190 protein-coding genes and 34 pseudogenes are annotated in these 227,270 nt (G+C 69.0%); 118 read left to right on the top strand and 106 right to left on the bottom strand.

The features are described 5' to 3' along the window. Positions 1–224: 224 nt before the first annotated feature. The 3 genes and pseudogenes from ACZ39I_RS37575 to ACZ39I_RS37565 all read right to left on the bottom strand — a co-directional run. A pseudogene (locus ACZ39I_RS37575) lies at positions 225–486 on the bottom strand (helix-turn-helix domain-containing protein); the annotation flags it as partial. Positions 487–631: 145 nt separating this feature from the next. Beyond that, a complete protein-coding gene (locus ACZ39I_RS37570) occupies positions 632–1,846 on the bottom strand; it encodes a glycosyltransferase (RefSeq protein ID WP_467249612.1) in 1,215 nt (404 codons plus the stop codon). Continuing rightward, a complete protein-coding gene (locus ACZ39I_RS37565; protein WP_467249610.1) occupies positions 1,843–2,643 on the bottom strand; it encodes a MerR family transcriptional regulator in 801 nt (266 codons plus the stop codon). Before ACZ39I_RS37565 ends, ACZ39I_RS37570 begins: the two co-directional genes overlap by 4 nt. Before the next feature lie 140 nt (positions 2,644–2,783). Between ACZ39I_RS37565 and ACZ39I_RS37560 the strand changes: the two are divergent. The 7 genes and pseudogenes from ACZ39I_RS37560 to ACZ39I_RS37530 form a co-directional block, all read left to right on the top strand. Continuing rightward, positions 2,784–2,963 (top strand): annotated as a pseudogene (locus ACZ39I_RS37560) (IS5/IS1182 family transposase); the annotation flags it as partial. Positions 2,964–3,286: 323 nt separating this feature from the next. Then, a complete protein-coding gene (locus tag ACZ39I_RS37555) occupies positions 3,287–3,856 on the top strand; it encodes a hypothetical protein (RefSeq protein WP_467249608.1) in 570 nt (189 codons plus the stop codon). Positions 3,857–4,190: 334 nt separating this feature from the next. Continuing rightward, positions 4,191–4,412, top strand: a complete 222-nt coding sequence (locus ACZ39I_RS37550) for a hypothetical protein (protein WP_467249606.1) — start codon at positions 4,191–4,193, stop codon at positions 4,410–4,412. A gap of 57 nt (positions 4,413–4,469) precedes the next feature. Then, positions 4,470–5,063 carry an isochorismatase family protein gene (locus tag ACZ39I_RS37545; protein ID WP_467249604.1) on the top strand — a complete coding sequence of 198 codons (594 nt, stop codon included), beginning with the start codon at positions 4,470–4,472 and terminating at the stop codon, positions 5,061–5,063. 450 nt (positions 5,064–5,513) lie between these two features. Further along, complete coding sequence (locus ACZ39I_RS37540; RefSeq protein WP_467249602.1) at positions 5,514–5,930, top strand: SRPBCC family protein; 417 nt, start codon at positions 5,514–5,516, stop codon at positions 5,928–5,930. Further along, positions 5,930–6,358: a MarR family winged helix-turn-helix transcriptional regulator gene (locus tag ACZ39I_RS37535; RefSeq protein WP_467249600.1), complete on the top strand. Its 429-nt coding sequence runs from the start codon at positions 5,930–5,932 to the stop codon at positions 6,356–6,358. The genes ACZ39I_RS37540 and ACZ39I_RS37535 overlap by 1 nt, the downstream gene beginning before the upstream one ends. Positions 6,359–7,145: 787 nt before the next feature. Beyond that, a pseudogene (locus tag ACZ39I_RS37530) lies at positions 7,146–8,385 on the top strand (IS110 family RNA-guided transposase). A 1-nt stretch (position 8,386) separates the two neighbouring features. On the opposite strand, the gene ACZ39I_RS37525 reads toward ACZ39I_RS37530, so the two are convergent. Continuing rightward, on the bottom strand, positions 8,387–9,373 hold the full coding sequence (locus ACZ39I_RS37525; RefSeq protein WP_467249598.1) for a CehA/McbA family metallohydrolase: 987 nt from the start codon (positions 9,371–9,373) through the stop codon (positions 8,387–8,389). A 153-nt stretch (positions 9,374–9,526) separates the two neighbouring features. Here ACZ39I_RS37525 and ACZ39I_RS37520 point away from each other — a divergent pair, with 153 nt between their 5' ends. Continuing rightward, a complete protein-coding gene (locus tag ACZ39I_RS37520; RefSeq protein WP_467249597.1) occupies positions 9,527–9,862 on the top strand; it encodes a hypothetical protein in 336 nt (111 codons plus the stop codon). Here the strand turns inward: ACZ39I_RS37520 and ACZ39I_RS37515 are convergent. From ACZ39I_RS37515 to ACZ39I_RS37500, 4 genes and pseudogenes are all read right to left on the bottom strand, one after another. Continuing rightward, positions 9,859–10,670, bottom strand: a pseudogene (locus tag ACZ39I_RS37515) (IS5 family transposase). The gene ACZ39I_RS37520 and the pseudogene ACZ39I_RS37515 overlap by 4 nt on opposite strands. Positions 10,671–10,733: 63 nt before the next feature. Beyond that, positions 10,734–10,925, bottom strand: a pseudogene (locus ACZ39I_RS37510) (hypothetical protein); the annotation flags it as partial. 637 nt (positions 10,926–11,562) lie between these two features. Then, positions 11,563–11,733, bottom strand: a complete 171-nt coding sequence (locus tag ACZ39I_RS37505) for a DUF5670 family protein (protein WP_030933194.1) — start codon at positions 11,731–11,733, stop codon at positions 11,563–11,565. A gap of 228 nt (positions 11,734–11,961) precedes the next feature. Beyond that, positions 11,962–12,618: a TetR/AcrR family transcriptional regulator gene (locus ACZ39I_RS37500; protein WP_467249595.1), complete on the bottom strand. Its 657-nt coding sequence runs from the start codon at positions 12,616–12,618 to the stop codon at positions 11,962–11,964. 116 nt (positions 12,619–12,734) lie between these two features. On the opposite strand from ACZ39I_RS37500, the gene ACZ39I_RS37495 reads away from it, so the two are divergent. From ACZ39I_RS37495 to ACZ39I_RS37485, 3 genes and pseudogenes are all read left to right on the top strand, one after another. Beyond that, positions 12,735–13,745 (top strand): hypothetical protein, encoded by a 1,011-nt coding sequence (locus ACZ39I_RS37495; protein WP_467249593.1) that lies wholly within the window; start codon positions 12,735–12,737, stop codon positions 13,743–13,745. A 59-nt stretch (positions 13,746–13,804) separates the two neighbouring features. After that, a complete protein-coding gene (locus ACZ39I_RS37490; protein ID WP_467249591.1) occupies positions 13,805–14,956 on the top strand; it encodes an IS701 family transposase in 1,152 nt (383 codons plus the stop codon). 264 nt (positions 14,957–15,220) lie between these two features. Continuing rightward, positions 15,221–15,533 (top strand): annotated as a pseudogene (locus tag ACZ39I_RS37485) (IS630 family transposase); the annotation flags it as partial. A gap of 163 nt (positions 15,534–15,696) precedes the next feature. Here the strand turns inward: ACZ39I_RS37485 and ACZ39I_RS37480 are convergent. Beyond that, complete coding sequence (locus tag ACZ39I_RS37480) at positions 15,697–16,251, bottom strand: peptidoglycan-binding domain-containing protein (protein WP_467249589.1); 555 nt, start codon at positions 16,249–16,251, stop codon at positions 15,697–15,699. 200 nt (positions 16,252–16,451) lie between these two features. On the opposite strand from ACZ39I_RS37480, the gene ACZ39I_RS37475 reads away from it, so the two are divergent. From ACZ39I_RS37475 to ykgO, 4 genes are all read left to right on the top strand, one after another. Continuing rightward, complete coding sequence (locus tag ACZ39I_RS37475) at positions 16,452–20,201, top strand: BTAD domain-containing putative transcriptional regulator (protein ID WP_467249587.1); 3,750 nt, start codon at positions 16,452–16,454, stop codon at positions 20,199–20,201. Between the two features lie 579 nt (positions 20,202–20,780). Continuing rightward, a complete protein-coding gene (rpmG, locus tag ACZ39I_RS37470; RefSeq protein ID WP_403662463.1) occupies positions 20,781–20,945 on the top strand; it encodes a 50S ribosomal protein L33 in 165 nt (54 codons plus the stop codon). A gap of 46 nt (positions 20,946–20,991) precedes the next feature. Beyond that, entirely contained in the window at positions 20,992–21,252 is a 261-nt protein-coding gene (locus ACZ39I_RS37465; RefSeq protein WP_403662466.1) for a type B 50S ribosomal protein L31, read from the top strand. Between the two features lie 46 nt (positions 21,253–21,298). Beyond that, positions 21,299–21,421, top strand: a complete 123-nt coding sequence (ykgO, locus tag ACZ39I_RS37460; RefSeq protein ID WP_352385688.1) for a type B 50S ribosomal protein L36 — start codon at positions 21,299–21,301, stop codon at positions 21,419–21,421. Between the two features lie 302 nt (positions 21,422–21,723). Here ykgO and ACZ39I_RS37455 read toward each other — a convergent pair. Then, positions 21,724–21,792: pseudogene (locus ACZ39I_RS37455) on the bottom strand (carbon monoxide dehydrogenase); the annotation flags it as partial. Positions 21,793–21,927: 135 nt separating this feature from the next. Between ACZ39I_RS37455 and ACZ39I_RS37450 the strand changes: the two are divergent. The 4 genes from ACZ39I_RS37450 (at position 21,928) to ACZ39I_RS37435 (ending at position 28,781) form a co-directional block, all read left to right on the top strand. Continuing rightward, positions 21,928–24,786 carry a SpoIIE family protein phosphatase gene (locus tag ACZ39I_RS37450; protein ID WP_467249584.1) on the top strand — a complete coding sequence of 953 codons (2,859 nt, stop codon included), beginning with the start codon at positions 21,928–21,930 and terminating at the stop codon, positions 24,784–24,786. Between the two features lie 64 nt (positions 24,787–24,850). Further along, positions 24,851–26,416, top strand: a complete 1,566-nt coding sequence (locus tag ACZ39I_RS37445; protein ID WP_467249582.1) for a sugar ABC transporter ATP-binding protein — start codon at positions 24,851–24,853, stop codon at positions 26,414–26,416. After that, positions 26,413–27,540 (top strand): ABC transporter permease, encoded by a 1,128-nt coding sequence (locus ACZ39I_RS37440; protein WP_467249580.1) that lies wholly within the window; start codon positions 26,413–26,415, stop codon positions 27,538–27,540. The genes ACZ39I_RS37445 and ACZ39I_RS37440 overlap by 4 nt, the downstream gene beginning before the upstream one ends. A 68-nt stretch (positions 27,541–27,608) precedes the next feature. Further along, positions 27,609–28,781, top strand: a complete 1,173-nt coding sequence (locus ACZ39I_RS37435; protein ID WP_467249578.1) for a substrate-binding domain-containing protein — start codon at positions 27,609–27,611, stop codon at positions 28,779–28,781. A gap of 40 nt (positions 28,782–28,821) precedes the next feature. Here ACZ39I_RS37435 and ACZ39I_RS37430 read toward each other — a convergent pair whose 3' ends face one another. After that, positions 28,822–31,398, bottom strand: a complete 2,577-nt coding sequence (locus ACZ39I_RS37430) for a SpoIIE family protein phosphatase (RefSeq protein WP_467249576.1) — start codon at positions 31,396–31,398, stop codon at positions 28,822–28,824. Between the two features lie 146 nt (positions 31,399–31,544). After that, positions 31,545–32,483 (bottom strand): L,D-transpeptidase, encoded by a 939-nt coding sequence (locus ACZ39I_RS37425; RefSeq protein WP_467249639.1) that lies wholly within the window; start codon positions 32,481–32,483, stop codon positions 31,545–31,547. Between the two features lie 1,166 nt (positions 32,484–33,649). On the opposite strand from ACZ39I_RS37425, the gene ACZ39I_RS37420 reads away from it, so the two are divergent. Both ACZ39I_RS37420 and ACZ39I_RS37415 read left to right on the top strand, forming a co-directional pair. Beyond that, positions 33,650–35,035 carry an arabinofuranosidase catalytic domain-containing protein gene (locus ACZ39I_RS37420; RefSeq protein WP_467249637.1) on the top strand — a complete coding sequence of 462 codons (1,386 nt, stop codon included), beginning with the start codon at positions 33,650–33,652 and terminating at the stop codon, positions 35,033–35,035. A 175-nt stretch (positions 35,036–35,210) separates the two neighbouring features. Next, positions 35,211–37,664, top strand: a complete 2,454-nt coding sequence (locus ACZ39I_RS37415; protein WP_467249574.1) for an RICIN domain-containing protein — start codon at positions 35,211–35,213, stop codon at positions 37,662–37,664. A gap of 100 nt (positions 37,665–37,764) precedes the next feature. On the opposite strand, the gene ACZ39I_RS37410 is transcribed toward ACZ39I_RS37415, so the two are convergent. Beyond that, positions 37,765–38,973 carry an RNA-guided endonuclease InsQ/TnpB family protein gene (locus ACZ39I_RS37410; RefSeq protein WP_467249572.1) on the bottom strand — a complete coding sequence of 403 codons (1,209 nt, stop codon included), beginning with the start codon at positions 38,971–38,973 and terminating at the stop codon, positions 37,765–37,767. A 161-nt stretch (positions 38,974–39,134) separates the two neighbouring features. Between ACZ39I_RS37410 and ACZ39I_RS37405 the strand changes: the two genes are divergently transcribed. The 10 genes and pseudogenes from ACZ39I_RS37405 to ACZ39I_RS37360 all read left to right on the top strand — a co-directional run bounded on the left by ACZ39I_RS37405 (position 39,135) and on the right by ACZ39I_RS37360 (position 54,463). Beyond that, the gene (locus ACZ39I_RS37405; protein ID WP_467249570.1) at positions 39,135–40,271 is read left to right on the top strand and encodes a ricin-type beta-trefoil lectin domain protein; all 1,137 of its coding nucleotides are present in this window, start codon (positions 39,135–39,137) and stop codon (positions 40,269–40,271) included. Between the two features lie 78 nt (positions 40,272–40,349). Next, positions 40,350–41,822 (top strand): annotated as a pseudogene (locus ACZ39I_RS37400) (glycoside hydrolase family 10 protein); the annotation flags it as partial. 458 nt (positions 41,823–42,280) lie between these two features. Continuing rightward, entirely contained in the window at positions 42,281–43,723 is a 1,443-nt protein-coding gene (locus ACZ39I_RS37395) for an arabinofuranosidase catalytic domain-containing protein (protein WP_467249568.1), read from the top strand. A 114-nt stretch (positions 43,724–43,837) separates the two neighbouring features. After that, positions 43,838–44,374 carry a glycoside hydrolase family 27 protein gene (locus tag ACZ39I_RS37390; RefSeq protein WP_467249566.1) on the top strand — a complete coding sequence of 179 codons (537 nt, stop codon included), beginning with the start codon at positions 43,838–43,840 and terminating at the stop codon, positions 44,372–44,374. 9 nt (positions 44,375–44,383) lie between these two features. Continuing rightward, on the top strand, positions 44,384–45,136 hold the full coding sequence (locus ACZ39I_RS37385) for a ricin-type beta-trefoil lectin domain protein (protein WP_467249564.1): 753 nt from the start codon (positions 44,384–44,386) through the stop codon (positions 45,134–45,136). A gap of 30 nt (positions 45,137–45,166) precedes the next feature. Further along, positions 45,167–46,693 (top strand): arabinofuranosidase catalytic domain-containing protein, encoded by a 1,527-nt coding sequence (locus tag ACZ39I_RS37380; protein WP_467249562.1) that lies wholly within the window; start codon positions 45,167–45,169, stop codon positions 46,691–46,693. A 23-nt stretch (positions 46,694–46,716) separates the two neighbouring features. Further along, the gene (locus tag ACZ39I_RS37375; RefSeq protein WP_467249560.1) at positions 46,717–48,549 is read left to right on the top strand and encodes an RICIN domain-containing protein; all 1,833 of its coding nucleotides are present in this window, start codon (positions 46,717–46,719) and stop codon (positions 48,547–48,549) included. Between the two features lie 61 nt (positions 48,550–48,610). Continuing rightward, on the top strand, positions 48,611–51,019 hold the full coding sequence (locus ACZ39I_RS37370; protein WP_467249558.1) for a ricin-type beta-trefoil lectin domain protein: 2,409 nt from the start codon (positions 48,611–48,613) through the stop codon (positions 51,017–51,019). A 70-nt stretch (positions 51,020–51,089) separates the two neighbouring features. After that, complete coding sequence (locus ACZ39I_RS37365) at positions 51,090–53,072, top strand: alpha-L-fucosidase (protein WP_467249556.1); 1,983 nt, start codon at positions 51,090–51,092, stop codon at positions 53,070–53,072. Positions 53,073–53,143: 71 nt separating this feature from the next. Continuing rightward, positions 53,144–54,463 carry an RICIN domain-containing protein gene (locus tag ACZ39I_RS37360; RefSeq protein ID WP_467249554.1) on the top strand — a complete coding sequence of 440 codons (1,320 nt, stop codon included), beginning with the start codon at positions 53,144–53,146 and terminating at the stop codon, positions 54,461–54,463. A 1,114-nt stretch (positions 54,464–55,577) separates the two neighbouring features. Here the strand turns inward: ACZ39I_RS37360 and ACZ39I_RS37355 are convergent. Then, a complete protein-coding gene (locus ACZ39I_RS37355) occupies positions 55,578–56,114 on the bottom strand; it encodes a cysteine hydrolase family protein (protein WP_467249552.1) in 537 nt (178 codons plus the stop codon). An 837-nt stretch (positions 56,115–56,951) separates the two neighbouring features. On the opposite strand from ACZ39I_RS37355, the gene ACZ39I_RS37350 reads away from it, so the two are divergent. Further along, complete coding sequence (locus tag ACZ39I_RS37350) at positions 56,952–58,376, top strand: non-reducing end alpha-L-arabinofuranosidase family hydrolase (RefSeq protein ID WP_467249550.1); 1,425 nt, start codon at positions 56,952–56,954, stop codon at positions 58,374–58,376. A gap of 592 nt (positions 58,377–58,968) precedes the next feature. Here ACZ39I_RS37350 and ACZ39I_RS37345 read toward each other — a convergent pair. Continuing rightward, a complete protein-coding gene (locus ACZ39I_RS37345) occupies positions 58,969–59,277 on the bottom strand; it encodes a hypothetical protein (protein ID WP_467249548.1) in 309 nt (102 codons plus the stop codon). A 200-nt stretch (positions 59,278–59,477) separates the two neighbouring features. Between ACZ39I_RS37345 and ACZ39I_RS37340 the strand changes: the two genes are divergently transcribed. Both ACZ39I_RS37340 and ACZ39I_RS37335 read left to right on the top strand, forming a co-directional pair. Continuing rightward, positions 59,478–59,624, top strand: coding sequence for a hypothetical protein (locus ACZ39I_RS37340; RefSeq protein ID WP_467249546.1), 147 nt, complete (start codon positions 59,478–59,480; stop codon positions 59,622–59,624). Between the two features lie 10 nt (positions 59,625–59,634). Continuing rightward, the gene (locus ACZ39I_RS37335) at positions 59,635–59,787 is read left to right on the top strand and encodes a hypothetical protein (protein WP_467249544.1); all 153 of its coding nucleotides are present in this window, start codon (positions 59,635–59,637) and stop codon (positions 59,785–59,787) included. A 62-nt stretch (positions 59,788–59,849) separates the two neighbouring features. Here the strand turns inward: ACZ39I_RS37335 and ACZ39I_RS37330 are convergent. After that, positions 59,850–59,990, bottom strand: a pseudogene (locus ACZ39I_RS37330) (molybdopterin-dependent oxidoreductase); the annotation flags it as partial. Positions 59,991–60,197: 207 nt separating this feature from the next. Here ACZ39I_RS37330 and ACZ39I_RS37325 point away from each other — a divergent pair. From ACZ39I_RS37325 to ACZ39I_RS37310, 4 genes are all read left to right on the top strand, one after another. Then, entirely contained in the window at positions 60,198–61,457 is a 1,260-nt protein-coding gene (locus ACZ39I_RS37325) for a lactonase family protein (protein WP_467249542.1), read from the top strand. Positions 61,458–61,651: 194 nt separating this feature from the next. Further along, positions 61,652–61,867: a hypothetical protein gene (locus ACZ39I_RS37320; RefSeq protein WP_467249540.1), complete on the top strand. Its 216-nt coding sequence runs from the start codon at positions 61,652–61,654 to the stop codon at positions 61,865–61,867. Continuing rightward, positions 61,864–62,031 carry a hypothetical protein gene (locus ACZ39I_RS37315; RefSeq protein WP_467249538.1) on the top strand — a complete coding sequence of 56 codons (168 nt, stop codon included), beginning with the start codon at positions 61,864–61,866 and terminating at the stop codon, positions 62,029–62,031. Before ACZ39I_RS37320 ends, ACZ39I_RS37315 begins: the two co-directional genes overlap by 4 nt. A 612-nt stretch (positions 62,032–62,643) precedes the next feature. Beyond that, a complete protein-coding gene (locus ACZ39I_RS37310; RefSeq protein ID WP_467249536.1) occupies positions 62,644–63,360 on the top strand; it encodes a beta-glucanase in 717 nt (238 codons plus the stop codon). 26 nt (positions 63,361–63,386) lie between these two features. On the opposite strand, the pseudogene ACZ39I_RS37305 reads toward ACZ39I_RS37310, so the two are convergent. After that, positions 63,387–63,545, bottom strand: a pseudogene (locus ACZ39I_RS37305) (IS481 family transposase); the annotation flags it as partial. A gap of 30 nt (positions 63,546–63,575) precedes the next feature. On the opposite strand from ACZ39I_RS37305, the pseudogene ACZ39I_RS37300 reads away from it, so the two are divergent. The 3 genes and pseudogenes from ACZ39I_RS37300 to ACZ39I_RS37290 form a co-directional block, all read left to right on the top strand. After that, positions 63,576–63,878: pseudogene (locus tag ACZ39I_RS37300) on the top strand (oxygenase MpaB family protein); the annotation flags it as partial. 656 nt (positions 63,879–64,534) lie between these two features. Then, positions 64,535–64,816 (top strand): hypothetical protein, encoded by a 282-nt coding sequence (locus ACZ39I_RS37295; protein ID WP_467249534.1) that lies wholly within the window; start codon positions 64,535–64,537, stop codon positions 64,814–64,816. Between the two features lie 741 nt (positions 64,817–65,557). Continuing rightward, positions 65,558–66,742 (top strand): beta-ketoacyl-[acyl-carrier-protein] synthase family protein, encoded by a 1,185-nt coding sequence (locus ACZ39I_RS37290; RefSeq protein ID WP_467249532.1) that lies wholly within the window; start codon positions 65,558–65,560, stop codon positions 66,740–66,742. A 140-nt stretch (positions 66,743–66,882) separates the two neighbouring features. Here the strand turns inward: ACZ39I_RS37290 and ACZ39I_RS37285 are convergent, their stop codons facing one another. Next, a complete protein-coding gene (locus ACZ39I_RS37285; protein ID WP_467249530.1) occupies positions 66,883–69,045 on the bottom strand; it encodes an ATP-binding SpoIIE family protein phosphatase in 2,163 nt (720 codons plus the stop codon). 637 nt (positions 69,046–69,682) lie between these two features. Between ACZ39I_RS37285 and ACZ39I_RS37280 the strand changes: the two genes are divergently transcribed. Continuing rightward, a complete protein-coding gene (locus tag ACZ39I_RS37280) occupies positions 69,683–70,288 on the top strand; it encodes an HD domain-containing protein (protein WP_467249528.1) in 606 nt (201 codons plus the stop codon). A gap of 380 nt (positions 70,289–70,668) precedes the next feature. Beyond that, positions 70,669–70,761: pseudogene (locus ACZ39I_RS37275) on the top strand (IS21-like element helper ATPase IstB); the annotation flags it as partial. An 18-nt stretch (positions 70,762–70,779) separates the two neighbouring features. Here the strand turns inward: ACZ39I_RS37275 and ACZ39I_RS37270 are convergent. Beyond that, positions 70,780–71,124, bottom strand: a complete 345-nt coding sequence (locus tag ACZ39I_RS37270) for a 2'-5' RNA ligase family protein (RefSeq protein WP_467249635.1) — start codon at positions 71,122–71,124, stop codon at positions 70,780–70,782. Between the two features lie 242 nt (positions 71,125–71,366). Between ACZ39I_RS37270 and ACZ39I_RS37265 the strand changes: the two are divergent. Continuing rightward, a pseudogene (locus tag ACZ39I_RS37265) lies at positions 71,367–71,498 on the top strand (IS630 family transposase); the annotation flags it as partial. Between the two features lie 86 nt (positions 71,499–71,584). Here ACZ39I_RS37265 and ACZ39I_RS37260 read toward each other — a convergent pair. The 6 genes and pseudogenes from ACZ39I_RS37260 to ACZ39I_RS37235 all read right to left on the bottom strand — a co-directional run bounded on the left by ACZ39I_RS37260 (position 71,585) and on the right by ACZ39I_RS37235 (position 75,679). Continuing rightward, positions 71,585–72,232 (bottom strand): LysE family translocator, encoded by a 648-nt coding sequence (locus ACZ39I_RS37260; protein ID WP_467249526.1) that lies wholly within the window; start codon positions 72,230–72,232, stop codon positions 71,585–71,587. 332 nt (positions 72,233–72,564) lie between these two features. Beyond that, entirely contained in the window at positions 72,565–72,714 is a 150-nt protein-coding gene (locus ACZ39I_RS37255) for a LuxR C-terminal-related transcriptional regulator (protein ID WP_467249633.1), read from the bottom strand. 448 nt (positions 72,715–73,162) lie between these two features. Beyond that, complete coding sequence (locus ACZ39I_RS37250; protein WP_467249524.1) at positions 73,163–73,924, bottom strand: maleylpyruvate isomerase family mycothiol-dependent enzyme; 762 nt, start codon at positions 73,922–73,924, stop codon at positions 73,163–73,165. Between the two features lie 72 nt (positions 73,925–73,996). Continuing rightward, a pseudogene (locus ACZ39I_RS37245) lies at positions 73,997–74,131 on the bottom strand (IS6 family transposase); the annotation flags it as partial. 147 nt (positions 74,132–74,278) lie between these two features. Next, positions 74,279–75,190: pseudogene (locus tag ACZ39I_RS37240) on the bottom strand (MFS transporter); the annotation flags it as partial. A gap of 102 nt (positions 75,191–75,292) precedes the next feature. Beyond that, positions 75,293–75,679 carry a VOC family protein gene (locus ACZ39I_RS37235; RefSeq protein ID WP_467249522.1) on the bottom strand — a complete coding sequence of 129 codons (387 nt, stop codon included), beginning with the start codon at positions 75,677–75,679 and terminating at the stop codon, positions 75,293–75,295. 63 nt (positions 75,680–75,742) lie between these two features. Between ACZ39I_RS37235 and ACZ39I_RS37230 the strand changes: the two genes are divergently transcribed. Further along, positions 75,743–76,708, top strand: coding sequence for a helix-turn-helix transcriptional regulator (locus ACZ39I_RS37230; protein WP_467249520.1), 966 nt, complete (start codon positions 75,743–75,745; stop codon positions 76,706–76,708). 213 nt (positions 76,709–76,921) lie between these two features. Here the strand turns inward: ACZ39I_RS37230 and ACZ39I_RS37225 are convergent, their stop codons facing one another. Both ACZ39I_RS37225 and ACZ39I_RS37220 read right to left on the bottom strand, forming a co-directional pair. Then, positions 76,922–77,944 carry an LLM class flavin-dependent oxidoreductase gene (locus tag ACZ39I_RS37225; RefSeq protein ID WP_467249518.1) on the bottom strand — a complete coding sequence of 341 codons (1,023 nt, stop codon included), beginning with the start codon at positions 77,942–77,944 and terminating at the stop codon, positions 76,922–76,924. 514 nt (positions 77,945–78,458) lie between these two features. Next, positions 78,459–78,905 carry a peptidase inhibitor family I36 protein gene (locus ACZ39I_RS37220; protein ID WP_467249516.1) on the bottom strand — a complete coding sequence of 149 codons (447 nt, stop codon included), beginning with the start codon at positions 78,903–78,905 and terminating at the stop codon, positions 78,459–78,461. Between the two features lie 141 nt (positions 78,906–79,046). On the opposite strand from ACZ39I_RS37220, the gene ACZ39I_RS37215 reads away from it, so the two are divergent. Continuing rightward, positions 79,047–80,030 carry an ArsR/SmtB family transcription factor gene (locus ACZ39I_RS37215; protein WP_467249514.1) on the top strand — a complete coding sequence of 328 codons (984 nt, stop codon included), beginning with the start codon at positions 79,047–79,049 and terminating at the stop codon, positions 80,028–80,030. A gap of 1,091 nt (positions 80,031–81,121) precedes the next feature. Here ACZ39I_RS37215 and ACZ39I_RS37210 read toward each other — a convergent pair. The 3 genes from ACZ39I_RS37210 to ACZ39I_RS37200 all read right to left on the bottom strand — a co-directional run bounded on the left by ACZ39I_RS37210 (position 81,122) and on the right by ACZ39I_RS37200 (position 84,983). After that, positions 81,122–82,882 carry a S8 family peptidase gene (locus ACZ39I_RS37210; protein ID WP_467249631.1) on the bottom strand — a complete coding sequence of 587 codons (1,761 nt, stop codon included), beginning with the start codon at positions 82,880–82,882 and terminating at the stop codon, positions 81,122–81,124. A 35-nt stretch (positions 82,883–82,917) separates the two neighbouring features. Further along, complete coding sequence (locus tag ACZ39I_RS37205) at positions 82,918–84,159, bottom strand: ATP-dependent DNA ligase (protein ID WP_467249629.1); 1,242 nt, start codon at positions 84,157–84,159, stop codon at positions 82,918–82,920. Positions 84,160–84,509: 350 nt separating this feature from the next. After that, positions 84,510–84,983, bottom strand: a complete 474-nt coding sequence (locus tag ACZ39I_RS37200) for an RICIN domain-containing protein (protein ID WP_467249512.1) — start codon at positions 84,981–84,983, stop codon at positions 84,510–84,512. Positions 84,984–85,429: 446 nt separating this feature from the next. Between ACZ39I_RS37200 and ACZ39I_RS37195 the strand changes: the two genes are divergently transcribed. Next, the gene (locus ACZ39I_RS37195; RefSeq protein WP_467249510.1) at positions 85,430–86,527 is read left to right on the top strand and encodes a MerR family transcriptional regulator; all 1,098 of its coding nucleotides are present in this window, start codon (positions 85,430–85,432) and stop codon (positions 86,525–86,527) included. Between the two features lie 89 nt (positions 86,528–86,616). On the opposite strand, the pseudogene ACZ39I_RS37190 reads toward ACZ39I_RS37195, so the two are convergent. The 3 genes and pseudogenes from ACZ39I_RS37190 to ACZ39I_RS37180 form a co-directional block, all read right to left on the bottom strand. Further along, positions 86,617–86,763 (bottom strand): annotated as a pseudogene (locus ACZ39I_RS37190) (ATP-binding protein); the annotation flags it as partial. A 110-nt stretch (positions 86,764–86,873) separates the two neighbouring features. Continuing rightward, the gene (locus ACZ39I_RS37185) at positions 86,874–88,088 is read right to left on the bottom strand and encodes a globin domain-containing protein (RefSeq protein ID WP_467249508.1); all 1,215 of its coding nucleotides are present in this window, start codon (positions 88,086–88,088) and stop codon (positions 86,874–86,876) included. A gap of 304 nt (positions 88,089–88,392) precedes the next feature. Next, positions 88,393–88,572: a hypothetical protein gene (locus tag ACZ39I_RS37180; RefSeq protein ID WP_467249645.1), complete on the bottom strand. Its 180-nt coding sequence runs from the start codon at positions 88,570–88,572 to the stop codon at positions 88,393–88,395. A gap of 98 nt (positions 88,573–88,670) precedes the next feature. On the opposite strand from ACZ39I_RS37180, the gene ACZ39I_RS37175 reads away from it, so the two are divergent. Genes ACZ39I_RS37175 through ACZ39I_RS37165 form a run of 3 tightly spaced genes read left to right on the top strand, consistent with a single transcriptional unit; the run spans position 88,671 to position 91,529 of the window. Further along, positions 88,671–89,576 (top strand): universal stress protein, encoded by a 906-nt coding sequence (locus tag ACZ39I_RS37175; RefSeq protein ID WP_467249506.1) that lies wholly within the window; start codon positions 88,671–88,673, stop codon positions 89,574–89,576. A gap of 46 nt (positions 89,577–89,622) precedes the next feature. Further along, positions 89,623–90,645 carry a zinc-dependent alcohol dehydrogenase gene (locus tag ACZ39I_RS37170; RefSeq protein ID WP_467249504.1) on the top strand — a complete coding sequence of 341 codons (1,023 nt, stop codon included), beginning with the start codon at positions 89,623–89,625 and terminating at the stop codon, positions 90,643–90,645. A gap of 5 nt (positions 90,646–90,650) precedes the next feature. Next, positions 90,651–91,529, top strand: a complete 879-nt coding sequence (locus ACZ39I_RS37165) for a universal stress protein (RefSeq protein ID WP_467249502.1) — start codon at positions 90,651–90,653, stop codon at positions 91,527–91,529. 24 nt (positions 91,530–91,553) lie between these two features. Here the strand turns inward: ACZ39I_RS37165 and ppk2 are convergent, their stop codons facing one another. The 3 genes from ppk2 to ACZ39I_RS37150 form a co-directional block, all read right to left on the bottom strand. After that, positions 91,554–92,357 carry a polyphosphate kinase 2 gene (gene ppk2 / locus ACZ39I_RS37160; RefSeq protein WP_467249500.1) on the bottom strand — a complete coding sequence of 268 codons (804 nt, stop codon included), beginning with the start codon at positions 92,355–92,357 and terminating at the stop codon, positions 91,554–91,556. A 271-nt stretch (positions 92,358–92,628) separates the two neighbouring features. Beyond that, entirely contained in the window at positions 92,629–93,309 is a 681-nt protein-coding gene (locus ACZ39I_RS37155) for a CBS domain-containing protein (protein ID WP_467249498.1), read from the bottom strand. A 41-nt stretch (positions 93,310–93,350) separates the two neighbouring features. Continuing rightward, positions 93,351–93,815, bottom strand: a complete 465-nt coding sequence (locus tag ACZ39I_RS37150) for a Crp/Fnr family transcriptional regulator (RefSeq protein WP_467249496.1) — start codon at positions 93,813–93,815, stop codon at positions 93,351–93,353. Between the two features lie 559 nt (positions 93,816–94,374). Between ACZ39I_RS37150 and ACZ39I_RS37145 the strand changes: the two genes are divergently transcribed. Next, positions 94,375–95,298 (top strand): carbamate kinase, encoded by a 924-nt coding sequence (locus tag ACZ39I_RS37145; protein WP_467249494.1) that lies wholly within the window; start codon positions 94,375–94,377, stop codon positions 95,296–95,298. A gap of 233 nt (positions 95,299–95,531) precedes the next feature. Here the strand turns inward: ACZ39I_RS37145 and ACZ39I_RS37140 are convergent, their stop codons facing one another. After that, on the bottom strand, positions 95,532–96,197 hold the full coding sequence (locus ACZ39I_RS37140) for a DUF4389 domain-containing protein (RefSeq protein ID WP_467249627.1): 666 nt from the start codon (positions 96,195–96,197) through the stop codon (positions 95,532–95,534). Positions 96,198–96,424: 227 nt separating this feature from the next. Further along, a complete protein-coding gene (locus ACZ39I_RS37135) occupies positions 96,425–96,808 on the bottom strand; it encodes an STAS domain-containing protein (protein ID WP_467249492.1) in 384 nt (127 codons plus the stop codon). Between the two features lie 269 nt (positions 96,809–97,077). Between ACZ39I_RS37135 and ACZ39I_RS37130 the strand changes: the two genes are divergently transcribed. From ACZ39I_RS37130 to ACZ39I_RS37120, 3 genes are all read left to right on the top strand, one after another. Beyond that, complete coding sequence (locus ACZ39I_RS37130; protein ID WP_467249490.1) at positions 97,078–97,803, top strand: helix-turn-helix domain-containing protein; 726 nt, start codon at positions 97,078–97,080, stop codon at positions 97,801–97,803. A gap of 114 nt (positions 97,804–97,917) precedes the next feature. Further along, on the top strand, positions 97,918–98,358 hold the full coding sequence (locus tag ACZ39I_RS37125) for a pyridoxamine 5'-phosphate oxidase family protein (protein WP_467249488.1): 441 nt from the start codon (positions 97,918–97,920) through the stop codon (positions 98,356–98,358). A gap of 121 nt (positions 98,359–98,479) precedes the next feature. Then, complete coding sequence (locus ACZ39I_RS37120; RefSeq protein ID WP_467249486.1) at positions 98,480–100,864, top strand: phosphoketolase family protein; 2,385 nt, start codon at positions 98,480–98,482, stop codon at positions 100,862–100,864. A 156-nt stretch (positions 100,865–101,020) separates the two neighbouring features. On the opposite strand, the pseudogene ACZ39I_RS37115 reads toward ACZ39I_RS37120, so the two are convergent. Then, positions 101,021–102,303 (bottom strand): annotated as a pseudogene (locus tag ACZ39I_RS37115) (PEP/pyruvate-binding domain-containing protein); the annotation flags it as partial. A gap of 347 nt (positions 102,304–102,650) precedes the next feature. Here ACZ39I_RS37115 and ACZ39I_RS37110 point away from each other — a divergent pair. The 6 genes from ACZ39I_RS37110 to ACZ39I_RS37085 all read left to right on the top strand — a co-directional run bounded on the left by ACZ39I_RS37110 (position 102,651) and on the right by ACZ39I_RS37085 (position 107,830). Continuing rightward, positions 102,651–103,343 carry a response regulator gene (locus tag ACZ39I_RS37110; protein ID WP_467249484.1) on the top strand — a complete coding sequence of 231 codons (693 nt, stop codon included), beginning with the start codon at positions 102,651–102,653 and terminating at the stop codon, positions 103,341–103,343. 237 nt (positions 103,344–103,580) lie between these two features. Continuing rightward, entirely contained in the window at positions 103,581–105,299 is a 1,719-nt protein-coding gene (locus ACZ39I_RS37105; protein WP_467249482.1) for a sensor histidine kinase, read from the top strand. A 144-nt stretch (positions 105,300–105,443) separates the two neighbouring features. Beyond that, on the top strand, positions 105,444–105,605 hold the full coding sequence (locus ACZ39I_RS37100; protein ID WP_467249480.1) for a hypothetical protein: 162 nt from the start codon (positions 105,444–105,446) through the stop codon (positions 105,603–105,605). A 49-nt stretch (positions 105,606–105,654) separates the two neighbouring features. Beyond that, positions 105,655–105,930 (top strand): hypothetical protein, encoded by a 276-nt coding sequence (locus ACZ39I_RS37095; protein ID WP_467249479.1) that lies wholly within the window; start codon positions 105,655–105,657, stop codon positions 105,928–105,930. Beyond that, positions 105,887–106,549: a pyridoxal-phosphate dependent enzyme gene (locus ACZ39I_RS37090; protein WP_467249477.1), complete on the top strand. Its 663-nt coding sequence runs from the start codon at positions 105,887–105,889 to the stop codon at positions 106,547–106,549. Before ACZ39I_RS37095 ends, ACZ39I_RS37090 begins: the two co-directional genes overlap by 44 nt. 294 nt (positions 106,550–106,843) lie before the next feature. Further along, the gene (locus ACZ39I_RS37085; protein ID WP_467249475.1) at positions 106,844–107,830 is read left to right on the top strand and encodes an aldo/keto reductase; all 987 of its coding nucleotides are present in this window, start codon (positions 106,844–106,846) and stop codon (positions 107,828–107,830) included. 1,204 nt (positions 107,831–109,034) lie between these two features. Here ACZ39I_RS37085 and ACZ39I_RS37080 read toward each other — a convergent pair. The 6 genes from ACZ39I_RS37080 to ACZ39I_RS37055 form a co-directional block, all read right to left on the bottom strand. Beyond that, positions 109,035–110,837 carry an ABC transporter ATP-binding protein gene (locus ACZ39I_RS37080; protein WP_467249625.1) on the bottom strand — a complete coding sequence of 601 codons (1,803 nt, stop codon included), beginning with the start codon at positions 110,835–110,837 and terminating at the stop codon, positions 109,035–109,037. 77 nt (positions 110,838–110,914) lie between these two features. Then, positions 110,915–111,352, bottom strand: a complete 438-nt coding sequence (locus ACZ39I_RS37075) for a lasso peptide biosynthesis B2 protein (protein WP_467249473.1) — start codon at positions 111,350–111,352, stop codon at positions 110,915–110,917. Then, a complete protein-coding gene (locus tag ACZ39I_RS37070; RefSeq protein WP_467249471.1) occupies positions 111,349–111,603 on the bottom strand; it encodes a lasso peptide biosynthesis PqqD family chaperone in 255 nt (84 codons plus the stop codon). Before ACZ39I_RS37070 ends, ACZ39I_RS37075 begins: the two co-directional genes overlap by 4 nt. 80 nt (positions 111,604–111,683) lie before the next feature. Continuing rightward, positions 111,684–113,534: a lasso peptide isopeptide bond-forming cyclase gene (locus tag ACZ39I_RS37065; protein ID WP_467249469.1), complete on the bottom strand. Its 1,851-nt coding sequence runs from the start codon at positions 113,532–113,534 to the stop codon at positions 111,684–111,686. Between the two features lie 25 nt (positions 113,535–113,559). Beyond that, complete coding sequence (locus ACZ39I_RS37060) at positions 113,560–113,670, bottom strand: keywimysin-related RiPP (protein WP_107102704.1); 111 nt, start codon at positions 113,668–113,670, stop codon at positions 113,560–113,562. 470 nt (positions 113,671–114,140) lie between these two features. Continuing rightward, positions 114,141–114,497: a hypothetical protein gene (locus tag ACZ39I_RS37055; RefSeq protein WP_467249467.1), complete on the bottom strand. Its 357-nt coding sequence runs from the start codon at positions 114,495–114,497 to the stop codon at positions 114,141–114,143. An 802-nt stretch (positions 114,498–115,299) separates the two neighbouring features. Between ACZ39I_RS37055 and ACZ39I_RS37050 the strand changes: the two genes are divergently transcribed. Further along, the gene (locus tag ACZ39I_RS37050) at positions 115,300–115,734 is read left to right on the top strand and encodes a VOC family protein (protein ID WP_467249465.1); all 435 of its coding nucleotides are present in this window, start codon (positions 115,300–115,302) and stop codon (positions 115,732–115,734) included. A gap of 211 nt (positions 115,735–115,945) precedes the next feature. Here the strand turns inward: ACZ39I_RS37050 and ACZ39I_RS37045 are convergent, their stop codons facing one another. Beyond that, positions 115,946–116,320, bottom strand: a complete 375-nt coding sequence (locus ACZ39I_RS37045) for an STAS domain-containing protein (RefSeq protein WP_467249463.1) — start codon at positions 116,318–116,320, stop codon at positions 115,946–115,948. Between the two features lie 441 nt (positions 116,321–116,761). On the opposite strand from ACZ39I_RS37045, the gene ACZ39I_RS37040 reads away from it, so the two are divergent. The 7 genes and pseudogenes from ACZ39I_RS37040 (at position 116,762) to ACZ39I_RS37010 (ending at position 122,703) form a co-directional block, all read left to right on the top strand. Further along, on the top strand, positions 116,762–117,367 hold the full coding sequence (locus ACZ39I_RS37040) for an ATP-binding protein (protein ID WP_467249461.1): 606 nt from the start codon (positions 116,762–116,764) through the stop codon (positions 117,365–117,367). 365 nt (positions 117,368–117,732) lie between these two features. Further along, the gene (locus ACZ39I_RS37035) at positions 117,733–118,074 is read left to right on the top strand and encodes an STAS domain-containing protein (protein ID WP_467249459.1); all 342 of its coding nucleotides are present in this window, start codon (positions 117,733–117,735) and stop codon (positions 118,072–118,074) included. A 12-nt stretch (positions 118,075–118,086) separates the two neighbouring features. Then, positions 118,087–118,449: pseudogene (locus ACZ39I_RS37030) on the top strand (maleylpyruvate isomerase family mycothiol-dependent enzyme); the annotation flags it as partial. Positions 118,450–118,676: 227 nt separating this feature from the next. Continuing rightward, the gene (locus tag ACZ39I_RS37025) at positions 118,677–119,495 is read left to right on the top strand and encodes a hypothetical protein (RefSeq protein WP_467249457.1); all 819 of its coding nucleotides are present in this window, start codon (positions 118,677–118,679) and stop codon (positions 119,493–119,495) included. 936 nt (positions 119,496–120,431) lie between these two features. Further along, positions 120,432–121,316 (top strand): thermonuclease family protein, encoded by an 885-nt coding sequence (locus ACZ39I_RS37020; RefSeq protein ID WP_467249455.1) that lies wholly within the window; start codon positions 120,432–120,434, stop codon positions 121,314–121,316. A gap of 39 nt (positions 121,317–121,355) precedes the next feature. After that, complete coding sequence (locus tag ACZ39I_RS37015; protein WP_467249453.1) at positions 121,356–121,742, top strand: hypothetical protein; 387 nt, start codon at positions 121,356–121,358, stop codon at positions 121,740–121,742. 154 nt (positions 121,743–121,896) lie between these two features. Next, positions 121,897–122,703 (top strand): alpha/beta fold hydrolase, encoded by an 807-nt coding sequence (locus tag ACZ39I_RS37010; protein ID WP_467249623.1) that lies wholly within the window; start codon positions 121,897–121,899, stop codon positions 122,701–122,703. A gap of 69 nt (positions 122,704–122,772) precedes the next feature. Here ACZ39I_RS37010 and ACZ39I_RS37005 read toward each other — a convergent pair whose 3' ends face one another. Continuing rightward, on the bottom strand, positions 122,773–123,708 hold the full coding sequence (locus ACZ39I_RS37005; RefSeq protein WP_467249451.1) for an MFS transporter: 936 nt from the start codon (positions 123,706–123,708) through the stop codon (positions 122,773–122,775). A gap of 329 nt (positions 123,709–124,037) precedes the next feature. Between ACZ39I_RS37005 and mscL the strand changes: the two genes are divergently transcribed. Together mscL and ACZ39I_RS36995 are read left to right on the top strand one after the other, a co-directional pair. Then, positions 124,038–124,481 carry a large conductance mechanosensitive channel protein MscL gene (mscL, locus tag ACZ39I_RS37000; protein ID WP_467249449.1) on the top strand — a complete coding sequence of 148 codons (444 nt, stop codon included), beginning with the start codon at positions 124,038–124,040 and terminating at the stop codon, positions 124,479–124,481. A gap of 108 nt (positions 124,482–124,589) precedes the next feature. After that, entirely contained in the window at positions 124,590–124,997 is a 408-nt protein-coding gene (locus ACZ39I_RS36995; RefSeq protein ID WP_467249447.1) for an STAS domain-containing protein, read from the top strand. A gap of 448 nt (positions 124,998–125,445) precedes the next feature. Here ACZ39I_RS36995 and ACZ39I_RS36990 read toward each other — a convergent pair whose 3' ends face one another. Then, the gene (locus tag ACZ39I_RS36990) at positions 125,446–125,985 is read right to left on the bottom strand and encodes a hypothetical protein (RefSeq protein WP_467249445.1); all 540 of its coding nucleotides are present in this window, start codon (positions 125,983–125,985) and stop codon (positions 125,446–125,448) included. Between the two features lie 407 nt (positions 125,986–126,392). Here ACZ39I_RS36990 and ACZ39I_RS36985 point away from each other — a divergent pair, with 407 nt between their 5' ends. Both ACZ39I_RS36985 and ACZ39I_RS36980 read left to right on the top strand, forming a co-directional pair. After that, positions 126,393–126,677, top strand: coding sequence for a hypothetical protein (locus tag ACZ39I_RS36985; protein WP_467249443.1), 285 nt, complete (start codon positions 126,393–126,395; stop codon positions 126,675–126,677). 92 nt (positions 126,678–126,769) lie between these two features. Continuing rightward, a pseudogene (locus tag ACZ39I_RS36980) lies at positions 126,770–127,104 on the top strand (carboxymuconolactone decarboxylase family protein); the annotation flags it as partial. Positions 127,105–127,203: 99 nt separating this feature from the next. Here ACZ39I_RS36980 and ACZ39I_RS36975 read toward each other — a convergent pair. From ACZ39I_RS36975 to ACZ39I_RS36960, 4 genes are all read right to left on the bottom strand, one after another. Then, positions 127,204–128,022, bottom strand: coding sequence for an ABC transporter permease (locus tag ACZ39I_RS36975; protein ID WP_467249441.1), 819 nt, complete (start codon positions 128,020–128,022; stop codon positions 127,204–127,206). Continuing rightward, a complete protein-coding gene (locus ACZ39I_RS36970; RefSeq protein WP_467249439.1) occupies positions 128,019–129,020 on the bottom strand; it encodes an ATP-binding cassette domain-containing protein in 1,002 nt (333 codons plus the stop codon). Before ACZ39I_RS36970 ends, ACZ39I_RS36975 begins: the two co-directional genes overlap by 4 nt. A 60-nt stretch (positions 129,021–129,080) precedes the next feature. Continuing rightward, complete coding sequence (locus ACZ39I_RS36965; protein ID WP_467249437.1) at positions 129,081–129,929, bottom strand: DUF4097 family beta strand repeat-containing protein; 849 nt, start codon at positions 129,927–129,929, stop codon at positions 129,081–129,083. Between the two features lie 84 nt (positions 129,930–130,013). After that, positions 130,014–130,529: a toxin-antitoxin system HicB family antitoxin gene (locus tag ACZ39I_RS36960; protein WP_467249436.1), complete on the bottom strand. Its 516-nt coding sequence runs from the start codon at positions 130,527–130,529 to the stop codon at positions 130,014–130,016. Positions 130,530–130,975: 446 nt separating this feature from the next. Here ACZ39I_RS36960 and ACZ39I_RS36955 point away from each other — a divergent pair, with 446 nt between their 5' ends. After that, positions 130,976–131,500 carry a GtrA domain-containing protein gene (locus tag ACZ39I_RS36955; RefSeq protein ID WP_467249434.1) on the top strand — a complete coding sequence of 175 codons (525 nt, stop codon included), beginning with the start codon at positions 130,976–130,978 and terminating at the stop codon, positions 131,498–131,500. Positions 131,501–131,800: 300 nt separating this feature from the next. Further along, positions 131,801–133,783 (top strand): annotated as a pseudogene (locus tag ACZ39I_RS36950) (APC family permease). On the opposite strand, the pseudogene ACZ39I_RS36945 reads toward ACZ39I_RS36950, so the two are convergent. Next, a pseudogene (locus ACZ39I_RS36945) lies at positions 133,725–134,285 on the bottom strand (sensor histidine kinase); the annotation flags it as partial. The pseudogenes ACZ39I_RS36950 and ACZ39I_RS36945 overlap by 59 nt on opposite strands. Between ACZ39I_RS36945 and ACZ39I_RS36940 the strand changes: the two are divergent. The 5 genes from ACZ39I_RS36940 to ACZ39I_RS36920 all read left to right on the top strand — a co-directional run bounded on the left by ACZ39I_RS36940 (position 134,263) and on the right by ACZ39I_RS36920 (position 136,587). After that, positions 134,263–134,403 (top strand): hypothetical protein, encoded by a 141-nt coding sequence (locus ACZ39I_RS36940; protein ID WP_467249643.1) that lies wholly within the window; start codon positions 134,263–134,265, stop codon positions 134,401–134,403. The pseudogene ACZ39I_RS36945 and the gene ACZ39I_RS36940 sit on opposite strands and share 23 nt — an antisense overlap. 165 nt (positions 134,404–134,568) lie before the next feature. Then, the gene (locus tag ACZ39I_RS36935) at positions 134,569–135,804 is read left to right on the top strand and encodes a PP2C family protein-serine/threonine phosphatase (RefSeq protein WP_467249432.1); all 1,236 of its coding nucleotides are present in this window, start codon (positions 134,569–134,571) and stop codon (positions 135,802–135,804) included. A gap of 67 nt (positions 135,805–135,871) precedes the next feature. After that, the gene (locus ACZ39I_RS36930) at positions 135,872–136,183 is read left to right on the top strand and encodes a pentapeptide repeat-containing protein (protein ID WP_467249430.1); all 312 of its coding nucleotides are present in this window, start codon (positions 135,872–135,874) and stop codon (positions 136,181–136,183) included. Between the two features lie 51 nt (positions 136,184–136,234). Continuing rightward, a complete protein-coding gene (locus tag ACZ39I_RS36925) occupies positions 136,235–136,432 on the top strand; it encodes a pentapeptide repeat-containing protein (RefSeq protein WP_467249621.1) in 198 nt (65 codons plus the stop codon). Next, positions 136,339–136,587: a pentapeptide repeat-containing protein gene (locus ACZ39I_RS36920; RefSeq protein WP_467249620.1), complete on the top strand. Its 249-nt coding sequence runs from the start codon at positions 136,339–136,341 to the stop codon at positions 136,585–136,587. The genes ACZ39I_RS36925 and ACZ39I_RS36920 overlap by 94 nt, the downstream gene beginning before the upstream one ends. Positions 136,588–137,544: 957 nt before the next feature. Here the strand turns inward: ACZ39I_RS36920 and ACZ39I_RS36915 are convergent. Next, on the bottom strand, positions 137,545–138,384 hold the full coding sequence (locus tag ACZ39I_RS36915; RefSeq protein ID WP_467249428.1) for an alpha/beta fold hydrolase: 840 nt from the start codon (positions 138,382–138,384) through the stop codon (positions 137,545–137,547). 68 nt (positions 138,385–138,452) lie between these two features. Between ACZ39I_RS36915 and ACZ39I_RS36910 the strand changes: the two genes are divergently transcribed. After that, a complete protein-coding gene (locus ACZ39I_RS36910; RefSeq protein ID WP_467249426.1) occupies positions 138,453–139,124 on the top strand; it encodes a TetR/AcrR family transcriptional regulator in 672 nt (223 codons plus the stop codon). 474 nt (positions 139,125–139,598) lie between these two features. On the opposite strand, the gene ACZ39I_RS36905 is transcribed toward ACZ39I_RS36910, so the two are convergent. Both ACZ39I_RS36905 and ACZ39I_RS36900 read right to left on the bottom strand, forming a co-directional pair. Continuing rightward, positions 139,599–140,045: a hypothetical protein gene (locus tag ACZ39I_RS36905; protein ID WP_467249424.1), complete on the bottom strand. Its 447-nt coding sequence runs from the start codon at positions 140,043–140,045 to the stop codon at positions 139,599–139,601. Between the two features lie 227 nt (positions 140,046–140,272). Then, positions 140,273–140,860 carry a TetR/AcrR family transcriptional regulator gene (locus tag ACZ39I_RS36900; RefSeq protein WP_467249422.1) on the bottom strand — a complete coding sequence of 196 codons (588 nt, stop codon included), beginning with the start codon at positions 140,858–140,860 and terminating at the stop codon, positions 140,273–140,275. A 164-nt stretch (positions 140,861–141,024) separates the two neighbouring features. Here ACZ39I_RS36900 and ACZ39I_RS36895 point away from each other — a divergent pair, with 164 nt between their 5' ends. Beyond that, positions 141,025–141,702, top strand: a complete 678-nt coding sequence (locus ACZ39I_RS36895) for an SDR family oxidoreductase (protein WP_467249420.1) — start codon at positions 141,025–141,027, stop codon at positions 141,700–141,702. A 249-nt stretch (positions 141,703–141,951) separates the two neighbouring features. On the opposite strand, the gene ACZ39I_RS36890 is transcribed toward ACZ39I_RS36895, so the two are convergent. From ACZ39I_RS36890 to ACZ39I_RS36875, 4 genes are all read right to left on the bottom strand, one after another. Then, entirely contained in the window at positions 141,952–142,785 is an 834-nt protein-coding gene (locus ACZ39I_RS36890) for an enoyl-CoA hydratase/isomerase family protein (RefSeq protein ID WP_467249418.1), read from the bottom strand. Between the two features lie 119 nt (positions 142,786–142,904). Further along, a complete protein-coding gene (locus tag ACZ39I_RS36885) occupies positions 142,905–143,711 on the bottom strand; it encodes a strictosidine synthase (protein ID WP_467249416.1) in 807 nt (268 codons plus the stop codon). A gap of 31 nt (positions 143,712–143,742) precedes the next feature. Continuing rightward, positions 143,743–144,609: an alpha/beta fold hydrolase gene (locus ACZ39I_RS36880; RefSeq protein ID WP_467249414.1), complete on the bottom strand. Its 867-nt coding sequence runs from the start codon at positions 144,607–144,609 to the stop codon at positions 143,743–143,745. Positions 144,610–144,675: 66 nt separating this feature from the next. Continuing rightward, the gene (locus tag ACZ39I_RS36875) at positions 144,676–145,671 is read right to left on the bottom strand and encodes an NADP-dependent oxidoreductase (protein ID WP_467249412.1); all 996 of its coding nucleotides are present in this window, start codon (positions 145,669–145,671) and stop codon (positions 144,676–144,678) included. Between the two features lie 148 nt (positions 145,672–145,819). Between ACZ39I_RS36875 and ACZ39I_RS36870 the strand changes: the two genes are divergently transcribed. Both ACZ39I_RS36870 and ACZ39I_RS36865 read left to right on the top strand, forming a co-directional pair. Next, positions 145,820–146,449 (top strand): TetR/AcrR family transcriptional regulator, encoded by a 630-nt coding sequence (locus ACZ39I_RS36870; protein ID WP_467249410.1) that lies wholly within the window; start codon positions 145,820–145,822, stop codon positions 146,447–146,449. Positions 146,450–146,809: 360 nt separating this feature from the next. Beyond that, positions 146,810–146,989 (top strand): hypothetical protein, encoded by a 180-nt coding sequence (locus ACZ39I_RS36865; protein ID WP_467249408.1) that lies wholly within the window; start codon positions 146,810–146,812, stop codon positions 146,987–146,989. A 30-nt stretch (positions 146,990–147,019) separates the two neighbouring features. Here the strand turns inward: ACZ39I_RS36865 and ACZ39I_RS36860 are convergent, their stop codons facing one another. Continuing rightward, positions 147,020–147,595 carry a DUF6817 domain-containing protein gene (locus tag ACZ39I_RS36860; protein WP_467249618.1) on the bottom strand — a complete coding sequence of 192 codons (576 nt, stop codon included), beginning with the start codon at positions 147,593–147,595 and terminating at the stop codon, positions 147,020–147,022. 24 nt (positions 147,596–147,619) lie between these two features. Here ACZ39I_RS36860 and ACZ39I_RS36855 point away from each other — a divergent pair. Then, a pseudogene (locus ACZ39I_RS36855) lies at positions 147,620–148,135 on the top strand (LysR family transcriptional regulator substrate-binding protein); the annotation flags it as partial. Positions 148,136–148,239: 104 nt separating this feature from the next. Here the strand turns inward: ACZ39I_RS36855 and ACZ39I_RS36850 are convergent. Further along, a complete protein-coding gene (locus ACZ39I_RS36850) occupies positions 148,240–148,464 on the bottom strand; it encodes a hypothetical protein (protein ID WP_467249406.1) in 225 nt (74 codons plus the stop codon). An 85-nt stretch (positions 148,465–148,549) separates the two neighbouring features. On the opposite strand from ACZ39I_RS36850, the gene ACZ39I_RS36845 reads away from it, so the two are divergent. After that, on the top strand, positions 148,550–149,020 hold the full coding sequence (locus tag ACZ39I_RS36845) for a hypothetical protein (RefSeq protein ID WP_467249616.1): 471 nt from the start codon (positions 148,550–148,552) through the stop codon (positions 149,018–149,020). Positions 149,021–149,305: 285 nt separating this feature from the next. Further along, the gene (locus ACZ39I_RS36840; RefSeq protein WP_467249404.1) at positions 149,306–150,112 is read left to right on the top strand and encodes a hypothetical protein; all 807 of its coding nucleotides are present in this window, start codon (positions 149,306–149,308) and stop codon (positions 150,110–150,112) included. A 453-nt stretch (positions 150,113–150,565) separates the two neighbouring features. On the opposite strand, the gene uppS (ACZ39I_RS36835) is transcribed toward ACZ39I_RS36840, so the two are convergent. The 3 genes from uppS (ACZ39I_RS36835) to ACZ39I_RS36825 form a co-directional block, all read right to left on the bottom strand. After that, positions 150,566–153,163 (bottom strand): polyprenyl diphosphate synthase, encoded by a 2,598-nt coding sequence (uppS, locus tag ACZ39I_RS36835; RefSeq protein WP_467249403.1) that lies wholly within the window; start codon positions 153,161–153,163, stop codon positions 150,566–150,568. Between the two features lie 213 nt (positions 153,164–153,376). Beyond that, positions 153,377–153,742, bottom strand: a complete 366-nt coding sequence (locus ACZ39I_RS36830) for a hypothetical protein (protein ID WP_467249401.1) — start codon at positions 153,740–153,742, stop codon at positions 153,377–153,379. Continuing rightward, positions 153,739–154,392, bottom strand: a complete 654-nt coding sequence (locus ACZ39I_RS36825; protein WP_467249399.1) for an ABC transporter ATP-binding protein — start codon at positions 154,390–154,392, stop codon at positions 153,739–153,741. The genes ACZ39I_RS36830 and ACZ39I_RS36825 overlap by 4 nt, the downstream gene beginning before the upstream one ends. Positions 154,393–154,582: 190 nt before the next feature. On the opposite strand from ACZ39I_RS36825, the pseudogene ACZ39I_RS36820 reads away from it, so the two are divergent. The 6 genes and pseudogenes from ACZ39I_RS36820 to ACZ39I_RS36795 all read left to right on the top strand — a co-directional run. Continuing rightward, a pseudogene (locus ACZ39I_RS36820) lies at positions 154,583–155,017 on the top strand (GGDEF domain-containing protein); the annotation flags it as partial. An 11-nt stretch (positions 155,018–155,028) separates the two neighbouring features. Continuing rightward, a complete protein-coding gene (locus ACZ39I_RS36815) occupies positions 155,029–155,469 on the top strand; it encodes an ASCH domain-containing protein (protein ID WP_467249397.1) in 441 nt (146 codons plus the stop codon). Then, entirely contained in the window at positions 155,466–155,756 is a 291-nt protein-coding gene (locus ACZ39I_RS36810) for a hypothetical protein (RefSeq protein ID WP_467249395.1), read from the top strand. Before ACZ39I_RS36815 ends, ACZ39I_RS36810 begins: the two co-directional genes overlap by 4 nt. Positions 155,757–155,965: 209 nt before the next feature. Then, complete coding sequence (locus ACZ39I_RS36805) at positions 155,966–156,529, top strand: hypothetical protein (protein WP_467249641.1); 564 nt, start codon at positions 155,966–155,968, stop codon at positions 156,527–156,529. Next, entirely contained in the window at positions 156,441–156,737 is a 297-nt protein-coding gene (locus tag ACZ39I_RS36800; RefSeq protein WP_467249393.1) for a pentapeptide repeat-containing protein, read from the top strand. The genes ACZ39I_RS36805 and ACZ39I_RS36800 overlap by 89 nt, the downstream gene beginning before the upstream one ends. A 76-nt stretch (positions 156,738–156,813) precedes the next feature. Beyond that, positions 156,814–157,665, top strand: a complete 852-nt coding sequence (locus tag ACZ39I_RS36795) for an IS5 family transposase (RefSeq protein ID WP_467249391.1) — start codon at positions 156,814–156,816, stop codon at positions 157,663–157,665. A gap of 219 nt (positions 157,666–157,884) precedes the next feature. On the opposite strand, the gene ACZ39I_RS36790 is transcribed toward ACZ39I_RS36795, so the two are convergent. Continuing rightward, positions 157,885–159,057: a ParB/RepB/Spo0J family partition protein gene (locus tag ACZ39I_RS36790; protein WP_467249389.1), complete on the bottom strand. Its 1,173-nt coding sequence runs from the start codon at positions 159,055–159,057 to the stop codon at positions 157,885–157,887. Between the two features lie 61 nt (positions 159,058–159,118). Further along, the gene (locus tag ACZ39I_RS36785; RefSeq protein WP_467249387.1) at positions 159,119–159,256 is read right to left on the bottom strand and encodes a hypothetical protein; all 138 of its coding nucleotides are present in this window, start codon (positions 159,254–159,256) and stop codon (positions 159,119–159,121) included. A 29-nt stretch (positions 159,257–159,285) separates the two neighbouring features. Here ACZ39I_RS36785 and ACZ39I_RS36780 point away from each other — a divergent pair. Further along, positions 159,286–159,510, top strand: a pseudogene (locus tag ACZ39I_RS36780) (ParA family protein); the annotation flags it as partial. 94 nt (positions 159,511–159,604) lie between these two features. Here ACZ39I_RS36780 and ACZ39I_RS36775 read toward each other — a convergent pair. Further along, the gene (locus tag ACZ39I_RS36775; RefSeq protein WP_467249385.1) at positions 159,605–160,843 is read right to left on the bottom strand and encodes a low temperature requirement protein A; all 1,239 of its coding nucleotides are present in this window, start codon (positions 160,841–160,843) and stop codon (positions 159,605–159,607) included. Positions 160,844–161,570: 727 nt separating this feature from the next. Between ACZ39I_RS36775 and ACZ39I_RS36770 the strand changes: the two genes are divergently transcribed. Both ACZ39I_RS36770 and ACZ39I_RS36765 read left to right on the top strand, forming a co-directional pair. Next, positions 161,571–162,584 carry a NucA/NucB deoxyribonuclease domain-containing protein gene (locus ACZ39I_RS36770; RefSeq protein ID WP_467249383.1) on the top strand — a complete coding sequence of 338 codons (1,014 nt, stop codon included), beginning with the start codon at positions 161,571–161,573 and terminating at the stop codon, positions 162,582–162,584. Between the two features lie 66 nt (positions 162,585–162,650). Beyond that, positions 162,651–163,193, top strand: coding sequence for a hypothetical protein (locus ACZ39I_RS36765; protein WP_352391873.1), 543 nt, complete (start codon positions 162,651–162,653; stop codon positions 163,191–163,193). Positions 163,194–163,397: 204 nt separating this feature from the next. Here the strand turns inward: ACZ39I_RS36765 and ACZ39I_RS36760 are convergent, their stop codons facing one another. Together ACZ39I_RS36760 and ACZ39I_RS36755 are read right to left on the bottom strand one after the other, a co-directional pair. Next, positions 163,398–164,078 (bottom strand): response regulator, encoded by a 681-nt coding sequence (locus tag ACZ39I_RS36760; RefSeq protein ID WP_467249381.1) that lies wholly within the window; start codon positions 164,076–164,078, stop codon positions 163,398–163,400. Further along, the gene (locus ACZ39I_RS36755) at positions 164,075–165,187 is read right to left on the bottom strand and encodes a sensor histidine kinase (protein ID WP_467249379.1); all 1,113 of its coding nucleotides are present in this window, start codon (positions 165,185–165,187) and stop codon (positions 164,075–164,077) included. Before ACZ39I_RS36755 ends, ACZ39I_RS36760 begins: the two co-directional genes overlap by 4 nt. Before the next feature lie 180 nt (positions 165,188–165,367). Here ACZ39I_RS36755 and ACZ39I_RS36750 point away from each other — a divergent pair, with 180 nt between their 5' ends. From ACZ39I_RS36750 to ACZ39I_RS36740, 3 genes are read left to right on the top strand one after another with little or no spacing between them, the layout of a single operon-like run. Next, positions 165,368–166,009, top strand: coding sequence for a hypothetical protein (locus ACZ39I_RS36750; RefSeq protein ID WP_467249378.1), 642 nt, complete (start codon positions 165,368–165,370; stop codon positions 166,007–166,009). Then, the gene (locus tag ACZ39I_RS36745; protein WP_467249376.1) at positions 166,002–166,544 is read left to right on the top strand and encodes a hypothetical protein; all 543 of its coding nucleotides are present in this window, start codon (positions 166,002–166,004) and stop codon (positions 166,542–166,544) included. The genes ACZ39I_RS36750 and ACZ39I_RS36745 overlap by 8 nt, the downstream gene beginning before the upstream one ends. 38 nt (positions 166,545–166,582) lie before the next feature. Further along, positions 166,583–166,936, top strand: a complete 354-nt coding sequence (locus ACZ39I_RS36740) for a terpene synthase family protein (protein WP_467249374.1) — start codon at positions 166,583–166,585, stop codon at positions 166,934–166,936. Here ACZ39I_RS36740 and ACZ39I_RS36735 read toward each other — a convergent pair. The 4 genes and pseudogenes from ACZ39I_RS36735 to ACZ39I_RS36720 all read right to left on the bottom strand — a co-directional run bounded on the left by ACZ39I_RS36735 (position 166,819) and on the right by ACZ39I_RS36720 (position 170,060). Then, positions 166,819–167,355 carry a hypothetical protein gene (locus ACZ39I_RS36735; RefSeq protein WP_467249372.1) on the bottom strand — a complete coding sequence of 179 codons (537 nt, stop codon included), beginning with the start codon at positions 167,353–167,355 and terminating at the stop codon, positions 166,819–166,821. The genes ACZ39I_RS36740 and ACZ39I_RS36735 overlap by 118 nt on opposite strands. A gap of 514 nt (positions 167,356–167,869) precedes the next feature. After that, a pseudogene (locus ACZ39I_RS36730) lies at positions 167,870–167,986 on the bottom strand (IS21-like element helper ATPase IstB); the annotation flags it as partial. Positions 167,987–168,036: 50 nt separating this feature from the next. Continuing rightward, positions 168,037–169,140, bottom strand: a complete 1,104-nt coding sequence (locus tag ACZ39I_RS36725) for a YdcF family protein (RefSeq protein WP_467249370.1) — start codon at positions 169,138–169,140, stop codon at positions 168,037–168,039. Between the two features lie 265 nt (positions 169,141–169,405). Beyond that, positions 169,406–170,060: pseudogene (locus tag ACZ39I_RS36720) on the bottom strand (IS6 family transposase). Between the two features lie 156 nt (positions 170,061–170,216). Here ACZ39I_RS36720 and ACZ39I_RS36715 point away from each other — a divergent pair. After that, a complete protein-coding gene (locus tag ACZ39I_RS36715) occupies positions 170,217–170,885 on the top strand; it encodes a ribonuclease FAU-1 family protein (protein ID WP_467249369.1) in 669 nt (222 codons plus the stop codon). Positions 170,886–171,556: 671 nt separating this feature from the next. Here the strand turns inward: ACZ39I_RS36715 and ACZ39I_RS36710 are convergent. Then, entirely contained in the window at positions 171,557–171,703 is a 147-nt protein-coding gene (locus ACZ39I_RS36710) for an IS3 family transposase (protein ID WP_467249367.1), read from the bottom strand. A gap of 297 nt (positions 171,704–172,000) precedes the next feature. Between ACZ39I_RS36710 and ACZ39I_RS36705 the strand changes: the two are divergent. Beyond that, positions 172,001–172,321, top strand: a pseudogene (locus ACZ39I_RS36705) (IS30 family transposase); the annotation flags it as partial. Here the strand turns inward: ACZ39I_RS36705 and ACZ39I_RS36700 are convergent. The 7 genes and pseudogenes from ACZ39I_RS36700 to ACZ39I_RS36670 form a co-directional block, all read right to left on the bottom strand. Next, positions 172,292–172,819: a DDE-type integrase/transposase/recombinase gene (locus ACZ39I_RS36700; protein ID WP_467249365.1), complete on the bottom strand. Its 528-nt coding sequence runs from the start codon at positions 172,817–172,819 to the stop codon at positions 172,292–172,294. The pseudogene ACZ39I_RS36705 and the gene ACZ39I_RS36700 sit on opposite strands and share 30 nt — an antisense overlap. After that, positions 172,816–173,960: pseudogene (locus tag ACZ39I_RS36695) on the bottom strand (IS3 family transposase). Before ACZ39I_RS36695 ends, ACZ39I_RS36700 begins: the two are co-directional and overlap by 4 nt. A gap of 88 nt (positions 173,961–174,048) precedes the next feature. Further along, entirely contained in the window at positions 174,049–174,492 is a 444-nt protein-coding gene (locus tag ACZ39I_RS36690) for a hypothetical protein (RefSeq protein ID WP_467249363.1), read from the bottom strand. A 48-nt stretch (positions 174,493–174,540) separates the two neighbouring features. Then, positions 174,541–175,563, bottom strand: coding sequence for a hypothetical protein (locus ACZ39I_RS36685; protein ID WP_467249361.1), 1,023 nt, complete (start codon positions 175,561–175,563; stop codon positions 174,541–174,543). Beyond that, positions 175,560–177,548: a hypothetical protein gene (locus tag ACZ39I_RS36680; RefSeq protein WP_467249359.1), complete on the bottom strand. Its 1,989-nt coding sequence runs from the start codon at positions 177,546–177,548 to the stop codon at positions 175,560–175,562. Before ACZ39I_RS36680 ends, ACZ39I_RS36685 begins: the two co-directional genes overlap by 4 nt. Further along, positions 177,545–178,300 (bottom strand): toll/interleukin-1 receptor domain-containing protein, encoded by a 756-nt coding sequence (locus tag ACZ39I_RS36675; RefSeq protein ID WP_467249358.1) that lies wholly within the window; start codon positions 178,298–178,300, stop codon positions 177,545–177,547. Before ACZ39I_RS36675 ends, ACZ39I_RS36680 begins: the two co-directional genes overlap by 4 nt. A gap of 12 nt (positions 178,301–178,312) precedes the next feature. Next, complete coding sequence (locus ACZ39I_RS36670; RefSeq protein ID WP_467249356.1) at positions 178,313–179,605, bottom strand: helix-turn-helix domain-containing protein; 1,293 nt, start codon at positions 179,603–179,605, stop codon at positions 178,313–178,315. A gap of 424 nt (positions 179,606–180,029) precedes the next feature. Between ACZ39I_RS36670 and ACZ39I_RS36665 the strand changes: the two genes are divergently transcribed. Next, positions 180,030–181,079, top strand: coding sequence for a UDP-N-acetylglucosamine--N-acetylmuramyl-(pentapeptide) pyrophosphoryl-undecaprenol N-acetylglucosamine transferase (locus tag ACZ39I_RS36665; RefSeq protein WP_467249354.1), 1,050 nt, complete (start codon positions 180,030–180,032; stop codon positions 181,077–181,079). On the opposite strand, the pseudogene uppS (ACZ39I_RS36660) reads toward ACZ39I_RS36665, so the two are convergent. The 5 genes and pseudogenes from uppS (ACZ39I_RS36660) to ACZ39I_RS36640 form a co-directional block, all read right to left on the bottom strand. Beyond that, positions 181,025–181,702: pseudogene (uppS, locus tag ACZ39I_RS36660) on the bottom strand (polyprenyl diphosphate synthase); the annotation flags it as partial. The gene ACZ39I_RS36665 and the pseudogene uppS (ACZ39I_RS36660) overlap by 55 nt on opposite strands. Before the next feature lie 727 nt (positions 181,703–182,429). After that, a pseudogene (locus ACZ39I_RS36655) lies at positions 182,430–182,873 on the bottom strand (IS6 family transposase); the annotation flags it as partial. 245 nt (positions 182,874–183,118) lie between these two features. Beyond that, positions 183,119–184,018, bottom strand: coding sequence for an SDR family NAD(P)-dependent oxidoreductase (locus ACZ39I_RS36650; protein WP_467249352.1), 900 nt, complete (start codon positions 184,016–184,018; stop codon positions 183,119–183,121). A 30-nt stretch (positions 184,019–184,048) separates the two neighbouring features. After that, complete coding sequence (locus tag ACZ39I_RS36645; protein WP_467249350.1) at positions 184,049–186,412, bottom strand: MMPL family transporter; 2,364 nt, start codon at positions 186,410–186,412, stop codon at positions 184,049–184,051. A 41-nt stretch (positions 186,413–186,453) separates the two neighbouring features. After that, complete coding sequence (locus ACZ39I_RS36640; RefSeq protein WP_467249348.1) at positions 186,454–193,992, bottom strand: SDR family NAD(P)-dependent oxidoreductase; 7,539 nt, start codon at positions 193,990–193,992, stop codon at positions 186,454–186,456. 494 nt (positions 193,993–194,486) lie between these two features. On the opposite strand from ACZ39I_RS36640, the gene ACZ39I_RS36635 reads away from it, so the two are divergent. Both ACZ39I_RS36635 and ACZ39I_RS36630 read left to right on the top strand, forming a co-directional pair. Continuing rightward, positions 194,487–195,887, top strand: a complete 1,401-nt coding sequence (locus ACZ39I_RS36635) for a hypothetical protein (protein ID WP_467249346.1) — start codon at positions 194,487–194,489, stop codon at positions 195,885–195,887. Positions 195,888–196,105: 218 nt separating this feature from the next. Continuing rightward, positions 196,106–197,962 (top strand): ABC transporter ATP-binding protein, encoded by a 1,857-nt coding sequence (locus tag ACZ39I_RS36630; RefSeq protein WP_467249345.1) that lies wholly within the window; start codon positions 196,106–196,108, stop codon positions 197,960–197,962. Between the two features lie 217 nt (positions 197,963–198,179). On the opposite strand, the gene ACZ39I_RS36625 is transcribed toward ACZ39I_RS36630, so the two are convergent. Then, the gene (locus ACZ39I_RS36625; RefSeq protein WP_467249343.1) at positions 198,180–198,389 is read right to left on the bottom strand and encodes a hypothetical protein; all 210 of its coding nucleotides are present in this window, start codon (positions 198,387–198,389) and stop codon (positions 198,180–198,182) included. Positions 198,390–198,852: 463 nt separating this feature from the next. Beyond that, positions 198,853–199,122: pseudogene (locus ACZ39I_RS36620) on the bottom strand (transposase); the annotation flags it as partial. 82 nt (positions 199,123–199,204) lie between these two features. On the opposite strand from ACZ39I_RS36620, the gene ACZ39I_RS36615 reads away from it, so the two are divergent. Further along, a protein-coding gene (locus tag ACZ39I_RS36615; protein ID WP_467249341.1) for an IS630 family transposase occupies positions 199,205–200,265 on the top strand; the annotation gives its coding sequence in 2 pieces (ribosomal slippage) (positions 199,205–199,648 and positions 199,651–200,265; 1,059 coding nt in all). A 29-nt stretch (positions 200,266–200,294) separates the two neighbouring features. On the opposite strand, the gene ACZ39I_RS36610 is transcribed toward ACZ39I_RS36615, so the two are convergent. From ACZ39I_RS36610 to ACZ39I_RS36600, 3 genes are read right to left on the bottom strand one after another with little or no spacing between them, the layout of a single operon-like run. Continuing rightward, on the bottom strand, positions 200,295–201,497 hold the full coding sequence (locus ACZ39I_RS36610) for an alpha/beta hydrolase family protein (RefSeq protein ID WP_467249339.1): 1,203 nt from the start codon (positions 201,495–201,497) through the stop codon (positions 200,295–200,297). Beyond that, positions 201,494–202,333, bottom strand: coding sequence for an NmrA family NAD(P)-binding protein (locus tag ACZ39I_RS36605; protein ID WP_467249337.1), 840 nt, complete (start codon positions 202,331–202,333; stop codon positions 201,494–201,496). Before ACZ39I_RS36605 ends, ACZ39I_RS36610 begins: the two co-directional genes overlap by 4 nt. Beyond that, positions 202,330–202,755, bottom strand: coding sequence for a nuclear transport factor 2 family protein (locus tag ACZ39I_RS36600; protein ID WP_467249335.1), 426 nt, complete (start codon positions 202,753–202,755; stop codon positions 202,330–202,332). The genes ACZ39I_RS36605 and ACZ39I_RS36600 overlap by 4 nt, the downstream gene beginning before the upstream one ends. 86 nt (positions 202,756–202,841) lie before the next feature. Between ACZ39I_RS36600 and ACZ39I_RS36595 the strand changes: the two genes are divergently transcribed. Beyond that, entirely contained in the window at positions 202,842–203,453 is a 612-nt protein-coding gene (locus ACZ39I_RS36595) for a TetR/AcrR family transcriptional regulator (RefSeq protein WP_306972138.1), read from the top strand. A gap of 76 nt (positions 203,454–203,529) precedes the next feature. Here ACZ39I_RS36595 and ACZ39I_RS36590 read toward each other — a convergent pair whose 3' ends face one another. Continuing rightward, positions 203,530–203,832: a hypothetical protein gene (locus ACZ39I_RS36590; RefSeq protein ID WP_467249333.1), complete on the bottom strand. Its 303-nt coding sequence runs from the start codon at positions 203,830–203,832 to the stop codon at positions 203,530–203,532. Positions 203,833–204,027: 195 nt separating this feature from the next. Then, positions 204,028–204,966 (bottom strand): NADP-dependent oxidoreductase, encoded by a 939-nt coding sequence (locus ACZ39I_RS36585; protein WP_467249331.1) that lies wholly within the window; start codon positions 204,964–204,966, stop codon positions 204,028–204,030. Positions 204,967–205,069: 103 nt separating this feature from the next. On the opposite strand from ACZ39I_RS36585, the gene ACZ39I_RS36580 reads away from it, so the two are divergent. Next, positions 205,070–205,636, top strand: coding sequence for a TetR/AcrR family transcriptional regulator (locus ACZ39I_RS36580; RefSeq protein ID WP_467249329.1), 567 nt, complete (start codon positions 205,070–205,072; stop codon positions 205,634–205,636). A gap of 203 nt (positions 205,637–205,839) precedes the next feature. On the opposite strand, the gene ACZ39I_RS36575 is transcribed toward ACZ39I_RS36580, so the two are convergent. Continuing rightward, positions 205,840–206,298 carry a nuclear transport factor 2 family protein gene (locus tag ACZ39I_RS36575; RefSeq protein ID WP_467249327.1) on the bottom strand — a complete coding sequence of 153 codons (459 nt, stop codon included), beginning with the start codon at positions 206,296–206,298 and terminating at the stop codon, positions 205,840–205,842. A 58-nt stretch (positions 206,299–206,356) separates the two neighbouring features. Next, positions 206,357–207,088 carry an SDR family NAD(P)-dependent oxidoreductase gene (locus ACZ39I_RS36570; protein WP_306972165.1) on the bottom strand — a complete coding sequence of 244 codons (732 nt, stop codon included), beginning with the start codon at positions 207,086–207,088 and terminating at the stop codon, positions 206,357–206,359. Positions 207,089–207,175: 87 nt separating this feature from the next. Here ACZ39I_RS36570 and ACZ39I_RS36565 point away from each other — a divergent pair, with 87 nt between their 5' ends. Further along, positions 207,176–207,772, top strand: coding sequence for a TetR/AcrR family transcriptional regulator (locus ACZ39I_RS36565; RefSeq protein ID WP_467249325.1), 597 nt, complete (start codon positions 207,176–207,178; stop codon positions 207,770–207,772). A gap of 98 nt (positions 207,773–207,870) precedes the next feature. Here ACZ39I_RS36565 and ACZ39I_RS36560 read toward each other — a convergent pair whose 3' ends face one another. Further along, the gene (locus ACZ39I_RS36560) at positions 207,871–208,290 is read right to left on the bottom strand and encodes a DUF1761 domain-containing protein (protein WP_306972143.1); all 420 of its coding nucleotides are present in this window, start codon (positions 208,288–208,290) and stop codon (positions 207,871–207,873) included. Positions 208,291–208,392: 102 nt separating this feature from the next. Continuing rightward, the gene (locus ACZ39I_RS36555) at positions 208,393–208,860 is read right to left on the bottom strand and encodes a VOC family protein (RefSeq protein ID WP_467249323.1); all 468 of its coding nucleotides are present in this window, start codon (positions 208,858–208,860) and stop codon (positions 208,393–208,395) included. A 105-nt stretch (positions 208,861–208,965) separates the two neighbouring features. Between ACZ39I_RS36555 and ACZ39I_RS36550 the strand changes: the two genes are divergently transcribed. From ACZ39I_RS36550 to ACZ39I_RS36540, 3 genes and pseudogenes are all read left to right on the top strand, one after another. Beyond that, positions 208,966–209,925 (top strand): helix-turn-helix transcriptional regulator, encoded by a 960-nt coding sequence (locus ACZ39I_RS36550; protein ID WP_467249321.1) that lies wholly within the window; start codon positions 208,966–208,968, stop codon positions 209,923–209,925. 134 nt (positions 209,926–210,059) lie between these two features. Beyond that, a complete protein-coding gene (locus ACZ39I_RS36545; RefSeq protein WP_467249319.1) occupies positions 210,060–210,638 on the top strand; it encodes a YdeI/OmpD-associated family protein in 579 nt (192 codons plus the stop codon). Between the two features lie 128 nt (positions 210,639–210,766). Beyond that, positions 210,767–211,015 (top strand): annotated as a pseudogene (locus ACZ39I_RS36540) (transposase); the annotation flags it as partial. A 167-nt stretch (positions 211,016–211,182) separates the two neighbouring features. On the opposite strand, the gene ACZ39I_RS36535 reads toward ACZ39I_RS36540, so the two are convergent. Further along, on the bottom strand, positions 211,183–213,078 hold the full coding sequence (locus ACZ39I_RS36535) for a sensor histidine kinase (RefSeq protein WP_467249318.1): 1,896 nt from the start codon (positions 213,076–213,078) through the stop codon (positions 211,183–211,185). Then, entirely contained in the window at positions 213,065–213,790 is a 726-nt protein-coding gene (locus ACZ39I_RS36530; RefSeq protein ID WP_306972148.1) for a response regulator transcription factor, read from the bottom strand. The genes ACZ39I_RS36535 and ACZ39I_RS36530 overlap by 14 nt, the downstream gene beginning before the upstream one ends. A gap of 92 nt (positions 213,791–213,882) precedes the next feature. Here ACZ39I_RS36530 and ACZ39I_RS36525 point away from each other — a divergent pair, with 92 nt between their 5' ends. From ACZ39I_RS36525 to ACZ39I_RS36510, 4 genes are read left to right on the top strand one after another with little or no spacing between them, the layout of a single operon-like run. Next, a complete protein-coding gene (locus ACZ39I_RS36525; protein WP_352392028.1) occupies positions 213,883–214,500 on the top strand; it encodes a hypothetical protein in 618 nt (205 codons plus the stop codon). Further along, positions 214,487–215,776 (top strand): efflux RND transporter periplasmic adaptor subunit, encoded by a 1,290-nt coding sequence (locus tag ACZ39I_RS36520; protein ID WP_467249316.1) that lies wholly within the window; start codon positions 214,487–214,489, stop codon positions 215,774–215,776. Before ACZ39I_RS36525 ends, ACZ39I_RS36520 begins: the two co-directional genes overlap by 14 nt. 44 nt (positions 215,777–215,820) lie before the next feature. Then, positions 215,821–216,474, top strand: a complete 654-nt coding sequence (locus tag ACZ39I_RS36515; protein ID WP_306972166.1) for an ABC transporter ATP-binding protein — start codon at positions 215,821–215,823, stop codon at positions 216,472–216,474. Next, positions 216,471–217,799 carry an ABC transporter permease gene (locus ACZ39I_RS36510; protein WP_306972151.1) on the top strand — a complete coding sequence of 443 codons (1,329 nt, stop codon included), beginning with the start codon at positions 216,471–216,473 and terminating at the stop codon, positions 217,797–217,799. The genes ACZ39I_RS36515 and ACZ39I_RS36510 overlap by 4 nt, the downstream gene beginning before the upstream one ends. Before the next feature lie 239 nt (positions 217,800–218,038). Here ACZ39I_RS36510 and ACZ39I_RS36505 read toward each other — a convergent pair whose 3' ends face one another. Both ACZ39I_RS36505 and ACZ39I_RS36500 read right to left on the bottom strand, forming a co-directional pair. Beyond that, positions 218,039–218,437 carry a YybH family protein gene (locus ACZ39I_RS36505; RefSeq protein ID WP_467249314.1) on the bottom strand — a complete coding sequence of 133 codons (399 nt, stop codon included), beginning with the start codon at positions 218,435–218,437 and terminating at the stop codon, positions 218,039–218,041. Between the two features lie 226 nt (positions 218,438–218,663). Continuing rightward, positions 218,664–219,089 (bottom strand): annotated as a pseudogene (locus ACZ39I_RS36500) (family 4 glycosyl hydrolase); the annotation flags it as partial. A 376-nt stretch (positions 219,090–219,465) separates the two neighbouring features. Here ACZ39I_RS36500 and ACZ39I_RS36495 point away from each other — a divergent pair. Next, positions 219,466–219,744, top strand: coding sequence for a hypothetical protein (locus ACZ39I_RS36495; protein ID WP_467249312.1), 279 nt, complete (start codon positions 219,466–219,468; stop codon positions 219,742–219,744). A gap of 313 nt (positions 219,745–220,057) precedes the next feature. On the opposite strand, the gene ACZ39I_RS36490 is transcribed toward ACZ39I_RS36495, so the two are convergent. Next, positions 220,058–220,819, bottom strand: a complete 762-nt coding sequence (locus ACZ39I_RS36490; RefSeq protein WP_467249614.1) for a TetR-like C-terminal domain-containing protein — start codon at positions 220,817–220,819, stop codon at positions 220,058–220,060. Between the two features lie 282 nt (positions 220,820–221,101). Between ACZ39I_RS36490 and ACZ39I_RS36485 the strand changes: the two genes are divergently transcribed. Beyond that, positions 221,102–221,913, top strand: a protein-coding gene (locus tag ACZ39I_RS36485) for an IS5 family transposase (protein WP_373430905.1) whose coding sequence is annotated in 2 segments (ribosomal slippage) — positions 221,102–221,401 and positions 221,404–221,913 — 810 coding nt in all. Because the reading frame shifts where the segments join, the coding sequence is not laid out codon by codon here. On the opposite strand, the gene ACZ39I_RS36480 is transcribed toward ACZ39I_RS36485, so the two are convergent. The 3 genes from ACZ39I_RS36480 to ACZ39I_RS36470 all read right to left on the bottom strand — a co-directional run bounded on the left by ACZ39I_RS36480 (position 221,908) and on the right by ACZ39I_RS36470 (position 225,098). Continuing rightward, on the bottom strand, positions 221,908–222,414 hold the full coding sequence (locus ACZ39I_RS36480; RefSeq protein WP_467249310.1) for an adenylyltransferase/cytidyltransferase family protein: 507 nt from the start codon (positions 222,412–222,414) through the stop codon (positions 221,908–221,910). The genes ACZ39I_RS36485 and ACZ39I_RS36480 overlap by 6 nt on opposite strands. 60 nt (positions 222,415–222,474) lie before the next feature. Further along, positions 222,475–223,509, bottom strand: coding sequence for an aldo/keto reductase (locus tag ACZ39I_RS36475; RefSeq protein ID WP_467249308.1), 1,035 nt, complete (start codon positions 223,507–223,509; stop codon positions 222,475–222,477). Positions 223,510–224,132: 623 nt separating this feature from the next. After that, positions 224,133–225,098 (bottom strand): NAD(P)-dependent alcohol dehydrogenase, encoded by a 966-nt coding sequence (locus ACZ39I_RS36470; protein WP_467249306.1) that lies wholly within the window; start codon positions 225,096–225,098, stop codon positions 224,133–224,135. Between the two features lie 109 nt (positions 225,099–225,207). Here ACZ39I_RS36470 and ACZ39I_RS36465 point away from each other — a divergent pair, with 109 nt between their 5' ends. Continuing rightward, complete coding sequence (locus ACZ39I_RS36465) at positions 225,208–225,867, top strand: TetR/AcrR family transcriptional regulator (protein WP_467249304.1); 660 nt, start codon at positions 225,208–225,210, stop codon at positions 225,865–225,867. Beyond that, positions 225,855–226,434, top strand: a pseudogene (locus ACZ39I_RS36460) (helix-turn-helix transcriptional regulator); the annotation flags it as partial. The gene ACZ39I_RS36465 and the pseudogene ACZ39I_RS36460, both read left to right, overlap by 13 nt. Between the last annotated feature and the right edge of the window lie 836 nt (positions 226,435–227,270).

Here is a 227,270-nt window from a genome sequence, read left to right as displayed (position 1 = left end):
ACGGATCAACGTGCTGTTCGCGATGCTCCGCGACGGCACCTTCTACGAACCCAGAACCCCACGCCTCGCTTGACGAAAGACATAGAGGCACCCCCCCGGCTGTGGGCCGCCGAGCGGGCGCTGCGGGCTGGTTCGGCACCTGACGAACCACACCTCCATCCGATAGCCAGATCACGGAACGCAGGGGGCGGCCCGGTTTTGCGGGCCGCCCCCTCCGTCTGTCGACGGGGTGTCTTGAGCAGGCTCGGAGCGCGCTCGGCGATCAGGTCGGTGAGCGCGGTGGTGTAGACGTGGGGACTCGCTGATCTCGAAACCTGCCGCGATCTGCGCCAATGTGATGTGCTCACGTAAGTACACGAGCGCCACCATCGCGCGTTGAGACGAGCGCAGCGTGCAGCGCCTGTCTCCCGCGCGGGTGACGATGAGCACGGTGACCCAGTCGACGAGCGCATGCGGCACGTCGGCTGCGGCAGCACAGAGGACCAACGAGCCTTCCAGGGCTGCTTGGTTGAGACGTCAGACATCTCCATCAACAGCCCCGGGGGCCTCACCTGTTACGCGTCCTCAGCTGTCACCCGATCGGTGCCCAGACTGAAGAAGCGCAGTGACGAGGTCGAGGAACGGATTGGTGTCATCCATCAGTCAGCTGCTGGATGGTCTTGAGCGCCTGACCCGTTCCGTTCTCGGTCACCAGATGTTGCGCCGCCTTTGCTGCGGCTCGACTGTGTGCCTGCTGCTTCACTACTCGGTGAAGTGAGTCGGCAAGCCGTTCGGCGGTGAGGGATCGGAACGGGATCGGGTCGGTGGCGGCGCCGATGGCGGCAAGTCGCCCCGCCCAGAACGGCTGGTCCGCGGTCACCGGGACGGTGACCGCGGGCACTCCAGCGCGCAACGCGGCCGCCGAGGTGCCGGCCCCGCCATGGTGGACCACCGCAGCCAGCCGTGGAAACAGCAAGGCGTGCGGTACGTCCCCGATGGTGAGCACGTCGTCCCCGTCGGCGGCGAGCGCGGCACTGCCGGCTTGCAGGATGCCGCGCAGCCCGGTGCGGCGCAGGGCTCGCACAGCGATCTCGCTCAGCCGTTCCCCGTCGCCGGACGCCATGCTCCCGAAGCCGATGAGGACGGGCCGGGGTCCGGCACGCAGGAAGTCCTCCAGATCAGCGGGCAGCCGTTCGGCCGCGTCATGATGGGGCCACCAGTTGCCCACGACCTCCAGGCCGGAGCGCCAGTCGGAGGGACGGGGCACCAGGGCTGTGCTGAAGCCGTGCAAGACGGGCCAGTTCGCCTGTTCCTGTCGTCGACGCATCTCGGAAGGTGAGACCGGGGGCAACTGGAGGCGATGGCGCAGCTTTGCGACGGCCTGTTCGTAGACGCGGTCGGCCATCCGCAGTGCGAAGCGTCCGGCTGCTCGGTTGGTGAGACGGCCCAGTGAGCGCGAGCCTGTGACGACGGGCGGGAAGTCGCCGGTCGGTGCGGTGGGTTGGAGGTACACGCCGAGGCTCGGTGTGCCCGTGGCCTCGGCGAGGTGCCAGCCGAGCGGAGCCGTGGTGGTCGACAGCAGCAGCAAGTCAGTGCCGTCGTCCATCACGTCGGCGAAGCCCTGCCCCAGTTCGGTGATGAACGCGGCAGCAGCGCGCATGAGTTCACGTTTGCCTGTGACGCCGCCACGCGCCCGTGTGTCGGCGGGGAGACTGCGAAATTCCAGCCCTGCGTCGCGTACGAGGGGTGCGAAGGTGTCCGCGGTGGCGAGGGCAACGTCGTATCCGGCCCGGTACAGTTCGGCGCCCAGCCCCGTGTAGGGCGCGACGTCGCCGCGCGATCCGGCCGCGGCGATCAGGATCTTCATTGGTCCTCCTCGGAATCGGTACGGCCACCTGCGTGGCGGGCCGCGTTGGCGTGAACCGCCTTGCGCGTATAGGCGGCCAGGCCAGGGCGTTGCTGCGACGGTGGTATGACCAGAGCGAACGCGCGCGGGTCGGCGACGAAGTCGTCCGCGATGCGCCTGTGCATGTCGGGAGGGCAGGAGGTGAACCATCGTGAGATGTGCAAGCGGTGCTCCTCGGCGAGGTCCATGGCCCGCTCGCCGTTGCTCAGCTCCCCCTCGTCGAAGGCCGCGAGCAGCTCCGCGCGCCAGGCGGCAGCCTCGCCCATGAGCCGGCGCCAATCCTCTTTGGTGTGAGCAGCCGCGCGCGCCATCGCCTCGCGCTGTCCCTCCGAGTGCGCCCACTTCAGTTCTGCCTCCATGGCGTAGCTCAGGTCGAAGGTGATCTCACCGAAGACTTCGAAGCGTTCTTGAGGAGTCAGGGACACCCCGGTCTTCTGGACCTCTATCGCCCGTTCCGCCACCTCGACCAGCCGCTGCAGCCTGGCGATCTCCTCACTCAACTGCTGCTGCCGGGCCAGGAGCCGCTCCAAAGGGTCCACTTGCGGATCCTTGAAGATCGTGGCGATCTCGTCGAGAGGGAACCCGAGCTCACGGTAGAAGAGGATCTGCTGGAGACGGACCAGGTCAGCCTCACTGTAGAGCCGGTATCCGGCGTGGCTGCGGTCACTGGGGGAGAGCAGCCCCGCCTTGTCGTAGTGATGCAGTGTCCGCACTGTCACCCCGGCGAAGGCCGAGACCTGCCCCACGGAGTAGCTCATTCACCTGCCCTTTCGTCGGTACACAGCCTCAAGCCTGACGTAAGGGGAGGGTCAACTCGCGCTCGCTGAGCCTCGGAGTGAAGAGGGAGAATACTCACCGGTCCGCGAGCTACGGCCCATTGAGCTGCAAGGATCGCCACCGCACTGCGGCCTCACCCACCCAGCAGGCCGTGAACCGGGCGTTGGCCCGAGCCCGCGCCCCGATCGAGGGCGGCGTTGCCCGCCTCAAGTCCTGGCAGATCTTCCGTCACACTCATTGCAGCCCAAACCGCATGACGTCAATTGCCAAAGCCGTGCTCACCCTGGAGCGGCACCACTGAAGGACCTCAGGGAATCTGCTGGTACAGCGCCGTGATCGGGTTGGCGCTCAGGGTGTACTTCCAGGGGCCTGGACGTCACTCACCCGCACGGCCCAGACGCCACGCCTGTGACACGGACAGCAGGCTCGCCTGAGAGGCCGCGCCGTGCGCCCCGGTGCTTGTGAACCGCAGTCACCGTTCCAGTGCCCCCCTTCCGGGCGGTTTGGCATGCGCAGCAGCTCAGCACCTGCCGCAGGCAAGTGACACTCGAATGGAAGCGGAGGATGACCTGGCCCACCGGGGCGGGTGCCGTCCGCATGCCTTCCGTCGACCAGGGGAGAAGCATGGCGAACGAACTGAAGTACGGCGATCAGGTCCACCTGCAGAACGGCTACAACGGCTGGGCGGGCGGTTACCTGGACACCAACGGCCACAGCAGCGACGGAGGGGCGAAGTACGCGGTGTCGACAGCGGATTCGCCCACGCGGGCAGCGGGCACCGGAACCTGGCAGATCCTCTCCGCCACCGGCAAAGCCGTCGGTGTCAACGTGGTCAGCGGTGACCTGGTCTACCTGCGCAACCTCTACGGCGGTGACGGCGGCTACCTCGACACCAACGGGCACGCGACCGCCGACCAGAAGAACAGCGGCGCCAAGGACAACGTCCTGACATCCAAGGACCAGGACCGTGCTCCCGGTACCGGCCGCTGGCGCCTGTTCGTCCAGGCGTCCAGCCCCGGTGACCAGCATGTCCGGCCCGGCGACGTGATCCACCTGTGGAACACCTACGGCGACAACGGCGGCTTCCTGGAGACGAACGGAGGCGGACCCGGCGGCGGCCTGTACGACGTGTGCACGAGCGCCTACTACAACCGGGCCCAGAACGTCGGCTACTGGAAACTCCACCGCGCGTAAGCCGGCGCCGCCGTCGTTCCTCCAGCACCCGTCAAGGTCCATGCCGCACCCGCCCTGGACCTCACGGAGCAGGGCGGGTTTGCGGCTTCGGCCGAGGAGGCACGGGCGTGCGGTGAGAAAACGGCGGCCCACAAGCGGGCGGAGCGCGAGGTGTTCACTCGGCCCGCGCCGAAATGCGTCAAGCCCCAGGTGGGTTCCGCTGCATGACCCATCTGGCCGGGGTCTGGTGGGGTGAGCCGGCTGGGCGGGCGTGTGCGGCGCAGTGTGTCGTCAGGGGAGCGGGGTGGGTCGGGGGGGAGGGGGCGTCGCGCGAGAGTTGTCGCTCCCTGTCGCTTTGCCGCTTGCCCGCGCCCCGCGTGATGCCTACGCCAACGATCAGGGCGCCGTGGCGTCGCTGGTCGTGGTGACGGCCCGTACGAACAGTCAAGAGTCCGACCAGGACCAGGCCGAGTGGATGCCGCCGGCACCAGATGCGCAGTGCCGGTACGTGGGGGAGTGGGTGGCCTCCGAGCTGCGCCGGCGACTGACCGCGACGCTGCCGAACTCGAGGCGCTGAAGCTGTTCGCCGATGGTCGTTTGTCCTGTTCATTCGTTTCGTTGAAAGGTGTGTGTCATGGGCCGAGGGTTGATCGTCGTGGATGTGCAGAACGACTTCTGCGAGGGAGGCAGTGTCCCGGTCAGGGGCGGGGCGCGGATCGCGACCGCTGTCGCCGATCTGGTGGCACGCAGCGCCGGGTCCGACTATCAGTACGTCGTGGCCACCCGGGACCACCACATCGATCCGGGGAGCCACTTCTCCGAAAACCCCGACTTCAAGGACAGCTTTCCCGTCCACTGCGTGGTCGGAGGCGAGGGCGGCGAGTTCCACCCGAACTTCGCCCCCACGGTGTCGGGCGGCAAGGTGGACGCCGTCTTCTTCAAGGGAGCCCACAGTGCTTCCAAGAGCGGTTTCGAGGGCGCCGACGAACATGGCACACCCCTGGCGGACTGGCTGCGCTCGCGGGAGGTGGAAGAGGTCGACGTGGTGGGCATCGCCACCGACCACTGCGTGCGCGCGACCGCGTTGGATGCCGTCAAGGCCGGATTCCGCGCCCGCGTGCTCCTGGACTACTCCGTCGGCGTCGCCCCGGAGACCACAGCGACGACTCTGGAGGACTTCCGCCGGGCCGGCGTGGCCGTCGCCGGTGAGGCGCCCATCTCGCAGTAGCGGCCGGAGGGTCCTGTCCCCAAAGCGCACAGGCAGGATGCGCCCCGGGATTCGTTGAAGGGTCGCGGGAGCCCGCCTGGTGAGCTGCTGTATCGGACTCATCCGGCTGCTCTCCGATGTACGGGTGCAGTCGGATCAGTGACACCGGCGGCGCCGGCGTCGTACTCCTTCTGGTAGTGCAGAAGGGACCGCTGTTGCAGACCGCGACCCCGTCGAAGCCGTTCCGCAGCCGCGATGACAGGAAGATGTCCTCGTCGCAATGCCGGAGCGGTCGGGCGCGGGGCATCTCCTGGGTCGGTGGCCACCAACCTACCCACGCCGCCGAGCACCACCTTGTACCCGGCCCGCCTCCACCCGATCGCGGCATGCGGGATGGGCTCCGTGCACCATTTACAAATAGTCTTCGCACGGATAATCTATGGACAGATCATCTGGTGAAGGAGACCACTCATGTGGGAGTACGAGCACAGCATCGAGACCAGCGCCACCCCCGAGGCGATCTGGCGGCTCTGGGCCGACGTTGAGGACTGGGGCACCTGGAACGCCGAGATCGAGAAGATCGAGATGAATGGCCCGTTCGCGGCGGGCACCCAGATCACGATGACGCCGCCCGGGGACGACCCGGTACTGCTGCGCATCTCCGATGCGGTCGAGGACGAACTCTTCGTCGACGAGGCCCGCTTCAACGGCCTCCTGCTGCGCACCACCCACCGGATCGACCGGATCGACCAGAACCGGATCCGCGTGGTGTACCGGATGGAGATCACCGGCACCGGCGCAGACGAGGCCGGCCCCCAGATCGGCCCGGGCATCACCGCCGACTGGCCCGAGACCATGGCCTCGCTGGCCGCACTGGCTCTGGGCTGATGCCCCTCAGCCCCGGCGAAAGCCCCGGATTCCTGCTGTGGCACGCCACATTGCGCTGGCAGCGCGACATCGCCACAGCCCTGGCCCCGCTCGATCTCACCCATGTGCAGTTCGTACTGCTCGCCTGCACCTGGTGGCTCAACACCCAGGGCGAGCATCCCAACCAACTGGCCCTCGCCCGCCAAGCCGGCACCGACGTCAAGATGACCTCCCAGGTCCTAGGCGTCCTGGAGCGCAAAGGACTCATCGAGCGTGAAGTCGACCCGGACGACACCCGCGCCAAACGACTGCGCGTCACCGACACCGGCGCCGAGCTGGCCCCACGCGCGGTTGCCGCGGTTGAGCGCGCCGACGCACGGTTCTTCCAACCGGTGTCCCTCGACGACGCGGTAGCCCTGCTCGGCCGCCTGGCCCATCCCGAATCCTGAACCCCCCCGGCAACCGCAGGCCACCGAACCCGAGCCCACCGCCGTGTGATGTGCCGCTTCCACTACTCCGGCGACACGCTCTGACCGTCGTCCCGACCACGACCTCGACCTGGGGTCCGAACACCCGGACCACAGGCCGACCACGGCTGGCTTGAGCGCGGACAGCGCAAGATCCTTGTAGGCGAACAAGGACCCCGGCCCTCCCTAATCCAGGGTGTAGGCGGCTCGGTCCGGCCCCCGCAAGGGGCCGGCGGGGGGGCCTACGACGGACGGCGGAACGCCTTCGGCCCTCACGGTCCTTGAGACCCGCTCTGAGACTGGCGCCGCTGTCCACCCTGGTGGGTTCCATGGCGGTGACGTGGGCGTCGGGCAACGCCTGGTAGTCAGCCTGGCCCGAGAGGCCTCCCGTTAGAGCGGCGAGGCCCGGCGCCTTTGTCACCGTCACGGAACCCGCCACCGTCCGTGCTTCGCGGTGATGACGCGGGCACCGGGCTGATGCCTCCGTTTCCCCGGGCCCTTCGAGGCCTCTGTCAAGAGCGGCACTGCCCGGTGTCTCCGTGATCACCGTGAAACTCGCGGCGGCCAGCCGGACGTTGATCGTCACGGCGCGAGCCCGCCCCAGGGTCGACCTCTTGCTTCCATTCGCGAGCCCGCGAGCTCTGCAGAAAGACCGAGCCCCTGGGGTGCGCTGGTGTCGCGAGCGGCTACTGAGATGGCGGACCTGTGAGTCCTGGGGTTAGGACGCCGCGTGACCCGCATGTTCTCGTGACCTGCATAAATAACCGTGATCTGGGAGGACAGCTTGACCGTGTTCTGCGGCATTGACTGGGCGGAGCGCCACCACGACGTCCCGTCGTCGACACCGGCACTCAGCTCGCCAAAGCCCGCATCAGCGACGCCGCCGCCGGCTACAACAAGCTCTTGGACCTCCTGGCCGAACACGGCGACAGCCCGGAGACCCGATACCTGTGGCCATCGAGACCAGCCACGGCCTGCTCGTGGCCGCCCTGCGCACCGGCAGCCGCCAAATCTTCGCAATCAACCCGCTCGCCGCGGCCCGCTACCGCGACCGCCACGGCGTCAGCCGCAAGAAGTCCGACCCCGGCGACGCCCTGGTCCTGGCGAACATCCTGCGCACGGACATGCACGCCCACCGGCCGCTGCCCGCCGACAGTGAACCGGCCCAGGCCATCGCGGTGCTGGCCCGCGCCCAGCAGGATGCCGTCTGGAGCCGCCAGCAGGTCGCCAACCAGGTCCGTTCCCTGCTCCGCGAGTACTACCCGCCGCCCTGCACGCCTTCCAGGGCAAGGAAGGCGGCCTGACCAGGGCAGATGCCCGGGTGATCCTCATCCTGGGCCCGACTCCGGCGAAGGCGGCCCGGCTCACCCTCGCCCAGATCCGGGCCGCCCTCAAACGCAGCGGGCGCACCCGGTCCTTCGACACCGAGGCCGAGCGCCTGCGGAGCGTCTTCCGCGCCGAGTACGCCCACCACCTCCCGGCCCTCGAGGACGCCTTCGGCCAGCAACTGCTGGCCCTGCTCAAGCAGCTGGACGTAACCTGCCAGGCCGCGGACGACCTCGCCGCGGCCGCCGAAGCCGCCTTCCACCAGCGCGCAGACAGCGAGATCCTGCTCAGCTTCCCCGGCCTCGGTCCCCGGGTCGCAGCCCGCGTCGTCGCCGAGATCGGCGACGACCGGACCCGTTTCGCCGACGCCAGAGCGCTCAAGTCCTACGCCGGCTCCGCCCCCCATCACCCGCGCATCCGGCAAAGAGCGCTTCGTCGGCCGCCGCTTCGTCAAGAACAACCGGCTCATGCACGCCGGCTTCCTCTGGGCCTTCTCAGCCCTCCAGGCCTCGCCAGGAGCCAACGCCCACTACCGGCGCCGACGCGAGCACGGAGACTGGCACAACGCCGCCCAGCGCCACCTGCTCAACCGCTTCCTCGGACAACTCCACCACTGCCTACAGACCCGGCAGCCGTTCGACGAACAGCGCGCCTTCGCACCACTCCCTTCAGCATCAGCATGATTCAGCCCAAGATGATCGGGTTGCTGAGTGCGGCCATGCGGCCTTCCAGGTCGCGGACTTCAGTGCGAATGAAAACCGACTCCTGGGCGCTGATGCGCCACGTCACAGTGCCCGATCCTGCGCCGGGCAATGACTGGCCGTACACCTTTCCCTGCTCGGTGTGGAAGCTGACGGTGCCGCCGGGCACGCCGAGTACGTCAACCCGCACCTCGGCAGGCTCATCGCCGATCTTCAACCGCTCACCGATCTCAGCACTGTGATCACCGGCAGAGATCGTGAAGGACAGCTCGATGGTGTCCGATGCGGCGATCCAGCTCTGGCCAGCGCGGATACCGGCGAGGACTGCGTCGACACTCAGCTCGTCAGCCAGCACGACGGTGTGCGGGCGGCCGATCTGGCCGGCCAGGTGGGTGTCACTGTTCCCTACCGCGGGCCGCCACCGGCCCTGGTGGATGTCCGCAGCCAGACTGCGTCCCCATTCGGCCAGGGCGGCCTCGTTGTCCGCCTGCCATGGCACATCCGAACTCCACTGCCCGTTCCACACTTCGACCACGTCGAAGCCCTGATACGGGTACATGAACGTGCCCGAGGCGTACGGAGCATGTGGATGAGCCGCCACACAAAGCCCGCCGACCCGGTGGACCTCGTCCAGGTACTGGTCGACCGCGTCATCCCTCACGCCATAGCGCCAGTCGAGCACCTGACATGGGCGAATTCCCAGCGCGAGCCAGTGCCCGGTCCGCGTGGCGACCTCCTGGCCCAGGATCCCCAGCAGATCGTCGCCGACATGCCGACTCCAGGCACCGTGCGTCTCGGCAGTGTTGTGCTCGGTGGTCGCGAGGAAATCTAGCCCCGCCGCACGAGCACCTGCCACCAGCTGCGCCGGCGTCAGCTCACCGCCGTTCGAGCACACCGAATGCACATGGCAGTCGCCCCGGTACCAGCCACGCCCTCGACCAGCCACCTGCGTGGGCGGGAACCGGGACACATGGAGATTCCTTCCCACAGCGTCACCCATAGCCATTCCAGCAGCCTAGTTCTCCCGGCGGGCACCCTGGCGACGACTGCCGAGAGGGCAGCTTGACTTCTTAGAGGTCCTAACGTAATGACCTGCCTAGCGTCTGGTTGCTAGTGTCCGACGGTGACCTTGACGGACCTCAGCTTTGGTTTTCGCGACGATGATCAGCGGCGACGTGTCCAGGCGGTCATCCATGATCGCCTTGCAGACGACCGTGAGCCGCAGGAGTGCCGCTACCTCATGCGGTTCTGGTGGCAGCTGTGCATGTCGTACCAAGAGGTGTCGGTGGAGCAGCTCAGCCTGAACGTCCGTGAGCCGAAGCTGTCAGTACTCGAAAGGCTGATCAGCGCCATCAGGACATCTCATGACGAGATCGACGCATGGGTTGCCGTCACGCAGGAAGCCTTCCCGGTGATTCAAGACCGTGGCTTCCGGTCGGCCTCGGAAAGTAACAGCTAACGCAGCAGGCCGAGTTGTCGGTGAGTGATGAGGCAGCAGGCGAGTTTGAGAAACGCTTCGTGGATGTCGGCCCTGCGTTCCCAGCGGATGCGCAGGCGGCGGAAGCCGTGCAGCCACGCGAAACTCCGCTCCACAACCCAGCGGTAGGTGCCCAGTCCGGTGCCGTGCAGGGTGCCGCGGCGGGCGATGGCGGGCACGATGCCGCGGGCGCGGACCTAGTCGCGGTAGATGTCGTGGTCGTAGCCGCGATCGGCGAAGAGCGAGTCCGGCTTGCGGCGGGGACGACCGACCCGGCCACGGATGGGCGGGATCGCGTCGAGCAGGGGAAGCAGCTGCGTGACGTCGTTGCGGTTGCCTCCGGTGAGGATGACCGCGAGCGGGGTGCCGTGGCCGTCGGTGGTCAGATGGTGCTTCGAGCCGGCCCGGCCCCGGTCGACCGGCGAGGGGCCCGTGTGGATCCCCCTTTTAGCGACCTGACGTGGGAGGAGTCGACCACGCACCTCGACCAGTCCAGGCGGGAGGCCGCGTTCAACTCGGCCAGCAGCACCTCGTGCAGCCGCTGCCACACGCCGGCCTCGTTCCAGTCCCGCAGCCGTCGCCAGCACGTCATGCCCGAGCCGAAGCCCAACTCCTGCGGCAGATACTACCACTGGATCCCGGTGTGCAGCACGTACAAGATCCCGCACAGCATCTCACGGTCCGGCAGCGGCCTGCGGCCCGGATACCGAAACCTGCGCTCACGCTGCGGAAGCAGCGGCTCCAAGCGGTCCCACAGCTGATCCGACACGATCCACGGCGACGTCCCCACACCGGACCGAACGCTCAACTCCCGCCCCGGACATGGCCATCAGCGCCGATCCACCTCTTTGTGTTAGCCGTTGTTAGCCCCCTGGGATGTCTCAGACAGGCTCCGGAAGCGAGCCGAGGTGCTTGATGACGCGCTCCCGCAAAAGGATGTACTTCTCCCAGTGGCGCGGCAGCACCTCACCCACTTTGAGGTCGCCGCCGGAGAGTCGTTGACAACCAAGGCCGTGATATCACAGTGCCCCCAGGCCGGGTTGCGGGGCTGGCAGTCGGCCTGATCATCGGGCGAACAGGTGTCGGCGGCTTAACTGGCACGCAGGGCGCTGTCGAGATCGAGCAGGTTTCAAGGGATCATGCCGCCCGCATCGCAGCCACCACTGACGTCGCCAATGGCACAGGCACCGCGAGCCCGACAGGAACGAACTCGCACGGGCCACCGGACGGACGGCAAGTTGTCATACCGGACAGGGAGATCAAACGTCCGCGAGGGCGGCGGGCAGCTGTTGCTCGGGTGTCTCGTGCCGTTGGTGCTTGGGCGGCGCGGACGCTGGCGGGGAATGAGTGTGTGCTTACCGGTGTTGCGCGCCGGGCGGGCCGCCGCACCAGGGCCGCCGACGGGCGGCCCCTGCGGCCCGCCCTGGACGACGCCCTGGACCTGGTCGTGCCCGAGACGGCCGACGGCCGGCACGAGGAAGTGGCCGGCGACCAGGCCGATTCGGGGCCGGGGTCCGGTGGTTTGGAGGCGCAGGTTCCACTGCTTCACCGGGCCCCGGCTATGAGGCCCGGTTCCCGGGAAGGTGGTCGTTACACCGTTTGCGCGGTGGGATGTCCTGATCCGGGACATGCCTGTGGCTCCGGGATGCATCCGGAGCCACAGGCATGTTGCTGCTTGTTGGTTACCAGCGATACCAGCGTCCCTTGCGGCCGCCTGTGTCCGCGGAGCGCATGACGAAGCCGAGCAGCCAGACAACCAGGACGATGACGGCGATCCACCACAGTGCCTTCAGCGCGAAGCCCGCGCCGAAGAGGATCAGTGCCAGCAGAAGAACGAGAAGCAGGGGAACCATAGTTATCAACCTCCGTCGCTCCTCGTGCCCGGCCAATGCGAGAACACACGGTCGATTTCCGTGGTTTCTCCACTGCTCGTGCGGGCACTTGACGCAGTTTCTCCACGGGGTTCACCTCACCGCCGAGGACCGAGTCGAACGCAGGCGGCGCGGACGCAGCCAGGGGCCGGGGTACGGCCGGCGGTGCGAAGACGGCCGCGAACGCCCAGCAGCGTGTGACAGTCGACTTCACGGCTGGGTGCGTCGCTCGGCGGCGTCGAACGCGGGCGCGAGCGGGGCCAGTGCCGCGCGGAGCTGGTCGGGCAGTGAGCCGGAGGGCACGACCAGTCCTCCGGCGCCGAAACTGCCGGCGGCCCCTGCGTTCCCGGTCGGCCGGAGCCAGCCTTCCAACGCGATGCGAACCGCTGCGGCCACGCTTGCCGCGAGAACGCGGGCTGTATGTGCTCCGGCGTCACCCAGGCGGTCGGCGATCACTGGCGTGAGAGGGGGCTCGATGTCGGCGGTGGTATCAAGGAACGCGTCACGCAGCGCGGTCCGGGTGGTGATCAGCAGCAGCGCCTTGTGTTCGCGCTCGCCGGTGTTCGTGTACTGCTCGACCACTGCTTCGGTGACGGCGTCGGCCAGGCGCACTCCTGCGGGCCGGGCCGCGACCGCCGCCGCGATCCGCGCCTCCCGGTCCGCGGTAACAGCGGAGACGATCGCCTGCTCGCGGCTGGCGAAGTAGTTGTTGTAGGTACGCGGCGAGACCCCGGCCGCTTCGGCGATGTCCTCGACCCGCACCTGGTCCGGTCCGCGCTCCACGGCCAGGCGCAGGGCCGCCTCGCGTAGCGCCTCGCGCGTGGCCTGCTTCTTCCGCTCCCGCAGCCTTGATGGGGGTGTCGTCACGGTGTCAGCGTTCCACACAGGACTGCGTGCGCGCAAACTTGCGTGCACGCACTTTTACTGTCAGCCTCGACCCGACCGGGACCGACAGAGAGGCCGTCACCATGCGAGCAAGAGGAATGACCTACGACACCGGATTCGTCGTGCACGGCCAGATATCCCGCGAGCACTTCGACCCCGCGGTGGTTCGGCGCGAGCTCGCCATCATCCGCGACGACCTGCACTGCAACGCGATCCAGATCATCGGCGGCGATCCGGACCGACTGGAGCTGGCCGCCGGTGCCGCCGCCGAGCTCGGCCTGGAGGTCTGGTTCTCGCCCTATCCGCTGGAGCTGGATCTGGAGCAGATCCTCACGCTCTTCCGCGACTGCGCCGAGCGAGCGGAACGGCTGCGACAGCAGGGGGCCACAGTCGTGTTCGTCGCAGGGGTCGAGCTGAGCGTGATGAACCGCGGGTTCCTGCCCGGAAAGAGCCCCGAGGAGCGGGTCGAGCAGCTGATGAGCCCACCCGAGCGGCGCGCCGAAGCGATGCGCGGGCTCGGCGTGCGCTTCAACGCATTTCTCCGCGACGCCGCGGCCACGGTCCGCGAGCGGTTCCAGGGCAAACTCACCTACGCATCCATCCAGTTCGAGCAGGTCGACTGGGCTCCCTTCGACATTGTGACGTTCGAGCTGATCCGCTCCGCCGAGGTCGCCTACCGGTTCCGGGACGCGGTGCGCACCCTGGCCCAAGGCCCTAAGCCGCTCGCTATCACCGGGTTCGGCACCGCGGCCTACCGCGGCGCGGGGGACCGCGGTGGGCGGGTGCTGGAAGTGGTCGAGCACGACCCAGAGACCAAGGCTCCTGTACGGCTGAACGGCATGTACGAGCGTGACGAGGCCGGCCAGGCCGCATATCTGAGCGAACTGCTGGAGATCTTCGAGACCGAGGGCGTGGACAGCGCGTTCGTGTTCTTGTTCGCCTTGCCTGGCTACCCGCACCGCCCGGATGGCGACCCCAGGGACGATCTGGACCGGGCCGGGCTGGGCATCGTCAAACTCCTCGAAGGGCGCATGGGGCAGACCTACCCCGACATGGAGTGGGAACCTAAGGCCGCCTTCGCGGCAGTGGCGCAGCGGTATCGCAGGTGACAGTGCGTGGTGACCACGGCGCTGGCCCCGCGCTGCGCCGCAGTGCAGATCCCGAGCAGGTGGAAGCGGTTTTCGCCGAGCTCGCCGCAGACCTCGCGCCGGTCTACCGCCGCCGCGACCTGCGGGCCAACGGCGTGTTGTACCTGCGCGGGTTACTGATGCCGGGCGTTGCGGGCAACTGCTGGTCGATCGCGGAGGCAGTCGGCCTGGATCGGCCGTATCGCCTGCACCACCTGCTTGAACGCGCCTGCTGGGAGGAGGACGCCGCGAGAGACGTGGTGCGCGCGTTCCTGACCCGGCACCTCGGCGCCGACGGCGGGGTCCTGATCTTCGACGAGACGGGGCAGGCGAAGAAGGGGGCGAAGACCGCGGCCGTGGGGCGGCAGTATTCCGGCACGATGGGCCGGGTCGAGAACGTGATCGTCGCGGTGTACACGACGTACGCGACCAAGCGGGGCCACGCCCTCATCGACCGGGACCTGTACGTGCAGGCCGACTGGTTCGACGATCCGGCGCGGATGGCTACGGCGGGTTTCCCTGAGGATCACGCATTCGCCACCAAGCCGGCGCTCGCCCTCGCGCAGGCGAAACGGGCGCTGGCCGCCGGGATCAGACCGCAGTGGGCGACCGGAGACGAGGTGTACGGACGCAGCCGGGAGTTGCGCGAGTTCTTGGAAGGCGTCGGCATCGGCTACGTGTTCGCGGTGCCCGTCGACCACCAGCTCACTACCTCCGGCGGCAGGCGCATGCGCGCGGACCAGGCACTCCATTTGGTCGAGCCGGACAGGTGGAACCGCCGCTCGTGTGGAGCGGGCGCGAAGGGCCAGCGCTACTACGACTGGGCCTGGATCGCCACCGACCACCCGCGCCGATGGCTGCTCATACGCCGCTCCATCACCGACCCGAGCGAGATCGCGTACTTCTACGCCCACGCACCCGAAGGCCATCCCTGCCCCCTGACCGACCTGGTCAAGACCGCCGGGATGAGATGGAAGGTGGAGGACGACTTCCAGGACTCGAAATCCACCGTCTCGCTCGACCACACCCAGGTCAGGCGCTACCGGGCATGGAAACGCCACGTCACCATGGCCATGGCGGCCCTCGCCCTGCTCGCCGTACTCGCGGCCATCGACAAGACCAACCACCCCGCCCCATCCTGCCCGACGATCCCGACCAGGACCCACCCGCCGATTGCGGCGCGATCGCGCTGACCGTCCCCGAGGCCCAGCGACTGTTTCACCTGTTCACCACGCGCATCCGCGACCTATCGCCGCCAGCCATGCGCGCCCGGATCGCCCGGCATCTGAACTGGTCCGACTGGCGACGACGCCACCAGGCCCGAGCCCGCTGGCACCACTACCGAACCCGACTCGCCGTCGATGAATGACATCGCGTCAGGTCGCGATCTACGACTGGAGTACTAGGGGGCGGTGATCTCGTGGGTGGGTGTAACCCTGGGGCATGCGGTATCCCGACACGACGGCCGCAAAGGTGAGGAGAAGGGTTTTCGGGAGAGGGACTTGGCCTAGCTGCTGGACGCCGCCCACCAGCAGCTTGGCGGCAACATCGTGCTGGTGTGGGACAACCACAGCCATCACGTCGACGCCACCATGCGGGAGCTGATCGGGAAACGGTTGTGGCTGACCGTACAGCCTGGGCAATCTGGCCCCTTGCACTATCGATGACCTGGCCGGACTGGTCTGCACCCGCCTCAAACGCATGCAGTACCGGCACGACCTGCTCGACGGCTTCATTGCCGAAACTCGGCTGATCACGACACCGCCGTGACGTCACCCCGAACCGAAAACGTCAGTAGTGTCGCTCCGAAGCTCCTTACGGACGAATGGCCGGGCCCTTGCATTCCGCGGCGGCCATGTCGGTCGGCGCCTACCGCACGTGCCCGTCCTCCCCCGTGGGACGGGCACGTGGGCTCAGCCCCCGGAGTGCGGGGTCAGCTGCAGGTGCGGTAGTCGTAGCCGGCGAGTCGCGCGCTGCCGTCGCCGTCGTAGAAGTTGTACCGGCCATTGCTGTCGCGGGTGATGTTGATCGTGTACCTGGAGCCGTCGAAGTGGTCGACGGCCCCGTCGCCGTCCTGGTCCTCCAGCCCCTTGCCCGCCGCCCTGAAGGTGTCGTCGCCGGCCACCCCGGTCCCGTCAGCGCTGCCGCCGAAGGCACTCTGCCAATCCGCGGTCGCGGCCTTGGTGTTCGATCCGAAGACGCCGTCGATGTCCGCGGAATCGAACGTGGTGCCGTCCGACTCGATGGCACCGTCCGCCCACAGGATCTTCTGCCACAGGCAGGTGGCGTTGGAAGACGTGTTGATGCTGGTCGACAGAATGCCCTCGTTGCCCCAGTCGTCGGTGTAGGTGCCGCTGCCGGCGATGTAGGCGAGACCACTGTAGGAACCGCTCGCGGAGGCCGGCGAGGCGCTCAGGGCGAGAGTGCCGGCGGTCAGCAGGCCGATCGCGCATGCGGCCAGCTTGGTCCGATTCGTACGTGAGCTCATGGGTGTTCCCTGTCTGTGGGTGTGGATGACGTGGGGGTGCCGGTCGCAGCGGGATTCCGCGGGGCAGCACGCCTTCGTTTCCGGCGCATTGGGTATGGCAGGCAGTCGGATGGGCCATGGTGCGGCGAAAGGCACGGGACGTGAAGGGGTGGTGTGGTCCTTGCAACTGCCCTGCGTCCTCGGGGCATTGCTTGCGGTAGGTGGTGCCACTTCCCCCCGGGGTTGATGACCGCCGCTCATCGGGGCCGTCGTGTGTCGCGCTGCTTCCTGTCCTGGACCACGGTGCGCCGCCGAACGTCGGTGAACCTTGGACAAACGTTGAATGGGCTGGTCGAAGGTGCTATGCCAGGGTGGGAACTGAGACTCGGGGGCTTGCTGTGACGGTTGAGTTCGCTTTGCTCGGCAGCGTCGAGGCGCGTGTGGACGGCAGGATCGTAGATCTGGGTCACGCCCGGCAGCGGTGTGTGCTCGCGGTGCTGCTGGTGGACGCCAACCACGTGGTTTCGGTGGATGGGCTCGTCGACCGCGTCTGGGCCGACCGTCCTCCGCAGCGGGTCCGAAACACCCTCTACGGTTACCTCTCCCGTCTGCGGCAGGCTTTGGCCGTCGCGGAGGGGGCGGATATCGTCCGGCGATCCGGTGGTTATGTCCTCGAGGTCGAGGCGACCGCAGTGGATCTGCACCGTTTCCACGACATCACCGCACAGGCCCGCGCCGCCGCCCGGAACGAGCAGGACGAGCAGGCCGCAACCCTGTTCGGGCAGGCACTCGGTCTCTGGCGGGGAAATGCTTTCGCGGGTCTGGACACCCCTTGGATCAACGCCCTGCGCGACACGGTCGACCAAGAACGGATCGCGGCCGAACTGGACCACACCGACGTTCGGCTCCGCCGCGGTCACCACACCGGACTGTTGGCCGAAGTGTCCGCCCGGGTCGAGACACACCCCTTGGACGAACGGATGGCAGGTCAGTTCATCCTCGCCCTGTACCGCTGTGGTCGCCCGGCCGATGCCCTCAACCATTACCAGCGGACCCGGCTGCTGCTGGCCGAAGAACTCGGCTGTGATCCCGGCCTCCCGCTGCGCCAACTGCACCAGCGGATTCTCACCAACGATCCCGCACTGAACGTCCCGGCCGCCGGGCGCACTCCGAGATCCGCACCTGCTCTCGTGTCGCGCCCGTCACCCAAGCCCCCGCTGGTGCGCACCCTACGGGGCGGCGCCGACCGTCCCGGCCCCCCGACACCGCAGCGTCCTCGGACGGGTAGCCATCTGGTTGGCCGGGCAGCGGAGTTGACGGTCCTCGACGGCGCGATCGAGGACGCCCTGGCCGGTGCGCCAGGGGTGGTCGAGGTGGTCGGGGAACCGGGTATCGGAAAGACGCGGCTGCTCGGCGCATTGGGCGAGCGGGCGAGACAGCGCGGTTTCGTGTCCCTGGCAGGCCGCAGCGTGGAGTTCGACCGGGCTCCGTACGGAGCGTTCGTGGACGCTCTGGACGACCACCTCGGCCATGAGGACTTCCACCGGCTCCGGCACGACGGGTTACCGCCCGGCGCGTTCGCCCTGCTGAGCACGGTCTTCCCCGCGCTCTGTGACAGGCTCCCGACCGGCCCGGGGCTGGTGAAGGTCGAACGGTACTGGTTCCACCGGGCGGTGCGAACGCTGCTGGAAACGCTGAGTGCCGACGGCGGGCTCGTCCTCAGCCTGGACGACCTGCAGTGGACGGATGACGGCACAGCCGAGCTGATCGACCATCTGGTACGGCATCCGCCGAGGACACCGCTGCTGCTCGCCCTCGCCTACCGTCCCCGGCAGGCACCGCCGCGGCTGGCCGCGGCGCTGGCCCGGGCGGGAACGGAGGGAAGAGCGGCCAGGATCGAGCTGGGTCCGCTGTCTCCGGCCGAGGGAGCGGAGCTGTGCGGGGCCAGGACGGATCAGTGGCGTTTCCAACGGCTGTACGAGGCCAGCGGAGGCAACCCTTTCTATTTGGAGGCGCTGGCCCGAAGCGCCGGCAACGAAGGCCCCTCGGCGGTGCCGGACGTCTCGGCACCTGTCGCCGGTGATCTGCCGCAGTCGGTGCGGGCGGCGCTGATGGAGGAAGTGGGAGGTTTTTCGGCCACTGCGAGGGTCTGTACACAGGCGGCCGCGGTTCTCGGCGACCCCTTCGAAGCCGGCATGGTGGCAGTCGTGGCCCAGACCGGTGAGGCACAGGCCCTCGCCGCCCTGGACGAGGCCGCGGAGCGGGACCTCGTACGCCAGGTGGGCTCCACGCGGCAATTCCGGTTCCGCCATCCGCTGGTGCGGGCAGCGGTGTATCAGGGGGCGGGCGCCGGATGGCGGATAGAGGCGCACACCCGGGCCGCGGACGGCCTGGCCCTGCAAGGGGCACCGCTGACGGCCCAGGCGTCGCACGTTCAGCGTTCGGCGCGCGCAGGAGACGAACACGCCGTCGACGTACTTGTAGGGGCCGCCCGTCATGTCATGGCGATCGCACCGGCCACCGCCGCGTACTGGACACAGGAAGCCCTGCGGTTGCTCGGCGAGCAGAGTCGACTGCGGCCCGAACTGTGGCTCCAGCAGGCTGATGCGCTGGGCATGGCAGGACGACTGCTGGAAAGCCGCGACATCCTGCGCACGGCCGCCACCCTCCTGCCTGCTCGGGCCCGGGGCCGACGGGCCCAGGTGACTGCCCTACGAGCCACCATGGAATGGGCGCTCGGCCGGTACGAAGAGGCCACGGCTCTGCTGCTGCGGGAGTTGGCGGACCACAAGGGCCAACCGCGGCCTGAGACCGCCACCTTGCAGTTGGGCGTCGCGGTGGTGGCGCTTCGTAAGAACGACTTCTCCACGGCGGTCGACTGGGGTGAACGCGCGTTGCGGTCGGCGGAACGTATCGGCGACCCGCCGCAGACCATGGCGGTCCGCGCTCTCCTGGCCCTGGCGCATACCTTCGCGGGCGACGCCCGGGCGGCCGACTACCTCGGCCCCGTGGTGGACGTGCTCGACGACACCGACGACCAGGAACTGGCTGGGCAGCTGGACACGCTCGTCATGACGGGCTGGACGGAGATGCTCCACGGACGCTTCGACCCCGCGCTGCGCCATCTCCGCCGAGGCCTGGAGGTGTCCCGCCACACAGGCCAGAGCCTCGTGCTCGCCGATCTCTTTGCCGCCTCCGCCTACGCCTACCTGTGGCTCGGACGCCTGGACGAGGCGGCGGCCTACGCCGACGACGCCCTGGAGGCGGCGTCACTCGTCGGCAGCGGCGAGCCGCGCTCGTTGGCCGAGGTGGTGAGTGCGGCGGTCCTGATGTGGCGGGGAGACTTCGTCGGAGCATTGAAGATCTGTGAGGAGTCACTTTCATCGGCCGGCCCCGCACCTGGCGCGCACCGGTCGGCGATGGTCGGGATGCTCGGCCAGACGCTTCTGCTCAACGGCGATCCGGAGGGCTGTGTCAGCAAGGTGCTCGAAGCGGGCGGCGGCCCGGACCTGCTCGGATTCGAAGCCCCGGTTCGCCCGATGTGGTTCCGGCTGCTGGCTGTCGCGGGACTGGCCCTGGGTGACGTGACAGCTGCCGAGATGTGGGCCGACCGAGCAGCCGCCGCCGCGGAGCTCGACCTGTCACCCGGCTGGCGCGGGTTCGCGTCGCTGGCCCGCGCCGAGGTACAACTCGCCCGGCAGAACCCGGCGGCAGGTCCCGCCGCGTGTCAGGCCGCTGCCGAGTTTCGCGCGGCCCGGATGCCCCTCAACGAGGCCATGGCCCGGCTGACCGCCGGTACCGCACTGTCCGCCTCCGGCCGCCAAGCCGAAGCACTCGCCGAGTGGGAAGAGGTGAAGGCCCTGGCGGAAACCTGTGGGACCCCCGCCCTGTCCGAATTGGCTGATCACGAACACCATCGGATCGCCGTCCGGACCCCGCCTCCGACAGCTGGTACGACACCCGGCACCTGAGATTCCCGAACAGCGGCTCGAGGGGAGCGCTTCACGAAGCAGTGGCGTTTCGGCCTGGGTCCCTCATGAGCGGAACCGGTAATCAAACTGTTGACTCACGTCGACTCGACGGCGAGGAGATCTTGAGCAGGACGGTATCCGCCTCGTATACGACGGCACCACTCTGCGCATGTCACCGAACCCTTGGACGTGACCGCGTACCCCGCCGGCATTACCAGCACGAGGTGCGGCTGCGCATCCTCAACAGCGAGCACGGCGACCATCTCATCGACGTCGACCCCTTCTGGGGCCCGGCGCCCCGCTCGATCACGTTCACCGCGGGCGGGCACACAGCGACAGTCGACGGTGATCTTGGGGCCGTTGCACTTGATCGGCTTGGGAGACCGTCGCCGGCTCCTGGCCCGCGGTCCTCGACAATCCCCGCGGGCCTGATGCGGGGCTTACGCCTGATGCGAGCTGCGCGACCAAGCTGTCTCGCTGCGGCAGCCTGATTCGGGAATGACGTGCTGGACGGCCTTGTTACCACCATTGCATGACATGACCGAGTCAAAGTACTCGGTGGTGGTGGAAGGAGTCCTCATGGCACGCAGCACCACGCGGCCCGTCGTCACGCTCAGGTCGACGGCCGGCACCGGAGTCACCTACGTGACGCGCAAGAACCGTCTGGCCAACCCCGACCGGCTGGTCGTGCGCAAGTACGACCCGGTGGCCGACAAGCACGTCCTGTTCCGCGAGCAACGATGACACCCGCCTCGGTCGGCGACCGAGGTTTCGCAAGGAGGCACCACCCATGAGGTCCGGTATTCACCCCGTCTCCCGCCCCGTTGTCTTCCGCGACCGCGCGACGGGCTTCCAACTGCTCACCCGCTCCACCCTCGACACACAGCGCACGGTGGAGTGGGAGGACGGCACAACCTACCCGGTCGTCGACGTGGACATCTCGTCCGCGAGTCACCCGTTCTACACCGGCACCTCGCGGGTCGTGGACACCGCGGGTCGAGTGGAGCGCTTCGAGCGACGCTACGGCCGTACCGCGCCCGTCCGCCTCTGACGGCCGAGCAGTCCGACCCCCTGCAAGGCCCGGCAAGGAGGCCGCTATGAAAGTACGCAAGTCCCTGCGCTCGCTGAAGGCCAAACCCGGCGCTCAGGTGGTGCGCCGACGTGGTGTGACCTTTGTGATCAACAAGAAGGAGCCTCGCTTCAAGGCTCGCCAAGGCTGACGGCACCGCGCAGCACCTCAACGGCCCGGCACCGCACTCGCGGTGCCGGGCCGCTGCCAAAATGCACGGCAGGGACTGAGGCACGGCTTCGGCCATGCGTACCAGCGCCGACGGCGGTCTCGCGCATCAGGTTGACCAGGGTGGTGCCGCCGGCGATGTGACGGTCGGCCTTGCGGCCCGCGTCGAGGGTTTGCCCGGTGCCGGCGGCCCAGGTGCACGAGGAGGGATGCATGGGGACCAGGCCTCATTTCCCGTGCGGTCTGCTCGACCGCCCGCACGAGGTTCACGTGGCAGCCGCAGCGTCAGATGTTGCCGTTCATGAATTCCCGGATCTCCTCGGGCGAGCCGGTGTATCCCTCGTCGGTGCAGCCGAAGCGTCCTCCACGAACAACCGCCGAGGCGTGAGGGGCCTTACGAACCATGACGGGCGTTCATAATCCCCGTATCCTCGTCAATGCCGGATAATTTCGATATATGGATTATCTAGGGTGTGAGTGAGGCGGAGCGTGGGTCGGTCCGGTGGTGAACCGATACCGACGGGGCGTGCGACAGACGGCACGAGGCCCGCCAGTTTCCGTGTGCGGTTTCTGCAGGGGGAGCAGGTCGAGGGGGGTGTCCGGACGTCGATCCTGAGCTCCTGGCAGCGTTGCCGGTCCCTGGGGCTGTCGCCGGACCAGAACGACCTTCCCTTCCGGGAGGATTTCGATCCGGACGGCCGACTCGTCCACGCGTCCGTGCCGGTGCTCGACCGGCTGCAGGTCAAATTCGCCGGCAGCGCGATGAACATCTCCGTCGCCGATGCGAGCGGGACGGTTCTCCTGCGCCGTTTCGGAGAGATGTCGCTGGCCCGAAGCCTCCCTGCGATACAGAGCGTGCCGGGATTCGTGTTCGCCGAGCACGTCGCCGGTACCAACGGCATCGGTCTCGCCCTGGCGGAGCGGCAACTCATCCGGGTCTACGGTGCCGAGCACTTCGCCGAGCGCTCCCAGGGCAGCGCCTGTCGCGCGCTTCCCGTCCGGGACCCGCTCAGCGGCCGCATCGAGGGTGTCCTGTGCTTCGGTTATCCGCGCAGCGTCGAGGACCCGGCGCTGGACCTGGTGATACGCCGGGCGGCCGGGGCCATCGAGCGGCGGCTGCTGGGGCAGAGTTCCGCGCGTGAGCGCGCTCTGCTGCGGGCGTACCAGGACACCGCGGCCGAAGTCGCCGGCCGTTACCGCAGCGTCGGCTTGGATGAACTGGCATTCGAGCTGCACCCCCGGGACCAGGCGATCATCATGGAGAAGGCCGCCGAGCTGATCTCCCGCGCGCAGCGGGCCGCGGTGGACGTGCCCCTGTCCGACGGCCGTCACGTCACGCTCGTGAGCCGTCCGATGACCACTGCCTCCGGCGTGGAGGGCATCGTCATCGAGGCCGTCCTTCCAGCCCCCTTGGCGAGCGAGCCCTTCACCGTGCCGCACCATGTCGACAAGCCGGTGGGCCTTCCCGCCGAGCCTGCCGCCACCTCCGCTGCCCTGGCGTCAGGAGCCGTTCCCGGCCTCGTGGTGCCCGGGCATCTCTCCGTGACGGTACCCGGCCAGGTCGCCACGGTCGGCGAAGGCGTCACGACCGCCGATGCCGACGGCACGACGTCTGGCCACCCCGATTCCCCGCTTCCCGCGTGGGGGCTCGTGATGGTGGGGGAGCCGCACGTGGGGGCGTACGCCCTGGCCGCGCGACGACGCCTGGAACTGCTGTCCGAGGCCAGTGCCCGCATAGGCACCAGCCTGGACGTGCGCCGCACCGCCGAAGAACTCGCCGAGACGGCGGTGCCGCGACTGGCCGACTTCGTCACCATCGATCTGCCCGAGCCCGTACTGCGCGGTGAGGAGTCCGTGTCTGCCCGCCGTGACCTGCGCCGTACCGTCGTCCACGGCATCCGCGCCGACTGTCCCTTCCATCCCGTCGGCCGGCAGATCGACTACGGCCCGACCACGCCTCAGTCGCGGTGTCTGACCAGCCGCGAGGCAGTGCTGGAACCGGACCTCAGGGCCGCCGCGGGCTGGCTCCCGCAGGACCCGGAGCGCACCGCCCAGCTGCTGGGTCACGTGCACTCCCTCATCGCGGCACCCCTGGTCGCCCGCGGCGTCGTCCTGGGCGTCGTCACTTTCTACCGTGCGCAGGACTCCGCTGCCTTCGGGGACGACGACCGCTCGCTGGCCCAGGAACTCGCCACCCGGGCCGCCCTGTCCATCGACAACGCCCGGCGCTACACGCGTGAACGCAGCATGGTCCTGGCCCTGCAGCGCAGCCTGCTCCCGCACGGCCTGCCCGACCAGGACGCCGTGGAGGTCGCGCATCGCTATCTGCCCGCCGAATCCGACGTCGGCGGAGACTGGTACGACGTCATCCCGCTGTCCGGCACCCGCATCGGCCTCTTCGTCGGCGACGTCGTCGGCCACGGCATGCTCTCCGCCGCCACGATGGGCCAGCTTCGTACCGCCGCACGCAGCTTCGCCGAACTCGATTTCCCCCCGGACGAAGTCCTCACCCACCTCGACAACCTCGTGGGACGCCTGGACAGGGAGGACCCCGCTTCCGACGGGACCGGCACCATCGGCGCTACGTGTCTGTACGCCGTCTACGACCCGACCTCGCAGCAGTGCACCATGGCCCGCGCCGGCCACCCGCCGCCCGCACTGGTCCACCCCGACGGCCACGCGTGGTTCCCCGACCTGCCGGCCGGGCCGCCCCTGGGCCTCGGGGGCCTGCCCTTCGAAGGCGCCGAGATCCACCTCCCGGAAGGCAGCCAACTGGTCCTCTACACCGACGGACTCATCGAGGACCGGCACCGCGATGCCGATGTAGTCCTCGACCAGTTGCGCGGGGTCCTGGCCCACCAGCCGGAGCGCTCACCCGAGGACACCTGTCAGGCGATCCTGGACACCGTGGCGCCGGCCCATCCGTACGACGACGTCGCTCTGCTCGTCGCCCGCACCCACGCCCTGGACCCCGGTCGGATCGCCACCTGGGAGCTGGCCGCCGATCCGGCCCTCGTCGGCGAGGTCCGCGGTTCCGCCACCCGACAGCTGGCCGACTGGGGGCTCGACGAGGCCGTTTTCGCCGTTGAACTGATGCTGAGCGAGCTGGTCACCAACGCCATTCGGCACGGTGCCGGACCCATCAGGGTACGGCTGCTCCACGGCCGTACCCTGATCTGCGAGGTCTCCGACACCAGCAACACCGCCCCGCACCTGCGCCGGGCGGCCAGCACCGACGAGGGCGGCCGCGGACTGTTTCTCGTCGCCCAGTTGGCACAGAGCTGGGGTACCCGCTACACCCCGGAAGGCAAGGTCATCTGGGCCGAATGCGGGCTCGACGGCCCGTGAGGTCCGAGCCGGGGGGCAGAACCGTCCGGGATTGCGACGGCTCGCAAATGTCCGCTATCTAGGCATGTGTCCGGCTAGCATCGCCCATGACAGCCGAAAACAATCGCCAAGCCCATCACCGGAGACGTCCGTGGAACCTCTGGTCCGCGTCCGCGGCCTCGCCAAGCGGTTCGGCGGTACCCTCGCGCTGGCCGGGGTCGATCTGGACGTCCACGCCGGCAGCGTCCTCGCCCTGCTCGGTCCCAACGGAGCCGGAAAGTCGACGCTCATCAAGGTCCTCGCCGGCGTCCACCACGCCGACGCAGGGCGGATCACAGTGGACGGGCACCCGCTCGGCAGCCAGGCCGCCTCTCGCAGCATGTCCTTCATCCACCAGGACCTCGGTCTGGTGGACTGGATGACGGTCGCGGAGAACCTCTCCCTGACCGCCGGATATCCGCGGCGCGCCGGACTGATCTCCTGGCGGCGGAACCGAGAGCGCTGCATCGAAGCCCTGAGCATCGTCGCCGGGCACCTCGACCCCGACGAACCGATCGCCGGGCTCGCCCCAGCCGAGCGTTCACTGGTCGCCGTCGCACGAGCCCTGGCGGCACAGGCGAAGCTCGTCGTCCTCGACGAACCGACCGCCCGCCTCCCCGCCGCGGACTGCGCCCGGCTGTTCGGTGTCCTGCACACCCTGCGCGACCGGGGCCACGGCATCCTCTACGTGAGCCACCGCCTTGACGAGGTGTACGAGGTCGCCGACACCTTCGCCGTCCTGCGCGACGGCCGTCTCGTCAGCCACGGTGCACTCGCGGGCCGGAGCCCTGCCCGCCTGGTGCACGACATCGTCGGTGAGGAGCCGACCGACCGCCACGCCCTCAGGGCCCCGGTCCGCGGCCCGGCCGTCCTGAGCCTCGACGGAGTACGGACTGCCGGCGCGGGACCGGTCAGTCTGGAGCTCAGGGCCGGGGAATCCCTGGGCCTGGTCGGCCTCTCGGGCGCCGGACACACGGACCTTGGCCGAGCCCTCGCGGGTTCCCGGGCCCTCCACGGGGGACGTGCCCTTCTCGACGGCCGCCCCTACCGCCCCCGTACGGTCGCCGACGCCGTCGCCCTCGGTGTCGCGTTCGTGTCCGACGACAGACAGCAGGAGGGCTGCCTCGCTGACCTGACCGTGCGGGAGAACCTCCTCGCCAACCCCCGTGCGCAAGGCGTGCCCGCGCTGCGCTGGATCAGCCCCCGCCGCGAACGCGCCGAGGCCACCCGCCTGATCGAACGGTTCTCGGTGCGCCCCCGCGACAGCGAGGCTCCCGTCGCCATCCTGTCCGGCGGAAACCAGCAGAAGGTCATGATCGGCCGGTCGCTCCGGGCGGGCCTGCGTCTGCTCGTCCTCGAGGAGCCGACCGCGAGCGTGGACGTCGGCGCCAAGGCAGCGATTCACCGCCTGCTCGACGAGGCACTGGCCGACGGCCTCGCGGTTCTGCTCATCTCCACCGACTTCGAGGAGGTGGTGGATGTGTGCCGACGTGCCCTGGTCTTCGTCCGCGGGGCCGTGACGGCCGAGCTGAGCGGTCCGGACCTCACCGTCGCCGGGCTCACCAGGGCGGCTTCGTCCATGCCACCGCACGGAAACGTGCCGAACCCGTGACCGCCTCGCCCCCGCCCGTCCCCTCCTCGCCCCGGCCGAAGGGACCCGGCCGACGAGGCAGGCCGAGTCGCCCGGCCCGCCTGCGCGGCCCGGGCGGGCACCTCGTCGGCGCCTACGGCCTCCTGGCCCTCACCGCCCTGCTCTTCCTGATCTTCTCCCTCACCCTGCCGCGCACCTTTCCCACCCGGGACACCGTCGACTCGATCCTGTCCAGCCAGTCGATTCCGGCCCTTCTCGCGCTCGCCGCCATGGTCCCCATCGTGACCGGCGCGTTCGACCTCTCCATCGGCTACGGCCTCGGCCTGGCGCACGTCATGGTGATGCAGCTCGTCGTCAACGCCGGGTGGCCCTGGCCGCTCGCCTGCCTCGCGGTGATCGCCGGAGGGGCGGTCGTGGGCGTCCTCAACGGCGTCATCGTCGAGTTCGGCCGGATCGACTCCTTCATCGCCACTCTCGGGACCGGCAGCATGATGTACGCCGTGACCGGCTGGATCACCGGCGGCGGCCGGATCGTTTCCGGCCCGCAGGGCCTCCCGGCCGCCTTCACCGACATCTACGACTCCGAGTTCCTCAACCTTCCGGTCCCCGCCTTCTATGTGCTCGCCCTCGCCGTCGGCCTCTGGCTGGTGCTGGAGCGGCTGCCGCTCGGCCGGTATCTGTACGTCGTCGGCTCGAACCCGCGCGCGGCCGACCTCGTCGGCATCCCGACCCGCAGGTACCGCATCTACGCGTTCGCCGCATCGGGGCTGATCGTCGGCTTCGCCGGTGTGCTCCTCGCCGCCCAGCAGCAGATCGGCAACCCGAGCGTCGGACTCGACTACCTGCTGCCCGCCTTCGTCGGCGCCCTGCTCGGCTCCACCGCGATCAAACCCGGCCGCCCCAACGCGATGGGCACCCTCGTCGCCGTCGCCGTCCTCGCCGTGGGTCTGACCGGCATCGCCCAGATGGGCGCCGACTTCTGGACGGTCCCACTGTTCTACGGCGGCACCCTGCTCATCGCCGTCGGCCTGGCCGGCTACTCCGCGCGCCGCCTGCGCAGCGGCACCGTCCGGGCCCGCGACGCGCCCGCCGTACCACCGTCCTCCCCGACGCGGGAAGGCGGTGCGACACACACCTCTCCATGAATGACGTCATGGGCACCACCAGAGTGCTTCCGACCACATCCTCCCGCTCATCCCCGCGAGGAGCCCCCGTGCACCGCAACCGCACCGCCGCCCCCGGCCCGCTCAAGACACGGCCCCTCGCGACCGCCCTGCTGGCTCTGGCTGCGGCAACCGTCCTGGCCGGCTGCGAACGCGGCTCGTCGAGCGGCGACCCCGAAGCTTCCGACACGGGTCCGAGCGGCTGCCCCGCGGTCCACGCAAGAGCCGAGGCCGCCGTCGGACAGGCGCAGAAGACGGCCGTGCCCTGGAACGGACCGACCAGCGGCCCGTCCGCGACGTCCGGCAAGACCATCGTCTACGTTGCTCAGACCATGACCAATCCGGGAGTCGCGGGCGTCGCGGAAAGCGTAAGGGCAGCCGCACGGGTCATCGGCTGGAACGTCCGGGTGATCGACGGTGGCGGTACCCCGGCCGGCATCGAGGCGGCGATGAGCGAGGCCGTGACTCTCAAGCCCTCGGGCATCCTCATCGGAGGCTTCGACCCGGGCTCCACCTCGCAGCAGGCCGCGCGGGCCGACGCGGCAGGCATCCCGCTCGTCGGCTGGCACGCGGTCGCTGCCCCCGGACCCAGTCGGCGGCCCCGGCTCTTCACCAACGTCACCACCGAGGTCGAGGACGTGGCCCGGGTCAGCGGGCAATGGGTCATCGCGAACTCCAACGGCCACGCCGGGGTCGTGGTCTTCACCGACGCCTCGATCCCCTTCGCCAAGAACAAGTCCGAGTTGATCAGGAAGGAGCTCGCCACCTGTCCGGGCGTGCGACTGCTGGCGTACGAGAACATCCCCCTCCCGGACGCGAGCAGCCGCACCCCGCAGGAGATCTCCTCGCTCCTCGCCCGCTTCCGGAGCAGGTGGACCCACTCCGTGGCCATCAACGACCTCTATTTCGCGGATGCCGCCCCGGCGTTCCGCGCGGCCGGCACGAAGGGATCCGGGCCGCCCTTCAACATCGGCGCGGGGGATGGCGACCCCTCGGCCTTCCAGCGCATCAATGGCGAGCAGTACCAGGCGGCCACGGTGCCCGAGCCGCTGTCCTTGCAGGGCTGGCAGATCGTCGACGAGTTCAACCGCGCCTTCTCCGGCCGTCCCGCCAGCGGATACGTAGCCCCTGTCCACATCACCACGGCCGACAACAGCCGCGGTGCCACGACATGGGACCCGTCGGGCTACCGGGAGGCGTATCGGAAGATCTGGGGAACGTGACAGCGGCGCCATTGCCGAGTCTTCGCCCAGCTCGCACCGTTCATGGCTGCGGACCGAACCCAGCACCTGTGGACGGTGGTTCCGCGGCCGTCTCTGCCTGCGGGGCGTACTCGGTGAGCAGGAGCGCGATGTCGTCCATCCTGTCGGGAGACCGGCAGGCATCCTGCAGCAGCCCGTCGGCCAGGTCCTCCAGGCGGCCCCCACCCCTGCGGGCCAGCGAGTTCCGGAGCCTGCCGATGTCGGCCCCGATGTCGGAGCCGCGCCTCTCGACGAGCCCGTCGGTGTACAGGACGAGGATGGATCCGGGCACGAGGTGCAGCCGCGCCTCCGGATAGTCGGGCATCGCCTCCACGCCGAGCAGCGGGCCGCCCGGTACGTTCAGGATTTCGGCGTGTCCGTCGGGCAGACGCAGCAGGGGCGGGCAGTGGCCCGCGCGGACGATGCGCACGACACCCGAACGGGGATCGAAGAGGGCGTAGCAGCAGCTGGCGAGCAGTGCGGGATCGAGGTCCAGATGGAGCCGGTTGGTACTGGCGACGACGTCACTCGGCCGATGGCCGGCGGTGACGAAAGCCCGCATCGCGCTGCGCAGCTGACCCATGGCCGCCGCGGCGGCCACGTTGTGTCCCTCGACGTCCCCGACGATCAAAGCGACCTCGTTGCCGACGGGGATGACGTCGTACCAGTCGCCTCCGATGTCCATCTCCCTGGTGCCAGGGACATAGCGCCCGGTGACGCGGAGGCCCGGCAGCGTGGGCAGCCGGTGGGGCAGCAGCCCGTTCTGCAGGCCGCGGGCGAGGGCGAATTCGGCGTCGTAGAGCCTGGCGCGTTCGAGGGCCTGGGCGATCAGGCCGCCCAGCGCGGTGAGCACGCCACGCTCCTCGTCGGGGAACCGGTGGACGTCGTCGAAGGCGAGCATGCAGGCGCCGACCGGGCGGTTGGAGGCGATCAACGGCAGGAACGCCCAGGAGTTCGAGCGGCCGAGCAGGGTCCCGGGATACGTCTCGAGGAGCTCCTCCCGGGTCTCGACGAACAGCGGGGACCCGGCGGTCAGCGCGTCCGTCACGGGCAGTCGGGCATGCAGTGGGGTCCCTTCGAACGCGGCGAGAAAGCGCTTCGAGTAGCCGCGCTGCGCGAGCAGATGCAGGCGCCGCTCCTCCACGACGGCCATCGCCAGCTTCTGGCCGCCGAAAGCGGGCAGAAGCTGATCGGCGACGGCGTCGAACACCTCGTGCGCGGTGACCGCTCCCGTGAGGGCGCTGCCCAGCTGGAGCACACGGTAGAGGGCTCCCAGACGGGGAGCCGTGGGCGCAGGCGACAAGGAGACGGGCGGGCCCTCCTCCGCCACGAACGTCCCGGGTCCGGCCCCGTCGGGCAGCGGCTGCCGCACGGGTGCCGCCCACCCCGTCATGCCCTGCCCGCCGGGGTGCAGGGAGAAGACGAGCCACTCGTCGGGTGGACGGCGGACCAGGAAGGAGACCGGTTGCTGGGAGACCACGGCTGCCCGGTAGCGGTCCTCGTACACGGGATCGGCCAGCCAGGGCAGCACGTCCCAGGGGCGTTGGCCGAGCAGTTCTTCCTGACGGACCCGGAGCAGACTCTCGAGACTGTGGTTGGCGTAGGTGACACGTCCGTCCGGGGAGAGAGCGAAGAAGCCGTCCGCGAGCCGCTCCAGCGCGGCCATGGCAGCCATGCCGCTTCCGGAGTCGAGCACGGCGCCGACCAGGTGTGACGCCGTCTGCGGTTCGTGCGGGTTCTCGGGCACCCGGCCCCACAGCTCGATGGTGTGAAGCCTCCCGCCGCCGTCCCGGATGCTCACGCAGTGCGCGAGCACATGGCCCTCCTCGACCGCGGCACGCGCGGCGGACCGGAAGCCGGGCAGGTCCGCCGGGTCGATTCTGGCCGCGAGGGTGGCCATGCGCCCGTCGAACTCGGGGGGCGCGATACCGAAGATCGCGCACAGCTCGTCGTCGGCCGTGACGGCTCCGGTGTCGAGGTTCCAGTCGAACAGGCACACCCGTATCAGCGGAGCGGACGGCATCGGGACCACCACCGGAGCCGTCCGTTCGTCCCATTCGCCGAGCAGTCGGCGGGCGCTCAGACCGGCGAGTACGGTGCCCAGACGGTCGGCCGCGGAGCGCAGCTGCCGGCGCTGCGCCCTCGACAGCCCCGTCCGGTCGGCCCCCGGCGTCCACAGCACGGCCATGGCCCCGAAGGTCCGCCTGCCCGCTCGCACGGGCACCGAGGCAGAGCCGAACGGGTAGGGCACCGCGACCGAGAGCTGAGGGAAGCGCCGCATCGTCTCCTCCGCGTCGGCCAGGTGGACCATGCGCCCCGAGCGGTATGCCTCCGCCACCGGAATGCGGCTGTCGACCGGGATCCGACGCCACCCGCCCAGGAGGGAGGGTGGCGTCCCGCATGCCGCGGCCAGCACGAGGGAGCGATGGTCGCCGGAGAGCAGGAACACACTCGCGGCATGCGCGCCGGTCACCTCCGCGGCGCTGACGGCGGCGCCGAGCAGCGCGTCGTCACGCTCGGGCGCTTCGCCGGCACGTGTGGTGCCGAACGGGTACGAGCTCGATGCCTCACCGTCGGCCGACACGTTGCCCTCGATCACCCTGGGGGAGTTTGTTCCATTTTAGGCTGTCTTGCGCTCGCTGTGGCCGGATCACAGCCGGTCTGCTGCCACCGGGCCGAACGACGGTCCGTTGGCGAGCCACGGGGTGGGAGTGGCTGTCGGGGCGTGCGCCGTACCGCGGCGCATCACAGGGCGGCGGTCGTGCCCTCCCCGGAGGCGCTGCCCGCGAGCCACTGGTCCCATCCCAGGTTGAAGTCGGCGTAGCCGTTGTCGGCCGGGGCCTTGCCGCGGGGTGAGCCGGTGATGGTGATGGGGTCGCCCTGCTTGACCTGACCGTAGAACCACTTGGCGTCCGCCAGGGACAGGTGGACGCAGCCGTGCGAGCCGCGGGCGCTGCCGCTGCCCGGGTTCGGGTCACCGGTCGAGTAGTGGACGTAGGTGCCGGACTGGGTGAGGTGGATGTCCCAGGGCAGTGTCAGGTCGTAGTAGTTGGGGCTGCCCTTGTCGCAGCTGATACCGACGCTGCAGGAGGTCATATGGACCTTCTCCTGCTTGTCGATGACGGCCATCGTGCCGTCCCACGTCGGGTACTCGGCGCTGCCCGCGTTGATCGACAGGGTGCGCACCGGCGCGCCGTTGCGGGTCACCTTCATGGTGTGGCCGGTCACCGAGACATCCGCGCGCACGTCGTCACCGATCTTGAAGGTGTGCGTGTAGCTGTGTACGCCGTAGCGTCCGTTGCCGTTGCTGACCCCCTTCATGTCGGCGTCGATCTTCACCGTCGTACCGGAAGGCCAGTACGTCTTCGGGCGCCAGTCGGCGCGCCGGTCACCCATCCAGTGCCAGGCGCCGGCCACCTTCTGGGAGGCGCTTACCTTCATGTGCTGTTCCACTGTGGCCCGCGCCTTGTCCGCGACCGGGTTCGTGAAGATCACCGAGATCGGCATGGCCACGCCGACCGTGGTTCCCGTCTGTGGAGTGATCGTCTCCAGCAGCATCGGCGGGCCCGCGGGCGTCGTCGGCGACGGAGAGGCGCTCGCACCCGGCTTTCCCGACGCCTTTGCGTCGTCCCCGCCGGCCTTGTCGCTGCCGCCCCCGCCGCAGGCGCTCGCGCCCACCAGCATCACGCCCGTGACACATGCGATCCATATGCTGCCCTTGCGCCGTCCCACGAACTGCCCCGGTCTTCTAGCTGTTCGGCCCTGACGGGCCCGTCCTCCTGTCAGACAGGGACGGCGCGGGTGGCAGTTGCATGTGTCGCGTAAAACGTGTCCCAAGACTCTTTCCCCCCGCGTCTCGCGCAGAGGACGATCCGAACACCATGAGCCAGGCAGCTGGTACCGGGCGGCAACGACCAGGCAGAACCGTCCGTTCCGGGTGCCGCCCATGGATAGACGCGCCCGTCCTTGCGCCCAGCACCGAAGTGCCCCGCTGCCGCACCGAAGTGACGCAGAACCAGAACGCTTGAGCACCAGAAGTACGCAGGGAGCGGCGTCGGGCTGCCGGGCCCGTCACGCGTTCCGCGTTCACGCGTTGCGGGAAGGCCGGAATCGAATCGGTTCCGCGCAAGCGCTTCGACGAGATGGTACGACCGGCACGGGGCGGGGGCAATGGCGCCGCACGCCGAAGAACGCGCCCAAGGTCGGGTCGGGGACCGTCTCATCGGCCGGCCCGGTGCGCACTGATCCTTTGTCAACCGCTGTTCGGCGGCCGCACCCCAGGTCAGTGGGATTGCAGGGGGTGACCGAGCGATCACGGCCCGGCCGTCGGTCCGACTCGCGCGACGCGCCGAGCCGCGTCGGCGTGAGGGCGCACCGCCGCTCGTCCACTGTCACGCCGGATCTGCTCGAGCGGGCCGGTCGACGAGGATCCGGCGAGTTCGGCGATCGAACCGATTCGGCAATCAGGCCGACCGGAGGAGGTCGGGGCCCTTGACAGCACTGCGGAATCGGGAGCACCGTCTCCCCCCGAAACCTCTCTGCAATCCCACTGAAAGATCGGCACCTTCAAGCGCTTCCGCATTTGTCAGCGCCACCAGCACAGAACCGACTGGGTTCCGCCGGCAGGGTAGGGAGATCGGATGGGAACGACAGGTACGAGACGTCACGTGCGGTTAGGGCGCGGTGGCGTCCCACGTCTGCTCGCTGCGGTCCGGCGCCACGGAAGGCCGGGAAATGGGCCGGACCAGACATCTGTCTGTTCGTGGGAGCGCTCCCGCACCTCTCGGCCGAAAATATTCGCCAGTGCGGGGGCCGCGTCTGTGCTCGCCGTCGGTGCGCTGGCCGGTGCCATGGCCACGACCGGGACGGCCCGGGCCGCCACGTCCGGACCGTGTGATCTCTACGCGGCCGGCGGGACGCCCTGTGTGGCGGCACACAGCACGACGCGAGCGTTGTACGCCTCGTACGACGGGCCGCTCTACCAGGTCAGGCGCGCCTCGGACAACACCACCCGCAACGTGGGCGTCCTGAGTGCGGGCGGCTCCGCCGACGCCGCCGCGCAGGACTCGTTCTGCGCGGGGACGACCTGTCTGATCTCGATCATCTACGACCAGTCCGGTCGCGGGAACAACCTCACCCAGGCGCCCGGCGGCGGTGCCGCGGGTGGTCCCGACAACCTCGCGAACGCGACGGCCGCGCCCACCATGGTGGGCGGTCACAAGGCCTACGGCGTCTTCGTGGCACCCGGTACGGGATACCGCAACAACCACACCAACGGCATCGCGACCGGGGACAACCCCGAGGGCATGTACGCGATCTTCGACGGCACGCACTACAACGGCGGCTGCTGCTTCGACTACGGCAATGCCGAGACGGACAACAACGACGACGGCAACGGCACCATGGAGGCCATCTACTTCGGCAACATCAAGGTCTGGGGCTACGGTGCGGGCAACGGCCCCTGGATCATGGCCGATCTGGAGAACGGCCTGTTCTCCGGGGTGAACCAGCACTACAACGCGAACGACCCGACCATCAACTACCGATACACGACCGCCGTCGTCAAAGGCGGCCCGAACCACTGGGCGATCCGCGGCGGCAACGCGCAGTCGGGCAGCCTGTCCACGTTCTACGACGGTCCGCGCCCCAACGTCGCGGGCTACAACCCGATGCGGAAGCAGGGGGCCATCATCCTGGGCATCGGTGGTGACAACAGCAAGGGCGCCCAAGGCACCTTCTACGAGGGCGTGATGACCTCCGGCTACCCGTCGGACGCCACCGAGAACGCGGTCCAGGCCAACATCACCGCGGCCGGATACAGCAATGCGACCGGCGGGACGGGCACTGGTGCGCTGCACGCGGTGGGCGCGGGCAAGTGCCTGGACGTGCCGAACTCGTCCACCACGGCCGGCACGCAGCTGCAGATCTGGGACTGCGGCGGTGGCGCCAACCAGAGCTGGACCCGCACCTCCTCCAACCAGTTGACCGTATACAGCGGCAGCAGCCAGCTGTGTCTGGACGCGTACAACCACCAGACCACCGCAGGCACCAAGGTGGTGACCTGGCCGTGCAACGGCGGTGCCAACCAGCAGTGGCAGCTGAACTCCGACGGCACGATCACCGGCACCCAGTCCGGCCTCTGCCTCGACGTCACCGGCGCCTCCACGGCCAACGGCGCCCTGGCCGAACTGTGGACCTGCAACGGCGGCTCCAACCAGCGATGGAGCCTCGGCTGAGGGGAGTGGCCCCACCCGTGACCGGTCTCACCACCGGCCACGGGCCGCGCGGGACCCGGAGCCGGGGCTTCGCCGCTCCGGCGCCCGGCGCCCTGCGCACTTTCCGAGATCTTCCTACCGTCCGACCGGATCGCCACTGGGCGTCCGCATCGAATGCCACCGCCACCACTGGAGGATGACGATGTCCCGAGCCGGAGCGCTCCGCGGCCTCCGGGCCGCCCCCCTGGCTCTGCTCGCCCTACTGGCCGGGAGTCTGCCCACGGCCGGTGCCGCGTTCGCCGTACCGTCCGAGCGCCAGGCATCGGCCGCCGAGCTGTACGTGGCGCCGGGTGCGCCCGCGGGCGGGAACGGCACCGCCGAGCAGCCGTTCGCGACGATCGACCAGGCGCGGCAGCCCGCGCACCGGCTCTCGGCCGACTCGGACGTCGTGGTCCACCTGGCCGGTGGCCTCTACCGGCAGTCCAAGCCACTGGCCTTCGGCTCCGGCGACGGCGGCCAGAACGGCCACACGATCACCTACCAGGCCATGTCCGGGCAGCAGCCGGTAGTGAGCGGCGCCCAGCAGATATCTGGTTGGCAGGTGCATGATCAGAAGAGCAACATCTGGTCGGTCCACGTCGGCAGCGGCGTGAACACGCGTCAGTTGTACGTGAACGGCAAGCAGGCACCGCGCGCGGCGATCCAGGTACCCCGCTCCAGCTTTACCTTCACCCAGACCGGCCTGACCGTCACCGACTCCTCCCTCGACTACCTGGCCGGTCTCTCGGACCAGAACCACATGGAAGTCGAGAGCATCAACTCCTTCACCGACCGCTACGCGCCGGTCCAGTCGATCAGCGGCAGGACCATCACCATGCAGCAGCCCGCCTGGAACAACAACTCCTGGGGCTACGACACCATCAACGCGCCGTTCGCCGGCGGGACCATGTACCTGGAGAACAACTACGCGTTCCTCAAGCAGGCCGGCCAGTGGTACCTCGACTCGTCCACCGGTGACCTGTACTACCGGGCCCAGACGGGGCAGAACCCGAACAACCTCGACGTCGAACTGCCCCGGCTGCAGAGCCTGTTGGGCATCAGCGGCAGCTACGGCTCACCAGCGACCGGTCTCGGATTCTCCGGCATCCGGTTCACCGGGACCTCCTGGCTGGGCCCGAGCGGACCCGACGGCTACGCGGACCAGCAGAGCGGCGCGCACATCACCGGTGCCTACGCGATGCCCGCCAACTGGCTGAGCACCTGCAAGTCGGGGTGCACGCAGTTCGAGGCCACCCGAAACCACTGGGTGCAGATGCCCGCGGCCGTTCAGGTCTCCGCCGCCACCGGCATCACGTTCTCGGGTGACACGTTCTCCGAACTCGGGCAGGCCGGGCTGGGCGTGGGCAACGACAGCGTCGCCACCGCCTCCGGCACCGGACTGGGTGCGAACGGCGTCACCGTCACCGGCAACACGTTCACCGACATCGCCGGCAGCGGAATCCAGGTCGGCGGGATCCAGCCGGACGCGCACCACCCCGCCAACCCGCAGATGACCAACCAGAACATCACCCTCAGCAACAACAAGGTCAGCGGGGTGGGCACCGACTACAAGGAGACGGCGGGAATCCTGTCCACCTACGTCACGAACGCGACGATCACCCACAACCAGTGCGACCACCTTCCCTACGACGGGATCGACATCGGCTGGGGCTGGGGGATGAACGACCCCGGCGGCAGCCAGGACTACGCCAACCGGGGCACGTACACCTACCAGCCGATCTACAGCACGCCCACGACGCTGAAGAACAACACCGTCTCCCACAACCTGGTCTTCGACACCAAGAACGCGATGTTCGACGGCGGCAGCATCTACAGCCTGTCCGCGGCCCCCGGCTCGGTGATCTCCGACAACTACATGTACGACAACAACCGCACCACCGCCCTCTACCTCGACGAGGGCTCCCGGTACCTGAAGGTGTCCGGCAACGTGGTGCAGGACGCGGGCAACTGGGCGCTCACCAACGCCAACGCGAACAACCACACCGACGACAGCACGTTCTCCGGCAACTGGTACAACGGCGGCAACACGTACGTGGCCACCGGCCCTCCGCACAACAACGTCCTCACCGGCAACGTCCTGGTCAGCGGCACCAACTGGCCCCAGGGCGCCAGAGGAGTCATCCAGCAGGCGGGCGTCCAGCCGTCGGGCGGCGGCGGCTTCCCCACCGGCTACCACCAGTTGGTGATCGGCACCAACAGCCTGTGCCTGGACGTGTACGGCAACTCCACCAGCGCGGGCGCCGCGATCGGCCAGTGGACCTGCAACGGGCAGAACAACCAGCAGTTCGAGTTCGTGCCGGTCTCGGGCGGCTACGGGCAACTGCGCGCGCAGAACTCCGGACAGGTCGTGGCGGTGTCGGGCGGCTCCACGACCGCCGGTACACCGAACATCGTGCAGCAGGCCGCGAGTGGAGCGTCCAGCGCACTGTGGCTGCCGGTACAGCAGTCCGACGGCTCGTATTCCTTCAAGAACCAGAACAGCCAACTGTGCCTGGACGTCTACGGCGGCAGCAGCAACCTGGGCCAGCAACTGGACCAGTGGCCCTGCAAGAACGCACCCGGCACCAACCAGGACTTCACTCCCCGCTGACCTGCTCGCGCCGTGCAGGCGCCTGCACGGACCGGCGGTTCGCTCACCCCCACCCACTGATCCGCACCCAGTGAGGAACGCTGTTGGCTTCCTCTCCCGCCTAAAGGCGGGGGATTCCAGCGGTCGCCCGCTGGGGTTCCTGCTTCACCGACGACCGCCCCGTCCGGGAGGACTCCCGTTGAGGTCTTACACCGTCTCCACAGGCAGACGCCGCCAGCCCGGCGGCCAAAATGTTGCGTGCCGCGTTCACGTCGCGGTCATGCACCGCGCCGCAGGCGCACGTCCACGAGCGGACGTTCAGCGGCAGCTTCGCCGCGACCGTGCCGCAGGTTCCGCACAGTTTGCTGCTGGGGAACCATCGGTCGATCACGACGAGTTCGCGCCCGTACCAGGCGCACTTGTACTCCAGCATGGAGCGCAGTTCCGTCCAGGCCGCGTCACTGATGGCGCGTGCGAGCCTGCCATTCTTCAGCAGGTTGCGGACGGTGAGGTCCTCGATCACGACCGTTTGGTTCTCACGGACGAGTCGAGTCGACAGCTTGTGCAAGAAGTCACGGCGCCGGTCGGTGATCCGTGCGTGGACCTTGGCGACGCGACGACGGGCTTTCTCGCGGTTGGCCGAGCCCTTCGCCTTGCGCGACAGCTCCCGCTGCGCCCGGGTCAGCCGGGCGCGATCCCGCCGCTCGTGCTTGGGGTTGGCGACCTTCTCGCCGGTGGACAGCGTCACCAGGGACGTCACGCCCGCGTCGATACCAACGGCGCCGGCCGTGGCGGGGGCCGGGGCGATGGCGTCCTGGCACAGCAGGGACACGAACCAGCGTCCCGCCGCGTCCCGGGAGACGGTCACCGTCGTGGGCTCGGCACCTTCCGGCAGGGGACGCGACCAGCGGATGCCCAGGGGCTGCGTCATCTTCGCCAAAGTCAACTGTCCGTCGCGCCAGGTGAAGGCGCTGCGGGTGTACTCGGCCGACGCGCGGGACTTCTTGCGGCTCTTGTAGCGCGGGTACTGTGCGCGCTTGGCGAAGAAGTTCCCGAACGCCGTCTGAAGATGGCGCAGCGCCTGCTGGAGCGGGACCGAGGACACCTCCGTCAGGAAGACCAGTTCCTCGGTCTTCTTCCACTGCGTGAGCGCGGCCGAGGACTGCACGTAGGTGATGCGGCGCTGCTCGCCGTACCAGGCCCGTGTGCGCTCCTCCAGTGCCTTGTTGTAGACGAGGCGGACACAGCCGAACGTGCGCGACAACTCAGACGCCTGCTCGCTGGTGGGGTAAAAGCGGTACCTGAACGCCCGCTTGACCTTCTCCGCCACGCCTCACACCGTATCAACCTCTGTGTGAGCGGCCGGTGTCGGCCGGTGCACGGCGCACGCCGGTTCGCCCCGGCGGCGAACCGGCTTCCCCTGCCCTGCTCCGCAGGAGCTTCGTTTCCTCCCCGGCCCAAAGGCCGGGGTTTCCACGAAGGACAGATCCGATGAAGAAGTACTGGGCACCCTTGGCCGCGGCGCTGGCGGCCACCCTCGGCATGGGCGCCGCCTGGCCCGCCGCGGCCACCGCCGCCGAGGCGCCGTCCTCCGCCACGCGGACCGCCGCCGCGGCCACGCCCCTGCGGCTGATGCCGTTGGGCGACTCGATCACCTGGGGAGTCGGCAGCCCCTCCGGGAACAGCTACCGGAGCTTTCTGGGGAACAAGCTGACGGCCGAGGGGCACACCCTGGACTTCGTCGGCTCGGGGCGCAACGGCACCATGTCCGACCCGGACAACGAAGGCCACTCCGGCTGGCGGATCGACCAGATCGCCGGCATCGCGGACTCCGTGCTGGCACGCTACCGGCCGAACGTGGTCACCCTGGAGATCGGCACCAACGACCTGAACGGCAACTACCAGATCCCGACCGCGGCCGACCGGCTCCGCGCGCTCATCGACCAGATCACCAGGGCCGTACCCGACGCGACCGTGCTCGTCGGCACCGTGATCATCTCCACCAGCGGCACCGAGGAGGCCAACCGGCCCGCGTTCAACGCCAAGTTGCCCGGGATCGTCCAGGCCGAGCAGGCCGCCGGCAAGCACGTACGTCTGGTGGACATGAGCGCCCTGACCGCCGCGGACCTGTCCGACTCCCTGCACCCCAACGACAGCGGCTTCGGCAAGATGGCGGACGCGTTCAACGCGGGGATCCAGGCGGCGGACGCGGCGGGCTGGATCAAGCCGCCGGACTCCGCGAGCGGGCAGGTGCGTTCCGGGATCGCGGGGAAGTGCCTGGGGGTGAGCGGCGGCAACAGCGCCAACGGGACCGCCGCCGAGATCCGGTCCTGCGACGGCTCCGCCGCGCAGACGTGGTCCGCGCGCTCCGACGGCACCCTGCGGGCGCTCGGGAAGTGCCTCGACGCCGCCGGCCGCGGCACCGCCAACGGCACCAAGGTCGCGATCTGGGACTGCAACGGCGGAACCAACCAGCAATGGCAGACGTACAACGGCGGCTACCGCAACCCCGTCTCCGGCCGCTGCCTCGACGACCCCAACGCGTCCACCGCCGACGGTACGCAGCTGGTCCTGTGGGACTGCAACGGCGGAACGAACCAGCAGTGGACCGCTCTGCCGGTCTCCTGAGCGCGTGACCCGCTCCACCGAGGCCCCGTCCTGTGGCCGGTGCCCACTCCTCTTACTGCACAAGGAGGTTGATCCTTGATGTCCTGGTTCAACAAGGACCCCCTGCTCCGCAGGGCGCTGGCCTCGGCCACCGGCCTGTTGGCCGGCACGGCACTGGCCCTGACCGGACCGGCGGCGAGCCTCACCGCGCACGCGGCGTCCGGCACGCTGGGCGCGGCGGCTTCCGACAGCGGCCGCTATTTCGGTACGGCCGTGGCCGCCGGAAGGCTCGGCGACTCGACGTATGCCACGATCCTCGACCGGGAATTCAACATGATCACCCCGGAGAACGAGATGAAGTGGGACACCACCGAACCGTCCCGCGGCAACTTCAACTTCGGCCCGGCCGACCAGATCGTCAGCCACGCCACGGCACACGGGCAGCGGATGCGCGGCCACACCCTGGTGTGGCACGGGCAACTGCCCGGCTGGGTCGGCTCCATCGGTGACGCAGGCACCCTGCGCAGCGTCATGAACAACCACATCACCACCGAGATGAACCACTTCAAGGGCAAGATCTACGCCTGGGACGTGGTCAACGAGGCGTTCGCCGACGGCGGCAGCGGTCAGCACCGCAGCTCGGTCTTCCAGAACGTGCTCGGCAACGGCTTCATCGAGGAGGCGTTCCGCACCGCCCGGGCCGCCGATCCCTCGGCGAAGCTCTGCTACAACGACTACAACATCGAGAACTGGACCGACGCCAAGACGCAGGGCGTCTACAACATGGTCAGGGACTTCAAGGCGCGCGGTGTGCCCATCGACTGTGTCGGCCTCCAGAGCCACTTCGGCTCCGGCGGCCCGCCGTCGAGCTTCCAGACCACCCTGTCGAGCTTCGCCGCTCTCGGCGTCGACGTCCAGATCACCGAACTCGACATCGCCCAGGCCTCGGCGACCGCGTACGGGAACACGGTCCGGGCGTGCATGAACGTCGCCCGCTGCACCGGCATCACGGTGTGGGGGATCAGGGACAGCGACTCGTGGCGGACGGGGGAGAACCCGCTGCTGTTCGACAACAACGGCAACAAGAAGCCGGCCTACGACGCCTCGCTCTCGGCGCTCGGCGGAGGTACGGGGAATCCGGGCGGAGGCATCGTCTCGGGACAGGTGTACTCGCTGACCGACGTCGCCGCGGGCCGGGTGCTGGACGTGCCGGGCGGCCAGACGGCGAACGGCACGCTCCTGCAGGTGTGGGACGCCAACGGCGGTGCGAACCAGCAGTGGCGGGCGAGTCAGAACAGCGACGGCTCCTACACGTTGACGAACGTCGCCAGCGGGCGGGTGCTGGACGAGCCGGGCGGCCAGATGGGCAACGGCACCCGGATGGAGATCTGGGACGCCAACGGCGGTGCGAACCAGCACTGGCGGGCGAGCGGTAACAGCGACGGTTCGTACACCCTGGTCAACGTCGCCTCCGGCCGGGCGCTGGAGATCCCCAGCGGACAGACCGGCAACGGGGCCCCGGTCCAGATCTGGGACTCCAACGGCGGCGCCAACCAGCACTGGAGCTTCAGGTGAAGTGACCCGGCGCGCAGCGCGCGCTCCCGCCCCCCGGATCGCTTCGGGGTGATCGGAACGTACACCCGCGTCCGGCACGGCGGCCCTCGCCGGACGCGGGCTCCGGCATGCCCTCAGAACGTTCTGACCAGGTGCAATACATGGGATGGATCAGAGTTCGATTGGGAGTCCCGAGCGTATTGACTCGGTGACGGACCTGTGGAATCACTAGGACATGGGATGTCTGAGTGGTTCCTGTGAGTGCTCTTGAGCGCCCACGCCGCCATGAGGCGTCCGGATCCCGCGGCCATGCCGGTGGCGGCGACGATCCACGCGCATCCCGTTCGACCAGGCACAGCACCCTCTGTCACCTTCCCCCACATTTTCCGAGGAACAGAATGCGGCCTTCACCCCTTTCCCGTCGGAGTCCTACGGCTCGCAGACGACACTTACCGGCGTTCGCCGCCACAGGCGTGATGGCGCTGCTGGCCATGATGTCGGCGACTTCGCAGACCTGGTCCGCACCCGCACCCGCCCCGGCAGCGACGCCGACGCCCTTGGTGAGCTCGGCGTCGGGGCGGTGTCTGGACGTCAAGGGCAACGTCGACACGCCGGGAACCGCGCTGGACATCCAGGACTGCGACAACCAGCAGAACCAGGCGTTCGAGTTCACCTCGGCGGGCGAGCTGAGGACCATGGGCGGCACCCGATGCGTGGACGCCTACGACAACCGGACCGCGCCGGGAACCCCGGTGATCATCTGGTCGTGCAACGGGCAGCCGAACCAGGCGTGGCGGCAGAACGCCGACGGGTCCGTCACCGGTGTCCAGTCCGGCCTGTGCCTGGACGTCAGCGGGGCGGGCACGGCCAACGGCACCGCGGTCATCCTGTGGACCTGCAACGGCCAGAGCAACCAGAAGTGGACCACGTCGACACCTCCGCCCGCGCCCGGCGGGTCCGGCCCGTGCGACATCTACTCCGCGGGCGGTACGCCGTGCGTGGCCGCGCACAGCACCGTGCGGGCGCTGTACGGGTCGTACGGCGGCAGCCTGTACCAGGTCAGGCGCGCCTCGGACAACGCGACCAGGAACATCGGCGTACGGGCGGCCGGAGGCTTCGCCGACGCGGCGGCGCAGGACTCGTTCTGCGGGGGCACCTCCTGTGTCATCACGGTCGTCTACGACCAGTCCGGGCGCGGCAACGACCTGTGGTACCAGGGATCGGCCCAGGTTCCGGGATCGAGTCAGAGCAGTCCCGCCAAGGCGACCTCCGAGTCGCTGACCGCCGGGGGCGCCAAGGCGTACTCGCTGTACATCAATCCGGGCAACAGCTACTGGCGGGACGGCCATCTGACGGGTGTTCCGACCGGCAGCGCGCCCGAAGGGGCGTACATGGTGACCAGCGGCACCCACGTCAACAGCGGCTGCTGCTTCGACTACGGCAACAGCGAGACGACGCGGAAGGCCGACGCGGCCGGGGCGATGGACGCGATCAACTTCGGCACCGAGTGCTGGTTCGGCGGTTGCTCGGGAAGCGGCCCCTGGGTCCAGGCCGATCTCGAATGGGGCCTGTACTCCGGGGGCAGCCAGTCCTGGAACACCGGTCAGCGGGCCTTCCCCGTCAAGTTCGTCACCGCGATGCTGAAGAACAACGGGACGTCGAGGTTCGCCCTCAAGGGCGGCAATGCGCAGTCCGGCAGCCTGACGACTCTGTGGGACGGCGCGCTGCCCGGCGGATACAGCCCGATGAAGAAGCAGGGCGCCATCGTTCTGGGCAGCGGCGGTGACTGCTGCAAGCCCGGTGGCGGTGCCAACCTGAGCGCCGGCACCTTCTACGAGGGCGCCATCGTCGCCGGCTATCCCTCCGACGCGACCGACAACGCGGTCCAGGCCAACGTCATCGCGGCCGGATACCGCTGAGTCCTTCTGCCCCACGGTGTGTTCCGCCGCAACCCGGCCCAGGAGTGGATGACATGCACATGATTACCAGAGGGGTCGGACACCTCTTGCCACCGTTCCCGCGACCGGCGCAGGATGTTGGCGTTCGCCTTCTCCGTCGCGCTGTTCTGCGTGGGCGTACCCCTCGTCTCCCTCGGTCCGCCGCAGCCCGCCGTCGCGCTGGGCAACGGGCTGGCACTGACCCCGCAGATGGGCTTCAACGACTGGAACGCGTACGGCTGCAATGTCTCCGAGTCGCTGATCCAGTCCACCGCGCAGGCGATGCACACCAACGGCATGCAGGCGGCGGGCTACTCCTACGTCACCATCGGCGACTGCTGGATGACCCACAGCCGCGATTCCGGCGGCCGCCTGGTGCCGGACCCCGCCAAGTTCCCCGACGGCATCAAGGGCACCGCCGACTACGTGCACTCGCTGGGGCTGAAGCTGGGGATCTACGAGGACGCGGGAACCACCACCTGCGCCGGGGACTACCCGACGTACGACAACTGCGACAACAACGGGGTGTCCGCGCAGAGCCGGTACACCGCGATGCGGGACGCCTTGGCGGCCACCGGCCGGCCGAGCCTGTACAGCCTGTGCAACTGGGGCCAGGACAACGGGTGGACCTGAGGCGCGGGCGTGGGCAACAGCTGGCGCACCACCGGGGACATCAGCGCCGACTTCGCCGGCATGCTGTCGATTTTCCACAGCAACGTGGGACTTGCCTCCTACGCGGGCCCCGGCCACTGGAACGACCCGGACATGCTGGAGGTCGGCAACGGCTCGATGGCGGCCACCGAGAGCCGCAGCGAGTTCAGCCTGTGGGCGGCGATGGCCGCGCCGCTGATCGCGGGCACCAACATCCCCTCGGCCAGTGCGCAGACCCTCTCCGCGCTGACCAACTCCCGGGTGATCGCGGTCGACCGGGTCCCCCTCGGCAAGCAGGGCACCATGGTCTCCTCCTCGGAAGGCTGGGACGTGCTGGCCAAGCGTTTGGCCAACGGGGACGTGTCGGTGGCGCTGTTCAACGAGACGGACTCGACAGCGACCATCTCGACCACCTCGGGCACGATCAGCGCCTCGGTGCCGGTGCACGGCACGGTGATGTACCGGGTCGCGGGCGGCACCAGCGGCGGCGTGACCGGGGCGGTGCGCGCGGTGGGTGCGGGCACGTGCCTGGACGTACCCAACTCGACCACGACCGTAGGCACCCAGGTGGAGATCTGGAGCTGCAACGGCAGCGCCAACCAGACATGGACGCACTCCGCGTCCAACACCGGCGTCCAGTCGGGCCTGTGCCTGGGCGTCGCCGGAGGGGCCACCGCCGACGGCACCCTCACCGAACTGCAGACCTGCGACGGCGCCGGCAGCCAGCGGTGGACGTTGGGATGACTCCGCATTCGAACCCCGGAGGAGGTCTCCATGCTCGAACCAGCCGATGATCGCCGACGCAGGCGAGGGAAAGCAGTGCTCCTGTCCGCCCTGGCGATGGTCCTGATCGCTTTCGGCGCACCGGCGTTCGCCACATCCACAAGGGCCGATGCATCATCCGTCGTACATCCGGCGGTCCACCGCGCGGCGGACGTGTCGCTCCCGTGCGACCTGTACGCCGCGGGCGGTACGCCGTGCGTGACGGCGCACTCCACGACCAGGGCGCTCTTCGCGTCGTACAACGGGCCGCTTTACCAGATTCAGCGGGCCTCCGATCACAGCTACCGCGACATCGGGCTGCTCGGTGCGGGCGGGTACGCGGACGGCGCGTCCCAGGTGTCGTTCTGCTCGGGTACGTCGTGCACGATCACGAAGATCTACGACCAGACCGCCCAGCACAACGACATGCCGATCTCCTGGGGCGGTTACTGGAAGGGGCCGGGGCCGAACGGGTCCGACGTCGGCGCGGACGCCATGGCCCTGCCGGTGACCGCGGCCGGCCACCAGGTCTTCGGCGTCAAGGTCACCCCCGGTGTCGGCTACCGGCTCGACCACGCGAAGGGAGTGCCCACCGGAGCCCAGCCCGAAGGCATCTACATGGTGACCTCGTCGAACTACACGAGCCAGTGGTGCTGCTTCGACTACGGCAGCGGTGAGAACTCCCACACCGACACCGGCAACGCCACCATGAACGCCATCTACTGGGGCACTGCCTGCTGGTTCGGCGGCTGCACCGGCAGCGGCCCGTGGGTCGAGGCCGACCTGGAGAACGGCATGTTCCACACCAACACCGGCTCCAACAAGGACCCGAACAACCCCGGTGTGCACTACCCGTTCGTCAGCGCGTGGCTGAAGAACAACGGCACCAGCAACTTCACTCTCAAATACGGCAACGGCGCGAGCGGCGGCCTGACCACCACCTTCTCCGGCCCCCTGCCGAACGGTTACTCCCCGATGAAGGTCGACAGCTCGGTCCTGCTCGGCACCGGGGGCGACAACAGCCCCAACGGCGTGGGCGAGTTCTTCGAGGGCGCGATGACGGCGGGCTACCCTTCCGACGCCACCGAGAACGCCGTGCAGGCCAGTATCACCGCGGCCGGTTACGGCACCGCGGGCGGCGGTAAGTCGACCGCGCTGCACGCGGTGGGCGCGGGCAAGTGCCTGGAGGTGCCGGGCGCGTCCACGACGCCGGGCACGCAGACGCAGATCCGGGACTGCACCGGAGCGGCGAACCAGACCTGGTCCCGGACCGACTCCCGCGAGCTCGCCGTGTACTCCGGCAGCAGCCAGCTGTGCCTGGACGCCTCCAACCAGGGCGCCGGCCCCGGCACCAAGGTCATCACCTGGGCCTGCAACGGCCAGACCAACCAGCAGTGGAACGTCAACGCCAACGGCACCGTCACCAGCGTCCAGTCGGGCCTGTGTCTGGACGTGACCGGCGCCGCCACCGCCAACGGCACCGCCGTGGAGCTGTGGACCTGCAACGGCGGATCCAACCAGCAGTGGTCACTGAGTTGACCCCGGGAACGCAGGAGGACCGCATGAGGACGAGAGCGAGACCCGGGCGTCTGGTACTGGCCGTCGGCATCGTCCTGGCGTTCGTGCTGCAGCTGTCGGCGACCGCCGAGAGCAGGGCCGTCTCCGGCGAGGCGCTGAGCGTGAACCTGGCGTCGACGCGAGGCCCGTCGACCGGCGTGGGTGAGGGATTCCTCTACGGCTTCACGCAGGACGGCAGCCAGCCGGCCGACCAGTTCATCAAGCCGCTGGGGATCAACGCGTTCCGCGGCGGGGGATGGTTCTCCGGCGGCTGGATCCGGGACAACTACCAGTACGGATCGGCCACTCGGGCCGATCTCGACTCCATCGTCGCGCAGGCGAAACGGCTCACCCAGCCGCCGTATCACGCGCAGTACCAGGTACTGGTCAGCGACATCTACGGCGCCAACGGCGGGCAGCCGTCCAACACGAGATACCCGTGCGACAACGGCGACTGCTCCAACTGGATCGCCTTCATCGACTCCACGGTGGGAGCACTGCAGGCCACGGGGCTGAAGTTCGCCTACGACATCTGGAACGAGCCGGACATCTCCGCCTTCTGGACCCGGGGGGTGAACAGCGCCCAGTACTTCCAGATGTGGGATACCGCCTACCGGGAGATCCGGCGCATCGCCCCCTCGGCGCAGATCGTCGGGCCGTCGCTCGCCTTCACACCGCAGAGCAACCCGGGGGAGTGGCGGACCTGGCTCGCGCACGTGAAGGCGGCCGGAACGGTACCCGACATGATCACCAACCATGACGAGGGTGACGTCGACGACCCGGTCACCGTCTCCCAGTCCCTCAACAGTGCCCTGGCCACGGCGGGCATCGGCCCGCTGCCGCTGTCCGCGAACGAGTACCAGCCCGCCGACCGGCAGACCGCCGGGGTGACGGCCTGGTACCTGGCGCGGTTCGCGCAGTCCGGGTACACCAACGCGATGCGCGGCAACTGGGTCTGCTGCGTCACCCCCAACCTGACGGGAGTCCTCATCCAGAGCGGGGGCACCTGGCAGCCGACGGGCAACTGGTGGGCGCTCCGCGACTACGCCGACATGACCGGCACCCTCGTCGACACCTCCGGCCAGGTCGGCTCGACCGCGATCTCGGCCTCCGAGGACCCCACCAACAAGCGCGCGGTGGCCATCATCGGCGACGCCAACGGCAACTCCGGCACCGCGTCCGTGACCTTCAACGGGCTGTCGTCCGTGCCCTGGCTGACGAACGCCGGCAGCGTGCACGTCACCGTGCACCGCATCCCGGACCAGGCACCGCTCGCGGCGCCACAGACCGTGTACGACCAGAACCTGAGCGCCTCGGGCGGCTCGATCACCGTGCCGTTGACGTTCCAGGGCGCACACGACGCGTTCGCCGTCTATCTCACCCCGGCCACCTCCGGCGGCGAGGGCTTCCCGACCGGTTACCACCAACTCGTCGTCGCCAACGACAACCTGTGCCTGGACGTGTACGGCAACTCCAGCAGCGCGGGCGCCGCGATCGACCAGTGGACCTGCAACGGGCAGAGCAACCAGCAGTTCCAGTTCGTACCGGCCTCGGGCGGCTACGGCGAACTGCGCGCCCAGAGCTCCGGCCAGGACGTGGCGGTCGCCGGCGGATCCACGACGGCGGGCACCCCGAACATCGTCCAACAGCCCCCCGCCACGACGGCCAACGGCCTCTGGTTGCCGGTGCGCCAGTCCGACGGCTCCTACGCCTTCCAGAACCGCAACAGCGGTCTGTGCCTGGACGTCTACGGCGCCGGAAGCAGCGCGGGCCAACAACTCGACCAGTGGCAGTGCAAGAACGCACCCGGCACCAACCAGGACTTCCTCGTCCGCTGAACCGTCCGCCGACCACACCCCGGCCGTGGACACCCCCCCCCACCTGCGAAAGGAACCCACCGTGTCAGCAATCGCACGGCTGTTACGGCGCCTGCGCGTCCCGACGGCCGTACTCGCGGGCCTCGTTCTGGCCGCCGGCGGCGTCGTGGGCACAGCCGCCACCCCGGCCCGGGCCGCCACCTCCATCACCCTCAACGGCGCGTCCGGCGGACGGACCTTCGACGGCGTCGGCGCGATCAGCGGGGGAGGCGGCAACAGCAGGCTCCTGATCGACTATCCCGAGCCCCAGCGCGGCCAGGTCCTCGACTACCTCTTCCGGCCCGGCTACGGCGCCTCCCTGCATATGCTCAAGGCCGAGATCGGCGGGGACACCAACTCCACCTCGGGAGCCGAACCCAGCCACCAGCACACCCGCTCCGACCTGAACTGCGACCGGGGCTACGAATGGTGGCTGATGGAGCAGGCCAAGGCCCGCAACCCGAACATCAAGCTGTACGGGCTCGCCTGGGGCGCCCCGGGCTGGATCGGCAACGGCAACTTCTGGTCCACCGACATGGTCAACTACCTGGTCTCGTGGCTGGGCTGCGCCAAGCAGCACGGGCTGAGCATCGACTACCTCGGCGGATGGAACGAGCGAGGCTACAACGTCTCCTGGTACCAGCAGCTGCGGAGCGCCCTCAACAGCAACGGCTACGGCAGCGTCAAGATCGTCGCGGCCGACTCGGACTGGTCCGTGGCGAACGACGTCAACTCCAACCCGTCGTTCGCCTCCGCGGTGAGCGCCATCGGCACGCACTATCCCTGCGGCTACCGGTCCTCCCAGTCCACCTGCACGGTGCCGGCGGCCGCCATGTCCTCCGGCAAGCCGTTGTGGGCGAGCGAGAACGGCTCGGACGACTACAACGGGGGAGCGCAGGCCATGGCCCGCGGCATCAACCGCGGATACATCGACGGACGCATGACCGCCTACCTCAACTGGCCGGTGGTCGCTGCGCTCACCCCCAACCTGCCGTACCCCACCATGGGCATGGCCCTGGCCTCGCAGCCGTGGTCCGGCTCGTACTCGATCGGTAAGAACACCTGGGTGATGGCGCACACCAGCCAGTTCACCGCCCCGGGATGGCGCTACCTCGACGCCTCCAGCGGCTACATCGGCGGCAACCGCGCCAACGGAAGCTACGTCTCGCTCAAGTCCCCGAACAACTCCGACTACTCCACGGTCATCGAGACGATGGACGCCGGCAGCGCGCAGACGCTGAACTTCAACGTCACCGGGGGGCTCTCCGCCGGAACCGTCCACGTCTGGTCCACCGACGTCAGGTCCGCCGACCCGGCCGACCACTTCGTGCACACCGCGGACATCACCCCGTCCGGCGGCGGTTTCAGCCTGACCGTCCAGCCCGGCCACCTGTACACCCTGACCACCACGACCGGACAGGGCAAGGGAACCGCCACCGGTCCCGCCCGGAGCGCGCTGAAGCTGCCGTACAGCGACTCGTTCGACGGCTACGCCACCGGCACCGAGGCGAAGTACCTCATGGACTGGCAGGGCGCTTTCGAGGCGGTGGGCTGCGGCGGCGGCCGCAGTGGGAAGTGCGTGCGCCAGATGAGCCCGCAGAAACCGATCACCTGGGACGCGCTGACCGATCCGCACGCCCTGCTCGGTGACGTGAGCTGGGGCAACTACACCGTCTCGTCCGACGTGCTGCTCGAACAGCCCGGATACGCCGAGTTGCTCGGCCGTGCCGGCGGGCACGACTACGACCGCACCGGCGGACAGAACGCCTACCGGCTGCGGGTGAGCGACACCGGGGCCTGGTCGATCCTGAACTCGAACACCAACGGCACCGTCTCCACCCTGGCCCGCGGCACGACCGCGGCGCTCGGTACCAACCGGTGGCACACCGTGGCCCTCACCTTCTCCGGCACCACGATCACCGCCGTCATCGACGGTGCCACGGTCGGTTCCGTGGACGACCGCACCTGGGCCGCCGGACAGATCGGCTACGCGACCAGCCAGGGCGAGACGGCACAGTTCGACAACCTGTCCATCACCCCCGGCAGCGGCGGAAACGACGGCGGTACGGCCGGCGCGATCGTCGGGGTCGGCTCCGGCCGGTGCGTCGACGTGCCCAACCAGTCGCACACGGCCGGCACCCAGGTGGCGCTGTGGGACTGCAACGGCGGCAGCAACCAGCAGTGGACGAACACCACCGCGGGTGAGCTGCGGGTCTACGGCAGCGCTTGCCTGGACGCCGCGGGCCAGGGCACGAGCCCCGGCACCAAGGTGGACATCTGGGACTGCACCGGCGGCGGCAACCAGAAGTGGACGCTCCACACCGACGGCACGATCACCGGCGATCAGTCCGGTCTGTGCCTGGACGCCACCGGCGCCGGAACGGCCAACGGCACCCTGCTGCAGCTGTGGACCTGCAACGGCAGCAGCAACCAGAAGTGGACGCGCGACTGATCCAGGCGTCCGGCTGACCATCAGCGACCGAAGGCACGACGTCCGTCATTTCCCCCTGAGAGGCCCCCACATGTCCGACTCCTCCCTGCCGCTCAGCCGGCGCCGACTGCTTGCGGTGGCCGGCGCGTCGGCGGCCGCCGGCCTGCTGCGGTTCGCCCCCGAGGCCGCCGCGACCGACGGCCCCGGAAGCTACACCGCGAGCTGGTCCTCCGTGGACCAGCACCCTCCGGCCCCGGCCTGGTTCCAGGACGCCAAGTTCGGCATCTACTACCACTGGGGCGCCTTCAGCGTTCCCGCGTTCGGCAACGAGTGGTATCCGCGCAACATGTACATCGGCGGCTCGGCCGAGAACAACCACCACAAGGCCGTCTACGGCGACCCCTCGGCGTGGCCGTACCACAACTTCATCGACGGTGGCCGCGACAAGGCGGGCAACTTCGTCCAGTTCGCCCCCAAACTGGTCTCCCAGGGCGGCAAGTTCGACCCGGACGCGTGGGCCCGGCTGTTCAAGGCCGCAGGCGCCCGGTTCGCCGGCCCGGTCGCCGAGCACCACGACGGCTTCTCCATGTGGAACAGCCACGCCAACCCGTGGAACTCGGTCCAGCACGGCCCCAGGCTCGACCTGGTGGGGCTGCACGCGCAGGCCATCCGCGGGCAGGGCCTGAAGTTCATGGCATCCCTGCACCACGCCTACCACTTCACCGGCTTCTACGACAACGTACCGTCCCAGTCCGACCCGAACCTGCGCATCCTCTACGGCCAGCAGGGTTCGGCCGCGGAGAACAAGCTCTGGTACGACAAGCTGATCGAGGTCATCGACGGCTACCAACCGGACCTGGTCTGGCAGGACTTCAACCTGCACCTGGTGCAGGAGTCCTACCGGCTCCAGTTCCTCGCGCACTACTACAACCAGGCCGTCGCATGGAACAAGGACGTGGTCGCCACCTACAAGGACGGCCTCAACAACAAGGGTGAGGTCTTCGACTTCGAGCGCGGCGGCCCGGCCGGGCTGCTCACCCCGTACTGGCTGACCGACGACAGCATCTCCTCCTCCAGCTGGTGCTACACGGTGGGCATCGGCTACTACTCGACGCAGGCACTGCTGCACTCGCTGATCGACCGGGTCAGCAAGGGCGGCAGCATGCTGCTGAACATCGCCCCGATGGCCGACGGCACCATCCCCTCCGGGCAGCAGTCCATCCTGCTCGCCATGGGCGACTGGCTCGGCCGCTTCGGAGAGGCGGTCTACTCAACCCGCTCCTGGTCCAGCTACGGCGAGGGCCCCACCAAGATGGGCGGAGGCTCCTTCAGCGGACCGGTGGCCGGCAAACCGCAGGACATCCGGTTCACCCGCAGCCGGGACAACAAGGTCCTCTACGCCACCGCGCTGGGCTGGCAGGGCGGCACCATGACGATCACGACGCTGAACTCCAACCAGATCAACCTCAGCAGCCTGACAGGCGCCCAACTGCTCGACAACACCGCCGGCACGTACATCAACCTGCCCGCACCGACCCAGGACGCGTCCGGCTTGCACCTGACGATGCCCTCGTCCAACGCGCCGTTCAATGCCCTGGCGTACACGGTCAAGCTGACCTTCTCCGGTGAGATCCCCGTCCTGGGCGCGCCGGGCGGCTCCACGACCTGGGTCAGGATCGCCAACGTGACCAGCGGACTGGTGCTCGACAGCGGGGGCAACGTCGCCTCCGGCTCCAACCTCAAGCAGTGGAGCTACGACGGCAGCACCAACCTGCAGTGGCAGCTGATCGACCTCGGCAACGGCTACTACCGCATCATCAACCGGACCAACGGCATGGCCGCCGACAGCTGGGGCAACACCGCCAACGGCGCCCCCGCCCGCCAGGAGGCGTGGAACGGCGGCAACAACCAGCAGTGGTCGCTCAACAGCCTCGGCAACAACCGCTATCAGATCGTCAACCGGGGCACCGGCACCGCTCTTGACGGCAGCGGCAGCACCACAGCCGGCTCCACCACGGTCCTGTGGACGCCGAACTCCAGCACCAACAACGCGTGGACCATCACCGCCGTGTGAACCGGCGCTCCCCGTAGGACACAAGAACTCGACGACGGAAGAAGGAGAGCATGGAACGTAAACCGCTCTTAATGTCCATCGTGGCCGCACTGCTTCTCATCCTGACAACCGCGGGCACCTCGTTCAGCAGCGCCCTCGGCGCACCCACGCCGAGCACGCAGTCCGCCGCCGCGGCGAGCGCCGGTTGTGGCAAGGCCCCGACGCTGACCAGCGGCAACCACACGATTCAGAGCGGCGGCCAGAACCGCAGTTACATCCTGCGGGTCCCGGCCGGCTACGACAGCAACCACCCCTACCGGCTCGTCTTCGGCTTCCACTGGCGGGGCGGGACAGCGAACGACGTCGACTCGGGCGGCACGGACGGGTACAACTGGTCCTACTACGGCCTCAGGCGCTTGGCGGACAACGCGAACAACAGCACGATCTTCGTCGCCCCCCAGGGCAACGGCAACGGCTGGGCCAACCCCGGCGGCCAGGACGTGGCCTTCGTCGACGCCATGGTCAACCAGATCGAATCAGGTCTGTGCGTGGACACCACCCAGCTGTTCTCCGCCGGCTTCAGCTACGGCGGCGCGATGTCGTACGCCCTCGCCTGCTCCCGGGCGACGGTCTTCCGCGCGGTCGCGGTCTACTCCGGCGCCAACCTCAGCGGCTGCAACGGCGGTAGCCAGCCCATCGCCTACATGGGACTGCACGGCCTCAGGGACAACGTGCTGCCCATCCAGTCGGGACGAGACCTGCGCAACACCTTCGTCCGGGCGAACGGCTGCACCCCGCAGAACCCGCCCGAGCCGGCCAACGGAAGCCTGACGCACATCATCACCACCTACTCGGGATGCAGGTCCGGCTACCCAGTCGTCTGGGCCGCGTTCGACGGAGCGGGTCACGACCCGGGCCCCATCGACGGTTCCACCGGTGGCGGCTGGCGCACCTGGACGTCGGCGGCGGTGTGGCAGTTCTTCACCCAGTTCGGCTCGAGCACGCCGCCGACGCCGCAGCCCTCCGAAAATCAGGAGATCGTCGGCCAGCAGTCCGGACGCTGCCTCGACATCAACAACTCGACCACGGCCAACGGCACGCAGGCGCAGCTGTGGGACTGCAACGGCGGCTCCAACCAGCGGTGGACCCACACCACCGGAAAGCAGCTGGTCGTCTACGGCAACAAGTGCCTGGGAGTCGGCCAGGGCGCGGGCAACGGCACCCCCGCGGCGATCTGGGACTGCAGCGGGCAGCCGGACCAGCAGTGGAACATCAACCCCGACGGCACGATCACGGCAGCGCAGTCGGGGCTCTGCCTGGACGCCAACGGCCAGGGCACCGCCAACGGGACGAAGGTCCAGATGTGGAGTTGCTCGGGCGGCGCCAACCAGCACTGGCGCCTGCAGAACTGACGGGCCGGGGCCAGGTCCGACACGGTACGGGCCTGGCCCCCGAGGATCTGGCATCCAGGCGGGTCAAGCGCGGCCGTTCCCTCGGACCACCTCCTCGACGGGTGCCGGCCCCGCGTTGCGTTCGGCTCGTGCAGCAGGAGAGCGAGGGTGGCGGCGATGTCGCCGCGAGCGGGCCGAGGCTCGTCCGGATCAGGATGCCGCGGCGTCCACGGCGGGCTTGAGCACGTCCCTGAACCAGGTCCGGAAGCCCGTCGGCGTCGGCTCGACGGCCGCCCCGTCCTTGTCGTGGATGCCGTGGTCCTGACGGCCGGGCGCCCGAGTTTCTGGCTGATCAGCTCGGCCATGCCGTCGGGCGTCAGTCGGTCGGGGCCGAACACCGGGAGGTTCTGCTGACCGTTCCAGGTCAGGTCCGTGAGGAGGCCGGCCGCTGGACCGGCGATTTTCGCGTCGCGATCGACCAGCCGTGCCCGGCACTGGAGACTCCGAAGACGCTCCCGACGTCGTGGCGTGCGACGGCGGCGGCGCCCGCCCAGGTGAAGCCGTAGCTCAAGCCCCCAGCGGTCCGTCGACGCCTGCGGACCCGGTGGCACCACCCGCCGGACCATCAAGATCATGGGTGAGGCCAATGCCGGACCCGAAGGCCGGAGGCACCATTGCTGAGTCACGAAAAGGGTAACGAGGGGCGCGGGTCCAGCCCGCGGTGATCTCGACGGCCCCACCGCCCGCGGGAAGACCGTGTCCGCGCCGAACCGGGTGACGTCGTGCAGCGCCTCGGAACGGGTACGAATCTCGGCAGCGGTGAGGCATATCTTCGCCGGCGGCTGGTGATCGGGCAGCATCGGTCCGGCATCGGCACATGACCCTGACCGCGGGGCCGAATGGACCCCGGCATCGGGCAGGGCTACGGCCACTGCGAAGTCGCCCGCGGCCATGTCGTCGAAGTGAATGGAAGGGCCGCCGTCACCCGAGTGCGCCGAACCGCTCGCCCGGACCTCACCCCGGCACAGCGGACGACCTGCTTCAACGGCCGGACCTGTCGAGCCGCGGAAGGGATCGTCGCGTGCTTACAGGCCCGGAGCAGCCGACCCTCCGTCCAAGGACACCGGTACGCCGCTCAGTCCCACAGCTCGCGACTGTCACACACCCGCGCACCCATGTTGCGCTCCATCATCCGCAATGCCGCCTCCGCGAGATCGGAGTGGATGTGGGCGACAGCGTCACGCGGGACGACGACCTCGAAGTGGCGGATGTGGGCGTCGAGGGCGGAGTAGAGCACGCATTGCTCCGTTACCTGGCCGCACATCACCAGCCGCCCGATGTCCTGCTGACGCAGCAGGTAGGACAGCGGGGTCTCGAAGAACACCGAATGGCGCGCCTTGAGCACGAACAGCGATGCGCGGTCCGGTTGCACCGATTCGACGAGATCGGCATGCGGTCCTGCGAGAGCCTGCTGGAGCAGCTCACCGTGATGAGAGCGCCACTCACCGAAGTTGTCGTTGACGTAGATCACCGCGACGTCCTTCGACCGTGCTGTTTTCAGCAGGTCGGCGAGGATCGGGACCACCTCGCGGGCCGAAGGCAGCAGCTGTTCGGCATCCTGGTGGTCGTACGTGTTGATCATGTCGATGACGATCAGCGCGGTCTTGCTCATGACCCCCGGGTTCCCAGTGCAAGGGGTGTCAACAGGGACTCGGCACTGTCCTGGACGGCGCCACTGGAGCCCGGACTGCTTGGCCCCTCGGCACCCGGCCCGGCCACGAGGTGACTGCGGGGGACTGGTGCTCGCTCGACGGCCGAAAACCGGCGCTGCAAACGCAGTGCCACTCTTCTCCGAGGATTCACAGATCCCTCACGGGTTCAACGCCCGAGACCAGACGCGTTTCCGTCACCCCCACCTCCTTCCGCCCGCATGCCGTGCAGCACTCCGGACCGGCGCACTCCGCCTCGTCCACGGCCCCGCCACGGGCCGGCTCTCGTACCGAGGGAGAACCCGTTGTGAAGGCCGTTGACCGGGATTGCGGCTGAAAGTCGGCGACGTCAGCAGCCGGTTTCAGCCGACCGGGCGAACTCGTCTCGTCGTCAGCGAGTTCTCGTGGCTCCCCGCGGCACCGAATGTTTCGGGCTCACCGGCGCATCATGCGAAAAGTATTGACGCCGTTCTGCGGTTCTCTATCATCCAGATTGCTCGATGGTTCGACTGTTGTTCGGCATGGCGAACATGGGGGCCGCTCCACTCGCACAGCAGGACGTCACCGCACACGTCTGCCGCTTGAGTCGCAAGGGGTATGCCGCACGATGCATATGTCATGGCCCTGCCAAACCTTTCGCTGTCGTGCGCAGACGGCCGCCACGGGCCCTTCGCCGCCGCCCCGGTTCCAAAGGGTCAATCCAGTGCCGCGGACCCGCTACGCACCGCACCACCTCGACCGTCCGGCCGGCCTCCGCGCGGGGCAGCCGGAACCGCTCACTCAAGGACAACGAGGTCCCCATGCGCAGACGTAGTTTCGACCGCGGACGCGTGTCCGTGGTGCTCGCCGCTGCGATCGCGGCCCTGGTCGCGTTGGCGGCGATGCTCGTCGCCAATCCGGCTCAGGCGGCCTCCAGCGGCGCCTTGCGCGGTGTCGCCGCCGGCCGGTGTCTCGATGTGCCGAACTCCAGCCAGACCGACGGCACGTACCTGCAGATCTGGGACTGCTCGGGCGGGACCAACCAGCAGTGGACAGCGACGGACAGCAACCAGCTGACCGTGTTCGGCAACAAGTGCCTTGACGTTCCGGGCCACGCCACCACGGCCGGTACGCGCGTGCAGATCTGGACCTGCAGCGGGGGTGCGAACCAGCAGTGGCGAGTGAACTCCGACGGCACGATCGTCGGCGTGGAGTCCGGACTGTGCCTGGACGTCACGGGCTCCGGTACGGCCAACGGCACGGCGGTGGAGATCTGGACGTGCAACGGCGGCAGCAACCAGAAGTGGACCGGCCTGTCCGGGACGACCCCGCCGGGCGGTGGCAACTGCACTCTGCCGTCCTCGTACCGGTGGACGTCGACGGGAGCGTTGGCGCAGCCGGCGAACGGGTGGGTCTCGCTGAAGGACTTCACCAACGTGGTCTACAACGGCAAGCACCTGGTCTACGCGTCGAACGTGTCGGGATCGTCGTACGGCTCGATGCGGTTCGCGCCCTTCACGAACTGGTCCGACATGGCGTCGGCCGGCCAGACCGGCATGAGCCAGGCTGCGGTGGCGCCGACCCTGTTCTACTTCGCACCCAAGAACATCTGGGTGCTGGCCTACCAGTGGGGTGCCTGGCCCTTCATCTACCGCACGTCGAGCGACCCCACCAACCCCAACGGCTGGTCCGCACCGCAGCCGCTGTTCACCGGCAGCATCTCCGGCGCCGCCCCGATCGACCAGACCCTGATCGCCGACGACCAGAACATGTACCTGTTCTTCGCCGGTGACAACGGCAAGATCTACCGGGCGAGCATGCCGATCGGGAACTTCCCGGGCAACTTCGGCTCGTCGTACACGACGGTCATGAGTGACACGGTGAAGAACCTGTTCGAGGCGCCGGAGGTCTACAAGGTCCAGGGCCAGAACCAGTACCTGATGATCGTCGAGGCTCGGGGTGCGAATGAGCAGCGTTTCTTCCGCTCGTTCACGGCCTCCAGCCTGAGCGGTTCATGGACCCCGCAGGCCGCCACCGAGTCCAACCCCTTCGCGGGCAAGGCCAACAGCGGTGCCACCTGGACCAACGACATCAGTCACGGTGACCTGGTCCGCAACAACCCCGACCAGACCAAGACCATCGACCCATGCAACCTGCAGTTCCTCTACCAGGGCAAGTCCCCGAGCGCGAGCGGTCCCTACGACCAGCTGCCGTGGCGGCCGGGCGTTCTCACCCTGCAACGCTGACCGTCGACCGGTACTCATCGCGTCGAGGAGCTCCAGCCGGGCATCGGCTGGGGCTCCTCCGCACTGGTGGGGGCTCTCCCGGCTTCTCCTCCGGCGCCCGGCCGGGGGCTGACGCCGCGGCATGAGCAGCGTCGTTCCGGCGGACAGGGCGACGGTGACGCAGCACAGGTTCATCATCGTCACGACACCCAGTGCCTCACTCAGCAGTGAGCCGGGCCCGCATGCCCGACAAGGAGGCCGCCGCCTGGAGGAATCCGTTGGTGGCGCTGACTCTGCCCAGTACGGCGTCAGGGGTGTGACGGGCGACGAGCATCCCGCTCGTGATCGACGGATGGTCGTCCTGCCCCCGATGACTGGGAGCGCTCCCGAACTGCTTGACAAAACGGGGAGTTGGCCGGAGAGGGCGGGCCAGGTGCTGTCCGAAGGTGCGGCAGGCGAGTTCACGTGCCGAAGTCGGCGTTGATCTTCTGCAGAGGCTGTTCGAGAAGGCAGGCGGCGGCGTGACGGTAGACGCGGAGCGGTGTCGGGCAAGCGTGTGGCGCCACCCATCCGTGGAGCGGGACGGGCAGCGCCACACGTCGAAACCGGAAACTTATCCGGGGAAGGGCTTGCTCGCGTCGTCGTCAGCCTTGATGCACGCGTCGAGCTTCTTCTGGAGGGCGGCCGCGTCGTTGAGCGCCTTCTTGGCCGCCGCGGTCTCACCCAGCTGCTTCAGCTTCGCCGCCTTGGTCTTGAGGTTGGCGATCTGCTGGCGCAGCTGGCTCGTGTTGCAGGTGACGGACGCCTTGACCGATACCTCGCCCCGGTCGGCCGACGTGGCGGCGTGAGCGGGCATCGACGTGATGAAGAAGCCTCCGACGATGGCCGCAGAGACGGCCAGCGCGGAAAAGCGCTTGGTCATGATTGTTTCCCCCAGATTGGGCTTGCGTTGGTCGGAGTGGATCTTACAAGGCATTGTGACTCGCCAGTAACCAAGCCGGGTGCCGGGCCGCCGCTGGCGGTAGTCAGGAACTCCGTGTCGAGGATGACGCAAATGGCCTCGACACCGGCGGCTCGAACTCAGAACCTGCGGGTGCTCGAGGGCCGCTCGTTCCCGGGCGGGTGTCCGACATCCGCCCGGTCGCCGCCGGCACCGGCCTGCTCGCGCTCGTGCTCGTTCCGGACGGAGGCGCGGCGATGCTCCGTGCTGACACAGCCGAGGACGGATGGGCGGCGCTGTGGAACGGCGACGACGCGCACGACCTGTAAAGCGACGGGGATGCGCAGTGCCATCGTCGCGCCGCTCGCCGCCGGCCAACTCCCGGTCTGGACCGCGGCGAGCTACGACGGCGACCTCGTGCTCGTCCCGGCCGACCGGCTTGAGGAAGCCGTCGGCGTACATCGCCGGGCCAGCCACCAGGTTGCCATGTGACCGGGTCGGGACAGGCCAGGCGGAGAAGCCGTCGCTCAGTGGCTTGGCACACCGAGAAATCCCGGATGCTGCAGGAAGTGGCTGACGAGCCCGGTGACGAAGCACAGGGCGAACGCCGGCCCCAGTCAACGGCCGATCGAGGTCGCCATGCGGGCGTCATGCAACCTGCCCTTGAACACCGGCGGAGAGACACGCAGTTTCATGCCCGATCCCACTCGGCTCCTGCCCGTTCCGGTACGTCCGAGCGCCTTTGTACATTGACGGCCCCTGATCGCCCGGCGAACTGCTTACGAGAGTCTGACGTGGCCCCCGTTCCCCTCACACCTCCCTGCCACCACCGACCACTCTTGTCCCGTCCGCGACCACCACCGCGGACGCACGAACCCCACGAGGAATCAAAGGAGCGGGACATGAGTATGTACGGCGAGCGAAGTGAGCACCGTCCGAGCCGCCGGTGGGACGGAGCACGTCGTGGTCACCGGGCGAAGTCCAGGACGCGGCGCGTCGTGATCGGCGGCAGTGCCCTCGCCACCGTGGCGGCGGCGACCGTGGCCGTGTCCCTGGCCTCGGCGAGCCAGTACGGGGCGTCCGGAGCCGCAGCCGACCATGCCGTGTTCGTGCAGGGCAACGAGCTGAACGGCAACACCATCCACGTCTTCGCACGGGACGACCAGGGCAAGCTGAAACCCGCCGGCAGCTACGCCACGGGAGGCAAGGGCGGCGACCAGGTCGACGCCCCCACCGACTCCCTCGCCTCCCAGGGCTCCCTCGTCTACGACGACGCCTCCGGGATGCTGCTGGCGGTCAACGCGGGCACCGGCACGCTGACCTCCTTCCGCGTCGAGGGAACGAAACTGAAGCACCGTCGAGTTGTCGACACCGGCGGCGAGTTCCCGTCCAGCGTCGCGGTGCGCGGCAAGATCGCGTACGTCATGAACGCGGGCGGCAAGGGCAGCGTCCAGGGCTTCCGGATCACCGGCAAGGGGCTCGTTCCGATGGGAGGGTCCTTCCGATCCCTGGGGTTGGCCAACAAGGACGTACCGCGATTCGACACCTCGCCCGGCGAGGTCGAGATCACCCCGGACGGCCGCAACGTGGTGGTCACCACCAAGGGGAACAACACCGTCGAGGTCTTCCCGTTGAAGAAGAACGGCCTGCCGGCCGTCGCCGAGCCGGTCGTCAACAAGTCCGCCGACAACGTGCCGTTCGCGATCAGCTTCGACAGGACCGGCAACCGGATGCTGGTCGCCGAGGCCGAGAAGTCCACGGTGACCGTCTACCAGGTCCACCACAACGGCAAGTTGCAGGTCCTCCAGCAGCCGCTCGCGAACGGCCAGGAGGTCCTGTGCTGGCTGGAGCGCGCGGGAGACTTCTTCTACGGCGGCAACACCGGCAACTCCACCGTCGCCGGGTACCGCATGGACAAGCACGGACGGCTCGCCCTGACCAACGAGGTCGGCCTCGCCACCCCGCCCTCCTCGAAATCGCAGGGCGTGATCGACATCGCCGTGACCAAGGACGCCAAGTTCGTCTACGTCCAGAACGCCACCTCCGGAACGGTCGACGGATTCCGCGTCGAGAAGAACGGATCCCTCACCAAGGTCACCACAACGGCCGACGGGCTGTCCGCGTTCGCCGAATCCGGCATGGAGGGCATCGCCGCGATGTGAACCCGGTGGTGTCGGCACCGCGTCCGGCCCCCGAGAAGCTCCGGCGTCTCCCACGAACCCGAAGAATGCACGCCAGGCTCCCGCACTTCGAACGCCGCCCCCTCATCGGCACGAAGGCGTTCAAGGTCCCGGCCGCTGAGGCCGAGCGCCGCCTGACGGCGCCGCCCAGGCGGACGCCAAGGCGTGGACGGGCCGTGACCCGGAAGAAGACCGACACCACAAGCGCCAGGATCAGCGTCGAGAACCCGGCGAATGGTGGCCAACGGCGTGCGGGCGCCTTGGCGTTCGAAGCCGGCGACGGCAAGGTCGCGCCCCTGCTCGGCATCGCCGCCTCGGCCCGGCTACGACAACGTGCTCTTGCCGTCCGAGCTGCCCTTGACCGCCTCGTGAAGGACCTCGCGGAACCGTGACAGACGTGGTATCACTCATGATCCACTGCGCCGGCACGAGCCACCCCGGTCCCAAGGCCCCTCTGCTGTGGGGTGAGACCTGCAACATGTCACCCGGATCGAGCGGTGGCCCCCACCTGGCCCAATTCGGCACCCGCACCGTCGTGGGCGTCCACCACCACTGACCAGGAACTCGCGGGCGGACAGGCCCCATGCTCTACGCCACGCGCTTCGGAGACAGCGCTCACCATCTCTACGACTGGGCGCAGTCGCGATAAGCCCCGCTCACCTCGGTTCCTGTTCCGTCGCAAACCCGCCGACTCGGCAGAGGTGCGCGAGGTGCAGCGGGCCGTAGCCGGGTCAGCGCACAGTGGCACGGACCCGGAACCCCAGCGGGTCCGGGGCGGCGGTCGCCGCAGAGTCGAGCGGGAGCGCCTTGGGCCATCGTTTTTGTTGTTCACCCCGGCGCGCTTCTTGCGGTCCGGGTCGGCGGATTCAGTGCCGCCCTGCACCTCGGCTGGCTGCCCGCGTCCAACTGCCGTTCCGGTGACCGACACCCCGGTCAGGCGCGGCAGGGCACGCGACAGCTGCGGACGCTGTGACGGGGAACGCCGCGCCGGTTGGGCGCGCAGTGGACGGCGCTGGATTGGGCCCTGGCGTGACTGGCCGCGTCCACAGCGGTTCGTCACCCGGGAGGCTGAATTGCGCGTCGTGTGTGGGCGGATGGCGCATGGCGGGGGGCGCGTCAGGAGATGCAACGGGGGGCATAGTCGTTTCTGACAGCAAGGAGAGCGCATGTGAGTGCTGTCGCGTTCAGCGCCGATTTCTCCTCGGACCGCCAGTGGGTTGCGGGCCGGTCCTGGGCCTATCCGGACGGAGGGCCCACCAACCCCGGCGACAACAAACTCGATCACCTCACAGCGGACTCCGCCTACTCCCGGCTGGGTACGTTCAGGGCCCGACGCAGGGCGGACGGCCTGTGGGACGCCGGACTACTGACCACCGAGGGAAGCGCCGAGGGGTTCATGGTGCGCACCGGGGACCACCTGGAGACTACGGTACGGCTGCCTACCGAGCTGGGTGCCTGGCCTGCCATCTGGACCTGGCGGGACGGCGGCAACGAGGTCGACGTCTTTGAGTACCACCCCGACAACCCTGACCTTCTGGAGCTGACCAACCATGTGGGGCAGGGCCAGAGTTATATCCGTCACGACGCGGTGCGTCCGGGGGCCGTCCTCGATCTGGGCGTGACCTTCGGACGGCGCAGTGTGGTGTGGACCCTCGACGGCGAGCGGATCTTCGCCGACGGACGGGGCGTGGGTTCTGGCTGGCAGGCCTACCTCATCGTCAACCTGTCGGTGTGCGCGGGCCGTTACCACCCCGCACCCGAACCCGAGACTCTCGAAATGTCCTACGAGGTGCGCCGTCTCGTGGTCACCAGGCCCTTCGGGGGCCGTCTGACGGACGAGCCGTCCGGGGACTGGCCCGTGGACGGCCCGGCGGAAGAAGCCTGACCCGGATCGCGCCCAGGTGAACACGGGGTGTATGAGGGCTCGACGTTGGTGACGCTCTCGCGGAGGCGTGCTGCCGGCGGCTTTCGGGCGGCAGCACTATGCGGCGGGTGGTAGTTGTAGTGGATGTTCCACACTGTGATCGCGGCTGACCGGGCGTCCTCACCGGTGAACTCGCGGGCGTAGAGGGCTTTGCGGCCATGATGCACTGGTAGTGCTTCTCCCTCCTGGTCCTGGACAGCCTGCACCGGCTCGGCATCCACATGAGCGTCGAGGGAGCCGAAGCGTACTTCTACGCCTGGCGCCTGATCGGCGGGATCCTCGGCATCGACCAGGACACCGCCCCCAAGACCCTGGAAGAGGCCCGGCAGTTCCTCGACCTGTACATGGTCCGGCACATGGGGCCCTCCGAAGAAGGCGCCCACCTGACCCGGCAACTCATCCACCTCTACGAGCGCCTGGACCACCTCACCGACATCTTCGAGCTGTCCTCCCTTCGGGACTCGGTGTGGGCGGCACGGCGCTTCCAGAAGGGCTGGTTTCGAAATCGGTGCCGCCGATCCTCGCGGTGGCCCCCTTGCGTGAGACCGAGGCCGGTGACCGGTACTGCCGAATCGCGGGTGGTCGGCAACACGGCCCGTCCTGCAGCTCTTCGGGAGCCCGGAAGCGCCTTGCTGGGTGGCGGGCCGGCCTGTCCTCAGAATGTTCCGGTTGCGCTGCGCACTGGCGCGATGATCTCGTCGGCGAGCCACCGGACGGCTTGTGGGGGACAGAGATTTCGCAGGCTCAGCACGATGTGCGTCACGCCTGCGGCGATGAGCTCCGTGATGATCTTCCGGTCGGTGGCCGGCCGGGTCGTCGTAGGAGACGATGTACTGCACGGAGCGGATGATCGTCCGCGGATCACGGCCGATGACGGCGCAGTGCTCGTCCTCTCGCCCAGGGCCGCCCCGACTCACCGCCTCCGGCCGTTCGGATGGCGAACTCGCCGCATACTTGGGCCCGTCCGGGCCGACAGCATCGTCGCGGACGCGGAAGTGGTCCGCGGCCAGCTCACGCGAGGTTGCCCGTGGACGATCCTTGAACTGGGCTACGGGGGGTTCGTCGCCCGCATCTACCTCTCCGACGCCCCGGGCTGTCTGGTGACCGGGGACTGCCCGCGTCGGCGGCAGACGCGATGGAGATCTACAGCCGGTTGTTCTCAGGTGTCGCCGCCAAGAACGCGGCCTATTGCCGGCGTTATTGGGAGGACGTGGAACGGGTCCGTCGCATGGCGGAACACCTGGCCGCCCATGATGTGTGGCTGCCCGACGGGGACCGGCTCACGGTCGCCCGGTTCCGCCATTTGGGCAAGACGCTCGGTACCAGCGGCGGGTTCGAACGGGTGCACTGGCTGCTGGAGGACGCCTGGAACGGGCGGAACGGTCCGAGCCGTTCCGCTACCTGGCCATGTCCGTGACCGCCGCCGTCGGCCCCCCTTCTTCGCTCTGCAGGAGTACGTCAGCGGGCGTCCCGTCGCAACCCGAACTGAGAGCGCGAGTTCGATGGTCGTCACCATGCGAACCCCAGGCCGGCGGCCCGGACTTCGCAAGCGGTCACGTTCCTGTCGGCCGTGCCTGACCGAAGCTGGACCGGAACGGCCCAGTTTGGCCGCGGCCCCGTGCCGGTGGTCGTCGGTCGGCAGGTCGCGGGCGGGCTCGCGCAGGTCCGGTCGGGACCGCAACCGCTGTCGGGGCTCTTCCCCCGCCCGTGAGTTCGACGTACTTCTCGCCCCGCTCCTCGCGTTCCGTACCAGGGGCACCCTGGGCTCGACGAACTCGTACAACCGCGTTTCAGGACCCGGGACACCGCGCCTACGGGTGTGGGACCCTACGGATCGGCACCACCGGCTCCTCGTCGTGGAGGACAGCCAGGCCGTGGTGAGCCGCGGTGGCGGCGATGGCGAGGTCCACCGGTGGCATGTCAGGCCGCGCGGCACCGCGTCGGCCCCTCTGCAGCAGTGTGCGCGGTGTCACGCATCGCAGAACCTCCCAAGTTGCCCAGATCACAGCGCGAACGCCCCTGTGGCATCCATGCTCGAAACGGACATGGAGTCCCTAACCAGAGCGCACTGTCATGGACTTGGTTGAATAGCTCACAAGTGATCTATGGTACAGCGCCCGTGACAATTCATCTCGTTCTCTGTAGAAAGGCGCCAATCATGGCCGCATACCTGTGCCCGCCTGCCGTGATACACGGCAAGCACGCCGTGCAGACCAGTCAGATTGTGGACGAAGTGCGCGGTCGGCACCCGAACGCGGCGTGGGCGCCGCGGATCGACGGCATCGCGGCCAGTACGGGCATCGAAACCCGTGGCTGGATGCTGCCGTTGGAGGCCGCCGTCGCACCCGGGAGCGGAAGCGGCCTGCCGGCCGCCGGCATCGGGCCGGCCCGAGAGGCGCTGGCCGGTGACGGGTTCACCGAACAGGACGTGGATCGCGTGATCGCTGCCCTTGAGGCGATACCCGCGCCGCAGACCGTCCAGGAACGCACTGCGCCGGCCTGGTCGGCAGTGCAGTCCTACGGTGAGCGTGCGGCGCGCGGGGCCCTGCAGATCGCCGGGCTGGACGCCGCGGACGTCGACTGTCTGATCACCAGTCACTCCACCACCCCGGCGTTGCCGGGGCTGGACGTTTCCCTCGCCAACAGACTCCCGCTCCGGCGCGACGTGCTGCTGCTGCCGGCCACGCAGTGGGCGTGCATAGCCGGGACCCGCTCCCTGGCGCTGGCGGCGGATCTCGTGGCCGCGGACCCCGACCGGGTGGTCCTGGTCGTGATCGCGGAGGCACTGAGCACGACTTACCAGCCCGCGGACGACACTCTGGAATCCCTGATCGTCCGGTTGCTGTTCGCGGACACTGCGGTCGCCACGGTGGTCACGGGCCGCCCGAGGCCCGAGTCGACGCTGCGGCTGGACACCGCCTGCCACCACACTCTGCCCGGCACCCAGGACCTGCACCGCCTGGAGACGCGGGAGGACGGCACCCACTTCGTGATGGACCGGCGCGGGCCGCGCGCCGTGCAGGAGACGGTCACCGCGATGTGGGAGTGGTTGCGCCTCCGATACCAGGACGACCCCGGCTCCTGGCACCCCGACGTCCTGCTCGCCCACCCCGGCGGGACGCGTGTGCTGGAGTACATGGAGCAGACGATGCCCGACGGGTGGCCGTCGGGGCTCCTGCGCTACAGCCGGGACAGCTACACCAGCGGCAACCGCGGAGGCGCCGCCGTGTTCGACATCATGCGGAGGGCGTACGACGCCGGGCAGAAGGCGGGCAGCCGTGCCGTCCTGTACGCGGCTGCCCCGGGCCTCACGGCCACCGCCCTGGAGGGGGAGTGGCTGTAGTGCGGACTCGCGCCCCTCGTGACGCCGGTGCCGCCGCCTGACGAACAGCTCCCGCGCCGCCCGGCCAGCGCCCCGTCACCACCCGGCGGAGCCTCGCCACCACCCCGCTGACGACTCATCACCGCCCAGCCGGCACCCCGTCACCGCTCGACCCAAGCCCACACCACCTTCCCGTTGTCCGTCCACCGCACCCCCCACCGGGTGGTGAGCCCATGGACTACGTGCAGGCCACGGCCGGCGTCGTCGAGGAGCCCGGCCGGGCCCAGCCGTGGCCTGCCGTTGCCGGTGTCGCCCACCTCGCACAACAGTCCGTGACCGGTCCTGATCAGCCGTACCGTGATGGGTCCGCGGGCGAAGCGGACCGCGTTGGCGACCAGTTCGTCGACCACCAGCAGCACGCTGTCCCTGGTGTGCTCTCTGGCGTTCCACTGCCCCAGCAGTTCGGAGACCAGTGTGCGGGCCCGGGCGGCCGCGTCGCCGCGGGCGGGCAGACGCCACGTCGCGGTGTCCTCCTTGCGGTAACCGATCATGCGGGCGATCAGCAGAGTCACGTCGTCGCGCCGACGCGTGGGCGCCACCGCCGAGACCACGCGCCGCGCGGCCTGGTCCAGGGCGTCCCACGGGTGCACCGAGGACACGGCGTCCGTCAGCCTGTCGATGCCCTCGTCGATCGACAGGGCGGGATCCTCCACCAGGCCGTCGGTGTAGAGAGCGAGCAGCGAGCCCGGGGGCGCACAGAACGCGTGCACGTCGTAGGGCTCCCGCAGCGCGAACTCGGCGCCCAGTCCGGGGTGGGGGCGTATAGCGACCGGCCCGGCGGGTCCGTCCGGGGGTACCAGGACCGGGGGGAGGTGGCCGGCGCTGGCCACCGCCACGTGGTGGCTGACCGGGTCGTACACGGCGATGCAGCAGGTCGACCCGAGGGCGCTGTATCCGGCCGCCAGCCCGGAATCCGCGTCGTCCAGCAGCGACACCGTCTCGTCCAGGTGCTCCAGCACCTCGTCGGGCGCCAGCCCCGCCGACAGCAGCGCGCGGGCCTCCATGCTCAGCTGTCCCATGGTCGCCGCGGCGCCCAGCCCGTGCCCGACGACGTCTCCGACCACCAGCGCGGTACGGCCGTCCGGCAGCGGAAAGCTGTTCACCCAGTCGCCGCCGACACCCGCACTGTCGGGGGTGGCGGGCTGGTAGACGCTGGCCGCTTGGATGGTGTCGCCGCTGGACCGTGGCAGCAGTCGGCGCTGCAAAGCCAGTACCTGTGTGTGCTCGCGCTGGTGCTGACGGGCCAGGTCCACGTGGTGGGAGGTCCTGGCCACCAGTTCCTGCAGGTCGAGGAGCTCGTTGTCCGCGAAGGGGCGGTCCGCCCGCCGCCAGACTTCCGCGACACCCAGGACGACGGGCGGCGTGCCGTCCAAAACCAGCGGTATGCACGCCACGGCCGACGCCTGGTCGCCGGGCACCAGGGCACATACCAGCCGAGGAGTGCCGAGCACCCGTTCGATCGCTTTTCGGTCGGGTATGACGATGGCCTGCGCGGCATCGTCACGCCGTATGGCCTGCGACAGCAGTCGACTCGCATCGCCGGGAAGATCGTCGCCCGGGGTCACGTAGCCGTCGGGCCACGCCCGGTCCGGCATCAGGGCCGCCCGCCGCAGCCGGAGGCGCCCCTGCGGCTGCTCGGTGACCGCCTCACCCGTCCACACGGCGAAGTCGAGGTCGATGGCGGTGACGTCACCCCAGGCCAGCAGGGACTCCGCCAGCGACTGCGCGGTCTCGCCGATGTCCAACGAGGTGCCGATGGCGGTCTCGGCGGCGTACAGGTGCAGCCTCCTGGCCATGGCGATCAGGGAGACGGTCAGGCCCTCCTGAGGCGCCGCGGCGGCCAGGATGCTCATCGAGACCACCAGCTCCGACCCGTCGCCGCGTCGCAGGCGCTGGACCCGAGCGACGTGCGGCTCACCGGTCTCGAGGACCTGCCGCAGGCGCCGGGTGACCGTCGGTACGTCCGAAGGAGGCAGGAGATCGACGAAGGGGCTCCCGGCCACGGCCTCCACCCCCGCGAAGACCGGGGCGTCCAGATTGCAGCGGGTGATTCTCAGATCCCGGTCCAGATTCACCGCGCCGAGGATTTGCTCCTGACCGGCGGGGGTCGGGTTTTCGGATACGTCTCGGCGGGCGGCGTTGTTCCCCTGTGGGTCGGCGGAACCGGCGGCCGCTGCCGCTTCGTCGACTGGCATGTACTGCCCCAAAGCGCTGCTGACCATGTCGAACGGTGACGCAGACGAGGGGGGCGGGGTGGAGTCCATGCGACTCTCTCAGCTCGCTCGCCGACCCCGGCACCACGTCGGAGCCGTACCAGAACCCGGGCGACAGAGTCCCGGGATTCTTGACCGCAAACCTCATTCAATAACACTCGGGGCCGCTACGCCCACACCAGCGGGCCGCACGGTGACACGGTTGGCATTCGACGACCAGTCGACGACCGGTGTTCCTTCGCAGTCGTTCCGTGGTCGTCGCCGCTCTGTACCGGCACCCCGTCGAGGCTGAGTCGCATGGAGGCTGCGGCGCACCCTCGGAGCGGGGTGGGCGGACGTCGAGCGACAGCGCGGCCCCTCGGCAGTGCGGGAGAGGAGCGGATCGCCTCAGGAGGGCGCTGCGGCTGCCGCCCCCGTCTGCAGAACTGGCGAGCTCTGGCCCGCCACCTCGGCCCCCGCGAGCACATGAGCGACACCGTCCAAGCGATCGCCGGCCTGCTGTCCCACCAGCAGACGGTGGACCTGAGCTCGACAGGGCAGATGTGTACACCGGCCACCCCGAAGATCAAGACGTCTCACCGCCAACCGTGCACCAGCTCGTTGATCGCCTCCACCGCCGTCGCCGCCTCCGCCGTCGCTCCCTCCGGAATTCACGCCCTCGCCGTTCCCGCCACTGCCGTGGGCGCGGGTGGGGGACGCGCTGCGCGCGGACACGGGCGACTGGCGGCTGATGCGACACGTACGCGCTTCCCTGCATGCACTGGTGGGCATCCTCGCCGAGAGGGGCTACCCGCTGGAGGGCGACGCGAGCCCGGCAGCGCGGATGGCGCAGGTCGCCGACGGTCACCACGGCCGCCTTCTGCATGTCGATGTACTCGGCGCGGCCAGTGCGGCACGAGTGCGGGCCGATCTGGGCGGCCTGCTGTGGCAGCAGTTGCGCTCTCGCTATGCCGCGCAGGTGCGGCACCTGACCGGAGCACAGGTGGTGCCGGCGCGTGTGTCGGTGACCGCGGTGGTGCTGATGACCGGTGTGGTGATGGTCGCGGACCGGCTTGCCAGCCGGCGCAGGGTGTGGCGGCCGCGGACCGACCGGCTCGCCTTTGGGACGGGCGAACACTTCACCCGGGCTTGCTGGATGGCCCGCCAGACGGTAGAGCAGTCGCAGTTGGCCCGCATCCGGCTGCCGCCGCGGCTGTTCGCCGCCGCGCATGGCCTGCCCGGCCCGAATGCGCTTCAGGCCTCTGTCCTGGACCAGCTCCCCGCGGCAGCCGGAGCACGGGGGCATCATGCTTGACCGAGTCCTCCGGGCTCGCCGTGCCGGCGGACAAGGTCACCCACGTCCTGCGCGACTGGCCGGACCTGCGTTCCGAGGCGGCCACCGTCCGGCCCTGACGCGGGCCACATGCCGGTCAGGCAGCCGGCCCGGACGGTTCGCCGCGCAGCAGGTCGGGGCGGGCGTCGGCGAGAGTGACGGCACGCTGGAGACGGCCACGAGGGCATCGTCGATGCGGTAACGCCGTGCTCGTTCGTCCCGCTGGAGGAGCGGACCGGCGCTGTCCGGGCCGACGCGGCGCTGTACCGCCTTGACGCTTGTCAGGGTGCCGCCGATCTTCGACGGGCCGCCGTCGGTGCGGCGGCCGGGGACGGACCGGGCCGTGCGGCTCGCCCTGGAGAGTGGATCGCTTCACGTTCGGCGGCAACATCATCGAAACCGGCAGCGACTCCTACCGCCTCGCCCACACCAAGGCGCTGCAGGGCGGCGGCTGACCGCCACCAACAGAGGGATCACCGGAGCGTGAACGATGTTCGCTGCCACCTGGTTCCGTCGTGGACCATCAGATAGACCGACGACACGCGGACAGTGACGGGAAGCCGGCCGCGAAGGTCGGCCTCCGCCTCCTCCAGCACGGCATCGTCTTGCCCCTGGGCGATGGTCAGATGGGGGACGACCTCGTCGAACTGCCCGGCGAACGGCGGGGTCTCCGGCCACCGGTCGGCACCGCCTCGGTCAGCCGTCGGAACGGGAGGTCCAGTTCGGGGACGAGATACAAGATTCCCGGGAATCGCCCGCAGTGCTCGAACCGGGCCTCGCGCGACTCTCGTTGAGAAGCGGGAAGAGGACGGTGACATGGGCCGGAACCCCCGCACGGGCTGAGAGGTCCAGCCGGTCACGCCACGCTCGAACAACAGGTTCTGCCTGGGGAACCCTCACGATGAGCCCCGACTGCCCTGCCTGAAACTCACCGGAGTCGTCGCCTGCCATCGCACATATGTATCAGTGAGCCCAGAACGACAGCGACCCGATGACGATCGCGGGCGGTTGAACCGGCGGTCCACACCCAACGCGACCCTCGCGCAGGTGGGGCCAATCGACTAGCGCCCTGCACGCCTATCTGCGTTGGCGGAACAAGAACGCCCGCGATCCCGACGTGCTGGCCGCCCAACGGCGCGATCGCACCCGAATCCATAGTGAGAAGGGCATCCGCTGGGGCGGGCGACCGGCGAAAGCCGCGTGGCCTGCAAACAGCACCGGTGACACTGACGCCGTGACGTACACGGCCGATCAGCGGGATCATGGCAGGGGGTGGCCCTATGGGCTTTCGATTGCGAGCCTGCTGGCAAATGCGATCATGGCAACTCCGCCGCTGGCCTTCAGTACCCGGATACGGCGTTTTTTCCCCAGAAACCAGGTCCGCATGGATCCGGCGGCACAGACCCAGATGGTTTCGACTACTGCTTGGACCACGCCTCCGGCGAGGCCGATGACCAGCATCTGGAGGGCGGGGTTTCCGCGCGAGTGGTCAACGAACTGGGGTAGGACGGCCATCAGCGACACGATGCTCTTCGGGTTGGCGACACCGACCAGGAAGCCCTGCTGTACCGATCGCGCCCACGACGTTCTGCCCAGGACATCGGCCGTGGTTGAGGGCTCGTTCACGAAGTTGGACCGGGCGGAGCGCAGCGCACTGACGCCCAGCCAGAACAGGTAGCACGCGCCGACGACCTTGACCACCATGAAGAGCTTGGCCGATGCCGCGACGATTGCTCCGAGGCCAGCGAGCACGAGCGCCAGGAGTGCAAGACCGCCTAGGGCATTCCCCAGCACGATCCACATCGCTGATCGACGCCCCAGAGTGATGGCACGGCTGGTCTCGAGTAAGACAGATGGCCCCGGGATTGCTGACAGCACTACCGACAGAGTCAGGAAACCGACGACCAGGCTCGGGTTCACAGGCACAGGACGGACGATAACCGAGGGTGGATTCATCAGGGAAGAGCAGTGCCCGGGACCGGGACGCCGTCCAAAACGCCTCCAGCGACCAGACGAGACGTCACTGTGCATCCAGCGGCGCGCCCCGCCCGCCGACCCCACCAACCTTTTCGGTCACAGCACCAGAGCGAGCGAGACCACACAGGCCGCCAAGAGACAGCCAACAACTTTTGCTCGCCAGGACCTACACCACACCAAGATCGAGACAGAACCTAACGGAGTCCTACCAGCCGTCGGTGTCGAGGCGGTCGCGGTCCAGTTGCCGGTCCCGGTAGTCGGTGGGCTTGGTGATCGGCCGCTCAGTGTTGTTGTACTTGGCGCGCACGCTCGCCAAGTGGGTGGGCGCGCACAGTCGCCAAGTGGGTGGCTACCGTGCTGGGCTTGCAATCGAGTCGGCGTGCGATCGCCTTGTGCGTCATGCCGGTGCTGACCATCTCCAGGATCTCCAGCTCTCGGGGGGCCGGATGCGGTCGGCTGGGTCGGCAGTCGCGCGCCAGAACGAAGGCGTGATCGGCAGTGGTGGGCGCCTCTCCGGCGGAGGATCAGGCCGCCGATGGCGCTGCCCAGGGAGTACCCGACGCTGCGGACGACGTAATCGAAGCTCATGGCGCTCGACGTCTCACTCTTGGGGGTGACGGCCAGGATGACACCGGGCATCGCGGCTGAGAAGCCCCGATGCCGAAGCCGAGCACGCCCATCGCCGCGAGCAGTTCGGCCAGGTCCGACCGGGCCGCCGCGAACGGGCGTACCGGCCGCCGAGGTTCGCCGCCCCACGACGTGCTGCTCTACGCCGTAATCACAGTGCGGCGCACCCCATGGCGGACCTCGCGACGGTTGGCCGATGGTGCCGAGGAACCGCGGACGTCAGCGAGGCAGTCCGCTGGCGGTTTTGACTGGCTACTCCTCGGGCTCCCAGGCGATCAGCTGCTCGAATACCTGCGGGTCGCCCCCGATTTTCAGGTCGCTCATCGTGAGGCGGCCCCAGACGAAGAGGAGCAGCTGCTCGGCCGTGCCCGTGGCCGAAGCGGAGGCGGGCGCGGCGTCGTCCGTGAGGGGTGCGGGCCAGGCGCCGGTGCCGTCCAGCGTGAGGAGCCAGGAGTGGCCCTCGGCGGCGTGGTAGTGGATGGTGGCGGCCTCGTGCGGCCAGGCCGCTGGGGTGGAGTTGCAGGTGTCGAGGAACTCGGCCACGCCGTCGATCGCGAGGCCGGCCGGCATCGGCTGCACGGCGCCTGCGGCGAGCTGGGCGTCGTAGGTGTGCACCAGCACCTCGTGCACCCGGCGCCGGGCGACGCCCCGGGCATTCGCCGGCGACACGCCGGCGCTCCACCACGCCCAGCACTCGCGCTCCGGGCCGGCCGCGCGCAGCGCACTCAGCAGCAACTCGTTCGACTCGGCGTACCAGACCAGCAGCGCCTCGCGCTCGCGCGGCACCTCCGCAGCATTCTTGGCGGGTGGAGCCTCGGCCGGGCCCGCGGCGACGATCGCGGCCCACCAGCGCTGGCCCGTACCCAGGTGCTGCACCAGATCGAACAACGTCCACTCGGGGCAGGACGGCACCGGCACGTCAAGGCTGGGCGCGGCCGCAACCGCACTCCGGAACGCGGCCGACCGCTCGTCGATCAATTGCAGCAGGGCGGAATAGCCAAGACTCTCTGTCACATCGCTTACCTATCACCCCAGCTCAGCCGACCGCACCCCTTTTTCCAGGCCGTCAGCTGCGGAGTTTTGGAGGACGATGACGCCGCGCGTCGGCATGAGTCCCTCGACCTCGTGGAACGACAGCGGGAAGCGGTGGTACAGCCACACACAGGGGGAGACCTCCACCGGGTACCGGGGCCCCTTGTACGACGGCGACACGTTCCCCATGACGATCCCCCTCAGTGTGCTCAACTCGGAGACCATCCCAGGGCCAGCCAGCGTGACAGTGCTGAGCGACTGGGGCTGATTTCCGGACCGAAAGGCAATGCCGGCAGGGGTACGAGAGGTCGCTCCGGCGGGTGTTGGGCCGAGCGGTCAGGTGGTCGGCTCCGGCATCCTGCGGCGGCTCGCGACGACTACGAGGCCGCCGATGACCGCCAGGCTCATCAGGACCGCCCCGAAGACCGTCGCCCCGTCGGTCAGGCCGATCGCGTCACTGAGGTAGCCGGCCGAGACCGGGAGGATGCGCGCCGGGATGTAACCGCCCACGTTGAACGCCGCGTTGGCCTCGGCGAGGCGCTGGCGGGCGATGGTGGAGTTGAGCAGGGACAGGCCGCCGAGCTGGCCCATGCCCTGACCGGCGCCTGCCAGGAGCGCGGAGGCGATGAGCACCGGGACCGACGAGGAGTGCACCGCGGCGATCAGCGTGACCATGCTGAGGGTGGTGCTGATCGCGCCGGCGGTCAGGAGGGTGCGCCTGGGCAGGATGGTGCGCCTGGGCAGGCGTTGCACCGCGAACTGCACACCGGTGGCGGCCAGGAACATCGCGAACGCCATGGCCCCGGCGACGATCCGGCCGGTGGTGCCGAGCAGTCCGGACAACAGGGAAGGGCCGAGGGAGAGCGGGAGAGCACGAAGGACGTCGCGGTGATGCCGGGAGCGAACACGGCGATGCCGAGGGCGAGTTGCAGGCCGTTGCCGCGCGGTACGCCGGGTACGCGGATCCACGCGCCCTTGGGCGGTGCGGCCGGGTGCCGTACCGGCATGCCCAGCGCCGCGAGGACCGCGGTCGCGAGCAGCGCCATCTCGACGAGGAAGACGGTGACGGTCGGGGGCGGGCGCGGTCTCGGACAGGATGCCCGCGAGGAGCGGGCCGAGGCCGGCCCACGAGACCATGGCGCAGGAGGCGAGCAGGGTGGTGAGCCGCCTGCGGTGCTGCCCGACGACGTCCGTCACGGCGGCCGTGCGCGCGGAGACCACGGCGCCGACGGCGATGCCGGTGAACAGTCAGTAGGACATGGGCACTTCTCCGCGACTCCCGGGGACAGCTGCGAGTTCGCTGCCCCAGCGGGAGTGTGCGGTGGTGGTCCCTCGGCTTGCAGGTCGTGCTCAGACCAGGGTGGATATGCAGAACGGGTGGCCTGCGGGGTCCAGCAGGACCCGCCACCGGTCGGGGTCCGGCTGGAACTCGGGCTTGACAGCCCCCAGGGCCAGCAGCCGGGCCTGCGCAGTATCCAAGTCATCGACGCCCATTTCTATATGGGCCTGCTTTTCCTGGGAAGCAGTCGGCCAGGTGGGACGGCGGTAGTCGGCCAGCCGGTTGAACCCGAGTCCGGCCGCGCCCTCCTGGCCGAGGAGGACGAAGTCGTCGGTGGAGAAGACGACGGGCAGACCGAGGACCTCGCCGTAGAAGCGGGCCAGTTCGGCGGGGTCCGGGCAGTCGAACGTGACGGCCGAGTAGCGGAACGTGGGTGCGGAGGTGCTTTCCGTGGTCATGAAGTGGACCCTAGACCGGGACCAGGACAGATTCAGTCCTGGTCATGTGGAACACTCGGCAACGTGATCAGCGCATCCGCCCGCCTGCTGCGACTGGTCTCCTTGCTTGCTGCAAAGCCGTCGTGGACCTGCGGCGAGCTGGCCGACCGGATGGCGGTCACCGACCGCACGGTGCGGCGGGACATCGCCAAGCTCCGGGAACTCGGCTACGCCATCGAGTCCGACGCGGGACCATGGGGCGGTTACCGTCTCCGCGCCGGAGCCCGGACGCCACCGCTGATCCTCGATGACGAAGAAGCACTCGCCGTTGCTGTCGGACTGCGCGAGGCCGCGCTCAGCGGTGCTCTCGGCAGCGACCAGGCCGCGCTGTCGGCGCTGCTGAAACTGCAGCAGGTTCTGCCCCAGCGCATCGCGGCCCGGCTGACCGAGATGGACGACGCCTTCGTACACACCCCCAGACCCGACGAGCCGCAGATCACGCCCGGCATGCTGCTGGAACTGGCCGCCGCGTGCCGCCGAGGCGAGCGTGCCCAACTGGCGTACCGCGACTGGGAAGGAAAAACCACGGTCCGGGACATCGACCCGTACCGTCTCGTTCACACCGGACGCCGCTGGTACTTCGTCGCCCGGGACGTGACGCGGGACCAATGGCGAACCTTCCGGGCCGACAGGGTCGAGCGACTGCAGACAACCGGGCACGCGGTGGAACTCGTCGACCCACCCGACCCTGCGCTGCTCGTCTCCCGCTCCGTCGCCACCGGCCCCTACCCTCTCTCTGCCACGATCCGTCTCCCGGTGTCCATGAACCAAGCCCTGCGGCTGATTCCTGCGACGGTCGGCACCCACCGTTCCGAAAGCCCCGAAACCACGGTCGTCGAGATCGGTGGTCCTGACGCGGACGGGCTCGCCAGGTACCTCCTCAGCCTGGCCACACCCCTGCGAGTCCTCTCACCGGACACTGTCCGGCAGGCCCTGCTACGCCGTACCCAGGAACTCTTCGAGGACAACGCGAACGGTCAGTCCCCGTAGGCGCGGGTCGCGAGGAGACCTAGGGGAAGCCAACGACCTCGCCTGCGCCCATGACGACTTCCGGAAGTATGAGCGCGCCGGCGCCCACCATGAGAACCTTCTCCGACGCCGCCACCGACGACGTATTCCTCGTGGTGGGTTCCGGCGGAGTCGACGCATCAGGATGTGGGGTCGGCGGGCTCACCTCTTCCCGTGCATGACCTCCCGCCGTGCTCAGCGCCAGCCCAGGGCCGGAGCGACGTGGGTCAGGATGCTCTCGATCACGTGGGCGTTGTAGGCGACTCCGAGCTGGTTCGGCACGGTGAGGAGGAGCGTGTCGGCGGCGGCGACCGCTTCGTCCTCGGCGAGCTGCTTGACCAGCACGTCGGGCTCGGCGGCGTAGGAACGGCCGAAGATCGCGCGAGTGTTGGCGTCGATGTAGCCGATCTGGTCCTTGGAGTTGCCCTCACGACCGAAGTAGGCGCGGTCACGGTCGTCGACCAGCGCGAAGATGCTGCGGCTGACCGACACCCGCGGCTCGCGGGTGTGCCCGGCCTCACGCCAGGCCTCACGATAGGCCTCGATCTGCTTGCGCTGCTGGACGTGCAGCGGTTCGCCGCTCTCGTCGTCCTTGAGAGTCGAGCTCTGCAAATTCATCCCGACCGTGGCCGCCCACGCCGCGGTGGCGTTCGAGCCGGATCCCCACCAGATACGGTCCCTGAGGCATTCGGAGTGCGGCTCGATGCGCAGCAGTCCCGGGGGGTTGGAGAACATCGGATTGGGGTTGGGCTGGGCAAATCCGTCGCCCGTAAGCACGTCGAGGAGCCGCTCGGTGTGGGCGCGTGCCATGTCGGCGTCGGTGGCCCCTTCGGCGGGCAGATGCCCGAAGTGGCGCCAGCCGTCGATGACCTGCTCCGGGGATCCCCGACTCAGGCCGAGCTGCAGTCGGCCTCCGGAAATCAGATCCGCGGCTCCAGCGTCCTCGGCCATGTACAGCGGGTTCTCGTAGCGCATATCGATCACGCCGGTGCCGATCTCGATCCTGCTGGTACGTGCGCCGATGGCGGCGAGCAGGGGGAACGGCGAGGCGTACTGCCGCGCGAAGTGATGGACACGGAAGTACGCGCCGTCGGCGCCCAGCTCCTCCGCGGCGACCGCGAGATCGATCGCCTGGAGAAGGGAATCCGCCGCTGAGCGGGTCTGCGAGTGCGGCGATGGCGTCCAGTGTCCGAAAGAGAGGAACCCGATCTTTTTCATACCGCTTTCAACAATCAAGGTCGGCGTTCATTCCATACAATGATGCGCCACTGGGGCTGTCCGGCAGACCAGGCCGCAGGAAAACGACGGCACCCTGTGGACGCGGGTGAGCGGGGTCTGGTGCGTCGAGCTGCGAGGCGAAGGAGGCGTCGACGCGGAGCGTCGGCAACCGGCGACAACGTTGATGAGGATTCACGGAACTGCGGGCAGAGCCGAATGCACAGATCCCCATCACACATGGCCAACTGGGCGGTCGACGGTCTGGACGAGACGCCCCCCGCTGGCCGAGCGCGTCCGCAGGCACCGGGCCCGCGGCGACGTGACCCAGACCTTGGGCAGCGACAACAGGCCTGACATACCCCTAGTACTACGCGGGACTGCCGGGTGACGAAGGTGCCGGGTTCGAGGTCGGCGTTGGGCAGGCCGGGCTGTTTGCCGAGGAGTTCCCCGCCACGAGGCGAACCACGCGTATCGGCGGGTCCCGGCACTCCGGGCCCGCCGACCGGTCATCCGGCTATGAGCAGGAAGCGCGCCAGCGGTGGGAGCGGATTTTGGTGTTGAAGTCTGATCCGAAGCCACCGTTCTGCGCCCAGCAGTAGTGGTCGCCGGTGTAGTTGGCGCCGGTGTAGAGAACGACCCAGTTGTACGAGGAGGACGTGCCGCGGTTGTAGATCGACCTGACTACCTGGTTGTCGGCCCACGAACACTGGACATCACCGCTGTACCAGTCCGGGTCGGCGTTGCTCCATGAACATCGGCTGCCCGTGCCGTTGTTGCCGCTGTAGACGCACACGCTGCCGCTGTTGCACTCCCACGCCTGCGCCGTGGCATTCGCGGAACTCGGTGCGATCAGGCCCAGGGCGGCCGTGGCGAGGGTGAGCGCCGCGGCGACGAGACCCCGGCGGCCCCGACGGGGGGTGCGGCTGGTCTTCGGGTCGTGCTCCTGCTCGTACGGGAACATGTCGTCCCTTTCTGGTGGACTGCGCCAACGGGCCTACGTCTGGCGGGAATTCATGCTTCCGGGCACGACGTATCGCTGTCATGCTCATGCGAGTCCACTGACACTTCGCAGGTCGGCACCAGCACCCCACGGGGAAAACGGATGCTCCGCTTTCACTTCACGTCCGAGGACCTCACCAGGGTCACAGTGGCGACCGAGCCGCACGCGCTCTGGGAGATCGCGGTCAGTCTGCACCGGTTCCAGACCCGCGAAGGCCGCTGGGCCTACGCGCCCTGGTTCCGCACCGCACGTGACTCGTTGCGCCTTGCCGGGCTCGAACGGATGGTGAAGACCTTCCTGTTGCCGCTCTTCCCCCGCGCCAGCTACTTCCCCGACTTCCTGACACCACCGGAGGGCACCCAAGGGCTGGACGCCGGGCTGGAGGCAATTCTGGCGACGCCGTGCGAGCGGGTCGCGCGCGAGGTCGACGTGCTCAACCGGACCGTCGGAGCCCCGGCCTGGACACGCCGGCTCACCGAGCTGGACCTGCGCGAACAACTCGTGGGCGCCCTGCGCGCCTACCACGGTGCCGCGATCGCCCCGCACGAGGAGTGCATCCAGGAACGTCTGAACGCCGAACGGGCCCGGCACGCCCACACCCTGTTCCAAGCGGGGACCGAAGGCCTGCTCGCCGGGCTGGGCCCCACGATTCACTGGCGGCCACCGGTGCTGGAGATCGACCCGTATCCGGACCACCGCGACGTCCACCTCGACGGGCGAGGGCTGCTCCTGATCCCCTCCCACTTCTGCTGGCAGGCGCCTATCGCTCTGGCCGACCCCGGGCTCCCGTCGGTTCTCCTCTACCCCCTCCATCACCTGCCGACGACGACTCCGCGCGCAGACTCCCCACCGCTGAACGTGCTGCTCGGCCCCACCCGCGCCGCCATCCTGAGAGCCAGCGCGACCGGCTCCACCACCACCGAAGCCGCCCGCCGGGCCGGCGTGACCCTCACGACGGCCAGCCATCACACCGCCGTACTGCGCGACGCCGGCCTGATCACCAGCCACCGCCACGCCAACACGGTCCTGCATACCCTGACCCCACTCGGAGCCGCCCTGCTCGGAAGGGGGCCGGGCGACCGCTGACCCCGTGCAGTGAGCGCCCGCCCGGCTCGGTGCGGAAGGTGCACGTCTTCCGACCGGTCGTCCTGGACTCGTGGTCACGGGGATGGTCCGGGCGGTGGGTCGGCATCCGGTGGCTCGGGCGATGCGTCGGCGGCCGCCGACGTGGTGGTCGGGGGCTCGTGCCGTACTCGTTCGAGGTGTCCCAGGCCCGCTTCGGCGTCGGTGCCTGTACCTGGGCTTTGCCTTCGACTGCGCGGAGCGGATCTCGCGCGTCTGCCGCGTGGCCCGTACTTCTCCACCGGCCTCGATCAGAAGGCATCGTGTGGCGGGTCTCGACTTGCCCGCTCTGCGGGCCAGTTCGTCGAGGGTCGCGCCCTGCGTCTCGTAGAGGACACGCAGCCGGGCCGCCCGACGGAAGCGGGCTTGCGGATCCTCGCGGAGCCTGCGGGTCTGCCACTACGTGGGCATGACCGTTCCGGCACCGTGCAACCGGTTCAGCAGCGTGCCGTAGCTGATGGCTACGGCGCTGCGGGGCGCGGACCGGCGGGCCGACGCACTCGATGCTCTGCGGCGCAACCGGCGGGTCCTCCACGACGAGCTCCGCCTGTAGCCCGGACCCGCGCTGGTCGAGCTAGAGCGGGCCATCCTCGGACGACGGGGCGACCACCGGACGGATCCGGCCGCCCGTCCCGAGCGGCTGGAACGGCAGGCCATGCCGCCGGGGTCGACCCCCACGAGCAGACCACTCACCGGCGGCGTCGCTTCGGGCACGGGCGGCCGACGTGGTCCCGGGCCCGGTGCTCCGGCGGTGCACGAGGTCGGCACCGGCCCGGCGGGCGCGTCCGTAAAGCTTCTCGACGATCACGGGGCGGCGTCCTACGCCGGTGCGGACGAGCTGTTCGTCGGCCGGGACGGCGAGTTGACGACTGGTCCGGAGACGGTCCTGCGGTGTGGTGGCCCCGGCGGCGATGTATGCCGCCGGAGCCCGTGTGCACTTTGCAGCCCGGCAGTTGGCGCCCTGGCCGAACAGGCCGTAGCCCGTCTTGTGCGCGGTCGTGTGTGCGGGGGCGTGGGTGCTGTGGGTGCTGTGCGCGGGTGTTGCCGGTCCTGCGCTAGAAGGTCAGGTTCCAGGCGTCGATCTTGCCGGTGTCGGAGGCAGCGTTGTCGTTGACGCGCAGTTTCCAGGTGCCGTTCGCGACCTCTGAGGAGGCGTTCACGGTGTAGGTCTGGGCGATGTTGTCGGCGCTGCCGCCGGTGTGGTTGTGCAGCGTGTAGACGGTGCCGTCCGGCGCCACCAGGTCGACCTTCAGGTCACCGATGTAGGTGTGCTTGATGTCCACGCCCACCTTGAGGGTGGCCGGGGCATTGCCGGTCACACCGGTGACGGCGATCGGGCTCTCCACGGTCGCGTTGTCGTTGATGGCGAAGTCCGCGAGGTTCTCGAAGTACTTGCCGGGCGGCGGGGTGGTTCCGACGGCCTTGAGGGCGTCGACCTGTCCTTCGCCGAAGAAGGAGTTGTTGGCCGTCGTGCCCGTGCAGCGGCTGTCCGAGGGGCAGGCGATGTCGTTGGCCTGGGCGGCGAGCTTGGCGCGGATCTGCGCCGGGGTGATGCCCGGGTTGGCGCTGGCGATGAGTGCCGCCACGCCGACCACGTGCGGAGTGGCCATCGAGGTGCCGCTCTTGCTGCCGTAGCCGCCACCGGGGACGGTGGAATACACGTTGCTGCCCGGCGCCGCGACGTCGATGACGCCCTGACCGTAGTTGGAGAACGAGGCCTTGGTGACGCCGGTGCCGTTGGCCGCGACCGTGACCACGCCCGGCAGCTCGGTCGGGATGTCAAGGCAGGCGTTGGTGATGGTGCGGGTGACCGGCGTCGAGTCGTTCGGGCTCGCGGAGTCCGTCGTCTTGTGGGCGAGGTCGTAGTTCTCGTTGCCCGCCGCGGCGATCTGGAGGGAACCCTTGCCCTCGGCGTACTCCTGGGCGCGCTTTACGCCCTCGATGATGGCGGCCTGGTCGATGTTGTCCGGGCAGTTGAACTGCCACGGGTCCGTGTAGTAGCTGTTGTTGGTGACCTTGAAGCCGTGGTCACCGGCCCAGACGAAGCCGCAGACGGTGTTCTCGGCGAAGAAGAAGGAGTTGCCCGGCTCGGCGACCCGGACCGCGGCGATCTTCACTCCGGGTGCCACGCCGACGACGCCCTTGCCGTTCTTGGCTGCGGCGATGGTGCCCGCCACGTGAGTGCCGTGCGTATCGACGTCCCGCCACGCACCGGCACGGGTGTCGGGCTTGCCGTAGGCGCAGGAGACCGAGTCGGCCGCGTCGAAGTTGGGCGCCAGGTCCTGGTGCTGGTCGTCCACGCCGGTGTCCAGGATGCCGACCGTGACGGAGGCGGAGCCCGGGTTGACGGCCCAGGCCTGGTCGGCCTTGATCTGGCTCATGTCGGCCCGGACCGGTTCTCCGGCCGGGGTCGAGGCCTGGGCCGGATTGGCCGGGAGCGCCGGGTTGTACGCGTCGGCCGGGACGTCCGAGGTACGCGTGGCGCCGACCTGTTGCACGCCGGCGACGCCGCGCATGGTGGCGGCGAATGAGCTGGACGCCGAGTGGGCAACGATCACACCGATGGCGTCGAAGTTCGAGAACACGGTGCCGCCGTTGGCCGTGATCGCCGAGCGGACCGCCGAACTGTCACCGGGGGCGGTGATCACGAGGTAGGCACGCGTCCCGGCCACCCAGGTCGCACTCTGGGAAGCCGACACGGCGGCCGGAGCATGGGGCTTGGCGGCCGGGGCGGTGGAGGGGGTGACGGGGAGCGTGCCCGCGAGGGCACCCGGGGCGCCGAACGCGAGGGCGGCGCTGACCGTGGCCGCCAGCACCAGCGTGCGTCTGGGGCGGCTGGATATGTGGGGTATCAATGCATCCTCCGGAGACGGCTCGGCCGTGCTGAGGACGCGGGCCGGGCCGTACGAAACGAGTGGTGGATGCAAGATGTCAGGTGCATGATCCTATGCGGAAGTACCTTTCCGTGCAGGAACGTCAGACAGGCATGGCTGAAAAGAGACGTACTCCGGGCAGCGGGTATCGGGATCCACCGGGAGCGCGCGGCGTACTGCTCTCTCGTGTGACAAAAACGCGCCGCCGGGCTTGCGGGCGGGGCAGCCGTCGCGTCCGAGTCGGCTGCAGTGCCGAGCCCGGCGCGCGCTCGTTTCCGCACGCCGGTGTCGTACGACTTCTTGTCGATCTCGTCGATCACGACATGCGGGGTCGTCACAGAGGTGCCGGCGCCGTAGATCCGATGCCACGGGATCTTGTCGAAGCGCATGTGGTGCAACAGGTCGTTGGTATCCAGCACCACCGTCCGCACACGGCGGGCGGCTGAAGCGCTCCTGAAGCCGGCGCAGTTCGTTGGCCCACTCCGGAAGCGTCGCGGGCGACGTCGACGCCGGCTTCCACGACCAGTTCGGGTTCGACCAGCATGACGTCCAGCGTCTCGCGGCTTCCCCGGCCGGCAGAGAAGGACCGGCCCGTCCAGGAATGGCCGCGCCGGGCCGGAGTGAGCAGACCGGTAAGGGCGTTGCCGGCTGTCTGGGTGAGGTTGGTGGTGCGGCCCGTGTACCGCAGATGTCCGTCGTCGTCGTATCTGCCGAGCAGGAGAGTGTGGGGTGCGGCCGGGCTGCCGGTGACCGCGCCGACGATCGCCTCGGTCGTCTCGTGCGCCTTGTAACTTGTGCCAGCCTCTCACCGATGGGTGATAGGCGTCGTCCAGCCGCTTGAAGACGATGCCTTCCATGCCAACGGCCGCCCACGACAGCCATTCATGCACGGTGTCCGAGTCGGTTGTCGACGGGCACAGCGTCCACGGCGCCGACGGGTGCCGGGCCGCGAACACCGACTCCAGCGCGGCCCGGCGTCGCCGGTACGGACGCCCCCTCGTGTCGGTCCCGGACAGCCGCAGCAGATCGAACGCGACGAAGTGCGCCGGCCACTCGCCCGCCGCCCGGGCCGCCTCGGCGCCGCGCCGCTGAAGCCGGTTCCGTAGCTGCTCGAAGGCGAGCCGGCCCGCGGCGTCCCATACGACCAGCTCGCCGTCCAGCGCGGTCACGTCCGGCAGCTGGGCGGCCCCGGCCGCAATCTCGGGAAACGCCGGGAGCATGTCGGTGCCGTGTCGGGAGCGCAGTATCACCCGGCCAGCGTCGACCAAGACCATTGCGCCCGAGTCGGCGTCCAACACTCCGCGGCGCTGAGCCGTCCGACACCTCGCGTGACCATGCAGGCCGTGGTGGTACCCCCGACCACAGGCCCGATTACGGCCGTGGGCATGGAGCCGGGCCTGCGTGGATGCCTTCCACATCCGCGAAAAAAGGGGGGGCGAGGCGACCGGCCCGTCACCGGTCGACCGCGCAAAGGCGGGCAGTGAACACCATCTGATCTGCGACGGGAGGAACGCCCCGTTCAAAAGAAGAGCTGCTCGCCCGGCGTCATCGAAGCGGTCGAGAGATCCGTTCAGCCGATGGTGAAGCGCTGGTTCTGGATGCCTCGGTCACAGCGGCCCGTGCGGTAGTAGCCGTTGTCCTGCTGGTAGAGGCAGCGGCCCGTGCCGACGCTTTGGAGCATGATGGCGCTGCGGGCGGCGGGCTGGACGGTGCGCCACTTCTGGTATGAACCGCCGTTACAGCGCAGGGGGTAGACGTCGCCCCGGTCATTGCTGTCGAGGCAGCGGCCCCAGAAGTTGTTCTTAAGAGTGGTGCTGGTGTTGAGGCGGCCGTTCCACTGCCACAGGAGGCTGCCGCGTCCGGTGGTGCAGCGGTCGCTCTGGAGACGGGTTTCGGAGGCCTCGCGCAGGCAGTCACCGTAGCGGTAGTTGGCGAAGCGGCTGGTGGCGGTGGCAGCCGAGGCGGGTGTGGGGGTGAAGAGGAGGAGGGCGAGGCTGGCTGCGGCGATGAGGGCGGCGAAGGCTTTCCGGGTCGGGCAGCGCACTGGGGGTCTCCTGACAGTGGTTTTCAGAGGTGCCTCGACAGGATCCTTGAACACCACCGCCTACGCATGAAAAAGGGGGAAAACCACCGGATCGAGCTGCTCATGACGGCCGATCGGGCCCGGGGACGGCGTTGGCCGATCACCGCGGCACGCTCGAGTGTGCGAACTCCTCGGCGCCTCGTGTCAGGCCCACCGCCACCGTGCCCGCGATCAGCGTGGCGACGGCGTTTTCCAGGGTGGCGCGCAGGTCCAGGCGGAGCTCCGTCGGAGGGGGGCGGCTTCGTAGGCGGAGAGCACGCCGGCGGAGGGCCGGCAGTAGGTCGAAAGGGTGCCGGCCAGGATCACCGTCTGCTCCTTCGCGTTTGGCTCTTGCTGCGGTGAGTGAGGCTCTTGACCCTCACGTGGCGTCAGGGTGCATGGTCGGTGCCGTGGAGGAGCACTGGACCGTGGGACGCGTGGCCGAGCTGGCCGGCGTGAGCGTCCGCACGCTGCATCACTATGACGAGATCAGGCTCGTTCGGCCGTCGGCGCGGACCGCGGCCGGGTACCGGGTCTATTCGGCGGGCGACGTGGAGCGGCTGCGGGAAGTACTGGCATATCGGCGGTTGGGCTTCGGGCTGCGGGAGGTTGCGGAACTGGTGGGCGACCCGTCCACCGACGCGGTCGCGCGCCTGCGCCGACTGCGCGGCCTGCTGCGGGAGCGGCGTGATCGAGCTGACGCCATGGTGGCGGCCATCGACAGGGAACTCGAGGCACGGGCGAAGGGAGTGATGGTGACACCGGAGGATCAACTGGAGATGCTCGGCGCACGGTTGTACGACGCGATCGGTGACGCTTACACCGCGACACGGCGTACCGAGCCGCGGATCGCCGCGCAGCTCTGGGACGCGCTCGGCAACGCGCAGACGGTGCTGAACGTCGGGGCCGGCACCGGCTCCTACGAGCCTGCTGGTCGCGACGTGACCGCGGTGGAGCCATCCGCGGTCATGCGGGGGCAGCGGTCTGCCGGCTCGGCGCCGTGCATGGCCGCCGCCGCGGAGAGCCTGCCGTTCGAGGACCAGTCCTTCGACGTCGCGATGGCCGTCTCCACCGTTCACCACTGGGGGGACCCGATAGCAGGGCTGCGCGAGATGCGCCGCGTGGCCCGCCGCGTCGTGGTACTCACGTTCGACACCGACGAGCCCGGATGGCAGGACCGGTTCTGGCTCACCCGCGACTACCTGCCCGAGTTCGCCGCCGTCCTCGCAGAGTTTCCCTCGCTTGCTGCGATGGCCGACGCGATCGGCGCCCGCGCTGAGCCGGTGCCCATCCCGTGGGACTGCGCTGACGGCCTGTTCGAGGCGTACTGGCGCCGACCGGGGGCCTATCTGGAGGATCACGTACGCCGTGCGATGTCGGTGTGGACGAGGGTCGGGACGGAAGCCGAGCAGCGGGCGGTGCGAAGCCTCAGCGACGACCTCGACTCCGGCCGGTGGGCCGAGCGCAACAGCGGCCTCGCAGACCTCGACGCGGCAGATCTCGGCCTCCGCCTGCTCATAGCTTGACCCGCTTCGCACGCTCAGCGTCATGGCGGCTCCTGGATGGCCCGCTGGTTCGGCTGGTTGCCGGGCAGCTCCTTCCGTGTGGCGCCCCGTCAGCCGGCCTGGACTTCTTCGGCTTCGGCCTTGGTGTGGGCGAGGCGGTAGGACGCGGTGCCAGTCTGGATGATGGCGCCCTTGAAGCTCAGCCGGTCGACGATGGCCGCGCAAAGCCGGGGATCGGTGAACGTCTTCTTCCATCCGCTCAAACGCCGTACCGCGCCGTGTCGGCCCCGACAGCCGGTCCGCTCTCCTTGAGCGGGACGACCGCAGGCGCACCTACTGGCAAGAGTCTGACCTGTGCGGACGTCGTTCAGTCCGTCGGGCCGGGCAGCCACAGGTCGGGGCCGAAGACCTCATACCGGATGCGCTTGGCAGGGACGCCGGCACGCAGCAGCTGTCCGCGCACCTCGCGCATGAACGGCAGCGGGCCACACAGGAACACGATCGCGTCGCCGGGCAGTTCGATGCCGTCAAGGTTCATCAGGCCGGTACGGGCCTCGGGTTCTTCCGTGCCGGGCTGTTCGTACCAGAACAGGGCACGGGCGTCCGGCAGTTGGCCGACGAGCCGGTGTGTCTCGGTGCGCAGGGCGTGGTCGGTGGGGGAGCGGTCGGCGTGCAGGACCAAAATCGGGCGGGGTGAGCCGAGGGCGGCGAGGTGGGCCAGGATGCCGGTCATCGGAGTGCAGCCGATGCCCGCGGAGACCAGCGCGACCGGGGTGGTGGTGTTGGCCGCGTCGTCGAGGAACACGTCGCCGAAGGGCGCGGACAGCGTCAGTTCGTCTCCCGGGCGGACCTGGGCGTGGAGCAGGGTGGAGACTTCGCCGTCCGGCTCACCGGCCGCACCCAACACCCGCTTCACGGTGATCCGCCGCAGTTCCCCGCCGGGATCCGAGGACAGGCTGTACTGGCGCAGCTGGTGGACGCCGTCGGCCATCAGGGCGCGCACACTCACGTACTGGCCTGCCCGTGCCCGCGGCGCCGGCTTGCCGTCGGCCGGGCGGAGCAGGAAGGACACCACGTCCGGCGTCTCGGTGCGGCGCTCGACGACCGTCCACTGCCGCAAGATGTGGCCGGGCTCGACGCCCGCCTCCTGGTAGAGGCGGGCCTCCCGGCCGGTCAGGGCGCCCGCCATCAGCCAGTACACCTCGTCCCAGGCGGCCGCGACCTCCGGGGTGACCGCGGCGCCCAGTACCTCGGCTATCGCGCCGAACAGGTACTTGTGCACGATCGTGTACTGGTCGTCGGTGACGCCCACCGCGGCGTGCTTGTGGGCGATGCGGTCCAGCAGGCTGTCCGGGCGGGTGTCCGGATGGTCGAGGAGCGCGGTCGCGAACCCGGCGATCGAACCGGCGAGAGCGCGGCGCTGGGCGCCGCTGGCCTGGTTGCCGCGGTTGAACATTCCGTCGAGCAGTTCAGGACGGTCGCGGAACATCGCGCCGTAGAAACGTGTCGTGATCTCGTCGAGCGCCCCGGCCACGGCGGGCAGGGTGGCACGGATCACGGTGGCGGATTCTGCGGACAGCATGGAGTCTCCCGAGCAGAGGGTGAGAGAGGAAGCGCGCCGCATCGCAGCGGGCGGCCTGTTCTGTGTATCAGGCACCGGACCGTGTTTCGGCGCTGTTTCACGACGTTGGGCGAAGAGGGGCCGAACGGCCCCATAACGTCGGGAACATCGGCCCCACCCCGCGCCGGGGCACAGGACCCGTACGGCCCCGGGTCGGCCTCCCAACGGCCCTGTCCACTGCCACTGTCCTGGGCCAGCGTCGTGACGGTGCCGGCCTCGGGCACCTAGCGAGTGGCACGCCGCGGAGTCTCCTTGCCGGGGCGATCTACTGGTCGCGGCACCACTTCCGGCACCCGGATACGGCCGTCGGCAGGGTGGGGAAGATCCTTTCGCTGCCGATGGTGTCCGCGACGCCGTACGCCGTCAGGTCGTCCAGCAGCAGGTCCCGCTTCGCGGGCGAGGGCGAAGACGATGCCGCGTTCGGGCCGAAAGCCTCTGGTCCCATGGGGCCCATTGGCCCTCGGCCGGGACCTGCGGCCTCTGCACCGACTGTCTCCCCGCCCACATCCTGAAACCAGAACACCGATTCAGGAGGTGGACAGTATGTCCCGCACCGTCACCGTGGGCCTCGACGGCTCGTCCGAGAGCCGTGCCGCCGCTGAGTGGGCGGCCCGCGAGGCGAAGTTGCGTGGCCTTCCCCTGCGGCTGGTGCACGTCTGGGAGCCCGTTCCGGATCCCATGGCGCAGGCGCCACTGCTCGGTGCCGAGAACCAGCAGCACTGGAGCGAGCGCATCCCGCGCGAGGCCGCCGAGGGACTCCGCCTGCGGCACCCCGGCGTGGACGTGACCGCGGACCACCTCAACGGCCGTCCCGGTGAGGTGCTGACCCGCGTGGCCCAGGATGCCGGACTGCTGGTCCTCGGCTCCCGCGGGCTGAGCGGACTCGGAGGGTTCCTGGTCGGCTCGGTGGGCCAGTACGTCATTGCCCACACCGAGATTCCGGTGGTCCTCGTACGGTCGGGGGAGCAGGCCGCCGACGAGCACGACATGGACCCGGCAGGCATCCCGTCCGCGGCGACCGGGTTCCGGCCCGTCGTGCTCGGCCTCGACACCGACAGCCCCGACGACACGGTGATCACCTTCGCCTTCGAGGAGGCCGCCCGTCGTGTCACACCTCTGCGGGTCGTCCACGCCTGGAACCCGCCGCCGTACTTCGCCTACGGCCTGCAGGCCGACCCCCAGCTCAACACTGAGCTGGGCAAGCAAGAGGCCGCCGCGCTGGCCGAGGTTCTGCACCGCTGGAAGGGGAAGTATCCGGCCGTCGAGGTCGTCGAGGAGTCCGGATGGGGCAGCCCCGCCATCCGGCTGGTCGACGCCTCGCGCGAAGCCTCACTCGTCGTCGTGGGCCGTCGCATCCGCCGCATCCCGCTCGGCACCCACATCGGGCCCGTCACCCACGCCGTCCTGCACCACTCCACCGCACCTGTCGCCGTCATCGCGCACGACTGACGCTGCCGCTACTCACCGGCTCACCGATTCACGAGGAGAAGACATCATGAAGGCAGCGGTCGTACGAGCCTTCGGCGAGCCCCTGGTCATCGAGGAGCGGCCCGACCCGCAGCCCGGTCCCGGTCAGGTCCGCGTCCGGGTCGAGGCGTCAGGGCTGTGCCACACGGACATCCACGCCGCCCGCGGCGACTGGCCCGTCAAGCCGAACCCGCCGTTCGTCCCCGGTCACGAGGGCGTGGGCCTGGTGGACAAGCTCGGAGAAGGCGTCACGCATCTCGCCGTCGGGCAGCGGGTCGCCGTGCCATGGCTGGGCAAGGCATGCGGGCGGTGCGAGCACTGCCTGTCCGGCTGGGAGACGCTCTGCGAGCAGCAGATCAACACCGGATACGGCTGCGACGGCGGATACGCCGAGAAGATGCTGGCCTGGGCCGACTTCGCCCAGCTCGTGCCCCAGGGCATCACCGCCCTCGACGCCGCCCCGCTGACCTGCGCCGGCGTCACGACGTACAAGGCTCTCAAGGTCGCCGAAGTCCGTCCCACGCAGCTGGTGGCGATCTCCGGCGTCGGCGGTCTCGGGCACCTGGCCGTGCAGTACGCGAAGATCGCCGGGGCCCAGGTCGCGGCGATCGACGTCACCGACGAGAAGCTCGAACTCGCCGCCGAACTCGGCGCCGACCTCGTCATCGACGCCCGCAAGGACGACGTGGGCGAGGTGCTCAAGCGGTACGGCGGAGCCTACGCGGCGATCGCGCTCGCGGTGAACGAGGCCGCGTTCGCCGCCGTCAACTCCGGGCTGCGGCGCGGCGGGAAACTGGTGATGGTGGCGCTGCCGGCGCATGGCACGGTCCAGGTGCCGATCTTCGACACTGTCCTGAACGGCACGTCCGTGATCGGTTCGATCGTCGGCACGCGGCAGGATCTCGCCGAGGTGTTCCAGCTGCATCAGGCGGGCCGGACCCGGGTGATCTACGAGACGCGCCCGCTGGCCTCGGTCAACGAGTCCATCGAGGACGTCCTGCAGGGCCACGTCAAGGCTCGGATCGTCTTCGACCTCGGCGCGGGAAGGTGACGACGATGAGGGAACAACTGCCTCTGGTCGTGGGCGTGGACGGTTCCGAGCCGAGTCTGCGGGCCGTGGACTGGGCGGCCGACGAGGCCGCGCTGCGCGGGGTGCGGCTGCGGCTGGTGTACGCCTCGCTGTGGGAGCGGTACGAGGGCGCCGCACTCGCCGCCGATCTCGGCAAGCCGTCCGACCAGGTGCGATCCGGTGACATCATCGAGTGCGCGATCAGCCGGGCGCAGGCTCGCCACCCCGACCTGAAGGTGTCCGGCGAGGTGCTGCCGGAGGAGCCGGAGTACGCCCTGGTGAGGGAAGGCCGGCACGCCGGTGCCATGGTCCTGGGCACGCGCGGCCGCAGCGACATCACTGAACTGCTGGTCGGCTCGGTGAGCCTGACTGTGGCCGCCCACGCCCACTGCCCGGTGATCGTGCTGCGCGGCAGCCACGACAACCAGGTGACGCCCGCGGTCCGCGGACGCGTCGTCGTGGGCGTCGGCGAGCACCCGGACCCGTCGGCGGCCCTGCGCTTCGCCGTCGAGGAGGCGCGACGGCGCGGGGTGCCCCTGGAAGCCGTACGGGCCTGGCGGCACCCCGCGCACGAGACCACCGACCATCCGCTGTTGTCCGGCGAACCTGCCCGCGGGTACGAGGTGGAGGCGGCGAAGACGCTGGAAGCGGCGCTGCGCGACGCCCCGGAAGGCGTGGAAGTGCGTCGGCGCACCGTCGAAGGCCCCGCCCACAGGGTGCTCTTGGACGCCTCGCACGAGGCCGACCTGCTCGTCGTCGGCGCCCGCCGACGCGAGGGCCACCTCGGGCTCCAGCTCGGCCGGGTCGCCCATGCGGCCCTGCACCACTCCGCCTGCCCGGTCGCCGTCGTGCCGGAACGGGCGTGAGCGGGGACCGGCTGTGCAGGCCGATCAGAGGCTCGCCGCATGATCGGGGACGTAGGTGCGCAGATCGCGCGGCGGGCGCTCGTAGCCGGTCGACTCCGGGCGCACCGGCAGCTCCAGCACCGGCGGCGGCACATCGTGGTAAGGCAACGAACCCAACAGATGGGCGATCATGTTCAGCCGCGCCCGCCGCTTGTCGTCGCTCTCCACGACGTACCAGGGCGCCTCGGAGACGTCGGTGTGCACCATCATCTCGTCCTTGGCGCGGGAGTACGCCTCCCAGCGGGTGATCGACTCCAGGTCCATCGGAGACAGCTTCCAGCGCCGTGTCGGATCCTCCAGCCGACGCCGGAAACGCTCCTGCTGCTCGGTGTCGCTCACCGAGAACCAGTACTTGCGCAGCAGAATCCCGTCCTCCAGCAGCATCCGCTCGAAGGCCGGGCACTGGCGCAGAAAAAGCTGATACTCCTCCTTCGTACAGAAGCCCATCACATGCTCGACGCCGGCGCGGTTGTACCAGGAGCGGTCGAACAGCACGATCTCCCCCGCCGCCGGCAAATGCTCGACGTACCGCTGGAAGTACCACTGCGTGCGCTGGCGCTCGGTGGGCTTGGGCAGGGCGACGATCCGGGCGACGCGGGGGTTGAGATGTTCCGCGACCCGTTTGATGGTGCCGCCCTTGCCGGCCGCGTCCCGGCCCTCGAAGACGACGACCAGGCGGGCGCCCTCTGCCCGCACCCACTCCTGCAGCTTCACCAACTCCGTCTGCAAGCGCAGAAGTTCCCTCTCGTAAGCCTTGCGCGGCACCTTGTCCGCGTTCTTGCCGGCCATGCCGCCTCCACCGCTCGATGACCCCGGGGAGCCGCCACACCCAGGATCGAATGCCAGGACAGCACCGTACTGAGCTCCGCGTGCCCGCGCACCGTGGCGGGGATCCGCCCTCGGCACGCTCACCGCGGACCACCGATCGGTACGGCGGAGGCGGCCGGATGGGAGGTGGCGGACGGTCGGCCCGCGTTTGCCTGAGGCCTGCCTCACCTGCGGAATCGAGTCCGCTGGTCTCCGCCGTGCCTCGTCTCGGGAGGCGTTCTCAGCGGTTCGTTCACGCGCGGCGCCTGATGGCCGTCTCGGGGGAACCGCCGCGCTCGGAGAGATCGAATTCCACGTTCACGACGCCCTCGACAGCCCGGATCAGCCGTGCGGCCACGGGCACCAGGGAGGTGTCCCGGATGCGGCCGCTGAGCGTCACGACACCGTCCCGTACTGCCACGCGTGCGGAGGACGCCGGAGTGGGGAAGAGGTACGACACCACCTCCCGGCGAATCTCCTCGGCGATCTCCTCGTCGTCGCGCAGGAACACCTTCAGCAGGTCGGCGCGGCTGACGATGCCCTGCAGCATGCCCAGCTCGTCGACGACCGGAAGCCGTTTCACCTTGACGCGTGCCATGGTGCGCGCGGCCTGGGCGAGCGTGGCGTCCGCCCGGACGGTGAGGGCCGGCGCGGTCATCAGTTCCTCGGCGGTCGCCGCGCCGGCCTTGGCGAGGTCGGACAGGCGTCGCAGCTGGGTGTACCGGTCAGGATCGCTGTCGCGGAACTCCTCCTTGGGCAGCAGGTCGGCCTCGGAGACAACCCCGACGACACGCCCCGCACCCTCCAGAACGGGCAGGGCGCTGACCTTCCAGTCCTGCATCATCCGCACGATCTCCTTGAAGGCGGCCTCGCGGCCGACGGCGGCGACGGTCTGGCTCATGACGTCGCTCACGATGTGCGGGGTGCCATGCATGATGTCTCCTTGGTGGCTGTCGCTTCGGCTCACCGGGTTGGTCATAGGACGCTGCCGCTGCCATAGGGGGCGTAGAGGTCCAGCAGCCGGGTGCGGGCGGAGCGCAGGCGGTGGGCGAGTACGTCGCCGACCCACTGCGTGATGCTCTGGCCGAGTGCGGGGTCGTCCTGGCACAGCGAACGGATCGCGGCGGCGTCGAACTCATACGCCCGAACGGGGCTGGTCGCCTCGGCGCCCAGGTGCCAGGCGTGCGGGGCGAAAAGCCAGGACCAACCGACGAGTTCGTTGTGCCCGAGGGATTCGATCACGGCCGCGCGGCGGCCGGGCACGTGCATGTCGAGGGCGACGGTGCCCGTGCGGATGATCCAGAACCGGTCGGCGCGGATCCCCTCTTCGAAGAGGCGAGTGCCTTGGGGGAACGACACCTCGCGGGCGAAGTGCATCAGCCGATGCCGGTGCTCGGCCGGCAGTGCCCTCAGCATGCCGGCCGTGGGGGGAGCGTTCATGATGTGCCTCCGATCAGGGCGTCCCTACCTGCTACGTCCAGCGTGTGCCTGTTCCTCAGGCCGGGCCATGGGCCACCCGGCCCTACGGTAGGGCCGCTCGGTGCCTCCTGCGGGCCCACGGACCCCCTGTGCAGGAACGGGCAGGGCGGTTCGATGCAGACGACAGGGAAGCCGCTGGAAGGGGGGCATCGTGGGTACGTCACTGACGCCGGAGTTCTGGAGGCTGTTCGCCATCCTCCTGGTGATCTCCATGGCGGTCACGTTCGTGCTCAGCGCCGCGCTCGACGCGCTGGCCCTGCGGGCGCAGGGGCGCCGCATCCGTCGCCGGCCCGCGCTCACGCGGACGACCGCAGAGTCCTGTCGACTCGACAGCGCCTTGGTCCGCCGCTGCGTCAGGGAAGTGCACGGGTTTCCACGGTGCTCCGATCGGCGCCGCCGCCCACCGCAACTGTCCGGACCGGGAACTGCTCGACATCTGCGGCCTCGACGGTCCGGAGCTCACAACAACAGGTTGCACCCCATGAAGGCTGTGCTGGTCGCCACATTGGAGGACTGAACCGTGCGCATCGTCATCGCCATCGGTGGCAACGCCCTGCTACGTCGGGGTGATCGCCCCGATGCCGCCGTACAGCAGGCGAACATCGACCGGGTGGCCACCGCCGTCGCGGCCCTCGCTCTGGAACACGAGATCGTCATCACTCATGGCAACGAGCCGCAGATCGGCCTGCTCGCCATGGAGAGCGCGGCCGACCCCGTCCTGACCGCCCCCTGTCCGCTGGACCTACTGGGTGCGCAGACCGAGGGCCTGATCGGCTCGCTGCTGGTACGAGCCTTGTACGACACGCTGCCCGGCCGCAAGATCGCCGCACTGGTCACCCACACCCTGGTACGGGGTGACGATCCGGCGTTCGCAGGGCCCACGAAGCGCGTCGGCCCGGTGTATCCCCGGGACGTCGCCCGCACCCTCGCACGAAGGCGCGGCTGGCACATCGCCAAGGACGCCACCGGGTGGCGCCAGGTCGTCGCCTTCCCCGCGCCCCAGGGGATCGTCGAGACCGAGACCATCCACGACCTGCTCACCTGCGGTGCGCTGGTCATCTGCGCCGGCGGCGGAGGCGTTCCCGTCACTGCCGACCACGACACCGGCGCACTGCGCGGAGCGGACGCGGTCATCGACAAGGACCTCGCCGCCGCCCTGCTGGCCGAGGAACTCAAGGCCGACTTCCTGCTCGTCCTCACCGACGTGCCGAACGTCTACTCCCACTACGGCACCCCGGACCAGCGCCCCGTCCTGGACGTCACCCCGGAGGCCCTGCGGCGCGGCGGCTTCCCCGAGGGCTCGATGGGCCCCAAGGCGGAGGCCGCCGCCCGCTTCGTCGAACGCACCGGCGGTCTGGCCGCGATCGGCTGCCTCGACGCGGCCTACGAGATCGTCCACGGAAGGTCGGGGACGCTCGTCCGCCCCGAGTTGTCCATCGGCTGAGGTCCGCAGGCGAGGCGGGTGGGCCGAACGGCCCTACGGCCCGGGGACGGGCGGCACGGTTCACAGGCCTGTCCGGCACTGCTCGCGACCACGGCAGCAGCCAAGTATCGGCAGTGAGAGACGCACAGCGGGCCCCCGATCCCCGGTGCCGCACGACTTGACCTTGGCCGGTGCCTCGAAATCATGGGCACCGGCCAAGGCCGTCGATCAGACTGCGGCCACCGGCGCCGCGATCACGCCCCTTCTTCGGGCACAGCCGGCTCCGAGCCGCCCTGGTCCAGGCGGAAGGGCGGGTACTTGTCCGTCATCAGGGTGGCGTAGGCGGTGACGCGCAGGACCCACCGGTTGAGGCCGATGATCAAGTCGAACAGGCCCTTCGGATACTTCTCGGTGAAGGCCAGGATCACGGCTGCGATGACCGTCAGCAGGGCGATCAGGCCGCCGGACCACCAGCCGAGCTGAGCGCCGCCGAGGAAGAAGCCGATGACCATGTAGTGCGGGACGGCCAGGAGCCACCACTTCACCAGCACCAGGCCGCGGGAGAGCCGCTCCGGGTAGGCGATGTCCAGCCGTGCCGGGTAATCCGGTTCCTCGCCCAGGCTGAACGGCGGGTAGCGGTCGGTCCCCAGGGCGTCGTACGAGTAGTACGAGACCCGCCAACTCCAGCGCAATACCCCCAGGTTGAAGTCGAACAGGGCGCGGGGATAGCGCTCGGTGAACAGGATGGCGAAGAACGCGATCACGGTCACCACGGTGAAGGCGATCCAGAGGAAGAACAGCACCACGTAATGCGGAATGGCGAGGATCCACTTCACGAGCCACAGCCATCGGGACAGTGGCGAGTCGATACGCGCGCTCACCCGGACCGGGCGGTCCGGAAACTCCACCGGGTTCGTCATGGTGATCAGCTCCTTCGCCCCGGCACAGGAGTCGCCGAATGGGCTCATGACCAGCCTGGCTGCTTCCACCCGACGCCGCGAGGGCAGTGTGGGCGAGGACGAGGGCCTGTCGGCCTATAGATCCGCACGGCTGCGCGGAGATGGGCACCGAGAAAACGAACCGGGCGGGCCGTGGGGGGACACCGCTGCCGCTGCCCCGCACCGGAAGTGGTATGGCTGGCTGAGGATCAGTTCCGGGTGGCGGGACTGACCGTCTTGTGAACCAGGGCCGCGGACAGGCGGGGGTACACCTCCAAGACGTCGGCGAGGTGCACGCAGTGCAGAATCCGCAGGAAGTGCGGACTGGTGCTGACCAGCCTGAACCGGCCGTGCCGAGCCAGGGCACGGTTGCGCGCCCGGCACAGCCGGCCCAGCCCTGTGCAGTCGATGAAGGACGTGGAGCGCAGGTCCAGCACGAGATCAGGGTGTGGACCGGCCGTCAGGGCGTCGAGGAGGGCCGTGACGGAGGGTGCCGTACGGACGTCCATCTCGCCGAGCAGCTCGACGACGTCCGTGCCGTCGACGTTGCGCATCGTGTGGGAGAACGCGGACCCGGTGTGCGTTTCGGACATGCTGCGAGACAACCCGATGCGTGACCCGTCGGAAAGGGCCGTTCGGTCCCTGGCATGCGGGCCGGGCAGGGACCTTCGGGTCTCGGTCGGCCCGGCCGGGCCCGTATGACCCGTCCGGACCGTCAAGGAGGGCCGACCGGCCCAAGCGAATTCGGTGGACGGAAGAGACGCTGGAACCGGGGAACCCCGGAACCGCTCCGGGCTCGACGGCACTCGGGACGACAGATGGGTCCTGAGCGGCCGGGCGTTCGAGAAAGGCGACGATGGTCATGAAGGCCCACGCATTCCACGGCCCCGTGCAGTCCGACCGCGGGGATGCCCCGGATCCCGCCGTCAAGGACGACGCCGTCGAAGGATCGCCGCGCGGTGATCTCGGACGGCGCATCGCCCGTCGGCGCACCGAGCTGGGACTCACCCGGCGGGAGACGGCACAACGGGCGGGCATGGCGCCCAGCTACCTCCGGTACCTGGAGGAGCATCCTGCCGCCGCACCGGACCGGGGTGCCCTGCTCAGGCTGGCCGGTGTTCTGGGCACGACCGCCCCCGAACTCGCCGGCGGCCATGCCGATCTGCCTCCGGGCCGCGGACAGGCCGCCCGCAGCGTGGAGTTCACTGAGCTGACCGAACGGGAGTGCCGGGACCTGCTCGGCACCCACGGGGTGGGCAGGTTGGCAGTGACCACGCCTTCCGGGCCCCTCGTCGTGCCGGTCAACTACGGGTTCGTCGACGGGGCGGTCCTCTTCCGGACAGCCGTCGGCACGACCCCCGACCAGGCGTCCGGTCACCGGGTCGCCTTCGAGGTCGACCGTGTCGACGAAGCACTGAGTGGGGGCTGGAGCGTCCTGGTGCGCGGACGGGCCCACGACGTCACCGATGTGGAAGAGGCGCGCCGACTCGCGGAACGGGTGTACAGCGCGCCCTGGGTCGGAGGACGTCGAGACCTGTGGATCCGTATCGAGCCCGACGCCGTCACCGGGCGCCGGATCACCGTATGACAGGGCCGGTTTCCGGCCGAGGAGGGACCAACAGGCCCTCACCGCCGTCCCCCGCCCGGCGGAGGATGGACAGAGACCGCACCATCACGGCACTGGGCGAAAGACGGACTGGGCATGTACCGCAACGACGGTTTCCGTGAACTCGGACGGCAGGACTGCCTGCGTCTGCTGACGAAGGTGCCGGTCGGACGGATCGTGCACACGCGCCAGGCCCTGCCCGCCGTCCTGCCGGTCAACTTCTGTCTGGACGGCGACGACGCCGTGGTGGTGTGTACCTCCGCCACCTCGGAACTGGCCCGCGCCGTCGACGGCACGGTGGTCGCCTTCGAGGCCGACGAGGTGGACGCCACCGCCCACTCGGGCTGGAGCGTGGTCGTGACCGGCCCGGCCACGGTCGTGACCGACCCCGTCGAGCACAAGCGACTGGTACGGGACGGCCCCCGCTCCTGGGTGCCCTCGACCCGGCAGATTTTCGTCCGCATCGAATCCGAGCTGGTCACCGGGCGGGAACTCGTCGGCGGACGCACGCTTTACGGAGTGGATCTCACCCCCTGACGCTCCCAGGCGCCAAGGGTGACCCGGCCGGCCCTGTGGGGTACCCGGCCGGTCACCGATGGTGGAAGGCACGGACCGGCTTGTACCCCCGATCGACACCCTGACCCGGAAGGTATCTCCCATGTCCGTCGACATGCAGCAGGCGTCCGCCCCGCTCACCGAGGAGGAGCTGAGGGCGCTGGACGCCCACTGGCGCGCCGCGAACTACCTCGCCGTCGGGCAGATCTACCTGATGGCCAACCCCCTGCTGACCGAGCCGCTGCGCGCGGAGCACGTGAAGCCGCGGCTGCTCGGCCACTGGGGCACCTCACCGGGCCTGAACCTGGTGCACACGCATCTCAACCGTGCCGTCAGGTCCCGCGACCTGGACGCGCTGTGCATCTGGGGTCCCGGCCACGGCGGCCCCGCCGTGCTCGCCAACGCCTGGCTGGAAGGTTCGTACAGCGAGACCTACCCGGACATCACCCGAGACGCCGAAGGCATGGCCCGGCTGTTCCGGCAGTTTTCCTTCCCCGGCGGCGTGCCCAGCCATGTCGCCCCGGAGACCCCCGGCTCCATCCACGAAGGCGGCGAACTGGGCTACGCCCTCTCCCATGCCTACGGAGCCGCCCTCGACAACCCGGACCTGGTGGTCGCCTGCGTCATCGGCGACGGAGAGGCCGAGACCGGGCCGCTGGCCGCGTCCTGGCACTCCAACAAGTTCCTCGACCCCGTCCACGACGGTGCCGTCCTGCCGATCCTGCACCTCAACGGCTACAAGATCGCCAACCCGACGGTGCTGGCCCGGCTGCCCGAGAGCGAACTCGACGAGCTGCTGCGCGGCTACGGCCACACGCCGATCCATGTCACCGGCGACGACCCGATGGCCGTGCACAGGGCCATGGCCGAGGCCATGGACATGGCGCTGGACCGGATCGCCGCGTTCCAGCGCGCCGGGCGGGAGGGCGGCGACACCGACCGCCCGCGCTGGCCGGTGATCGTGCTGCGCACCCCGAAGGGCTGGACCGGGCCGGCCGAGGTCGACGGGCTGCCGGTGGAGGGCACCTGGCGAGCTCACCAGGTTCCGCTGGCCGCCGTCCGTGACAACCCGGACCACCTGCGTCAACTCGAGAACTGGCTGCGCTCGTACAAACCCGAGGACCTGTTCGACGAGGAGGGCCGCCCCCGCGAGCAGGTGTTGGCCTGCGTGCCCGAGGGCACCCGGCGCCTGGGCGCCAACCCGCACGCCAACGGCGGCCTGCTGCTGCGCGAACTGCCCCTGCCGTCGCTGGAGAAGTACGCGGTCGACGTCGACAAGCCCGGTGCCACCCTGCACGAGCCCACCCGTGTCCTCGGCGACCTGCTGGAGGACGTCATGCGGGGCACCGCGGACCGGCGCGACTTCCGCCTCGTCGGCCCCGACGAGACCGCCTCCAACCGGCTGCAGGCCGTCTACAAGGCCAGCGGCAAGGCGTGGCAGGCCCAGACGCTCCAGGTCGACGAGCACCTCGACCCGCACGGCCGGGTCATGGAGATCCTCTCCGAGCACACCTGCCAGGGCTGGCTCGAGGGATACCTCCTCACCGGTCGGCACGGGCTGTTCTCCTGCTACGAGGCGTTCGTGCACATCGTCGACTCGATGGTCAACCAGCACATCAAGTGGCTGCGCACCACCCGTCGCCTGTCCTGGCGTGCCCCGATCGCCTCCCTCAACTACCTGCTGACCTCGCACGTGTGGCGCCAGGACCACAACGGCTTCTCGCACCAGGACCCCGGCTTCGTCGACCACATCCTCAACAAGAGCCCGGAGGCGGTCCGGGTCTATCTGCCGCCGGACGCCAACACCCTGCTGTCGGTGGCCGACCACGCCCTGCGCAGCCGCGACTACGTCAACGTCATCGTCGCGGGCAAGCAGCCCTGCTTCGACTGGCTGTCCATGGAACAGGCCAAGGTGCACTGCGCCCGCGGCGCCGGCATCTGGGACTGGGCGGGCAACGAGAACGCCGAACGGGAACCGGACGTGGTCCTCGCCTGCGCGGGCGACGTCCCGACCCAGGAAATCCTGGCCGCCGCCCAGCTGCTGCGCCACCACCTGCCGGAGCTGGCCGTGCGGGTCGTCAACGTCGTGGACCTGGCCCGGCTGCTGCCCGCCGAGGAGCACCCGCACGGCATGCCCGACGCGCAATACGACGCCCTGTTCACCACCGACAAGCCGGTGATCTTCGCCTATCACGGCTACCCGTGGCTCATCCACCGCCTGGCCTACCGCCGGGCCGGCCACGCCCACCTGCATGTACGCGGCTACAAGGAGATCGGCACGACCACCACACCGTTCGACATGGTCGTCAGCAACGACCTCGACCGCTACCGGCTGGTCATGGACGTCATCGACCGCGTCCCCGGCCTCGCGGTGCGCGCCGCCGCCGTACGACAGCGGATGGAGGACACCCGGCTGCGCCACCACGACTGGATCCGCGTCCACGGCACGGACCTGCCCGAGGTCGCCGACTGGACCTGGGACGGCTGAACGGCCCCTCCGGACCGGGGCACCGCCGCGCGACAGCGGTGGTGCCCCGGACGTCTCACGCCGCTGCCAGCGCTGCCGCCCAGGGCGCTGAGCCCGACGGGCTCAAGGACTTCCAGACCGATGTACATGACGCGGGCGCCGGCGCGAGCGTCTTCGCTCGGCGCCGCACACGCAGACCTTGCCCATGCCGCGGGCGACGACGGCGGCATGACTGGTCTTGCCGCCCCGGCTGGTGAGCACGGCCTCGGCGGCGACCATGCCGGGCAGATCGTCCGGGATGGTCTCCTGCCGCACGAGAACGACCTTCTCGCCGGCGGCGTAACGCCGTACGGCCTCGTCCGAGTCGAACACCACCGCTCCGACGGGGGCACCCGGCGAGGCCGCGATGCCATGCTTCAGCGGTTCGCCGACGGCAGAGGTGTCGAACCGGGGGAACATCAGCCGGGCCAGCCCCTCGTCGGCCAGCTCGGCGGCGATGGCGAAGGCGGCCTCGGTGGTGCGCTTGCCCACACGGGTCTGCAACATCCACAGCCGTCCGCGCTCGATGGTGAACTCGATGTCGCACAGGTCCCGGTAGTGGTGCTCCAAGGCATCCATGTGCGCCCGCAGCTCCAGACAGGAGGCGCGGTCCAGCCGCTCCAGGTCGGTCAGGGGCACGGAGTTGCGGATGCACGCGACGACGTCCTCGCCCTGGGCGTCGACCAGGTAGTCGCCGTACAGACCGGGCCGCCCGGTGGCCGGGTCGCGGGTGAAGGCGACCCCGCTGCCGGAATCGGCGCCGAGGTTGCCGAAGACCATGCGCTGCACGGTGACCGCGGTGCCCAGGTCGTCGGGGATGTGTTCGCGCCGCCGGTACAGGCGGGCCCGTTCGCTGTTCCAGGACTGGAAGACGGCGAGCACGGCCCGGCGCAGCTGCTCGGCGGGCGACTGCGGGAAGCGCTCGCCGGTCTCGTAATCGATGAGGCCCCTGTACGTCTCCACGAGCCGGGCGAGGTCGATGGCGTCCAGGTGCACGTCGTCCGCGACGCCGCGCACCTCCTTCAGCAGGGGTGATGGCCTGCTCGAACAGAGCGGAGTCGATGCCCGTCACCGTGCTGCCGAACATCAGGACCAGTCGGCGGTAGGAGTCCCGGGCGAAGCGCTCGCTGCCCGAGGTTTTGGCCAGGCCGAGGACGGAGTCGTCGTTCAGACCGAGAAGCGAGCGCCGGAGCGCACCGACAGCAGCAGTGGGTCGTCGGGCTGCCCGAGCAGCCGTCCCGCGGTGGCCTGCAGGGCCGACAAGTGCCGCGAGATCTCTCGGGAGACCCCCTCGGGTTCGGCGCCGTGGCCAGGAAGGCCCGGCAGGCCTCGGTGGTGACGATGAACCCCGGGGGCGCGGGCAGGCCCAGCCGGGTCATCTCGGCCAGGTTCGCTCCCTTGCCGCCGAGAAGGTCGGCCATGTGGCGGCCGCCCTCGGTGAAGTCCTAGACGTAACGGACCATGACCTGTGCTCCTCGACGTCGCATGCCATGGCTTCCCTGCCCTTGGCTACTACCAGTCCCTTCGGGGATTGGCGCCAGGGCAGGTGCCGGGCGGTCCCGTGCAGTGGGCCAGTCGGCCCTCGGTGACGGGGCCAGTTTTGGCCCGTGCGGCGACCGGGCAGCGGTACGCGGAGAAACCGGGGGCTGAAACAGGGCCGACCGGCCCTGGCCGTTCGGCTCGGAGACGAGAAAGATCTCAGGCAGGAGCCGAGGTCCCGTCCGGAGGAGCGGCCCACGACGCACCACCACCTGACAAGGAGCATTCGATGGCGGACAGTGAGCGGCCCGGTACCGGCGGCCCGATCCGGGTCTTCCTGCTGGACGATCACGAGGTGGTACGCCGAGGCGTCCACGACCTGCTGGACGATGAGCCGGACATCACGGTGATCGGAGAGGCCGGCACGGTCGAGCAGGCCCTCGTGCGCGTCCCCGCCCTGCGCCCCGACGTGGCAGTGCTCGACGTCCGGCTGCCCGACGGCGACGGCGTCAGCGTGTGCCGGGAGCTGCGCTCGCGCATGCCGGAGCTGGCCTGTCTGATGCTGACCTCGTTCGACGACGAGGAGGCACTGCTGGACTCGATCATGGCCGGGGCGTCCGGGTACGTGCTGAAGCAAATCCAGGGCTCGGACCTGGTGTCGGCGGTCCGCACGGTGGCCGGGGGGCAGTCCCTGCTCGACCCCAGCGCCACCGCCAAGGTGATGGCCCGGTTGCGCGGCGAACAGAGCAAGGAGCCCGAGCCGGACGCCCTGCCGGGTTTGACCGAGCGCGAGCGGGAGATCCTCGCTCTGGTCGGCGAGGGCCTGACCAACCGGCAGATCGGCCAGCGGCTCTACCTCGCCGAGAAGACCGTCAAGAACCACATCTCCCGTCTGCTCGCCAAGCTCGGGGTGGAGCGCCGCATCCAGGCCGCGGTGATCGCTACCCAGGCACAGGACAGGCTGAAGAGCGAAGGACGCTGAAGCCCGCGCGCCGACGACCGGTGCGCAACCCTGGCATGCGGTTCTTCGGCTCGTACGACAATGAGGGGGCTCGCCGCCTGCTCGACCTCGCCGAGTACGACGAGTGCGGACCGGGGGAGCCGGTCTTCCGCAGGGATGACCAGGGCCGATTCCTCACCCGCACCGCTCTGGGACCGTTACCGTGGCACATGACCGGGACGGTCGGCCGTCGGCGGCCGGGGGACGTAAGGAGCATCGGTGGGAAGCCCTGAGGAGGCCCGGGTACGGCTGCCGCAGCTGAAGTTGGACGAGCTGCTGGAAGAGCTGCAGGCGCGCATCGACGCCGCCCGCGGCACCAGGGACCGGGTGCACAGCTTGTTGGAAGCCGTGCTCTCGGTCGGCCGGGAGCTGGACCTCGAGCAGGCCCTGTACAGCATCGTGCAGGCGGCGGCCGTGCTCGTCGACGCGCAGTACGCCGCCCTCGGCGTCATCGGCCCGGACGGCAAGCGGCTGTCCGCCTTCCTCACCGTGGGGGTCACCGAGGAGCAGATCTCGGAGATCGGCAACTATCCGGAGGGCCACGGCATCCTGGGAGAGCTGATCCGGCACCCCGAGCCGTTGCGTCTGACGAAGCTCTCCGAACACGCCGCCTCGTACGGCTTCCCGGCCCACCACCCGCCGATGAACACCTTTCTCGGCGTCCCGATCCGAGTACGGGACCAGGTCTTCGGCAATCTGTACCTGACCGAGAAGCAGGGGGGAGCGGAGTTCGATGAAGAGGACGAGTCGGTCCTGTCCACCCTGGCCGTGGCAGCCGGCGTCGCTATCGACAACGCCCGCCTGTACGAGGAGTCCCGGCTGCGCGAACGGTGGCTGCAGGCGAACGCGGAGGTCACCCACAGCCTGATGTCCGGCAGTGAGCGCGCGGAGGCGCTCGGACTGATCGCCGAGCGGGCCAGGGAGATCACCGATGCAGCCCTGGCCGTGGTCGCGATGCCCATGGAGGACACCGACTCGCTCACGGTGGAACTGGCCATCGGGCAGGGCGCGGAGGAACACCACGGCCTCGTACTACCGGTGAGCGGCAGCTTGATCGGCCGGGCCTTCGCCACCGCTTCCCCGGTCACGAGCGCGGATGTCGACCACGACGAGCGGGCGTCCGACACCGCCCCGCGCTTCACAGGTCTCGGAGCGGCCGTGGCCGTTCCCGTCGGAACGGCCGCAAGCGTGCGAGGTGTTGTTCTGCTGGTGCGTGAGGCGGGCCGACCGGTGTTCACGGGGAAGGAGACCGAACCGCTGCAGGCATTTGCCTCCCAGGCCGCGATCGCCATGGAGTTGGCGGACCGACGGCGCGACGCCGAGCACATCGCCATGCTCCAGGACCGGGACCGGATCGCCCGGGACCTGCACGACCTGGCGATCCAGCGCTTGTTCGCCACCGGGATGACGTTGCAGAGCGCGGGCCGCTTCATCGAGCATCCCCAGGCCGCCGACCGCGTGGCCCGAGCGGTCGACGACCTCGACGAGACCATCAAGATCATCAGGTCGACCATCTTCGGTCTGCGTTCACGCGAGGGGGCCGCCGGATCCGGTCTGCGCGCCCGCGTGGTGCGGGCCGTCGGTGAAGCCGCTCCGTTGCTTGGCTTCGCTCCCAGTGTGCGGATGGAAGGCCTGGTGGACACCGAGATTCCCGGCCGGATCGCTGACCAGGTGGAGGCGGTCCTGTCGGAGGCGCTGACCAACATCGCCCGGCACGCCCGTGCCGACCGTACTGACGTGGCGCTGGAGACCGACGGCCGCGAAGTGCGGCTGACGGTCTCCGACAACGGTGTGGGGATACCGCCCGACGGCCGCCGCAGCGGCCTGCGCAACATGGCCGAACGAGCACAGCAACTGGGCGGGGAGCTGGAGTTCGACAACCCGGCCGGCGGCGGAACCGTTCTGGTGTGGCGGGTGCCGGTGACGGACGAGCCGTGACACGGCCCGGTGGAAAGTGAACGAGGCTCAAGGCCGATACCCCGTGGTCACGGCCCTGCGCACACCCATCGCACACCCATCCCGGACCCGGAGCCGGTGGCCGACGTGGCAGAGGAACTAGCGCGCTTTCGACGAGTGCCGGACGTGGAGTACCAGGAGGAGTGGGAGGGCGCGCGGGATGTGCAGGCCGCCGCCGCCGATTTCCGTCGTAGCTGCCTGGGCCTTGGCCCCTTCCGGCTGCGGGAGGACGACGCCGGCTCCAAGGCGGCTGGGAGCGGTGTGCAGGTGACGATCGACAAGGTGTGAGGGAAGGGCACCGTCACGCTGAGCTTGGGTGGTCCTACGCTGCTGTGTCGTGCAGGAGAGACGTCTCGACATGGCTCGGATCCGGGCGGCTCGCCGGGTGATCGACCCGGTCTTTCTCGACACTCCGCTGTACCGCTGTGAGGCGCTGGAGCCTGGCCTCGGGTGCACGGTGAGCATCGAGCTCGAAACGGCGAACCCGGTCCGCAGCTTCAAGGCCCGCGGCACCGAGGTAGTCGCGAGCCTGCTGGCCGACAATGCGTCGCGGGCGGCGATGTGCGCGAGTGACCGTCGTGGCATCCCGCTTTGCGACTCGGGCCGAGCTTGATCGCATCCGCGCGTTGGACGCCGGGTTGGAGCTGGTGGACGGCGACCATGAGATGGCTCGCGAGCGGGCGGCGGCCATCGCGCGGTACGACGGCATCCGGCTGGTCGAAGACAGCCTGGACATCGAGACCTGCGAGGGCGCGGCGACCATCGGCCTGGAACAGGTGGACACCACACCGTCGTTCGACACCGTCCTGATCGCTCTCGGCGGCGGGGCGCTGGCCACCGGCGTGGGGGCATGTGGTGAAGGCATTGGCACCCGAAGTCGAGGTGATCGGTGTCCAGCCCCTGGGCGCACTGGCGCTCACCCACTCGTGGCGCCAGCGGCGTGTCGTCACCACGACTCGACCGACACCGTCGCTGACGGCGTCGCCGGCCGACGTCCCATCCCGGCCGTCCTGCACGATCTCCTCCTGGTCGCTGACAACGCCGTCCTGGTCCAGGAGCCGTCGATCATCGCCGGTATGCGGACGCTCCTTGACCACGCCGGCATCGTCGTCGAACCTTCGGCCGCGCTCGGCATCGCGGCGATCCTCGAAGACCGCGACCGCTTCGCTGGCCGACACGTTGCCACCATCATGTGCGGCAGCAACGTCGACGTAGACGCCTACCACCGGTAGGGCGACACAGCTCCCATCCACAGGTCTTGACAATTGCTCGGGGGAGCCGCCGCGCGTCTTCCCTCGTTTGGGACGCGCACCAGCTCGTGGCCGACTTCCGGATGGCCTCGGACGACGCTCGGTAGCTCTCCGACGCGGACTCTCCTTCCGACCCCGAGGCGATGCCACTTCCGGGTGATCGGCAGAAAACGCCCTCTCGCGTCGGAATCGTCGCGCCGGTAAATCGCCTTGGCCCCGGGGCCCTTGCCACGGCAGGATGATCGCGCGATGTCGGCGCGATGAGGGGAACGGTGGATGAGGCGGAACCGGCTCGGGAAGACTGATGTGCACGTCACGGAGCTGGGTTTCGGTGGCGGTCCGCTCGGCGGACTCTTCGCACCGCTGGACGACGAGACAGCCGCGGATGCCCTGCAGGCAGCCTGGGGCAGCGGCATCCGCTACTTCGACACCTCCCCGCATTACGGCATCGGCCACTCCGAAAGGCGCACTGGCGCCCTGCTCCGGGGCAGGCCGCGCGACGAGTTCACCCTGTCGACGAAGGTGGGCCGGCTGCTGGTCCCGCAGGACCCGGCGGGCCGTATGGACGAGAGCTTCGCGGTGCCCGCCACCCATCGCAGGGTGTGGGACTTCACGCGGGACGGTGTGCTGCGCAGCGTGGAGGACTCGCTGGAGCGGATGGGCGTGGACCGTCTCGACGTGCTGTTCCTGCACGACGCGGAGGAGCACTTCGAGGACGCCTTGCGCGACGGATACCCGGCTCTCGCCGAACTCCGCGCCCAGGGCGTGGTGGGGGCGATCGGCGCGGGGATGTACGACCCCGGCAAACTGACCCGGCTGGTCAGGGAGTCGGACGTCGACGTCGTGATGCTGTCCGGCCGCTACACGCTCCTGGACCACAGTGCCCTGGACGAACTCCTGCCCGCCTGCGCGGACCGCGGGGTGTCGGTCTTGGCGGCGTCGGTCTTCAACTCCGGTCTGCTCGCCACGGCCCGACCCACCGAGGGCAGCACCTTCGACTACGCTCCCGCCGCACCGCGCCTGCTGCTCCGTGCGCACCGCATCGCCGACGTCTGCGAGGCGCACGGCGTCACCCTCCCGGAGCTGGCGATGGCGTTCCCGCTGCGCCACCCGGCGGTCGCGGGCATCGTCGTCGGCATGCGCACGGCGGAGGAGGTGCGCGCCAACACGGCGGCATTCGACGCGGATATCCCGGCACAGCTGTGGGACGACCTGCGGGGCGAAGGGCTCCTGGACGAGCGGGCACCAGTGCACGGCCGCTGACCTGCGGAGCTGGCACCCGCAGTACTGCCATGCCTCCCCCTGGCTGGCCACGGAGCAGGGGCAGGCACTCCGCGCTGCCCTCACCTGATCGACGCGATAGGTTCCGCCCCTAAGAACACTTGGTCGATTGGCCCCGTCAGACACTCTTCCAGAGCCTGTCTCCTCGATCACGAGCGGAGCGTTCGGTATCAAAGCCCGGTGGCCGCCCGCCGCGTGAGCCCCGACGCTCACGGCAGCGATGGTGTCGCGCTTTTCCGGGATCGCATGGCTGATTCCCCGGCCTCGGAGGTAGGTGCGGATCTTGCTGTTGCTGTAGGCACGGTCCGCACTGACGCTGTCCGGCAGCCGCCGTCGCCGCCCCGAACCCACGCGCGGGACGCGGCGGCAAGGTCGCTGGCGGCACCTTCGGTGCACCGGCCGCGTGCACATGTGCGCGGATCGAGGTGGAGTCGACGTTGATGTTCCAATCGATGTCGCACGCCGCGTCGGCGACGGCCTGGAGGTGGTGCAGCAGGCGTTCTCAGGTGCCATCGGCCGACCAGCGGCACCCCGGTGCCGAGCCGGTGAATGATCCCGTTGAACACTTGGCGGTGGTCCCGCCACCGCCCGCATCGGTTGTTGCTGACCGGCAGCAGAGATTCCAGCACGGCCCACTCGGCTTCGGTCAGATCACCCCGGCTCACCATGAGCGGAACAACGAGCGACCTGACGACAGCGGCACGGTCGGATTGACGCGTGACCGGGTGCTTCCGGACGTCCGCCATGCTGGAACCATTCCGGCGCCAGGATCGACATCACCGTCGCGTCCACCCGCTCGCCCTTCCCATACCCGACGAACAAACGGGTCGCCTCCGTCCCCTAGCCCCGATCCATAAGTGCCGGGCACCAGGCAGATGCGTGAGGCCGGCGGGGCCGGTGCCCGCGACCAGGCCCCCGGCGACGGCGATACCGACCGCCGCACCGATCTGGCGCGCGGTGGAGGTGATCGCCCCTGCCACGCAGGCCCGGGACGATGTTGGTGAGGGGGGCGTTGGCGAAGCCGAACCCGGTGCCGATCAGCAGGTGGGCGAGGAGGATCAGCGGCACGCTCGTGTCCTGGTCCAGGTTCATCAGGCACAGACCGCCGGCCGTGGTGAAGGCGCCCGCGAGGATCAGCGGCCGCCGCGGTCCAAGACGCCCGACCAAGGCGCCGGACCAGGGCGGGTCACATGGGCGGCTGCGGTCTGCTGGCTGGGCCGAGGCGGTCGGTGCTCAGAGTGCCGGCGTCGGCGCTTCGCGGGTCGTCGCCCGGCCGTAGCATCTGGCTCGCGGCAAGCTCGCGGTACAGAGAGCTGCCGGCCAGCAACTCTTCATGGCATCCGCTGGCGACGGCGCGACCGTCATGGAGGACCACGATGTGGTCGGCGTGCTGCACGGTGGACAGGCGGTGCGCGACGACCAACAGGGCGCACTCCTGGGCGATGTCCTTCATCACGGAGGTGAGGGCGGCTTCGTTGATGGCGTCGAGGTGGGAGGTGGGCTCGTCGAGCAGGAGCAGCGAGGGGCGGGCCAGCAACGCGCGGGCGATCGCGACGCGTTGGCGCTCGCCGCCGGAGAGGGTGCTGCCCCGTTCGCCGACGACGGCGTCCAGACCGCCGGGCAGCCGGTCCACGACCTCTTCCAGCTGGGCCAGCCGCAGGATGCGCCGGATCTCTGCTTCCGGGGCGTCGGGCCTGGCGTAGGCGATGTTGTCGCGCAGGGTGCCGTGGACGACGTGGGCGTTCTGGTCGACGACGGCGATGCGGCGGCGGCATGTGTCGCGGCTGAGCCGGGCCGCGGGCAGCCCGTGGAAGAGGACATCGCCTGAGGTCGGCTCGTAGAACCTGGCCACCAGGGCGAACACTGTGCTCTTTCCGGCTCCGGACCGTCCCACCAGGGCGACGTGCTGCCGGTGCGCGACGCAGAACGACATCCCGCGCAGGACCGGCCGGTCCGCGGCGTAGCCGAAGTGGATGTCGCGCAGGGCGAGGACGGGCCGGTCACGGGTTGCGCACAGCCCGGTCCGTGAGCCGGAAGGCGGTGGGATCGCGGGCGCGGTGGGTTCGACGGGCAGTCGGAGTGCCTGGTCGATGCGCTGATAGGCGCCCATGCCGCGTTGGACGAGGCCCGCGGCGTGGAACACGGAGGACAGTGGCAGGACGAGATAGGAGGCGTACAGCAGGAAGGCGACGAGGTCGCCGAGGGAGCCGGCGTGCCCGTTGACTCGCAGGCCGCCGATGACCAGGACGATCAGGAACGAGCCTTGTACGGCGAGTTCGACGGCGGGGCTCATGACGGAGGCGAGCTTGGCGGTGCGCACTCCGGCGCCGTAGGCCGCCTCGACGCGTGCGCCGATGCCTGCGGCTTCGCGTTCCTCGGCGCAGTGCACTCGGACCATCGGCAGAGCGCCGAGGGCGCGTTCGAGGTCCGCGGCGATGGCCCCGACCGAATTCTGCATACGCGCGGAGGCGCCTCGGATGCCCGTGAGGAGGGAGGCGACCACCAGGGCCGCCGCGGCAACGGTGCCCGCGACCAACAGCAAAAGCAGCGGATCGAGCCACAGCATGATCAGGACGGCGCCGGCGGCGACGATGCTGCCCGTCACCAGGTCGACCAGGGCTTGTGAGACGACCTCCCGGAGCAAGGTGGTGTCGCTCGTCACCCGGGAGACCAGGTCGGCGCTGCGGTGGCGGTCGTACTCGCGCATCTCCAGCCTGAGCAGCCGCCCCACCAGACCGTGCCTGAGCTGTCGCACGACGCCTTCGCCCATCCGTTCCAGCAGGAAGCGTCCCGCGGTCCCGGTCGCAGCCTCGGCCACGAACAGCGCTCCCAGAAGCGCCAGCGCCGACCAGGCCACTTGTGCGTGCCCGCTCGCGTCGACGACGTGCTTGGCAACGAGCGGCTGGGCCAGTCCCAGGGCGGAGCCGACAAGCGTCAGCACGGTGGCGACGACGATGGTGTTGCGGTGTCCGGCGGTGAGCCGGTACATCGTGGCCACCGCCTCGCGGGTGGAAGTGTCGCCGACGGTGACGGAGGGCCGGTCGCCGTCGCCGAGGGTCGTGCCGGTCACCGGCCGGTCGGGCGCGGCAGCGGGCCGACGGCCACCAGCCGGGCGAAATAGCCCTCCGGCGCTCCCTCACCGACGGCGCGGCCCTCCGCCTCGATCCAGGCGTGCGCGGTGAAGGGCGGGACGACGCGCACCCCCGTGCACCAGGTCGGCCATGTCCCGCCCAGGCGGCACAGCAGTGCCGCCCCCAGCGAGCGGGGGAGGCAGCCCTTCGGCCCGGCGCAGTGCAGGCTGGCGGCGCACATGGCGTCGCGCGCGTTCTGGGCCTGGGCGGCGGTGGCGGGAGCGGCCCCGCGCCGCAGCACGCCGAGGACTGCGCGAATGCGGCGGGGCGGCAGGAGCGCGAGGAGGACGGCCGGGAGCAGGACCAGTCGGGCGGACAGGCGCCGCGCCAGGGGAACACCGGTGGGGCGTTCCAGCGCGCTGGGCGTCGTCACGATGCCAGCCCCGAGCCGCGCAGCTGTGCGACGAGCTCCTCGACGTCCCGCAGGGCCTGAGCCTCGTCGATGTCGAACTCCCGGACCAGGGCGGCGGCCGCGTCCGACTCATCACCGCCGTCGAGCAGCTTCCGCACGACGACAGTGGCAGTCGGATTCAACTCCCAGTAGGCGCCTGCCCGTTCGTCGAGAAGTACCGTGCCGTAATCGGTCTCGGCCGTGGAGACATCGTCGCCGAACCTCAGGGACATGGGGGACCTTTCTGACGTCGGGATGGGGGCGCGGACAGAAGGGATGCAGCACCGGGCGGCGGACGCGTGCGGGGAGGTGATCAGGGGCGGGGAACGCGAGCGCGGCGCCGTGCCAACGCACGCAGCCACACCTCGGCGGCGATAGTGGAGTAGAGGATGGCGTCGGACAGTCCGGGTGAGGCGGGCCTGCGGGCGAGGCGGCGCAGTTCGGCGCCGTCCACCAGTCCCAGCTCCTCCAGCCGGGAGTCCTCCCACAGGGCCAGCAGATCTGCGCGGTGCTCCCGCAGACCGTTGGAGGCGTCCATGGAGGCGGTGGCCTTGTCGGCCCGCCGCAGGCACGCCTCGGGGACGACGCCGCGCATCGCGGCGCTCAGGACGGGCTTGTAGGCCCAGGGCGTGACGCGCTCGCCCGGGCGTACGGACAGACACGCCTCGATGACGCGGTCGTCGAGGAAGGGTGAGGCCAGCGGCAGACCGGCGCCGGCCGCCATCCGGTCCCATTGGCGGATGATGCGGGTGCACGAGCGGATCTGCTCCAGGTCGCTGTGCATGCCACGGTCGGGATGCAGCGGCGAGGCCGTCGCCGCGGCCGAGTACAGAGCCCGGCGGGCCATGCCCTCGGCCTCGGCGGTCACCCAGCCGAACAGGCGCGGCGCCATGCCCCAGCCCAGCCCGGTCGCGACCGACGCCGGCAGCGGATCGCGCAGATGGCCGGCGGCGTCGGCGAGCCATCTGCCGTACGGCCGGGAGTCGGCCAGAGCGCGGACCGTCCCGTCCAGGGGCCACTGCCACAGGGCCCGGAACCCGCGCAGCTGCCGCACGGCGAACAGCGGCCGGGTGCGCAGCAGCCGGTGGTAGTACGCCTCGGAGCACCACGCCACGTGGTCACCGCCGATGCCGGTCAGGTGCAGCCGGCTGCCGCGTGCGGCGAGATGGGGCAGATGGTGCAGGACCCTGGAGCGGTCCATGACGCCGATGGTGGGCTCGTCCAGGACGTCGTCGACGGTGAGCAGGTCCTCGTAGACGAGCGGTGAGGCGGCGGCGTCCCAGACCGCGTGCTCGACGTCCGGGAGGTGGCTGATCGCCTTGCGGGCCCAGTCCAGGTCGGTGTCCGCCGGATCGCGTCCGGGCCACGTGCCGGCCACCACGCGGGCGGGGGAGCGGTCCGCAAGGAAGCAGACGGACGTCGAGTCCAGGCCGCCGGACAGGTCGCAGCTGACCACGCCGCCCTGCCGGGTCCGGGCCCCGACGGCCTCCTCCAGGGCCGCTCGGATCCGGGGAGCCGCCCGGGCCAGCGGTCGCACCGGCTCCGGCGGCGTCCACCAGCGGGTGTGTCGCACGGTGCGCCCGTCCGCCGCGACGATCAGGGCGTCCTGCGGGGGAACCGCGGTGACCGCGCGCCACAGGGACGTCTCGAACAGCGGGTACGGCGCGGGCCACAGCAGCCTTACGGCCAACTCCTCGACGTCCGGGTCGAGGTTCAGCGCGTCGGCGAGGATGTCGGCACGGGTGGCCGCCACCCGCACGCCGTCGATCTCCGCGTGGAAGACCAGCCGCAGTCCCGAGGCGGAGCCCTGCACCCTGATCCGTCCGTCGAGCGAGCCGGCGAGGTGGAAACTGCCGGGCAGGGACCGGGCCAACGCGTCGAGTTGCGAGAGGTCACGCAAGCGTGCGGCTCGCCGCCGCAGTTCACCGGCGTCGATGGGACAGCAGCCGATCACGGCGAGGGCGGCGTCGCGGGCGTGCGCCGTGACGACCTCCTCCTCGTGCCAATGGCCCACAAGCCAGGGCCGGCCCGACGCGTGGGTGAGGGTCCGGCTTCCGGTACGGGCGAAGGAGCGGGCCACGGCGGCCGCGTCCGCACGGTCGGTGAAGACCGCGAAGTGCGCGTCGCCGGGGCCCGTACCCGCACTCTCGTGCAGTTCAGTCATGACGTCGGGTGATGGATCGCCGTCGTCAGTTCTTGCTCAGGATCAGGCGGTCGTTGCCGGAGCGCCCCAGGAGCCCCGTCTCCTTGCGGAAGGTGCCGAGCCGGACGAGCGTCGGTGCCTCGTAAGCCTTCTTCATGACCACTCCTCATGTACGGGTTGCGACCACTTCCCCGATCGACGACGTCCAGGACTGCCCGGGCGCCGTCGCTCCGGCGCGGGACTCATCGGGAGCCCGCGCCAAGAAGCGGTGCAGCACCCAGCTAGCGGCACCGCGCGCGCCCGATGCAAGGGAGAACACAAACATCTGCTAATACGACAAAGCCCAAGTTGGCGGGGTGCGTAAAGCCCCATTCCACGGCTGCTTTTCGCTGCCCTGTCCGAGGCCCGGGTGTTCGCCTGCAGGAAGTAACGTTTTGACCTGAGTCGCTGCGGACGCTCTTCGCTGCGCGCCACTGCTCCCGATGACCGGCTGAGGCAGCGCCGCCCCGGCGCAAAGCGTGGGCTCTGCCGTGCGCCGCGTGCTGCCGCAGATCGCGGCCAGGGCACGCTGGTCGTGAAGCCGCAGCGCCGCCGCGGAGCCGGCTACATCTCTGATCCCACGAAGCGCTAAGCCCAAGAGCGCGCCGAAACAGCAGGCCCCTGCCCACCACGAAGGGCAGGACAGCTGCTCGCTGCCCGCAAAGACGTGGTCAGCGCCCTGCTCGGCACCGGAGCTCTCGGCATCGCGGCAGCCCTCATTGGCTGGCCCGTCGGCTGACAGACGAACGAGTGCCAACGGCTCGTCCGCCGGAAGAACTCCAGCGGCTCCCGTCTACAGCGAGCGCCCAACAACCACCGAGGTCGCGCTTCCGCGCCCCGGCCGCCGGCAGACATCAGAGACGCAGGGGCTGCTCGCGTCGCATCGGCCAGCTGCCGGCGGGCCACGTACAGCGCGGTGTCCAGCTGGCGGGTGCCGGTGACCACACACAGCGTGTAGGACGCTTCCTCGAGCCGGGGTCTGATCTCCGCCGGAACCTGCGCCGGGGGGAGTGCCAACCGCCGCGCGAGACGCCCTACCCGACCTACTGGGGTATCCGCTCGCTGACCGCACTGGCGAAGCCTGGCGACACCATGGTCAAGTCGTCCTCGGGTAACTTGTCGCTTGCTGTGCACGCGGTGCGGAGCAGCAACGGCGGTTTGAACGTCATGCTGATCAACAAGAGCCCGCAGAACGCTGCGCAGGTGTCGCTCTCGTACGCCGGATTCACCCCGGCCCCAGGGGCGGTCACGACCGTTTCGTATGCCAAGGGAGACACTGCCCTGAAGACGGCGAAGCGGGGCACAGCGGTCGCGCAGACGCTGCCGCCGTACTCGATCACGACTCTTCAGCTGAAGCGCGCGTCGGGGGCAGCCGGCGCTGACAAGCCGACGCCCGCCGCCACGCCGACCGCCGTCACGCCGGTTGTCTCCACTCCCGGCACGTTGACTCCGGCAGTGACCCTAGAGCCGGAGGCGGGGCCGTCCCTTATGTGGGGACCATGGCGCTGGGCCGCTACCTGCACACGCGGGCAGAGACCTCGGACCAGGTAACGGACCTAGACCTACCACCCTCGCCACAGCTGTATCCAGCGCGTCCACGCATCTGCAGGCTGTCCCGTAACTGATCCACGAGAGTGGTTGGCCGGGAGCGGAGGATCCTGGGCCCCATCCCTTGGGGGAGGGGGACCGACCTCGGTTCACCCCTGCGACCCCCGCCCGGCGACCAGGGCCCTGTTATCGTGCGCCGATGTCAACGATCAAGCAGTTCCAAGTGACCTTCGACTGCGCGGAACCTGCGCGTCTCGCCGGCTTCTGGTGCGAGGTGCTGGGGTACGTCGTACCTCCGATCCCGACAGGGTTCGCCACTTGGGAGGACTACCATCGCTCACTGCCGCCTGAGGATCAGGTGAACTACTTCGCGTGCAGTGATCCGTCGGGTGTGGGCCCGCGCGTGCTCTTCCAGCGCGTTCCTGAAGGGAAGGTCGTCAAGAACCGGCTGCATCTTGACGTGCGGGCCGGTATCGGACTCGTGGGTGAGGAGCGCCTGGCCACGCTTGAAGCCGAGTGCGCACGGCTGGTCGCGCTTGGCGCGGTACATGTGCGAACGATGCGCGCCGATGGCGAGAACGAGTCCTGCATTGTGATGCAGGACATTGAGGGCAACGAGTTCTGTCTCGACTGAGGATCCTCCGAGTCGGCGAGGTAGGGAGCCGAGCCGTCTCCCTCAGACCTCTCAGGTCTCGTATCTCGCCCGTGGAGAGAAGGGGCGGGCAGGTGAGGGGGGACTGCACCTGCCCGCCCCGAGGGGCCATGACCCGTACGGGGGGGGAACGTGTCACGGCCTGGCTGTGATCGCGGCTCACCGGTGACAGCGCACCGGGGTGCCGCAAGTGTCACCCTCTTCGCGCGGATCCGTCCACCCGGTCGGGCGCCTGCAGCAGCATCGGTCCTGTCCCGGTCACCTGCAGCAACCGCTTGACCACGGGGCTCAGTGGTCCGGAGAGGGTGAACCGCACGCCCGCCTGCTCGCAATGGCCGGCCGCCGCCAGCAGGACGTTCAGGCCGGCGCAGTCGCAGAAGGCGACCCGGCCAAAGTCCACGTCGACGCAGGCCGCGCCGTTGCGGCAGGCGGCCTGCAGCACGTTTTCCAGCCGGGCTGCGCTCAGATGGTCCACTTCGCCCGCCACTGCCACCGCGGTCCGGTCGCCCACGGTGGTGCTGCACACCCGTAGCCGTTGACCGGGCCGCAGGCCGGGATTGCTGTCCACACGGTCAGCCTCTTCGGCGCACACTGCCAAGTCAACGGCGATCCGTGGGCACACTTGTTTCACCGGCAGGCCCTGTACCCGGGCGCCATCAGAGTGAGAGCGTGAGCGTGGGGCGGGAGCCCAGCTGCCCGGCCCCAGGTCGCGCCGGCTGTCTTCCGCCCGGGGCTCGCTTAGACAGTCAGGCGGGAGCCGCCGTCCTCACTCCGGTGAGGCCCGGCAGCTGTGCATCCGCCACCCGGTGTGACCAGCGGATGCGCCCCCACCTGGTCCGGCTGTGCACCCACCCAACCGCCCGTGCAGGCGGCGCCCCGGTGGTGCGCGGGCACTGAAGGCCCGACCGTGGACGGTGACGCCAAGACTGGGGACCGGCGTGCGCGGGCGGCACCCGGGGTACACGCAGCGGGATAGCCCGCCCACAGGCGAACAGTGAAAGAGCTCCACATGGCCATCCCGCTTAGGAATCAGGCGGCAGATGAGCAGGGCACCGGTGAGCAGGCCACGCTGCGTTGCAGCGCGGTCTGGGCCGATGGCGCGGCCCGCGCCGCGGACGCGCGGCATGCGCTGCGAGCCTTCCTTGCCCACGCCCTGCCGACCGGACCCCGCCCGCTGCCGACCCCTCTGGGCATGGACGCGGAACTCGTGGTCAGCGAGCTGATCACCAACGCGGTCCGGCACGCTCCCGGCCCCTGCGCGATGACCTTGACGCTGTGCGGAGACGAACTGACCATCAGCGTGTGGGACTCCTCCGCCAAAACCCCCACGGTGAACGAGGCCGACCCGCACCGCGTCGGCGGCCACGGACTGCACCTGGTCCACACGGTCAGCGACCGCGTATTCGTCGCCGCACGGGACGCGGGAAAACAGATCAGCGCCCACCTGCGCTTGGCATCGGAGCGCCAGGTCACCAGCACGGTCTTGTCCAGGTCCCTTTCGGGAGCATTCCCCGGTCTGACGTGTGAGGGGCGCGAGGTGGCCCCGGCCGTCATGGCGAAGTCTCGCCGGACGGATGATGCTGCAGCAATGGTGGGTCCCGCCCGCCCGGCGTAACGCAGCGTGGTCGCCCCAGACCACGGACCCCCGGGTCGCCCCAGGCCACGGACCCCCGGGTCGCCCCAGGCCACGGACCCCGACCGTCCGATGGCGGACCGCCCGCACGGCGGCCAGGGCTGCGGCCTGAGCAGCCTCGACCAGCGCCTTCAGGTCGGCGTACCTGCCGATCACGGGCGGGGCCACACGGTTCCAGTTATGCGACGATGCTGGGACACGAGATCGACCGGCACCGCGGGTGCCGCTCTTTGGGTTCTGGGCATGCCCCCTTCCCGGGCATCCAGCTCCTGCCATCGCCGGCCCGTCCCTCTCAAGGGGCGCTTCGCCTATGGGCTCCTCACCCCCTAGAAGGGGGCTCGCCCACCATGCACTTCACCCTGCGGATCGACGGCGCCGCCGCTCACATCACCGTGCACGGAGAGATCGACTACACCACCCTGCCCACGCTGCGTGCCGCCGCTGCCGGGCTGCCGCCGCATGTGACCGAACTGGTCTGGGACCTGCATGACGCCTTCTTCATGGACGTCGCCGGCCTTCACCTGCTCTTCGAACAGCCATCACCACAGGGCCCGCCCCGCAAGACGACAGTGACCAACCTCGCGCCCCAGCCGTTGCGGCTGCTGGTTCTCGCCACCGAAGCGATCCCCGCCCTCGAACTCGCCCAACTGCTCCCCGACACACTCCCGGACACCCTGCTCGATGACTGAGAGGGCCACGGTCAGCATCCCACCGGACAGGACACCGACCCGGAGCCCAACGCTCTGTCCACGGTCCTGGACACCTTCATGAGGGCATTGCCCCACACGCTGCGTGACACGCCCGCACCCGCCGGGACACAACTCCAGGTGGCCATCGATGAGCCAGCCATCGGTACCTGGACCGTGACCGCCGCCGCGGACCGCTGGTCACTGGCCGAAGCACCCAGCGGCCAGCCGACCGCATCAGTACGGCTGGACCCAGAGACCGCCTGGCGACTCTGCACCCGCAGCATCGATCCCGGCACTGTCCTCGCCCGGGCCCGCCTCAGCGGAGACCGTCAGATTGCCGAAGCCGCCTGCCAGATCGTGTCCATCGTCTACTGATGGACGCTGCGCGTCGAGGTCCATCGCCCTGGTGCGACGGCAGCTCTCACAGGTGGCAGACCGACATCACGCATTCAAGTTCAACAGTGCGTGTTTCTGAACCGCGGCCGTCGTTGAGCGGGTTCCCGATTCCCCGGGGCGGAGGTCACTCCTGTCCGCAACCCCTCCCCGTGGATGCGCGCCTTCAGGGAAGGGAAGGAAGTGGGTGGACAGCGGAGGGGGTTCTGATGACGGAGATGCGCGAGAGCCGGAGCGAGCGGGGCACGCCTGAGAAGCAGCGCACGCCGCGGCGCACTCTCGGCACCTGGCGGGTCAGGCGCCGTTTCCGGCACGGGGAGCGGCCGGAGGTCCGGCCCTGGCCGGACGTGCACGAGGACGTCGCGTACCTCACCCGGGAGTTGGGCCGCTGGCACCCCGACACCCTCGCCGCCCGCTCGAAGGTCTTCATCTGGCTCCTCCGCGAAGGGCTGCACCCCGAGATCCTGCGGCTGGCCGAGGCGGAAGCGGCCGAACGGACCGCGGAGTTCGGGGCCGACCACCCCAACACCCTGAGGTCACGATCGTCACTCGCCTGGCGCCGCCGCAGGGTCGGTGATCTGGACGGCGCCCTCGCCGAGGCGCGGGCGGTAGCGGACGACTCCGCCAGGGTGCTGGGCCCCGACCACGCCGACACCCACCGCTGGCGGGCGAGCCTGGCCCGGTTCCTCGCCGAGAACGGCGAAGCGGCCGAGGGGGTACGCCTGCTGCGAGCCCTGTATGCCGAGTCCCAGGCCTTCGGCTGGCAGCGGAAAGACGAGACGCGGTCCATACGCAAGGCCCTGGTCACGGCGCTGGAGCTGAACGGCGACCTCCAGGAGGCCTTGGACCTCCTGGAGGAGGAAATCCAAGCCGAGCGGAGGACGATCTACGGCGTCGACGAGAACCTCGGTGACTACGAGATGAAGCATCTGCAGGAGTGGCGCACCCGGCTGGTCGCCGACGTGGCCTGGCAGGACGGGAACCGGCGGAGAAAGCACAAGCGGAGCAAAGACGCCCCCGACCGGTGACAGCGGAGAGCCGACACAGCACTGAAGAGTGCCCTGCCGAGGGGAGATCTGCCCCGCGGCAGGAGCGGTTCGATCAGGGCCCATTCGTCGTCCCAGGTGTCGGAGGGGTACCAGCGCCGCCGTGGCTACGTTCCCTCCCTGGAAGGCTGGGCGGGGCCGGCCGCAGCGCGGTCTGCCCACGCCGGTCAGACGTCGGTGAAGTCGGCGATGACGTCAAGGGTGGACTCGACCGAGTTGAGCCGGGTGTTGAGGTGTTTGATCCACCGGCCTTTGGGCTGGAGGACGGCGTGCGGGGCGAGGGTTCCGGTGATGAAGCGGCGGATCTCGGTGAGCTTCCCGCGGGTGATCGCAACCTCGTATGCCTGGAGTTCGGCGGGGTCGGCGCAGAATGGTGGGACGACAGCTCGCTGGATCTGACCAGCTGGGCGAAGGTCAGACCCGCCGGGCGGGCCTTCTGGGGGGCAGCAGCCCGCTGATCAGCCTTCAGCGGCACACGCTCACGATTCGTCGCCACTCCGCACCCTGCTAGTGCGAGAGTGGCGGTATGTGTGGTCGATACGCGTCCACTCGCAGCCCGCAGGAACTGGCCCCGCTCTTCCAGGTGCCCGACGTCCCGGCGAAGGAGACGCTCGCGCCGAAACTGGATTGACGCCCGCCGTGCTGCGCACCCCGAAGTGGGCGAGCGCGCGGAGCTGGACGAGTTAGGTGGTGCCGCGGGCATGGCGCTGCCACCAGCGCATTGCCCCGGTGAGGTCGAGGAGGGCACCGCCCTCGAGCATCTGCACGCGCGGCCCTTCCCGGGGGTCTCCCCTGTCTACCGAGCCCCGGTGAGCGTGTGGGGGCGGGCCCAGCGCGGGATGATCTGCACGCGATACCAAGACGAGCACCCTGTGTCATTATCAGATACACAGAGTGATGTCCGTTTAGGGAGTCGCCATGTCTATGCTGCTCATCAAGGGCTCGTTCAAGGTGTCGGAGAAGGCCAAGCCGGACGGCGACACCATCTCGTTCATCCCGGACAACGTGGCCGATTGGAAGCTCGTACCCGGGTCCAAACCGATCGTGCCCGCCGCCGACGGCCACGCCAACATCCGGCTCGAAGGCATCGACGCGCTGGAGACCCACTACGCGGGCAGCTACGGAGCGGACCAGCACCAGCCGATCGGTCTCGCCCACCAGGCCGCGGACGAACTGCTGACGTTCCTCGGCTTCACCAGCATCGTCCGTAAGCCGGACGAGACCGTCACCCTCACCCCCGCCAGCGTTCCCGGCTTCATCCTCACCCGAGGCTCCGACACCTACGGCCGCTGCGTGGCCCTGGTCGGCCGCGGCACCCCGCCCGGGTGCAGCGGCTACGAGATCAACGTCAGTGACGCCCTGCTGAAGAAAACCGCAAATCACCACCTGCTCTCGCTCGGCCTGGCCTACCCGACCTTCTACACCGGCTTTCCCATCTCCCTGCGTAACGTCCTCGCCGCCGCCGCCCAGCAGGCGCGGGAATCCACACCGCCGCTGGGCGTGTGGGCCAAGGACGTGACGCAGTCCGGAGTGAAGATCACCGGAATGGCCTCGCTCACGGCCGACGACGGAGCGGTCATCCTCCCGAAGCTGTTCCGCCGGCTGAAGGAATACCTGGACCTCGACCCCACAAGCCCGTCCCTGGCCTGCCTCCTGGCCTACCTGGGTGGAGGCGCCGACAAGTTCCACATGCCGCCGACCTCCAAGGAGATCACCGGCCTGCAACACGCCATCGAGATCACCAACGGCAACACCGTGAGGATGACCCACCAGCCCGAAGAGATCATCTTCGTCGAAAAGTAGATGGCGGAGCCGACCGGCCATGACCTGTGCGGAGGTGCCATGACGGATCCACGAACGATCCTTTGGCAGGCGCGCCAAGGTCCCGTGCCGCCGCAGTGGCGCGTGTTCACCAAGCGGCGGGGCGCGCTGTCCGGCTTCTTCCGCGGAACGTCGAACGACCCGGACCCGCTGCTGGTGATTACGCTGGACGGCTCCGTCGAGTACATCAGCGAACGCAAGCCGCTGACGATCGTCGTCTTCCAGGATTTGGCCAACATGAAGCTGCAAGTGGCCAGTTCCGATTCGTCGCGTGCCGTCTCCACCTGGGTCGACCTGCGCTACCTCGACGGCAGCAAGTCGAAGTGGCGCTCCGGCTTTGATCTGGAGGCGGTCCAAGGGTTCATCGAGGCCTACGGCGCCCACAAGGCACTTCGCGGATACGCGTGAGTCCCGGCGCGTGCCGTCCTCATCGGTATGGCGGTGTGGTGACGAGAGCGGAGCTCACGCACCTGGGCGCTCGGCTGCACCGTCGCGTTGCGGGTCATTCCAGTGGCTGCGGAGACTGAGGATGAACGGCGGCATCCCAGAGAGGCTTACGGCGATGGGCGAATATGTGGAACTCCCCGGAATGACGACGTGGTACGAGGCGGAGGGCGCCGGCGACCCGCTGCTCCTGCTCCACGGCGGCTTGTGCACGAACGAGACGTGGGCGGCCCAGCGGGCCGATCTCGTGGCGAGGTACCGCGTGTTCCTCCCCGAGCGCCGCGGCCACGGGCGCACACCCGACGTTGAGGGGTCGCTGTCGTACCGGGACATGGCCGACGACACCATCGCCTTCATCGAGTCGGTCGTCCAAGGCCCGGCCCATCTCGTTGGATGGAGCGACGGCGGGATCGTCGCCCTGCTCGTCGCCATGGCCCGCCCTGACCTGGTCCGGAAGGTGGTGGCCATGGGGGCCAACTTCCTCCCCGGTCCGGAAAGCTCCGCGGCGCCGGCGTTGCTGGACCACATGGCGGCGGATGCTCCCGAAATGGCGGCGTTCCGAGGGATGTACGAAGCTGTGTCGCCGGACGGCGCCGAACACTGGCCGGTCATCGTGAACAAGGTCGCCGACATGATCCGCACACAGCCAGCGATCTCCACCGACGACCTGGCCGGTATCAGCGCGCCCACGCTCGTCCTCGTCGGTGACGACGACCTCATCACTCTCGAACACACGATTGCCCTGTACCGCGCGATCCCCCACTCCGAACTGGCCGTCGTCCCAGGAACCTCTCACGCGCTGCCGATGGAGAAGCCCGAGCAGGTCAGCCGGCTCATTCTCGACTTCCTCACGAACGACCCGGTCTCCACGATGTTCCCCATCCGGCGCGCCATGGGGACGCCGTCAGAGGGCAGTCCGGCATAGCGCCAGGGGAGTCAACGGACGACGCCGACGTACGCAAACAGGGAAAAGCAACGAGCCACGTTGCGCAGGTCAACGAACTTTGTCAGCCACAGTGCAGGTCACAGCAAGCGGAGACACGGCCCGGTACTCCGGCCGGCCCTTCGCCCGGCCGGAGAAGGTGCGATCAGACTCCCACGTTCCCGGCACACCCAGCTCCGGGCCCGAGCCGCCCGCCGCCCCACCCCGCCTACGCCCGCGCCCCCACCCCCTGTCCCGCAGGCTCCGCCGCGCGCTCCGCCGCCGGCTCGCGCAGCAGCAGCGCAACCACCGCCCCCCCCCGACCACGCCCAGCACACCGGCCACGAGGAAGGTCGTGCCCTGCGCGCCGCCGACGGCCGAGTGGATCGCCGTGTCGAGGGTCGCCCGTGAGCCGGCCGGGGCGGCCGCCAGGACCGCGGCGGACCCGCCGCTGGTCACGGCGTGCGCGATCTCCGCGCCGCCCGGCATGAGGGCATCGACCCGAGCGCTGAAGATGCTGCCCAGCACGCCGATGCCCGCTGCGAACCCGAGCTGACGTCCCGTGTTCACCGCGCCGGCGGCCATCCCGCTGCGCTCGCGCGGGACCGCGGCCATCGCCGCGGCGACGACCGTCGGGATCGCGATGCCGGCCCCGACCCCGATCACGGCCAGCCCGGGCAGGACCGCGGCCCATCCGGAGCTGCCGTCGAGGCCGAGCATGAGCAGATCGCCGACGCCGATGACCGCCAGGCCGCCGCCGACCGTCCAGCGGAGCGACGCGCCGTGCAGCACGCGACCCAGGCCGCCGGCCACGAAGAAGGCGATCCCGCTCAGCGGCAGCGTCACCAGACCGGCCGAGATCGCGCCGAGGTCGAGCACGGTCTGCAGCCAGATCGACACGTAGATCAGGCCGACGAAGGCGGAGATGGAGAGCAGCGCCACGGCGATCAGCACGAGCACGAACGAGCGGCGGCGCAGCATGGCCAGGTCGAGCATCGGCTCGGCCACGCGCCGCTCGATCTCCTGCGCCGGATGCGCATTCCCACAACCACTTCTGCCACGCTCTGCCCCCACGCTCACCAGACACTCTGTACCCCGGCCGGCCCGATACTCGCCAGCGGCTGACCTCAACGCTCAGCGGTCACAGCGCACCTGCCGGCTCAGCAGGTCATGCATGGTCTGCCGTCGTCGCGCCACTTGGTGAACGGGGACATCACCGCGCCGCGCGGCGGAGTAGGCATGGGCGAAAGGTGGCAGGGCATCCGGGGCGAAGGGGGTGGGCTGACCGCGCTTTCGGTGCCGCCCGTCGACGTCGAGAGCCTCTTAGGAGTGAGAAGGTGAAGGGCTTCCGCAGCTTCATCCTGCGCGGCAACGTGGTCGACCTGGCGGTCGGCATCGTCATCGGGGCGGCGTTCACCGCCGTGGTGAACGGCTTCGTCAGCGCCTTCCTGACCCCACTCGTCGGGCTGGCCACCGGCGCCACCGGCGACATGAGCCGCAAGACCTTCACCGTAGGCGCCACCAAGTTCCCCTACGGCGCCTTCGTCAACGCGGCGATCAGCTTCCTCCTCCTCGCCGGCGCCCTGTACTTCCTGGTCGTGCTCCCGATCAACAAGCTCCACGAACGCCTCGCCCCGCACCAAGACGTCCAGGCCCCCAAACGGGACTGCCCCGAATGCCTCAGCCCCGTACCCGCCCAGGCCCGACGCTGCGCCTCCTGCACCGTCTCCCTGCCCGCCGTACCCGCTCAGGCCGGAGAAACAGCCCAGCGCGCCGGGTGACCTGACGTCTATGGCCCGGCCTGGTCGGAAACCGCGGCCGGCGCGTATGAACCTCATCGGGCGGGGTATCCGGGCTGCTGCCGTGTAAAGCCCGTTCGAGGAGAATTTGTGAGCGAACCAGCAGGTCTGGGTGTCGATGTGGCCGTGATCGGCTCCGACGCCGCGATCATCAGCGTCTGCGGAGAGCTCGACGCTGACACCGGCCTCGCCCTTCAGCACCAGTTGGCCGGCCAGGTGGTGCACGGACGACGTCACCTGGTGCTGGACCTGGCGGAGGTGCCGTTCATGGACTCCTCCGGGCTGCGTGTCATCGTACGGACCGTCAACGACATGCGGAACGTCGACGGATCCGTGTCCCTCGCCGCGCCCACCCAAGTGGTGCGACGTGTGCTTGACCTGACCGGCGTCGGCATGAGCTGCCGGATATTCGACACCGCGGACGCGGCCTGTGAAGCCCTCCTCGGCCGGAAGGGCGAAGTGTCGGATCGCACGGTGTGCGACACGGCAGATCGATAGCGAATCCACCGCGACCAAGCCTCCGAGCAACTCCATCGCGGCGGATGCACAAGGGTGTCCAAGCGGGGCCTCAAGGCTACGCAGGTCGGCAGAGCCCCGAGAGCATGTCTCTCTGGGCGTGCGCGGCATGTAGTTGGTTGGTTCGCCGTTGCTGCCCATACCGCCAGGTGCGGGCGTTTCGCTGTGTGCTGTGCTCAGGGCAACCTCTGCGGGTCTGGACCGTGCGATCAAGCTGCGTAGGGTGGCTGAGTCGGTGATCGCCTGAGCGCTGGGGCAGCCGCTGCCGGAGTCGGTGGGTCGGGAGCTGGACGCGGCTGTGCAGCGGCGCTTGCGGGACATACAGAATTGGCCTGTCAGTTGCTCGACGGCGTCTCGCTCGCCGCCGACGCTTGTGCGACCTAGCCCGTGGGCTAGGTCGCACAAGAGATCACGAGCGGTGGCCGGTGGCTCAGTTCCAGGGGTTCGCGGGCTGGTCGTCGATGGCCGCCCAAAAACGCGTGTCTTTGGGGAGGTAGCCGTGGGCCCAGAACGACCAGCCGCCACTCGACTCCAGGTTGCTGCCGTAGCGGCCGTCGTGGAACTCGGCCATGCGCCAGCCGGTTCCGTAGTACTGGGTGCAGAGGCTGTCGGCGACAGAGCGGCTGGTCAGGGACCTACCCTGGACGGGCGGTGTGGCGGCGACGGTGCCGCGAGCCCAGCCCGCGTAAAAGTCCGGGGTGATCCCGCTGGGTACCACGCTGCCGGTGACTCTCAGGCACAGCAGCGGCAGTGTGGCGGTGGCTGGAGTGTCGCCGTAATACGGATCGGTCCCGGAGTCCGCCCCCACCCTGACGGTGCCGTTCGCGGCTCCCCCGGCGAGCACGGTCCAGGTCATCCCTGACGGGATGGCGGACGGGGCCGCCTGGGCGGGGGTGGCGGCTGTTGACAGCAGGGCGAGTGAGGCGGCGGCCGAGAGACCGACGATTCCCTGGCGGAGCAACTTCCTCATGGGTACTCCTTGTGGCAGCGCGACGAATGTGTGTGCCGGTCGCTGGTGCGGGGCCCCTGATCTGAGCCCGAACCAGCATCCGACACGCACACAAGTCCGTCACGAGACCCTTACATCTGTGGCGGCATACAGCCTCAGATCGGCTTGAACGGCGGCTCCCGCGCCGGGGCTGCCTTCCTACACTCTCTGCCAGCACAGCGCGATGAACTCTGTCTTCCGCCGGCTCTTCCCGGCCGCCGCGCGGTCGGCCCATGAACCCCGCCATCCTGCGCGACGCCCACCGTGCCCTTGGCGCCCCAGTCCATGCGCCCGCACTTCTGCCGTCCGGCAGCTCGCTCGCGACGACGCGAAACCACACTGGAGTACTAGACGAGTCATTCCGATGTGATCAGTGAGCGTTTTCAGCGGTGCCGCTCCAGGGTGAGGCGACCACCCTCGCGCCCGGCGGCCTCCTGATGCCGGCCGGGCAGGTGGGAGACGACGAGTATCTGCGTTTACGTCCGACCCAGGCGTACGGCGACCATCCGGTATCCGTCGAGTCCCACTTGCTCCCGGCCGAGTGGATCGCCGAACTGCTGAGCCGGGCCGGACTCGTGATCACGGCGCGACTTGTGCAGGAGCCCGACGAAGGCGCGCGAGGGACAGTCGCCACCTTCCTGGCCCGGAAATCCGAACGACCCCTCGCGCCATAGTGGTTGTCACGTTCCCGGGCCCGGCGGTGTCTTCATGTCCGACAGGCCGACAGGCCGACAGGCCGACGGACATGGAGAAGAAGGAGCACACCGTGACACTGCGCATCCCGAAGGCAGAACTCCCCGCCGAGCTCACCGAGAACATGATCAAACAGTTCGGTGCCGTGCCCGAGCCCTTCGAAGTGACGCGCACAACCCCAAGGTCGCCCAGGACTCCACGGAGCTCGGGCGCCAGGTGAGCGAGTGGGACATGGCCGACGAGGGGCTCAAGACGTTCGCGCACATGGCGGTTGCCGCGCAGGTCGGCTGCAGTTGGTGCCTCGACATCAACTACTTCCTGGCGCTGCACAAGGACCTGGACCTGGCCAAGGCGAGCCAGGTGCCGCGCTGGCGGGAGTCGGAGGTGTTCACGCCGCTGGAGCGGGACAGGCGCTGGTGCAGAACGACGCCGGGGCGGCGTGCGCCGACGTGGTGACGGAGTACGCCGCCCGCGGGCGGGACGAGCTGTCGGAGGCGGTCCGTGCCGTCACTTCGGGTCGCGGTTGAACACCGCCTTCGACCAGCGGTAGCCGAGCGCCGCGAGGCCCAGGCACCAGACGATGGTGATCCACCAGTTGTTGCCGATCTCGGTGCCGAGCAGCAGCCCGCGCAGGGTCTCGATGGCCGGAGTGAAGGGCTGGTACTCGGCGATCGGCTGGAACCAGTCCGGCATCGCGTCGACCGGCACGAAGGCGCTGGAGATGAGCGGCAGGAAGACCAGCGGCAGCGCGTTGTTGCTGGCTGCCTCGGCGCTGGGGCTGACCATGCCCATCCCGACCGCGATCCAGGTGAACGCCAGGGCGAACAGCGTGAGCAGTCCGAAGGCCGCGAGCCACTCCAGGGCGGTGGCGTCGGTGGAGCGGAAGCCGATGGCCACACCGACGGCGCCGACCAGGACCACGCTGATGACCGACTGCAGCACGCTGCCGATGACGTGCCCGATGAGCACGGAGCCGCGGTGGATTGCCATGGTGCGGAAGCGGGCGATGATGCCCTCGGTCATGTCCATGGAGACGGACACCGCGGTGCCGACCAGGGTGCCGCCGATGGTCATCAGCAGGATGCCCGGGACGAGATACGCGATGTATTCCGAGCGATCGGCGCCACCGCCGCCGATGCCCGCGCTCATCACGTCACCGAAGACATAGACGAACAGCAGCAGCAGAACGATCGGCGTCAGCAGCAGGTTCAGGGTCAGAGACGGGTAGCGGCGCGCATGCAGGAGGTTGCGGCGCAGCATCGTGCTTGAGTCCCGCACGGCGAGCAAGAGCCGGGTCGGGCGGGCGGGAGCCAGGGAGGAGCTCATCGGACAGCCTCACCTTTCTTGTCGGTTCGGTCGGTGCCGCCGGTCAGGGCGAAGAACACGTCGTCGAGGTCGGGGGAGTGCATGGTCAACTCGTCGGCCTCTACGCCGGTGGCGTCCAGCCAGTCGAGGAGGGAGCGCAGCTCGCGCTGGCTGCCGTCGCTGGGGATCTGCAGCGCGAGCGCCTCGTCGTCCCGGGTGGCCTCGTGCAGGGCGGAGGCGGCGGACTGGTAGGCGTCCGGGTCGGTGAAGCGGAGCCGGAGGTGCCCGCCGGGGATCAGCCGCTTCAGCTCGTCGGCGGGGCCCTCGGTGGCGATCTTGCCGTCGTTCAGCACCGCGATGCGGTCGGCGAGTTCGTCGGCCTCTTCCAGGTACTGGGTGGTGAGGAAGACGGTGACGCCGTCGGCGACGAGTTCGCGGATGATCTGCCACATGTTGTGGCGGGAGCGGGGGTCGAGGCCGGTGGTGGGCTCGTCGAGGAAGATGATCCGCGGGTTGCCGACCAGGGTCATGGCGATGTCGAGGCGGCGCTTCATGCCGCCGGAGTAGGTGGAGGCGGGCTTCTTCGCGGCCTCGGTGAGGTCGAAGCGGTCCAGCAGTTCGGCGGAGACCTGTCGGCCTTCGCGCTTGGAGAGGTGGTGCAGGTCCGCCATGAGGAGCATGTTCTCCTCGCCGGTGATCAGCCCGTCGACGGCGGAGAACTGCCCGGTGACACCGATCGCAGCGCGCACGCCGTCCGGTGCCGTGGCGACGTCGTGGCCCGCGACCTGGGCCTGTCCGCCGTCGGCGGTGATGAGCGTGGAAAGGATCTTCACAGCGGTGGTCTTGCCGGCACCGTTCGGTCCGAGCAGCGCGAATATCGTCCCGGCCGGGATGTGCAGATCGATGCCGTCGAGGACGGTCTTGTCACCGTACGACTTGCGCAGACCGACCGCAGAGACGGCGGCCGGCGACTGCCGAGCGTTGCTCTTCCTGGGCGTGGGCATGACAGATGAAGGCATGGGGCCCTCCGATCGAAGGCTGAAGTGATGAGGGGAAGGAGTCGGTTGACGAGGTGGTGCTCAGGCCCTGGCGCGGCGGATGTCGATGTTGCCGTACTTGGTGCGGGCGCGGACCTTGACCGTGTCCTCGGTCTGCTCCGGGCTTTCGGACGCCGTGAGCGTGTTGCGCACTTGGCCCGAGCCCGAGCTGACGTCGAGCCAGGCGGCCGTGCCCTCGCGGACGCCGATGTCGATGGCGCCGTAGTTGGTCTCCAACTGGACGGTGCCGCGGGCCACTTCGCCCACCCGCAGGGTGCCGTGGGCGGTGGTGGCGGTGACCGAGTCCTCGGCGCGACGGATCTCGATGTCGCCGTTGGCGCCGCTCACCCGCAGCTCGCCGGTCGCGGCGTCGACGCTCGTGGTGCCGTGCGAGTTCTTCAGGACGGCGGGGCCGTCGAGGAGGCCGACGCGCAGGCTGCCGGAGCTGGTGGTGATTTCGGCCCGGCCCTCGACGCGGTCCACGGTGATCGAGCCGTGCGACGCGGTCAGCTGGAGCGGGCCCGTCGTGTCGAGGCGGACGTCGCCGGACGAGGTCTTCACGTTGACCTCGCCGAGCCGGCCCTCGCCCAGTACCTGGGCCCAGGCGCCGGTCATGTCGATGCGCGAGCCCGCGGGCAGTTCGACCGTCACGTCTACGGTGCCGGTGCGGCCGAGCCCGAGCAGATTGCCCTTGGGTGTCCTGACGGTCAGGGCGCCGCCCGCGTACGTGACCTCGGTCTGCTCGGCCGCCCGTACGTCGTGGTCCTTCTTGGGGTCGCGGGGCCGCACCTCGACGACGGTGTCGAGGCGGTCGCCGGCGGTGAACTGGATGGATCCGGCCTCCACGCGCGCGGTGACCGAGATCGCTTCGGGAGTGTCGAAAGAAGGCATGGCTGTCCCGTCCTCGTGAGTCTTTGGGACGTCCCCGCTGGTGGGACGTGGTGTGGGTGAAGTGGCGCGGGCGGGGGAGCGCGGTTAGCGCACCCAGCCCGTGAAGCTCTGGCCGACGGTCTGGGTCTTCTCCGTCGTACGCGGCCGGGTGCCGCCGTCGACCGCGGCCGACACGGCGCGTACCAGCCACGCGTTGACCGACAGGCCCTCGCGGGTGGCGGCCTCCTCGGCGCGGGCCTTGAGATGGGCCGGCAGACGCAGGTTGACGCGGGCCGTGCCCCCGTCGTCGCCGTCGGCCGGGGCCGGGGCCCTGAACGCTTCGGCGGTCGCGGCCAGCTCGGGGGCGCCGCCGTCGGTGGGCGGCGGTGTCACCACGAAGTCGGGGTCGAGTCCACGCAGCCGTACGTCGACCGAGCCGGGGGCGAGTTCACGGGTGATCTCGTCCATCGCGGCGGAGAGCATGTTGAGCATGGTCAGACGGGTGGCCGACTCCAGGGGAGCGGTGAGCCTCTCGGCCAGCTCGCGTGCTTCTTCGCCGCCGGCTTCGGCGGCTACCGCGAGTTCGCGGCGGAGGGAGTCGACATACGGGGTGAGGTCCATGGTGCCATGGTGGCACCAGTGAGGCGTCACATGCAACCCCGAGTGGTGACATTGTGCGGTGAACCTGAAGGGAAATGTGCCTGACCTGCGGATGCGCGACTGAGTCATTGTGGCGCCACGCATGCTCGTGCGCCTTTCGAGGAGCGTGCGGATAGCAGCAGCGACATCTTCCGGCGCCATCCGGGTGCGTGTGATGCCATGCGGCGTCGCGAGATGGTGGCCACACTCGTCTCTCTATGTGTCGTGGCGTGCATCCCTCCTGGCGCGCTCGAAGGTGCGCTAGGGGACTGACCTGCCCATTCACTGGTCCCTCCATCATGCTGCGCCAATTGGTCTCACGATGGCGCCGTCGTGTGCCATAGTGGTGTCACTTGTGGCGCCAAGTCGGTTTCGCAGGCCGAGTGGTGCGCAGTTTTCGCTGAGTGAGTCATCGAAGGGGCCGGATCATGGAGTCAGCACACAGTCAGGAGCAGGCGGCGCCCGCCGCCTTCACCGCGTTCGCCCGCTTCGTGCTCTGCGGGGGCGGGGTGGGGATCATCTCAAGCTTCGCCGTGGCGGCCCTCGCCTCCTGGATTCACTGGGTTGTGGCCAACGCCCTGGTCACCGTCGTCTCTACGCTCCTCGCCACCGAACTACACGCCCGGTTCACCTTCGGCGGGGGCGGGCGCGCGAGCTGGCGCCAGCATGCGCAGTCGGCCGGGTCCGCAGCGGCCGCGTATGCGGTGACCTGTGTGGCGATGCTTGTCCTGCAACAGTTGGTGGCGGCACCCGGTGCAGTGCTCGAGCAGGTCGTCTACCTGTCCGCTTCCGCGCTCGCCGGTGTCGCGCGGTTCGCGGTGCTGCGCCTCGTCGTCTTCACGCGGAACCGCTCGCAAGCCGTTCCGACCGTTCGCGCCGCCCGTTCCGTGCACACGGCCATGGCCCGCACCGCGGCCCCGGCCGGGCCCGCGGTGCTCTGCTACGCCGCTTGACCGTTCCGCCGGGCAGGCACCGTCCATGACCGCCTCCACAGCTGCGCTGCCAGGCACGTCATTGCCGTCAGTGAGCCTTTCCTTTGCCAAGGCGGAGGCGGAGCGTGGCACTGAGCTGACAACGCGGGGCGGAAGAAGAGTGATGTGCGGTGACTGCTGGGGCGGTGTGTCCTGCTGGTCGGGGGCGGGGTGGGCGGCGTTTACGGATAGGTCGGATACTCGGTGATCGTTCGATGGTGTCCGTGTGCCGCGCTGGCATGGCGTTGGCTCTGATGGGGTGTGAAGAAAGCGATGGGGGACATGCAGGACGGCAATGGGCTGGTTGTGCCGGAGGTGGTGGACAGTCCCGCGCTGCGGACCCAGTCCACGAGTGGCTTTGCGCGATGGCTCTTGCGTCATCGGGTGCAGCCGGTGGGGCCGGCGGCGGGGGAGGGGCATACGGAGCCGCACTCGTGGTGGAAAGTGATGTGCCTGACCGGGGTCGACTACTTCTCCAGCCTGGCCTATGTGCCGGCGATCGCCGCCCTCGCGGCCGGAGCGGTCTCTCCCCTGGCCACGCTGCTGATCGTGGCTTTGACCTTGCTGGGGATGCTGCCGATGTACCGACGCGTGGCGAAGGAGAGCCCGCACGGTGCCGGGTCGGTGGCGATGCTGGAGGATCTGTTGCCGTTCTGGTGGGGCAAGCTGTTCGTGCTGGTCCTGCTCGGTTTCGTCGCCACTTCCTGGATCATCACGATCACCCTGTCCACGGCCGACGCCTCCGTGCACGTGGTGGAGAACCCCTTCTTCCCGCAGGCCCTGCACGGCCATGAGGTGGCTCTCACGGTGACGCTGCTGCTCCTTCTCGGCGGAGTGTTCCTCCTGGGGTTCAGCGAGGCCGTCATGGTGGCCATCCCGCTGGTCGCGGTCTTCCTTGTGTTCAACGCCGTCATCATCGCCGTCGGCCTGACCGATGTGTTCACCACCACGGGGGCACTGTCGGCATGGACGGATGCGCTCAGCGACACCGGAGGCGGATTCGGGGACCTGGCAGGACCGGCTCTGCTGGCGTTTCCGCTGCTCGTGCTGGGCTTGTCGGGCTTCGAGACCGGCGTGAGCATGATGCCCCTGGTCGCCACCAACGGCACCGACCCCGAATAGCGCCTGCAGTCCCGGATCCGCAACACGCGCCGGCTGCTGACCACCGCCGCCCTCATCATGAGCCTGTACCTGCTGGCCGCCAGCTTCGTGACCACCGTCCTCATCCCCGAAGAGGAGTTCGAGCCGGGCGGGGCCGCCAACGGCCGCGCGCTGGCCTGGCTCGCCCACGAACACGTCGGCGAGGCCTTCGGCACCGCCTACGACATCAGCACCATCCTCATCCTCTGGTTCGCCGGCGCCTCGGCGATGGCGGGACTGGTCAACATCGTGCCCCGCTACCTGCCCGACTACGGCATGGCCCCCGAATGGGGACGGGCGGTCCGCCCCGTCGTCATCGTCTACACCGCCGTGTCCATCGCCATCACGATCGCCTTCGACGCCGACGTCGACGCCCAGGCCGGCGCCTACGCCACCGGCATCCTCGCCATGATGGTCTCCGGAGCCTTCGCCGTCACCGTCTCCGTTATCCGCCACCGCCGTCGCGCAGCAGGCATCGGCTTCGCGGCGCTCACCGCGATCCTGTTCTACGCCCTGGTGGCCAACATCGTCGACAAGCCCGACGGCATCGCGATCTCCGGCGTGTTCATCGCCGGCATCATCGCCGTCTCCCTCATCTCCCGCGTCTCACGCACCACCGAACTGCGCGCCGACCGCATCGTCTTCGACACGGCCGCCCGCCAGTTCATCACCGACACCCTCGCCCACGACCAGGCCATCAACATCATCGCCAACCGCCGCCAGGCCGGCGACGCCGCCGAGTACGCAGACAAAGAAGACGAACAGCGCCACAACAACCCCGTCCCCGGGCGAGCCGACGTCCTGTTCCTGGAGATCAACGTGGTCGACCCCTCCGACTTCAGCGAAGCCCTCACCGTCCACGGCGTCGAAGTCGACGGATACCGCATCCTGCGCGCCGACGCCCCAGCAGCGCCGAACGCCATCGCCGCGATCCTCCTCGCCCTGCGCAACGCCACCGGCGTCCAGCCCCACTGCTACTTCGCCTGGGCCGAGGGCAGCCCCCTGGTGCACATGTTCCGCTACTTCCTCCTCGGCCGCGGAGACACCGCCCCCGTCACCCGCGAGATCATCCGCAAACACGAACCCGACCGCGCCTGCCGCCCCGGCATCCACGTCGGCTCCTGACCCCCACCCTCCCACCAGACACCCCAGCCCGGCAGAGCACGGGCAGCGCGCCAGGCACAGGATGTTGACGTCGCCAGGAGGTGACGGTCGCAGGAAGGCCGGAGGCGAACGGTTGGTGGTCGGACGCGGCCTGGAGGGTGTGGACCATGGGGAGGCCGCCGCCGGGGGTGTCCTCGGCATTGAGGGTGCCGCCCATGGCTTCGGCGAAGCCGCGGGCGACCGCGAGCCCCAGACCGACGCCGGCGCCGCGCGGGGCGTCGCCGTAGCGCTGGAACGGCTCGAAGATACGGTCCTTGGCCTCGTCGGGGACCCCCGGGCCGCGGTCCACCACCCGGACCTCCACCCGGTCGGCCATGGCGCCGGCCGCCACCAGGACGCACTCGCCGGCGGGGCTGTACTTGACCGCGTTCTCGACCAGGTTGGCCACCGACCGCTCCAGCAGACTCGGGTCGACGGCGACCATCGGCAAGGTCTCCGGGATGTCCAGCTCCACGCTGTCCTCGGTCCTGATCGTGGTCGGGCTGATCCGTGCGGGCGGGCTGTTCTTCCTGGGCCTGCTCATCTTCAACCGCGAGGCACTGGAGACCGAACCCTCAGGCGCACACGTCAACCAGCCCTGAGCTTTTCGCGGATTTCCGGTCTCGCCGCGAGTCGGTAGCGACGAACCCGGACGCCCTCGAGTACCCGTGCGAGATCGGCCTCGGTGGGTGACCACTCCTTATCGGATTGACGTGCTCCGTGGCAGCTCTGATCCTGGTAGGAGGGGGGTGGAAGGGGGCGCCGTCGTGCGTCGTGGACAGAGCGTTCTTCCTCGGGTGTTGACGGCGGCGGAGACGGCGGCGCCGGTGGACGCCGTTGACGTGGTCGCGGAGGACCTGCGGCGGCGTTTCAGGGCCACGGAGGTGTCTTTCCTCATTGTGGATCTGACGGGGAAGGCGGTGGCGCGGCTGTCCACCGTCCCCGCGGACGGTGGCCGGGAGGCGGAGCGGATCCCCCTGTTCGGCAGCGTCTACGAGGAAGTGGTTCGTACCCAGCGGCTGCATCACGAGGCGACCGGCCGCGGACATCGGGTGATCATGCCGGTCACCAACCGGGGGGATGCGATCGGGCTGCTGGAACTGCTCCTGCCGGCCGACCCCGGCGACGACGTCCTTGACGAGGTGGGGGAAGCCGCCCACCTCCTGGCCTACATCGTGATCGCCAACGGGCGCTTCACCGACCTCTACACCTGGGGCAAACGGTCCGTACCCCCCACCCTGGCGGCAGAGATCCAGTATCAGATGCTGCCCCCGTCACTGTCGTGCGAGGCGGCGCAGTTCACGCTCTGCGGGAGCCTGGAGCCCTCCGAAGGCCTCAGCGGTGACACCTTCGACTACGCCTTGGACCGCGACACCCTGCATGTGTCGGTGACCGACCCCATGGGCCACGACATCGATGCCGCCCTGGCCGCCACGATCCTGGTGAGCGCCCTGCGCGGCGCCCGCCGTGCAGGGGCGGACCTGGCCGAGCAGGCCCACCGGGCCGACCGTGCACTGATCGACTACGGTCGAGGCCACGCCACCGGGCAGCTGCTGCGCATCCATCTCCGCACCGGCCGGGCCCAGCTCGTCAATGCCGGCCATCCCTGGCCACTGCGCATGCGCGAGGGGACTGCGGTGGTGATCACCTGCGAGGTGGACCATCCCTTCGGACTGTCCGAGTTCACACCCCACCCCTACCGTGTGCAGGACCTCGACCTGCGTCCCGGTGACCGCCTGCTCATCATCACCGACGGCATGCTCGAACGTCACGGCGAGAAGGTCGATCTGGCCGCCCTGCTGGAGCACACCCGCCACCTGCACCCTCGGGAGACCTCCATGGCGCTGACATCCGCCGTCCGGGACGCCGCCGATGGCCGGCTCGAAGACGATGCCACCGTGATGTGCCTGGACTGGCACGGCCCTCAGGAAACCCAGCGGCACGTCAGCTCCGGCGCGGACACAGGGCAAGCCTCAGCCGGCCGCACCCAGCAGCAGCCATGACCAGGGCATTCTCACAAGGGTCTGGTGATGCGCTCGTGCCGTCGGCCGGGCTGCGTCTGTCGAACAGGTGACGCGCCGTGACCGTTCGACGAGCGCTTCATCTCAGCGCCGCCAAGCCCTCACCACACACCGCTACGATCTACCTGACGAGCCCGCAGCCGATGTGCAGGCGGCCCTTACCGCCCTCACCCGCACCGAATCAGGCACCCACGTCGACCCGAGTGAAAAGCTCGACCTTCACGGCCTCCACCTCGCCGGCGCTCTACTGATCCAAGCTGATCTCACAGGGGCCGACCTGCATGAGGCAACGCTCACGGGAGCGAACCTGTACGAGGCGACGCTCACGTATGCCGTCCCTGGCCAAGGCAACACTTATTGACGTCAACCTGCGCGAGGCGACGTTTACACGGGCAACCGCTTTAAGGCAACGCTGACGGGGGCCGACATGTCTGGGGCGACGCTGACGGGTGCAAATCTGTCTAGGACGAGGCTTACAGGTGTGAACTTCTACCAGGCTGAACTTACGGTGCCGATCTGTATGGGGCAGAACTTGGGAGGGCCAACTTGGCCGGGGCAACGCTCACAAGGGCCAACCTGGCCGGGGCAACGCTTATGGGGGCCAGCCTGACCGACACGACGCTCACGAAGACCGGCCTGGCCGGCCTATTGCGTGTCGCTCATCTGACTCTGGAGCAGGCCACTTCACAAGGACCGCGGGGGACACGAAGATGCCTACCCGCTTCTACGTCTCCACCGGAGCACCTGCAGCTTCATGACACGTGATGTGCGCATGTGAGGTCGCCCCGCAAAGGACGGCATCGAGACGAGGACCCATGTCCGGTACCCAGGACACCGGACAGCTTGAAACCCCATCCATAACTTGGGCTCTCCCGCCCACCCGGGCAGCAGAGCCGGGTCGGACACAGGGGCGGCGAGCATCGGCTCTGGCAGCAACCGACGTCGAAACTGGCACCTCCGAGCCGGCCAGCAGCCCGGACACCGTTGCGGCAGGACCAGCCTCGGGGCTGCCGACCACGCTGATCAGTTTGCAGCGAGCCGCCGACGTCGAACACGCTCGGCTGCGAGAGCTAACCGAAAACGACGAGCGCCGCCAGCAACGGCGGAGGTGGTTCGAGGCAGCCGCCGCCGCCCAGGGCGCGGCCACTGGGTTCGCACGCACGAAGCGCCTCAACCGCCACGAGGTAGAGCAGGAATTGCGACGGGTCGTGCGGCGCAGTAACTAAAGTCTGAGCGGATCGGGCAGGCGGGCATCGCCCAGCGCCGTCTTCACCGCGCCCTCATCATGGGCGCCATGGGGCTCGTGGGTGCCGAGCCAGCGGCGTCTCAGGGCCGGGCCGCGTCGGGAGTCTGCGCTGCGTCATCGAGGGCGTGACGTCCGCCCGCCACGGCTGGCGAGGAAGTCGGCTACGTGGCGTGGTTCCGTGTGCCGGGCCGATCGGGTGAACGCGACTGGCAACTTCATCGACAGGGATGGTGGTTCGGCTAGTTGTAGAAGGTCTCCAGTTCGGGGTGGCGTGAGGCGACGGTGATGGCATGGCCGCCGCCGAACGAGCTGCCCCAGAACCGGTCGCCTGGTCCGTCGAGGAGCGGGCCTGGCTGTGGGAACGGGCGCCCATTTCTCGTCGGGTACGCCAATCACGGCGGCCTCGAGCACCGATGGAAGGCCGGGGCTGTCCGGAGCGACCGTCGGCCGGGGACGTGCCGTTCGCGCGCAGCTGCCTACTCGTCGAGGAACTGAAGGGCGTGCTTCAGGAACCGCTCGGGATACTGGAACTGCGCTCCGTGCCCGGCGTCGGGGTAGATCAGCAGTTGCGCGTTGGGGATGTTCTGGGCGAGGTGCCAGGAGTTGATCGAGGCGATCATTACGTCGTTCTCGCCGTTGAGGACCAGCGTCGGCTGGGTGATCGCGTTCAGGAAGGCATAGGGATTCTCGCCCGGCAGCGGTTCCGCGTAGGCGACGGTCGCTTCGAACTGCGCCTGTGCGACCGCGGGCGAGCTCGGCGGGTCCTGGTCGGCCCGCTGGTGGCGGCGCTCCCAGAAGGCCTTGCCCGCTTGCTTCGCGGCTTCCGAGCGGCCGAAGAACAGGAAGAGGAAGTCCTCCAGACTGGGGACCGGGTTCAGGGCGTACTGAGGCACCTGGGGGTCACTTGTCGGGTCCCCGCCTCGGAGGCCGGTGCCGAGCAGGAGGAGCTTGCGCACCAGCTGGGGGTGGCGCAGCGTGACCTCCTGAGCCTGGTAACCGCCGAGCGAGAAGCCGAGCAGGTCGACCTGCTCCAGCCCCAGCGCCCGGATGACTGCGGCGATGTCGTCGGCCATGTCCTCCATCCGGTTGCGCGGTGTGCCGGATGACGAGGCGACGCCGCGGCCGTTGAACAGGATGACCTCACGGCCTTCGGCCAGGCCGTCGGTGAGCAGCGGGTCCCAGTTGTCCATCCCCCCGCGGAAGTGCTGGATAAGGAAGATCGGGACTCCCGAGGGCTTGCCCCAGCGCCGGTAGGCGAACCGGTCGCCGTCAACCTCGATGTACTGAGTCGGTGCGGTCACATGCGTGTCACTCATGGCCTGAGCCTTTCTGGAGGGGGTGAGCAATATGATGACGATCGTCATCTAAAAAGTCAAGCTCTTTGATGTCGATCGACATCTATGTATGCTGGACCGTCGAGCGTCGACCGACGAAGGGACGGCTGGACATGCGGGTCACCAAGGCACAGGCAGCGCAGAACCGTGCCCACATCGTCGCGACAGCCTCCAGGCTGTTCCGGGAGCGCGGCTATGACGGTGTCGGCGTGGCAGAACTGATGACAGCCGCCGGGTTCACCCATGGCGGGTTCTACAAGCACTTCCGCTCCAAGGCCGACCTGATGGCCGAAGCGTCCGCGAGCGGGCTCTCGCAGACCGCGGCACGGACAGAAGGTCTGGACCCCGCCGAGTTCGTCGAGCGCTACGTCTCGCGGGAGCATCGCAACGGGCGCGGCGACGGCTGCACCATCGCGGCACTCGGCGGCGACGCCGCACGTCAGCCGGCGGACATCAAAACGGAGTTCGCAGCCGGGATCGAGAACCTGCTGACGGCCCTTCAGTCCCAAAGCGATACGCCGGGGGATGCGGACCAGCGCGCGACCCGCACGATGGTGATCGACATGCTCGCCCATTCGGTCGGCGCGGTCATGTTGTCGCGGGCATGCCCGGACGGTTCTCCGCTGGCGGACGAAATCCTCGATGTCTGCCGCAAGGAGATTCTCGCGTCACTGGCACAGGGCAACAGCGACCAGCCGGCGGCAAGGAGTCCAGAAACCTGACCGCAGCCGACCCGCGCAAGCCCAGCACCATGAGTAGCACGAGGCCGACTCCCAGTCGCCTCAGTACGAACACCGCCAGGACCATCCCGCCGCCCCTTCGGTCGATCTTCTTCAATGCGCGGTCCAGGCGCGGGGCGCGGGCGGCCAGCAGGCCCACGACCTCGCGCACTCACCGGCTCACGGGGGTGCGGTGCACCCCCGTTCCGGCGGGCCAGATCGCCGGGCCGCTGGTCACAGCGCAGCACCGCCAGCACGATGCCGGCGATCTTCTCGGCGGGCGGCGCCCGCCACCGCGGGACGATCTTCTTCATGCGGTCGCGTATCAGGCCGGCGAGATGGTTCAAGGCCGCGCTCGACAGCGGCAGGCGGGCGGTGCAGACAAGGCCGTCAGAGCCCTCGGTGAGGCCGTTGTTTTTCTTCACACCAAACTCAACTGCCGCCGCGCCGGCCGCCCGTTACGGCCTGCCCGCGCAGTTACGAGCGTGCGGTGAACCGCCCGTCGGGCCGCTTGTGCAGCCAGCTGCGGTCGGCGAGCTTGGTCATCTTCGCCCGCAAAGGCTCCAGCTTGCCGCGCACCGAGGCATCCAGGCCCAGCTGCTCACCGACCGCCCTGATTTGCACCGGCCCGTCGGCCTCCCGCACGATCGCCAGGATCTTGCGGTAGTCGCCGGGCAGCGCGCCCTCGTCGGCCGCGTCGCTGTGGTGCGGGATGAGCAGGACCGCCCGCCCGGCCACCTTCACCGGTACCGGAGCGAAAGAATCGGCCGCCTCGGCGTCGGCCTGGGCCTGCTCGGCCAGGCGGTTCAACACCCGCTCGGGGATCGCCAGTTCGTCCCGCTCGACCTCGACCTCCTGAAGCGGCTTGGTCAACTGCTCGACGAGGGCGTCCAGTCCGCTCCGGCGGGCGGGGCGGTGATCCACTGCCGCTCCTGCATCCCCGCACCCTCCCGCGTTCTCAGGGCGGGCCGACCTGCTGACGGATCGTAGGCGGGGGTCGGAGGCAGGCGCAGCCGAACCTGATATCCCCCCAGAACCTGACCGGCCCGATGATCTACGCCGTGGTCATCGGCCGCCGACCGTCGCGATTACCCCACTCGTCGCTCACACCAGAGCCGCGACCTGCGACTTTCCTGAGGCCGGACCACGCTTCAGTGAGGCAGCAGGACGTCGACCTGCCTGCGGATGTCCTGCACGATCTCCTTGACGCTCAAGGCGATGTTCACGCTCGCCGCCATGCTGAGGAACATCACGGCGGACACGATGTGTGCCAGCGTCGCGGCGTCGCCCTCTGCGACCCGATCGTCTCGGCGCAGCACGGCGGCGACGGCCTCCTCGGTCTGCGCGACGATGGCCAGTGCCGCGCCGTGCCGGGGCTCCTCGGGGTCGCCGAAGACCATCTCTCGCAGGTAGGTGCGTCCGTTGTCGATCTGGATGCGGTTGCACTCGACGATCGGCCGGACGATCGCCAGCACCGCGTCCAGCACGCCTGGGACGGTCTCGGCGTCCGCCCGGCCCTGCTCAAGTGCTTCGACGTACTTGGCGTTCTGGACAAGGAGGAGGAGTTCGCCCTTGGTCTTGGCATAAAGGAACAGGGTCCCGGTGCCGATGTCGGCCTTGTCAGCGATCTGCTGGGTCGTGACCTCATCGACGCCGTGTTCGGCGAACAGTTCACTGGCGGCAGCGACGATGCGGTCGAACTTCTCCTGCTTTTTCCGCTCGCGCCGTCCGAGAGGCATGGCGGTGTCCTCCTGGAATAGATTCTGACTGTAATCAGTTATGATTGTACTCAATATCGTGTGGGTTCGAATGTGGCTCCGCTCATTCTCCCATCGCGGGGCGGCGAGTCGTTGCTCCATCCGTGCGCAGCCACGTACTTCACATCCTGGGAAAGAAGGAACCAATGCCCTCCCTCGATGGAGCAGTCGTCCTCGTCACCGGCGCCAATGGCGGTATCGGCACCCACTTCGTCCACGACGCCCTGGCGCGCGGCGCCGTCAAGGTCTACGCCACCGCCCGCTCCCCCCGCGCCTGGGACGACGACCGCATCGTCCCCCTGACCCTTGACGTGACCGACCGCACGTCGATCGACGCGGCCGTGGCCGCCGCGGCGGATGTCACCGTGCTCGTCAACAACGCGGGCGCCACCCCGCCGAGCGCGAGCCTGCTGGACGTCACCGAGGCAGACATCCGGGCGAACATGGAGACGAACTTCTTCGGGCCGGTCTTCCTCGCCCGCGCCTTCGCACCGATCCTCGCCGCCAAGAAGGGGTCAGTCCTCATCGACGTGCACTCCGTTGCCAGCTGGTATGCCTTCGGCGGCGCCTACAGCGCGTCCAAGGCCGCACTGTGGTCGGCCACCAACTCGCTGCGCATCGAGTTCGCACCCATGGGCGTCCACGTGACGGGTGTGCACATGGGCTACGTCGACACCCGTATGGCCGCGCACACCGACGGACCCAAGATGCTGCCGACGCAGCAATACGAGGTCCTGGCCGACGAGTTGACCAAGGGGGTCAAGGCGGCTCTGAGCGGCCCGGTCGAGGCGCTTTACCCGGACCTGCACAGCACGGACGCCTGAGCTTGTTCTTCGGTCCCGACGTGATCTCTTCACGTCGGGCCCCGGTCATCCATGGCGTTTCACAGTTGGCCGGCCGGTGTCCAGAAGCGGTGCACCGTCGCGGCCATCGAGCGGTGGATGACATCGGCGGTCGATTCGGCAGCAGCCCGATCCGACCACGGTGCCGAAGACGTCGGAAATCAGGTGGGTCCCGCGGCAAACGAGGACGGACGCGACATCGGCTGCGTCCGTCCTCGTTTCTGATGGGTGTCAGCGTTGCTGGTTGGCGATGCCGATGTAGTGCCCGAGACGGTACTCGAAGTCGATGCCGGCCTGTTCGACGACGGCCTGCGTGCCTGCGGCCCGGGTGAGGAAACCAGGGAGGGTGAGGGAGTGGGCGAACTCGCCGTACGCGGCGACCAGGTCCCCGTCCGGGGGCAGGGATGCCCGGTTGATCTGGGCTTTGGCCGAGGCGAGTGAGGTGCGGTCGAAGGAGGCGAGTCGGGCGACGACGGTGCCGACGAAGGCGTCGAGTTCGCTGTCGGGGAGGGCGCGGGTGATCCAGCCCCAGCGTTCGGCGGTGTCGGCGTCGTAGTCGTCGCTGGTGAGGATGGCTTCCAGGGCGCGGTCGCGTCCGATGGCCCGGGGCAGGCGTTCGCTGCCACCACCGCCGGGCAGCAGTCCGCTGCCGACCTCGGGCTGTCCGAAGATCGCCTTCTCACGACTGGCGTAGCGCAGATCGAGGGCGAGGGCGAGCTCGTTCCCGCCGCCGCGGGTGCGTCCACGGATGGCCGCGATCGTGATGTACGGCGCTTTGGAGAGTTCCAGGACCAGATTCGTCCATGCCGGAACCGCGTCCGGGTCCTCGGAGGCGGGGAAGTCGGCGGCGGCGGCCAGGTCGAAGTGGTTGTAGAAGAAGTCGGGGGTGGCGCTGTCGAACACCACGACCTGGATGTCCGGGTCCGTGGCCAGTTCGGTGACGATCTCGATGAGGCGCAGGACCGTGTCGCCGACGATGAGGTTGACGGGCGGGTTGGCGAAGGTGATCTTCGCGATCTGCGGTGAGGTGCGCTCGTAGTGGATGGTGCTCTGCTGCTCGCTCATGGCTGGCTCCGGATGCGTGGTGGGTATCAGACGGCGATGGGGGTGTGAGGAGGGCAAGGAAGCCGGGGCGGATGGATGTGCCGAGCAGATCCGGCGGTCCCGCTTCCCGTCTGCGCTGCTCACTCCTGGTAGTACGGGAGGATCTCGCCGTTCTTGACGTAGGTGAGGGCGGCTGCGACGTCGTAGGCGTGGATCGCGGAGACTTGCGGTGCCAGCCGGTTGGACAGGTCCTCGATCGCGTTGCCGGTGAAGAAGGCGTCCCGTGCCGCGGTGTCGGTGAACCCGAGGCTGACCGAGGCGTGGAAGTGCTGGTCGTGGGGGTTGTCGTGGGCGACGTCCGGGGTGTCCCAGAGCTTCTTCGTCCAGGGCAGGAACGTCTGCGTGCGCAGTTCCTTCAGCACTCCGGTGCCGGCGAGCGCGGGGGCGAGCTGCTCGTTGACGAACTTCCGGAAGGCGCCGGCGCCGACCCCGTCCCTGCGGCGAAGGTAGATCAGCGCGCGGGCACCGACCGCCTCTCCGCGGCCTGCGACGTCGTACCACCGAGAGGAGTTCGGCGGGCCGGCGTAGAGCAGGGTGCGGCGGAACACGTTGATCTCGTCGGCGTAGGCCAGCTTCGTCTGCTCGCGCCCTTTCAGGGGTGCAAGCACCGATTGGAAGGTGACTTCCGCGACGCCGTCGATCTTCCGGTCGGCGGGGATCGCGGTCTGGACCCCGTCGATGTCCGGCCACAGGCCCGTGTTGTGCTCGGCGAGGTGGATCTGCCGGTACTCCTCCAGACCCGGGGTGGCGGAGATGATCCCTGAGTGCGGGCCCTTCCAGTGGTCCATGCCGGTCTGGCGGGGCTGGTCGGTGCGCACCCACAGCAGGATCGAGGAGGTGAGAAGCTTCCTCACTTCCGGGGGCGCGGCGACCGGTGACGTGCTCATGATGTTGCCCTTTTTCCTGGTCAGATGGTGGTCATCGGGCCAGGAACTCGACCGCGACGGGGGCGAACTCCTGGTGGTACTGGAAGATGCCGCCGTGCCCGGAGTCGGGGTAGATGATCAGCTCGCTGCCCTTGATGCGCCGGTGCAGGTCCTCCGACAGGACCGACGGCACCATGCGGTCGTTGTCGCCGTTGGCGATCAGGGTGGGCTGCGTGATCGACGACAGGTCGTCAGGGGCGGAGCGCCCCCACTTCTTGATGGCCTTCAGCTGCGTCTGGAACGCCTTGGTCTTGATGTCCACGTCGCGGTCGACGGTGCGCTCCTTGAGCCGGTTGACGAACGCGCGTGCGGCGGGCTTGCCGGTGGCATTGCGGTTGAAGAACAGGAACTCCTTGGGGTCCGAACGGGTCAACGTGGCACGCAGGATGTCCCAGTAGGTGACTCTGGCGACCTTGTCCATGTCCTTGCCGCCTTTGGGCCCGGTGCCAGTGAGGACCAGCTTGCGGACGAGCTCGGGGTGCTTCACCACCAGGGCCTGAGCGACCATGCCGCCGAGGGAGAAGGAGAAGACGTCGATCTTGTCGTACCCGAGCGCCTTGATGAAGGTGTAGGCGTCGTCGGCCATCGCCTCGACACTGTCCGGCGCCTGACCGGTGGACGCTCCGACACCGCGGTTGTCGAAAGCGATGACGTGACGGCCCTTCGCGATGGGATCGACGATGCGGGGGTCCCAGTTGTCCAGGGTCGCGGCGAGGTGGACGAAGAAGACGACGGGGATGCCGCCCTTCGGGCCCAGTTCGCGGTAGGCGTAGGTGACGCCACCGGCGCTGACGGTGCGGGCCGGGGCCTTCGCGTAGGAGGTGATGACGGCTTCGTTCGGGGTGCCGGTACTGCTCATGACGGAGTCTCCTTGCGTGTTCTGTGTCGCTGTGTGTTTCGTGCCGCCCGTCGCGGTTGCGGCGGGTCAGCTGTTGGCGATGACGGCCTTGCCGCGGATGCCGCCCTGGGACAGGGACTGCAGCGCGTGCGGGGTCTGGTCGAAGGGGAACACCTTTCCCACGACCGGGCGCACCGCGCCCTGGTCGATGAGGGTGGTGATCTGGCGGAGCTGATCGCCGCTGGCGCGCATGAGCAGGAACTCGTACGTCACGCCGAGCTTCTTCGCCTGCTTGCGGATCTTGCGGCTCAGGGCTGCGACCGCGAGGCGCAGCAGCGGGTTCAGGCCGGCCTCGCGGGCGAACGCGGGGTCCGGGGGACCGGCGATCCCGATGGCTTTGCCGCCGGGCTTGAGCACCCGCAGGGACTTCTCGAGATTCTCCCCACCGAGGCTGTCCAGCACCAGGTCGTAGCCGGTCAGGAGCTGCTCGAAGTCCTGGCTGCGGTAATCGATCACCGTGTCCGCGCCGAGCGCGCGCACGAAGTCCGCGTTGGAAGCGCTGGCGGTCGTGGCGACGTGCGCGCCGAGGTGTGCGGCGAGCTGGATCGCGATCGAACCGACCCCGCCGGCGCCGGCGTGGATGAGAACCTTCTGCCCGGGCCGCACCTTCCCGCGCTCCACCAGCGCCTGCCATGCCGTGAGCGCCGCCAGCGGCAGTGAGCCGGCCTCTTCCATGCTGATCGAAGCGGGCTTGAGCGCCAGGTCGCCCTCCGTTACGGCGATGCGCTCGGCGAATGTGCCGATGCGGTCCTGGTCGGGCCGGGCGTAGACCTCGTCTCCGGGCTTGAAGCCGCGAACCGCCGTCCCGACGCTGATGACAGTGCCCGCGACGTCGTTGCCCAGGATCAGCGGCAGCTGGTAGGGCAGGATCTGCTTGAACTCACCGGCGCGGATCTTCTCGTCCAGCGGGTTCAGTCCGGCGGCCTCCACCCGGACGAGCACGTCGTGCTCCCCGACGGTGGGTTCGGGGACGTCCGCCTCCTGCAGCGGCTCCTTGTACTTGGTGACGACGAACGCTCGCATGGGGCACTACTCCTTGTCTTCATCCTATTTGTCCAGGTGTGAGGCCACATCAGCCAATTTGGCATGCCATAGGGGGCCTTACTTCTCTGCGTCAACCTGAGTACACTCAACTATGAGTCTACTCAGAATTATTGTCAAGGGAGGTCCCATGGGACGCGGCCACATGCCGATCGGGCGCCGCGAGCGGGCCAAACAGGCCAAGCGCGAGCGCATCATGACCGCAGCCCGCCAACTGTTCGCCGAACACGGCGTCAGCGGGGTCACGACACAGCAGATCGCCCACCGGGCCGACGTCGCGATCGGCACTCTTTACCTGTACGCGTCCACGAAGGCCGAGTTGCTGATCATGGTGCAGAACGAGAAGTTCGCCGCCGCCATCGACGTCGGCCTCGCCGCCGCGAACGCCGCCGTCGGGCAGGGCGTACTGGAGCCGGTCGTCGCTCTCCTCCGTCCCGTGGTGGCGTGCCTGAGGGAGCACACCGAGAACGGCCGCACATACCTGCACGAACTCGTCTTCGGTGACCCGGCCGAGCCCTACCGGCAAGCGGGTCTAGCCCTTGCCGGCGGCCTCGAGGACGGCATCACCGGCCTGCTCACCCGCAACGAGGACATCGATGCCGCCGACGCGGCGACGCTGGCGCGGGTGATCACCGCGATCATCCACATCACCGCCACCGCCACCGCCACCGTGTACCTGCACCGCAGCGATGAAGCCGTCCTCGCCGACATCCGCGACCAGATCCACGCCACTCTGGCACCCCACCACCGCGCGGCATGACCACTCGCTCCACGAGCCAACCATCGAACACCCTGGAAAGGGGGCACTCATGAGCGCGCACTACGACGTCATCGTCCCTGGTGCTGGCTCAAGCGGGTACGTCGCCGCGATCCGCGCCGCGCAACTCGGCAAGAACATACAGTCCGGCAGTGCGGACAACGGACAGCCGCAAACCCTGTCCATAATTTGGGCTCAGCCGCCCAGCCCGTCCTGAGCTGCGGAGACAGGGTCAGCGCGGCCAGCATCGGCTCCGGCGGCAACCACGTCACGTGCCATCCCTTCCCCTGCGACCCTGCACTTGGAACCGGGGCGGGCCTGGCGTTGTGCGGGAACGTTTTGGGCGCCGTCGAAGGGGCGGCGGTGCACGGCGCTGACGCGCAGAGCGTGGCCCTGGCCGCGCCGCACGGTCTGCGCGTGACCTGCGACGGCGGTACCGATGGCGCCTGCCCCACCCCCACGGGAAGCGACTACAGCCGCACCCTGTTCGAGTACACCCCCGGCGGTCAGCTCAGGAAGAACCGGACGGGGCCGTATCCGTAAGGCCACCACAGCGGCCGGTTGTCCACCATCTCAGCACTGGTCGGCCTTCCACGCTGACAAGCCAGAACTGCCATGTTGGTTCGTCGGCTGGGAGGCAGGAGTAGCAAGCGCCGTGCGGCACTCAAGCCAGGCGTCAGCACTCAGCAAGTCCTGGAGTCTGGTGAACAGGGCGAGCAGCTGAGGGCCCCACTTGTCGCGGAAGGCGGAATCGACGATGGCGAGATCGAGTTCGTTGGCCGCCGACAGTTCGGTGAAGTCCCGGCGCAACTGTGGCCCTGGAACGCGGGAGCGGCCGGTGAACCTGTCGTGGAAGGCAGCATCGGCCTGGTTGAGAGCCGGGTACGTGGCCTTCCGGTCGCATGAGGCGTACAAGTACACGATGGCCTCGGCCTCCGCGCCAATCACCGCCGCAAGGTCATTGCGACGGTCCAGTGGCAGCAGCGCTGTGGAGAAGCCGTCCGTGCCGTAGAACGCGTGACACAGACCGGCGAGTTGGAGGGCCGGACGGGCATTCCACGTCGCAAGCCGCGCCTGTACACGCTGGAGGTGGGTAAGGAGAGTGCCGCCGGGGTGGGCGATGCTTTCGGCACCGAACTCACGCAGCAGGGTGACAGCCCGGTCAGTCGTGGCAGGGAGAGCAGGGACGCCCTCCTGGCCAGCAACCTCGACCTTGCCTGGATCACCGTCGGCGCCCCGGTGCGCGGCATCGAGCAGCGCCCCGTCGCCGACCTGCCCTGGGTGCTCGCCATGCGGTCCGACGATCCGCTCGCGGCCCGGCCGCACATCGACGCCCCCGACCTCACGGGCATCCGCCTCATCCGACTGCCGCCGAACTCCACCTCCGGCGCCCATTTGGACACCGTCTTCGCCGAACTGGGGATCCGGACCGGGTCGGACACAAGCGTCGCCGACTGGGACACAGCCCTGCTCCTTGCCGAACTCGGCCTGGGCCACGCCGTCGTCCCCGCCGTACCGGGTCTCCCGACACCTGGTGACGCCAGCCCCCTGCATCTCATCCCCATTCCGGCGCTGCCGCCGCTGTCGGTCGGCTGGGCCGTACGCCGCTGGGACGCCCTCTCCCCGCTCGCTCGGAGCTTCGCCGACACGGTCGCTGCAAGTTACACAAAGACGCACCCCACGGCGTGAACAACGAAGACCGAGCTCGGACTGCCTCAAGGTTCACCACACAGCAGTCGCTCCTGGGACCTTCGCCAGTAGGCGCGGGGTCGGAGGGGCAGCACCTGGGTGTTTCACCGCCGAACTTTCGTGGCCCGAATGCGAGTTCTGCTCTGCTCGATCGTGAGCTGGAGTGCCTGCTTGGGCACGGGCTGGCCGTCACGCTGAACCTCCGGCGCATAGCCGACGCTGCGAGCGCGCGGGCTGCGTGGACGGGCCGGGTGGACTGCACCGACTTCGATGCTTTCGACGAGTCCGCCCTGATAGCCGAGACCATCCGCGATGGGATCGGTGATCACGCGGTGAAGTCCCGGGCCCGGCGTCCCGTTGCACGCTGCGTTCCTGGCAGCAGCGACCGATCCAGCACTGACCAAGCAGCTCCGGGTGATCGGCCGGGCCGGGGCAGGCACCGACCACGTCGACCTGGCCGCTGCCGCCCACCACGGCGTCACCGTCACCCACACCCCGGGTTCCAATGCGACCGCGGTCGCGGAGTTCGCCTTGGCCCAGATGCTTGCCCTGACCCGGAACTGCGTGCGGTGTTCCTCGCGTTCAGGTCCTCCGCCGCTGCGGCCACGGGTAACCAAGCTGTCTGGCGTACTCCGGAGATCCGCCGCAGACCACCCAGCTGGTCATGGACCTTCCGCATGGGCTTCCCGGCCAGGCCCAGCTGATCCCGGTCGCCGAACCCGCGCCGACGGAAGACGGGGACGAGGAGGTGTCCGCCCTCCACGCCGCCCGTGGGCAGGAAACACTCTTCGAGATGCGGCGCGACTGGTCGCCGGTCGTGGCCCGACTGCGCCGCCGAAGCTACAGGGACCTGCCGCTGACCACCGCGGCCTGTGCGCTGACTGAGGAACTGGACCAGCTGCGGCGCGGTCGGCAGGACCCCGCGTACCGCAAGGACATCCGCACCCTGACGATCCTGGTGTACTGGCTCGGCGCTGAGACGGTCTTCCGAGAGCGCGACGCCATGACCTCGCTCTGCTCGACCCCAACCTCGGGGCCAAACGGGTCTGCCAGTTCCTCGCCGCCCGCGGCCTGCTGGCCAAAGACCCCGAACTGCACCGGGACGCGGACCAGGTGTGGATCGAAGCCACCATCGGAAAGCTACCGCCGACCGTCGCCGACGAAGTGCGCATGGGGGTGCAGGTCCTGCGCGGCCAGGGCCGGCGCGAGCACGAGGCCCGCGGATATGACGGCATCCGCCGCTACCTCTTCGCCCTCGACCCCCTCCTCACCGCCTGGACCAACAGCGGCATCACGACGCTGCGGCAGATCACCAGCGAGCACGCCACCACCGCCGTCGACGACCTGACCGGGAGCGCCCGCCGCCAGCTCGCCATCAGCCTGCGCAGCCTGTTCAAGGCCCTACGTCAAGAACGCGTCGTCTTCCGCGATCCCACCCGCAACTTGCCCGTCGGCGATCCCGAGATCCGTTCCCCCGGACCTCCTGGCCACCCTCCTCGACCGCGCCACGACACCGCTCGGCCGATTCGTCGTCGCCCTGACCGCCGTCCACGCCCTGCCCGGCCACGAAGCCCCACGCTGCTGACCTGCGACCTCAACCTTGCCCACGGCACCCTCGAAGCCCGCCGTGGCCTGCTACGCCACGCCCTCTACCTTGAGGGGTTCACCCGGGCCCTCGCTGACGAGTGGCTCACCTACCGCCACCGCCGCTGGCCGACATCGACCAACCCCCACCTGCTCGTCAGCCAGCGCACCGCACTCGACCCCGACTACCCGCCGGTCAGCATGACCATGCTCCACAGGCACCTGCCCAAGGGGTTCACGCTGGACGGCCTGCGACAGGACCGGACCCTGAACGAGGCGTTCGAGACGGGTGATCCGCTGAAGCTCATGCGCCTGTTCGGCATCACGGAGAAGACCGCCATGCACTACGTGGGCGTGGCGCACCCGGAGAAGACCTCCCAGCTTCCCCGGTGACGACCGGAGGCCGTCGCGCTCGGCTCCGCCGCGTGGCTCGTCGCCGACGGGCCCACCAAGGGCCGCACTTGCGGGCCGGTGTTCGTCACCCACCGCCGTCCTGGGTGAGAACTTTCGCCGCTACTTCAAGCCGTCGTCCGAGGCGCGCTCGCGGAGGTGACCGGCGTGCTGGCGCCCGGCGGTAGCAGACGCTGCCGCCAGGTGCCGAAAACGCGGGTGTCAGGTGAAGAGCACGTCGGAGACGGAGACGAGGAACGCTCCGGTTTTACTGCCGCTGCCGTCGTCGGGGCCGCCGGGACCGCCCCAGACGTTGACGATGGCGTGGCGGCCGCGCTTCGCCGAGAGCGCCTCAGTGGTTACGAGGTTCTTCCGGGGTCACCGTGGACCTCGACCGTGAACGGGACGGGGTCGAGGTCCTCGAAGGACGGGGTGGCCGGTACGGGTCACGCGTGATCACCTGGTGCGGGCTTGTTCGTCGGGGGTGGTGGGTGGGGAGGGGGTGGTGCCGAAGCGACGGTCGCGGCGGGTGTAGGTGTCGATGGCCTGCCACAGGTGGGTGCGGTCGGTGTCCGGCCACAGGGTGTCGAGGAAGACGAGTTCGGCGTAGGTCGACTGCCAGGGCAGGAAGTTCGAGGTGCGCTGTTCGCCGCCGGTGCGGATGAGCAGATCCACGTCCGGCAGGTCGGGGTGGTGGAGGTGGGCGGCGAGGTGGCGGGGGGTGATGTCGTCGGGCTGGATGGTCCCCGCGGCCGCTTGACGGGCGAGTTCGCATGCGGCTTGGGTGATTTCGCTGTGGCCGCCGTAGTTGATGCACATGTTCACGGTCAGGCCGGTGCGGTGGCGTGTGAGGTGCTCGGTCTGGCGCAGAGCGTGCACCAGGTCCGGTGGCAGTCCTTCGGGGAGGCCGGACCAGCGCAGCTGGACGTCGCGTCGCCAGACTTCCTCGGTTTCCATGACGAGGCAGTCTTTGACCAGGCGCAGGATGGCCTGGATCTCAGCGGCGGGGCGTGCCCAGTTCTCCGAGGATAGGGTGTACAGGCTGAGGTGGGGCAGGCCGATTTCGAGGGCGCCGTAGATGACGTCCCGCACCGCGAGCTGGCCGGCTTTGTGGCCAGCGGTGCGCGGCTGGCCTTGGTGGGTGGCCCATCGTCCGTTGCCGTCCATGATGATCGCCACGTGTTGGGGGATCAGGTGGGCGGGGAGTTGGGGCGGCTGGACACCGCTGGGGTGGGGCACCGGTGGGAGCGGAGGGGGCGTGCGCGCTGTGTCGTGGTCGCCTTCTCCGGGGTGCGGCAGGTGGATGGTGGCACGAGGGGTGGCAGCGATCTGGGTGTGGCGGTTCCAGGACCTGGCCGTGCGGAGTCGGCCGCGGGCCAGCGTGAGGTGGAAGCGGACCGGGTTAGCCCGGGAGCGGCTCTGCAGCAGTGCGTGGGGTTGGCGGTCGATGCGGTCCAGTTCGAGCAGGTGCAGGTCGATGACGGTTTGCAGGGCTGCGGCCATGGGTGGGTGCTGGGTGCCGACGGTCGCGGCCTGAGCCAGCCACTGGCGGGCCTGGGCGGTCATGGCATGAACCATGTCGGCATACCGGCCGTCCGCCCGGCCGTGGGCGAGGTCCTCAGGGCTGACGTCGTGCTCGTCGAGCACGACGGCGGGCAGCCTGACGAAGCCCTCCTCGGCGTCTTCCCGTAGGTCGCGCAGCGCGTCGATGAGGTTGAGCGCGTCGGTCCACACGCGCAGTGCCTGGGCGTCGTCGGGCGTGAAGGCCAAGCCGGGGGTGGTGAGCAGGGCCATCAGGCGCTTCACGCCGAAGGGGAAGGTGATGGTGTGCCAGTAGGTGTACCAGTCGTCCCAGGAGGTGATGGCGCTCTGGCCTTTGGCGTCCTGGCGGTATACGGCGTTGGCTGCCGTTACTCCGTCGCTCGGCAGGTCCCAAGTCCATACGGCGTGCACGAGGGCCGCGCGCAGGGGGTCTTCGCTGTGGCCTGCCCGCAGATCGACCTCCAGTAGTCCGCTGAACCGGCTGACGCGTTCGACTCGTTCCTGCCGGTCGAGGTGCTGGGTGTCGGAGAGGTCGTCGATGTGCCGGCCGTATCCGTACATGGCCCAGAACAACGGTCGCAGCCGGCCGGGCAGGAGCTTGGTGAGAGCTGCTTCCACCGGACCCGACCGGTGCATCAGGCGACGGCAGATTTCGTAGCCGGTGATGACCGTGGTGTCGTGGATACCGGCTTGGCGGTAGACGTACGTGCGGACCGGGTGCAGTAGACGCAGGGCGATCTGGCGGGCGCGGGGCCTGGTGGCGCGCCCGCCCAGGAGTCTCTGTGTGATGGTGCGCCGGCTGGTGCGGGCGGTGAAAGCGGCCAGGCCGGCGGCGGTCAGTCCTGCCGACCAGCACAGGCCGAGCAACAGGTGCCGCCAGGGGGTGTGGGTGAGGTCGACCGCGGACACGGCGGACTGCATCGCCCCGTAGGCGGGCAGCCACTTCAGCAGCGGACTGTCCGCAGAAGGGTTGGCGACGGGGTTCTGCAGCGTCAGATCGATGAAGCTCAGCATGATGACGGCGAACATCCCCGCCAGCTCACTGCGCAGCAGCGCCGCCAGGAGGATCCCGACGCCCCCGTACGTCAGGGCTCCCACCATGAACGCCGCCGCCAGGACGTCCAGGCGCTCAGGCCGGTAGAAGAAGCACACCCATGCCGTGGCATACGAGGCGGTCAGTGCCGCGGTGAGGAGCAGTACGGTGCTGCGAGCCAGCAGCAGGCAGATGCGCGGGTAGCCGGCGAGCACCATGCGGTGGTCGAATTCCGCGGAGCGGCTGGCAGCGAGGAACATCATGAACCCGACGATCAGCGCGAGGGAGTGCAGCCCACCGGACAGCTGGCTGACCGTGTTGGCACCCAGGGCCACGGGCTGATCGGCCGCGCGCAGGAAGAACCGGACCGGGTCGCTGGGCAGGACCTGGTAGGCGAGCGTCAGCCACAGCGGAACGAAGAAGAGCACCAGGACTAGCGCGAGCCGGTTACGGGCCTGCTCCAGCGCAGCGTGGCGCACCGCTGTCCCCAGACACCGCCCCCACCACCTCATGCGGCACGCCCGGTGACGCCGCGTCGGGCGGCGGTCGGGGTGCCGTCCTGCGACCGGGGCAGGTGGCCAGGGTTGTGCTGGGTCGTTGACACTTTCACTCCACGAATTCGGTGGGAGGCCGACTCTGGCCCCAGGGGTGCGCACGGGTGACAGGACACGGTCACTGCGAGAGCACGCCCGTCATGCGGTTCGGTTGTGCACGGCTTGGATCAGGTCGCGCAGCGCGAATGCCGTCGTGACAGGCAGGTGGGCGCGGTTCAGGCGTTCCAGGGCCTGGTGGTGGCGCTCTTGGATGAGGTCCTCCACCGCTTGGCGGGCGCCGCACTCCTCCAGCACCCCCTGGACGCGGGCTGCCGTATGGGCGTCCAGATCCGCAGCGCCGCCCGTGCGGAGAAGCAGTTCCTGACCGGCCCGGTCCGCCCGGCGCAGAGCGCAGGCGAGCAGGGCTCCGCCGGAGCCCACGGAGCGGGCAGGCCACAGCAGCGCGGACATTGAACTGGAGGCGTCGTCGTGCACCGCGGTGACCGGAGACTGCCGTCGGCTCATGCGACCCTTCCCGCGGCGCTGCTGTGGTCGACGGCCAGAACGCCGTCCTGGAGCCGGTGCAGCACGTCCAGACGCTCGCGGTCGTAGGCGAGGTGGGAGACGACCACGACCGCCCGGCCCCGCTCCCGCAGCCTCTGAGCGATGTCCCAGAACCGCAGGTAGGTCTCCCAGTCGAAACCCTGATACGGCTCATCCAAGAGCAGCACCTCAGGGTCGTGCATAAGCCCCAGGGCCAGGTTCAGCTTCTGCCGTGTCCCGCCGCTGAGCGTGTGCATGCGGCTGCGAGGGCTCTCGTCGAAGCCCAGCTCTTCCAGCAGCTCCCACACGCGCGCACAGCTTTCGAGACGGTAGGCGGCCTGGAAGGACCGCACGTGCTCAGCGACCGTGAATGCCGGGTGCAGCACAGTGTTCTGCGGGCAGTATCCGATCCGCCCTCGGCACTGGACCGTCCCGCTGTCGCCCGCGGCCTGACCCGCCAAAATGCGCAGCAGCGTGCTCTTGCCGGCGCCGTTCGCGCCGACGATGCCCAGCAGACAGCCCCGCGGCACGTCCAGGCTTACCCCGCGCAGTACCGGGCGCCGACCATACGCCTTACGGACGTCATGGAGACGCAGAAGGGTACCTGCGGACGCCCGGGTTGAATTGTTCACACCATAAGCAACGACTGGGCTGCGCGATGGTAGCGCGGTAACGAGCACTCCAGAGCGTGCGATCAGCACCCGACGTCCACGGTGCCACCCATCAACCCGGCGAACCCGCTCGCAAAGCCCGCCCCGGGCACCTCCGACACTCGGGTTCAAGCGTGGGCACTCCCCAGATTCCGCGAACCCGCGTGCTTCCGACGCCGACCACTTCAAGGCCGTGAACGACACGATGGGCCACCCGGCAGGCGACGCCGTCCTCACGGCCTTCGGCGCCCGGCTCGCCGCGTGGGCAGGCCCGCGCGCGGTTTTGGGCAGGCTCGGAGGCGATGAGTTCGCAGTCGTCCTGGAGCTGCCCGCCACCCGCCGCGAACAGCGCCTGGCGCAACTGGTCCGGATGCTGCACACGCCGGTCGTCCTGGACGACGGCCGCACCGTCGACGTCGCCGCCTCGGTCGGCGCCGCGACGCCGGACGCGATCGGCACCCGCGACCTGACGGCCCTGCAGAGGGCGGCCGACGCCGCTCTGTACGACGGCAAGCACTCCGGCCGCGCTCACCTCGCCACCGCCGCGCTCGCCACCGTGCCGTCCATCAACGGCCGCCGCGCCGGACGTCCGGGCACCGGCTTGTGAGGGCGTGCCGCATGAGCCTCGCAACCCTGCCCGAGGGCGACTGGATCCGCGGCATCAGCATCCGGCAGCCGTACGCGGCCTGCATCCTCGCCGGTGCCAAGACGGTGGAGAACCGGCCCGCACCGTGGCGGACCGGCTGGGTGCTGCTGCACACCAGCAAGACCATCGACCAGCCCGCCCTGCGCATTCCGCTGATCGGCTGCACGATCCACGGCCGCCAGCTGGTCACCGGCGCGGTGGTCGGCATCGCCCGGATCACCGACTGCCACCAGGACCCCGACGGAGCGCCGCCCTGCTCGCAGTGGGCGCACCCGGGCGCCTGGCACCTGGTGCTCGCCGACGTCCAGGAGCTGCCCCTGCCCGTCCCCGCACGCGGACAGGTCGTGCCCTGGAAACCGACGTCGGACCTGGTGGCGCAGGTGTTCCAGCAACTGCCCGCCTTCCGGCCGTGAGCACGCGACGCAAGAAGGAGAAGCAGCCGTTCGAGCCGGGCCTGATCCCGGCTCCAGGCGCCCTTCTCGAATGGCGCGACAACCAGCACTTCGACCACTGGCAGAACCTCGCCTGCACGCTGTGCGGCCGGCCCACGCCCCTGTGCTCCCACTCCGGCGAGCCCGTGCACAAGGCCTGCGCTGAGGACTGGATCACCGCCAACCCCGTTGAGGCCCGCCGCGGGCGGTTCGCCTCCGACCTCAAGTCGAAGCCCAAGTCCAAGGGCCAAGGCGACGACCACGCCTGAACTCCTCCACCTGGAGGCTCCCTTGAGCAGCACCCAACGCGACGTCGACCACGCCCTCGCCTACCCCGAGCCGCCCGCCTCCCCGCTCTGGCACCGCCACGGCGCCAAGGCCCGGCCGCTCACCGACGCCCAGAAGAAGCGCAACCGCGAGCTCCTGGACCTCTCGCGCAGCGCAAGCCCCGCACCAGGGCCGCGTAGGAGGGCCGGTCATGTTCACCGACATGAAAGAGGCCCTCGAAGCCGAGGCCCTCGAACTCACCCCGCTCGGCAGCCACCAGTGCAACGCCGCCTCCCTGGTGGTCGCCCACCGCGCCCGCGACAAGGACGACCTCGCCGACCTGCTGGGCGCCCTCGGGCTGCCCTGCGGCGAGGACGACCTCGGATGCCTGCTCCCCCACCTCACCGCCTTCGACGACACACCGATCGGAGATCCGATGCCCGTCAACGCCTTCACCGCCACCGCCGTTTCCATGCTGAACAACGGCGATAGACCCGAGCATGTCCGCGAGACCCTCGGTCTGTCGGAGAGTGAACTCGCCGACGCCGTCCAGCACGCCGGACTGCCCGCCCCCGCCCCGACGCGGACACGGGCACGGGCACGCAGGACAGCACCGGCACCCCGGAGACGTCCGCCGCGGCGTCCGGCGACACGCTGGCCGTCGACGGGATCGAGGCCCTGCTCGCGTGGGCGGAGAACCACCCGACCGCCAGCAGGCTCGTTTGCAACGTGCGAAGCTCGTCGGGGCGCGCCTGCCTGGAGCGGTGCTACGTAAGGCTGACCTGAGGCGCGCCGACCTGACGGACGCGGACCTGACGGGTGCCGATCTGCGGGAAGTTACAGGCGTTACCGCGGAGCAACTGCGGTCAGCCCGATCCATCGACAAGGTGCGCCTGTCGGCCCCTCTCTCAGCATTAGTTGTCGAAGAGCCGTCTGCAACGGCAGCAAGCACCAGCCAAGCTGCCCCGGCGGCCAGTGACTAAGAGAGCATCTGATCTAGGTAGTTGGTGTTCTGGGATGGTTTTGTGACTGATGCTGTTGGCGGTCGTTGGATGAGACGTGAGTGTTCGTCGTCCGTACCGCAGTGATGTGTCCGACGCCCGCTGGGCCTTGATGAAACCGGTCTTCGACGACTGGCGGGCGAGACGGACCGGCCCCGGAACGGCAGCCCGGGTGCACGACCTGCGAGAGATCGTCAACGCGATCCTTTATGTCAACCGCACCGGCATCCCGTGGGAGTACCTGCCGCACGACTTCCCGCCGTACAAGACCGTCTACGACTACTACGCGAAGTGGGAAGCCGACGGCACCACCCAGCAGGTCCACGACCTGTTACGCGACAAGACCCGCCGATTCCACGGCCGCCGGGCGGAGCCGACCGCGGCCGTGGTGGACGCCCAGAGCGTGAAGACCTCGGCAAACGTCGCCGAGACCAGCCAGAGCATCGACGCCGGCAAGAAGATCAAAGGACGCAAACGGCACCTGATCACCGACACGCTCGGCCTGATGCTGGCCGTCCTGGTCACCGCCGCGAACGTGCACGACACCACCGGCGGCAAGCTCCTGCTCGACGACCTGGCCGCGGCACATCCCAGCGTGTCCAAGGTCTGGGCCGACGGCGGCTACCAGAACAGCATCTTCAACCACGACGCCGGTCTGGGCATCGATGTCGAGGTGGTGCAGCGGCCACGGGCCAAGGGGTTCGAGCCGCTGCCGAAACGGTGGGTGATCGAGCGGACCTTCGGCTGGCTGATGCAGCACCGCCGCCTGGCCCGGGACTACGAAGCCCTGCCCCAACGATCACGAGCGATGATCCATTGGGCCATGGCTAACAAAATGTCCCGCGAACTGACCGGAGAATCCGTACCAACCTGGCGAATCGAAACGGACATCCCACCCGCATCCGCGTGAACACTGATCAGATGCTCTCTAAGAGTAGGTTCAGAGTCCGTCTCGGTACCTACCTGGCGACCCGACGGAGCGCATGCGCTGGCTCTGTCCCACTGGGCCCGCCAATACCGACCACGACCGCTACCAGGCCTGGATGCAGACCTACGGACTACCCGGCAGGGGGGGCGGATGTTGTACGCGTACAACATCCGCCCCCCTGCCGGGTACGGCTTGCTGGGCTCAGACCTGAACCTTGGTGCTGGACAGCCGTTCCAGCAAGAGTTCGGTCAGTGCCGTCAAGTCTTCCGCGGACAGATGGTCTGCCAGAGCGTCAGCGACCTGTTCGACATCCCTGATCTCGATCACTGCGGGCGCGGACTGGACGGCGGACGGCCGGTCCAGGTTTTGCGCCGGCAGCACAGTCGACTGTTGGTCCGTGCCCTTGGCTGGCTGGGATTTGGCTACGGCATCCTTACGGGGTGCAGCCGGACCGGGAGTCTTGGTGCCCCCACCGTTGGCCACGGTGGAGGGCGGTGTGATTGTCGCGCTGCTGTTCAGTTGCGCTGGTACGCCGCCGGGGGCAACGGCATCCGTATTCCCCTGCTCGGGAGGGCTCTGCATCTGGCTGCGGGCCGCAGTCAGCAAGGCGCGCTCGGCTTCCTTCTCGGCAGAGCGTGCCGCCTTCTGGTCCTTGAGGAACTGCAGAAGGTCAGCTTCTGTGAGCCCGGGATTTTTCTTGAGCTGGCGGGTCAGGAGACGTCCATCCCGTTCTGGGAGATCGCCGGAGCTGAGCATCGCCTGAATGGCCTCAGGCAGGTCCAGCAGCGACAGCTGATGCGTGATCCAAGACCGGTCCTTGCCCAGGTGCTCCGCAGCGCGAGCACGGGCCCCGCGCTCTGACTCCTCCGCGCACACCGCAACGAGCTCGCTGATACCGCGGGCCTGTTCGATGATGTCGAAGTCCGCGCGGTCCAGGTTCTCCTTGAGGAGATGGTTTATGAACGTCTCGCGGGAGGCCGCGAGTTCATCGCGGACGACGAAGTCCAGCGTGTCCAGACCGGCCTGGCAGGCAGCGCGGTAGCGGCGCTCTCCGTTGACGAGGACGTGCTTGACGTCGCCGATGTGCTCTGCGTGGTCAGGCCACAGGTCCAGGTGGGCATCGCGGGAGACGGCCACGCACGCGGCGAGCTGGGCTGCGCGCAGTTCCTCGCCGAAGCGGGCCAGTTCCTCCGTGGTGCCGAAGTTGCGGCGGGGGTTGAGCGGGGTGGGGGAGACGTTGGCCAGTTCCAGGCGCACCAGTTCGTAGGCCGGGATGTCGCCTTGGGTGATGGCCTTCGCCCGTCCCCGCGCACTGCGGCCGCGTGGCACGTTCCCGAAGGAGGAGCCTGTGCCCAGCCGGTCGGCGGCCTTCAACCGTTCACCGCCAGGGCGATCGTCCGCATGACTTCGGACTGCTCACAATCGGGTGCCGAGGTCAGCAACGGCTGCTTGGGCGGGCCGCCTCGCGCTGCTCCTTGCGTTCGGGGATGACGCCCAGAACTGGCGGATCTCCGATGGCTTTCCAGCTGTCCAAGGAGGAGGTGGCGATGTAGCCCTTGCGGCTGTCGTACATGTTCACGATGAAGCCGATCTTGCTGATCGGCGCTTGAACCGCTGGAGGGCGAGTTCGACTACATCGTCATCGACTGCCCACCCAGCTTGGGCTACTCCATGGACACAGCCCTCTACTACGGGCGCACACGCGAGGGTGAGGAGCCTGAGGCCTCCGGTGTCGTGATCCCTGTCTTGGCAGAGGACTCTTCCGCTGACGCCTACGACATGCTCTTCGACCAGATCGAAGATCTCACGGCCGACCGCGACATCGAGAGCCCGGGCGGCCAGCGCTACGGTCGCCAGCCAGCTCACTTCGGCGCAGCCCGGTCATCCCTGGAACGGACCGGACCGGGCCGGGCCGGGCCGGTCAGGCGACCGGCGTTCCCACCGCGGTCTCGCGCTCCCGGGCCGTCGTGCGCGCCGTCAGTGTCTCGCCGGTCGCCACCGTCAGCGCGCAGACGAGACCGGCCGAGAGCACCGCCCACTCGCCCAGGAACATGCAGCAGATCACCAGCAGGGCCGCGGTCGGCAGTACCAGCTGCTGGGCGATGCCCACCTTGAAGTAGCGCGAGTGCAGTGCCCAGACGGTGAACAGATACAGCGCCGTCGGCAGGGTCACGGCCGCCGACGCGGACAACGTCGAGATATGCGCCTTGCCCACGGACTGCTCGACCGCCACCTCCAGACCCGCACCGATCGCGGCCGCCGAGGCGAAGACGACGTAGTGGCCGTAACCCCACAGGAACGCCTGCCTGTTGGATTTCAGATGACCGTGGATCGGCACCACGAAGTAGATCCACCAGGCGGCGAAGATGATCAGCAGCCCGCCCGCGGCGATCGGCAGCAGTTCGCCCAGCGCGTCCTGCTCGTCGATGCCCGTCTTCACGGCGACCGTGGCCGCCGCGATGGTCTCGCCGAGCACGATGATCGTGAACAGCCCGTAGCGCTCGGCGATGTGGCGCGGGTGCCAGGACGTGGGCTGGACCTTCTCCGCGTACGCCGGCACGCACATCTCGAGGACCGCCATCACCACGAACACCGCGACCAGGGTGTCCTCGGGCAGGAACACGAGGCCGATCCAGCCGATCTGGCACAGCACCACCCCGCCGGCGTACCGCAGGGCCATCCTGCGCTCCTTGCCCTGACTCGACCTGGCCACGCGCAACCATTGGGACACCGAGGCGAGCCGCATGATGACATAGCCCACCACCCCCGCCTGGTACTCGTGGTCCTCGAACGCCCGGGAGACCCCGGCCGCGAGCACCAGCACACCGGCGATTTGGATCAGCGTGACGACCCGGTAGAGCACGTCGTCGTTGTCGTAGGCCGAGGCGAACCACGTGAAGTTCATCCACGCCCACCAGATGGCGAAGAACACCAACGCGTAGTTGAGGATGCCCTCGCCCACATGGCCCTCGGCGACCGCGTGCACCAACTGGATGCCTGCCTGGGCGATGGCCACGACGAAGCACAGGTCGAAGAAGAGCTCCAGCTGAGTGGCGGATCGGTGCACCTCACCGCGGTCACGGGCGGTGAGCCTGCGCAGCGGGCTGCGGTGCGCGGGCGATCGGGGGGAGTCCGGCGCGGGAGCGGAACTTGGCGTCATGAAGTCAAGCACAGCAGATGAGGCGCCCACTTTCTTGCCCAGCGTGGTTTCGTTGCTGTACCGGACATCGATCCAGGACATCGGGATCGTCACATTCGACGAGCTCTACCAGCGAGCGTGCTTCATCGTCGAAGATCGCTAAGCCGCCCATCCGCGTTTTCGGTCGCCGCCTTCGGTCGCCGCCCGGGTGACCGCCAGCGCTTCGTCGAGCCCCTGACTGCGCACGCTCCGCGACCGGAGCGCGCACGGCCGGGGAAGGGCGTGTGGGGATTCTGTGCTCGTGCTACATGCCGGGCGGGACAGCTCGTATTTTCGGCCTCCCCCTCTCACTCATGCCCGGAGTGCTGGCGTCGCGGGACCAATTGATGGCGTGATGAATGCTTCCGGGTGGGGGCTGGACGTGGAAGGGTGCGACGCCCAAGGCAGAATTGTCATGATCACGTCACATCTGAGGGGGAATTGAATGCGCAGGAAATATCGTTTACGTGCACTGTTGGTCGCTCTGACCATCGGCACGCTTCTGCCGGTGACCGGCGTGGCCACGGCGCAGGCTCGGCAGGGTTCGGACGGGGCCGGTGCGCCCCTTGGCGCCCAGCAGCCGCTGCCCAAGTGCGCGGACACGGAGGCAGGCCGGCTCAAGGCCCGCGGCAACGCAGCCATGTGTATCAGCGTCAACGCGAAGCGCGCTTCGTCCAGGGAACTAACCGATGCCGCAAGCGCCTTGGGCATGACCGGCGTTGCCGGCAGGGCAGCCGTGGACCGCAAGGCCACCGCCCCGACGGCCGAGGCTTCACCACGCCCGCTCGCCGTCGACTGCCCCGAGTACGAGCTGGAGACAAATCGCTTCGAGTCCTGCTACCTGGGTGAGCTCGCCTTCTCGGTGCGGCTCATCCCGTCCGGGCGCGAGATCGGAACGGGGTCGATCCTCCAGGTTGTGTACGGCTACGTCGACAACCGGTCGCGCCGCATGGAGCACGAGGTGCGCCTCTCGCTCTACAAGGCCACCGGCGTGGTTCGGGCGGGCGTGGTGGGCTCGGTCGCGGTCAGCTGTACCAGCTCATGCACCCCGAGCACCGTACCGCCGCCCCAGTGGCTGCGCTTCCGGACCACTGGCTACGACACCTTCCGCGCCGTGACCGAGTCCCCAGGCACTGCCACCGACTTCACCAACCCGTTGGCGACGATGACCATCCAGTCGACTGCGCCCAACCCGCTCACGGACGACATCGGCCCGCGCGCGGACGTACGCTGCGACTCCACTCCCCGAGTCGGTCCCAACACGGGCGGCTGCGTCTACTACCTCTACCGGCCGACGTACGAGCTCTCGACCACCAACGCCGACACGGAAGAAGTGGCCTGGCACGTGTGGTGGGCCCAGAACAACCTCAACACCGCCTGGGGCTGGGAAGACCACGGCCCGGCGCTGACCCGAACCAGGGACCGTCAGCTCATCCGAGACAACCGCACGGAGGCGTGCCGAGCGGCGCCGAGCCCTCGGCCGCCGGGCCAGTCGTGCGATGAGTATCCCTTCGCGACGACCCACGAGGGCGCGTCCAAAAACCCCGACTTCTCCTGGCACATGATCGACGCCCGGCAGAACACGGCGGAAGGGCGCGACTACCGACGGCCCTGGTACAACGACAACCGCCTGCTGGAGGACGACCAGTTCTGGGTACGGGTAATCCTGCCGCCGGGCGGAGCGGCCGCAGCCCCCGAATGGCTCCCGCCCTCCAAGAACTAGCCGCACGTTTCCCGTGGGTCCCGGACCGACCTGGCCGGGACCCACGCCGGAGGAGGCCCCACGGCCATGACGGACACGACACCTGAAGGGCAAGAACAACCTGCACCGCTGACCCGTGCCCGCGCGGTGCTATTCGTGGAGGACAACACATACGCGATCGTCAACCCGGAATCACCGCCTGACCGCTTCACCGACCCCGTAGAGACCGGCGTCCTGGCCGTCACCGACGCAGGCGGCGCTGCCGCCTCAGTCACCTGCGGGACCCACATCGGCGATGTACAGGTCACAGGGGAGACCTGGCCGGCCGCGCCCCCGCTCGTCGACGCTCCCTGGGACGACGTCGCGGAAGTCTCGCTGCCGTGGCCAGGCGGACGCATGGCCCTATGGGGATCATTCGACGAGGACGCCGACGAAATCGTCCTGTCCGAGGACGCCCCACCCGGCTCCTACCGCATCCGTGTCCATGTACGAGGCCGTGACGCCGGCGAGGACCGCGGCGAAGGCGACGAGCCGGAAGAACACTTGCTGCAGATCTGGCCTTCCGCGCCAGCCCCGCATCGCACCCTCAAAACCACCGACCACACAGGCCAATACTGGCGCTCTCAGTGATTCTCTGGTCAGCGTCGGATCCAGATGCCGTTGATGCAGCGCTCGACGGTCTAGGACTCACTTGCCTGAGCGACCCGGAGGTACACACCGAGACGTTCTTCTCCTGGGCCGGGCGATCGCGACCAGCGACCACAGCAAGAAACACGGGGTCACTCATGCGCCCGTCTCACCCGCACTTCTGCCAGAACGTCTCGGGCCTGCGCCCTACTTGCGTGGGAGTGGGCCAGCCAGACCGTTTTCCCAGGCCCAGGCGGCGATGCCCACCCGGTTGCGGGCCTTCAACTTCGCCTGGACGTTCGCGATGTGGGTCTTGGCTGTGCCCGCTGAGATGAAGAGTTTCTCGCCGATCTCGGCGTTGGTGAGGCCCTCGGCGACCAGCCGGGCAATCTCCTGCTCCCGGGCGGTTAGAGGCGACAGAGCCGTGGGCGCTGCTGGGGCGGAGGCAGGGGCGAGGGTCTGGAGCAGGCGGACCGTGATCTGGGGGCTGATGAGGATGTCCCCGGCCATCGCCGCTCTGACACCCTCGATCAGCAGCCCGGGGCCCGAGCGCTTGAGCACGAACCCGCAGGCGCCGTCGTGCAGTGCCGTGCGTACGTAGTCGTCGTGGTCGAAGGTGGTGACGACGAGGACACGCATCGGGTCGGGTACGTCGGGGCCGGCGAGGCGGCGGGTGAGTTCGAGGCCGTCCAGGCCCGGCATGCGGATGTCGGCGAGGATCAGGTCTGGGCGCAGGGTGCGGGCGAGGTCAACGGCGGTGAGACCGTCCGCCGCCTCGCCGACCACGGTCATGTCGGGCTGCGAGCCAAGAATCAGGCGGAAGCCGCTGCGTACGTCCTCCTGATCGTCGGCGATCAGAATGCGGGTCGGGCCGAGGGGCGTCGTCATAAGGTCTCTTTCGGGAGCGTGGCAGGCAGGACGGCGGTGAGTTGCCAGCCGCCGTCGCCGTGCGGGCCCGCCGAGAGGGTTCCGCCGAGGGCCTGGGCGTGCTCGGTGAGTGCGGGGAGGCCCAGGCCGCCCCGCCAAGCGCGGCGGCGGGCCGGGGCGGGGCGGGCGCCGCGGTCATTGGTGACCCGGATCTCCACGGTGGTGGCGGTGGGGGTGAACGTGACGGTGGCGCGGGGGGCGTCGGGGGTGTGCCGGCGGATGTTGGTCAGTGCCTCAAGGACGATGCGGTACGCGGCGGCGCCTGCCTCGCGGGAGAGCGCCTCCGTGGCCCGGGGAGGCAGGTCCAGATGTGCCTCGGTGGCTCCCGCTGAAGTGAAGTCCGCTATCAGCGAGGGCAGTTGGGACACATCGGGGAGCGGCTCGGTGGCGGGTGCCTCCGGACCGTGCAGCATTTGTACGGTCCGGTCCATCGCGGCCAGGGCGCTCAGGCCCGCCTTTTCGATGCGTTCCAGGGCGAGCACCGTGTGGGAGGGGTCGGTGGAGGCGACGAAGCGGGCCGCCTGGGCCTGGACGACGATCCCGCTGATGTCATGGGCGACGAAGTCGTGCAGGTCGCGGGACAGCTGAAGACGCTGGGCGCTGCGGGCCTGGGCCACCGCGCTGCGGCGACGCAGTTCCTGGCGGCGGGGGTAGGCGCCGGCCACCAACGCGGCGGCTACGGGAAGCAGCCAGAAGGTGGCGATCCCGATGGATTCCAAGAAGGACTCACCGTCGACCAGCGGCAGCGGCCAGAGGGCCACCGCAAGGGCGGTCAGCGGGAGGGCCGACTTGAGTTCGCGCAGGGGTGACCAGCGGGTGACCACGGCCAGCAGGAGCAGCAGGAGGGCGGTCTCCGCCAGCTTCCAGCCGGAGTCGAAACCAGCCTTCGGCAGAGCGAAGCTGGTGGTCAGGGAGAGGGCCGCACAGACCGTGGTCGGGCGGGCGAGGCGGCCGAGCCGCTGACGAACTGCGGCACGGGGGCGGGCAACGGCCCACACCAGCGTGCCCGCGGCCACGAGCGACGGCAGAGCGCCAAGCACCTGGACGGCCGGGCTGGTTGATTCCCACATGGTGATCAGCGTACGGATGCGGATGTGGCGGGGCTCTCTGCCGAACGGCATAGGAGGGCCGGGCGGCGGCGCGATCTTTGTACCGATCGGCGGATGGGATCGAGACGCACCAGGAGTGAAGCTTGAGCCGTTCAACCGACCACGGCAATACAAATATCCTGCAAAGCAAGGGAGTTCATTATGCGCAACGCCGCAATCGGCGCTACAGCAGCCGTCGCCGTCCTCGCCGGGCTGGTAGCTGCCGGGCCCGCTCCTGCAGCCCCGGCTGGGTCCGTCGAGAAGAAGCCGGCGAAGACCGCGAGCGTCCATGGAGATGCGCGAATCTCCTACATCGAGTCGATCAACGACGACATCCGCTTCACCATCCACGCCGAACAGACGCCGTTCACCCGGCCGGTGCCCCCCAAGGCTCCCGAAGGACTGCCCACAGATGCCCGGGGCACACTGAAGATCTCCCATACCCCCCGAGGCGGAGCCATAGGGTGGGCGGAGGCCCAGGTGGACTGCCTGGTCACCAGCGGCCGGACGGCGACCCTGACCGCAGTCGTAACGAAGTCGAACGTCGAGGAGATCGGCGCCCGGTTGGGCATCAGCGTCCAGCAGGGTGGGGAGGGCGAGCCGGACCGGCTCGGCTTCTCCTGGGGGGTGGTGAACGTCGACCCCGAGCACGTCGACGAGAACGGCCAGCCCGTAAGGCCGCAGGCCGGTACGTGCATGGCCCCCGCACCGTTCACGACCGTGATCAAGGGCGGCTTCAAGGTGGTCCACGCCGAGATCACCAAGTCTCCCGCGCAGCCCGAGGCAGCGATCCGCCGTGGCTGACACCCTGGCCGCCGGGACGCCCGTACCGGCCGCGCCCCAGGTCCCCCGTTCCGTCCGCCTGGCGGCGCACGCCGCAGCACTGACCCTGGTGCCGTCCGGGCTGTGGCGTATCGCCATCGCCCTGGGCTGGGACTCCGGATTCACCGATGAGGTCCTTCGCCCGGAGAACTTTCCAGGCCAAGGGTCCCCCTATCTGATCGGACTCAGCCTGTTCGCCGAGGCACTCGGGCTCCTCACCTTGGGCCTGGTCCATAGATGGGGCGAGGAACTTCCGCGCTGGGTACCGGTCTTGGGTGGCCGGAGAATTCCCGTATCGGCCGCGGTGATCCCTGCCTCGCTCGGTGCGGCGCTCGTCACCCTCATCACGTTCACCGGTGCGTTCGGCTGGAACGATGCGGACAACATGGGTGCCGTCGGATCACCCGACGGCACCCACTACTGGCTGATGACCGCCTGCTATCTGCCACTGCTGGCCTGGGGGCCGCTGCTCGCGGTAGTCACGGTGGCCTACCACCGACGTCGGCGTTGGCGCTGAGTCCGGGACGTCCATCGGCCGTGCCCGCCACCGCGTAGATGCGCGCTGGGGTGAGTGACCGCCACAGCGATGCCCAGCGCCCGTGCCGCGACCCTCACTGGCACTTCGACTTGGTCGAATACGCCGATGGCTACGAACTGCCCGACACCTTCCTGCCCACCGACCTGCACGCTCAGCTGGTCAACTGTGCGGTTGACGTCACCGCCTGGACCAACGACCTGTTCTTCCAACGCTGGCCCGGTCGAGGGGATGGGAAGCCGCAGAACCCCCTCTGTCAGGAGCTCGGGAGGCCTTCCGGGGGCGAGCTGCCAGCCAGTGCTGTCAGCGCCGGCAGCAGGTCCGTCAGCGCGGTGACCAGCTCTTCGAGGTCGGTGATCCGGGGCGGTGGGTAGTACAGGAAACACGCCTGCCTCTCGAAGAGCGACACCGCGGGAGCGCCGGGTTGCGTCAGCCGCTCGAGCAGCGGGGTGCCGGTGAGCCTGCCAACCAGAGCATCCATGTTGGCACTCATCGGCAGATACTGGCGGGGCGGCACTTGGAGGGGCAGATGGGCCACGCTCCAGGCGCGCTGCAGGCTGAGGGAGGGATGGCTGTCCGGCAGGTCGTAGAACACAGCCAGCCAGTGCTCTCCCCGCCGGGTGTCAATCTTCGACAGCTTGATGGCCGTGACCCGGTACGCGCCGACCACACCCTTGACGACCGTGCCCCGGTCGCCCGCCTCCAGCCATGGAAAGTGCAGTATCACCTCACCGCCACTGGGCCGGCGCCGGTCCTCCAGCTCCCAGCCCGGACGCGACGCGAGGACACGCATCACCCGATCCAGAGCTATCGCACCACGGGCGGAACGGATCTCGCGCCTGAGCACCAAGGTGAACGCGCATAGTACGACAGTCCCCAGCACCAAACCTGTAATCACGATTCCCCCTGCGTCAGGTGCCCGCCGACAGCGGACGGTGTGGCGAGAACTTACCCAATGCCGGGAGTCACGCACCACGGATCGCCGATGACGGAAGCGCGGGCGGCACCCTGGAACGGTGGTGCCCGCACCCGGAGAACCGAGCTGACGCGCGCTGATCCCGCGCATCGGGAGCCGCGCCGGGTGGGTGCCCGACTGCGTGACGACGCCGACGCACAATCGCGGACGGCGCCGGTCAGCGGACGGGATCGGGTGACGTCCAGCCCGGCGGGGCGACAAGAGGGCGTCGGTCGTCCACACCATGCCCAGATCGGTGTTCGGGTCGAGCCGTTCGCTGTAGACCCCGACCAAGGCGGTGACGGACTCCTCGTGCGAGATGACGTCGCCGCCAGCGACGACGGGTCCGCCGGGCCGGACGTTCCGCTTGGGCGCGGGTGGTGGCGAAGCGGTAGGCGTCGGTGCCTGTTTCGATGATGTTGCCGCCGAAGGCGAGGCCGTTGACGGTGGCCGCGCACGCCGAGGCGTCCTGACGCGAACAAGACTGCTAGGCCGGCGCCTGACCGGGGCGCGGGCGCTTCAGTGCTCGAAGATCGCCGTCGCCACCGGCACTGCCAGCAGCAGGCTGAGTCCGACCAGGGGGAGGCGGTCCAGCCACAGGATGGCGGCGAATTCGCGCAGTGTCGCGGCCAGCCAGTAGGCGGGGGAGGTCGGCGCGCCCACGACGTGTACGGGCACGCCGCCGCGGCGGGCCAGCAAAGTCGTGCGATAGACGTGGAAGCCGCTGGTGACCACCGTGGCACGGTGGCCGGGAGTGGTGCCGTCCACGAGGGCCGCGCTGAAGCGGAGGTTCTGCCCGGTGTTGACGGAGCGGTCTTCCTGCACGATCCGGTCGGCGGGAACTCCGCGTCCGCGCAGGTAGTCGGCCATCGCGTCCGCCTCGGAGCGGACCTCGTCGTCGCCTTGGCCGCCCGAGACGACGAACACCACACGAGGCGTGCCCGGTGTGCGGGCGGCCTCGATCGCGAGGGCGCGCTCCAGCCTGCGGGTCAGCAGCGGGCCGGGCCGGTCGCCGTCGAGCCCGGCGCCCAGGACGACGACATGAGTGGTTTCCGGTAGGGGGGTGCTACGGCCCCGGACGAACACGTAGCCGGCGAAGATGAGGAAGAGCAGAGTGAGGTATCCCGCGGCCGCGTTCACCGCGACCACGAGGGCACCGAACGTCTCGCCGCCGATCGCGTGGAAGACCGCGTCGAGGCCGAGCACCGCCAGCACCGCGCAGCCGGCGGCCCCGGTCGCCAGCAGGGCTGCCTGCGGTCCGTAGCGCCGGACCAGGAGGACGCCGTCGGCCAGCAGCAGCAGGCCCAGCGCGAGCGCCAGGAGCAGGGCGGCGACGGCGAGGACGGTGGCGATGGTCGGGTGGGCTGCCGCACTGCGACCGGCCACGCCGAGTCCGGCAGAGGTCACCGCGAGGCAGAACAGGACGGCGGTGGAGAACCGGTGCGGTGCCAGCAGGGCGTTGACGACGCCGCCCGCGGCGAACACGACCGCGGCGAGGTACTCCGGGTACTCCGGCATGTGCCGCACCACTCCGCTCTCCCGCCCGCCGGGCCGCTGCCCGTACCCGCCCGTCTTCTCGCCGCCCGCAGGTTCCCGGACCCGGTACGGACGGCTGCCGGCCATCCTCCCAGACGTGCTGTGGTGCGCCGAACGCGGCGGGCGGTGGTGCGTTCGGCGGGACCGGCATGTCGTACCGGTGGTGCTGCCCGGCGGCCGCGCAGGACGCTCTGGCGACGGGGTGGGGTTGTCGTCGAGCCAGGTGGTGGGGATGAGTTTTTCGCCGCCGCGCCAGTTGTAGCGGACAGAGTCCTGGGCGCTGTCACGTTGTTGGGTGGGAAGGTGTCTGATGGTGCGTCGTGGCGTGGTGGACTCCGGTTCCGGGCTGTGCTCAGGCCGTGGCAGCGACGCCGGCGACGCCAATGATCTGCTCCCAGATTGCGAAGCGGACGGTCATCTCGGCGCGGTAGTCGTGTGCGGACATCAGATGGCGGAGGACCCGGAAGCGGGGCGCCATGCCGCTGAACGCGGACAGAAACCGCTGCGCTCCGCCCACCGACAGGAAGCCTCTCATCGCCCGTTCGCGCTGCCTCGTTGGCTGATGACTGTTCTCCGCCCGGTTGTTCAGGTACTTCGACTGCCGGTGCTCGACGCAGGGCATGACCTCGCGGAGGGCCGCGCCGTAAGAGCGAAGCTTGTCGGTGACGATCACCCGCGGCACCACACCGGTACTCTTCAAAAGTCTGCGGAAGAAGCGTCTGGCCGCGGCCTTGTCCCGCCGGTTCTGCACGAGGATGTCCAGCCCGTTGCCGTCCTGGTCAACGGCCCGCCACAGGTACTGCTGCACGCCGTTGATCTTGATGAAGACTTCGTCCAGGTGCCACACCACCGCCGCACCGTCTCATAGGAGACGATCACGCGCGCTCGAGCATCAGTTTCTCGACCTCGCGGAACGACAGCGGGAAGCGGTGGTAAAGCCACACGCAATGGGAGATGACCTCGACCGGGTACCGATGCCCCTTGAACGACAGCGACGCGCCCCCCACGGACAACCGTTCCCAGGTTGATCAACCCGAAGATCATCCCACCGGTCAGCCAACGTGACAGTGTCCTCGCTCCAACGGGGGCTTGCCCAGGCCGCACCCTCGGCGCTGGGCTGGAGACCGCGCGCCGAGACCCGGTCCGCGGCGAAGGAGGAACAGGTGCGCACCTTCGAGACGGGACAGACGGTCGTACGGCGCGACGTACACGGCTCAGGCCGGGTGTGGAGCGAGCACGCGCTGCGCGTCGTCACCGACACCAGTGAGGCCCTGCTGGCTGCCTGCCCGCCAGGAGCCGAGACGCGCTGGCCGGCCCTGTACGTCAAGGCCCGCGATGATGGCGACCGATCGGTGCGCACAGAGGCGTTCGACGCGATGGCGACTGGCGTGTGGGAGCTCGCGGACGCCGTGTGGCAGGAGACCGAGCTGCTGCTGTGGAAGCCGCCGACGGCATGGTTCAGCGTCAACGCCTTCTACACGAGCAGCGGGCTGCGGAACTGGTACGTGAACTTCGAGCACCCCACCCGCCGTACGACGGACGGGTTCGACACCTTCGACCTCACCGTGGACCTGGTCGTCGACCCCGACCTGACCAGCTGGGAGTGGAAGGACGAAGACGAGTACGCTCACGTGCGGCGGCTCGGCATCGTCACCGACACCGAGCACCAGGCCGTGGATGCCGCCCGCGACCAGGTCATCGCCATGCTCACCGAGCACTCCGGCCCGTTCGCCGACGCCGCCTCGTGGATGTCCTGGCGCTGGAACCCGGCCTGGCCCGCCCCCCGACTGCCGCGCCCGACACAGGGCAGGGCGGGCGGAACATCTGCCTGACCGGCAGCGGGGCAGGACATCCGACCCGGCGGCCCTCAGGGGGCGGGTTCTGCACCGGTGCTGTCCATCGCCGAACGGCACCACTGCAGTCCGGTGCTGTGAAGGACCAGGAGGTGACTGCCCGGGATAGCCGCGGTCTTGGCCATAGCGGACAGCAGCCCGTCAGCCAGCGCGGTGCCGTCCTCCTCCGTCAGCGGCTTGGCGCTCGATCCATAGGGGAGCTGTGAGGATGTTGGGGTGCCGCCTCGGGCGGTGGTCTGGCCCGCGATACGACTGGCCCTGGTGCCTTGCGTTTGATCTGCCGACTGCTGTCTGAGGCGGTGCGTGCTGCCACTGAAACGGTGGGCGTGTCCCGATAGGGGCCTTCGCGACAGGCACCGTCACAGTCCTGACCGCCACACCGTTCCGGCGTCGGCCACCGGTGTTCCCAAGGCGATCAGGAGACAGGCGACCGTGCCCAGCATGACTGAGCAAACCCATCCGCATCACGACACGGCTGAGCAGCACGAGCAAGTTCTGCTCGGCGTCGACACGCACAAAGATGTTCCACGTGGCTGCGGTCATCATTAGTACCGGAGCCCTGCTGGACACTCGAGGGTTCCCCACGACCCAGAAGGGCTATCGCCAACTCTGAGCTTGTGCCGCTATGACGGACACCCCCGGTGTGGTGGTCAGGCTGCGCGTGCGGTCTCGTATTCGGCGGGACTGCGGTAGCCGAGGCTGCTGTGCAGTCGGTGCAAGTTGTACCAGCCCTCGATGAAGTCGAAGATCGCGGTGCGGGCGGCGGCCCGACTGGGCCAGGTGCTCGTGTCGAGCAACTCCCGTTTGATGGTGCCGAAGAACGACTCGGCGAGCGCGTTGTCCCAGCATCGCCCGTGCGGCCGACGGACAGGCGGATGCCCAACTCCGTTGTCAGACAGGCGAATTGCTGACTTGTGTACTGACCGAGTTCAACCAGTCGTAGCAACACTCCTGATCAGAGAGGTGTGTTGTGGGACGACCAGCGGGTTGGATGGCGGAGTTGACGGGTCGGTCACCTATGAAGTCGCCGGGACGGCCTTCGACTCGGCGCGAGATCGAGCGGCTGTTCTGGGGCGAGATCGCCAAGGGGCTGACCAGTGAGGATGCGGCGGTCGCTGACCTGGGACCGCGGCAAGGAGCTCTCCCAGCACGCCCAGTTCAGGCTCGACACTGGCGTCGCGGTCTACTTCGCGGATCCGCACAGCCCCTGGCAGCGCGGGACGAACGAGAACACGAACGGGCTTCTCCGCCAGTACTTTCCCAAGGGCACCGACCTGGCCAGGTGGTCGCCGGAACAGCTCCAGGCCGTGGCTCACGCCCTCAACAGCAGGCCCCGGAAAACGCTCGGTTGGAAGACACCCGATGAAGCCCTGAATGAGCATCTACTATCGGCCCAGAAAGCCAGTGTTGCGACGACCGGGGTGGAATCCGCCCTGACAGCCGCGATCCGAGTGAAAGATCACCGGACGGGTGGGACGACGCCGGCGGCAGGCAGACCGGAGGGCGTCTGCGACCAGTTCGGTCCGCAGGTGGTCGGCGGTGGACCAGCCGACCACGCGGCAGGAGGCGATGTCGATGACAGCGGCCAGATAAAGCCAGCCCTCGTCGGTGGCAACGTATGTGATGTCACCGCACCAGCGGGTGTCCAGGCCGCCCGGGTCGGGAGCGAAGTCCCGGACGACGAGGCCGGCCCGGACAGCGGCCCGCGGGTCGGGGATCGTCGTCAGCTGCCGTCGCCTGCGGTGCCGGCCCTGCAGACCGGCAGTGCGCATCAGCCGGGCGATGCGGCGGCGCCCGCAGTCCTCGCCCTGCCGTTGAAGGACGGTGTGGATGCGCGGGACCCCGCAGGTCCCGCGGGACCGCTCGTGGAGGGAGTGCCCCGAGTTGGGTGGAGTCGAGTCGCTTGGTTTCACGCTACCGGTGGCGTGCGGAGTTCGTACTCCACCGGACTGAGCATGCCCAACGCGGAGTGCCTGCGCTGTCGGTTGTGGAAGATCTCGAGGTATTCGAAGAGGGCGGTGGACAGCTCCATCCGTGTCCGCCACCGCCGGCGGTTGAGTAATTCGACCTGGACCCGGGCCCAGAAGGACTCCATCATCGCGTTGTCCACGCAGTCCCCGATGGAGCCCATGGAGGGCAACAGGCCGGAGGCGCGGGCGCGTTCGGTGAATGCCCAGGACCCGAACTGCACGCCGTGATCGGAGTGGATGATGGTGCTGCCCGGTCTCGGGGAGCGGTTGCCGATGGCCATGGCCAGGGCGTTGGTGGTCAGCGCCGCAGTGGGCGAGGCGTCGATCGACCAGCCCACCACGCGTCGCGAGAACGTGTCCAGGACGACCGCGCAGTACACCTTGCCCTCGAGGGTGGGGTGTTCGGTGATGTCGGTGACCCATAACTGGTCCCGGGCATGACGGGTGAAGTTCCGCTCCACCAGGTCGGCGACGGATGGGGTCACGTGCTTGGCGCGGGGGCGCCTGTTGCCGGGCAGGCCGTGCAGGCCGGCGCGCTGCATCAGCAGCTCCACGGTGCCGTGGCTGACATGGATGCTCAGGCCCAGACCGAGCTCGGCGTGCACCCGGCGGGAGCCGTAGGTGCCGCGGGAGGCGGTGTGGATGCCCACGATGGCCTCGGTCAGCCAGGCGTGCTTGACCAGGCGGTTCGACGGCGGCCGGTTCCGCCAGGCGTAGTACCCGGACTCGGCGACATGCAACACCCGGCAGGCCAGCTGCACCGGCAGGTGCTCACGGGCCATCACGCGGATGGCTTCGAACCGCCTTTTGGGGACGTCACCTCACCCAGGAGTTCGGCAGCCCGCCGGTGGACGGCCAACTCGGCCTCCAGCTCGGCGATGCGTTTGCGGGCCGCAGCGAGCTCGGACAGGTCGCTGCTGTTCGTACCGGGCAACTGCCCAGTATCGATGAGGTGTTGGCGACGCCAGACATAGATCGTCTGGTCGCTGATGCCGAGGAGCCGGGCGACCTCGGCGACCTTCCTTCCGGATGCGACGAGATCAAGGACCTTGCGGCGGAACTCAGGCGGATAGCTGCGGGGCATCAGGGCCTCCGAAGGCTGCTGGATGGTCAATTGTCCAGCAACCCGACTACATCAGAACCGGGGCATACCACTTGGTCTCTGTGGTGGTTCAGTTTTGTGGCGGGTTGGGGTGGTGGGCGTGGATGGTGAGTCCGGTGATCTGGCCGGATTGGATGACTGGGCCGTGCTGTACTCCGCCGTTGATGTTGTTGTGTACGGTGCCCGGCCGCGCCGCTTCGCTCTGTAGGCGCTGCAACGACGTGAGCAGTTCGCGTAGTTCGGTGCCGGAGACGGCGCGGGCCTCCAGTAGATGTCGTAGGTATGCGTCCCACTGTTCGACGGTCTCGCGGGCCCCGTGCGGATGGCCCGTGGACCGGGAGGCGAGGAGCCGGGTCCGGGCGGCATCCAGGTCGGTGATCGTGGAGTTGCTTGGATCGTTGCGTGTGAGGAACCGCCGCAGGAGTTCGCGGGCGTGCGTCCAGGAATCGGTGACCATGAGTGAGACCAGGGTGGTCGCTCCCGATGCGGTCAATGCGGCCAACTCGTTGTCCATGGTTCTCCTTCAAGTAGGGCTCGGACTCCGGGTCTTCGGCCGTCTGCGTCATCTGGGCTGTTCTGGTTCGTCCGGGTGGGCGGTGAAGGCTGATGGCGGGTCGTAGCGGCGCAGCAGTTCATCGGCGGTCTCGTGTTTGTCCTGCGTTCTGATGACGTCGGCGATCTGCTTGGTGAGCATTCCCCGTCGGTCGTCTCCGCTGGTGAAGCCCATGCCGGTGAGGAAGGCCTCGAAGTGGTCAGCCGCTGTCGGTTCCCGTTCGGCAGGGGCAGAGGGCCCGCTGGCCGTGGGGATGAGGCCCTGAAGCCGCTCGGGGATATCGGTGTCGTTGGCTGCGGAGGTGAGCTGGGCAAGGAGCCCGAGGTCTGCCACGGTCTTCTCTATGTGGTTGTCGTTCTTGGCCAGCCACCAGACCACCGCGCTGCCGGTGTCCTTGAGGACGTCGTCGCCCAGGTATTCGCGCTTGCTCTGCTCGTACTTGCGCTGGTGTTCCCAGACCGCCTTGTCCTTGCGGACCTCAGCGAGTTTGGTCAGCCGTTCCTGATCGGATTCGTGCAAGGTGAGCGTGATGTTTTCTGCCATGACTTGGAGGTGTCCGGTGTGGTCCGGGCGCATTCTGCTGAGGGCACCGCTCAGTTCGTGCTGGACGAGTGAGGCCCGGCCGGGCTCCCGTTGTTCGGTGAGTGTGCGGGCGCGCTCCAGCACCGCTTCGACGGCGAGGCCGGCCGGGTTGATGACGGGGTCGTCGCCGTGGGTTTCGAGGGGGTGCCACCGTACGGTGGCGGAGAAAACGAAGTCGTAGTCGTCCCACCTGCTGGGCAGTGCGACGCGGCTGACGTGGTGTTCCCTGCGCTCGATCGGGGCGGCGGGGAGGAAGTTCGTGAAATCGGCGGGTAGAGAACCGCGGCGCTTCGCGGCGATCTTGAAGGCTGCAGCGGGAGCACCGGCGACAGCAAGGGCCAGGGCGGCCCACGCCCATGTGGGCCACCCCTGCACCAGGCCGAGGATGGTCAGCAACAGGGCACACAGGACGGTGAGGAAAATGGTCGTCGTCTTGCGGCCGGTGGTCATCGTGTAGTCCCCCTCGGTGTTGCGGGTGGGGCCGGTGGGCGTAGGCCCTGGGCCGTGGAGATCTTCTGGAGCAGGTTTTCGGTGGTTGCGGCGCCGGATGCCCGTCCTCCTGGGGCGGTGGGCTCTGCGGCGCGGGCGACCGAGTACAGCGCTGCGAGGGTGCTGCCGTTTCGGCCTGCGGCATCGACCAGCAGAGTGAGCAGCCGGTCGCGATGGTTGTCGGCGGTGCAGGCCGTGTGCAGCCACCGTTCGGCATACGGCTGCCAGTGCCGCTGCGGAAGTCGGGCGAGCGCCTCCGCCCAGCCTGCTACCACGCAGTCCTGGACGCCCTTTTCGTCGATCAGCGGGCGCGGTGCGCCTGCTGGGTCCGTGAGTGCCACGGGGTCGCAGATCCGCAAGAAGAGGCGGGCGTCGACGGTCGGTGCGGTTGAATGACAAGTGAGACGGTCGAGCATGCGGCGGCGAAGCCGCGCACTGGTCACGGCAAGGCGACACAAGGCATCGAGAGCGGGAGTGGCGCCGCGCTCCCGGCGGGCCAAGTGATGCAGGCGGGTCACAGCCTGGTCGGGGTGGGCGGGCGCGATCACGTCGGTGCAGACGCGTAGGAGAACATGCGCGAGGCTCCCCGTCAGCTGCTTGTCCCGACACCAGGAGTAGACGAGCATCCGCAGACTTCGGCCGTAGCGCGGGTCGCTCAGACCGCAGGCCAGTGCATCTACAGCAGCCTCCAGCCGGGCACGGCTTGTGGGCGCAGCGCTCCACTCCTCCGCCAGGAATGCCAAATCATTTCCCCGTCCGGTGCGCAAGTACTGGTCGGCGAGCCGGCTCACCAGTCTCTTGCGCAAGTCCTGCGTGATATGCGGACCGTCCAGCTCCGCACTCTGGACGGTCCAGGTGCCGAACAGGTGCCGAAGGTCAGGCATGTGGTCCCAGAAGTGGGCGCGGACCGCCGCGTCGTAGTCCAGCCTGGCGAACCGCACGCGGCCGTCTGGCCCGGCTGCTGCACCGATCTCCTTCAAGCGCTCGGCCAGATCTTTGCCTTCGAGCAGAGGCGTCTCGTCCCGCGGCGTGTTGAGGGTGCTGAGCAGGAGTGCGGCGCCTCGGTGAATGACGTCAGCATGCGCGCCGTGGAGCATGGCGGTGGCAAACTGCAGCGCCCGCTGGTCAGCCGTGCACCATGTCGCGACGAGTTCGGAGACTTCCTTGCGCCACTGCGTGCGCGCGTCGCGGGACTGCTCGCACCAGGTGGCGAATCCGCCAGGAACCGGAGACGCCGCACGGGCTCGACGCACGCGGTCGGCGAAGTGCGCGATCTCCTCCATCGACGGCTCTTCTGCCAGGAATTCATCCAGCGCCGGGGCGGGAAGCCCGTACTCCTCATACGGAATCCGGTGGAGCCGCAGATGCCGCCGGAAGACCTCGATGGCCGGCGGGCGCGCGATATCGGCCCGGTAGGGCTGGAGGTGAGAATCCAAGGCGCCGTCATGTGGCATGACGACCACCAGATGAGCCTGCTGTTCCTGCACCGCCTTGCGCAGCGCAGACAGGTCCCTGCGCGTCTGCGCCCATTGGGAGACGTCCGCCTCGGCAAGGTTCAGCAGCAGCCGGTCACCGACACCGACCAGGCCGGGATCGGTGAGTGCCCCCTCCTCCTCGCCGGGCAAAAGCTCGCGGAAGATACCAGCGCCCTGGTGAACCTCATACAGCAGGACGCACGCTGCCGCAGTTCTGCCGCTGCCAGGAGCGCCGTGCAGGATCACGGTACTGCTGGCGTCGAGGACACAGCGTGCCATGCCCATCCCGGCGGGATCGACGAACTGCTGCCGGACAAGGCGGAGCTGGTCATCTGCGACGCTGCGCGGACTTCGGCCGGCCGCGTCCTGGTCCCCAGCGCCTATGTTGACGGTGTAGCTGTAGAGGTCGCCCAAGCCGGCATGCACCGGGCCGCCGGGCTGCTCGACGCGTGCGGTGAATGTATCGCTCACCGCTCGTTGTCCTCGGGCCGGCCCGAGTCACCGAAGCGGTGGTGGATGTCACCACGCTGATCACCCTCGATGTTCGTCATGCCGTCGCCCGAATAGTGCCGATCACCCGAAACGTGGCGCGAGTTCTGGTAGATGTTTCCCTGGCCGGAGTGCACGGGACCGGTCGATCCTTTGATCACGGTGTTGCCCACGTCTCCGGTGAAGTCCCGGCTCTGCACCGCCGTTCCGCTGACGGCGCCGGCCGAGTTGGACACGGAGCCTGGACCAGCCGCCGGTACTTCGGCGTGCTCGAGGTCGTACAGCTCGGGAACCATCTCGGCTACCAGGTCACCCAGCCGCTTCAAGTCCGCTTCTGCGTTCTGCGTGTCCAGCCGCACGGACTGCAGCTCGGCCAGCCTCGCCAGCTCCTGCGGCAGTCTCTCCTTGCGCAGGCGTTCCGTCCCCCTGCCTGCGAGGACGGGCACCACCGGCACTCCGCAGGCGAACGCCTCCACAATCTCCTTGCGGACCCAGTCCTCCGGATCGCCCAACCGGGACTGGAAGTTGAGCCAATCGGCCCCGATGACCGCCAGCACCAGAGCACTGCGTCGCACGCTCGCCAGGAGCGCCTCGGGGTAGGCGGAGCCCGGAGAAATGGACCGCGAGGCGCGAAACGCCCGGTCCTTGCCGAAACGGTTGGCAAGCTCGTTGTCGATCAGGGCAGCGATGTCATTGCCGTCCCCTGTCCGGTAGTTGATGAACACATCGGGCATGCCAGATTCCTCTCAGGAGACCGGAAGTCGGGACAGCACTGCCAAGCGTGGCTCCAGCCGGCGCACCACGGCGTGGCCGGAATGCCGGGCCAGGACCCGGGAGAGGCGACGGAGGTCGATCGTCACAGTCGCCGACCGAACGGCCACCACCCCATCGAGCAGCGGCGCCACCAGTGCGCAGGCGTGGTCTATCTCACCGTGCGACGCATAAGCCAACGCCCGACGTATGCCGTAGCGCACCTGGGTGCGCACCGCATCAGGCGAGACCAGCGCGAGTTGACAGTCCAATTCCTCGGCTGCCTTCCGCACCTGGCCGAGGTCGAACAGACACCACCCGGTGATCATGCCAACCGAGTCAGGCAAATGCATGCTGCCGATCACCGGCGCCTCACCCTCGCCTTCCTGGACGGCCAGCAGTGTCCGGGCCCGGTCCAGAGCACGCATGCACGCATCACCATCGCCGGACAGAGCGTGCCCCTGGGCCTCACGCTGCGCGGCAAGACCCCGGATCCGCGGCGGGAGCCTGCCGCTCTGCGCCCGACGTGCCAGAGCAACGGTCTGCTCGGCATCGTCCTGATACAGCGTGACCAGGGCCCGCCGGACCAGCGCATACCCGGCCAGTGCCCGGTCGCCACCAGCTGCAGCAAGATCCACCGCACGCTGCGTCCACCACAGCGCCGCCTGCTCGTCACCCGTCTCCTGCACCAGCCAGCCGACATACTCGGCATACCGGGAGCCCAGCGCCAGCAACTCCTGGCGGGTACCGGAATCCACATGCGAGGACAACTCCCGCAACGTATGCGTCTGCGCTATCAGCCCGGGCAGCAGAAAGCCGGGCTCAACGCTCTGGCCGAGTCGCCGGTAGTGCGTGAACAGCGAACGGGATGCATCCAGCATCCCCACGCCACTAGAAGACGATACGCGGCCCTGGCCGCCCGTACGCCAGCTCATCAACGAGGCTGCCCCGGCGCCGACGACCTGCCGCCGACCCACGGGCTGAAACCCACTCGAACCATCCGGTGACAGCCGCATCACCCACTCCTCCTCATTGACCCCATATGGAGCCGGTTCCTTCGGCACGTCAGTAACGGGCGGGGCGACCAAAGCGATCAACGCTCCGCCGGCGCGGAGGGCGGCGTCGCACAACCGAGCCAGATCACGGCTGGGCGCTGCAATGCCTCGTTCGACCTTGCTCAACTGCGCCTTGCTGTAGTGCACGACGGCCGACAACGCTGTGAGACTCAATCCGGCGTCCAAGCGCCGCTTCCTCAGCTCTTCGCCGAACTCGCTGGACGGCAGAAGCACGGAAAACCTCCAGGACCGTCCACCCAGGTGCACGAGGGGTGCTGCACGAAAGAGTGCGGCACCCCTGACTGGACGGACAAGGCAAATGGCACTGTTTCCCGTTTCCTCTCCGCAGACGGGAGGCACTACTCGCGACCAGAGGGACCCGCCGCCTGCCTTCACAAGGAGGCGCGACGACGCCCCACCGCGGCCGGCCGGATGCCTCTCTCGCTGCGGATGCGGGCGTTGGCATTGCGCCAGTGCCGGCGCGCGAGTGTGAGCCGACGGACGGTTGGACGTGGCTTGGGGGGGAACGGCTGCTGCCGCGCTGGGGTGCGGTATGGCCCGTCAGTGATCGCAGGGACCCCTACGGTAGCCGTATTGATCATCAGTACCCGTGTGCTGGGGGTCCGCTACGGTACGAGCGAGTCTCCGCACAGACCAGATGGGATCTCCGTTGGTGAACAGCACTCATGAGGGTGCGCTGCCTGCTTTCCGGTTGACTGTGACGGGTGGTGGGACCGGTGGGCACACCTACCCGGCGCTGACCGCCATCCGGGCGCTTCGGGACCGGCTCGCGGGGTCCGGGCGGGTGCTGGAGGTGCTGTGGATCGGTACGGAGAGCGGGCTGGAGGCCCGAGTTGCTCCCGCCGAAGGGATCCCGTTCACCCCGGTTGCCACGGGCAAGATCCGCCGGTCGTCGAATCCGTTGAAGATGCTGTCGGCCGCCAACGTGCGGGACATGGCTCGGGTGCCGTTGGGCGTGGCGCAGGCACGCAAGGCGATCGCGGCATTCCGTCCGGACGTGGTGCTGGCGACCGGGGGCTATGTAGCCGTTCCGGCCGGGCTCGCGGCGCGGATGTGCGGGCGGCCGCTGGTGCTGCACGAGCAGACGGTGCGGCTGGGCCTGGCCAATCGCAAGCTGGCCGGGTCGGCGACGCGGATCGCGGTCTCCTCGGAATCGACGTTGGAGCTGCTGTCCGAGGAAGCACGCTCCATCGCCGTGGTGACCGGGAATCCGGTACGGCCCGAGGTGTTGAGCGGGCACGGGCAGAAGGCGGTCGAGGCACTGGGTCTGCGGGGTTTCGACGGCCGGCGGCCCACCGTGTACGTCACCGGTGGCGCCCAGGGTGCTCAGCAGATCAACACGGTCGTGTCCGAGGTCCTGCCGTGGTTGCTGGAGTACGCCAACGTCATCCACCACCAGTGCGGGCCCGACCACGTCGAAGGCATGCGGCAGCGGGCAGCGTCCCTCCCGGCCCAGAGCGCGGGCCGCTACTACGTGAGCGGGTTCGTCGGACCGGAGCTGCCGGATGTCCTGGCCCTCGCGGACGTGGTGATCTCGCGCAGCGGGGCGGGCACGCTCGCCGAGCTGACCGCGCTGGGCAAGGCGGCCGTGTTCATCCCGCTGGCCACCTCGGCAGGCAACGAACAGGCATGGTCTCCGTCGGTCAGGGGCGGCACGCCGCCGAAGCGGCGGTCGCGGCGCCGGTAGGTGTGCAGGCAGGCGAGGAAGTCGGGGGCCCGGAAGTCCGGCCAGAGCACCTCGGGGAAGACCCACTCGGCGTAGGCGACCTGCCAGAGCATGAAGTTGGAGATGCGCTGCTCGCCGGAGGTACGGATGACCAAGTCCACGTCGGGGGTGTCGGGGAACGGCAGGTGGTCCGCGAAGAGCCGTTCGGTCACCTCATCGGCCGGCGTCTTGCTGCGGATCAGCGACCTTGCGGCCTCCACGATGTCCCGGCGCCCCCCGTGGTCGAAGGCAACGGTCAGCGTCATCCCCCGGTTGTCGGCGGTCAGCGTCGCCAGGTCCTCGAAATCCTGGGCCAGCACATGGGGGATACGCGGGTCGGCGACCCCCAGGAAACGGCAGCGGATGCCCCGGGCCAGCAGCAGCGGCGCGTGCTTGCGCACGACCCGGCGGACCAGACGCATCAGATAGTCGACCTCCGCGCCAGGACGGTTCCAGTTCTCGGTGGAGAACGCGTACAGGCTCAGCCACTCAACGCCGGCGGCCCGGGCCGCCTCGATGATGTCGATGACGGTGCTCTCAGCAGCCCGGTGGCCAGCGGTGCGGGGAAGCGAACGCCGCTGCGCCCAACGGCCGTTGCCGTCCATCACGCAGGCCACGTGCCGCGGCACCACACGCGCCACCCCGTCGCCTTGCCGCTGGCCGCCGAGACCGGCGCCGTACTGTCGCCCGCCCGGCCGGTCCTCCGTCACCGCGCGGGCGCGCGGGACGCCATGGTCCGCCACGCCCGGCCCCGTCCCGTCCGCAGCGGCACGCTCGGCCATACCGTGCTCGGTCACGCCCACCCGGCCTCGCCGCCCCCGCCTCGCCCACGCCCCACCGGAGCATTCCCTACCGGGATTTTGACAGCGCGAAAGGGGCCTGACCGGCCAAGCGAGTGGCCGCCACCCTTGGCTCGTGTGTCCTATTCCCTTGAGCCGGCATCTGGGTGGCGTTCCTGCGGTGGCTGCCGGAACCGTCAGTGTGATGACGTTGAACGGCGTGCTCCCGCTTGGTTGACCGCGGCTGATCATTTCAGTCCACGCTCAGTATTCCGCCTGACACGCTCCGTTTGCGGATCATCTCCGCGCCTTCTCGGGTCATCTCTAGTCGGCAGCGTCCTTATCGCGCAGCCGCAGGCCGCGGCCAGCAAGAGGCGCGGGCGGCGACTTCGTGCCTGCGGCATCCGTGAGGGCGGCTTCGCGGTACGGAGCCCAAAAGCAGGCGCAAGCACTCAAATGAACGGGATGAAGTGCCATGGCGCTGTCACGTTGTTGGGTGGGTAGGTGTCTGAGGGTGCGTCGTGGCCTGGTGGAGCCCGGTTCCGGGCTGTGCTCAGTCTCTGGCGGCGGGGCTGGCGACGCCGGCGATCTGCTCCCGGACCGCGAAGCGGACGGTCATTTCGGCGCGGTAGTCGTGTGCTGGCATCAGATGGCGGCGGCACCGGAAGTGGGGTGAGATGCCGCTGAATGCGGATAGGAACCGCTGGGCTGCGCCGGTGCTGTGGAAGCCCTTCATCGCCTGTTCGCGCTGTCTGGTTGGTTGATGGCTGTTCTCCGCCCGGTTGTTCAGGTACTTCGACTGCCGGTGCTCGACGCAGGGCATGACCTCGCGGAGGGCCGCGCCGTACGAGCGGAGCTTGTCGGTGACGACCACCCGCGCCGCCGCACCGGTCTTCTCCAGCAGGCGGCGCAAGAAGCGCCTGGCCGCGGCCTTGTCCCGCCGGTTCTGCACCAGGATGTCCAGCACGTTGCCGTCCTGGTCGACGGCCCGCCACAGGCACACAGCGTCCACGGCGCCGACAGACGGCGGCCGGCGAACACGGACTCCAGCGCGGCCCGGCGCCGCCGGTACGGCCACCCGGTGGTGTCCGTCCCGGACAGCCTGAGCAGATCGAAAGCGGAAGTAAACGAGTTCGCGACTTCCTGTTCCTGTTTGCGCCGCAACCCGCGCGTCGATGAGGGCTCTACAGGGCCTCCTGCGCGCGGGTTCGCCTTCAGACAGCCGGACAGTCTTGCCCTCGACTACCTCAAATCCAGCGCTTTGTTCCTCAAATTCACATCTCCCGGTTGGGGTGTGGGCGTAAGGCCGCCGCTGGGTGAGGCGGCAGCGCTGGCCTCGGTGATGGTCCTGGTCGTGAACCCGACCCGGTCAACGAACGGCCGGAAGAAGCCGGGGGCTGCTGCGACGATCGCGTGGGCGCGGTGCGGGGTGATTGTCTGCGCCCGGCGTTCGATGCCTGAGACGATGCTGCGCACGGCCTTGTCGACGGTGCACATCCGCCACAGCCCTCGTTCGTTTCCGCCCCATAGGCGCCGACCTGCCGGATCCGCGTGGATCGCGTCCAGCATCGGCGTTTTGAGGAATGTGGGGTGCAGGGTCCCGACGCCAACGCCGAGGTGCCGCACTTCTAGACGGATGCTGTTGCACATCGCCCAGATTCCGGCCTTGCTGGCCGTGTAAGGGGCCTGGAGCGGGGAGTGCACGAAGGCCGCCATGGAGGAGGTGGCCAGCAGATAGCCGCGTTGGCGCTCGACGTGCGGCAATGCGGCTTTGAAGGTCCGCCAGACTCCGCTCAGGTTGACGTCGACGACGCGTTCGAAAACCTCGAGGTTGAGGGTGGCCATCGGGGCAACGGCGTTCATGCCGGCGTTGGCGATGACGACGTCGATGCGACCGAAGTGAGCGGCGGCGCGGTCGATCGCCGACCGGACGCTGTCGAGATCGGTCACGTCCGCCTGCGCCGCCCAGGCGACGCGGGAACCGCCGAGCGCATCGGCCTGAGCGGCGACAGCGGCCCCGTCGCGGGCGAGGAGGGCGAGGTGCGCGCCTCGGCAGCGCAACGCATGGGCGACTGCAGAGCCGAGTCCGCCGGTGGAGCCGGTGATGACGACGGTGCGTCCAGTGAGGTCATAGCGGAGCATGGGACCCTTTAGGGGCTCGTGCGCGCCTGGTCAGATGACCAGGGATGCGTCGGTTGCGGGCTTGGAGGCGGTTGTCTCGACGGTGTCGTGCCCAAGAGGCTCCGAGGCCGCCGGCGTGGGAAGACGGCGCCGCAGGACAGACGGCAGCCACCAGTTGGCAGCTCCCGCCAGCTTGATGACGGCCGGCACCATCAGGGGGCGGATCACCACCGCGTCCAAGAGGACGGACAGGGCCACTGTGACAGCGATGATCTTGATGTCGGTCACGTCTGTTGCCGCGAGTGCCAGCAGGACGACGAGGACTACGGCGGCGGAAGCGGTGAACAGAGGCGCAGCGGCCTGCAGCCCCTCGGCTGTCGCTCGGGCGGTATCGCGGGAGCGGTTGTACGCCTCGCTGACGCGGGCCAGGAGCAGAATTTCGTAGTCCATCGACAGGCCGAACGCGAGGAAGAACGCGATGAACGGCAGCGCGAGGTCAGTGGTGCCGGTGACGGTAAAGGCACCGACCAAGTGGCGTAGATGACCTTGCTGAAAGACGTAGACCATCGCGCCGAAGGTCGCCGTGAGGCTAAGGGAATTGATCGCCAGGGCCTTGAGCGGCAGGAAGAGACTTCGGGTGAAGACGAGCAGCAAGGCCAAGGTTGCGACAACGACAACAGCCAGGGCTGCGGGAAGCCACTGAAATGTGACGTCGCGGGTGTCGAGGAGTTCTGCCGTGGCGCCGCCGGTGAGGGCGGGTGCGGGGGCTGGCTGAGTACGGATGGTGTGCAGGACGTGGGCAGCTGCGGCACTGTAGGGCCGGGGGGCGGAGTTGAGGGCCAGCCAAGTCCCGGTGGGCAGGGTGAACCGCCGTACCCCGGCGCAGGGGCGGGACGCAGCTAGTTCAGTGGTGGGATCGCAGCGGGCGCCGACGGACTTGCCGTCCAGGTAGGTGCCGGTCGCGGTACGCAATCCCTGGACGCCGGGCAGCTCGGAAAGGCGTCGGGCGTAGGCGTCGAGGCGATCAGCATCGTCTGGGCTGGCGGGGCGCCAGCCGGGCAGGAAGACGTCGACCTCGGTGCCTACCTGGGGGAAGCCGGTGCGCAGGTCTTCCGTGGCGGTGACGACGGGTGAGCCGGCGGGCAGCACCCGTTCGTCGCTCAGGCCGAGGTTCACGTCGCGGAAGGGCAGCGCGAGCAGGACCAGCAGGGCCGCGGTGAGCGTGAGGACGGCAAGCGGGCGGCGCATGACGGCGCTCGCCAGGCTGTGCCAGCGGGCCGCGGACCGGGCGGTCTGCCGGCGACGAGCAAGGAAGTCGCGCCCGGCCCGGCGTTCGCCGAGGCAGGCGAGGGCCGCAGGGACGATCAGCAGGGACGCCGCGGCGGCCAGCAGGACGACGCTGATGCCGGCCATGCCAAGGGAGCGCATCAGCGGGATGGGGAAGAGCAGGAGACCCAGCAGGGAGATGGCGACGACGCCGGCGGAGGCGGCGACGGTGCGACCGGCGGTGCGGACGGCGGTGATCACGGCCTCGGGGTGCGGACAGCCGCCGGCGATCTCCTCGCGGTAGCGGGCGACGAGGAAAAGGCTGTAGTCCACGGCCAGGGCCAGACCGACGGCTGTGGTGAGACTGAGGGCGAAGGTGGAGACGGGGGTGGCGGTGGTCAGGGCGCGCAGGATCGCGGTGGTGCCGGTGATGGCGACGGCGCCGACGGCAAGGGGCAAGACTGCCGTCGCAATGCTGCCGAAGATCAGGAGGAGCAGTACGAGGGTGATGGGCATGGCCAGGAGTTCCGTACGCAGCAGGTCCTGTTCGCTGTGCAGTTGGAACTCGCGGGTGACGACGGCCTCGCCGGTTGTCTGGATCTCCAAGGGCCTGTGTGGGCGGGCAGTGTGGACGAGGACGTGTTCGGTGGCGTCGTGCCGGACGTGTTCTGTCGCGTCGAGCCACAGGGCGATGAGGGCCGCGTGCCCGTCGGTGGCGCGCAGCAGTGGGTCGGGCGGGGGCGGTGGCGTATGGGCGGCGGTGGTTGGGCTGAGAGGGCCCGTCCAGTACGAGTCGACGCCGGTGACGCCGGGTACCTGGCGCAGATCCTCGGCAAGTCGGGTGCCGGCGGTGCGGGCAGCCGGGTCGTCGACGGACCCGGTGGTGCGGGCGAGGAGCAACAGGGGCGGCATACCGCCGTGGGGGGAGTGCGCCAACCGGTTGCGCACCTGCGCCGCCGGGGTGTTCTCGGCAAGCCAGCCGCCGCTGCTCAGGTTTGCGGAGACTCCGGCGGACAGCAGACCCGTGAGGACGACGAAGAGTGCGGCGGCGGCCAGGACGAGCCGGTTGCGGCGTGCGGCCCACCGGGCGAGCGCGGCCAGCGAGCCCGGGATGTGCGAGCGGTCGGGATGCAGGGGTGGCTCGCACATCACGGTCGGCCTCTCTACTACAGGTGTACGGGTCGGTGAGATCAGGGAGTGGGAGTGCTCAGTGCGGGCCCGGCGGGGTGCGGCACGGGCAGAGCCGGCGCGGTTGAACTGGGCGTGGCCGGCGCCGGGACGGTGGGGGTCTGGTGGCCGAGGCGGATCAGGGCGCGGCGGGCCAGGTCGGTGATGCCCTGGGCGTTGAGGAATTCCAGGGTCGGCAGTTCGCAGCCCAGGCGGCGGCGTGCGGCGACGACGGCTTCGACGGCCATCAGGGAGTCCAGGCCGAGCTGGTCCAGGCGGCGGTCGCGGTCGAGGCGGGCGGGGTCGGTCTGCAGGATCTCGGCCAATACCTGGGTGATGGCGTCGGCCGCCAGGGTGAGTGCTTCGTCGGGGGTGGCGGTGGCGAGGCGGTGGCGTAGCTGGTCGGGTCCGTCGTCCTGGGGGGTGTGGAGGGGGATGAGACCGGCGAGGCGGGGGGTCTGCACGGCCGGCATCATGCTGCGGATGCGGGCCCAGTCGATCCTGGCGGCGGCGGTGACGTCGGTGTCCTGGGCGAGGGCGTCCGTGAGGGCGGTGCAGGCCTCGGCGGGGGTGAGGTTGTCCAGGCCGAGGCGGGCGAGCATGTCGGTGATGCCGTGGCGGGCGGCGTAACCGGTGTCGCCGACAGCGCCCCAGGCCATGGTCGTGCCGGGCAGGCCGGCGGCGCGCCGGGCGCGGGTGAGTGCTTCGAGGTAGGCATTGGCGGCGGTGTAGTTGGCCTGGTAGGCATTGCCGAACCAGGCGGTGACCGACGAACAGGTCGCGAACAGGTGGAGGTCGCCCTCGCGGGTGAGCGCGTCCAGGGTGGCCGCTCCGAGCATCTTGGGCTCCAGAGCGGTGCGCAGACGTTCCTCGGTGAGTTCGGCCAGCGGCGCGTCGTCCAGGACCATCGCCGCGTGAATCACGCCACCCAGAGGGAAGGCATTGGTGTCGATGGTGGCGAGTGTCCGGCGCAGGTCCTCTTCGCTGGTGACGTCAGCTGTGTGGGCTGTGGCGGTGGCGCCGCGCTGGGCGAGCGCCTGAATGAGCTGGGAGGCGTCGGGGGTGTCGGCGCCTCGGCGGCCCAGGAGGGCGAGGTGGCGTGCGCCGTGGTCGACGAGACGGTGGGCGAGGGCTGCTCCCAGGCCGCTGAGTCCGCCGGTGACCAGGTAGGTGGCGTGTGGGGAGAGCTGCAGGGGCGGGTCGATGCGCTCCAGGGGAGGTTGCTCCTCGAAGGTGATGACGACCTTGCCGAGGTGGCGGGAGCGTTGCAGGACGCGCAGTGCCTCGCTGATCCGGGTGGCCGGGTAGGCCAGGTGCAGCAAGGGGCGGTAGGTTCCGTCCGCGATGAGCTGGGCTGTTTCGTCGAAGCAGGTCCCGGCCTGGGGCAGGCGGCCGGAGATGAGCTGGTATGCGTCCACGCCGAAGAAGGCGATGTTGTTGCTGAAGGGCCGCAGCGCCAGGGGGGTGGAGGTGTAGATGTCGCGCTTGCCGAGTTCCAGGAAGCGTCCGCCCGGGCGCAGGAGTTCCAGGGTGCGGCTGATGGCCTCTCCCGCCAGGGAGTTGAGGACGACGTCGACGCCCTGCCCGCCGGTGAGGTCGCGGACGTGCTCGGCGAAGTCCAGGGTGCGGGAGTCCAGGACGTGGCGGACGCCGAGCATGCGCAGCAGGTCGCGTTTGGCGGGGGTGCCGGCGGTGGCGATGACGTGGGCGCCGCGGGCTTGGGCGAGCTGGAGGGCGGCGAGGCCGATGCCGCCGGCTGCACCGTGGACAAGGACGGTCTCGACGGCCTGGAGACGCGCGAGGCGTTCGAGGGCGTGGTGGACGGTGAAGTAGACCACCGGCAGGGTGGCGGCTTCGGTGAATGTCATGCCGTCGGGGATGGTCCCCACGAGGCGGGCGTTGACGGTCACGTGGGAGCTGAGGCTGCGAGGGGCGAGCGCGTAGACGCGGTCGCCCGGCGCCAGGTGGGTGACGTCGGTGCCGACTGCGGTGACCGTGCCGGCGCATTCCAGGCCCAGAGCGGGCCCATCTGGCAGCGGGGTCTCCGCGCCCGGGGGCAGGAGGCCAACGGCGAGCATGACGTCGCGGTAGTTGAGGGCGGCCGCTGCGACGGCGATGGTGACCTCGTCGGCGGCGGGCTGCTGCGGCCGGTCCGGGGTCCAGGTGAGCCGGGGGCGCAGGCCGGCGTCGTGCAGGCGCAGCGTGAAGGGCGTTGAGCTGGAGGCCTCGGGTGCGGTGGTGGAAGCGGGCCGGGGAACGGTGCGCGGGACGAAGCGCCCACTGCGGGTCAGGACGACCTCGTCCTCGTCGGTGGGCTGGAGCAGTTCGGCCGCCAGGCGCTGCGCGTCGTCGGCGGGCCAGGCCCCGGCGTCCAGGGAGATACGCCGGATGGTCAGTTGGGGGATCTCGTTCGCCAGGGAGCGGGTAGCGCCCCACAGTGCTGCGTCCTCAGGAGCGCCCGGCCGTTCGGGGGCGGGGTGGATGCCGCTGGGTCGGGTAACGATCCACAGGTTGGCTGCGGCCCCGGCCGGCAGGTTGGAGCCGGTTTCGGCGAGGTCCCGCAGCACACCGAGTCGGGCGACGGCCTGGTCGCACATGTCGGCGGGGCTGTCGCCGGAATCGGCGTCGAAGACCAGGACCGTGTGCGGGGGCTGCTGTTCCCCCGCGACCTGCGCCCAGTGCCGAGGCGTCTGGTCCAGACCGGCGACGCGGACGTCGGCGCCCGCCTCGAGGAGAACGACGACGAGGTCACGCAGCAGGTCGCCGTCGGGCTTCTCCCCAGCCAGCAGCCAGCGCGCGTCCGGGGAGGCGGGCGGCGCGAGGGGGACGGGGAGGGCGGGGGAGCGGGGTGCGCGGCGGGCGCAGAGCACCGAGTACTCGAGTTCCGACAAGGCTTGGTCATGTCCGAGTTGGGCGACCTCGTCGAAGCCGCACTCGCGCAGCAGGGGTGCCCATGCCTGCCCCGGCAGCAGAGGGGAGTCCTGGCGCAACGGGGCGTCGGTGAAGTCCCAGAATCCCTCGAGGGTGCCGAAGCAGGGGGCCAGCAGACCGGGTTCGTGGGTCTCGTGGGCGAGGAGCTGTCCGCCGTCGGCAAGGAGGTGAGTGATGCGGGCGAGCGTCGCGCGCAGGTCTCGGGTGGCGTGCAGGACGTTGGTGGCGATCACCACGTCGAAGGAGCCCGCGGTGAAGCCCTGCTCTGCCGGGTCCTGGTTCAGATCCAGGCAGCGGTAGTCGACGAAGTCGAAGTCGGCGAAGCGCGCCTTGGCGGAGGGGAAGAAGCCGGCGGACAGGTCGGTGAAGGTGTAGGCGGTGCGCTCGGGCGGCAGGTGCGGCAGGAGCAGGGCGGTGCTGCTGCCGGTACCGGCACCGACCTCCAGGATGCGCAGCGGCCGGTCCTCGGGCCAGGTGCGGACCTGTTCGCGTACCAGGGCGAGCAGCAGCTGATTGTGGAAGCGGGGCTGGACGGCGTCGCTGTAGAAGTACTCGATCAGATGGCGGTCGGGTTCGTCGAAGAGCAGCGTCAGCGGATCGCGCTTGCCGCGCAGGACATCGGCCAGGTGCAGGCAGCACCGGCCGAACAGGGAGGCCTCGACCGCATGCCGGGGGAAGTCGCGTACGAGTTGCTGGAACAGCTCCAGCGCCGGAGGGCCGTCGGTGTCGGGAAGGCGCCAACGGGCAGGGCGGCCTTCTCCGGCCGGCTGGGTCGGGTGCAGCAGGCCGCGGGTGGCATGGGCGAGCAGCTCGGCCAGACGGGTGTGGCGGGGCTGCATGCCGCCTGCCACCAGATCACCGGTGTCGAACTCGCTCTGCCCTTCCGGCAGCAGCTGGGCGAACGCCTCGGCGATCAGGCGCGCACAGCACTCACGTAGACGCTGCAGTCCGGCTTTGTGCCCCTCCTCGCGCCAGGTCTCCTCCAGACGGTCGCGGTAGGGCAGACACGCCTGCGCCAAGGCGGTGGGTGAGGGCAGGAGGCTGGACAGTGCCGGGTCGGCGGTCCCTGGAGCCGCGCGCAGCACGTTGGCGAGGTGCTGCACGGGTTCGGTGGGGGTATGGCCCATGCGGCGCAGCCGGCAGCCGGTGAGCTGGAGGCAGACCTGGCCGTCTGCGTCGGAAAGGGTGATGTCCCAGCACGTTTCCTGGGGGTTGTTCTCCCGCAGGCGTACGTGGATCATTCCGCTCTGCGGCGGAGTGCGCCACAGGCGCAAGGCTTCGACGGCCACCGGCAAGAACGGCAGGTACTCGCCGTTGACGCCGGTCAGGCAACCGCCTGCCTGGAGTGCGCCGTCCAGGAGCGCCGGGTGGACGTGGTAGCCGTCGGCGGGTTCGCCCAGGGTGTAGGAGGCGAGGGCTTCCCCCTCGTGCAGCTGCAGCTCCGTCAGGACCTGGAAGGCAGGGCCGTACACGAGGCCGGCGCGCCGGGCCCGGGCGTAGTGCTCGGTGACGTCCATGCGGGTGTGCAGGCGCGAGCGCAGGGCGGCGAGGTCGACGGAGGGTGGCGCGGCGGCCAGCAGACGCCGCACGCGGGCCCGGGCGTAGGGCTGCCACGGCAGGTCGTCGCCGGTACGTGCGGCGATCGTCAGTGCCTGGTCGCCGTCGCTGAGCGAGACCTGTACGCGCACGTCGGCGGCCTCGTCATCCCAGGGCAGATCGAGAGCACGGGTGATGAGGAGATGGTTGACCTCGACGGGGGCATCGTGGACGAGGCCGCCTGCGGCGAGGGCCATCTCCAGGTAGGCGGCGGCAGGCATGACGGCGGAGCCTGCGACCTGGTGGTCGGCCAGCCACGGCAACCGGGTGGGCTCTACCAGGTTGGACCAGCAGGGCTGCTGCACGGGGACGCGTGCCCCCAGCAAGGGGTGCTGCACGGGGGTGGTCTCACCAGCTACGCGCAGCCACCACTGAGGGTCACCGTGCCATTGCCGCTCGCGCTGCCAGGGATAGGCCGGCAAGTCGGTCGTGCATCCGGGCTGCGGGAAGAAGACGTCCCACTGGATGTGAGCGCCTGCGGCCAGCACCTGGGCCGCCGCGGTGTCGACAGCGGCGGGCCCCGGCACGGCCCGGGCGCAGGTAGCCGTGACCAGCACAGGCTGTTCCAAGCCCTTGACCGCCTTACGCAAGTACGGCCGCAGGACGGGGTGAGGACCGATATCGACGAAGATGTCGAAACCGTCATCGAGCAACGTATGCAGAGCCGGTCCGAACAGTACGGGCTCGCGGACGTTGCGCCACCAGTAGTGGCCTCCGAGCTCCTCGCCCGGGCAGACGGTGCCGGTGACCGTCGAGACGAAAGGAACAGCGGTGGCGGCAGGGCGCAGCCCCTCCAGGGACGCGAGCAGGCCGTCCTGTACGGGGTCCATGGCTTGGCTGTGGAAGGCGTAGTCCAGCTCCAGCATGCGGAAGAAGACCGCGCGCAGCTCCAGGTCGGCGCCCAGGGCTTGGAGGTGTTCCTCGGGACCGCAGATGGTGACGTCCTGGTCGCCGTTGACGGCGGCGATCTCCAGAGCGCCGGCGTAGGGGGCGAGTTCCTTGGTCGCCTCCTCCGCGGACAGGCCGACTGCGGCCATGCGGCCTCGGCCGCGCGTGGCTGCCTGCGCACGGCTGCGTTCGGCCACCACCCGGGCGGCGGCAGGCAGGTCGAGAGCGCCGGCGATGTGGGCGGCGGCGATCTCGCCGACGCTGTGGCCCACAACCGCGGCCGGGCGGATGCCGCGGACCGTGAGCAGTTCCCCCAGAGCGATCTGGAAGGCGAACAGCAGCGGCTGGGCGATCTCGGTGGCCTCGATGCGCGTGGGGTCGGCGGCGGTCATCTCCTCACGCACCGACCAGCCCAGATGGGGTCGGAGCGCGTCATCGACCCGGTCGACCGCTGCCCTGAAAACGGGTTCCTCGCGCAGCAGGTCCGCTCCCATGCCCGCCCACTGGGAGCCGTTACCGCTGAAGGCGAACACCACCCGGCCCTCCGCCACCGCCTGTCCCGTGGCGGTGGCGGCCGGCAGGGGCAATGCCCCCTGGCCGACGGCCTGCAGCGCTTCGGCTGCCTGGCGGGCACCGGAAGCCAGGACCACGGCCCGATGCGGGTGCAGGGTACGACGACGTGCGGCCGTCCACGCGACGTCGTAGAACCCCTCGGGGGCCTCCTCCTGCAGCCGCTGAGCCATGCGGGCGGCCGCGGCCTCCAGTGCCTCCGGGGTGCGGGCCGAGACCACTACCGGCAGCACGTCCTTGGGGGGCTCGCTCGGGTTGTTGACGGGCACTACGGGCGCGGCGGCGAGGACGACGTGGGCGTTGGAACCCCCGAAGCCGAAGGAGTTGACGCCGACCACGGGGCGCTGCCCGGTAAGGGACCTGGCGTCGGTGCACGGATCGAGCTGCCAGCCCTCGAAGTCGATGTGAGGGCTGAGCGGCTGCGCGTGCAGGGTCGGCGGGATGCGGCGGTGACGCAGGACGAGGAGGGCTTTCACCAGTCCGGCCATGCCGGATGCGGCCTCCAGGTGACCGGTGTTGCTCTTGACCGATCCGATCGGCAGCGGCCCGATCGTGCGGCGGGTGCCCAGGGCCCGGCCGATGGCGTCGCACTCGATCGGGTCGCCCACCGGTGTTCCCGTACCGTGGGCCTCCAGATAGGACAGGTCGTCGGCGCTCACGCCGGCCTGGGCGTAGACCTGCTCCAGCAACGCTGCTTGTGCCTGGGCGCTGGGGAGTGCCAGCCCGGTGGTGCTGCCGTCGCTGTTGACGCCACTCGCCAGGATCACTCCGTGAATGCGGTCACCGTCGGCGAGCGCATCGGACAGGAGCTTGAGGGCCACGACGCCGCCGCCCTCCGCACGCACGTAGCCGTCGGCTTCAGCCGAGAAGACACGGCAGCGACCGGTCGGCGACAGCATGGAGGCGGCCGAGAAGCCGGTGAAACCGAACGGACTGAGCAGGACGCTCACTCCACCCGCCAGAGCCATACGCGCTCGGCCCGCACGCAGCGTCTCGCACGCCTGGTGCAGGGCGGTCAGGGCCGAGGAGCAGGCGGTATCCACCGCCATGCTCGGCCCGTGCCAGTCGAGCAGATGGGAGATGCGATTGGCGGCGTTGGTCGCGGCCAGACCAGCCATCGAGTACGCGTTGGGGGCATCACCGCCGGTGGACTGCAAGTCGGCGTAGTCGTGACTGGACATGCCGACGAACACTGCCGTATCCGACCCGGCGGTGGCGGTCTGGTCGATGCCGGCGTCGTCCAGGGCCTCGACCGCCATCTCCAGCAGCAGCCGGTGCTGCGGATCCATGCGCGCCGCCTCGCGCGGTGAGACCCGCTGGAAGTAGCCGTTGTCAAAACCGGTCACGTCCTGGAGGAATCCGCCCGCCGCCGTGTAGCTCTTGTTGCTCCTGCGCCGCTGGGTGTCGACGAACCGCTCGGGATCGAACCGGTCCGGCGGGACCTCACCCACCAGGTCACGTCCTCCCTCCAGCGCCGCCCACAGGTCCTGCGGCCCATCGACGCCGCCCGGCAACCGGCACGAGAGGCCCACGATCGCCACGGCGGGCCTGTCAGAGGTCGTGGGGGCCACAGACACAGAGTTCTCCCGGTGCACAAGAAAAAGGGGGCGGCAAAGACGCCTTGCAGGTGATGGCACGCGAAAAGTGCTTCCGCCGCCGGTGACGCCGTGATCTTAGGGAAAGCGACGAACAGTCCTGGCACGCGATGCGCGTGCGGGTGAACGCTAGAGGCAAATCTGCAGAATATAAGGGGTGATTTCGGCCGGTCCGGCGGCCCAGGGCAGCTGTGCCATTCACCCATGTGCGTGAAATACGTCGCGCCCCCAGGGTGCTGACGTGCAAAAACGCCGCGCGCACGTCAACGGATCGCTCGTCTATCCCCGGAAAGGGTGGCGGTAGATGGGTGTTCCTTCAGGCGCCGGTAGGGTCGCCGACGTCCCAAGCCCGTTTTCACACGCGGCCTCTTGCGCGTCCACGGCAACAAACGTGTCACCGCCGCGCTTTCGCGCGCCACGACCCAGCCGACGAAGGCCCCTTTCAAGGCGGCCGCAACGTTCCCGGAAGGTAGGCCATGAGCAGTTCACCAGTCGCCGTACCCGACGTCCAAACCGATGTCACCGCTTGCGGCTGGTGGCGTCCGTGCACGGTCCAGGTCATCGGCGAGGTGCCGGCAGAACAGCAGGCGCTGCGGTCCTTCCTCAACCATCTGGTCGCCTCCTTCGAGGTACAGGGCCACACCGTCCTGGACCGCTCCTACGGCGACGTCGACCTGATGCTCATGTGCGGGCAAATCCCCGAGGGACCGCAGCCCCTGCGCGAGAGGATCCCGGACACCTACCCGCCGCTGAGTGCCATGCTGCGCCACCAGCACGGCCTGCGCCGCAACCCCCGCCATGTCGTCGCCGTGGTCGAGGTGCCCGAACGGCTCAGTGCGCTGCCCCACGCAGACGTCGTCGCCACCGCCCGCACAGCCATGGGCCGACTCGGCGCGGCCAAGGTCCTGTTCGTGTCCCGCGGCGATGCTCCCGGTCAGGTGGCAGAGGTGACGTTCTGCAACATGGAGGGCGGTCATCCCACCGAAACCACGGACATCGCCGACCGCATGCGTGATCGGCTGGTCACCGCGGCGTGCGCCCGGCAGGTCGCTGAGGACTACGACACCGTCCGGGACGCGATCACCCCCGAGGCATGGCAGGCCAGCACCGCACCTGAGCAACTGGCGTACGCAGGCCAGCGGATGGGCAAGCTGGGACTGCTGCCGGCGCCGGTGAAGGTGTCCGACTTCGTCTCCGACCAGCTGGCCGACATGTACGAGGTCTACATGGGAATGCGGGGCTTCAGCGAAGGCATGCTGTTCGCCTTCGACCCCGATCTCAACTGCCTCGTGGTCAGCGCATCAGGTTCCTGGGACGTCGACAAGCGCAGCCTCACACGAGAACAGACCGTGGCCGTCGAGCCGCGCCTGGCCGACGGCCAACGCCTGCGCGTCCTGGCCCCCAGCGGCACGCTGCCAATGCAACCATCAGTAGAGACATGGGAGATCTGCGCACTGATGGAGGCATGCCCCACCGTCCGCGTCACGAAGGACCCGTCAGGTACCTGGGTACTGGACCCCGACGGAGAACGCGAAGTACCGCTCATCCGGGCCGGTATTCACGCCCACGTCGGCGTCGTCTCCAGCGACCACACGGTGATCGAAACCGTCGAAACGGACCGTCAGCAGTTCCCCTACGGCTTCGGCTGCGGTACCGACCTGACGGTCGAGATCGCCCGCGACACCGTCCGCCGGTCACACGCCGTCAACGATCCGGCCGACCCGCGGACGTACGTGCGCTGGCCCTTGCTGTACCACGGGGAGATGGCCGTCGAACTGTGGAAGCCCGGCCTGCCCGCCCAGCCCTTCGAAGGCTTGCTCGACCTGTACGGCACAGCAGTGCAATTCACACCCGACGATGTCCCCCAGCCGGTATGAGGGGGCCTTCCGGCTCCCTCCCCTGGACGGACCAGCAGAGAGCAGCCTGCCACCGTCGACTGTAGCCGTGCCGCGGGCTTCGATCGGTGATCGCCGCCGCCTGTGCCGGACCCGGAGCCGGCAGTACGCCTCCTCTTCCGCGACACGATGAGCAGAGCTCCGGGCTGCGGTCGATCGGCTCCTCCCTCGCCCGGTCTTCGTAATCGAGGCACCGCGATATGACCTTCCCGTCCGTCCGCTCGCGATCGTCGACCCGTTCCCTGACTCCGGACTGCGGGGCGTTTCCAGGGCTGCGCATCGGCCAGGACCTCCTGTGCGGTGATCGACTGCTGCTCGCCCTGGCAGCCGTCCTGTCCCTTGCTTCGGCCGCAGCCGGTCTGGCGGTGCCGTGGCTGGCGATGGGCGTGATGCACGCTCTCACCCGGCACCAGCCGGTCACCCCTCCCGCCGTGGGCATGAGCGTCGCTGTCCTGGGCGCGGCCGGGCTGCAGGCTCTGAGCGGGTGGTTACTGGCGGGAGTCGGCGAGCGCGCCGTGTTGCGTCTGCGGCGCCTGGCCATGGGGCATCTGCTGCGGCTTCCGCTGCGCGCGGTACGCGACGAGGGCACTGGCAGCCTCACGGCCAGGGTCACCTCAGACGCTGCGCTCCTGCGTCTGCTCATCGAGGCCGGTTTCGTCCACCTCCCGGTGGCGCTCATCGCTACGGCGGCCACGCTTACCGCCATGGTCGTCATCGACCCAGGCCTCACCATGGTCGCCGTCGGAGCTTTCGGGCTCACCGGAGCTTGCATCGCCCCAATGACGACCCGGATGAAACATCTCGCAGCCGCCCAGCAGCGCGCGCTCGGACAGCTCGCACAGAGCCTCACCGCCCACCTCGTCGCACTCGTCACCGTCAAAGCCTGCCGCTACGAGAGTGAGGCCGCACACAAACTCGGACACGCCGCAGACGCCGTTCGTTCGGCGTGTCTGCCCGCCTCCCGCTTGCAGTGCCTCATCGGCCCGGTCGTGAGTTTGGGCCAGCAAATTGCCGTGCTAGCCGTCGCATTGGCCGCAGGGCAGCAGATCACGCAAGGACAGCTGTCTCTGGCCGCCTTCAGCGGCTTCTTTCTCTATCTGCTGCACCTCACCTCGCCCCTGACAGTCGTCGCCCTAGGTATCGGCCATCTACAGGCGGGACGAACCGCACGAGGCCGCTTCCACCACCTCCTCACTTGCCCAGCGGAGGCGGAACTGGACACGACCGCAACTCCAGTCCTGCCCCTACCCCGCCCCGACGCCCATGCAGTGACCTTCCGTCGTGTCACCTTCCGCCTTCCGCAAGGCCACCCTGTCTTGCAACAAGCGAGTTTCCACGTCCCCACGAGCGGGCTCACCGCCCTCGTTGGTTCCTCTGGCACCGGAAAGTCCACGGTCCTCACTCTGATCAACCGCCTCGCACAGGCCGAGCACGGGGAGATCCGCGTCCTGGGCAGGTCCGTCAGCAACTGGCCCCTCGGCGACCTGCGTCGACGCGTCACCTACGTCGACCAACAGTCCACCCTCATCGAAGGCACCATTCGCGAGAACCTACAACTTGGTCTCGCCGAACCGCCCAGCGACGCAGACCTGCTGAACGCGTTGGAGACGGTCGGACTACGCCAAACCGTGTTGCGTCTTCCCCAAGGCCTCGACACGCCCCTGGGCCGCGTCCACGACCTGTCCGGCGGGCAACGCCAGCGCCTCGCCGTAGCCCGCGCCCTACTCACAGACAGCGACATCCTCCTCCTCGACGAGCCGAACTCCCACTTGGACACCATTAGCGAACGCCTCGTCACCCGAGCCGTGGACGACCTGGCGGCCACCCGCTGCGTTATCGTAGCCAGCCACCGGCTGCCCGCCATCCGCAGGGCCCGGCACATCATCCTGCTCACGGAGGACGGGACAGCAGTCTCCGGCAGCCACGAGCACCTTCTCACTTGCAACAGCCACTACAGAGAACTCACCACTGGGCACGCCATAGAAGCCGGCTCACCGCTTAGAACACCGCCAGTCGACTCTCCGCACGCCTCAACTCCCGGTCTCGTCGGCAATTGAGCCCTCGCAGAGTCCGACATTCTCTGTCCGAGCCGCACAAGCCTGCTCGGTTGCCTGGGTGCGTTGCGGTGCGCTCCGAGTGGGCGGTGGCGACGTAGCGCATGGCCGTCCGCTCCTTGATCGGGCAGCAGCTCAACCGCGAATCGTCGGACACCGAAGCTGACCTCGCTGAGATCCCGCCAAGCATGCCGTCTGCCTCGTCGGCGCTGGCGCGCACCTAGGCCGTGGGAATCTCGGCCAATTCAGCCAAGTGAGGCCGGGCGGGCGGCGAAGAGGCGTCCAGCAGCCGCCGGTACGCCTCCGCGCGGTCCTCATTGCTGCCCAGCCTGGGCACGCCTGTGGGCCGGTACCGTCCGATCAGAGCGCTGGCCACGCTGCCCGTGGCCTTGATGCCGGCAGCGGCCATGCCCGGCGTTATGAAGGTCATGCCCGGTTCTACCACCCGTCGGTTCCGGCGTCGGCCGGAACACCGCAGCAGCCGGACCAGGTGGGCCGTCCCGTAGGCGGTGCTGGTCAGGTTGCGCAGCAGCGTCGGGTGGTCGTGGGTATGCGGCGGCGTTTGGATGCGCCGCCTTTCTTGAACCGGATCTCGACGCTCAGACGGTGACCTCTGCTTGGCCGTGAGTTCGCTGGGGGCGTCACCCTGCCAGTGCAGCTGCCTCTGTGCCCACGGCTACGGATCTGGGCTGATCACGACTGGCCTGCAGTTCGCCTTGGGTTACAGGCTGTCGGCCCATGAGGGGACGGGGTAGGCGTGGACGTCGCCAAGTGCGAGGCGGAGTGGTCCGAGGAGGCGGTGGGCGAGGCTGGGGGAGACGTCTTCGATTGCTAGGGCCGCGGCGGCGAAGCACACGGCTTTTTGTTCGTCTGAGAGAGCATCTGATCAGTGTTCACGCGGATGCGGGTGGGATGTCCGTTTCGATTCGCCAGGTTGGTACGGATTCTCCGGTCAGTTCACGGGACATTTTGTTAGCCATGGCCCAATGGATCATCGCTCGGGATCTCTGCGGCAGGGCTTCGTAGTCCCGGGCCAGGCGGCGGTGCTGCATCAGCCAGCCGAAGGTCCGCTCGATCACCCACCGTTTCGGCAGCGGCTCGAACCCCTTGGCCCGTGGCCGCTGCACCACCTCGACATCGATGCCCAGACCGGCGCCGTGGTTGAAGATGCTGTTCTGGTACTGACCTTCAAAGCGTGGTGTCGTAGGGGCTGACGTCTCATGATCCCTGCGGTATGCCGACCGCATGAGGTGTGCGCAAGGAGGCGGACTGACCGACGAACGGCGGGCCTTCCGCGAGAAGTTGCGGTTGGAGGCGGCCGAGCGGTTCAGGCAGGGCGACGAGAACACGGTCATCGCTCACGACCTGCGGGTCAGCGTCCGGTCGGTACAGCGTTGGCGCAGAGCCTGGTCGCAGAACGGGCCCCGGGCCCTGGCCTCCAAGGGCCCGGCATCGCTGCCGCTGCTCAGCGACGAACTGTTCGCCGTGCTGGAGCGTGAGCTGGCCAAGGGCCCGGTGGCACATGGGTGGCCGGACCAGACCTGGACACTGTCACGAATCAAGACGCTGATCGGGCGCCGCTTCCACAAGAGCTACACCGTGCAAGGGGTGGCCGCCCTGCTCAAGCGGCACGGCTGGAGCTGCCAGGTCCCCGCCCGGCGGGCGATCGAGCGGGACGAGAACCTGGTGGCCGGCTGGATGAAGGAGACCTGGCCGAGCGTGGAAGGACCGTGGCGGCGCTCGACGCCTGGCTCGTCTTCGAGGACGAAGCCGGATTCTCGATGACGCCGCCGACCACCCGCACCTGGTCCCGCCGCGGCCACACTCCGGTGATCCGCGTGCGGGGCCGCTCCCGCCGCCGCTTATCGGTGGCCGCCCTGGCCTGCTACAAGGCCGGCGAACCCTCGCGGCTGATCTACCGGCCCTGCCCAGACGCCCGGCCTGACGGACGCAAGAGCTTCTCCTGGAAGGACTACCGCGACCTGATCCAGACCGCACACCAGCAGCTCGGCGGCATCGTGCTGGTCTGGGACAACCTCAACACCCACCTCACCGCCGGCATGCGCCGCTACATCGCCGACCGCGACTGGCTCACCGTCTTCCAACTGCCGCCCTACGCACCCGACCTCAACCCGGTCGAGGGCATCTGGTCCGTCCTGCGACGCACCACCGTGGCCAACCGTGCCTTCGCCGACCCCGACGACCTGATCACCACCGTCCGACGCGGCCTACGCCAGCTCCAGTACCGCCCCGACGTCCTCGACGGCTGCCTCACCGGCACCAGCCTCCGACGCCAGCAACCATGACGACATCACGCATTCAAGGTCAGTAGGCGTCAAATCGTGTCGTCGAGCCAGTCGAAGATGCGCGCCACCGCCAAGCGAAGAGCACCGGGGTGGCAGTGAGCGTCGCCACCTTCCTCCTCGGTGAAGGTCAGGATCTTCTTCGGTGCGGTGAGGTGCTGGTACAGCTTGCGCGGATCGGGCTCTTCGGTGGCGGAGTAGAACAGGTCGGCGGCTGCTTCGCATACCAGGACGGGGCAGGTGATCTTCTCGACGCTTCCGTCGTCGAAGTTGTAGCGGGCGTACTCGGCAAGGAATGCCCTGTCGGTCGAGGTCCCCGTGACGTAGCGGCCATGGTCGCAGGCCCAGCGCAGGGTCGGGCTTTGCGCACGGGCGTCGGCGATGATTTGGTCCAGTTCTCCGTCGTGCTCGGCTGCCGCGCGCCGGACCACCTCGTCGTGCGGCAGCGGGAGGTGTGCGGTCAGGGCGGAGACGGCGTCGAAGACACCGTCGAGGGCGACGACAGCTGCGAGGCGCCGCTCATAGGCTGCCGCGCGAGGCGCAAGGTAGCCGCCGAGGCTGACGCCGAGCAGCGCGATGCGGGCGGGGTCGACGCCCGGGTACTGGGTGAGGAAGTCCAGGACGGGGCCGACCACGTTCTCCCAGTCCGGTCGCAAGGTCAGCCCGTTCCGGCGGATGGCCGCGGGCTGCCCAGGGCCGTCGAAGGTCAGGACGTGGTAGCCGCGTTCCTGTCCGCCGACGGCACCGAAGAAGTGCAGCTCTTCGGCGCCGCCGTCGAATCCGTTGTGCATCACCAGCGTCGGCTTCGGGCCCTCGCCTGCCGCCCGGTAGAAGTAGCCGTGCAATACGGTGTCCTCATAGGGGATCTCAACGGGAGTGATACCTGGCATGTGGGCGATGGCATCACGGAAGCAGGCGACACCGCGCTGGTAGGCATGGTCGATGCGCGGGTCGTGGGGGTCGCCATGCAGGAAGAACTCGGCCGCCCGGTAGTAGGTGGAGGCCCGCAGTAGCCCGTCCCGCGCGCTGACGGGGTGGCATGCGCGAGCTTCTGCCTCCAGACGATTGGCGGTGGACAGCCAGGCGTCGTGCCAGCCGTCGTAGTCGCCGGAGGTGACCCGGGAGGCGGTTGCGACGACTTCACCGACGTCCGAGCCGCCGTACACGGCCAGGCCGAGATTACGCAGGGTCTCGAACCAGAACTGCTGATCGTCCTGGAACATCAGCTGCTTCATCGCATCTCCCTCTGAAGGAGGGCCCGGAAGGTGCGCGGGGGCCGACCGGTGAGGCGCTGGACGGTGTCGGTGATGCGGTCCTCCGCCCCTCCGGCGATGGCACGGTCCATGCCGGCCAGCATTGCGGCGAACTCCACCGGCACCTCCGTCGTGAGGCGATCGCGCATCTGCTCGTAGGACAGACGGCGGTGGACGACGGGCCGACCGGTGACCTCGGTGATGATCGCGGCGATGTCGTCGTAGCCGAGTGCCTCGGGTCCCGTGAGGAGGAGATCGGTGTTGGGGGCCTGCTCGTCGGTCAGAGCGCGCACGGCGACGGCCGCGATGTCCTCGGCGTCGACGAAGCCGACCCGGCCGCTTTCGGTGGCGGTCCACATGATGCCCTCGTCGCGGATGCTGCGAGCGTGCGCGTGCGTGCCGGTGAAGTTCTGCATGAACCACGAGGGCCGCAGCACCGCCCACTGTTCGAACAGATCGGGCAGGGCCTGGTGCACCGTTCCCACCGCCGGACCGCCCTCGGGGATGGCCGAGGAGCTCAGCAGCACCGCGCGATGCACGCCGGCGGTGCGGGCCTGATGGAGGAACGGCAGCATGATCGCCGCAGGGTCGGAGTCACCCAGGGGCGGTATGAGGTAGACGCGGTCGACTCCGTCGAGGGCGGCCGCGTGGGTGGCGGGGTCGTACCAGTCGAAGGGGACCGGCTCAGTGCCGGCGACCGGGGTGGCCCGGCGGCTGGCGGCTTTGACGCGGTGACCCGCGGCCGTCAGCTGTGCGGCGGTGCGGCTTCCGGTGGTGCCGGTGGCGCCGATGACCAGTGTGGTGCCGGCGGTCGTCATCGGCTGCTCCCGGTGAAGTCGGTGCCGGGCTCCTGGACGGCGAGGGGGTTCCAGTAGTCGCGGTAGGAGGTGATGTGCCCTTCTTGTGCGGTCACGACGGCGATGTAGGTCATGTCGAAGGGAGCGTCGCTCTCCACCAGGCGGCCAACCCCGCGCATCTCGACCACGATTGTCTGTGGATCGGTGGTCTGGTGGATCCGCAGGTCGGGGAAGTCGTGCAGGTCGATGTGGTCGGGGTAATGGCGCATGTAGGCAGCGATGGCCTCCTTGCCCTCCAGGCGCCGGGGCCACCCGTCGGGTGCGAAGGGGAATTCCAAGAGGCCGTCCTCGGCCCACAGGGCGACCCACGCGGGGATGTCCTTGTCGAGCAGCAGTCGCAGGCTGTGGCGGTACAGATCCGCCGGGGAGGTCGGTGCGGACATGGGTATCCTCCAGTCATAGAATACGGACCCTAGGTCCGTTTTGACGATACGGACCCCAGGTCCGTTTTGCAAATGGAAGGAGCGGCATGTCCGAACGCCAGTCGTCTCGCAAGGACGCCATCCGCAACAGGGAGGCCGTGCTCACAGCTGCCGATGCCCTCTTCACCCGCCGGGAGAGTCCCGAGGACGTCACCATGGCCGACGTCGCGGCAGCGGCCGGCGTCGGCAAAGGCACGCTCTTCCGGGCCTTCGGCGATCGCGCCGGGCTGCTCCGCGCGCTGTACGAGGCACGGCTCGAACCGATCAGGCAGGCCGTCGAAGCCGGCCCACCACCCCTGGGGCCCACGACCCCACCGCAGGATCGCGTACCCGCCCTGCTCGATGCCGTCCTCTGTTTCAAACTCGACAACCGGCGCCTCGCGCTGGCCCTAGAGGAAAGCGGGAGCGGCAGCCCGTACCAGGCGGAGCACTACGAGCGGTGGCACAGCCTGCTCCAAGCCGTACTGGAGCAGATCCCCAGCCTGACCGACAGTGACTTCACCGCCCACGCCCTGCTCGCCGCCACACGAGCCGACCTCGTCGAGCACCTGGCCGGAGAAGAGCGCATTCCGCGGGAAAGAATGCGGGCGCAGTTCGCGAACTTCGTCACCCGAGTCCTGGCGTCCGGCCCAATGCAAGGGTTGACCGCCGAGGAATGATCGAGGATCGACCGAGTCCTTGATCGGCGGGGCCTCGCCCAAACGGTCCTTTGCACAGCAAGTTCATGACGGACCCTCAGCAGCCTCCCCGCTCGACCGGTCTGACGCCGACGACGTCGTCGACCGGCGACGGACCGGTGCCGGCTCCCCCTTTTTTCGCGCGGACGTGGGAGCCGTCCACACACACTCGCGACCAGTCGAGTTCGCTGGCCGCGTCCAGCGCGGCGAGCAGAACGCGGTGCAACTGGTCGAAGACGCCGGCCTGCTGCCAGCGGTACAGACGTCGCCAGCAGGTCTGTCCCGAGCTGAATCGCAGTTCCAGCCGCAGGAGTTGCCAGGCGATGTCCTGCGGAGCACGTACAGAATGCCCTGTAGACACAGTCGATCCGCCACCGGCCGAGGGCTTGGCGACTTCTCCGGCCAGGGTGGCAGCAGCGGTTCGATCAGCGCTCACAGTCGTCGTCCACGATCCAAGGCCGAGTGTCACACCATCCCGAACGGCCGAATCGTCGCATCGGCCACGCCCGACCAGGGCACTTCCACAAGATCCTGTTACGAGCTCATGGGGCATCGCCTAACTGGTATGGGCCATGTCGAGGACGATCTTTCCCCGTCGGGGTGGTCGTGCGGCTGTCGCGTGTGCCTCTGCTGCCTGATGGGCCGGGTAGGTGTCCCGGATTGGAACATGGAAGCGGTCCGTGTCGGCGAGTGCTGTGGCTGACGTGAGTCCGTGGACGCCGTCGGGCTGGCCACCGATGCGGCCCGTGGACAGCCGAACTCCGTAGGTTGAAGCCTTGAAGTCGGCCAGGGTGACGACGCTTTCCGCAGTACCGGTCACTTCGATCAGTTCGCTCAGCGACCCGGCCCCCGCGACGTCGAGTGCCCGGTCGACCGGAGCGGCGGTCAGCGCGCGGATCCGGGCGGGCAGACTGTGCCCGTAGTCCACGGGTTCCACCCCCAGTTCCCTGAGGAACGGGTGGCTGTCGGGGCGTGCGGTGCCGATCACGCGGGCGCCGCGTGCCACCGCAAGCTGCACGGCAATGCTGCCGACGCCGCCGGCCGCACCGTCGACCAGCAGTGTCGTGTTCTCCCTGATGTCGAGCAGGTCGAGGGCGCGTGTTGCGGTCTCGATGCCGGTGCCCGCCGCGCCGGCTTCGGCCCACGTCATGCCGTGTGGTTTGTGCGTCCAGAAGTCCAGGACCGCGTACTGCGCGCTCGCACCGCCCAGCCGTGCGACGTCTACCGCGCCGAAGACCTCGTCCCCGACGGCGTAGTCCGTTACCCCGGCGCCGATCTCGTCGATCACTCCGGCGGCATCGACGCCGGGAATGTGCGGCAGGGCGAGGTTCTTACTCAGGGGAGACGAGCCGGCGCGCAGTCCGAGGTCGACGGGTGAGACGGCCGCGGTCCTGACGGCGATCCGTACCTGGTGAGGACCGGGGTGCGGCTCGGGCGCGGGGCCCAGGGTCAGGACCTCGGGCGGGCCGAACCGCTGGAACTGCACAGCAAACATGATCACCTCTCCCGCCCGGAATCTCCGGTCGCTTCGATGAGGTAAACATCTTTCCGGAGCACCTGTTCGACTTCAGGAGCAACTGAGAGGGACGCGGAGAAAAGTGACTCGGAAAGTCAGGGCCGACGCGATCGACAACCATGCACACATCGTTGCGACCGCCCGTCAGGCCATCGCCGCGGAGGGCGTGGACGTTCCCATGCGCGAGCTCGCGCGGCGTGCCGGCCTGGGCATCGCGACACTGTACCGACATTTTCCTACCCGCACGGAATTGATCAACGCGGCCCTTGCCGGGGATGTGGCGGCCTGCCGGGCTGACATGCAGGCCGCACTGGCGGAGCCGGATGCCTGGACCGCGCTCAGCGGAGTCATCCGCCAGTTCGCGGAACACCAGATCCGGGCCCCCGGCCTCAATGAGGCCCTGCTGGGCTCTCACACGGCAGGCGACGCGTTCCGCAACGACCGGCAGGCTCACGCCGCAGCACTGGAGCAACTCGTCGCCCGCGCACAGCAGCAGCGGGTCCTGCGGCGAGGGACCTCCGTCACAGACGTCCGCGTAGGCCTGATGGCGATCTCCTTGCTGCGCCCCACGCAGGCCAATCGACAGCCCAATGCAATTCGCACCCTGCTGGGTCTCCTTCTGGCAGGGCTGCACTCGCCCGATCACTGAGCTTCTTCAGCGGTGCCGCTCCAAGGTGAGAACGGCTTTGGCGATTGACGTCATGCGGTTCGGCTGCAGCGGGCGTGACGGAAGAGCTGCCAGGACCCGAGACGGGCGCCGAGGCGGCAGGATTGAGCCCTGCGACCTCGGTGCCGCGGCCCCGTACCAGTGGTCCAGTGGTCCAGTGGCGACACCATGATGCAGGCTGTTGACTACAGGCTGGCGATGGTGTCCTGCACCGACTTGCCCCAAGCCACACCTTCAGCGTGGGTGTTGGCGAAATCCGGGTCCACGTAGATGTGGACCCTCTTGATGAGTTCACCCTCGAACTCGAACACATTGCAGAACAGCCCGAAGGAGGAAACACCGTCAGGGAAGTCCACGCCTGACGTCGTTGTTCCCCTTTCCACGCCCTCGACGATCACGTAGTTCCCGGATGACAACACGGTGAAGCCCTCGATCTCGTGCTTGAGCGACGCGATTCCCCGGCCGAGACCCTGAGCGAACGCTCCGATCTGCGCCTTCCCACGTGCGATGCCGAACTTCGGGTAGAACATACGAGCATCGTCCGTGAAGACGTCGATAACCGCAGGGTTGCCAGCGTCCACCATGCGGAAGTAGTTGACAGCAATCTCTTCGCGACGCTTCTGAATATCGCTGGTGGCGTTCACTTTTCCTCCTGGTACGTGGTGTGTTGTGGTGCGCTCTCGCGCTGGTTGAAGGGTGCGGTCAGACCTGCGCCAGGCCTCCGTCGACGAACCAGTCGACGCCGTTGACGAAGCTGGAAGCGTCCGAGGCCAGGAACGTCGCCACGGCGGCGATCTCGTCCGGGCGGCCGATCCTGCCGAGCGGCACCTGCGAAGCGAGCTGATGGTCCGGGCCTACGGCGCCGACCAGGCCCGGGGTCTCGGTCGGGCCCGGAGTCAGCACGTTCACCCGGAACTTCCGTTCCTGCGCGCTGAGCGCCCAGCTGCGCACCAGGTTGCGTACTGCTGCCTTCGATGCGCCGTAAGTTGCCAGGCTGGTTCCGGGGGAGAGTGCGTTGGTCGACCCTGTCACTATGATCGATGCGCCGTCCGACAGCAGGGGCAGCGCCTTCTGCACGGTGAAGATCGTGCCCTTCACGTTCGTACCGAAGGTGGCGTCGATGGCTTCCTCTGTGATCTCACCGAGAGGCTGAGGGACAGCACTGCCGGCGTTGGCGACAAGCACGTCGATGCGACCCGCCTCCTCGCGCACGACCGAGTAGAGCTCATCGAAATCCGTCTGTACCGAAACATCGGTCCTCACGCCGGTGGCCGCCGGCCCGATCTCAGCGACAGCCGCGTCAAGCGGCTCCTGACGGCGACCGGCCAGGAACACCCGTGCCCCCTCCGCGGCGAACCGCCTGGCGATGGCAAGCCCGATGCCGCTGCCCGCTCCGGTGACCACCGCCACCTTGCCTGCGAGTACTTCCGTCATAACGCGCCCACTCCTCAATTCTTGACTCGTTCGTCCATAACGCTAGCCGTTATGGACGAACGAGTCAACAACCGGTAGGCTGTCCCCATGGCACGACCCAGGAAGTTCGACGAGCAGCAGGTACTGGACACTGCCCGGGAGCGGTTCTGGTCGGGTGGGTACGCCGCCACGCGCATGGAAGACATCGCCGAGGCAACGGGGCTCGGCAAAGGCAGCCTGTACGGCGCGTTCGGCGGAAAGCAGGAACTCTTCCACCGCGTGTTCGACGACTACTGCACCTCCGTCGTCGACGCTGCGAGCCGGCAGCTGTGCGGTGACGACACGGACGCCTACGCGCGGCTGTCCGCCCACGTGTACGCGGTGGCGGCGGCGACTGCCGCGGACACCGCCCGCCGCGGATGTCTGTTGGCCAAGGGCGCCGCCGAGCTGGCCGAACACGACGAGACGGTGGCCAAGCGGGCACGGGCGGCCATCGAGGCGCTGCAGGCCCTGCTGGAGGACGACATCACGGCCTGTCAGCGCAATGGCGATATCGCCGCGGACGCGGATCCGGGAAAGCTGGCCACGCTGGTGCTCGCCGTACTGCGCGGCATTGAAGCGCTGGGCAAGGCCGGAGCGAGTGAAGAGACGCTGACCGGTATCGGCAGGACCGCCCTTGCTGTACTGCCCCGCCCCACTCACTGAGCTCCCTCAGCGTTGCCGCTCCAGGGTGGGGACGGCCTTGGCGATTGATGATGCGGTCGGGGAGCTGTCCGCGTTGTCTGGCGAGACTTGTGGCCGGGTCAGGGAAGCAGGACGAGGAGCACTGCTGCTCCTGTGCCGGCGATGGTGAAATAGGGCGCGTTGATGAGTCCGTAGAGGAGGGGGCGGGCGAAGACGGGGTTGATCGCGATGTTGAACGCCATGGCGGTGAGGTAGCCGACGCTCGTCAGGAGGCCGAACGAGATGGCGGTTCCGACCGCGTCGACGTCGAGGGCGCTGAGAAGGATCGCACTGGTCAGGACGTTGGCGAGGGAAAGGACGAGCGGACCGGCGATGAACAGCGGTGACGCTGGAGCGGGCGTGTCCGTGTCGCGGCCAACGGCCCTCGCATAGGGCTTGCTGACGACGGCGGTGAACCACACGCCGCCGAGGAGTGCGAACAGGGCGGTGCCCGCGAGCACACCCCACCAGTGGACGTGCGCGAATGCGTCGAGGATCATGTGCTGCTTTCTGGCTTGGTACCGATGTTCGTGCGGTAAGGAGGGGCGGCACCGGTGCAGGGTTCACACGGTGCCGTGAGGCCCTGCACCGGTGCGGGGGAGTCAGTCGGCGTAGGGGGCCTGGACGTCAAGGACCCAGGCGACGCCGAACCGGTCGGTGAGCATGCCGAAACCGGGAGTCCACGCCGACGCGGCGAGGGGCTCGATGACGGTGCCGCCCTCGGCGAGGGCGCTCCAGTAGCCGGTGATCTCGTCAAGAGTGTCGGCGCGAACGGACTGGAAGAATGTCCGGTCGGTGATCGTGACACCGTTCTCCCGGCGCGTGGAGCCGGCCGTCACCGCGATGTCGGTGTTGTCCTGACCGGGGATGTCGTAGGCCATGACACGGAACCCGTCCTCGTTCTCGACCTGCCCGAACACGACCTTGTCAGCGCCGGGAACCTCTTTCGGCATGCCGAGGTCGCCATAGGTGGCGATGACGGTCCGGCCGCCGAACACGGTCGCGTAGAAGTCGAGCGCCTGGCGAGCGGTACCGCGGAAGTTCAGGTGGGTGGTCGTGCTGATAGTCATGATCTGCTCTTCTCCTCGATGGACGCGACCGGCGGGTGCCGTCAGGGATGAGCATCACGTAAGAAGAGGTCAACGACGGTCCTCTACTCGGAGCACACTGAATTCATGATCGGAAGTACTTCGCGGATGCTCGCTCTGCTGTCCCTCCTGCAGACGCGACGGGACTGGCCGGGGCAGGTCCTTGCGGAGCGCCTGGAGGTGAGCCCGCGCACGGTCCGCCGTGACGTGGACCGCTTGCGGGAACTCGGCTACCGGATCGGGTCGATGAAGGGACCCGACGGCGGGTACCGGCTCGAGGCCGGTTCAGAGCTGCCACCGCTGCTGTTCGACGACGAACAGGCGGTCGCGATCGCGGTCGCGCTCCAGAGTGTGCCCTCCACCGGGGTCGACATCGACGAGGCGGCAGCCCGCGCGTTGGCCACCGTCCGCCAGGTGATGCCGTCGAGGCTCCGTCACCGCATCGACGGCATCCGCTTCACCGGAACCGAGACCTCCTCCCGTGTCGATCCGTCCGTGCTGGAGAGTGTCAGCGTCGCCGTCGAGGACCGGCGCACTCTCCGATTCGACTACGGCGGGAGCAACGCCCCTCCACGGAGCGTGCAGCCGCACGCGGTCGTCGCCCGGCACAGCCGCTGGTATCTGATCGCGTGGGATCTGGACCGGCACGACTGGCGTGTCTTCCGCATGGACCGTATGGCACCACGCACCCCGACGGGGCCGGCGTTCACGCCGCGCACGCTTCCCGCGGCCGATGCGCGCTCCTTTCTCGCCGCCCGGTCCAGGGGATCGCAGAGCGAGGATCGCTGGCCTTGCGTGGGCGAGGTCGTCATCGAGCTTCCTGCGCGTGACATCACACCCTGGATCGGTGACGGTGAGGTCGAAGAGCTCACCGAGCGGTCCTGTCGTGTCACGATCGGGTCGTGGTCCTGGGCCGGTCTGCTCGCATCCGTGGTCCGGTACGACGCTCCCTTCACCGTGGTGGGCCCGGACGCCTTGGCCAAGGCCGCGGCGAAGCTCGCCGGGCGGGTCCAGGAATCCGTCTCTCCGCCGTCGCCGGAAGGTTGACCGTCGAGCGGGGAGATCCCATGCGCGCCGAAAGTGTGGGGAAGCGGAGGGAAGTACGGGAATGTGCCAGGGAGTACAGGACAGAAAGTGACCGCTTCGCGTGCGAGGCTCACCCCATGACGAACATGACAGACATGGCGAAAGAGGAGCTGACGGACCGGTTGATCGTGGCCGACGCGCAGGCCTGGCGGACATGGCTCGATGCTCACGAGAGTTCATCTGCCGGGGTGAAGCTGATTCTTGCGAAGAAAGGCACCACGGAACCGACCTCTCTGACCTACGCCGAGGCCCTCGAAGAGGCTCTCTGCAGCGGCTGGATCGACGGCCGCCGCAACGCCGTCGACGCACGCACGTTCCAACAGCACTTCACGCCGCGTCGAACGGCGTCGATCTGGTCCCGGCGAAACGTCACCATCGTCGCGACGCTGATCGAGCAGGGACGCATGCGGCCACGGGGTTTCGCGGAGATCGAACGGGCCAAGGCGGACGGGCGCTGGGAGCGGGCCTACGCCGGACAGGCCGGGGCCGAAGTACCCGCCGACCTCGCCCAGGCACTCGCCGCATCACCCACGGCGGCGGCTCGCTTCGCCGTGCTGACCCGCGCGCAGCGCTACGCCGTCATCCATCAGGTGATCACGGCTCCGAGCGGGACCAGTCGAAGAAGCCGCATCACGAAGTCCCTCACGCGTCTGGAAGGCACCCCGGAGGCCTGACGTCGGTCTGGCCGGGCTTCCGGGGGTGGCAGGGGAGAGGGAACCTTCCAGGTTGTTTCCCAGGCTTTCCGGGCTCCCTATGAGCTCGTAACAGGATCTTGTGGAAGTGCCCTGGTCGGGCGTGGCCGATGCGACGATTCGGCCGTTCGGGATGGTGTGAGCACTCGGCCTTGGATCGTGGACGAGACTTGTGGGCGCTGATCGAACCGCTGCTGCCACCCTGGCCGGAGAAGTCGCCAGGCCCGCCGCCGGTGGCGGATCGACTGTGTCTACAGGGCATTCTGTACGTGCTCCACAACGACATCGCCTGGCAACTCCTGCCGCTGGAACTGGGATTCGGCTCGGGACAGACCTGCTGGCGACGTCTGGACCGCACCTGGACCAGGGCCACGATCCGCGCGCAGTCGGGCGGCAGCACCTCGATCCCCGCCCCTTCGCGCCACAGCGGCCGCATAGCCCGTGTGCAAGATTCCGGGCTGCCCGCCAGCCGTGCCTCGACTGTGTCGGGGTGGGAGAACGGGACGCCGGGGCCCCGCTACGCAGGCTACTTCTTGCGGATACGGACTCCCTGGCTCGCGGCGGTATCGGTCGATAGCGGGCGGCTGTACCAGCCGCCCGCGCCCATGCGAGGCAGCCGCAGGGCGAAGACGGATCCGACTCCGGGCGTGCTGGTGACGGTGACGGTGCCGTTATGGGCGTGCGCGAGCTGGAGGACGATGGCAAGCCCCAGGCCACTGCCTCCGGTGTGGCGGCTGCGTGACTTCTCGGCCCGCCAGAAACGCTCGAAGAGCCTGGGCAGGTCATCGGGGTCGATGCCCGTGCCGGTATCAGCCACCTCGATGACGACTTCGTCACCGACTACGAACGACGAGAGAGTGACGCTTCCGCCCCGCCCTGTGTGGCGTACCGCGTTGGACACCAGATTGCCGACGGCCTGGCGCAGTCGCGCGGGGTCGGCGGTGAGGTCGATGTCGGCCTCGCCTTCGACCGTTAGCCGGACCCCTGCTGTGTCGGAAGAGGCCCGATGCGCGGCAGCGACATGATGCAGAACGTCCCCGAGGCGCACGACTTCGGGGTGGATCCTCAGCTTGCCGGCGTCCGCCGCCGCCAGGTCCTGGAGGTCGTCGATGATGTGCTGCAACAGCAGAGCCTCCTCCAACAGCGAGGTGACCAGAGCCGGGTTCGGTGTGGCGATGCCGTCCTCGGCGGCCTCAAGCCAGCTGCGGATGTTGGTGAGCGGCGTGCGCAGTTCATGGGCGACATCACTGACCATGACCTTGCGCTGTTCCTCCAGCCGCTCACGGCGCTCGGACATCTCGTTGAACGCCTCCGTGAGATAACCGATCTCGTTTCCCGTGCTCACCGGAACGGGTCGGTAGGGGTGGCTCGGATTGCGGGCGGCGTCCGTGAGCGCCTTCAGCGGGCGTACGAGCCGGTAGGCGATCACCGCCGTCACGCCGACGGTGAGTACCAGTACCAGACCGGTGACGCCGATGATGCGGGTGCGGTTTTCTGCTGAGAGGTCGAACTGTGGTGTGTCGGCGGCCCTGGGAGAGGAGAGGTACAGCAGAGAGGCCGGAGCCACATAGGCGCGCAGTTGTGTGCGGCGGCTCTCGACAGTGCAGTCCTCGATCAAGTCGGTGTATTCGTCCGGGGGCAGTTTCGAGGTCCAGGAGAAGTCCGGCCCGACCTGCACCGCGTACTGGCGAGGCAGCGGGAGTTCGCGGCCTCCCGCAGTCAGGCAGTTGCCGACCATGGTGTTGAGCCGGGCGAGGGGTTCCCGCTCGGTGGCGGTGGGTTCATCGAGTGGGAGATAACAGTCGTCGGGCTCCGGAAGTCGGGCAGCGTTGAACTTCACGGTCGGACGACCGCTGGGGCTGTCGATGCGCTGGGCGTTGATTCCCAGATCGCGCAGGCAGGCAAGCTGTTTGTCCGCCCACTGGCCGAGCTGGGAACGCTCGTCTTCGGGCAACAGGTACGGGCCCGTCGCACGAGGGTCGATGCCGCCTGCGCCGACCGGGACGCCGGTGCCGGGCAGCGGTCCCGAGTCCGTGCGCAGCGGGTCGATGACCGCGGAGACCGTCGTGGGTGCGGGAGCGTCGGAGTCGGCGGAATCCACTATCGGGTGGTGGGCCTTCGAGGTCAGGACGATACGCCGCCCCGTGCGTTCCGCGAGGTCGTGTACGAGGGGTGCCACGGTGTCCCAGTCGCGGTGAACGGCGGCGTACCCCAGCAGTTCGGTGTAGACACTGGCGTCATCCGCCAGGACCTGACCCCGTTCCTGCTGGATCGCCTGGGTGGTGGTCTGCACCGCCAGCCAGGCAGTGGCGCCGATCGAGCACACGGCGACCAGCACCGAGGAAGCCATCAGCCGCGCCAGCAGACTATTGCGCAGCGGGACCCCGCGTCGGGGTCGCCGAGGTGCGTCACGGCGAGACATGGCCGCCCCTCTCCACGTGTCCCGTCCGCCCGTCCATCAGCTTGTATCCGACACCGAAGACGGTCACCAGGTGGACCGGCCGCCGCGGATCGGGTTCGATCTTTTTGCGGAGGTTGCCGATGTGCACATCGATGATGCGGCCGCTGATGAATCGGTCGGAACCTCTTGTAAGTTCCAGGAGTTGTTCCCGCTTGAACACCCGACCGGGCTGACCGGCCATAACGTTCAGGAGCGCGAACTCGCCCGGGGTACAGAGAACCGGCTGCCCTGACATGAAGACCTCGTGGCGGACCGGGTCCACGCTCAGCGGGCCCGCGCGCAGAATGTGGCGGTCCGGTGACGTGGCCTGGCGTGGTCTGCGCAGCAGGGTCCGGATGCGGGCCATCAGCTCGCGAGGGCTGTACGGCTTGGTCATGTAGTCGTCGGCGCCCAGATCGAGGCCGCGCAGGAGGTCTTCCTCGGTGGAGCGAGCGGTCAGCATCAGCACCGGAAGATCCGTCTCGTACCGGAGAACGCGACAGACCTGCAGTCCGTCGAGAAGCGGCAGCATCACGTCCAGGACCAGCAGGTCCGGCGGCCGGCGCCGCACTTCGTCGAGTGCGGCGTACCCGTCGTAGACCTCGGTGGCCGTGTAGCCGGCATGCTCCAGGTACTGGCGGATCACCTCGGCCTGCTTCTTGTCGTCTTCGGCGATCAGGACGTGTGCGCACATGTGATCGACCTTAAGTCGCGCTCAAACCGATGAGTCAGGATCCTGTCATCGTCCTGTCGAGATCTTCATAACTACCGCTCACAGTGGCGGTCATGACGAACCTCACCTCCGGGCCACGGACAACCCGTCTGCTGCGCTCGCCCGTTGTCGGTCTCTTCGCCGGAATTGCCACTCTCGCGCTGATCACTGGCTGTGGTGGATCAAAGGCAGAAGACGACAGCGGCCAGAAGTCCGATGTGGCCTCCCTCGACGGGCCGGGAAAGGCCGGTACGGCCGACAGGAAGACGACTGCTCCCGGATCGGAGGGTGTTCAACTCCGCCTGGACAGCACGGAAGAGGAACAGCGGCTCATCAACAATGCGTATTCGGCCTGCCTGAAGAAGAACGGTGTGCCTACGTATTCGAAGAGCGGAGGGGCCCTCGACCCCGGAAGCGAATGGGTTTTTCCTGAGACGAAGTCACCCTCCATGCGCGGTGCCGCGGAAGCCTGCAAGGCCAAGAAGCCCATTCAGCCGCCGGAGTTGGACAAGGAGAAGAATCCGCACTACATGGACGACTTCCGCGAGCAGCTCCAGTGCATGGACAAGCGAGGAGTCAAGACCAACGCGCTCCCGGACGGCAGTGGCTACAACTATGTAGGCAATCTGCCCCCCAACTACAACAGGATCGAGAAGGAGTGCGAGGTGGAGGCGTTCGGTGGCAAGAAGTAAGCGAGCTGTCTCCAGGACCGGCGACGCTACACCCGCGAAGGGCCGGCGGCGGTGGCTGTCCGCCCTGGCCGCCCTCGCAGTGGCCGCAGCAGGTGTCGGCGCTGCCAAGTGGGCCGCTGACGACAGCGGAGCGGGCACCGCGGTCAAGAAGACAACGAAAGTGCGCACCGTCGCGGTTATCAGAACGGACCTGTCCAATGAGATGGAGCTGAGCGGCACCCTGGGCTACGGAACCCCGCTCAGCGTTCAGGGAGCCGCGAGTGGCAGAGTTACCTGGCTGCCGGCCCCGGGCGCCAAGGTCGACCGGAACGAACAGCTCTACCGCATCGACGACCGGCCGGTACGCGTGTTCTACGGCAGCACACCAATGTTCCGCAGACTGGACACACGTGGCCTGGTCGGCCGCGACATCAAGGTGATCGCCGACAATCTCCGGGCACTCGGATACAACATTGGCTCCCAGCCAGGTGTGGGCAGCACGGTCCGGAAGGTCGCCACTCCAGTGCCCGGGCCGGCCGCCCCGAATGCGTCGGCGGCGCCCGAAGCAAAGACCAGCGGTGCCCCCGACGGGCGGACCGACGAGGCCGAAGCGCCGACGCCGACAGCCTCCGCCCGCGAGGAAACAAAGGTGAAAGAGGGGGACGGAGTACTCACTGCGGATCTCATGGACGCGGTCAGGCGCTGGCAGACCGCCACGGGAGCGGCAGCGACCGGCGTACTCGACGTGAGCGACATCGTGGTGACACAGGGCGCCGTTCGCGTCAGCTCCGTCAAAACCCAGCTGGGCGCCGACGCCGCCACCGGCGAGCTGATGACTCTCACCGCGACCACCAAATCCGTAACCGTGCCGGTGGACGCCCCCGACATCGCCTCGGTCAAACAGGGCGCCAAGGTGACGATCAAGCTGCCCGACGCCTCGGAGGTCCCCGGAGAGGTCTCGGTCATCTCGACCGTCGTTCAGACCGAGGAAGGAGCCCCGGAAGGAGCCGCCGGGCCGGCCAAGGTGACGGTGACCGTCTCGCTGGCCAGGACGAGCGCCAGCAAGGTGGCGGACATCGACTCCGCCGCGGTCCAAGTGCGGTTCACCGGACAGACGAAGAAGGGCGTACTGGCCGTTCCGGTCGGCACCTTGCTGGCCCTGTCCGAGGGCGGCTACGCGGTACAGGTGGAGAACGGGCCGCTCCGGCCCGTCGAGTTGGGGATGTTCGCCAAGGGCATGGTCGAGATCACCGGACCGCACGTCGAGGAAGGCACCAGGGTGGTGACGGCCTCGTGAGTCTTCCCGCAGCCCCGCCGGTGCTGGCCGTACGCGACGCGAGCATGGCCTACCCCGGCGGAGTCACCGCACTGGACGAGGTATCGCTCACCATCGGCGAAGGCGAACTGGTCGCCATCGTCGGCCCCTCCGGATCGGGAAAGTCGACTCTGCTCAACGTCATGGGCACGCTGGACCGGCCGACCCACGGCACCGTCGAAATCGGTGGCCAGGACATTGCCGCGCTCTCCGACCGGCAGTTGTCCGCCCTGCGCGGCCGCTGGCTCGGCTTCGTCTTTCAGCAGTTCCACCTCACCGATGGGCTCACCGCCGCGGAGAACGTTGCCACCGGGCTGCTCTACGCCGGGGTGAGCCGCCACCGGCGGCGTCCACTGGCGGTCGAGGCACTGGGCCGGGTCGGGCTCGCCCACCGTGTCGGCCACCTGCCCCACCAGCTCTCCGGCGGGGAGCGGCAGCGAGTCGCCATCGCCCGCGCCCTCGTCAACGAACCGTCCCTGGTCCTGGCCGACGAGCCGACCGGAGCCCTTGACACAGCCAACGGCAGGGCGGTCCTGGAGCTGCTGACCAGACTGAACGAAGAGGGAACCACCATCGCGCTCATCACCCACGACCGGGGCATCGCCGAACAGTTGCCCCGCCGAGTAGAGATCCTGGACGGCCGGATTGTGGCCGACACGCTGACGCGGAGCCACGCATGACCGAAGCACCGACACAGCCCACCACCGGCGAAGGCGGTGGACGCCGCCGACGGGCGCACGGTGGGCCCGTCGGCCGTCGGGCCCGCCCCGGGGCCGACACGGCGGGCGGTGGAAGCCGGCTCGTCGCAGGTACGAAACCCGTACGGCTGGCACCGGCCGATCTGCTGGGCCTCGGACTCCTCGGCATCCGTACCCGCAAGGTCAGGGCGGCGCTGTCCGCCCTGGGCATCTCCATCGGCATCGCCACAATGATCGTCGTGACGGGGATTCCCGCCTCCAGCCAGAAGGCACTGATGGAGGAACTCGTGGCCCTGGGAACCAACGCGCTGCAAGCCAGGCCGACACCGGGCGCAGATCCGCCGGTACTCCTCCCCGAGGAGTCGGTGGACATGGTCGGCCGCATCGCCCCCGTCACTGTCAGCAGCGCTGTCGCCAACACCCACGCCGCCGTCCACCGCTCCGACCGGATCGACGCCGGCGAATACAGCGGCCTGGCCGTGCTGGCGGCCAGGCGTAACGTGCTCCAAGCGGTCAACGGCACAGTCGGATCGGGGCAGTTCCTCAACGCCGCCACCGAGAAACTCCCGACTGCCGTCCTCGGCTCCGAAGCCGCCTCCCGGCTCGGGTTCGCCGAGCTGGACCCGGATGATCCCGCCCCGCAGATCTACATCGACAAACGCTGGTTCACCGTGATCGGGATCCTGGACCCGGTGACGCTTGCCCCCGACCTCGACCGTTCAGTACTGGTCGGCTGGGAGGCCGCCCGTAAACAGCTCCGGTTCGACGGACATCCAACGGTGATCTACGTCAAGGCAAGAGAAGACGCGATCGAGGACGTACGCCGGGTTCTGCCCGCCACCATCAATCCGGAGCTGCCCGGTGTCGTGCAGGTCAGCCGGCCCTCCGACGCCCTGGCCGCGAAACGGGCGACCGAGAACACCTTCTCGGCCCTGTTCCTGGGACTCGCGGGAGTCGCTCTGCTAGTCGGCGGCATCGGGGTGGCCAACACCATGTTCATATCCGTCCTCGAACGCCGCCGCGAGATAGGACTGCGTCGAGCCCTGGGTGCCAACCGGGGCCAGATCAGAATCCAGTTCCTCACCGAATCCGTCGCCCTCTCCACCCTGGGCGGTGCGGCAGGCACCCTGCTGGGCAGCCTGGCCGTCCTCGGCTACGCCGCCTACCAGGACTGGCCGCCGGTCATTCCCCCGACCGCAGTGGGCAGCGGATTCGCAGGTGCGGTCCTGGTCGGCATGGCTGCCGGCGTCTACCCGTCGATCCGCGCCTCACGGCTGACCCCCACCGAGGCACTGGCGACGACCTGAGCGCAGGCCCGCGCCCGATGTACCTTTCGGCGATCCACGACGTCTCCGCCCACAAGAGTTGACTGGTTTCCACGAGCGGTTCGAGGTTCGGCGAGCACGGCCGGCACTGCGATCTGTCCCTGTGCGGTCGGCTCGGGGCGCGGTGACGTCGTTGCCGTCATTCCGTTTCCCGGAGCCGCCGACACCGTGCTGCGGGCGCGCCCAAGATGCGCTGCATCCGAGTCGAGTACTCGATCCACTCACCCGGGCACCGTGTCGCCATGGCGATGGGCGACCTTCCACTCGCCCTCTTCGCGGCGGCACACCTGTGTGGCCCGCAATGTGTAGGTGCGCGGTTCTCCGTCGACGGAGACGGAGGTGTGCTCGAGACCGACTGTGTAGGCCATGTCCCCCGACACGTCGTACGTCTGAAGGTCGAACACGTACGAGGTGCACTCGGAGAAGCTCTTGCCGAGCGTAGTGAAGAGCTTGTCGAGTTCCTGCTGGCCGCTGGCGTTGCGCCACGCTCCCAGGACGCTCACGGGCTCTTTGCGCGACCACAGCGCCCGGCGGGGGTCCGCATTGCCGTTGTGCAGCGCAAGCTCCGCCTCGTACAGGGCGGTCTTGACCCACGCCAGGAAATCATCACGGTCGGCCATGGCTTCATCTTCCGTCGATTCCTCGCCGCGGTGGAAGCAACGCCAAGAGACTTCAGCCGGAATGGCGTTGTGTATGGAGTCGAACGCGGCATGGCACCGCTGAATCGCTTGGTCCGTCCCAACCGGTGAGCGGAAGACACCGGGCTGCTTCGTGGAAGTCGCCTTCCTGTGGCTGCACCGCACCACGGCCCGGGCACGCCTCCGCCGGTGGTTCTCGGGCACCGGGCCGGTCCATGTCGTCGCACAGGCGCCAGATGTCCTCGACGGGGAGGGTGGAGGCTGTGGCGGGGTCGGTCATCGCCGCATGCTTGATGTGCCGCGGCTCGTTCTCGATCGCGGCCCGCACCACCAGGTCGTTCGCGCTCAGGTACGTCCGGTTGAGCGCCGCCAGTTGGGGTGGCAGAGAGCCGACGCGGGTGGGCTGGACGCCGAGTGAGTCCACCAGACACGGCACCTCCACGACGCCGTGCGTCGGCAGGTTGTCGATCAGGGCCCGGTTGGGGACGTTGCCGTAGACCGTGCGCGGGGTGCCGGTGACCATGCTGTGGATGATCTGGGGCGCGTACTCCATCGTCCCCTCGACGGTGATCGGCGCCCCGACGGTGAGCGCGTCGCGGGTTTTCTCGTAGGCGGCCACGTTCTCGTCGACGATCTCCGGTGGCCGCCGGCCCCCCACCTCCGGTTTCCCGCACCGCCGCGCGGCGGCCGAAACCATAAAGCCGAAAACACGGAGACCGCGGGCCGGCCGGAGCGGCCGTGCACCTTAGTCGCCCTCCAAGAGGGCGGGGAGCTGAACGCGCCGACGGATACGCGCACCCCCGTGACGCCGGCATCGCACCGTCGTTGAACAGCACGACTCCACACACCGGGCCCCGGGGACGATTCTTCCGCCGGGGCCTGTGGCGTTTGCGGCCCCGGGTCAGCAGACACCAGCAGCCTGCGCGCTTCGGGAAGGCCGTCTCAACGAGAAGGAAGGCTCTCTCAAATCGCCCGTGTCTGACCGCTCGCAGCAGTCGTTGCCCCCGTGCATGCCCAAGATCTTCACCCGAGCCCTCGGAACCGCGGCCGTCGCCGGCGCCGCTCTCATTGCCACGGCCGCCCCCGCGTCGGCCAACACCATCGGGGAAAACGTCGGTGCCCTCCTGATCGGCAGCCAGAACCAAGGCGCCAACGCCGGCAACGACGGTTCAACCAGCAGTAATGGCAACAGCAATGGCAACACCCTCGCCAACAACATCGCTGACCAGTCCAATGTCGCCCTCGTCAACACTGCGAAGGTGGCGGAAGACGTGCTCGTTACCGCCTGAGGCCAGTGGCGCAAGACGCGGACGCGGTCGGTCTCAGCCGTGTCCGCGCGGCGCTGGCCGTGCTCGCACGATCGGTCCCTCCACTGGCTTTCTGCCGAGCGTTCCGCCGAATCCGCCGACTGTCATCACACAACTTAGGGCCTGCCGGGAATCAACACGTCGGTTTGATCTTGGTTTTGTCCGGGGCGAGGAATCTGGCGATGTCTTCCGGCGTGCGGAAACGGGCTGCATGTACGAGGTGCCTTCGTGCCAGCCTGCTGTGGCTGGACCTGAACACCGATGAGCGTCCTCCAGCAAGGCCGTGCTCGGGCGGTCACCGGCGTGCTGGGCGCTCAGCTCGATCGTGGGTCGCGCTCAGGAGAGCTCGCCAGCGTGGTAGCTCGGTGAACGGGACGACCAGGCACAGGACAGTCACTGTTGCGGCGATCCATGTGCCCCACAGTGCCCACGCGGAGGCTGCCGCCGCCACCAGGTGGAGCACGACCAGCAGGATGGTGACGATGCCCGGCACCGCGACGGGTGGTTCTGCGCCGGGCCGGTCGCCCGGGGTGCTGAATATGGCGGGCAGCCCGATCAGCAGCACGACGGCGCCGATCGCCAGCGGGATGGAGTGCGGCCACAGGGCCCAGGGGGTGCACACCCAAGCGGTCACCTCGGCGGCGACGCGCACGCCGCCTCGGAGGTAGTCGTGCCCCGGCGGCCGTTGCGTCTTGGTCCTCACGGTGCTTGATGCCTGGGGGCTGGAGGGGGAGGGGTCGGTGGCGGCCATGTCATCCTTCAAAGGCGCGGTCAGGAGGGTCGCCTGGAAGCCGGCGATCAGGGTGTCGATGAGGAAGTGGAAACTCCGCGTGACGTCGCGGGGCATCTGGAAGCCATTGGTGCCCTCGAGGGTGACGAACCCGTGGAGTGCTGATCGCATGGCGCGTGCGGAGTCGACCACGCGCGCGTCGGGCAGGCCGAAACCGGCGAGGACGTCGAGCAGAACCTGCAACGCCTCTTCGCTGACGCGGCGGTCCTCCTCGTCACCGGCCACCGGGGCGGGGACGGTGGCGGCGTAGCGGCCGGGATGCTCCAGGGCTGGGCGAGTGGGACATTCAGCAGGGCTTCGTCTGGGAACGTGATCCCCTCTGGCGCTCCTTCGCTAGTGCCCTGGATTTCGTCGGGAACCTGCTGGCCTCACCACCTCCTTGGATCGCGATACTGCCGGGCGGCGACGAGTGGGAAGTAACCGATAGGGACCCGGATTTCCCCGGGACGCTCGTAAGACCTCGTAACGCGATCTTCAGTGAGTGTGCTGGTCGAGCGTGTCCAGTGTGATGATCTGGCCGTTGATGGCTGTGTGAGTACTCGGCCTTGGATCGTGGACGATGACCTGTGGGAGCTGATCGAGCCTCTGCTGCCGCCCTGGCCCGAGCGGTCGCCAGGGCCGAAGCCGGTGGACGACCGGCTCTGTCTGCAGGGGATCCTGTACGTCCTGCACCAGGACATCGCCTGGCAACTCCTGCCCCCGGAGCTAGGGTTCGGCTCCGGACAGACCTGCTGGCGCCGCCTGGACCGCTGGCAACAGGCAGGCGTCTTCAGGCAATTGCACCGGATCCTGCTCGCGAAGCTGCACGCGGCTGGTGAACTCGACTGGTCCCGCGCGTGCGTAGACGGTTCCCATGTCCGCGCGAAAAAGGGGGAGCCGCAACTGGCCCGTCACCGGTCGACCGGCGGAAGACTGGCAGCAAACACCACTTGATCTGCGACGGGAAGGGAACCCCGCTGCACGTCATCACCACCGCCGCGAACGTCAACGACATCACCCAGACCCTCGCCCTGGTCGACGGCATCCCGCCGGTGGCCGCACGTCCCGGCCGTCCCCGCCGACGTCCCGATGCCGTACTCGGCGACAAGGCGTACGACTCCCGGGCCATGCGCCGCGAACTGCGCAGGCGCCGGATCCTGCCGGTGATCTCCCGCAAGGGCTCCCCGAATATCAAGGGCCTGGGCAGGATCCGCTATGTCGTCGAGCAAACTTTCGCCCTGCTTCACCAATTCAAACGCCTCGCCGTCCGCTGGGAACGACGCCTCGAACTCCACGAAGCCTTCGTCTTGTTGGGCTGCAGCCTCATCTGCTTCAGGCGGCTAAAGAAGGCCAGATCGCAGGACCGCGTTACGAGCTTATGAGGTCGCCATGCCCCCTGATGAAGGGGACGCCGCACGACACCGTCGGATGAGCTCGGTCGTGGAGACGCCGGATGTGTACCGCACAAGGCGCAGCTTCCCCGCGTCGGCCACTGGACCGAAGACTTCTTCGAGCGCGTCAGCCGTGAGGTCGTCCCCGTGCACGACCACGTCGATGCCGTGCCGGTCCAGGAACTCGTTCGTGACACGGTAGGGCGCGTTCGGAAGCACCACGTCGACGTACCGGCATGCCTCGATCACCTCCACCCGCTCCGCCAGCGTCATGATGGGCTTGCGCTTGTACGCGGCCACATCCTCGTCAGAGAGCACTCCGACGATCAGCCGCTCCCCGAAAGCTCGCGCGGCCCTGAGTAGAGCGACGTGCCCCGGGTGAAACAGGTCACCGACCATGTCGACGTAGACGTTCCCGTGCTCAGTCATGCCTGTTGCCCTCTCGACGGCTCCAAGCCGATCAAGACTGGGCCAACCGCCCCGCTCCGTCAACCACCCATCATCGACACCGAAGCGGCTAAAGAAGACTCGTCCAAGATCCTGTTACGAGCCCTATGCAGCACTGCGGTCGGCCGCCGGGCGACGCCGTAGGGCTGCGTTTTCGATCGCGGGCGGCCGATGGCCGACGTCCATCACACCGATATCGGTGCCGGGAGGGGCGATCCGGTCGATGCAGTCGAGGACATCGTCATCGAGGCGTGTCTCCGCTGCGTCGAGCAGGTCTTCGAGCTGGTCGAGTGTTCGGGGTCCGATGATCGCGGACGTGACCTGCGGGTGCGCGACAACGAACGCCATCGCCAGGTGCGTCATCGGCAAGCCGGCCGAATCCGCCAGCGGGACCAGTTCCTCGATCGCGTCGAATTTGTGCGGATCGGTCATATGACGGGGTCCCCACGCCATACGGCCCGCCGTCACGGGGGTCTGCTGATCCCGGCGGTACCTGCCGGTGAGAAGACCCCAAGACAGCGGGCTCCATGTCAGCACTCCCATGCCGTACTCGCCGCACACCGGCAGCACCTCGCGCTCGATGCCACGGGCGAGGATCGAGTATGTCGGCTGCTCGGTTCGCAGTCGTGCGAACCCGCGGCGTTCGGAGATCCACTGCGATTCGACGATCGTCGATGCGGGGAAGTTCGATGAGCCGATCGCCCGCACCTTTCCGCTGGTGACCAGATCGGTGAGGGCGGAGAGGGTCTCGTCCAGGTCTGTCTCGGGGTCGAAATGGTGGATCTGGTAGAGATCGATGTGATCCACGTCGAGTCGGCGCAGGGACTCCTCGACGGCAGTCACGATCCACCGACGTGACGCGCCCCGGCGGTTCGGGTCCTCGCCCATCGGACCGGTGAACTTGGTGGCCAGCACGACCTCGTCCCGACGGCCTCTGATGGCGGTCCCGACGATCGTCTCCGTCTCGCCACCGCCATAGACGTCCGACGTGTCGATGAAGTTGATCCCGCTTTCCAGGGCCCGGTCCACGATGCGTCGGCAGTCGTCAGGATCCGGGTTCCCGGCAGGACCGAACATCATGGTGCCGAGGCAGTAGGGACTGACACGGATGCCGGTTCGGCCGAGTGTGCGCATCTTCATGCTGGTTCTCCGCAGTGAGCAGGTGACAGGGAATTCCCGTCACGTCGGGTAAGCGCGCATCAGGCCGCGCGCACCCGTCTCCTCAACATTGACGAAGGAAGAGGTCAGTGCGAGTCCTCTACATCACCGACGTCCCGGGTCGACTGCCTTTCTCCCCGCACGTGCCGGGGAGCTCCGGTCCTGGCGGCGCGGTAGCCGCTCGGCGCGAGCTGCACGCCTGCCTTCCCCGGCACCGCGGATCGGGCCGACCCTCACCGACGCCCCGGCCAACCTGGACCACCACGACGCCTGGGCACACCGCGACGCCGAACGCCGACGCCAGGAACAGCAGGAACGGGAACAGGAACGCGCCCGGCAGCAGACACGTAAGCCCGGCTGGGACAGAGGCGCGAGGCCTGGCGGGCGCAAGGCGACGAGGACGATGAACCCGCACCTGTGCCAATCCCCGGACGATGAAGGCCGTCGCTTTCCCCAGTGCCACACCGACCTGTAGCTGATCCCTACCACACTGCGCCAGGCCCTCTTCAAGCGCTCGAAGAAGCAGCCTGGCATCCCCTTGGGATGTGCGCTCGGGCGGACGTTCCCACCGGGTGCTGTTGCTGCCTGGCTCGTCTGCAGTACGGCTAGTCGACCCTGACCACGTACTTGCCCCGCACCCCGCCCGCCTCCAGCGCCCGGTGTGCCGCCGCTGTCTCTTCCAGCGGGAAGACCGTGTCCACCGCCGGCCGCAGCTTCCCCTCCGTCACCTGGCGGGCGAGGTCGTCGAAGAGCGCACGTTGGGGGTTGCCGCTGAAGAAGCGCACCCGGCCGCGTCCGTGGACAGCGCTGGCCGCGATGCAGCCCAGCGAGGCGGCGGGCCGCGTCAGGTCGAGGGCGATGGTGACCATGCGTCCGCCAGGCTTCAGCAGCCGCCGTAGGCTACGCAGGTCGGTGCCCGCCGTGTCGAGGACCACGTCGAACAGTCCCAGTTCCGCGGGGGACACGGTCCGGTGGTCGGCGGCATGGTGGGCACCGAGCGTACGGACGAAGTCGAGGTTGGCAGCGCGGGCCAGGGCCGTGACCTCGGCGCCGTACGCCTGTCCGAGCTGGACGGCGGCGTTGCCGACACCGCCCGCCGCACCCCGTACGAGCAGCCGTTCGCCGGGGCGCAGCGCGGCCTTGTCGCGGAGGGCCGTGACGGCCGTGGTGGCCACCGGCAGCGCGGCGGCCGCCACGAGGTCCAGCCCGTCCGGGACCCGGCCGAGCCGCTCGGGCCGTACCGTCACGTACTCGGCAGCGCTGCCGAATCCGGAGCTGCGGCCCAGGACGCCCCACACCTGGTCGCCGACCGCTACGCCGGTCGCGCGGGTGCCGAGTGCGGCGATTTCGCCAGTGAAGTCCAGCCCGATGCGCTGCGGGAACTTCCGGCCGGTGAGGAGGCGGGCCCGACCGGAACGGGCGGCCAGTTCGACGGCGTTCACGCTGAACGCGTGCACGCGCACGAGAACCTCGCCGGGTGCCGGTCCAGGGCGTGGCAACCGGCCCACATACAGCGCCTCGGGGCCGCCGAAGCGGTCGAACAGTACGGCTTTCATCGTGCGGTCGTCCATCGTTGGGTTCTCACCTTCGCCACCAGTGGCCGTGCGGGGGGATCGTGGCGCCGAGCGTAGGCTGGCAAGCGGACGAGATCGTCCATTTGACCGGAGGTGAGAGACAGCGGTGGGGGAATCCTCTCGGATCGCGGGGCAGGACAGTCTGCGTGCGGACGCCCGGCTCAACCGGCGGCGCATCCTCTCGGCTGCCCGCGTGGTTTTCGCCGAGCACGGCATCGACGCGCCCATGGCGACCGTGGCCCGACGGGCGGGGGTCGGCGTGGCGACGCTGTACCGGCGTTTCCCGACGCGGGACGCCCTGGTGCGGGCCGCGTTCGCGCACCAGATGGACGCCTGTGCTCGGGCGCTCACCGAGGCGCTGGCCGACCCCGATCCGTGGCAGGGTTTCCAACGGCTGGTCGAGACGGTCTGCGAACTACAACGGGAGGAACGGGGCTTCCCGGCCGCGTTCGTCGCGGCCTTTCCGGACAGTACGCGAGAACACGCGCGGCTACGGGAACAGGCCGAGCGGGACTTCATGATCCTGGTCCGCAGGGCTCAGGCGGCGGGCGCGCTCAGGCCCGACTTCCACCCCTCCGACCTTGCCCTGGCCCTGTTGTCCCACTGCGGTCTGGTCACGGCACTGCCAGGTGACCGCGCGGCGTCCCGGCGTCTGGTGGCGTACTTGCTCCAGTCGTTCCGCGCCGAGGCGGCCCACGGAGCGCTGCCAGCGCCGAGCGCACTGTCGCTGCGCAGTCTTCCGCTCGCTACACAGACCCGGTCCTGATGGACCTGAGCCGCGCCATCCACGCCCGCGAGGAACTGCGCTTCGACTACGCCCCAAGCACCTCGGCCGATGACGTCCGCCGCGTACAACCCCACCACCTGGGTCACCTGGCGTCATCGCTGGTACCTCGTGGCCTGGGACCACCACCGCGAGGACTGGCGTACCTTCCGCGTCGACCGCATCCGGCCCCGCACACCCACCGGCCCCCGCTTCACCCCTCGTGACCTCCCCGGCGGCACCGTCTCCACCTTCATCACCAGCCGATTCCGCGGCAACGACGACGGCACCGCCACCGACTGGCCCTGCCAAGGCGAAGTCATCCTCCGCCTCCCGGCCGCCGATGTCGCGCCCTTCACCCGGGACGGAATCGCCGATGTCGCGCCCTTCACCCGGGACGGAATCGTTGAGGAACTCGGCTCCCGTCGCTGCCGGCTCATCCTTGGCTCCTGGTCATGGACCGGACTCGCCGCCGCCATCGGCCGCTTCGACACCGAGATCGAAGTCATCGGCCCACCCCGACTGGCCACCGCATGCGGTGACCTCGCCGCCCGCTACGCCCACGCCGCACAGCTGTGTGCCATTGAGGTCTTCACTGCGCTGCAGGAGCCACGGCCGGGAGACGTGCTGATCGACCTGCCGGACAGCGAGAACTCCACCGTTCGCGGGCGGCCGAAGCCTTGGCCTGGAGATCCAGTGTGCGGTGCCGGAACTTCAGCGAGCCCATGAAGCCTTTCGCCAGCGAGGCGAAGCCCCGGACGATAGCGAAGGAGTGGCACTTCGCGGTGCACTGCGTGATCTCGGTGCCCGTAACGTCGTGGTCCCGCCCCGGGCCGCCGCGTTGCGGCGCTCGCTGGTGAACTTGGATCCGGCATGGCCGACAGTTCACCGCGCCGAAGTCAGGTCAAGCCCGGCGGTGGGACCTTCGGAGGCCATGGTCCGGACCTCGACTGGAAGATTGACCGCCGGTTGCCCTGGGGTCGGATTGTGGCCGACTGCCGGGACTGGGCCTTGCTGGCAGTCGAAGCAACCGACAAGGCTCCAGATTTGGTGGCAACGATTTGCTGGATCGATGCCTCGGACCTGCGATGGTCAGTGGCTCAGTCGGCAGCTACTGCCAATTCCTCTATGTCACGACCGACTCCGTACCGCGGCGGATGATCCGCAACAGCCGTCTGCCCTCGCCTGCGTCGATCTCCCGAACCCGTGCTCGCTCTGCCGCCCGCATAGCCTTGCGGGCCGCCGCCGCCCGAGCCATCACCCGGGCGGCGCGTCACATCGCAACAGGGCGAATACTGCCGTGATGCGGCGCTAGTAGGGCTTGGTCAGGTCCGTATCGGTGTGGGTATGTCGCGGTGGCAGGTGGGGCAGGCACCGGTCCAGGCGGCGAGAAGGGTCTGGAGTTC

The organism is Streptomyces sp. NPDC024687, assembly GCF_055559055.1.
Note: the sequence above shows the minus strand (reverse complement) of the source record. Positions and strands in the feature narration are given on the sequence as shown.

Bases quoted from the DNA above. Each gene is read 5' to 3' on its own strand.
- ACZ39I_RS36940 (WP_467249643.1), top strand. From the start codon at position 134,263: ATGTCCAGCTCCACGCTGTCCTCGGTCCTGATCGTGGTCGGGCTGATC.
- ppk2 (WP_467249500.1), bottom strand. From the start codon at position 92,357: ATGGCCGGCAAGAACGCGGACAAGGTGCCGCGCAAGGCTTACGAGAGG.
- ACZ39I_RS36675 (WP_467249358.1), bottom strand. From the start codon at position 178,300: ATGCCCGATGTGTTCATCAACTACCGGACAGGGGACGGCAATGACATC.
- ACZ39I_RS36830 (WP_467249401.1), bottom strand. From the start codon at position 153,742: ATGAGCCGACGGCAGTCTCCGGTCACCGCGGTGCACGACGACGCCTCC.
- ACZ39I_RS36750 (WP_467249378.1), top strand. From the start codon at position 165,368: ATGCGCAACGCCGCAATCGGCGCTACAGCAGCCGTCGCCGTCCTCGCC.
- ACZ39I_RS36880 (WP_467249414.1), bottom strand. From the start codon at position 144,609: ATGAGCAGTACCGGCACCCCGAACGAAGCCGTCATCACCTCCTACGCG.
- ACZ39I_RS37020 (WP_467249455.1), top strand. From the start codon at position 120,432: ATGTCTATGCTGCTCATCAAGGGCTCGTTCAAGGTGTCGGAGAAGGCC.
- ACZ39I_RS37395 (WP_467249568.1), top strand. From the start codon at position 42,281: ATGGCGCTGCTGGCCATGATGTCGGCGACTTCGCAGACCTGGTCCGCA.
- ACZ39I_RS37345 (WP_467249548.1), bottom strand. From the start codon at position 59,277: ATGACCAAGCGCTTTTCCGCGCTGGCCGTCTCTGCGGCCATCGTCGGA.
- ACZ39I_RS36870 (WP_467249410.1), top strand. From the start codon at position 145,820: ATGGGACGCGGCCACATGCCGATCGGGCGCCGCGAGCGGGCCAAACAG.
- ACZ39I_RS36740 (WP_467249374.1), top strand. From the start codon at position 166,583: ATGCGCGCTGGGGTGAGTGACCGCCACAGCGATGCCCAGCGCCCGTGC.
- ACZ39I_RS36510 (WP_306972151.1), top strand. From the start codon at position 216,471: ATGACCGAAGCACCGACACAGCCCACCACCGGCGAAGGCGGTGGACGC.
- ACZ39I_RS37375 (WP_467249560.1), top strand. From the start codon at position 46,717: ATGAGGACGAGAGCGAGACCCGGGCGTCTGGTACTGGCCGTCGGCATC.
- ACZ39I_RS37545 (WP_467249604.1), top strand. From the start codon at position 4,470: ATGGGCCGAGGGTTGATCGTCGTGGATGTGCAGAACGACTTCTGCGAG.
- ACZ39I_RS36735 (WP_467249372.1), bottom strand. From the start codon at position 167,355: ATGCGTGTCCTCGCGTCGCGTCCGGGCTGGGAGCTGGAGGACCGGCGC.
- ACZ39I_RS36885 (WP_467249416.1), bottom strand. From the start codon at position 143,711: ATGAGCACGTCACCGGTCGCCGCGCCCCCGGAAGTGAGGAAGCTTCTC.
- ACZ39I_RS37355 (WP_467249552.1), bottom strand. From the start codon at position 56,114: ATGAGCAAGACCGCGCTGATCGTCATCGACATGATCAACACGTACGAC.
- ACZ39I_RS37185 (WP_467249508.1), bottom strand. From the start codon at position 88,088: ATGCTGTCCGCAGAATCCGCCACCGTGATCCGTGCCACCCTGCCCGCC.
- ACZ39I_RS36955 (WP_467249434.1), top strand. From the start codon at position 130,976: ATGGAGTCAGCACACAGTCAGGAGCAGGCGGCGCCCGCCGCCTTCACC.
- ACZ39I_RS36630 (WP_467249345.1), top strand. From the start codon at position 196,106: ATGACCTTCCCGTCCGTCCGCTCGCGATCGTCGACCCGTTCCCTGACT.
- ACZ39I_RS37080 (WP_467249625.1), bottom strand. From the start codon at position 110,837: ATGTACCGGCTCACCGCCGGACACCGCAACACCATCGTCGTCGCCACC.
- ACZ39I_RS36570 (WP_306972165.1), bottom strand. From the start codon at position 207,088: ATGACGGAAGTACTCGCAGGCAAGGTGGCGGTGGTCACCGGAGCGGGC.
- ACZ39I_RS37175 (WP_467249506.1), top strand. From the start codon at position 88,671: ATGTCCCGCACCGTCACCGTGGGCCTCGACGGCTCGTCCGAGAGCCGT.
- ACZ39I_RS37155 (WP_467249498.1), bottom strand. From the start codon at position 93,309: ATGCATGGCACCCCGCACATCGTGAGCGACGTCATGAGCCAGACCGTC.
- ACZ39I_RS37170 (WP_467249504.1), top strand. From the start codon at position 89,623: ATGAAGGCAGCGGTCGTACGAGCCTTCGGCGAGCCCCTGGTCATCGAG.
- ACZ39I_RS36645 (WP_467249350.1), bottom strand. From the start codon at position 186,412: ATGTGCGAGCCACCCCTGCATCCCGACCGCTCGCACATCCCGGGCTCG.
- ACZ39I_RS36775 (WP_467249385.1), bottom strand. From the start codon at position 160,843: ATGACGCCAAGTTCCGCTCCCGCGCCGGACTCCCCCCGATCGCCCGCG.
- ACZ39I_RS37365 (WP_467249556.1), top strand. From the start codon at position 51,090: ATGTCCGACTCCTCCCTGCCGCTCAGCCGGCGCCGACTGCTTGCGGTG.
- ACZ39I_RS37110 (WP_467249484.1), top strand. From the start codon at position 102,651: ATGGCGGACAGTGAGCGGCCCGGTACCGGCGGCCCGATCCGGGTCTTC.
- ACZ39I_RS36560 (WP_306972143.1), bottom strand. From the start codon at position 208,290: ATGATCCTCGACGCATTCGCGCACGTCCACTGGTGGGGTGTGCTCGCG.
- ACZ39I_RS37540 (WP_467249602.1), top strand. From the start codon at position 5,514: ATGTGGGAGTACGAGCACAGCATCGAGACCAGCGCCACCCCCGAGGCG.
- ACZ39I_RS36565 (WP_467249325.1), top strand. From the start codon at position 207,176: ATGGCACGACCCAGGAAGTTCGACGAGCAGCAGGTACTGGACACTGCC.
- ACZ39I_RS36595 (WP_306972138.1), top strand. From the start codon at position 202,842: ATGTCCGAACGCCAGTCGTCTCGCAAGGACGCCATCCGCAACAGGGAG.
- ACZ39I_RS36625 (WP_467249343.1), bottom strand. From the start codon at position 198,389: ATGACCTTCATAACGCCGGGCATGGCCGCTGCCGGCATCAAGGCCACG.
- ACZ39I_RS37405 (WP_467249570.1), top strand. From the start codon at position 39,135: ATGAAGAAGTACTGGGCACCCTTGGCCGCGGCGCTGGCGGCCACCCTC.
- ACZ39I_RS36505 (WP_467249314.1), bottom strand. From the start codon at position 218,437: ATGGCCGACCGTGATGATTTCCTGGCGTGGGTCAAGACCGCCCTGTAC.
- ACZ39I_RS37140 (WP_467249627.1), bottom strand. From the start codon at position 96,197: ATGACGAACCCGGTGGAGTTTCCGGACCGCCCGGTCCGGGTGAGCGCG.
- ACZ39I_RS36990 (WP_467249445.1), bottom strand. From the start codon at position 125,985: ATGAGGAAGTTGCTCCGCCAGGGAATCGTCGGTCTCTCGGCCGCCGCC.
- ACZ39I_RS36765 (WP_352391873.1), top strand. From the start codon at position 162,651: ATGACGGACACGACACCTGAAGGGCAAGAACAACCTGCACCGCTGACC.
- ACZ39I_RS36685 (WP_467249361.1), bottom strand. From the start codon at position 175,563: ATGACCACCGGCCGCAAGACGACGACCATTTTCCTCACCGTCCTGTGT.
- ACZ39I_RS37220 (WP_467249516.1), bottom strand. From the start codon at position 78,905: ATGTTCCCGTACGAGCAGGAGCACGACCCGAAGACCAGCCGCACCCCC.
- ACZ39I_RS37015 (WP_467249453.1), top strand. From the start codon at position 121,356: ATGACGGATCCACGAACGATCCTTTGGCAGGCGCGCCAAGGTCCCGTG.
- ACZ39I_RS36545 (WP_467249319.1), top strand. From the start codon at position 210,060: ATGGCGAAAGAGGAGCTGACGGACCGGTTGATCGTGGCCGACGCGCAG.
- ACZ39I_RS37010 (WP_467249623.1), top strand. From the start codon at position 121,897: ATGGGCGAATATGTGGAACTCCCCGGAATGACGACGTGGTACGAGGCG.
- ACZ39I_RS36535 (WP_467249318.1), bottom strand. From the start codon at position 213,078: ATGTCTCGCCGTGACGCACCTCGGCGACCCCGACGCGGGGTCCCGCTG.
- ACZ39I_RS36690 (WP_467249363.1), bottom strand. From the start codon at position 174,492: ATGGACAACGAGTTGGCCGCATTGACCGCATCGGGAGCGACCACCCTG.
- ACZ39I_RS36725 (WP_467249370.1), bottom strand. From the start codon at position 169,140: ATGGCCGGCAGCCGTCCGTACCGGGTCCGGGAACCTGCGGGCGGCGAG.
- ACZ39I_RS36495 (WP_467249312.1), top strand. From the start codon at position 219,466: ATGCCCAAGATCTTCACCCGAGCCCTCGGAACCGCGGCCGTCGCCGGC.
- ACZ39I_RS36600 (WP_467249335.1), bottom strand. From the start codon at position 202,755: ATGTCCGCACCGACCTCCCCGGCGGATCTGTACCGCCACAGCCTGCGA.
- ACZ39I_RS37060 (WP_107102704.1), bottom strand. From the start codon at position 113,670: ATGAAGAAGGCTTACGAGGCACCGACGCTCGTCCGGCTCGGCACCTTC.
- ACZ39I_RS37565 (WP_467249610.1), bottom strand. From the start codon at position 2,643: ATGAGCTACTCCGTGGGGCAGGTCTCGGCCTTCGCCGGGGTGACAGTG.
- ACZ39I_RS37415 (WP_467249574.1), top strand. From the start codon at position 35,211: ATGACGATGTCCCGAGCCGGAGCGCTCCGCGGCCTCCGGGCCGCCCCC.
- ACZ39I_RS36900 (WP_467249422.1), bottom strand. From the start codon at position 140,860: ATGCCTCTCGGACGGCGCGAGCGGAAAAAGCAGGAGAAGTTCGACCGC.
- ykgO (WP_352385688.1), top strand. From the start codon at position 21,299: ATGAAAGTACGCAAGTCCCTGCGCTCGCTGAAGGCCAAACCCGGCGCT.
- ACZ39I_RS37295 (WP_467249534.1), top strand. From the start codon at position 64,535: ATGGAGATCTACAGCCGGTTGTTCTCAGGTGTCGCCGCCAAGAACGCG.
- ACZ39I_RS37050 (WP_467249465.1), top strand. From the start codon at position 115,300: ATGTCAACGATCAAGCAGTTCCAAGTGACCTTCGACTGCGCGGAACCT.
- ACZ39I_RS36895 (WP_467249420.1), top strand. From the start codon at position 141,025: ATGCCCTCCCTCGATGGAGCAGTCGTCCTCGTCACCGGCGCCAATGGC.
- ACZ39I_RS36530 (WP_306972148.1), bottom strand. From the start codon at position 213,790: ATGTGCGCACACGTCCTGATCGCCGAAGACGACAAGAAGCAGGCCGAG.
- ACZ39I_RS37150 (WP_467249496.1), bottom strand. From the start codon at position 93,815: ATGAACGCTCCCCCCACGGCCGGCATGCTGAGGGCACTGCCGGCCGAG.
- ACZ39I_RS37165 (WP_467249502.1), top strand. From the start codon at position 90,651: ATGAGGGAACAACTGCCTCTGGTCGTGGGCGTGGACGGTTCCGAGCCG.
- ACZ39I_RS36635 (WP_467249346.1), top strand. From the start codon at position 194,487: ATGAGCAGTTCACCAGTCGCCGTACCCGACGTCCAAACCGATGTCACC.
- ACZ39I_RS37505 (WP_030933194.1), bottom strand. From the start codon at position 11,733: ATGGTTCCCCTGCTTCTCGTTCTTCTGCTGGCACTGATCCTCTTCGGC.
- ACZ39I_RS37285 (WP_467249530.1), bottom strand. From the start codon at position 69,045: ATGGACTCCACCCCGCCCCCCTCGTCTGCGTCACCGTTCGACATGGTC.
- ACZ39I_RS37130 (WP_467249490.1), top strand. From the start codon at position 97,078: ATGAAGGCCCACGCATTCCACGGCCCCGTGCAGTCCGACCGCGGGGAT.
- ACZ39I_RS36815 (WP_467249397.1), top strand. From the start codon at position 155,029: ATGAGCCTCGCAACCCTGCCCGAGGGCGACTGGATCCGCGGCATCAGC.
- ACZ39I_RS37225 (WP_467249518.1), bottom strand. From the start codon at position 77,944: ATGAAAAAGATCGGGTTCCTCTCTTTCGGACACTGGACGCCATCGCCG.
- ACZ39I_RS37465 (WP_403662466.1), top strand. From the start codon at position 20,992: ATGAGGTCCGGTATTCACCCCGTCTCCCGCCCCGTTGTCTTCCGCGAC.
- ACZ39I_RS37360 (WP_467249554.1), top strand. From the start codon at position 53,144: ATGTCCATCGTGGCCGCACTGCTTCTCATCCTGACAACCGCGGGCACC.
- ACZ39I_RS37350 (WP_467249550.1), top strand. From the start codon at position 56,952: ATGCGCAGACGTAGTTTCGACCGCGGACGCGTGTCCGTGGTGCTCGCC.
- ACZ39I_RS37480 (WP_467249589.1), bottom strand. From the start codon at position 16,251: ATGAGCTCACGTACGAATCGGACCAAGCTGGCCGCATGCGCGATCGGC.
- ACZ39I_RS36890 (WP_467249418.1), bottom strand. From the start codon at position 142,785: ATGAGCGAGCAGCAGAGCACCATCCACTACGAGCGCACCTCACCGCAG.
- ACZ39I_RS36665 (WP_467249354.1), top strand. From the start codon at position 180,030: ATGGGATCTCCGTTGGTGAACAGCACTCATGAGGGTGCGCTGCCTGCT.
- ACZ39I_RS36970 (WP_467249439.1), bottom strand. From the start codon at position 129,020: ATGCCTTCATCTGTCATGCCCACGCCCAGGAAGAGCAACGCTCGGCAG.
- ACZ39I_RS36875 (WP_467249412.1), bottom strand. From the start codon at position 145,671: ATGCGAGCGTTCGTCGTCACCAAGTACAAGGAGCCGCTGCAGGAGGCG.
- ACZ39I_RS37335 (WP_467249544.1), top strand. From the start codon at position 59,635: ATGCGCAGTGCCATCGTCGCGCCGCTCGCCGCCGGCCAACTCCCGGTC.
- ACZ39I_RS36915 (WP_467249428.1), bottom strand. From the start codon at position 138,384: ATGAGTGACACGCATGTGACCGCACCGACTCAGTACATCGAGGTTGAC.
- ACZ39I_RS37215 (WP_467249514.1), top strand. From the start codon at position 79,047: ATGCTCCGCTTTCACTTCACGTCCGAGGACCTCACCAGGGTCACAGTG.
- ACZ39I_RS36515 (WP_306972166.1), top strand. From the start codon at position 215,821: ATGGCCTACCCCGGCGGAGTCACCGCACTGGACGAGGTATCGCTCACC.
- ACZ39I_RS36965 (WP_467249437.1), bottom strand. From the start codon at position 129,929: ATGCCTTCTTTCGACACTCCCGAAGCGATCTCGGTCACCGCGCGCGTG.
- ACZ39I_RS37555 (WP_467249608.1), top strand. From the start codon at position 3,287: ATGGCGAACGAACTGAAGTACGGCGATCAGGTCCACCTGCAGAACGGC.
- ACZ39I_RS37035 (WP_467249459.1), top strand. From the start codon at position 117,733: ATGCACTTCACCCTGCGGATCGACGGCGCCGCCGCTCACATCACCGTG.
- ACZ39I_RS37065 (WP_467249469.1), bottom strand. From the start codon at position 113,534: ATGACTGAACTGCACGAGAGTGCGGGTACGGGCCCCGGCGACGCGCAC.
- ACZ39I_RS36550 (WP_467249321.1), top strand. From the start codon at position 208,966: ATGATCGGAAGTACTTCGCGGATGCTCGCTCTGCTGTCCCTCCTGCAG.
- ACZ39I_RS37535 (WP_467249600.1), top strand. From the start codon at position 5,930: ATGCCCCTCAGCCCCGGCGAAAGCCCCGGATTCCTGCTGTGGCACGCC.
- ACZ39I_RS36760 (WP_467249381.1), bottom strand. From the start codon at position 164,078: ATGACGACGCCCCTCGGCCCGACCCGCATTCTGATCGCCGACGATCAG.
- ACZ39I_RS37180 (WP_467249645.1), bottom strand. From the start codon at position 88,572: ATGGGACCAGAGGCTTTCGGCCCGAACGCGGCATCGTCTTCGCCCTCG.
- ACZ39I_RS37445 (WP_467249582.1), top strand. From the start codon at position 24,851: ATGTGTCCGGCTAGCATCGCCCATGACAGCCGAAAACAATCGCCAAGC.
- rpmG (WP_403662463.1), top strand. From the start codon at position 20,781: ATGGCACGCAGCACCACGCGGCCCGTCGTCACGCTCAGGTCGACGGCC.
- ACZ39I_RS37235 (WP_467249522.1), bottom strand. From the start codon at position 75,679: ATGACCACGGAAAGCACCTCCGCACCCACGTTCCGCTACTCGGCCGTC.
- ACZ39I_RS36840 (WP_467249404.1), top strand. From the start codon at position 149,306: ATGGGGGTGCAGGTCCTGCGCGGCCAGGGCCGGCGCGAGCACGAGGCC.
- ACZ39I_RS37025 (WP_467249457.1), top strand. From the start codon at position 118,677: ATGACGGAGATGCGCGAGAGCCGGAGCGAGCGGGGCACGCCTGAGAAG.
- ACZ39I_RS37390 (WP_467249566.1), top strand. From the start codon at position 43,838: ATGTTGGCGTTCGCCTTCTCCGTCGCGCTGTTCTGCGTGGGCGTACCC.
- ACZ39I_RS37085 (WP_467249475.1), top strand. From the start codon at position 106,844: ATGAGGCGGAACCGGCTCGGGAAGACTGATGTGCACGTCACGGAGCTG.
- ACZ39I_RS37325 (WP_467249542.1), top strand. From the start codon at position 60,198: ATGAGTATGTACGGCGAGCGAAGTGAGCACCGTCCGAGCCGCCGGTGG.
- ACZ39I_RS36585 (WP_467249331.1), bottom strand. From the start codon at position 204,966: ATGTTTGCTGTGCAGTTCCAGCGGTTCGGCCCGCCCGAGGTCCTGACC.
- ACZ39I_RS36960 (WP_467249436.1), bottom strand. From the start codon at position 130,529: ATGGACCTCACCCCGTATGTCGACTCCCTCCGCCGCGAACTCGCGGTA.
- ACZ39I_RS37380 (WP_467249562.1), top strand. From the start codon at position 45,167: ATGCTCGAACCAGCCGATGATCGCCGACGCAGGCGAGGGAAAGCAGTG.
- ACZ39I_RS37420 (WP_467249637.1), top strand. From the start codon at position 33,650: ATGGCCACGACCGGGACGGCCCGGGCCGCCACGTCCGGACCGTGTGAT.
- ACZ39I_RS37125 (WP_467249488.1), top strand. From the start codon at position 97,918: ATGTACCGCAACGACGGTTTCCGTGAACTCGGACGGCAGGACTGCCTG.
- ACZ39I_RS37205 (WP_467249629.1), bottom strand. From the start codon at position 84,159: ATGCTCCCGGCGTTTCCCGAGATTGCGGCCGGGGCCGCCCAGCTGCCG.
- ACZ39I_RS36475 (WP_467249308.1), bottom strand. From the start codon at position 223,509: ATGAAGATGCGCACACTCGGCCGAACCGGCATCCGTGTCAGTCCCTAC.
- ACZ39I_RS36650 (WP_467249352.1), bottom strand. From the start codon at position 184,018: ATGCTCCGCTATGACCTCACTGGACGCACCGTCGTCATCACCGGCTCC.
- ACZ39I_RS36605 (WP_467249337.1), bottom strand. From the start codon at position 202,333: ATGACGACCGCCGGCACCACACTGGTCATCGGCGCCACCGGCACCACC.
- ACZ39I_RS36610 (WP_467249339.1), bottom strand. From the start codon at position 201,497: ATGAAGCAGCTGATGTTCCAGGACGATCAGCAGTTCTGGTTCGAGACC.
- ACZ39I_RS36975 (WP_467249441.1), bottom strand. From the start codon at position 128,022: ATGAGCTCCTCCCTGGCTCCCGCCCGCCCGACCCGGCTCTTGCTCGCC.
- ACZ39I_RS36805 (WP_467249641.1), top strand. From the start codon at position 155,966: ATGTTCACCGACATGAAAGAGGCCCTCGAAGCCGAGGCCCTCGAACTC.
- ACZ39I_RS36785 (WP_467249387.1), bottom strand. From the start codon at position 159,256: ATGTACGACAGCCGCAAGGGCTACATCGCCACCTCCTCCTTGGACAGC.
- ACZ39I_RS36555 (WP_467249323.1), bottom strand. From the start codon at position 208,860: ATGACTATCAGCACGACCACCCACCTGAACTTCCGCGGTACCGCTCGC.
- ACZ39I_RS37270 (WP_467249635.1), bottom strand. From the start codon at position 71,124: ATGTCACCGTCCTCTTCCCGCTTCTCAACGAGAGTCGCGCGAGGCCCG.
- ACZ39I_RS36770 (WP_467249383.1), top strand. From the start codon at position 161,571: ATGACCGGCGTTGCCGGCAGGGCAGCCGTGGACCGCAAGGCCACCGCC.
- ACZ39I_RS37570 (WP_467249612.1), bottom strand. From the start codon at position 1,846: ATGAAGATCCTGATCGCCGCGGCCGGATCGCGCGGCGACGTCGCGCCC.
- ACZ39I_RS37290 (WP_467249532.1), top strand. From the start codon at position 65,558: ATGGCCGCATACCTGTGCCCGCCTGCCGTGATACACGGCAAGCACGCC.
- ACZ39I_RS37135 (WP_467249492.1), bottom strand. From the start codon at position 96,808: ATGTCCGAAACGCACACCGGGTCCGCGTTCTCCCACACGATGCGCAAC.
- ACZ39I_RS36755 (WP_467249379.1), bottom strand. From the start codon at position 165,187: ATGTGGGAATCAACCAGCCCGGCCGTCCAGGTGCTTGGCGCTCTGCCG.
- ACZ39I_RS37495 (WP_467249593.1), top strand. From the start codon at position 12,735: ATGACCTACGACACCGGATTCGTCGTGCACGGCCAGATATCCCGCGAG.
- ACZ39I_RS37120 (WP_467249486.1), top strand. From the start codon at position 98,480: ATGTCCGTCGACATGCAGCAGGCGTCCGCCCCGCTCACCGAGGAGGAG.
- ACZ39I_RS37070 (WP_467249471.1), bottom strand. From the start codon at position 111,603: ATGTCCCTGAGGTTCGGCGACGATGTCTCCACGGCCGAGACCGATTAC.
- ACZ39I_RS37425 (WP_467249639.1), bottom strand. From the start codon at position 32,483: ATGCTGGTGGGCGCGAGCGCCTGCGGCGGGGGCGGCAGCGACAAGGCC.
- ACZ39I_RS36470 (WP_467249306.1), bottom strand. From the start codon at position 225,098: ATGGACGACCGCACGATGAAAGCCGTACTGTTCGACCGCTTCGGCGGC.
- ACZ39I_RS36910 (WP_467249426.1), top strand. From the start codon at position 138,453: ATGTCGATCGACATCTATGTATGCTGGACCGTCGAGCGTCGACCGACG.
- ACZ39I_RS37040 (WP_467249461.1), top strand. From the start codon at position 116,762: ATGGCCATCCCGCTTAGGAATCAGGCGGCAGATGAGCAGGGCACCGGT.
- ACZ39I_RS36525 (WP_352392028.1), top strand. From the start codon at position 213,883: ATGACGAACCTCACCTCCGGGCCACGGACAACCCGTCTGCTGCGCTCG.